We start from the raw sequence: 167,789 nt of genomic DNA on the forward strand, positions 1-167,789 counted from the left end.
TTATTGAAACACCACTTACAAGGTGGAGTGAACAAAGGTGCTTTAACTCAAGAGCAAGCAGATGCTAAATTCACTGCTTGGTTAGAAGAGAAAGCAAACAAAATCAACGCTAAAAAAGATGGTTTATCATCTTCTAAAGCGAATGAGAAAGCTCAAAAGCTTGCTGCTGAAAAAGAAGCAAATGCTAAACGTGCTGCTGCTCAAGTTGCTAAAGTTGCTGCTGAATCTGCACCTGCAGAAACAGAAGAAGTAGCTGAAGAAAACAACGAAGAAACTCAAGCATAATTTCTGAGCGATATGCGTAAACAAGATTGTTTCTATTTAGGCAAAGTCGCAAAAAAATTTAGCTTCAAGGGAGAAGTTTTGGTCTATTTAGATACAGACGAACCTGAGTTATACGAAAATTTGGAATCAGTGTTCGTTGACTTTAACGGACAACTGGTTCCTTTTTTTATTGAAGCCGCTTTTTTGCACAAAAATGATTTCTTAAGAGTCAAATTTGAAGACTGTCAATCCGAAGAGGATGCAGACCGTATTATTGGTTCGGAATTATATTTGCCCTTGAATTTATTACCTCCATTGGAAGGAAATAAATTTTACTATCACGAAGTGGAAGGTTTTGAAGTAATTGATACAACCCTCGGTTCTGTAGGAACTTTGATTCGTATTAATGATAGCAATTACCAAGTCCTATTCGAAATTGACCACAACGGAACTCAAATTTTAGTTCCAATGATTGATCAATTCATCGAACAAGTTGATCGCGAAAACAAAAAATTAATCCTCCATATTCCTGCTGGTTTAGTAGATTTATATTTAGAGAATTAATTGTATCGTTGATAATTTAAAAAAAGCCCTAAAAGAAATTTCTTTTGGGGCTTTTTTTGAAGCGATGAAATGCCTCACCACCTCACCCTCTCTCCACCTCTCCACCTCTCCAACTCACCCTCTCCAAAAAACAATTCCGCCATTTCACAAAAAAATCTCTACATTTAATAGAAAAAAGATGAAGATCAGCGCCATAAGTAAAACGACCATTAATCTAGGCGAAGACATTCGAGCCAAAGATATTAGAAAAGGGATTTTTGAACTCATTCAGCGAGATTACCCTGCAATTACGAAGGAAGATTTTATCACGTTGAGTGAACTCAACCGATACAGACGTTTATATCTGACCGAATTAATGATGCAGGAAAAAGGGGAATTAGCCCTGTTGGATCGAGATGTAATGAATGCGATACAGAACAATGCAATATTATCTGAAAATATCCAGGATGAGATTGAAACCAAACTAACACTTGGTCAGAAGATTGCAGATAAGGTAGCTGCTTTCGGGGGAAGTTGGACCTTTATCATTACGTTCTTTACCTTCCTCATTATTTGGATGGTTATTAATATCTGGGTATTGACAACCGAGCCATTTGACCCTTATCCTTTTATATTACTCAATCTGATTCTGTCTTGTCTAGCTGCTATCCAAGCTCCTATTATCATGATGAGCCAGAATAGACAGGAGCAAAAAGATCGTCAACGAGGGGAACACGATTATAAAATCAACCTCAAAGCGGAATTAGAAATCAAATTACTCAGCGAAAAAATAGATCATTTATTGGTTCATCAAAACAAAAAATTACTAGAGATTCAAGAAGTGCAAGTGGATTATTTGGAGGATTTAATGAAGGAACTCCGAAAGAAAGAATAACTTTGTTGTTCGTTCTTTGCTCTTTGCTCTTTGCTCTTTGTGCTTTGTTGGTTGCTTTTTTGTCTTTTGATGAGACTATCTTTTACAAAGCGTAATTTTCTTATAAAAGAAAAATTTAAACAAACCGTGTGAATTGCAAATCTCACCAAATCGAAGCGAAACGTAGATTCATCAAATACAAAAACAACATATAAACTAGATGAGATAAACCCTCAACAACCATGAATTCTCTCTCTACCTTAGGATTGCGCATTTGCATTATAGGCAACAGTGCTGCTGGAAAATCAACCTTAGCGCAACACTTAGGTAAGCACCTACATATAGCGGTTTGCCATTTGGATCAAATTGCTCATATTCCTAATACCAACTGGCAGCCGCGAGATCGCGCACTTCTGCGCATTGATCATCAAGCGTTTTTAGCTCAGCATGAACAATGGGTTATAGAGGGCAATTACAGCTATTTAATGCCTGAACGCTTTCAACAAGCAACCACGATTATATGGTTGGATTTCTCGCGCTGGGGGTCTGCTTATCGCTTTATCAAACGAAGTCTTCAAAACAATAAAAACCGGGCAGGAAATCTTGAAGGAGCACGTCAGCAATTCAACTTCAAGATGCTCAAACACATTTTATTTACTGTTCCCAAAAACAAAGTCAAATACCAACAATTAATTGAGCAAAGTGGTGTTCCTTTTATACGAATTAAGTCTTTTAATGCTTTGATGCAGTATTATAAAAATTGGACATTTTAATTTTACGCGCTATCTCTTCCTTCAAAAAAATAGCATAATGAATAAAACACATTATATTTATAGCCAATAATCAACCTCACTAATCTATGTTATTCCCTAAAGCTAAAAAAATAGCAAAACAGCAAGACTGGTTTGCAACAAACCAACTTGTATTTGGTTTATATAAAAATTACCTTTTTCAAATTGGCGATGCGAATTTATTAGCAACACCCTCTTCTAAATTCGTTATTTCTGATATAACTTTAATTTCAGAGGACCAACGTAACTTTGTTGAACAAACACTAATAGCAAATAAACAGGCTTTGAAATTCTCAACCTACGCCTTTCAAAATAATACCATTGTATTCACTTTCAACGAACATCTAGCTTTAACCAAAATAAAAACAATCTATGCCCTTCTTGATTTCTTAACTGATTTGTATACGCGTATTGATTTACCTATTTCCGATTATTGTCAAAACTGTAAAGAATCAGGCACGAGTAACTTCTACAATTTAAATGAAAAAGGTGTTCAACTCTGTGCGCTTTGCACGAGTGACTTTAAAAAGCGATTTTATCGCCATGAAAGTGATGAAAGAAAAATGAATTCAACTTATAGCAAAGGAGTTATTGGAGCATTACTTTTTTCTATTCCAGGAATTATCATGTGGATTATTGTTGCTTATTATTTTAATACTATCTATTCTGCTTTAGCGTCAGTAATCGCTGTATTAGGATATTTAGGCTATATTAAATTCAATGGAAAAAAAGGTTCAAAAACATTACTTTTTCTTTCTATTACAAATTTTACAACGGTTCTCCTCGCTAACCTCATTGTCTTCCTAATAGAACTAAATGCTGCAGGTTACTCCTTACGTGAATCATTTCATGTCTTACTATTAAAAGAAGTATTTATAGAATATACGCGTTTACCTTTGTTTCTATCCACCGTCTTTTGTCTTGTAGCTACTTTGTTTTTAGCAAGCTTAGTAAAAAAAGGTCCGAGTATCACACCTGCTGTTAAAATTAAAGGTTAATTTCACACGATAGATCGAAATGCTACTGCAAGATGCAGTAGCATTTTTTGTACTTTTGACTTTCAAAATTATACTTATCCCTATGTTTCAATTTAAACAATTCACGATACAGCAAGATCAATGTGCCATGAAAGTAGGTACAGATGGCGTACTTTTAGGTGCTTGGACACCCGTTGACCACTATCCGACCAAGATTTTAGACATTGGCACAGGCACAGGGTTAATTGCCTTGATGCTTGCACAACGCACAGATGCAGAGCAAATTGATGCGGTTGAAATTGATGCAGACGCCCACGTACAAGCCACTGAAAATTTTGAAAATAGCCCCTGGGGAGATCGTTTATTCTGCTACCATGCAAGTTTAGAAGATTTTGCCAATGGAATGGATGAAGAATACGATTTAATTGTTTCCAATCCTCCTTTTTATAGTGAAGACTACCGTACCCAAGATGCAAAAAGAGACCAAGCGCGTTTTCAAGATTCGCTGCCTTTTGATTTACTCCTTGAGGCCGTAGAATATTTTTTATCCGAAAAAGGAGTATTTAGCATCATCGTTCCTACTAAAGAAGAAGAACGCATCATGTATCTCGCAGCGGAGTTTGAGATTTACCCTCTACAGGTTACACGTGTAAAAGGAACACCTACAAGTGAGGTCAAACGCAGTTTACTTGCCTTTTCAAGAGAACGCATAGAGAAAATTCCTCTAAATGAACTGGTAATTGAAGAAAAAAGACACTGTTACACCCCTGAGTTCACTACCCTTGTACAGAATTTTTATCTAAAATTATAGTATTACAAGTTTTTATAACTGCTATTCAAAATATTTTACAGAAATTTGCTCTGCAATCAAGTTAAAAAAGGAAACTAAAGAAATCATCTTTTTGACCTTGATGCATTAAAAAAAACAAACCATGATTTTAAAAGTTAACCAAATGATGATGCCAATGAATATGAACATGATGATGTTCATATCCCGTCATGGCCGAAAGTCAGCAAGTTAACCTCTTTTGTAATAGGATAAATTAGTTGAAGTCTCATCGGTCTGCCGATGGGGCTTTTTTTTTGTTTCATTTTTTCCATTCCTTAATACCAATTTTTATGAGCAATTTTCATTTTTCAACCCAAGCTTTACACGCTGGACATCAAGTTAATCAAACCGCAGGATCAAGAGCTGTTCCTATTTATCAAACTTCTTCTTATGTATTTGACAATGCAGATCATGCAGCAGGAGCTTTTAATCTATCCATTCCAGCGTTTATCTATACCCGATTAAACAATCCGACCAATGATATTTTAGAACAGCGCTTAGCTACACTTGAAGGTGGAATCGGTGCGGTTGTCACTGCTTCAGGCGCTTCGGCTATTAGCACAACCCTATTAACGTTATTAAAAGCTGGAGATCACCTTGTGGCATCGAGCAGTTTATATGGAGGGACGTATAATTTACTCAATGTGACCTTACCGCGTCTAGGCATTCACACTACGTTTGTTGATCCAACTGACTTAGCAAATTTCAGTCAGAATATCCAACAAAATACCAAAGCTATTTTTGTAGAGAGTCTCGGTAATCCCAAGTTAGATGTGATTGATTTAAAAGGCGTTGCTCAAATTGCTCAAGCCCATCATATTCCTTTTATCGTGGATAATACAGTTCCCTCTCCTGCTTTGCTCCGACCTATTGAACATGGAGCAAATATTGTTATTCATTCCTTAACCAAATATATTTCAGGTAATGGTACGACTTTAGGTGGTGCTATTATTGATGCAGGAACTTTCGATTGGAGCAATGGAAAATTTCCTGAATTTACAGAACCCGCAGCAGGTTATCACGGATTAATCTACCATGAAGCTCTTGGAAAAGCTGCTTTTATTGGCAAAATACGCTTAGAAGGCTTACGCGATTTAGGGGCTGCTTTAAGTCCATTTAATGCTTTTCAAATTATCCAAGGCCTAGAAACCTTAGCTATTCGCCTAAAAAAACACAGTGAAAATGCGTTAGCGTTAGCCGAATGGTTAACCAAACAAGATGCAGTAGCTTGGGTGAACTATCCAGGATTACCCTCAAGTCCATATCATAAACTAGCTCAAACTTATTTACCTGAAGGGCAAAGTGGTGTCCTTACTTTTGGATTGAAAAAAGGATTTGAAGCTGCCAAAACAGTTGCCAATGAAACTCAACTTTTTTCTTTAGTAGCTAATATAGGAGATACGAAGTCACTCATCATTCACCCTGCTTCTACGACGCATCAACAATTAACTGTACAAGAGCAAAAGGCAACAGGTGTTACCCCTGATTTAGTTCGTCTTTCTGTCGGAATTGAAGCTATAGAAGATTTAAAGCAAGATTTAGCTCGTGTTTTTAAAACCTTAGTATAATTAATATTTCGCCTTTACGGTTTATTTTCATCATGAATCACTTACACACCATTCAACTTACGGATTACCCCTTACCCGATCAAACCGTACAAACCTTGTACTTGAACTATGAGATCTTTGGTCAACCCTTGCATCAAGCTCCTGTTGTTTTGGTTAATCACGCTTTAACAGGGAACAGTACAGTCACAGGAGAACAAGGGTGGTGGAACCAAGTGGTAGGTTATGATCAAGTGATTGATTTAAATCGATATACTGTTTTGGCCTTTAATATTCCAGGCAATGGTTATGGAAACCAACCGGAGCAGTTACTCCCCAATTATACTTCATTTACGACTGCTGTTGTGGCGGATATATTTTGGAAGGGGCTGCATTTTCTTCAAGTTCCCCAACTGTATGCGGTCATCGGTGGGAGCTTAGGTGGCAGTATTGCTTGGGAAATGGCTTTACAGCGTCCAGAAGCCATCCTCCACTTGATTCCCATTGCGACTAATTTACAAGCATCGGATTGGTTGATTGGTCAGGTTGTGGTACAAGAAGCCATTCTCAATCACTCCAACCAACCCTTGGAAGATGCACGCAAACACGCCATGCTGCTCTATCGAACGCCAGAATCGATTAATCAGAAATTTACTCGAGACCAGCCAAGCACGAATCAAATTCATCCTGTTGAACAGTGGTTGACCTATCACGGTCATGCTTTGCAAAAGCGCTTTCAATTAGCAGCTTATCAACTGATGAATCACTTGCTCCAAACCATCGGCAACACGCTGACGGAAGAACAAATCAAGCAATTTGCCTTAAGAACCAGCTCGCAGATTACGATGATAACAGTGGATAGTGATGGAATGTTTACATCCAAAGAACAACGAGAAACCTATTGTAAACTATACGCTTATGGTGCTGATATCCAATATAAACAGATACAATCCATACACGGTCACGATGCTTTTCTCATGGAATATCAACAGTTACAAACCTTATTACAACCTCTTTTTTAAATCCATACAACTATGAAAATTCTAAAGTTTGGAGGAAAATCCCTTGCCTCAGGGCAAGCTTTCGACCATGTCATTCAAATTATAAAAGACAAAACGAAACAAGATACAATTGCTGTTGTAGTTTCTGCTATTGGCGATACTACAGATGTTTTAGAAGCAATCTTGGATTTAGCTAAACATCAAGCTGATTACCTCACCCCTTTTCTCGATTTTCAAGCAAAAAACTACCATCGTGGTATTGATTTAAAGGAGGAATTTACGCTGTTACAAAAATTATACGAAGGTGTTTCACTACTCGAAGATTACAGCCTTAAAATTAAAGATTTGGTTTTAGCACAAGGCGAGCTTATTTCGAGTAAAGTATTGACCCATCACTTACTTCAGCAAGGGATAACAGCTGTTGCTGTGGACAGTCGTCATTTTTTTGTTACTGATTCAGTCTTTGGTCAAGCTCAAGTACAAGAAGAGCTTTCTAAAGCCAGAACTTCCATCTATTTCAAGGAATTCCCTCCGCAAGCCCTTGCTGTGGTGACGGGTTTTATAGGTAGTACAGAAAAAGGAGATACCACAACTTTAGGTCGCAATGGCAGTAATTATTCTGCAGCATTATTGGCCAATTTCTTGGAAGCGAAAGAACTACAAAATTACACCCATGTCAATGGGATTTATACCGCAAATCCGGATTGGGTTAAAAATGCACAAAAGATTGACGAGTTACATTTTGATGATGCCAATGAATTAGCACACTTTGGGGCTTCTATCCTTCATGCCAAGACGATTCTTCCTTTGGTAGAGCGCAATATCCCACTTCGCATTTTAAATACCTTAAACCCGAAAAATACAGGAACCCTTATTTCTTCACGCCCTACACCAACAGGAATCAAATCGATTTCCGTTCAATCGGATATTGCGTTGATTCAGCTAGAAGGACGTGGTTTATTGGGGATTGTTGGTATTGATGCCCGTATTTTTACTGCCTTAGCTCAAGCTGGCATTAGTGTGGGTATTATTTCGCAGGGTTCTTCAGAACGTGGACTGGGTTTTACTGTTGAACAAAAGAAAGCTACACGTGCTGTCGAAGTGTTACAGAAAGAATTTCAAGTGGAATTTCAAACCAAAGATGTTGATACCATTCACTTCTTACCTGACGTTGCTATTCTGTCTATCATTGGCCAGGATCTCACCACTTTTGACAAACCGTATACAGCCTTGGTCAAAAATAAAATCACGCCCCTACTCTTTCACAATACAGTGACTGGCAAAAACATCAGTTTAGTGGTTCGTCAAGAAGATGCGAAAAAAGCCCTGCATGTAATTCACGGTCAAATTTTTGGTATCAATAAAACAATCAACCTGGCTATTTTTGGTCACGGGCTTGTAGGGGGTACCTTGATCGATCAAGTCTTAGCTTCTGCCGCAGCAATTGCTGCTAAGAAAAATATAACCCTTCATATTTTCGCTATTGGAAATTCTAAAAAAGTGTGGTTATCTGAAACGGGAATCTCAACCAATTGGCGTCAAGAGTTAGCACAACAAGGGGTTTCCTATACGATAGAAGATGTCATTTCCTTTGCAAAAAATCATCATTTAGAAAACCTCATCGCTATCGATAATACGGCTTCTCAGGTGTTTATTGAAAACTATATTCCCTTGGTTCAACAGGGTTTTGATTTAATTTCATCCAACAAAATCGCCAATACCGTTTCCTATACCTTTTACAAGGCCTTGCGAAAAGAGTTAAAAGCCAATCACAAAGAATATTTATACGAAACCAATGTTGGAGCGGGATTACCTTTAATTGACACTATTAAACTCCTCCATCTATCCGGAGAAAATATCACGAAAATCAAAGGGATATTTTCAGGTAGTCTAAGTTATATCTTCAATCAATATTCCGTTCAAGATCAACCCTTTAGCACGGTTTTACAAGAAGCGATTGCGAAAGGATATACAGAACCTGATCCTCGAGAAGATTTATCAGGAAATGACGTTGGGCGCAAATTATTAATCTTAGCACGAGAACTAGATTTACAAAATGAATTAGAAGAAATTAAAATTGAGAATCTAATCCCATTGGAATTACAATCCATCGATACACCAACTTTTCTTTCGCAATTAGAACAATTGAATCCTCATTTTGAAAAAATAAAACAGGCATTACAACCTGATACAGTATTGCGCTATGTGGGGGAATTATCTGGTGATTTACAACAAGACAAAGGTATTTTAGAAACCAAACTAATCGCAGTTCCCCTTCATTCTGCTTTGGGGCAATTACAGGGATCCGACAGTTTATTTGAAATCTATACCGAAAGTTATGGTGAAAACCCCATCATTATTCAAGGTGCAGGTGCAGGTGCATCTGTCACAGCAAGAGGGGTATTTGGAGATATTCTTCGCTTGGCAGATAAATAAAAACGAAATCTATTTATTCTTATTTTATAGTTAACCATGGAAAGTATTTGGTTCCTTCCCCTTTCCTGGTGGTTGTTTATTCTAAATTTCAAATGAAAATGTCCTTCATACCGAAGGACATTTTTTAATTTAGTACTGTATCCATTCTTTTAATATATCACCAAAATCTTCAATATACCCTTCCAAAACATTGACCAAATTTCCCGCCGGATCAAATAAAACGTAATGAGGTGTTCCGCGTTGTTTATACTTCGCTATAGCTAGATCTAAACGTCCATTTTTATTCCACAGCAAAACACCTTTATTTCCTTTTAACTCATAATACATATCCATAGTTATAGGAAAATTATCAACATAATACGTCACATAATCCATTTTTGCACTTAGTTCCTCGGCTATCTTGGCTGTCTGAGGTGCCGCTCGTTGACAATATCCACAATGCATCGTTGAGAAATCGAGCAGTACATACTTCCCTTTAAAGTAATCACTAAACTGTACGGTCTGTCCTTCTCTTGTCAACGCCGTAAAATTGTAATATTTATCCCCTACTTCTAGTCTTTTATATTCAATTAATGCTTGAAAAAACGCAACTTCTTTCGTATTCTTATACTGAGGTTCAACTAAATCTAGCAACGTTTTCATTTGTTCTGTTGTATAACTTTCCGTAGTAAATGGCAGCATAGATCTCCCATAAGCAGTATTGATATACTGTTTTAGAAATTCATAGTCATTCTCTTCCACTTGCTTAAGAATTTTTTGCACCTTTCCTAAGGGTTCAACATTACTATAATAGGCTAATGCAATACTATCAGAAGAAATTCCCTTTTGCATAAGGTCTTGTGCCTCTACTTGCAATTGCTCTATCTCGTCATTGTATTTTTTATTAACTACGTAATTTTGATAACGAACACCATCATATTGAGAACCTAATGCCTCAATATGATGAGGAAAATCAGCAATAGACCCCTCGATAGTAACCGATTCATTTCCTACAAAAAAACTCGTATAATAGGAATCCCCTCCTTGTTCAACATACAAGTAAATAGAGGTTGGAGCCTCATCCAATTCCATTTCAACGTTAAATATTCCATCTTTTGCTTGAAACTCTATTTCCTCATTACCACCAGATAAACTTAATTTAGCATCTTCAGTTAATCCCTTTAATTTTCCATGAAGACGCAATTTTTCTTGCGCTAAGGTTAACGTTGAGATACCAAAAACTAAAAACAAGAGTAGTATTTTTTTCATTATTTAGTTGTATTAAATTTTTTGTTGGCCTGCAATTTAAGCTATTATGATTAACTATTAACTTATAGTCTAAACACTTCTCAACAACTTTTTATTTTTTGTCTTCCCTCCCTAAATCTAGTGATTTATCTCAAAATCCGCAGTTCCTTTCACAAGTGTAGCTATCTTTTTTATACCTTTAATCCAAGTAAGTTGGATGCATGCTAGGCAAGCAACCTCCTATAACTTAAATAAAAACGCTATGAAAAAAATAGTATTCCACACCGTTATAGGAGTAATCTTCCTACTAACACTCGCTTCTTGTAATAAGAAATACGACAGTGTAGCGGCTGAAACGGCAGATTATCTCAGTCTTGCAGATACCGATTCATCTCCTGCTAAAAATTTAGAAGCTGGACAAACGGTTGAGCGCAAAATCATCAAAGAAGGAAGTATTCGCTTTGAAACAGCTAATGCTGCAGCAACGCGCAAACAAATTACAGCAGCCTTGGCCACTTACAAAGGATATCTTGCACAAGACCAATCCGAAACTTATGCTAATCAATCCGTTTATACCCTCACGTTGCGCATTCCTGCTGAAAACTTTGAGAAACTACTAACAGAGATTACTACTGCAGCGCAAAAAGTAGACAATCAAGATATCAAAGCGTTAGATGTTACGGAAGAATTTATTGATGTAGAATCGCGTCTTCAAACAAAAAAAGAGTTGGAAAATCGCTACAAAGCTTTATTGAGTAAAGCCAATAAAGTAGAAGAAATCTTAGCAATTGAAAAAGAAATTGAAGCACTGCGTTCAGATATTGAATCCTATGAAGGACGATTGAACTACTTAAAAAGCAGTATTGCTTATAGTACCTTAACAGCTGTATTTTATGAGAAACAGACTGCGACCACCACATTTGGTTCAGAATTCACCACCGCAATCGGAGAAGGATGGGACAACCTCGTTTCCTTTACCCTTGGTTTATTCTACATTTGGCCGTTTATCCTAATCCTACTAGCCATTCTCTTCTTTGTCAGAAGAAAAATAAGACGCAGAAAACTCCAAAATAAGTAAGTTTTCTCCTTTCATTAGAATTTATATTAAAACCATATAAATCAATACATTATAAAAAAATGAGCCAATTAAGATTAATAATTGGCTCATGATTTACAAGATTTGGTAGAGAAACAATTTCTTGTGGTAACAAGAGCAGGCCGTTCGGTTCGTTACCACTTAAATTTACTCTAAAAAAATCTATCTAGTAAGACAGCTTTTTTTTCTATTTTTTGATTAATTGTGCTAACTTTTCTTGAAAATTTTGTTGCGCCCCTACCCATTTGGCGATTACTTTTCCCTTGGGATCAAATAATACATAACTCGGAGTAGTGCTCACTCGATATTGGGCTTGTATTGGATGAAATCGACCTTCTTTATTCCACAGCACCTGTCCCTTTTTTCCTTTCAATTCATAATACTTCTGGACGCCTTCCTTATCTTCATCAACGTAATAAGTGATATGATCCATATTCGCTTTCAGTTGTTCTGCTATTTCAGCCGTTAGAGGTGCCTCTGTTTGACAATAACTACAGTGCAGGGTTGAAAAATCAAGTAAGACATATTTCCCTTTAAAAAGAGAAGAAAACGAAACTTCTTGCTGATTCAAATCCAATGCTTTAAAATCATAGTATTTATCCCCAGCTTCTAACACTGGATAATCAGCCAAATGTTGCAAGTATTGTACTTCTTTGGTGTTTTTATATTTCGGTTCTACAAGTGCCGTTAATATCTTAAATTGTTCACTAGTAAAATCATCGGTGGTGAATACAAGCTTTGAACGTCCATAATCCGTATTGATATTTTTTTTAATAAAATCGAATTCTTTTGCTTTTATCTGCGCCTCCAATACCGTAATTTTACCCGAAGGAACGCCCATATACACTTCATATAAACTATCTCTATCCGCTCCTCCTTCCATTAATTCATACGCTTCATCATTCAATTCATCTATTTGCGCCTGCAAATCCTTTGTTTCTAAATAATCTTGGTAGCGCAAGGCATCGTGCTGAGAGTTTTTTGCTTGAATATTCATCGGAAAATCAGCTATATTCCCTTCAATAGTCACGTCTTCATTGCCAAGATAAAAAGAAGTATACCTAAAATCATTCCCTTGCTGAACATAGAGGTAAACATATTCGGGTCTTTCAAGGAGTATACGAACATCAAACACGCCATCGTTGACTTCAATCTCTTTTTGTTCTTTTCCTACACTAAGCCAAACTTGTGCATCATTCGATATTCCTTTTATATTTCCTTTAAAATGAAGTTCATCCTGTGCAAAGGCATTTGCTACTAGCAGTATAGCAGAACCTAATACTAGCTTTTTAATCATAATTTTTAAATTGGTGGTTAAAATTCAACAAGCAATTTACTCTATTTTAACAAATAATATAAGCAAAAAACGCATCTCAAACAAAAAGAGTGTTTGAATTCAAGAAAATGGTCATAACTACCCCTATCAGGTAAAATAACGGCAATTTAGCTATACTTTCACGCCCAAAAATTGCACATATGTAAATATTACTTATTTTTGTTGTCACAACTGATAAACTTAAGAATATTATGAAACCAGATTTATTTCAGGCGCCAGATTACTATCTTTTAGATGATTTGCTTACAGAAGAGCACAAATTGATTCGCGATGCAGCGAGAGCATGGGTTAAAAGAGAAGTATCTCCAATTATTGAAGAATATGCTCAAAAAGCAGAATTCCCAAAACAAATTATCAGTGGATTAGCTGAAATTGGAGGATTTGGTCCTTATATTCCAACAGAATACGGCGGAGCAGGATTAGACCAAATTTCGTATGGTTTAATTATGCAAGAAATTGAAAGAGGTGATTCAGGTGTACGTTCAACATCGTCTGTTCAATCTTCTTTAGTGATGTATCCGATTTGGAAATATGGAAACGAAGAACAACGCAATAAATACTTACCAAAATTAGCAACTGGAGAAATGATCGGTTGTTTTGGTTTAACTGAGCCAGACCATGGTTCAAATCCATCTGGAATGATTACCAACTTCAAAGATATGGGGGATCATTATCTATTAAATGGAGCAAAAATGTGGATTTCAAATGCACCTTTCGCAGATATCGCTGTAGTTTGGGCGAAAAACGAAGAAGGTAGAATTCACGGTTTAATCGTTGAAAGAGGAATGGAAGGCTTCACAACTCCAGAAACGCATAACAAATGGTCATTAAGAGCTTCTGCAACTGGAGAGCTTATTTTTGACAACGTAAAAGTTCCTAAAGAAAACTTATTACCAAACAAATCAGGATTAGGAGCACCACTAGGATGTTTAGATTCTGCTCGTTATGGAATTGCTTGGGGAGCTATTGGAGCTGCAATGGACTGTTATGATACCGCTTTGCGTTACTCAAAAGAGCGCATCCAATTTGACAAACCAATTGGAGCTACACAATTACAGCAAAAGAAATTAGCTGAGATGATCACTGAGATCACTAAAGCACAAATGTTAACTTGGCGTTTAGGTGTTTTGAGAAACGAAGGAAGAGCAACTTCAGCTCAGATTTCTATGGCAAAACGCAACAACGTAAATATGGCATTAGAAATTGCACGTGATGCACGTCAAATGTTAGGAGGAATGGGAATCACAGGTGAGTATTCTATTATGCGTCACATGATGAACCTTGAATCAGTTGTAACCTATGAAGGAACACATGATATCCACTTGTTAATTACAGGTATGGATGTAACAGGATTCCCTGCATTCAAGTAGTCTAGCTTATAACAAAATAGATAAACTTTATATAAAGAGCTTCTCCTTACCGAGAAGCTTTTTTATTTTTGTATAAATCTTTTAATCATTATGAATATTCAAACCGTTAATCAACTGATTACTCCAGAACGTCAAGCTTTATTAGAGCATCCATTATATCAAAAAATTACTACTGTTGCCCATTTACAAAAATTCATGGAAGGCCATGTATACGCAGTATGGGATTTTATGTCCCTGTTAAAAGCCTTACAGCAAAAGCTCACGTGTACAACTACGCCTTGGTTCGCTTCTCCTTATCCACAGACGCGTTATTTAATCAACGAGATTGTCTTAGCGGAGGAATCCGATCTAGCCATGGATGGACAGCGTTTGAGCCATTTTGAAATGTATGTGGATGCGATGCGTGATGCTCAAGCCGATGTACAAATCATAAATGCTTTTTTAGCTCAACTACAAGAGGGAAAAAGCATCGAACAAGCTATTGCTGCATTAGCTGTGGATCAAGATATTAAAGACTTCTTGACTTTTACTTTTGACATCATTGCGCAAGGGAAACCGCATGAAATTGCTGCGGCTTTTACTTTTGGTCGTGAAGATTTAATTCCTGAAATGTTTACTGCCATCCTAAAAGGATTTCAACTTAACTTTCCAGAAACAGACTTGTCCAAATTAATTTATTACTTTGAGCGACACATTGAATTAGATGGTGATGAACATGGTCCTATGGCGATGCAAATGATTACGGAACTATGTGGTTCAGATGAACAAAAGTGGCAAGAGGTGATTCGCGTATCCAAAGAAGCTTTAATCAAACGATATGGTTTGTGGAATGCAATCGAACGCGCTATTGAAGCAAATTAATTCTATTTATAAAAACACAAGGCTATGAGTCAATTAAAAGGAAAAAATGCAATTATCACAGGTGGTGGTAGAGGATTAGGAAAGGCTACAGCACTTGCCTTTGCAAAAGAAGGAATTAACGTGGCAATCACAGGTAGAAACGAAGAACGCCTCAAACAAACGGTAGAGGAGTTAACAGCATTAGGTGTAAAAGCTACGTATGCTGTATTTGATGTCGTAGATAAACCAGCTGTTCGCACTGAAATTGCAAAAGTTATTGATTTCTTAGGTGGAATCGATATTTTGGTCAACAATGCAGGTATTTCTGAATTTGGAAAATTTGTAGATATGCCCGCTGATCGTTGGGAAGAGATCTTGTTAACGAATGTGATGGGAGTTTACAACGTAACCCGTGAGGTATTACCGCATCTGATTCAACAAAATGAGGGGGATATCTTCAATGTGGCCTCTACAGCAGGATTAAATGGAAATCCAACAACTTCTGCTTATTCAGCTTCTAAGTTTGCGGTTATCGGTTTATCTGAATCCCTAATGAAAGAAGTTCGCAAAAACAATATCCGCGTATGTACGTTAACACCAAGTACCATTGCTTCGGATATGTCCATTGAACTAGGTTTAACAGATGGTAACCCAGATCATATCTTACAACCGGAAGATTTTGCGGAGTTGCTGGTAGCAACACTAAAATTACCAAGAAGAGCGATGTTGAAAACTGCTTCTTTGTGGACAACAAATCCCATATAATATATCCTCAAAAAACGATAATGACCAGTATTCTTTCTGGTCATTATCGTTTTTAAATAGCTGCCTAAAGATAATGCCCCTTACCTAAGAACAACAAAAGATGAATTACCTATGAATACTCCAATTTTTTTAAACGTCTAAAGAAATATCACTTTCTACATTGAACGTTAATTTTGCATCCAAAGCTTGAAATACTTTATGTAAAGTATATAAACCTATATTTAGGGTAGAACTTTCGATTCTCGAAATTTGTGCTTTTTTAACTCCAATTAAATCTCCTAATTGAGTTTGCGTTAGATTCTTTTCTTTTCTTAATCTTTTAATAGCTGCGGCTAATTTATCAATGCTAACACTAGCGTCAAAATCCTCCCTCTCGATAGTGCCTATTTCACCAATATATCGATCAATCATTTGATCATTTGTTATAAGTTCCATGGGTTTGTTATTGGTAGAATGTTTCATAATGTCAAACTAAATATTATTTACTAAATGTGTAATATAAAATTAAAACTCCTTTTTTCTATTAGTAGCAATTACTTTTTCTCATAGGCCAACAAATACTGTTTCCTAATGAGCCTCGCTCGATTCAATTCCTTTAACGGTGTCTTTTGTGTTTTTTTAATAAAACCATTCGAAGCAATTATAAGAGACTCAGTATAAGGACACCAAAAGGCAAGTAAACGATATTGCACACCACTATAAAGAGTTCGGAACTCCCAAATTTCATCATCTAACTTTTTGAATAAATCACTATCTAAAAAATTAGCATGCAATACCTTTTGGATATTATAAATAATCTTTGCACTAGCTTTTGGATCAATGCTATCTAAAAATGTTAGTATCTCTGTGAGATACAAAATTTGGTTGTTCCTCATACATCATTTTTCATTTTATACTGATACAAATGTACCTAAAAGTTTACAATATTGTAAACTTTTAGATGTATTTTTTTCTATTTTTTTTTACTTCCATGAATTGCATTTCGCAATATGTTAGTACATTTGTACCAGTTTTTATACGTTATAAATCTATGGTTCGCAAACTTTTACGCTTTATTCTGAAGCTTGTGTTGTGGTTCTTTGCATTAAGCATCTTTTCTGTTATCTTTTTTCGCTTTGTTCCTGTACCCTATACACCCTTGATGTTTATTCGGTTATACGATCAAAAGAAGGAAGGCAAATCTTTTACATTGAAACACGATTGGGTTTCCTTAGATCAAATTAGTCCTTATTTACAGAAAGCCGTTATTGTAAGTGAAGATGGGCATTTTCTAAGCCATAATGGTTTTGATTTCAAAGCAATTGAAAAGGCGATGAAGAACAATGAAAAGGGAAAACGCATCAAAGGCGGCAGTACCATTTCACAACAAACCGCTAAGAACGTTTTTTTATGGCCTGGTCGAAGTTATATTCGCAAGGGATTTGAGGCTTATTTCACAGCCTTGATAGAATTGTTATGGTCGAAGGAGCGCATTTTAGAAGTATACCTCAACAGCATTGAAATGGGGGATGGTATTTATGGAGCTGAGGCAGCATCCCAACATTGGTATAAGAAAAGTGCGGCGAAACTAACCGTTAATGAGGCAGCTGGACTAGCAGTAATCTTACCAAGTCCAAGGCGTTATAATCCTGTAAATTCAGGTCCTTATGTGAGCAAGAGAAAACAAACCATCTCTCGTTATATCAAGGGTTATGGCCCATTGGATTTGAAGAAAAAGAAACAGAAGTAAAAAATACCACGTTTTTAGTTAAAAATTTTCATTTAAACTAGATTTTTCCTAACTTGTAGTCAAACTTAAATTATTTTTGTTATGAAAAAAATTGTATTATCGTTAGCTATTGGTGGTTTACTTTTCGCTACATCTTGTAAAGACACGAAGTCTGGAGCTGTAGAATCAGAAACTACTCCAACAACAGAATTAACAGAAGCTAAATCCGAAGCTGAGCTTAAATTTGATGAAGCGAAAAAAGCAGTAGAGGAAGCAGTAAAAAGTGGTGACAAGGCCGCTGAAGAAGCAGCTAGAAAAACACTAGACGAGGCACAAAAAGCATGGGAAGCTACTAAAAATAAAACAGAAGAAGTAGTGAACCAAGTAGGTGATAAAGCGGAAGAATTGAAAGATGACGCTGCAAAATCACTAGATGAGGCAAAAGGCAAAGTGAATGAAATGAAAGATGAGGCGAAAGAGAAAGCAGACAAAGCCAAAGAAAATGTAAATGATGCAGCAAAAGAAGCTAAAAAAGGCTTAGAAAATGCTGCTGATAAATTGAAAAAATAATCATGTGAAGGATCTGGAAACAGATCCTTTTTTTTATGCACATGCTACACAAATTTTATCTTTTTATCCAAAAAAGATAATTTTACCTTTTATTTATCATATAAAATAGGGATTAATCTCTATTTTTTTTGTAATTTGTAAGCAACTAAAATCAAATACTATGAAAACAAACATTGGTTTAAAAGACGACGTAAGACAACAAATCACAGACAAGCTTGCTAAATTATTAGCAGATGAATTCGTGCTTTATACTAAAACAAGAAATGCACATTACAATGTAGAAGGAATTGATTTTCATTCCATGCACTTATTCTTTCAATCGCAATATGAAGCTATCATTGTAGACGTAGATGCTATTGCAGAGCGAATCCGCCATTTAGGACATTATGCGCCTAGTAGCTTAAAAGAATATCTTGCTTTGACCCAACTATCTGAATCAAGAGATAATCAAGGCAACGACAGTGCTTCATGGATTAAAGACTTGTGCAAAGATCACGAAGCCATTATTATCTATTTAAGAGAGAACATCGATGCCATTGACGATATGCACGATCAAGGTACAGCTGATTTCTTAACGGGATTATTAGAAAAACACGAAGAAGCAGCTTGGATGTTACGCGCGCACATCAAGTAATCTTGCTGTTCTGATTTATTATAAAGGTTTGTCTTTAAAAGGCAAACCTTTTTTGCTATTTTTACAGCCAACCCAGAACAACAAAACAATGAAACGATTGATTATGCTTGGTGCTGTCATTCTATTACAGTACGCTTGTACGTCTTCACCCCAAACGGAGACAGAAAAAGCACTTTTATTTCAAAAAAGCTTAAATAAAGAATTCGCAAATAAAGAAACCTCACCTTTAGTGCCTGATGCATTAAAGAAATTTGTTAGCCTCGAATTCTTCCCCGTGAATGAACGCTTTATAATTGAAGCTCAATTCACTCGAACTCCAGGCGAAGTGCCTTTTGAGATGCCAACAACAACCGAGCGCAAACCCATTTATGTCAAATACGGAGAAGCTTCTTTTACTTTGAATGGTAAACCTCAAAAATTAGATTTATTCCAAGATGTGAACTTGCGCAATCAGAAAGAATATGAAAAGCATTTATTCCTGCCTTTCACTGATTTAACTTCAGGCGTTAGTACCTATGGTGGGGGTCGATATATCGATTTAGAAATTCCCGAAGGAGAAACCATTATTTTGAACTTCAATTTAGCGTATAATCCATACTGTGTGTATAATCCAAAATTCTCATGCCCAATTCCACCACCACAAAATGATATTAATGCGGAGATTAATGCAGGGATTAAAGATTATAAGTACTAAAATCAACATAGCAAGAAACGGATTGTAGCGTTTGTATCATCCTCCTATTTTTGGTCTTTTAAAGATAGAAAGATGAAATTAAAAGGAAAGATTGCCCTTGTGACAGGTGGCACAAGTGGTATAGGTAAAGCAACCGCTCAATTATTCAGTGATCAAGGCGCTCAAGTTATCCTCACAGGTCGAACAAAAGAAACAGTAGAACAAACAGTCGCTGAAATTGGAAACAATACCTTGGGGTTTGTTTCTGATGCAGGATCTATGACAGATTTAATCCAATTGCACGATTTAATCCGTCAACAGGTATCCCATTTAGATCTTGTATTTGTCAATGCGGGGTTTGGAAAATATGCGCCTTTGGAGCTCATCGATGAAGCGCATTATAATGAGATGTTTGATGTACTAGTAAAAGGGACCTTATTCACCGTACAACAGGTACTCCCTCTTGTACGTCCGAAGGGGTCTATTGTATTGAATACATCGATTGTTACTGAAATTGGCATGGCCAATTCTAGTGTTTACTCTGCCGCAAAAGCAGCAGTTCAATCCTTTACGAAGACCTTTGCTGCAGAACTTATCAGCAAAAACATTCGAGTAAATGCAGTCTCACCTGGTCCAATCGAAACCAACTACTTTGATCGTTCTAATCTATCTGAAGAGCAGGTTCAACAGTTTACGACTTCCTTTGCCCCTCAGGTACCGATTAAACGCTTTGGACAAGCCCTAGAGGTCGCTCAAGCCGTTCTTTTTCTCGCTTCCGATGATTCTTCTTTTATTGTAGGAACAGAAATCAGTGTAGATGGCGGTTTTCCAAAAATAAAAGCAAATTAATTACTTCAACACTACGAGCAAACAGTACATAAAAAAAGGCTATCTCCAGCAAGAGATAGCCTTTTTATTTAATCTTGTACGGTTTATTTCAACTTTTTTATTCCCATGCTGTATAATGTGAATGCTTGTAAGTCAACATGCTCTTGAATTTGTTGAGCTATTGATTTTCCAGCTCCATGTCCAGCATTTGTTTCAATGCGAATTAACATTGGGTTATGTCCATTATTTTTTGCTTGTAACTCTGCAGCAAATTTAAAACTGTGTGCTGGTACAACGCGGTCATCGTGATCACCTGTTGTTACCATGGTAGCAGGATACGCTTCTGCTTTTACATTGTGTAATGGAGAATATCCTTTCAAATATTCAAACATTTCTTTGCTGTCTTCTGCAGTTCCATAATCATACGCCCATCCAGCACCTGCTGTAAAGGTATGGTAACGCAACATATCCAATACTCCTACTGCAGGTAAAGCAACCTTCATTAAGTCAGGACGTTGTGTCATCGTTGCTCCAACTAATAAACCTCCATTTGATCCTCCTTTAATTGCTAAGAAATCAGATGATGTATATTTATTGTCAATCAAATATTGAGCAGCAGCGATGAAATCGTCAAATACATTTTGTTTTTGCATTTTTGTTCCTGCCACGTGCCAAGCCTTACCATACTCACCACCACCTCTTAAGTTTGGTACTGCATATACTCCTCCGTTTTCTAACCAGATTGCATTTGCAATACTAAATGATGGCGTTAAGCTGATATTGAATCCTCCATACGCATACAACATTGTTGGATTTTTACCATTCAATTCAATCCCTTTCTTATACGTGATAATCATCGGTACCTTTGTTCCATCTTTTGATGTATAGAACACTTGTTTTGATTCATATTGAGTAGCGTCAAATTTCACTTTTGGTTGTTCGTACACTTTAGAAGCTCCATCTTTTACGTCTAACGCATAGATTGTTCCTGGCGTGATATAGTTTGTAAATGAATAATACAACGTTGTATCTTCTTTTTTACCTCCAAATCCACTCGCTGTTCCAATTCCTGGTAACTCAATTGTTCTTATTTCTTTTCCTGCATAGTCGTATTGTTTCACCATCGAAACAGCATCTTTTAAATAGCTAGCAAAAATATATCCTCCACCTTTTGTTGGCGACAATACATTTTCTGTTTCTGCGATAAAATCAGCCCAATTTGCTTGTTGTGGTTTTGCTGCATTCACAGTTACCACACGCGAATTCGGAGCATTGAAATCTGTTTCAATGTACAATTTACCGTCTTGGCTATCTAAAACACTACTGCTACTATCAAAGTTATTTACCAATGTTACAATTGGACTATTTGCTTTTGTCAAATCTTTGATGTACAACTCGTTTCCATATGTAGAATTAGCAGCAGTAATAACTAAATATTGATTATCACCTGTTACATATCCACCTACATATCTTCTTTTCTGGTCTTTACCAAAGATTAAGGTATCTTCTTTTTGAGCAGTTCCTAACTTATGGTAGTATAATTTGTGTTGATCTGTTTTAGCAGACAACTCACTTCCTTCTGGTTTATCATAACTTGAATAATAGAATCCTTCATTTTTAAACCAAGAAACACCACTAAATTTTACATCAACTAAAGTATCACCGATTACTTCTTTCGTCTCTGCATCAATCACAATTACTTTTCTCCAATCACTTCCTCCTTCAGAAATAGCGTAAGCTGCTTTGCTTCCATCTTCTGAGAAATCAATACTTCCTAAAGAAGTTGTTCCATCCGTAGAGAATTTATTTGGATCTAAGAATACTTCTTCTTTTCCACTCTCATCTTTACGGTATAAAATAGATTGATTTTGTAATCCATCATTTTTGAAAAAATACGTGTATTTTCCTTCTTTAAATGGAGCACCAATTTTTTCATAATTCCATGCTTCTTCCATTTGTTTTTTCAACTGATCTCTAAATGGAATCTGAGCTAAGTAACTGTTCGTTACTTCATTCTGTGCTTTTACCCAAGCTGCAGTTTCTTCGGAACGGTCATCTTCTAACCAACGGTAAGGGTCAGCTACTTCAACCTCGAAGTATGTATCAACTACATCTCCTTTTTTCGTTTCAGGATATTGAATATCCGCCACCTGTTCCTTTGCTCCTTCATTTTTACATGAAATAATCAAAGTTGCTACAAGAAGTGTCATAAACGATTTTCTCATAATAAATAATTCTGTTTTAAATTTCTGTGAAAGTAAATATATTAATAATAAATGCAAAAGCAAGGCATTACACCTTGCTTTCTACAAATATAAACCAATTAAGGCGGGCTACTTAATGTGCGTGATTGTGGTCATCATGGTCATGATCATGATCGTGGTCACCATCTCCTTCTCCTGCTGCAACAATTTCGATATTTCTAAATACCATCGTTTGATTCCCTGATTTATCCAATACTTTTACCACAAAGTGATAGTCTCCAGGTTTAGCATTCGCGTCAATGATGATTTCATGGTGGTGAATTTTATCATTCTTTACACCTCCTAAATCCCATGTTTTATTAAAGGCAAATGGTTTTCCTTCAGCTGCAACTTCTTTTACACCTAATGCATGCGTATGGTTATCCCCACCTGAATGGTTATGTCCATCAAAATTATTGTGGATGTCTACGTTATACGAAGCCAAACCATCATTATCGGATACCACCATATCAAAGTGAATATCCTTTCCTGCTTCTAACTTAGCTCCTTCTGCTGGTGCTACTAAGTCTACGACTGGTTTTTCCGTGTCTGTGTTATCATCACTTGAACATGAAGTAAAAGTAAATACACTTGCTATTGATGCTATTGCTAAATATTGTAATTTTTTCATTGTTTTAAATTTTAATCGTTTACATTCTTGTTTATTTTGTTGTTTCCTTTTTTCTTCTTTACACAAGGGGTGGTCCACGATTAAAATAAAAACAACTTACACGTTGTTCTACAAGTTGGCAAATGAATAAAACAGTTGTTTCGTATAGAACTAGGGGGACAATATCAATAGAAAGTCTTGGTACTTCAATGGCTGGATGAATCTTGAATAAGTATTGATCGCAATAGTGTACTTTACTACCGTCAATCCATTCTACTTCGTGATTTCGCTGTCCAAACTCATGTTCAATGATAACATAATGCAGTAAATTACTAATTAGAGGAATAAAAAATACAACAACTAAAAAAGCATATTTACTACCATTGATGTTAGCTTTCTTCATTAAAATGGTATTTGAATCATTAATTGAATAGATCTACCTAATTCTGGAATCCCCAGTGGTCGATAAAAACTCATGTGATTCAATATTTTTGCATCAAAAATATTGGTTGCGGTTAAACTTGCTTTGGCCGCTACACTCCCCAACTGAATCGTGGAAGAAAGTCCCAAACCATAGCTTTGTGAACTAGGGGTAACCTCTTCTCCTTGTGCGATTCGCTTTTGCTCTGCATACCATTTACCATTGACAAATACTTCTGGTTGCTGGAATACTTTCCAATCTTTCAACGTATAACTCAACTGCCCAAAGAAATTAGCAGGTGTTGAAAATGGCAATGGGTAATTCCCATTTTTACCGTTATCTACTTGTTTGTTGTAAATAAATTCAAACACTCCTTCCACTGTCAATCGATCCCAAAGACGCTGCTCTGCTTTCCACTCAAATCCTGTAATTAAGGCTTTTGATTGGGTATACTCGTAAATCTGTCCACTATCGGGTAGGATTGAAAATGTACCGCTTGGCTTTAAGAAAATATAATTGGTAAAATAGTAAGCATAAGGACTTATCGTTGTGCTAAATGTTTTCGTTTCATAGGTCGCTCTGAAATCAAAGGCAATTCCTTTTTCAGGATCTAAATCTGGGTTTCCTTTTTCATGGCGGAAAGCACCGTGATGTACTCCATTTGACGCTAGTTCAATTGCTGTCGGAAAACGGAAGTTTGTTCCTATCGTGGCCGCAATATTAAAATGTTCAGTCCAATCGAATTTAGCTCCAATCATCCCATTGAAACTACTAAAGTTACGGTCTTGTTTTTGACTGCGTTGAGCGTAATTTGTAGCGGTTTCTATGGATTGTCCTCGATCGATTAAATAATCATATAGAATTTCATCGTAAAAAGGTTTTACGTGTACACTCGCATAATCTGCGCGAATTCCAGCTTCCCAAGTTAAGCGATCATTGACAAAATACTCATACATTCCAAATGCACCCACTCCGAATTTATTGAACTTAGGCAATAAGAATCCATATCCTCCAATGGTATTGTTTTGGTAATTCTGTTGAATCCCCACTGTCAATTTATGTTCATTACTAAAGAGATGCTCATATTTTACCGCTGCATCAAATGTATTCAACACAAACTCTAACTCTAGGTTTGGATTATTTGCAGGAGGTGTTTGATTGGAAAAATGCGTGTGAAACAAGCTATTTTCTTGTCTTTTATTATTTTGAAAGGCCAATAGAACACTTAATTTTCGATTAGCATCGAATTCCCAAGTAGCAGTATTTGTTACCTTGAAGTGATTGACCGATTGATTGGGCAATTCTACATTTCTGTGATTTCCATCATCTTGAACTGCAGCAATATTTGGAATACCGTGTGCTCCAGGAAAGAAACCACTTTTATCGTATACATTACTAATACTCAAAATATTTTTAAACTGCGTACCTACATACCCGATTTGCCCATAGAGCGCTAAATTATTTCCGGCTGTATTTTTCATACGTCCGCCTTCAATAGGAATAATCGTATTGAGATAATCAATTTGTTTGATTGGTACGCGATAATCCGCGTAATCTTGTCCTGTTACTTTTAGTTTATAGAAGAATCGCTCTCCTCTTTGTTTGATTTGAACCGAAGCACCTACTGCATCATTGACTGATTTTCCATAAACTATTGCTTTCCCATCAAAGGAATGTACTTGGGGTACTTTTTCATTGTTAATCTTAATCACGCCACCAATCGCATCACTTCCATATTCAATCGCTCCTACTCCTTTGATTACTTCTACCTCTTCTGTACTAAACGCATCGATTTCCAAACCGTGATCGGCTCCCCATTGCTGTCCTTCTTGCTTAGCTCCATTCTCCGCCACGGCAACTCGGTTAAAGCCCAAACCGCGAATTACGGGTTTAGAAGCTCCAGCTCCAATATCCATCGAATTAACTCCAGCTACAGATTCTAGTGTTTTCGCTAAAGAACCTGCGAATTTCTCTACTAGTTGTTGATTGGATACTTTATCGACGTGCTGTACGCTGTGTTTCGCCTGACTAGAAACCACCACCTGATCCAACAGGGTTGAACTTTCTTTTAGATGTAAATCCAACTCTTGATTGGCTTCTACCTTTACAGTCATTGTTAACGTTTCATAACCAAGGTAAGAAACAACGAGTTGATAGGTTCCTTTTTCAATGGGTTTTGCTTGAAATCTCCCTTTTTCATCTGTCATAAAAGCTTGATTTTCAAAAGCAACTGTTGCGCCAATTAAGGCTTCTCCATGATAGTCCGACACTCTTCCTTTTAAGGTAAACGCTTGTGCAAGCATACTAAAAGAGCACAACAGAACTATCCATGTACATAGAATTCTCATTGTATCCTGTATGTTTTAATTAATAAAATAGCGGTCAGACAATAACATTGTCTAACAAAAAATCTAAATAATTAAACCAATACTGGAGGGGCGCGAAGGGAATAATAAACGTGAGATAAAGGGGTAAACAACAACGTTACCTCCTCTTGTACTTCTTGAATGGTTTGATAAGCAACTGCATGCCATTCTATTTGAACAGGCTCTAATCCTGAAGTGGGAATAAAATCACAAGCAAAACAATGCTCCATATGACTGTGGTCTTCAGTAAGCTGAACGCCTCCTTGATCACTTCGTCCTTCTGTGTAATGTGCATGTGTGTGATGCTCCTGTTCATAAGCAACTGCAATAGAAATATGTTGATAGCTATGTACCAATTGGAATACGGTGGTAAACAAAAAAGCTACCACTAACAATACTCTCGCTATCATTTTCTTTCTACTCATAAGTGACAAATATACTACAGAATATTTAGTTAACGCTTTTTTTATGTTTTTTTTAGTGCTTTTTAAACCTCGATGTTTCTATTCTTCTGAGTAAAATTGGCTATGTATTGCCTTGAACTTCCCTTCATCTATTGGGTTTTCTACAGTTTATTACATTAAATGCAACACTTCCTCTTTTTCAATCTTCTACAAACTGATGATTTACTAAGGATTATTTGATTTTACGCCAACACTAGCAAAAGACAGCATTTAAAGAGAGGGTAACAATTTTACCAAAAAATTAGACGTTCTCTATCAATAAGAATAGCATATTCTAACCCTGAAAGAGAAAATCACACCTTATTCTTCAAATAAATACCAAATTCCAAAACACAACGTAAGACACTCTTTTTAAGCAGAATGCATTTCAACCAATTAAATGTTGTATTTTTAACAATTAACTCATTTTTATAAAACAAAATTATCTTAACATTAAAATAATAAGCCAAAAAGCTTTTTTATCTTTGTGTTTGGTCTAAATTTCAACGTAATGAATAGTAAATTGCTTGGTAGCATCTTAATTATTGCAGGCTCTTGTATTGGAGGAGGAATGCTTGCTATGCCTATAACATCTGCAGGTGTTGGGTTTTGGGGAACCACCTTATTGCTATTTATTATTTGGTTTGCCATGTGTTATACTGCCCTACTTATGATTCGCATCTACGATTACAACGAGTCAACAGATGGATTTAACACCTTGACGAAAAAATACACCGGTTCTTTTATCAACAAGCTTGCAGGATTTAGCCTGATGTTTTTGATTTATGGACTTACAGCTGCTTATATGTCTGGGGGAGGAACCATTCTCAAAACAAATATTGATTTGTTGTTGGACACCGATTTTGATATACGCACCGCTATTTTGCTATTCTCCCTACTATTTGGAGGGATTGTTGTCATTGGAACTCATTGGGTGGATTGGTTAACCCGAGGCTTATTTATTGCCAAACTTATTTTCTTAGTTTTACTCGTTGCTTTGTTGTTTCCTTTTATTCAACAAGCTAATTTACTCCATGCTCCTTTATCTGTTGGTATTACCGTAACAGCACTTCCAGCTATTTTTACTTCCTTCGGATTTCATGGCAGCATCCCTAGTATCGTCAATTATCTTGATGGAAATAAAAAACAACTTCGCCGTGCCTTTATTTTGGGGAGTTTACTCCCTTTAATTATCTATCTGATTTGGCAGGTTGTCGTTATGGGAAGTATCGATCAAACTCGATTCATGCAAATTTTAAATGAAAACTCGGAATTAAGAGGGCTTATTTTGAGTATCCGAGAAATGACACATTCTGCCCATATTGAAACACTATTTAGCTTGTTTGCAGCTACCGCATTAGGAACTTCTTTCTTAGGGGTGAGTATTGGTCTTTTTGATTATTATAAAGATGTATTGAACCCCAAAACGAGAGGTTTTGCAACAATTAGTCTCGCGGGGTTATTAACCTTTGTTCCGCCTTTGCTATTTGCTTTATTTTACCCAGAAGGGTTCATTCTTGCTCTAGGTTATGCTGCAATTGCAGGGGTAATTTTAGCTTTGTTCATTCCTCAATATTTATATCTAAAGGCAATGAACTACCACAAGCACCCCATCCCTATTACACAAATTATTTTGATTACCCTCATTTTTATCCTTGCAGCGATTATTATTTATGCACAGATAAAAATTGCCTTACAGCACTAAATAAACATAAAACAAACACTTTACATCCATCATGAGAAATATAAACTATATCGTTTTCTTGCTGATTTTATTTAGCAGCCTGGGTGCCTTTGCACAAACGGAGCTAGATAAACCAAAAGATACGCTTGAAAATAAAAAGTTTTTTGAGCGGATCATTCACTATTTTGAAGAAGCAAAAAAAGATAAATCCCAAAATAAATTTGACATCTCCTTTATTGGGGGGCCAAGTTATTCTGTAGATACTAAATTAGGTATTGGGCTTGTCGCTTCTGGTTTATATCGTCTAGATCAAGAAAACATGGAGCTATCTCCTTCTAACGTTTCTATTTATTCCAATATCACCACCAGTGGTTTCTTTGCCATTGGAATTGAAAATAGCACTATTTTCCCAGAGGACAAATTCCGTATCAATTCGGATATGTCCTTTACCTATATGCCTAGTAAATACTATGGCGTTGGTTATGATGCAGGAGCTTCAGGAGAATATTCAAAATACAAAGAATATCGTTTATCCCTCAAAGCGGATTTCTTAGCAGAAGTAATAAACAACGGTTATGTAGGTTTCACCTTTGCTGCACAGAATGTGAAAGGAAGTGATTTTGAAAAAGTGGAATTTGAACCACAGGAAAATTTGACGACTACACTTGTTGGGGGTGGTTTTATCCTATCCTATGACACCCGAGATTTTATTCCAAATCCGAGCAAAGGGATTTTCCTACAATACCAACAAACGTTTTATTCCCGTACCTTAGGAAGTAATATTCACTTCAGTCGAATTGAAACAAGTGCTCGTTATTTTCAACAGTTAGCACCAAAGACTATTTTGGCATTTGATGCAAATGGAATATTCAACAATGGGGATATTCCTTGGAATATGATGGCTCAACTAGGTGGAGCTAGACAAATGCGCGGTTATCTTTCTGGGCAATACCGCGATCGAAAGGAGCTAAATACACAAGTAGAATTACGTCAGAAGATATACAACCGCCACGGATTAGTTGTTTGGGGTGGAGTTGGTACTATTTTTGACAAATTTAAAGACGTCAACTGGGCGGAGGCTTTGCCTACCTATGGCATCGGTTATCGTTGGGAATTTAAAAATCGAGTAAACATTCGCTTCGATTATGGAATTGCCAAAGGACAAAGTGGCTTCTACTTTAATATAAACGAAGCGTTCTAAGATACTATTTATGCGTGAACAAATACAAAAAAGAAGTCTATTAGGTAGACTGAGTACAAATGCGGTGGCCCTATTCTATATTTACTTATTTGTCAATATGGTGCCCTCTCTATATTTTGCTTTATTCCAACCACTCAATTTCTTGGGAAAAGCAACCGTATTCTTCTTTCCTTTGAGTTTATATCTTCTTGTTTTTTCTTTGTTTAAAAATATGGGGCGCACACAGATTCTCTTGTTTCCTGTATTATTTATTCACGCCTTTCAAATTGTTTTATTCTATTTATTTGGAGAAGATGTAATTGCAGTTGATATGTACCTCAATGTCGCTACAACCAACACCTCTGAAATTACGGAACTATTGGGAAGTCTACTTCCCTCGATTGCTTTTGTTTGTGTGTTGTATATTCCTACTATTATTTGGGCTATCCTCCAATGGAAGAGAAAAACATACTTACCTAAATACTTTCGAACCAAAGCGTTGATCGCTGGTATAGCGATTTTAATTGGTTCACTCCTTTTGTCCTTAGGGGCCAAAAACACCAATCGCAATACTTTTGATTTTACGATAGATGTATATCCCATCAATGCATATTACAATTTAAATTTTGCCATCAACAAGTGGAAAAAAGTTCAGGCTTATCCTGAAACATCTAAGGGTTTTAGCTTCAACAGCACCTCAACTTCAACTAAGGATCAGCGCCAAATTTTTGTCTTAATTGTAGGAGAGACTAGTCGAGCACATAATTGGCAGGTTTATGGTTATGACCGCCCAACAACCCCTCATTTATCAAAACAACAGAACACCGTATTTTATCAAGATGCCTTGACTCAATCCAATACAACACACAAAAGTGTATCCATGATTTTATCGGATGTCAATGCAACCAATTACCAAGAGATTTACCAAAGAAAGGGTATTGCACAAGCCTTTAAAGAAGCTGGTTTTACCACAATTTGTCTATCCAATCAATCGGAGAACAATTCTTTTATTGAATATTTCACCAAAGAAGCAGATATCTATCAAACGATTCGCACGACAGATCCTAAAACAAGATTAACCGTGAATCGTCCAGATGAAGATTTGATTCCGATTATGATGAATTTAATTGAAAAAACCACGGGTAATTTATTTATTATTTTACATAGCTATGGTTCGCACTTTAATTACAAAGAGCGTTATCCTTTAGCGTATCAAAAATTTACCCCTGATAACTTAACAGCCGTAAGTCGCAGACAAAAAGAACAGCTAGTCAATACCTATGACAACAGTATTTTGTACACGGATTATTTTCTTTCCTCTACCTTACAGGCTTTAGAGCAGATTAATATCCCAAGTTTGGTTTTATACACCTCCGACCATGGAGAAGATTTATTTGATGATGATCGCGGTTTATTCTTACATTCCTCTCCGACACCGTCCTATTACCAATTGCATATTCCCTTTTTCTTGTGGTTTTCGGACTCCTTTATTGATGCGCATCCAGAGCAATATCAACTCGCCCAACAACGCAAAAAAGACCCCATCAGTACACATGTTATTTTTCACACCTTACTTGATGCGGCTGATATACAAACCCCTTACCTAAAACGAGAATTTTCTCTTGTTCATCCACAGTTTAAGGCAATACCTCGACAGTATCTAAATGATCATGACTTGGCAGTTCCTTATCAACAGATGAATTTAAAAGCGGAAGATTTTGAACAAATAAAAAAATTGAATTTAAAAAAATAAAAATATGAAGACTTATTTACGATTGATTCCTATACTAATTGGCCTTTTGTTATCCACGAGTCTTTGGGCACAAAAAGAGCGTTTCGAATTACTTCCTTTTGGAAATATGAACCACTGGCAAGTACGAGAGATTAAGGAATCATTATTGATTGGCGGAAACATGCGTTACCTCTATTCGATTAATGACACCAAAGATACACTCAAAGACAATACGCCCTATAAGAACACGCGTTCTCCTTGGGCTACTTCGTCTGTACTAGCTGTTGTAAGTGGTATTACCAAAGGTAGTGTTACAGTATTTCCAGAAAAAAGAGGCAGTGGCTATGCGGCTCGTTTAGAGACGAAAATCGAACGTGTTAGAGTACTAGGTGTTATCAACATTAATGTTTTGGCTAGTGGAACAATATTTCTAGGAGAGATGTTAGAACCCATTACTGATACAAAGAACCCACAAAGCAAGCTCATCACGGGAATTCCCTTTACCAAAAAACCTAAGGCTTTACAATTTGATTATAAAGTTACTACAGGTGGGACTTCTAGTCGAGTAAACGGCATGGGTAAAGGCACTGTTTTGAATCAAAAAGACAAGGCGGAGATTCGCATATTATTGCAAAACAGATGGGAAGACAAGGACGGTAATGTCCATGCAAAACGCGTGGGAACAGCATGGCTCAACCTAACAACAACAGAAAAAGAATGGAAAAACAATTTCCAACTTCAAATCAACTATGGTGACATCCGAAATCAAGGCATCTACAAAAAAGAAATGGCCCTTCGCACAGGTGAATTTACAGATTACACTCGCAATAGTAAGGGAAAAATGACACCTATCTTAGAGGAGGGCTGGGGAAATGCTGATGATCCCGTTACCCATCTTATTGTTCAATTCTCTTCGAGTAATGGAGGGGCTTATATCGGTAACGAAAATAGCAGATTGTGGATTGATAATGTGGGCTTAATTTATCAGTAAAAGGAATGAGTAGTGCACCATAGGATTGCACTATTTCTAATTTTATCAGCCTTTTCAATTCCCCCTCATACTCCCCATTTATAGTGAAATTTAAGCCTTCTTTGCAACACTTTAGAGAAAGAATTTTACATTCGTCCTCATAAAACATAAATAAAAAAAACATGGAATTGAATTTTACTACGTTAAAAGAGAACTTTATCAATATTTTAAAAAATCACTATACAGATTTTAATGGACGTGTTAGACGTAGAGAATATTGGTCATTTACATTGGTTAGTGTGATTATTTCAATTGTTTTAGGAATTGTTGATTCAATCTTAGGAAAGATTGGAATAGGCTTTACAGGTTATATTTACAGTTTAGCAGTTTTACTACCTTCATTAGGACTTTTAGCGCGTCGTTTACACGATACTGGAAAAAGTGGATGGTGGATGTTATTAGGGTTAACAGGAATCGGTGCTTTCGTCGTACTTTACTTTGCTTGTTTAGATGGTACAGTTGGTGATAATGAATTTGGTAGTGATCCAAAAACTGGAGAAAGATAAAATTCAGAAGAAGATAACGCATAAACGATCTTCTCTTTATTTACAATTGTAATGAAAAATAAAACTAGGACTATCTGCTATCAGGTAGTCCTAGTTTATTTTTAACTAGGAGGGACGTTCACTTTTTCGTTCATCAGAAACAAAAAAAGGACATTCCGAAGAATATCCTTTTAGGTACTAAAATGATCTAATATTATTATTTTCTAATACTGTCATGGCTATGTGTTTCAACACCATCATTCCACAGGGTCAGGATATCTGTTGCAACAGCAGCGCCACTTCCAGCTGCAATAGCAAGTTGACTGCGGTGTCCCGCTAACGTACCTGCTACATAAATCCCCTCGGCTACAAGGTGATCTATATTTTTCAATTGAATTCTATTCTTCGTGGGAATAGATTTTTTGTGGGGTTCCACATAGTCCATCAATCCCTCAATGGCAAACGTATTACTTGAATTAACAGCTATGACCACCATACGCGCTACATATTCGGTTTTATTCGTTTCTACAACAAATAACTGTGCTGAATTTTTCTGTACACTGCTTACCTTCTCTCCCTCTATTTGAGTCACGTGAGCATAGATTTTCAAATTTTCTTTGGCTTGCGTAAGTAAATCACTTCCTAAAGTGCCCGGTTGAATACCGAATGCATTATTAAAAACGGCATCTTGTAACATACTTGCCTTTTGGTGCATCACGATACCAATTGTCTTTCCTTCCATAAAAGCTTTTTTGGCAGCGCTACCTAACACTTGGGCACAAGAAACACCAGAGACACCTCCTCCAATAATTAAAACATCATAAACCAACATCTTTTGATTTATTTTGTTTTATCGTCAATTAACTTTGAAGTTCTGTAAATCAACAGAATACAAACTGCGCATAAAAGTGCTACAATACCAATTATAGCAATCAAACTGTCCCCTTGAAATAAGTTATTAAAATCAAGCATTGTGATATTTAATACAATTAAGGCAACAACAAATGCAATAATAATGTAACTGAATATTTTCATTATTTCTAAAAAGATTTTAATTCTATTGTCCGAAAGTACAAAATAAAAATCACGTAGAAGCCTCTTTAACATTCCTACTATATAATTTAACAACGCTATCGTTTGAATATTTACCTCTTTTTCTCCTTCACAAAACGCACAAAAAGAGAACTTTCCATTTTATTCCCTCCCATTTAGAGAAGTTTCTCCTCCTTCTTATTCCTGATTTTTAGATCCTGTTATTTTGTAACTAATTCTTTTTCCAGAAGATTTAACCTCTTCATTATTTCATCTTACCTAAAAATTAACGTCTACAAAAAAGGGGTTTTTAACATAAACCAAAGCGATTTCTTCCCTTTATTATCCAACAAAGGCTCCCTTTTCAGGGAGCCTTTGGCTATTAATTTGTCTTTCTTAATTCAACTCTTCTATTCTTGGCTCTGTTAGCTTCTGAATCATTTGCTACTAGCGGGCGCTCAGCGCCAAAACCTTCTGCTGTTAAGCGTGTAGCAGCAATCTTTTGTTCGATTAAAGCTGCTTTTACGGCTTGTGCACGAGCAGTTGATAATTTCTTGTTGTGTGCTGCATCTCCTACATTATCAGTATGCCCTTCAATTGTAATCGTCAATTGACCATTTTTTTGTAGTGCTGCTGTAATCTCATTTACGACTTCTTTTCCCTCTGGAGTAATTGTCGATTGATCGTGATCAAAGTTGATATACAAAATCGACTTTCCAGTATCCGCTAATGATTTAGCAATTTCATCTGCCGTAATCTTTGTCATGGTTTGTTCAAATGCTTTGGTTTGCAGTACATTCAATTTAGCTGCTGCATTGTTTGCTGTATATTGAATATAGATATCTCCCTGTTCTTTATGACGAATGATATAAAACTTAATTGGCTCTCCTGCATATCCAATATCTCCTTCATCTCCTTTATGTGGATCTAACTGATTGTAGCGGTCATATTCTTCTTGTGTAATACTGCCGTCAAAGATTTCTACTGCTCCAATTGATTTCAAATAATCCTCCATGCTGCGTCTAAAAAAGCGCTCGGAAAATTGCTCGCCATTTACAGCTGTTAAGTTAGCTTTATATAATCGTCCTTCTACTTCAGTCATCACCCCATTTACAGGGAAAAGGCAAACGTCAAACTCCCTCAACAAAGGTTTATTTAATTCTTTTATCCCTTTTGGTAAAGCTAAGTAAGGAAAATCACCAATATCTGCTGTCGTATATGGAATCTTGGTTAAATCAAGAGTGGTCTCTACCGCTGGTGCTGATTCCGCAGCTGTTGTTGTAGCCTCCTCCTGTTGTTCTACCCCAGGTACTTGCTCTTCTTTTGGCGTTTGTTTACACGAGATAAAAGCTACTCCTGCAACAAACAATAATGCTATTTTTTTCATGTTTTTATTGTCTTTAGTTTATCCATTAAAAGTCGATTTAAATTTTGAAACATGCAATATATTCTTGTTTAAGAAATCATTTTTTTATTTCAACCCCTCATCTTCTTGCGAAATTTAGCAGTATAACGGTTTTGATTTCGCACTTTTTCTTTCTATCGGGTTTTGATTCCTTACACAATCAGCCTAAATAGAGGCTCAAAATCAAGCAATTAATTTAGTATCATTATAAAATAGGGGTTGAATTAGCTGAATCGGTCAACATCCATGAAAGATTCGTAATTTTGTAGCCTCAAAAAATAAATAAAACATGTTTCAAATTGGCTCAGCCTTAGTATCGGAAGATATTTTAGAAAAAGAATTTGTGTGCAACCTAACGGCTTGTAAAGGTCAGTGTTGTATTGATGGAGATGCGGGAGCCCCCGTAGAGAAGGAAGAAACTGCTATTTTAGATGAAATATTTGAAACGGTAAAACCTTATTTACGTCCTGAAGGTATTGCGGCGATTGAACAACAAGGAACCTATATCCTAGGGGAAGATGGGGAATATGAAACCCCATTAATTCACGGTGGAGAATGTGCCTATGTTATTTATGACAATGGCATGGCTTTATGTGGGATTGAAAAAGCCTATTTAGAAAAGAAAATCGATTGGAAAAAACCGATTTCTTGTCACCTATACCCTATTCGAATCAAGGAATATTCTTCTTTTTCTGCAGTAAATTACCACAAATGGCATATTTGTAGTGATGCTTGTGCGCTAGGAAAAGAACTAGAAGTTCCAGTATACAAATTTTTAAAAGATCCTTTGACGCGCAAATATGGTTCTGAGTGGTACGAAGAACTAGAATTAGTAGCCAAAGAATACTATAAGAAATAGACTTACTTCACGTATAGGGTCTGTTGTCCGTAGTCGAGAATTGCTTGACCCAATGCGAACACATCAGACCCTATAATTCCGTGTACATTTTTGGTTTTATACTCTGTGAGTGCGGTATTCACATGACTCAAATCCAACAAGACAAAATTGAAGTTATCTTTTTTCCATCGTCCCATTTGAATTTCGTTATGGTAGCTCACTTGAGTCAGCATCCCATTTGCTCCAGCACCAGATGCTTTTGTTTCTGACTCCGAAGTAGTTAAATTAAAATGGTCGATACTTTGAAAATCGATACAACTATTAGAAGCACCCGTATCTAAGATAAAATCTCCCCATACTCCATTTACTTTTACACGTACAAAAAGGTGGTTTGTTCTCGCTATTTTGAAGCGAATTTGTTTATAGCGTTCTTTTTTTAACCAATCTTTATAGTTTTCCATCAATTAAGTTTAGTTTTAATACTTTTTATAAGGTACTTTTGTAGTTTGAAAGATACTACTTTGTAGAATATTACCAAAGCATGATTTTTACCGATACTCATACACATCTTTATTCAGATGCATTTGCGGAAGATCGCAAAGAAACAATAAATCGCGCAATATCAAATGGAGTTACGCGTTTTTTTATACCTGCTATCGATTCAAGCTACGCACAGGCGATGTTTGATTTGGAAGCGGCGTTTCCTGATTGCATCTTCTTGATGATGGGCTTACACCCTACGGATGTAAAACCAGAGACGTATAAGCAAGAGCTTGCCTTTGTAGAACAGGAGTTAGCTCGTCGGAAATACTATGCTGTAGGGGAAATTGGCGTGGATTTATATTGGGATAAGACTACGTTATCCATCCAGCAAGAGGCCTTTCAGCGGCAGATTCAGCTTGCGAAAAAGCATCAATTGCCAATTAATATTCACTGTAGAGATGCTTTTGATGAAGTTTTTGAAGTCTTAGAACTCGAAAAAGACAACGAACTTCGGGGTATTTTTCACTGCTTTACGGGAACCGAAGAGCAAGCCCAACAAGCCCTGAGTTACAACCTGAAACTGGGAATTGGCGGTGTAGCAACTTTTAAGAACGGAAAAATTGATCAATTTTTAAACAAAATACCGTTAGAGCATATCGTATTAGAAACTGATTCTCCGTATCTTGCACCAGTGCCTTTTCGGGGCAAAAGAAATGAAAGTGCTTATATTCTCAACATAGCAGAAAGGCTATCAGAGCTATACGAACTTCCATTAGAAACAATTGCAAACCAAACGACTGCAAATTCAAAAGCAGTTTTTGGCATCTAATTGTACAACATAGAAACATAACATTTAAGTTTACATAAATATTTAAAACACTAATGTCTAAGTTTGATTCAATACGCCATTACCATGATCACGAGGTTAATGAGGTTCTACAAAGAATCTCTAAACACCCTATGGTCAAAGCGTTAATGGGTTTTACTTTTCCAAATAAAACCGAACAGGAATGGATGGAAGATTTGAGCAAAGTAACCTCAATACAGCAATTTCAAGAGGAATTTGCCTATTATTCTATTCTGCGCATCTTAGAAAAAAGTTCGAATGGACTTTCAACTTCTGGTTTTGAGAAGTTAGAAAAAGATACGGCTTATTTATATATCTCCAATCACCGTGATATCATCATGGATACGTCTTTATTGAATGTAACCTTAAAGGATCACGGCTTAACCATGACTGCTTCTGCTGTTGGAGACAACTTGGTACAGAAGTCTTTTTTATTGGCTTTAGCCAAAGTAAACCGCAACTTTTTAGTTCGCCGTAAACTAACACCAAGAGAATTATTAGAAAGTTCTCGTTTGATGTCCGAATACATTCACAGTCTTATTGTGGAGGAAAATCGTTCGGTGTGGATTGCACAACGCGAAGGAAGAACGAAAGATGGCAATGATGCTACCCATACAGGCGTTTTAAAAATGCTCGGTATGGATGCAGGTGACGAAAACTTGATGGATTATTTCAAGCAGTTGAAAATCGTTCCTGTTTCTATTTCTTATGAGTATGATCCTACAGATGCTTTGAAGATGCCTCAATTATTAGCTATTGCAAATAATGAAGCATACATCAAGGAAAAAAATGAGGATTTTGTCAATTTATACAGTGGAATTATCGGTCAAAAGAAAGGGATTCACATTCACGTTGGCGATGTGATTGATACGGAATTAGACCAAATCAAGGCCATTGCAGATAAACCTAATAAACAATTACAGGCCTTGGCTCAAGTGATTGATCATTCGATTATCACCAATTACCACCTATGGCCGACGAATTATATTGCCTACGATATTCTAAATAATACCAACAAATTTGCGGATCGCTATAGTGAAAAGGAAAAACAGTTGTTTGAACGTCGTTTAGAGCTACGCGTAAACAAACAGGAGCAAAAAGTGGTAGACAACTTCTTAGCGATGTATGCAAATCCTGTTGTGAATAAATTAAAATTACAAGATGAACAATAAGCCTACTATCTTACTCATCTATACGGGCGGGACAATCGGTATGGTTAAAGACTTTAAAACGGGTGCTCTGCGCGCGTTTAACTTTAATCAATTGGTTGAACGCATTCCCGAATTGCATTTGTTGGATTGTGCTATAGAAACCTATTCATTCGATGTACCGATTGACTCTTCGGATATGCAACCGGATTTATGGGTACAAATGGCGAGCATTGTTGAAGATAATTACGACCGTTTTGATGGATTTGTCATTTTACATGGGTCAGATACGATGTCGTATTCCGCTTCGGCTTTGAGTTTTATGCTGGAGAATGTTCACAAACCTGTCATTTTAACGGGTTCTCAATTGCCTATTGGAGATTTGCGCACAGATGCAAAGGAAAATCTAATTACGGCTATTCAAATTGCAGCTTTACAAGAAAACAATACCCCTGTTATTCAGGAAGTTTGTTTGTATTTTGAATATAAATTATACCGCGGAAACCGCACCTCCAAAGTAAGTGCGGAGTTATTTAATGCCTTTACCTCACCCAATGTTCCACATTTGGCAGAATCAGGGGTGAATTTACGCATCAACCATTCGTTATTGTTACAAAAACCGCTATCTTTGCCGCTGACTGTACACAAAAAGATGTCGCGCAATGTGATGATCTTGCGTTTGTTTCCAGGTATTCAACAACAAGTTTTGGAAGCTATTTTAGCTATTCCTAATTTAGAGGGGATTATCCTAGAGACCTATGGTTCGGGGAATGCGCCTACAGAACCTTGGTTCTTAGAAACCTTGCGTTGTGCTACCCAAAAGGGACTAAAGGTGATCAATGTAACCCAATGTTCTAGTGGTAGTGTCATGATGGGGAAATATGAAACGAGTACAGAATTGAAAGAAATTGGTGTTATTTCTGGAAAAGATATTACAACAGAAGCAGCCATTACCAAATTGATGTTCTTATTGGCTCAACCCAATATTAAAGATTTTAAATTCGCTTTCGAAACGCCGATTTGTGGCGAAATGGAAGTATAAATAGAGAGAGGTGGCCGAGTGGTCGAAGGCGCACGCCTGGAAAGTGTGTATACGGCAACGTATCGAGGGTTCGAATCCCTTCCTCTCTGCTACAAAAAAACACAATTACCTATAAATAAGGTGATTGTGTTTTTTGTTTCATCATATTCGTATAGTAGATGTATAGTTTAAATTATTTAGACTCTAAAACACCAAATCGATAGCTATATCCTTTATTTGGTTGTCTCTCAATAATTGTCACCCTAATACGCTTCCTAACCAACTCATTTATTTTTACCGGAGTCCCCTCATGCCCAATTTCGTAACTATTTGTTCCTGGCATACAAACTATATCTAAAATTGATTTATTGCACATTTCATTTATTATAGGATCAAAAACATTTAGTTTCAAAACTTTTTTATCTTCAAAATAAAACTGACTTAAAATATTCTGTTCGTCTACACTTAATTCATTTAACATCTCAATAATTTTATTTTCTACCTTAATTCCCATTTTGTTACTTCTAATAGATCGGTTAATTCTATTATAAATGAACTCTCCTACAATATATAGCCAAAGAATAGTTGACACAACAAATGTAACGCCTAGAATATTATTATAAATCCCTTCAAAATCTAGCGATAAGGTTTTTTTATAGTCTTTCGGAATAAATAAAATAACTCCAGAAGACACACTAAGTATAAAAATAAACTTTGGTTTTAATTTTATAACACTTAATACATCGCTTATATTCATTTTTTTTATTTCAAAGTTAAGAATTCTTTAGAATAAAAATCTAGAACAATTTATTTTTCAAACTAAACACCAATATTATAAACACCAATATTACAATCCCCCACCAACCAAACTGCTTTCGATCAACTTTCTTCCCATCTTCCTCTTCAGTTTTCTTTTCATCCTGATCAAAACTCAACTGAGCATTTTCCTCTTTTATTTTCGTAGATTCCAATTCCTCACCAGCATCTTTACTACTCAAATCAATTTCATCACCCTTAGCCGTGACAGAACCATCCGGATTAAAAGTAATGGAACCATTGCGAACATTTAGCTCTCTCATAATCTCAAATACCTTCTTACGGTCAAATTGGATCTCGGTAACTTTTGTTTGTTCCTGGAGAGAAGTGCTCGTTTCCTCCAAAGATGACTTGCTATGTTTTTCAACTTTACGAGATCCACAAGATTGCGCTGCCAATCCTAACAACGCAATCAACAATACAACCACTACTCTCATAAACGTTTAATTACCGATTTAGCTACGCTTTTTAAATAGTCAGCGTAATTATCTGCCGTTGCATATCCAGCCTCGGCAACCTCCTCAAAGAAGCGATTGTAATCCCCACGAACCTTCCAAGCTTTAGCATAACGTTTATTCTCTTGAAAGAATAAAGCATGGTCCTGGAAACTTTGTTCCGGTGTATCGTATTTCCTAAAGTAATCTTTCACTTTATACACATATTTTCCATCTGCACGCTTTGTCATTGACAGAACAACTGGAAACTGTGCATTAGCACTCCAAAGGATTTCAGTTGTAGTAACGAGTTGCTTCTCCCCTTTCCCCGTCCATTTAATACCAAAGAAGTTATTTCCGACAACTTTCAATCCCCAACCACTCTCAAGTGCTGCTTGCACTAAAATTGCGATATAACTCAATCCTGTTTGTTTCTCAATTTCTTTAGCAGCTGCTTTATACTGGTTTACAAAAATTAAAGCATTGTCGAGTGACAACGCTTCAAATACTTCAAAATTAATCTCCTTCATTTTCTTTTCCTTTTTTTAATTTTTCAACACTTAAATCCTTTTGGAAGCTATCAAACTTTCCTACTAATGCAGCTGGAGGAAAAACTCCTCTCGTAACCAGGTTCATGTTTCGCATTGCAGATAGTCCAGGATAAATACATACAATTAAACGCGTTGTCATTTTAAGATAAGTATAGACTAAATCTTGTTCTTTGGTAATATGTGCCAATCCTTCAAAGATTAACCCACCACAAAGGACCATGGATAGTTTAATAAGCAAACCAATAATATTCTTTGCCCATTGAAAGTCCTTCTTCAACCATTGATGCACTCCTGAACCTAACAAATGATCAACTGCAACTAATCCCAAAGCAATTACAACATAATCGATATTCTCACTCCACCACTGCGTAAATACTCCAGATACATTTCCTACAACAACTGCTAATACTCCCACTACTCCTGATAATTTTACACTCACCCCAATCTGTTGCAGATTATACAACAGATATTCTTGTAAATCGATTAAATACTTCATTCTACCAACCAACTATTATTCCTTTTTCAACTTGTATTCTGAAGCCTGAAATATTTAAAACCCCAGTTTTTCCAACCATTCCATTTGCACAATAATTTCCTTCAACAAGGTTGATATCTCCTTTATCTGCCCATAGTGCATGACCACCTCCTGCAATCCACTTACTACTAACATCACGCACACGAATACCTCCTTTTTTTAGTGAAATCATTCCTTTTTCAATTAATATAGCATCAACTGCCTGAGAAACTGCCTGAATCCACAGGGCAGCTTTATATGTTTCATCTCGGAATTTTCCTTCACCAAATATTTTTAAATAATAATCAACCCCGCCTGTAGACACCTCATATTTTACGTTATGATTGTTTCCAGACACACAAACTAGACTGCCATTTGATAATTCAGCACAAAATGCTCCCGTGTACCAATCATCATTAATTAATTTGAGTCCATCTCTATCAAATCTGAAAAATTTTTGATAGGCTCTTAATTGTGAATCAATAAACTTAAACCCTTGTTTGTTGTATTCTAGCCCTTCATTAATCTGAAATTCTCCAATTTGCCCTGCTAACGCTTTGAGTTGACCATTAACACCATCCAAGGTTAAATTTGGATTCAATGGACTTGGTGATTGACTCACCATCTTTTGATCTTTAAAAACAAAACCCGCAATGTTTGCATTTTCAGCAATTAAAAGGTTCACAGCTAACTGCTCCATAGAGTTCAACCGGATGAATTCGTTTGTTGGATTAATTTGCGCAGTCACATTGTTATACCCCGGCTTTAGTTTCCACCAACTATCCGTTGCACGATGATATACATAATCAACTACTTCTTCATTATTTCGATAAACATCACCAGCTACCCATTCACGTTGAATAGGTAATTGCCCTGGACGACCTTGTGGGCCGTCTATAACTTTAGAAATTGAGATTGAATCTTCGTACTCTTGATCTTGATTATTTTTTACAACAACGCGATAGGTTTCAACTGTTGAGACTTGATCATGTGCTATAACAAAGTTTTGATTCGTTCCTACAATTGTTGTTCCGGTTCCTTTATACCAAGCATAGCTAATCGCTTCAAAATTGTTTGCAACTGCCTTTAAAGTAATAGTTGAAGGTGTATTGTTTTGAAACTGTGTACCTGTAGCCTGAATGCGCACCGATTTGATGCGCTCTCTAAGCCTTATTGTTCTTGATCCATTAACTTGCCCCATAGTCTTTAATTTTCAGTTGCTTCGAACAGTACACTAATTTCACTCACTCCTGCAGCTTCGATTTCTCCATAAGAAACCGTTACCGATGTTCCGCTTGTTTGCGCTCCAACACTTGTTCCATCCACTTTAACCTTTTGATATTTGTAAATCCAAGAGCCTGATGCAGGCGTTGTTGTTCCTCTATACACAACTTTTGGCGTGTATTTAATTGATCCCCCAGGTTGTAAATCGTCCTCAATCCCTTCCACATTATACATGAGTTCCAATGAATCAGTTTCATCACGTACAGACATCATCGCTGATTTTACCAATTGACCGTTTTCTTTTATCTCAACAATATAGGTATCATACGTTTGAATATCTGCTGCAGTAAGCGTTATTGTTTGCTGTGTTTTCCCTGGCAACAACATGCGGTTGTCTGCGATAGAATCATTAGCCAAGTCTTCTGTTTCGTCCAAGGTACTTTTATACCATTGGTACGTAATTCCTTCTGTTACGGCAATTCCTCCTTTTTCCAAAATTGCTTTTAGTGTTACCGACGGATAGGTTGTTGTTATCGTTGCCCCTCGACCATTTGCATCAACGATGTAGGCAGTATAAGTGTTCGCGCTTATATTTTCCTTTACTACATTAATTAGTGCCGCAATTGCTGTTGTGTAGCCCCCTGTGTACGCATTAGCATTGAACTCAATCGAACTAGTCGTATCGATATTATTCATAATATCTGCTTTAATCTTTAATGCAGGAACTTGAATTGAACCAATATTGTACGTTGTTTTTTCAAATCGTGCATCTGTATCACCAATTACTTGCCCGTTAAATTTCCATACATTAGCAGTTAATTGAGCTGTTGAAAGTGGAGTATTAGTAAGTGAGGTTAATACTTGCGCATACACCGTGCGCTGTTCTGCTTCATTTACCCAGCTCCCTACAACAACTCCATTTTGATACTTTGCAACAAGTGGTTTATCAGCAATCAAAGAAGAAGATATCGTATCTCCTTTCTTACCTATCTTAATTGTTCTTTTACCTCTTACTAATTCCATGAGTCAATAATATTTAATGCTTGCGCGGTTTCTAATTCTTCATATTCAAAATCGATTTGATTTCCTTTTTGACTGTAGATAGTCAACATATCCTTTTTAAAAATTACCTCTCCTTCTTTTTGAAGAAAGTAGTGATCTGCAGGGATGACTTCTTTTTCGATAGCCAATTCCTCATTCATTATTACATACTTCATAGCAGCTATGGTTTTAAGGTTAAATCTTCTCTTAATTCATAATCCAATTGCTTGTTTGCCTCGTTTAAAGCCTTGATATCCGCAATTGAGATATTTACTTTGAATCCTTTATATTTAAAAGTCCCGTTAGCTTGTTTGAGCCATCCCACAGATAAGAATTGCTCCGGTTGTTGTATAACACCATTATTGGTATTCAACACCATTTCCACTTGCACAGAGCTTGCTTCTGGTGATACAGAAGTTGGATATAAAATCTCTTCAGTGTAACCTGGTAATTTTTTCATCAACATGAAATCTGACTTATACAGTTTTAGAGATGAGTTTCGACTAGGACGATAATTTGGCGGTAACGAGGTATTTGATTTATAACACTCTATTTTTTGATTAATCAAATTTTGCAAATCTTGTTTAGATGGAGACCAAGGAGTAGAAATTTTTCCTCTTTCTAATTTTAATGTTTCTTTAAGGATATCAGCATAAGACTGAGCAACTTGAACAACAATATAAGTCGCATCATCAGATACTTCAATTACTCTAGGAAAACTAGTATTTCGATTAGACTCAAAAACTTCAGATCCAATTATTACAGAATTTTTAATATAGCCACTTCTAAGAATTGATGAACCTGAAGCATTACCACTAATAGTCCAACTTTCTTTGCCTTTAGGAATCGGAATTGCAAACAAAGCTGAATCATTAGCTGACGATATCTGAGGAGTTGTTGTAATCCATGCTTTTATCCAATCATTTGACTTAGTATAATAATTCTCTCCATTCATTTGATATAATTCTCTCCACTGGATTACCTCAGGATCTTTATCTACTTTATCCATAATTAAGCCATTTAAATACTCTGAACAATCAGCAACTTCAACACTTACGATCAATCCTTCTTTTACAATTCTTGAAGCTTTTGCGAATAACTTATTGGTATAGTATCCTTCAAATCCACCACTTGATTGAATTAAAACACCATTTGAATACCACCAATAAGCTGCAGGAACTTTGTCTTTACCTCGATATAAATCAGCTTGACAGATAAGTCCCTGGTTGTTTTCTGTTGGGAATAAATTATAGCCAACAGGCGCAGATGTTTCCAAAAGCACCGGTGATTCTGCAACAGGAAGCGTAATTAGGTTAAACGATTCTTGAAAGTTTACCACGCGTTTTGTTGTGTTATCCATGAATCTTGCTGTAAATAAAATAGTCACCGGTTCAATATCACTCACGTTTTTAAAGATGGTGATTTTGCCTTTATCAGCTCCCGTTCCTATTTTAAACTCCTTGTCCGTGTTTAAAATATCTTTATAACCAGCTGGAGTTAATTGCTTCCAACTTACATCCGTTAGATTTGCATTCACTAATCCTGAAACGATATTATGCACATCGTTTACACCACATTCAACCAATACTACGTAAGGGTCAATCCTTCTGTCTGGCTCAAAATAACGCGTGTTAGCGTTGTAATTTTGCCTATTTGAACCACTTCTAACTGTAACGTTTTTGTACGTATCTAGTGGTTTGTAATCTACTTTTATATTTAAAACTCCTTGTTTCATTATCCTATGTTTGTTTGTGCGGTTAAACGTTGATTTTGTATAATTGCTTGACATACAAATACAATACTTCTTGAGTAAATATTGGGTGTAAAGTCAGCTGCTGTTAAGTGAATGATTCGTTCTGTTTTACCTTGCGACCAAATAGCATCCGAATCGCGATCTTCTTGTGTATCACCTGATTCTCTAAACCATTGCCAAGAGACAACTTCGTTTGTGAAATCATTGAAATAGCGCTCTACGGTTGCCGTTAAAGTAGTTTGGAGATTATCTGCTGCGATGGTTTCGCCTTCTGAAGAATCTATGAATAAGTGCAGTGAATCAGTTCCCAGGATATCATCCACATTTTGGTAAGTCAATTGGATATCCAATCCTCCACTTACAACAAAGCACGCTTCATTTTTGACATATTTTAGAACAATAGTTTCATTTGGCCTCAGAAAGTAATTCTTTTGGGTGTATAACTTAATTGGAAAAGCAACTCCTAAAGCATCATGTATAATCGTTAAATAATGCGTTCTTTTATTTCTAATTGAAACTTCAAAACCATCAGGATAATTTTCATCAATGGCAATCCCAAAAATACCATTCATAATTCCATCAATAAAACTATTACCTCCAATGATATTAATGTTTCGCTCATTCACATCAGCAGTTAGAAGCTTATCGCGATGATCAACTTGAATCCATCGATACGAGAGTTTAGAAACAAAATCTCCTACAGCTTCTGATCCTACATTTTGCAAACCTGCATCACTCACATATAAATAGAGATAAGGCAAAAAGTTTCCAACTATACGCGGAACAACATAACCTTCTAAACTCTCAATTCCGGTAATGAGTTCAAACGAACCGTTTTCATTCGCTACCACAATATCCACTCGATATTTAGTCCAATCTGCGCGAGGAATATTAAATGTAAACTCAACTGTATTCTCTAATTCTAAACCACCAATCAACCATTTAGAACGAGGATTGATTAATACATTACTATTAGACAATGAATAACCCGCATCATATATGAAATAGTCCTTTTGAGCAATTTTATCAATTCTTTCATCTAGGTATTGGAAGTTCCCATCGACTTCAGCTGACAATAATTGCCTTCCTTTCTCCCTTCTGTATACTATTCTATCTGACATAATCTTCTACACAATATTCATCTACACAATAAATTCTTTCTCTTGTTATAGGGCCGAATGGTTCGCCTGGCACACGAATAAATATAATATGTCGAACCCAATCATCACCAATATACATCTGTAACATGTTCAAATACATTTTCAATCATTGTCAACTCCGTTCTACCTTCTGAAAAATCAAGCTCAATACGAGTAGGAATAAACTTTTTATTTTCACGCCAATGAAATTCAAACAAATTCAAAGGAGCATAAACACCTACAGCTCGACCATCGATTTTAATATGTGGCTTGGGTTGTACATCATGAATCATGCGAGCAAAACACTCCCCATATCTCAAACTTTCATTTACTCCATTTCGCTTCCAACTTTGACGCCATGACTTTTGTTCACTAACACCCGCTCTTTTAAAAATAAATTTCTTAAAACTATTATCTTGCGCATTGTCAATATGAAATAGCCCTACTGTCTTTTTTGTTGAATAATCAATTTGACGAATCTTGTTAGAAAGGAATTTATTTTTCGCAGATACCTTAATGGATAATTTTGCAATACCTATATCATTAAAAGTAGGAGAAAAATTGTTTAGTAACGCCGGAGGATAAAGCCTTAATTGCAACCATCCACCCTTATTAAGAAGCAAATGTTTTTTCTTTACTTTGCCTTCCAACGAACTTCTCTTTTCCACCCATACACGATTAACACCAGTATTATTATCATCTTTCCACTCATTACGCCCTTGAGAAAATCTTAAATCCAATACAGAATCTTTGTATTTATCGGAATCAGGGAAATTTGAATTAAGAACTTCATTACCAAGCAATAACTCATAACGCATTACATTTTCATATTCTTTATTATCGAACTTTTCCTTAGTGCCATTACCTGTATAAGCAACTAACTCTAATTCAAAATCCAAATTTTTCCATTCCCACTGTGAATCTGATTTTTCAATCCATATAGGATTTAATAACTCAATATAAGAACCTCGAATATTGCTTTCAATTTTCCATCCAGCTGGGCCGATTACTCTAGGCCATCCAGGATTTATATTTGGTAATGTTTGCCCAGGATAGGTAAACTCATAAAACCATTTACCTTCAGTTGGGATTTCATTAATAGCGCAGTTAATCCTATTCCAATGAACATAAGGATCATTAGTGAAAATAGTCTGATCCTTTTCATAGAACTTCTCATTTACAACCTCCTTATCCGCATCATAAGAAGCTGATACTTCTACTCTTTTCCAAGGTGATTGAACTGAAACTAATGGATCCGCTACAAAGGTTAGTTTCTTATTCTGAACAGACACTTGTTCGATACCTTTGTAAGTTGCATCGTACCCATAACGGAAACAAGACAATTGTTCTTTATGCTGTTGATTGATACCAATCAACCACCATTTCCCATTATAAGTATATAACTTACAACCTAAATCATGTACAATATTTTCAAGAACATCATAGACTGTATCTTTTTCCCAAGTATCACTTATCCCAAATTCATCCTCTTCATAATCATCAGTATACAACCTGCCATTTACATAAATTTCATCCCAACGGAAACCATTCCCAGCAACAATAGAAGGACAGAAATACAAATCTTGTTTAAGCCCTGTCATTTCTAATGCTTTACACAGGTAACTTATAATTGAATTATCTTGGGAATAGTAACTGTTATCGGGAAAATCTTTTCCCTCAAGCGTTGCTATACCATCTGTTGCAGTCATTGAAACAAATAAAGTAGGAGACTTATAAGGTTCAGAATATTGATCTGGCAATAGAAAACCACGCCATAAGAGTACATTATTTTCATCTGTTAAATCAACCCGATATCTAGTTTCGGACCCTGTAAACAAATGATAAAACTTACCATCAGCTCCATCTTTAACCAATAAATCAAATACTAAAGACGAAGTCATTAAGGATTGATACTTATCATCAGCCCCTTCATACGTAAGTTTAATAGAGCTTTTCGCTGCTTGATTCTCAATAGTTTCAAATGGAAAAAACGTTGAATCTATAGCCTGAACAATAATATTACGTTGTGTATCAACTATTTTTATTACAACCTGCTTCATATTACCCTGTTCTTTTACTCTTTGTTGCGTAACGATCTAACACTAACTGTAAATCACTTCCACTAGCGACCAATTTGCCTCCTAATAAAATTTGAGTTACACCGCTACTTACAGGTTCAATTAATTCTTTTAATTTATTCAGAGGAGCAATGACTTCAGGGTTATTAGTTGCTCCAGCGTACTCTCCCATCAATCCTAAAGTAGGACCATATACAACCCCTCCATCTGCAAATTTGGGAACCTGAGAATAAGCCCCCATTACAGCAGCCATAGCAGCCGCTATCAAACCTGGCAAAACGAAAGCTGCCATTGGACCAAATCCTTTAGCTGATTCTGTCCCAATAACAACAGTGTTAGACATTGATTGTGCCATTCCCATAGCTATAATCTTTATTACAGCTTGCATCATTGCTTGTCCAAAATATTCTAACCCATTCTGCGCCTCTCCCATTGATTGAACAAAGGAATCTCCAAAAGCCACAAATGCATCGCTAGCAATTCCTGCATACATTTGAGCATTTTCTTGCTCTTTTCTAATCGCTTCACTACTAATTTGCGACTGCGACTCTACATAAGACTGAAAATTTTCATACGAAGCTTTAAATTGATTTAAATTTAAACCTGATTCCTCAATATCTATTTTAATCTTAAATTCAATGTCTTTAATTTGATTAGACAAGGCTTGATATGCAATATTAGCTTCACCAAAAACAACCCGAATAGCTTCACGTTGTTTCTCTAATGTTTTAATTTGCTTTTCTAATGCAACTGTTGAACCTTCTATCGCTGGACTATAATCAACCGTTACCGTAGTTGCTTTTTGTCTTTTTCCTGTAATAGCATCAATCTTTTGTTGAATTGTTTCAATCTGAACAGCAGTAGCATTAAACTCATAAGCGGTTAAGGCTTGTTCATTTTGGTATTTTTTTAATTCACTTATTTGAGATTCATAAAACTTGATTGTATCGACCTTGATTGCTTCAAGATGTTTCGTACTTTGTTTCGAAACAGAAGCCCCTCCTTCTATATCAGAAATTTTAGATTTATACTCATCAATTTGTTTCTGAATCGCTTTGTATTGATCAGGCGACTTAGCCGTTTCCTTTTGAAGTTTTTGCAATGACTTAATTTGCTCTTCATAGTATGAGATGGTGTTTTGACTTGAATCTTTAACCACACCTGCTCTATTTCTTTCTGCTTTCGCATAATTATCCAATGATGCAATTTGCTTATCATACATCGCTAAATCTTTTTCCCTTTGTTTTAAGTATGGTTCATAAACAGCCAATAGTCTTTTTGTCTCTTCCTCAGTTTTATTTAAAGATTTTGCATAATCTAAAATTTCTTGCTTAGTTGAAAATACGATATCAGATTGAACACCTAAAAAAGAGAAAAATGAATCTGAAGCATCTTGCAAAAACCCCGTTTCACCTAACTTACTTGTCTCAAGCTCAATTTTTTTTTGAAAAAGCTCCGTTTTCTTTGTCACCAAAGCTTGTTCTCTAGCTTTAGAGTTTAAAGCATCTATATATTGCTCAATCGCATCAGTCGCTTTTTTTGTATTAATGGTTTCTAGATTTATATTTCCTAGATACTGAGGAGAAACCTCATTCAATCTTTTTATCGCATCTAAACGGTCTTTTTTTAAGGCGGTTTCATCCTGAGCAATAACTAACAACGAATCTAATTCCGCACGTTCTTTTGCTGTATTCTTCAACGCTTCAGCATTTACATCGTTTAGCATTTTTTGCATTTGAGCTGCTTCACTGCCTTTTCTTGTAAAAAAGTAAAGAGCTGTACCCGCTGCCGTAATAACAGTAGCTAAAGCTATCCATGGGTTCGCTGCAATCACAGCATTTAACTTAGAAATTCCTGATACTATTTCTGGAATAAAGGAAACTACACCACCTATTGTTGAAATAACGGTTCCTGCCATTTGATCTACATAACGACCAACGTACATTCCCGCTTTACCAATAGCATCTCCAATCTCTTCAAACCTCGCTTTATGCTCCTCTAGCTTAGCAGCTGCTTGATTTAATTTATCAGCCAATTCCTTTACATTAACCTGAAAACCTACATTTATTGACGCTACTGCCATATCACTCTTTGTTATTTAATTCTCTTTGTTTATCTACCTTTTCCCAATACATTCTTTGCTCCTCTACTTCTCTCATTTCTTCCTCTAAATCAACTAACGGATCCAATTCTTTTTCAAAATCCAATAAGAATAAATCTTGCTCTTTAAATCCCTTTTTTTGATATGGTAAAAGACATGCGTACATTATTTTACGGACTCTTATTAATGCTTCATTTTGTTGGAAGATTTTCTTTTTAAAATACCCTTGACAGATATTAGAAAATTGTCGCAAAGTCAATGTATAGAAATAATCCAACTGCAAGCCAATCTCACCACAGGCTAATTGCTCATAATCATCCCAGGTGAGGTTATTTACTTTCCCAAATCATTGTGCTTTGATTCACCTCCTGGAGACGAAATAGATTCAATTAACAATTCAATAACTTGAACAATAATTTCAGGATTACTACCTAAGTAATTCAAAGCATCGTCCTTGCTAATTTTATCTTCCGAACATTCCATTAAAATATCTGAAAGCACATCCAAAGCCTCTAAACTAATATCACCATCCGCAACAGCACACACCTTAACTACTTTTTCAAGAATCCCATTAACAGATTCAATTCTCCATCTTTTTCCTAGCTTAAATAGAACAGAAAAAGGAAAGTGCAGATTTACATCTACACCCTCAACACTTATTTTAATTTGCCTTTTCATATTACACAACCACCTCTTTTGTTAAATCTCCTTGGCCAACAAAACTAAATGAACCTTTTAACGCTGATCCTGTTGACGCATCAACAGAAGCTTGAGAAACCAATACTTTTCCCTTTAATAAGAAATCACCTGTTACCGATGTTGTAAATTCAAAATCTAGTTCTCTTCCTTCCAATTGATAATCGATTAAATCCATCGCATCAGCTTGTGTTGAATTTGCAGGTTTGTCTGCAACCAAAGCTTCTGTTGATGCGCTCCATGAATACCCGTCTGGTACGCTAATTTTTCCATCTGTATCCTTTGTTGCTATTTCTTCTAATTCAGTTGAAATATCAACCTTACAAGAAGTAGCATGATAAAGCGTTTTTCCATCTAAGGAAATACGCACTTTCTTTCCTTTATAAAATTTTTCACTCGCCATTTTATCCTATTGTTTTAAAATATATTGAAACTACTATACTTTGATCCTTTTCAATAAAGTCAATTCCGGAACCTTCATAAATGAAATGATCATCTATAAAATCTCGTAATGAATCAACAAATCCCATTGCTTCACTAATTTTGTTTGGAGAAAAATAAGTGTGTAATCCCACACTAAATTCATCACCATCAAAGGAAGCTGGTAGTTGATTCATGGTATAAATCGAAAAAGGATAATCTACTCCTTCACCAGCCACAACCGGAAATATTCTTTTCTCTACCACAGAAGTAAATAAATCTGAACTAGAGAAAAGCATATACAATTCTTTACTTAACTCAAGCATTATTCTGTTTTATTAAAGTTTCTAGATTTACACCGATTTTACTTTTCAAAGAAGCTTCTAAACCACTTTTTTTACTTTCGAATGTTCTTGTAATAAAAGGATCTGCTTTAACTTGCCCTTGTGTTTTTTCGGGTAGTGTTTTTTTACGCCATCGCTTCAAAGGATTTCGTTTTACTGAATTAGTATTTCGATAAATTCGATGTCCATTGTGAACCATTTGCGCATACCAACCATCAAAACCATTTTGAACTCTAGCACCAACCCAAACTCGGACATAATTCTGACTTTTCGAATCAAAAACACCAATTGATTCCTTCAGATTACCCGCTCTTTGCTGAACTCTACCCGCTCCATTTTTTCGACCGGAAGAAACAGCCTTTGACTTAACTGGGGTTTTACTCTTAACCGATGAAGACAATTCAGAAGCCACCTCATTCAATATCTTTCGATAACGCCCTTTTTCTTTTGCCCCATCTGCTAATTGTTTAAGATTACTATTTACTTGAATCGTTGCCTTAATCATAAATAAAACAGATTAATTGTAGATGTGATCTTCTCCCAATCTCAGCAACATGCGTGATGTTGTAAAACTGTTTATTATCCTCTATCACAAATTCATTCCCGCGTTCGAAAATGACCTGGTTAAAGCGAATCGTAAAACTCTTATTTATCAAGTGTCGAACATTCCCTTCTACCTTTTCTGAACCAGTATCTGTATCTACTCTTGCCCAACACTCAGCAATCTTTTTCTTTTCCTTCTTAGCCTCTCCAATATCATTCTGTGTTTTAATACTTTCATAGACAACAATCTTACGATCCATTTGCCCGATATACGGTTTTCTTACTGCCATTTTCTATACGGTCTTAAAAGATTATTTACTGCTGTATTATTTCCTTGATTTCTATCCTCTCGCTTTTCATACGCATCCCCTACCATCAAAAGTATTGCTGACAAAATATCTTTTGGTAATGTTTCCGAATCAAATCCCAATTCAATAGTAACTTTTAACTGTTGTCCTGGTTCTAACTTCACATTCTTAAAAGACACTTCATAAATCTCAGGACCTCTTTTTGTTTGAGAATAAGCAGAAGCAGGAAGAAGAACTGAATCAACATCCTCTTCCACAACTTCTACTTTTTGAATCTCGTCATTCAAAGAAGATCTTTCAATAACTATCGATTCAGCATTATGAGTCAAGAATTCAATTATACCCTTCTTTAAAACTCTTTCCGTGTAGTTTTCTGCCTGAGTAATAGCAGATGCTATTGCTACCTCAATCAACATATTCTCCTCGTCATTATCAGCATCCAAGCGCAAGTGCTTTTTCGCCAATTCCAACTTCACTACTTCTACATTTTCTATAGCAATAACATCTGCATTCATACCAACCAAACTATTTATTATGAAAGATTTTTATTTAACGTATTCCGCGTATTTCGCTTCTACGATTTCTGCTGCTACTTCCTCATGTAATGCCACTTCTTGACCTACATTGTAAGGAAGTTTAAATTTTCCTGCTGGAGATAAAGTGAAACGAATGACAACTTCGTTTTTCTTCACTTTTACTGCTTTAGGTAGTTTCTTTTCTAACTCTACAATCTTAGCTTCAGCTTTCTCCAACTTACCTTGCAATTCAATCTTTTCTGTTTCTAACTCAGATATTTTAGTATCCTTTTCGGCGATTACAGCCTCTAAACCCTCAACTACATGATCAAGCAACTCTCCATTTTCTGTAGCCTTTTTCTCTTCAGTAAGAACAGAAGTTGCTTCAACTCCTTGTTCTTTTTTATTTCCAGTACTCATTACGCTTTTAAGAATTTATTTACTGCGAATGCTTCAGGATTAGCCGATTGAACATCTGCAAATAAATTAGAATACAATAATACCTCTCCTGTACTAGCCCCTGTATACGGGTCCGCAGTAAAGTTTACTCCACCCCATTGACCGATATATAATTCAGAGAAGTTCCCGTAAATTAATGTTTGCAAGCCTGCTAATTCTTCAACTAAGTTGGTAATGATAGTATTTTGTCCATCGAATTTTCCATCTTCCATTACAAAGCGACCACTTCCTGCATCCTTTTTAGTTGTTTTGGCTGCGGCTGCTAATTTTGAATTTAAAATAAATACTTCGTTTCCGTTATCAGCATTTGCCCCAGCAATTAATCCCCATAATTCTACAATTGCATCATAAGACATCGATTCTTCAGCTATAGCAGCTGCTAATTGAATTCCTGTCATATTCAAAATACCTAATGGTTCTTTAATTCCATCACCATTTAAAGCGGCTTTATTCAAGGCTCTTGCAGCCGCTTGGCGTAATTTATCATAAATCATCATCTCAACAGGAGTAGATGTTTGAGACAATAATTGAGTAGAAATAGATACACCAGCACCAGCTCTTTTTGGTTTCATTACCGGCCCATCAATATCTTCTGCTTTTAAAACAATCTTTTCTCTTTCAGATAACCATTTATAAGCATAATCAGAAAATTTAGGCAATGAAACATTTCCTACTAAACCAGTTAAAAAATTTGCTCCAGCCTCTTCAAGAAACAACTTAGGAATAAATCCCTCTACCACATTAATATCAGTAGCAACCAATTTACCTCCAAATTTCCCTGCATCTTCTGTTACTGTTTGAGATGCAGCACGAACCATTTTAGAAGGGATTGAAAAACTATTCGCATTATCTTCAAACCCCAGATTTAAACTTCCTGCTTCTCTAATAGCCTCGTCATTCATTTCTTTTTCAACTCCTGTCAAAGCAATTCCCTTCGACGCACTTCTAGCAGCATTTAAAAAAGAGAACCTTTTTACCATTCCATCAATTTCACGTTGCTCCGAATCATTACCGTCATCTCCTCCAGAAGCACCAGCCATAGAAGCGATTCTTCTTTCTCTTTCCTCACTTTTTACTGCCTTATCGATATCTCCATCCAAAGACTCAATCTCGCCATCTAACGTATCTAAAGAAGTATTCTCCTCCTCTGTCAACTCTCTTTTCTCTGTCTTTACAAGATTTAAAATACGCTGCTGTTCTTTAATCTTCGCTGCGCGTTCTTGCTTTAATTTGTCTGATTTCAACATAACTAATACTCTAATTTTCTTTTGTTCAACTTCATTTGCGCCTCTCTAACCGCAAGGCTCGGATATTGCCTAGATTCCTCTTTTTTAGAAAATCGTTTTTTAATGTATTCTAAATTATCTGCACTTCTTTTCAATGCATCAGGATTACTTCCCACAGGAACAATAGACCACTCTAATAAATCTTGGTTGGTAAATCGGAATAAATCCGGATTCTCCCCTTTTTCAAAATCCCCGAATCGTCCCTCATGCACTTCTGCTCCTACTGAAGCCATACGTAATGTGCCCGCTTTTACTTTCTGATAAACCTTTTCTGCAATTGGATTGATTTCTGCTTCCTCAAAAGTTACTATAGCAACTAATTCTTCGCCATCAATTCTTACTTCAGAAGTTCCAATTACCATATCGGGATTATCAGAATGAGACTTATGCGCATATAGCACAACCGGATTTCTATTATAGCGTTCCAAATTCCATCCACCTAATTCGAAAATAGTTCCATAAGTATCAGGTGTTTCTGTACTAATCACAAATTCGGCTTGTCTCTTTTCTGCCTGCTCCTCACTTACCGCTCTAGCATATACATATCTTTCAATCTTATTCATCTTTTAACTCTTTTTCATTTTTCTTCAACATAAAATCCAACAGCTGCGCATTGACGGGTGTAAGTGGTTCATCCAATCCTTCAATCGGGTCCAAATCCTCCAACGCCCTCGCTTCATTTCTAGTAAGAATACCTGCATAAACCAATTGGGTTAAATAATTCTTACGCGCTTCAGAATCTCCTCTTAGCAGAACCTTTTCATTTAGCTTTACATAAAAGGTTTCAGAATCTTCTCTAGTAAACATTTTCCGATTAAGCTCCAATTCAATTCTACCAATCCAAGGGATTAAAGAATCCTGAACGTGTTCAATAGACTGAGCCTGTATGTTCGAATAATTTGCGTTAGTAAGATCCTTTAGCTTATGAGGCGCAATGTTTAACCATCTAGCAATTTCGATAACTGCATTTTTATTCGTCTCTAAAAATTGAGCCTCAGCAGGAGTAACACTAATAGCTTTGTATTTCAACCCTTCATCAAGAACAGGTACTTTAAACTTATTCTTCTCAGACATCTTTTTAGTAAATCCTTCTGAGATAAGTTTTTTAGCGTCATTTTGAACTTGCTTATCGCTCTCAATAACTCCATATCCTAAACCACGATCAGAATAAATGTCAGAAGCATATTGTTGAGCATCTAAATTCACTCCTAAATTATGTGCTGCATAACGAATTACTGAAACTCCTAAAATACCATCCAATGAAAACGCTTTAAAATGCAACACTTGCTTTGACAAATACGCTTTTCCTTTAATAAAATAGAAAAGCTTGTCACCCTCACGCTTCACCCATACATCTGCATTATTTTGGATGACTAAGCTTTCTTCCACCCCCATATTGTTCCGATTCACTAATACAAAACAATTCCCTTTCAAAATCACCAACACAATTACTAACTTCCAAAAATCAAAAGCCGACATCATTTCGTTAGGTTCTGTGGAGATAAGATAATTCAATGGATGCTCGACATATTTTTTACGCGAATCACCTTCTTTTATGTATACATTCTTAGGAAGCTTTGCAATGTCATTGGATAACTGGTCCACTCCATTATAGAAAGCCGCAAGTGTTAATGCCGACTGTGCAGTGGCAACTGTTTTATTACCCGAAAAAAACGGAAGAAAATCCATAAAGCTCGAAGAACTCGAACTTTCTAAAGGTCTAAAAACTTTGTCTAACAATCCACTCATTATCTTATCATTTGATGATCACATGAGCAAACTTAGACACTAAAACCTTGACAAGGTTGTAACAATGTTACCTTTTTTAAGTATTTTCTATGTACTTTTGACTTAATATTAAAAACCATCTAAATCACTGATATCAAATGAACAAAATTGTATATTACTTATTATACTTCCTTATAGTTTTCTTTTTTTTAGGATGTACGTCAGATGACAATAAAAACAATGAATTAGATTATAATCTTCAAAATTCAAGCTGGACACAAGATAACCAAGTAACTATACTAGACTTCAATTACAATATTTTAGAAACTATAGAAATAAGTACAAACTGCCGAAGTAGCTATGATTTTTTTAATAATGGTGATGGTTTAGAAAGCTTAGCTACAGTAATTAAAAATCATCCCGACACAGATTGTAAAATACAAATAAGTGAAATATCTTACTTTACAAAAAAAAAGGAATTAGTTATAAGAAAAGGAACAGAACAGATAGTTTATAAAATAGAAAACCTATCAGATAACACTCTTGAATTAAGCAGAGGATATGATGTAGATAAACTAATAAAATACACATTCATAAAAAAAACCAGTAAGTAAATGCTTACTGGTTTTTTAATTTTAGATAAAATATTCTACTGAATAAAAGAAACTCAAAAAGAATGAATATATATATTATTACTTGACGGATAATGTATTTTTGAATAAATTCAATATCTAAAAAAACTGTTGTTGTTAACATCACAACAATTGCGCATAAAACAAGCACTATAAAACTTATAAATCTTTTCATATCATCTTTTTCTATTAGTTGTTATTCTAAACGAATCATAATCCGAATATCGATAACAACCAAAATATTTTTTATATAAATCGTTTACATATTTAAAAGCCTCTCTTCTATTCCTAAAATAACTTATCTGTGTAAAGTAATAACTATAGAACCCTTCAGTCGAAGCAATCTTTTTCATCAATTCATTTTCTTTTTTTAGCCGTTCATTTTCTGCCTGAACCGCTAAATGATGTTGTGTTATCGTCATAATTCATCGTATTGGTTAAATATAAACTTCAGCTCCAGGCTTGCTGTATTTACCTCCTTCATCTCCCTCAACCGACATAGATCCGCCCAGTGCCATAATAATTGCAATAATTCCATCAATTCGCTTTCCTCCTTTATTGGATTGCCCTTTGTGAACCTTGATATTATCGTTCGCATCGCGATAAATAACACAACCGGAAAGCATCCATTGCAAAATCGGATTACCATCATGTTTTATCTTTCCTTCATAGGTCAACTTTTCAAACTGCTTGGTTGGAAAGGAGATTACTCCTATTGCCTGACTAAAGAAACTTACCTCCATGCCTTCTTCTGTAAGTTCCTGCGCCATCTGTTCACAGTTCCATTTGTCCGCTTCAATTCGATTTACATTCAATTCTTTATAGGTTGAGCGAATCGTGTCCTTCACATATTCATAATCTACCACGTTACCAGGGGTTGCAATTAGATATCCCGCATCCACCCAATACTGATAAGGTACTCGATCCTCTTTACTTCGATGCTCAATTGTATCTTTCGGACAAAAGAAGTAAGGCTTCACAAATCGGTTCATTTCTTCGTCCGGTTCTGACACTGCTAAGTAGCAAGTAATATCCGTTGTTGTCGAAAGGTCAAGCGCTCCAAAAGAACCGAATTGTGTAAACTTATCCATCGGAATTTCATCTACTTTATTAGCCATCCATATTTCATTGGGAATCCATATCGTTGGAGCATCCACCCACATGTTTAAATGTTTCGTTTTAAAGTTTGGAATCTTACTGGGTTGGTTCCGCGCCTTGATGTATTCTTTTTGAATGTTATCAATATCCAAACCAAATCCTAAAAGCGGATTAGCTTTAAACCAGCTGTCTTCATTTTCCCAATCATCACCTTCGTCTAAATCATGAATCATAATCCACAAGTGATCGTCTTGATTCCTTCCTTCCAGCACTTCTGTAACTGATTCTTCATATCGCTTACAAGCGCTCATTAAGTTTACACCCGCTGTTGTAATATGATAAGTAATTGGCTGCTTTCTGGATACTGAACTTGATTCCAAATTTTCTTTAACCGTATCGTCTTTATGTGCGTGATATTCATCAATGATAGCCACGTGAGCGTTGATTCCATCCTGCGTCTTAGAATCCCCTCCAAGTGGCATCATAACTGATTGAGTTCGTCCAAACTTGATTTCCTTTTGAAAACATTGGAATCCCATATTTCGAAGGTTAGGATTTGAAACTGGAGAATCAATAAACATCTTAGCTTGATTCCAACAGATTTTCGCTTGTTCTTCTTTGGTCGCCCCAACGTAGATTTGCGCCCCCATCTCGACATCAAACGACATACAGAACAAAGCAAGCCCAGCCATTTCTGCGGTTTTTCCGTTTTTCTTGGCACGTTTATCATATACGGTATTAAATCGACGTACTCCCGTCTCTTTGTTAATCCATCCGAAAATATTGTAAATGGTAAATGCTTGGAAAGGAGCTAAAAAGAATCGTTGGCCCGCCATCTTTCCGGTTGTATGATTTAGAAAATTAGGAAAGAAATTAACGGCTCGCATTCCCTTATCATGATCAATTGCAAATCCTTTTATATCTGCTTCTTCAATGAACTTATAAAACCGCTCAACTGCGAGCTGTATTTTCTTTCCTGTTTTCAGCTTTCCACTCCTCACCATTTGAGCATATTGAAAAGCCGGTGAGGAAAGCATTTCTTTTGTTAGTTTCATAATTAAAATATTTTTAGCTGAGATATATGATCGCTAATTCTTTTACACGAAGCATCAAAATAATCAACATCAATTTCACAAGCTAATAACTCAAAACCATAATCATGACAAGCAATTGCTATACTGCCACTTCCTAAATGAGTATCTAATATTTTATCTCCTTGTTTTGCATACTTATCTAAAAGCCATTTATAAAGCTCAACTGGTTTTTGTGCAGGATGAATTTTTGCATAAACTTTTGCTAATTGATAGTTATTAGCTACTTTATTACATGAGCTAGCAAAAGTCTTTCTGTAAATCATTGCTTGACCTTTTTGAAACGACGTAAAAGCTAGTTCATACATTGAAAATGAAACTCCTTCAGGTTGCCCTTTATCCCACACAACCCAATTTTTAGCAGCAGGTAAGTGTTCTACAAAATAATTAGCTCCCCATATAATTTGATTTTTGGACACTCTAAACAACTCTTCAAAATATTCTTTTCCTGCTGGTTTAGAATCCCAATCCTTTTTTTTATAATTTGTAATTCTTCCTTGACCTTTTTTTTGACCTAAGCTTCCATTCCGATTGGCAATATTTATCCCGTATTCTGGATCAACAATAGCTAAATCAAAGTATTTATCAGGATAACGTTTCATTAATTCCATATTATCCTCATGTAAAATCTCAATATTATCTGTTAGCTTCATTATTAACTATATTTCTGATTTAAAAAACCCGTAAACAAATCACCTTGTCCAGGATCTCCTTTAGGCACATCCACCAATTTATTTCTATCCTTAAATGAAAATCCAAAATGCTTTGAAAGCTCATCCATATCTTTGATCATCTTTTCTCGAATGGTCACATAGCCACTCACATTTGTAGCTCCGGTTGCAAAGGTTTGAATCAAGCCACCATGAAAACCTCTTGAATTGATTTCTGCTTCCGCTTGAATGTAATAATCAATCGTAGTTGCCAATCGATGCAAATGCACTAAATCAGGCTTAGTCAATTTTTTAGAACCAATCAATTGCTCTCCAAAATATTTATACCAAAACTTCTGGTCCTTTGTTAATTCAAACTTTGCCATTGGTGCAGGAAGTTTATCCAAGACATCATAAAGCTGTTGATTCTTTCCTGTGGTAGTTGCGTTTTCCCATTCTACAATTTCACCACTCATATTAAAAAGTTTATTCTCTTTCATTCTTGTAAAATATTAGTTATCAATTACTCATACCCCCCTCCCCTAAATTCATTGTGAGTAAAAATGTGACTAACATGCGATGTACAGGGAGCATATTCTCGGGAGATTTTACCCCATATCCCCATGCGATTCGCGAGCGGATTTTTTATTGTGACAGCTCGCGCACATCGGTTGAAGGTTACCTTCACTCAGTCGTTCACCTCCTTGGTTGATCGGCTGGATGTGATCTGCTACAGTTGCAGGAGTAACCAAGCCTTCACTCTTACACTCCACGCACAACGGATTCGCATCTAAGAACGATCGCCTCAACTTGCGCCAAGCTCTCGAGTTATAGAACTCTGAGTTGCTTCTTACATTTCGTTCAAACGGCTTGCGCTCTACTACCCAAGGACGTTTAATACTATCTATTCTCTTTGCCATACTTTACTCACAATTTAATCTCTTTCGATACTCACATCTACTACACCAGGCAGGTAAATCATACTCCTGTCCTTTCTCTATACACTTAACTCTTTCAGTTTCTTTTCTCTCAAACGTTTTAGGATTAAACCAATACGTAATCTCTTTGTATGTGTATGAATAGAATCGATTACTTCTGTAATAAAAACTATCTACACTTTCTATTTGCCATTCTCCTTCCATTTCAATAAACCACTTACAAATTCAAGTGGGAAGTTTTAAAATGTTTTTAACTGTCTTTGTGTTTAATAATTAAATTATCATTTTCATCATATGACCAACAATCAGGACAAAAATGATCGCCTTTATACTTAATCCAATCATTTTCAATCGCTCCTTCTTTAGCTAATTCCTCATCAGTGTACACTGTGATTAAATCTTCTCCGCAGTTATCACATGAAACTGCATACATTTCTACTTTTTCAATTGACATAATCATAAACCACTTACAAATTCAAGTGGGAAGTTTCATATTAACATTATTTACATTTAAACTGTACATCTGGTTAATAATCAATATTTTATTTTTTGTTTTAATTAACATTTACTATTTTAACACTAACCAATTTTAAATTATTTATTATGAAAAAATTAATTTTATGTGCATTTGCACTTGTTGTTGTTAGCGGTAGTGCATTTGCATCTAATGGAGAACCTGTTGAGAAAGAAGTATTAGAACAAGACAAGCCTTGTAAATTCAAACTTAGAGCGTATCATCCTGACACTGAAGAAGAAATCGCTTCTGAAATCTACACAGGTCGTGAAGGAAAAGATGACTGTTTTAGGAAAGGTTTGATAGAGCAAGAAAAATGGGCAGAAAAATATCCTGAAGCCAATATTAGTATGGAAATTTTGAAATAAATCCACTGTAAGGTCTTAAGAGATTATATTCTTAAGGCCTTCTTTTATTCTTAAAACGGCGTATCATCGCCTCCAAAAGCCTCTGCTGCACTAACCGTCGGAACATAAGCTTTCGCATTACTATACACATTCACTTCCTGCTGATTACTTCCATTCTCGTTACTATCTGTTGGATCAATAAACTTTGTCTTATCACCAATCCATTTCAAGAATGTAGTTCCAACAGACCCAGCGCGATACTTAGCAAATATGATTTCTGTATCAGCTCCTTGCCTAGTCATTTCATCATACTCAGGGTTACCATTAATCTCGATGTTGTAGTATCCTGGTCGATAGATAAACTCAACAATATCCGCATCTTGTTCAATGGACCCCGACTCTCTAAGGTCAGACAACAACGGACGTTTAGAACCGCCTCGCGTTTCAACTGCTCTAGACAACTGCGACATCACGATGATAGGAATATCCAACTCTTTTGCCAAGAGTTTCAATCGACGACTCACCGAACTAACCTCATTTTCTCGGTTGTTCCCTTTAGTTTTATCACTTACTAATTGCAAATAATCAATTACCAAAAGCTTGATATCATGCCTACGCTTCCAGCTTCTTGCCTCTACAATGATGTCCGAGATATCATCCACACCCGAATCCTTCATTACGATTTGATACTTAGCCATTCGGCCTGAGTGCATCATAAACGTTTGAAAGTATTCGGGCTTATCAAACCCTGTCTTCAACAATTGTCCTAGATGAAAATTAGAATCAATCGACATCATACGACCAGTCAAATGCAATACGGGCATTTCCAAAGAGATTACACCGACTGCATTACCAACCTTAGCATTTTCAATAACCGTTTTTAAAGCCTTGGCTGTTTTCCCCATACCAGGACGCGCAGCAACAATTACTAAATCTCCATTTTGATAACCGGATGTATACGCATCAATTCGCTTAAACCCTGTTGGAACTCCAGTTACTTTACTCTCACCCGTGCTTTTAGAAATGAACTCCAATCGCTTTGCTAGGTCCTGTAAAGATTCTGCGATAGTAACACTCGAACGCCCCGTTGTGATTAACTCGGTAACGGTATCAAACTCTTTGTTCCAACGCGCAAGTAAATCAAACACATCAACACTCTCATCCATTGCAGCTGCACTAATACTAGCATTAAAACTCACAATCATTCGACGAAGTTTATACTGCAAAAGAATTCGAGAGTGATATTCGATGTGCGCACCAGAAACGCTCTTTTGAACAAGCTCCACAACCAATCCTTCAGCAGCAACTCCATTCGCTCTCAACTTCTGTGAAACGCTAATCATATCAACCGGTTGAGAACTTGAATACAATTCTTGAACCGCTTCAAAGATTTGCATATGCTCCGGAACATAAAACACAGAAGAATCTTTGATCACTTGCATTGCTTCATCAAGCGCTTGCTTACTATTGATCATTCCTCCCAATACTGCTTCTTCAGTATCTTTTGAATGCGGAGGAACTAATCCTTTTGAAATTGTTTGACTCATGATTAAAAGTGATTTTTAGAATATTGTTGTGTTTGTTGTTGTACTGAAGGCTGTTGTATTGCAAATGCTTTGTTTTCGTTTTCGATGTAGTTAATTGCAAATCGAGTTAATCGTGCATTTATCTTTTTTCCCGTCCACTCCAAATCCTCTTCATCAACTTTGCAATTAAACAGCTCGCAGAACTTTTGAAAATCTTTGATTTTCGATTGATATTGCATTAAGAAAGTTTCGTATAAACTGGGATTATTTTCTTTAAAAAAACTGAGAGCGCTATTCTCTGTATTATTAATTGTATTATTAATCCTTATATTAGAGTTGACGATTTCGTCAATAGCTATTGATTTTTTTGTCAATAGGTCTTGATTATTTTCGCAATAGGTCTTGACTTTTTTGTCAATAGCTATTTTGCGTTTATTGCCCTCATTTTTCAAGATTTCAACCTCGATATATCCCGCCTTTTTTAAAGCCGATATCCAACGTGAAATTGTCTCATTAGACACCGCATACAATTCAGCAAAATAATCATTACCCGCCCAGCAGAATCCCTCACGTTGAGCAAGGGCTGTAATTTCCCCATAGAGCAACTTTGCATTGGGTTGCAATTCCTTATCATACCGCACAGACGCTGGTATGATAGCATAATATCCTGGTTCCATGTAACTGTATTTTACATTGTTATTTATTTAATTTTCAACTACCTATTGACGAAATTGTCAATACCTTGGAAGTGCTATTTTTGAAATGGACTCACTTAAACAATCTATTCCAGAAACGTCTGAAAAGATTACTTCGATTCTTGCAAATGTTGCCACAACTGCAAGGTTTTAGCCCAAATAGATTCAACATATACAAATTCCTTAATTCTGATGATCTAGATCTAACTTCTAGAGTGTATCTCATACCCTTTCTTTTACCATCTTCAATGATCATTTCCTCAGACAAATTAAATTCTGAGATAGTATACTTTTTATCCATAGTTATTTAGATTTTAACCACCACCAACTAAACCAAAGCTGATAACACCCCAAAACACATTTTACAAACCACATAATAGCGGTTGCAACATCACTCTCAGCTATTGTCGGTGCCAGCTCTTTAATGCTAAGCATCAGTAAGAGTAAAGAATACCCGAGGACTAACAGAGCTACGGGTATTCCGTTTTTTTTCCTTTCATTCACTACATCGACAATTGCATTAAATTCTCAGTACTACCATTCAATGGCTGAACCAAATCAACTTCTTTGCTTTTTTCTTGACCTGAACGGAAAGCAGCCTCTTCGAGATTATCCAAATTCACTTTATGAACCTTTAGCTTTGGATGTTGCTTTTTAAATTCAGATTTTACTTCTTCATCTTTTTGAATAACCATAAGCCCCATTCCGTAAGGAATAGACGCTTTTCTTTGTTGATACATTTCAGTCAATCGCTCCCCTAATCGAATCGTGAAACCCTTTACAAAAGAAGCCACAAGAGTTCGACCATGAGTTCTGTAGAAACTCTTAGCATGGATGAATTCAAAGCTATTTTTATATTCTTCTATTGAAGAAAAAGCTAGCTTCATAATCATTTGATAGAAATACATAGCTAGCTTTGCATCGGATTCAAAACCAAAGAATACGATATCTCCTTTTCTTCCAGTAGTCCAGAAACACTCACAATCAAACAGCCTTGCTAGATCACCATAAAACCAACTGAAATCATAAGAAGAAACCACAATCGGTTCTCTAACTTCAATAATTTTTTCAGGTGCAACACCTTCCAAATCACGTTCACACAGAAAGTTTTCTAACATTAATTCATTAGCTTTTTTTAAAGCCAACATCGCTTCTTCTTCAGAAGCACCATTTTCAACTGTTTTATTCAGAAGAGCGCGGATTTTTCCTTTAACTTTAAGTTTTTTATCTTCCATAATTTTTAAAAAATAGTTTAGTCAAGGAGCCGGGATTCGAACCCGTATGGTTAAAAACAAGTAAAAAGCTATGAGATTGTGAACCAATCACCTTACTCCTTGGTGTAATTTTAAATTGTTAGACTGAATAGCAAAACCGCCATTAGCGCGCCCAAAAACGCGGGCCACAAAACATCAATCAGAATCCTTTTCCGCATCGCCTACATTTTTCAATTCCCGCGAAAACATCCATTGGATGACATGCTTTAGTTTTTGCTTCACACTTAGCCGGATTAACCGTTGTTTGCTTCACCTTGCAGTTTTGCCCTATTTGAGCTACCACAGGTATTTCTTTTAGAATCTCTGATATATGTTTCATTGATCTGTTGGATTAACTTGTTACTAAATATTTGCCAAGACTGCTCGAAAGTTTGATAAACCATAATACACGATTTAAAATTTCATGATTTCCAAGGATGCCATCAATTCAGACTTCTTGTAATATCTGCGACCAGCTATTCCATAACCTTTCAATCGCTCCTCTGTTGTCCATTTACTCAAAGTAGATAAATTCACCTTTAAAAATGCAGCTGCCTCTTCACGCGTCATCAGTTCCTCAGGTTCCGATTTACCAAGCTCGCTTTTTACAACTTCAGTAATCGCAGCAATTAATCCAGCTGCGGAAATACCATCTAAGATTATTTTACCATCCATAACTAAGATTGTTTTAAGTTTTCTAATACTTGCTCTAATTTGTCATTGATAGAAAAATCTCTCAACGCCCAAAAATTATTAAGCTTCGTTGTACCATTATAGTTGTTCAATTCTGGACACTCTTCCATAACAACTTGCACAAAGGCTTTTCTTTCAACGAAGCCCTTACTGATAAATTCATTAAGGATTTTGATTGCTCTTATTTTTTTTGCTATATCCTCATTTGCAGCTACTATTGTCATCATACCATCTTTATATCTTTATGTCTTTATATCTTTACACCAATAGAATTATTTGTACTTTTGTGCCTTGTCTTGTCAAGACAACAATAGAGACCATTAACCTTATGTTAATAACATATTGACAAGACAAATATATGAGATAAAAATCTAATAAAGTAATTTTTATGAGTAAAATTTCTACTACAAAAGAAAGAGTATTGGAATTTATTGAAAATCAAGGTATTAGTAAATATAGATTCTATCAAGAAACCGGAATATCCAACGGGGTCTTAGACAAAAAAAGCGGATTATCAGTCGAAACATTAGAAAAATTACTATCAAAATATCCTGAAATAAGTGAAAAATGGCTCCTTACTGGTAAAGGAGAAATGATTAAAGGCAAAGAGAAAAAACAAGAAGCAATTCCCATTACAGCAGGAATTGTAAAATATGTTCCATTAGTTTCGCAATATGCGAAAGCGGGTTATCTTAGCGGTTTTGCCGACGAAAATTACATGGAAACCTTACCTACAATACCCGTAATACTAACCCAAGAACAAGAACCAAAAGGCGAATACGTTTGCTTTGAAGTGAGCGGAGACAGTATGATATCAGAAGAGCATCCTGAAGAAAGTTTATTTGATGGTGATATATTAGTATGTAGAAATGTAGCTAAAGACTACTGGAGAAGCAAGCTACATATTAATCAATGGGATTTTGTCATCGTAGACCAAGAAGAAGGGGTTATTGTTAAACGCATCATTGATCACGATGTTGACTCAGGAAATATCACCATTCACTCATTAAACCCTATGTTTGAGAATAAAGTGTTAAATTTATCCCACATTGACAAGTTGTTTAACGTTGTCAAAGTCATGAGAGATAGAAGAAGATAATCAAATCACCTTACTAACTATGAAGAAATCAATAATACTTGTGCTATTCTGCATATCGTTAATTTCTTGTAACACAAAATCCAATAACAATCATAACTATACGGATTATGAACTTTCTACAATAAATAAGTTTTACCAAGAAAAAGAGAAAGACAAGGAAAAAATCGAAATAGAAATTTTACAAGTAGACGATATAACACCTGAAAATTTCGAAGTAAGGAAAACAGGTGCGCTACTCTTTACATACTATAGTGAAAACACGAATTTGCTTTTACAACCAAAAGATAGCATACAAAGCGAATACAATCGATACATAAATCTTAAAGAAACACTAGAAGACAAAACTAAAATAGGTAAAATCGTCTTGACTAAAATATCCACTATTAGTCACGATAGAGTAGAAAAAATCGACTACATCCCAACTGTACTTAATAAAAAAGGAAATATCCCTACACATATTGATGACTTACTTAACAACTAGTCTAACATTGTCAAAGTAACGAGATATAGAAGAAATTTACTAAACCATTTTACTAACACTAAATATGAATTTTTTTAATAAAAAAACAAATACTGCTAATCCAAAAAGTGAAGATAACAAAGACTTACAAACAAGGCTATGGATAATATTTAAATTTATATTCGGAATAGTTATACTAGTTACAATTACTTATAGTATTCTAACTGATAAATTAATCATACAAATTAAAGATATAGATTACACAATCCTTCTATCATTTTTATTAGCATTCTTTTCCATCATTTTATCAATGCTGTTCTATTTTAAATCAAATGATAGTAGCAATAAATTTTACGACAATACCTATAAGTTTACTAAAGATATTTCAACAATACTAGGAAGAATTGAAGCAGGATTTGGAGAAAAGCTTCAAAATTTAGATAAAGGATATAGTGTGATGTTAGATAAAATTGACAGAAGATCTATATCTGAAAAAGATGTTAAAGCAGTTGAAGATAATAAAAAAGAAATAGAAAAAAATATACGCGAGACCGTTGATGAGAGAAACAAACTAGTACAAGAGCTTATCGATAAATCAACTCTAGATCAAAAGGAAAAAGATTCTTTAAAAAACTCACTTCAAGAAAAAGAGCGTACAATTTTTAGCTTAGAAAGGGAATTAAAGCTTCAACGAGAAAAATTAAATCAAATAAATTTAACAAAAAAAATATCAAATTCACTTAAGTTTAAATTAAAAAGATTACTAAGTATATTCGGTTATTCATATGACACTTTTGACAGAGCAACTGCAGAAGAATTTATTTTAACTATTTTAAATAATGATGATATTAATGAACACTTAAAAGAGGAATTGGTTACTTCTAATATTATACAAAATAATAATAAAATAACCATTCATGGTTTTATTTTACTCAGAAATTTACTCAAAAATTCTGAAAATTAGGTTGTAAAACAACAAATTACATTCAACTTTGATTCAAAATGGAAGTATTAATAATACTTATAAGCTTCCCCCATTTTAAGAGACAATGTCATTTCCGAATTTAAAATGTATACAACTGATGGTTATATTGATTTTAAAATGAAGAAAAAGGCTAAGAAAATAGTACAAGAAACGTTTAAATTGACAGTTGATAAATTAGAAGAAATAAAGTAATGAAAATGAATAGACTTGTTATTATTGGAAATGGATTTGATTTAGCTCATGGATTAAAAACTAACTCCATCACGATACATTTTTTTAATATTAAAAAAATGTATAATTTCGTTTTAACAATTCACTAACTAATATGGAATTTTTTAAAGACCCTAACACTTACTTTAACGCAGTAATAAGCCTAGTCATTGGAGTACTCACAGGTATCATAGCTTCTTATCTTTTTTTAAAACATTATTTACAAAAATTAAAACCAACAGTAGAGATATCTGATTATATCTCCAGAGTAACTATAGAAGGACAAACACATTATCTTTTTAAATTCATAAATAAAACTAACTACGAATTGTTTGATATCACACTAGATTTAAGCAGCTACAAACCAATTGGAGTACTTCAAGGACAAAACCTAAAAAAAACAACGCTTGAATTAAAAACAACTAAGATTTCTTTTATACCTCCTTATAAAAATCCAAACGACCAACATCACACATACGCCATAATAATAAATACACAAACCAATATCGAAGATTTTTTAACAGGCGATAATTCAGATTATATAAGACTAACTATAATCGCCAAACACTCTTTATCAGGTTTAAATGGTATCTTTACCAAAGATTTTCATACAGATCAATGTATTTCAAATAAAAACTTTAAATTTGGCGACTCTATAGAGTTAAACAATACCAAATAATATTATTTTGCAATATATATTTTGTATATTTATATAGAAGAAAAAGAACTAAATTATATGAAAGACATGTCAAAAACTAAACAAGCCCGAAAATTAGAAGATGTAATCGTAGGATTATAACCAATTAAAAAAATAACAAACTATAGGCTATCATGAAAATGATAGCCTATTATATTTAATAAAGACTCTAAAAATCAATCAAAATACTCACTAAGCTCCATTGCAATATCATTGGAGCCTTTTCCTATGTACTTCAAAAACATTTGCTCCGTAGAGTGGCCCGTCATATTCATTAAAAATACAGTTGGAATCTTTCCATAATTATTGGTTGCAAATGATCGTCGGCCAATATGAGAAGTGACTAACTCATGTTTTTTAAACATTCCTTTATCTATTCTCCATTCCAACTATATTTTAAAACAGCTTCCTGTTAGATACAGAAAGCTGTTTTATGTAATTATTTTTTTTATACAATTTCAGGAGTTACTATTATTTGTGTTTTCATTGAATTAGTTACTAAACAATTTTCTTTAGATTTATCAATCACACGTAAAGTTTTATCCAAATGTTCTAAATTTTTAAGTTTTATTATTGGAAATAACGATGCCTCTGTAATAAGATATTTTCTTTCAACAAGTTCAAGTTTGATATTAGTTTTACACTCAAAATGATCAAATTCAATTTTAAAATTTTCTGCAATAGCTAAAAATGTAGCCATAAAACAACTATTAATAGCTGCGGCATATAAATGTTCTGGAGACCAAATATTTGGAACTCCATTGACAAACTCAGGAGGTGTTGCACATTCAATTACAGTATCTAAGACAGGTGAAGACAACACTCCTATTCTACCTTCTTTCCACTTTAGATTGACTTGATAAAAATGTTCTTGTGACATAGTTTATATTTTTTAAATTAACAATATTAAAATTAATCATCAAAATCAACATAAACAGTAACTTAAGTTACAAAACGGTTATTTTAAACCACTAATAAAACCTTTTAAATCATGTGTAATTCTAATCAAAATACTCACTAAGCTCCATTGTCAAATCATTGGATCCTTTTCCTATATAGGTTAAAAACATCTTTTCAGAGCTGTGCCCAGTCATACTCATAAGCAGTACTGTAGGTATTTTTCCATAATTATTGGTTGCGAAGGATCGCCGGCCAATGTGAGAACTAACAAGCTCGTATTTTTTAAACATTCCTTTATCTATTCTCCACTTTTTATCCTCGCATTGTTTTCTTCCATTACCAAAAACTTCTTCAACAATTCCCGATGCCTCACATACTTTTTTAATATACTCATTATACCTCTGGTCTGATATAGCCCTAGGAAAATCGCCCTCCCTTTTATCCAAAATAGACAGTACTTTTTTTGACAAAGGAATACTCATTAGTTTATTTGTTTTAGCTTGAGTAAAATCCAAAAAAACGACATTCTTACCCTTTTTATTTTTCTGCTTACGGATCATCGATTTATCAAATCGCATAAAATCAGATACACGTTGCCCTGTATAACAAGATATCAATAACCAATCTCGTGCATTATCAAGATAATCTAATAGTTTATCGCATTTAGCTATTTTTTCAATCTCTTCTTCAGTCAAATAAATATTCTCAACTCGCTCTTTTTTTGTTCGAACCAACGACAATGTATTACTCACTTCTATTCCATTAACAAAAGCATGTCTGCAAACTGTTTTTATATAGGATAGATTTCTCGCGATAGTATTCGCAGCATATCCCATTTCATAACAAAAAGCCTCATAACGGCGTACAAAAGAAACATCAATATCTTTAACCTTTAGCTCACATTTCCAATCAACCTCCATTAAATAGACAATACGTTTTACCGTATCAGCTTTCTCCAATGTACGAGCAGAAACAGACTTAGACTTATCTTTTTTATACTCGTCAATCCAATAAACTAAAAGCTCACTTACAGACAACCTATCAGCATTATAAAAAGAATCAATCACACCATCCAACCACTTCTTATTTAACTCTCCAGTATAGGATTTATACTTATCGAACACATGATTTTCAATTGCATTTAATTCTTGTAGCAATTCAGTTTGGCGATTTTTAACCTTTATATCGGAAATACGCTTAGCAAAGTGGTGTTTTTCCCAATATTCTTTTTCAACCATTGTTTTTAATGTTGATTCAAAGAACATATTCTTACCATCTACACGATGAAAAAATCTAACTTTTAAAAAAGAAGAATCTCTTGTTGAACGATACAAAAAGCTTATTGTTGCCATAGAATTTGTTTTCAACAAAGATAGATTATTTGTATAGCATTTGTATAGTTTAACACATTAACATCGTATACATATAGATTTAAACAGATTTTACAAACACCATAAAAACACACTAAACACAATAATAACAATAACTTACAAACATAACACCTATCTATAAAAACATGTATAGGTCTTAAAAAAGCAGTCCCTTCCTCTCTGCAAGGAAAACCACCAACGGATGTTGGTGGTTTTTTTATTTGTATAAGGCTCGTGGGGAGTCCCACTCACCTAAGAGATGTTACAAATAAAAAAATGAGCTCGAATGCAATGAGAGCGTGGTTTTTCTTGAGAAAAATACCCTTATTAGGGAAAACCGTAGCGTAGCGGAGGTAATCCCTTCCTCTCTGCAAGGAAAACCACCAACAGATGTTGGTGGTTTTTTTATTTGTATAAGGCTCTTATAATCAACACTTAATAGATTATCACTTGTTTTTTTCTATTTGTAGATATATGTAGTTTTATAGAAGATTATATAGGAGTAGAACAAATAAACAAGGCTCAGCCCCTATTACGTGTAGGCTGACCTATAAAGAACAAAGAAAGCAATTTGCTACAGGACTATTCATCAAACCTGTACATTGGCAAAACTCTAAACAGAGCGCTCATCCTTCTAATGAGGAAAACAATTTTATCAATACACAAGTAAGCCTGATACAGAAAGCTCTGCTTACTTTCTACAGTAGTAAAATTCGAAATAAAATTTAATTGTTAAATATCTAACAAAAGAACAATAACATTAGACTTCTTGTTTTCATCACAGTAAATAAATTAAAATAAGTTAATATTGCATAATATTAAAACAAACTTTACTACAATGAAAAAACTCTTACCATTATTTTTGATTTTGCTGTTATTTACTTCTTGTGCTACGACAACAGCGACGAAAATCCCTCAACATTTTGAAAGCTTTACTGAAAGTTTCAATGAAGGGATGGTTGTCGGGACATTTGCTTTTGAAAATAAAAAACCAATATACAATGGATATTTCTATCATTACAAAGCAGAAGGAGACAGAAAGTTAAGACAACACAGAATGCTGACAATACGTCCTCATCAAATATGGAAGATGAAATATGAACCTGATTTCACGGATAACACAAAAGCTGTTTATCTTTTTTCTATTAAAGATGTAGGTGGAAAATATGCGCTTACGCTTCTAAGGCTACATAGTAATAAAGGCTATATTTCAGTATCGTATGAAGTTCCTTTAGAAAATTTAGACTTTACGATTGAAAAAGGAAAAGTAAAATATCTAGGTGAAATATATTTTAATAGTAAAAAAAGAACTGTTTCATTTTCAGATCAAAAAGAACGGGATTTACCCAAGTTTAAAGAGCGTTTTCCGAACCTTACTATCGAATAATCACACATAGACCCAGAAAAATTAAAAAAAATGCAAATTTTATGCAATGATTTATCTCTCTTTCTATATTGAAACTGATTACCAAAATAAAGAACATCTTTTATCTTTTGATGCGTTTGATTAGACCTGCTGATTTATTCAGCCAAAATTGAATAAACCGCTGTATCCACAAACTTACCGTTGTGAAACTCACTTTCTTTGAAATAGGCCTCTCGGACGAATCCACATTTTTCCAACACGCATTGTGAGCCAATATTGTCTGGGTAAATAAGCGCTTCAATGGAGTGGACTCCAAAATCATCAAATCCATAGATTGTCCTGGTGATACGTTCTCGTTTGAGCTTTAAGTATTGCACCACAACTATCAGACTTAAAATTCAAACGAATACATGCCAACTTTATGGCTAAAAAACTGTTATTTTAGCCTAACCATTTATTTGAAAACATTTTTTATTTTCGAAAATAGAGAGCAACAAAAAATCATTGAATACCGTACATACGATTGGCTGTATTCAATGATTTTCCTTTTATTTCTCCACTCTTATTTTAACAAAATAGGTGCATTTTTTGTTTCATTGGCATCTAAATTAATTCTAAGGCTATCAAACTGTTTCAATACATGTTTCTCGTCTAAAGGAACCCATGCACGAGGAATCGAATCTCTTTTCTGTACTATGCTATCATGCTTCCTTGTAGCCTGACACGAACAACATAATACCATAAAGAATAGTAAAAAAAACTTCATCATACCCAATATTTCAACTGATTGCAAGTATACCATCAAAACAAAAATTCATTAAGACCTGTGTAGCCTTACTTGCTGCTGTAAAACTTCCATCATCACCATATGTTCCATAAATACCACAAGTTCTATTTCCTTTCGTGTAAAAATAATAACCGTCCCTATCTCCACTCCTAGTTGCAATCACAATAGCAGAATAGTCAAAATCACTTGTATTCGAATGTAAAGTATATTTTTGAATAACGCCACAACCAGTCTCGCCCGTATCATTATTATACATTACCACTACTTCAAAAAGACTAGACTCAATAACTAACGGATTTAGAGATTTGATTTTAACATCACGTATCACATCCTCTTTAAATTGCAAATCATCTTCCATTACAATTTGTTGGCTACTTTGCGGTACATTTTTTCTTTCCTCACTTGCATAGGAAAAAAGAAATCCCATCCCGAATAAAATTAAAATTAACTTTCTCATGACTTAACTAATTAGAATGACTATTCTAACTCAGTCACAAAAAATAGTCCAAAATGGAAAAACATTTTCATTTCATATGGAATGACATATTGCTCTTTCAATATTGAAACTGATCATTTAGAGAACGAGAATCCTTTATCTTTTGATGCGCTCGATTACACCTACCAATTTATCCAGCCACAATTGAATAAACCGCTGTATCCACAAACTTGCCGTTGTGGAATTCCTTTTCTTTAAAATACGCTTCTCGTACAAAACCACATTTTTCCACTACTCGAATGGAGCCTTTATTTTCAGGGTAGATAACTGCTTCGATGGAGTGGAACCCTAGATTGTTGAATCCGAAATCTACTAAACGCTGGAGTGCCTCAGAAGCATAGCCTTTTCCATAAAAAGCAGGGAGGAACATATAACCTGTTTCCGTGCGGTAATGTTGGAGCTGCATGCGATAGAAACCAATCGTTCCAATCATTTCCCCACTCTCTTTTAAGGTAATCGTCCAATTGATACATTCCTTATTTGCCATTCGCTCCTGCAAGGAAGTAATATACTCTTCCGCTTCTTTGAGCGCTGTGGCTAATGGAACGGGAATATACTGCATGACTTCTGCACTAGAACGCATTTCAAACACTTCATGAGCATCCTCCAAATTAGTTTGGCGCAGAATTAAACGTTCCGTTTCTAGTATAGGCGAAGTAGTAAAATTAAAATCTAACATAAATAGTTCTTCTAGTCTAAAAGCTAAAAGTAAGAAAAAAAGAAGCTGGCTTCAAGTAAAAAAAACAATCCGAAAAATGAGAATTTTCCTTTGTTTAGTCCATTATTTTAGTACAAAAAGCGATAATTATCAAAAATTAAATTTACATTATTTGTATTTTTTTTCACACAACCTATTGTATATAAGCAAATTAATATTTACTTTTAACCTAATAAATTGACAATTTTATACTGCAACGATTTCAATTTATTCGATGATTTGATGAAGCGGTGTATTCCATGTTTACAACGAACCAGGCGTGATGATTTATGCTTTTTATTTACAGCGCTCTAAACTATGTTTAGAATTCGAACGATTAGAACGAGCGATTAGCAGTTTCCCAATTGTTATTCGAAACGCTATTTTAAAGTATAAAAACAGTGCGGATCAAGAAGCTAGTATAGTAGGAAAACTACTCCTTCAATATGGCTTCATCCAGCTTGGCCTTGATGGTAACGCGCTCCTTCAACAGCTAACGATAGACTCACATGGCAAGCCATCTCTTGCTGAAAGTGATCTCTCTTTTTCGATTTCACATTCAGATGATTTCATCATTTGTGTGTTGACTACTACATCTCGTATTGGAGTAGATATTGAAAAAATAAATCCAATTCCCCAAGAGGATTATACCTTTCTATTGCGAAAGGACGAACAGATTCAAATCGATCAATCTACCCAAAAAGATCGTGCATTTTATCAATTATGGACCCAAAAAGAAGCTTGTCTAAAAGCAGATGGAAGAGGTTTATCCTTCCCCTTGGAAAACGTTTTCATCTCGCATGATATAGCCTCTGTGGATACCACCATTTGGTACCTAGAGGAACTTTTGCTCTCTGATGCTTATTGTTGTACGATTGCAACCAATACAAAGAAGCCAATTGAAATAGTAAAACAACAGATCCATGATATTAATTCATTACTATCATCCTATTAAGTTAGATTAACCTCTTTATAGGGGTATTCGATACTAATAGTCGCACTGATTTATTAATCCTCAGCCCAAGACGTATGACTTAAAACAACCACCTTCATACGTCATTTTTCCCCATTTCCCCTCAAAATTTAGGAAAACATTTACCTTATCTCTTCTTTATCTAAGAAAGGGGTAGCGCTTACTTTTTCCTTTGCACCAACCTATTATTTTTTCATTGATACTGTATTTTTTATTCCTATTTAATCCTAGGATGTCCCAAGGCTCTTATCATTTTTAAAATGATTATCAACCAATTACAATGTATTATGAACCAAAATGTATACACCGATCCACTAACGATCAACAAACCAACGCTTACAGCTAAACAATTAGAACAGGTTTTATCCTTTAATCAAACCGCAAATAATGCCCACCCCCTCGATCAAACCATCATTGATTTAATTGAGGAACAAGTGCGATTAGTACCTGATAAAACGGCGCTTATTTTCCAAGATAAAACACTAACCTATCGTGAAATGGATCAATTAGCCAATCAATTGGCCCATCACCTGATGCATTCAGCAGCAATCAAACCCGATGACCGCATTGGCTTGATGATGGATCGCAGTGAAAAGCTCATTATCTCCCTTTTAGCGATTATGAAAACAGGAGCAGCTTATGTACCTATGCCTCCCTTATATCCTGAAGATCGATTAAAAGCCATTAGTCAGGAAAGTCAGATTTCTTTGTTATTAACTGAACAAGCTTTTGAAAAAGTTGCGCAAAGAATAAATTCACAAACCGTCACTTGGGAAGAAGTAGATTGGGAGATGTCAAAAGAAATTCCGATAAGAAATCTCAAACCACATCATTTAATGTATGTGATGTTCACTTCGGGTTCTACAGGAGGCCCAAAAGGAGTTGCCATAGAACATAGAAGTGTGGTCAATGCTTTAAGTTATTTTATTGAAAACGTTATTCATAAATCCACAGGCTATATGCTTGCAGTTAGCACTTATGCCTTTGATATTTCAGTGCTTGAGATTTTTTCTATATTGATGACGGGACATACCCTTGTTGTAGCTTCGCAGGAAGATCAGCTCAACCCAGAAGCTATCGTTGACCTTATTTTGAAATACAATATATCAGTAGCCCAAACAACACCAAGCACTTGGTCTATGTTAGCTGATACAACCAATTGGCATAAAGTAAAACCAATGCATATTATTTGTGGAGGAGAATATTTATCTCCAACACTTGGCAAAATCTTGTTAGATGGAAATCACACCATCTGTAATGTATATGGTCCTACAGAAACCACCATTTGGGTTACGTGTAAGATGATTTATTCTGAAGCTGATTTATATACTATTGGTGGACCCATTGACAATACGGATATTTATATTATACATCAAGATAAAATACAACCTATAAATGAAGTTGGAGAGATTTGTGTAGGGGGTATTGGATTGAGTCGTGGTTATTTAGGACAGCCTGAACTCACTCAAACTAAATTTATAGCTCACCCTTTACAACCTGGTAAAAAAATATACAAAACTGGGGATTTAGGAAAATGGTTAGAAAATGGTGAAATAGAATACATTGGCAGAATAGATGATCAAGTCAAAATTCGAGGGTATCGCATTGAGCTCCAAGAAATAGAGGAAAATATTGCTAAACTAGAAGGCGTAGAAAAGGCAGTTGTTCGTGTTAAATCCACAAGTGACTATGATAAAAAACTTCTAGGCTTTTTAGAGTGCCCTAGTTTGCGTCTTGATGAAAAAGGGAGACATGCCCTTATCAAACAGTTTCGAGAAGTGCTTACTCAGCGCCTACCTGTTTATATGATTCCGCATGATTTTGTAATTATGGAGAAATTCCCATTAAATTCCAATGGAAAAATCGATAAAAAAGCATTGCTAGAAAACTATAAAAACACAAAAGTAACTTTTGATGAGAGTAAAGAATTTAAAAATGAGTTTGAAAAAACGATCTATAAAATTTGGACAGAGATTTTGCAGTATCCTTTTATTGAAGTAAAAGACAACTTTTTTGAATTGGGAGGACATTCTTTACTGTTAGCTAAGTTGTATAACCGATTGCCCGATCTTTATCGTGATAACATCAAATTACAAGATTTATTTATCCACAAAACGATTGAGTCACAAGCCCAAATTATTCAAGAACGAATTAATACCGATGTTACTTATCAAGAAAATGATCAAAATGAAAAAATGATTCAGCAATTATTAGAAGATGCAAAGCTTATACCTGAAATTAACTTAACAGGTACTTTAGATACTTCAATTATGAATGCCCCAGATAGCATCTTATTAACAGGAGCTAACGGATTTGTAGGCGTGCATGTCATTGATGAATTAATGAAGCAAACAGAAGCTACGGTTTACTGTCTAGTTCGCGCCGAAAATGAACAAATCGGATTCAAACGTTTGCGTCAAGCCTTTGAGCAATTCTTAATCCCTTCGCATTGGTTTGATACTGGTCGAATTCAAGTGGTGACTGGAGATTTGAATAAGCCTTTATTGGGATTCAGTGAAGCACAATTCAATGCATTAGCAAACAAAATAGATTGTATTTACCATTCAGGAAGTTCCGTAAATTTTATTGAACCTTATCCTATCATCCGAAAAGCCAATATTTTAGGCCTTCAAGAGGTGATTAAATTTGCTGCTACAGGAAAAGTAAAACCGGTATCCCTGTTTTCCACTTGTGCTGTTTTTAGCTTTGGGCATCAATTTACAAAAAAGAGATTTGCATTGGAAAACGACGATATTCACCAAGATTTAGAAGCCGTTAGTCGTGATCTAGGTTATGTACAAAGTAAATGGGTCATGGAACAAATCATGGCAAAAGCAGAAGAAAAAGGAGTACCTGTTATGGTTTTCCGTTTGGGCTATGCTTTGAGTAATTCACAGACGGGTTCAACCGCCATATACCAATGGTGGGGTGCATTAGTTAGAAGTTGCATTGCCAATAATGCCTATCCATCCATTCTAGGTTTTAAATCCCAACTTGTTCCTGTAGATTATATGGCCAAGAGTATTGTGCGTATCTCTCGTCAAAAAGAAGCCTTAGGTAAAAAATTTCACCTAACCCCGCTTCCTGAAGGGGATGTATCCATTAATGACTTCTTTGATCGAATTAATCAATACTTTGGGTTTAAGATGAAACCTCTTCCGTATCAGGATTGGTTAAATTTATGGAAGAATAATGAAGATGATCCCTTGTACCCTTTACTTGGAATGTTCACAGACAAAGTACATGGGGAATCCACATTAAAAGAAGTGTATCAAAATACGTACTATTATGATTCACAGAATACCTTGGACTTCATAAAGGATAGTGAAATGCCATATCCACCTTTGATTAACAAAACCATGCTAGAGCCTTATTTGAAATATTTAGCTGTTATTTAATTTCTAAAAGGCTATATAGGAAGCGCAGTACGTCACTGCGCTTTTCTTTTTTCCATACATACAAAATATTTCATATCTTACTTATCCATTTAAACTATTGTATGACTTGGCATCCCATAACACTTGAAGAATTATATCTCGAGATTCTAAAAGGAGTAAACAAAATGACTGCTGAACAATTGCTGTTCTGGCAACAGATTCGCATCACTCCAGAAAAATGGGTTGAACATACAATGGGACATGAAGGTGGGGGATTTTGGGTGATTGCCCAATATAATCACAAGATTTTATATTATAACGATATTGAAGAAGGTTTTAATTGTTCAACCTTTGTACAAAAAGGAATTATAGATTACTATGCGACTGCACAAAATGAACTCCAATGGGTGCTACCTCTGATGAGAACACCGAGTTTCAAATCAAATATATACATTGACAATATGCCTATTGGCATATTAATCCTTTCTATTCTTGATGAAACGATGGGTGTTTTATCGGGTTATTTAACCCCTAATGAACAGTATAAAAAATTCCAACCCACTATTTTCAACCAATTTGATCAAAAAGGAATTTCAAATACTGTGGATTTCAATTATCAAATTATCTTGGAGAACACTTTTGTATTACACCCGAAAGGTGGAATAGGAATCATACATTCTCGTGATTTTCCTGAAGAAATAATAGTTGAAACTACAGGGAATACAATCGACGAAATCATGGAATTAATTTAATTCCCTATTCAACATCAATATACTCTTATTGTCTTCGAATTATTCACTTACTTACTTCTATTTACATGTACTATCTTTAACATGAAAATAAATGTCTCATTTTATGCGTATGAAAAAAATCACCTTTGTTATTTTTCCCTTGCTTTTTCTATTCCTAGGATGTGCAAATGAAGTTCAAATTGACAATAAATACCTAACGGCTACTATGCCCTGGGAATATCGAAACTTGACCGATTTTAATAACATGGATGTCCTTTATTTGGATTGCATCAAAAAAGATGGATTGCAAAGTATCTTCTCTATTGATCATGAAGTCGATTTAACCATTCAACCCAACAGTCAAACAATTTTAGAAGATACTCCTGTAGCGGTTTTATCCCGTCGCTTCCGTTCTATCAAACATTCGGTAGATAATGACCCAGCCTTTGGTTGGAAAAACTTTACTATCACCAAAGCCCCCAAAGCCATTACCTTTAAAGGATTACCCGCAGCAGAAGGCATATTTGAGGTCGAGGAATATATAAAAAGTACGGATCAAATCATCCAAAAAAGAATTAAACGCCTAGTTGTTTTCGTAGATAATGACTTATGGAATATTGTTTTAGCTCCTTCACAACTAAAACATTACGAAGATGAAATGCATACCTTTGAGCAAATCCTTGAAAGTATTGAAATTAAAAAATAAAACGTACGCTAATGGTTCATTTTGACAATCTAAAAACCCATGCTACTGATTTTCCTAAGACTTGGACTTTTTTAGGGTCACCTGAAGAAGCCGCGGATATTCCGCAGACTCATAAAGACCAGATTTTCTTCCTCGATGCAGCAGCGACCACTTTTGTGCAACAGTATATAGCGAGTGCTAAAATGGTGACAGGTCCTTTGTGGAACCCCTTTAACGAGCGCTATTTCAAGACTGTTAAAACCTTTGAGATTACAACGAATACACAAGAGCACGTTAAAAAATGGCTGTATAAAAAGCCTATTCCCTTTGATCACTTTGTTCTTGTTGATGCTGATCGCAGTGGACAAGCAGTATTACTCACCTGGAAAATGGTACTTCACTATTGGGAAGGTCTTTTCTTTGCTGATGATCTACTGATTTTTGACGCTTCTCTTACTTGGGGCTTGTTCTATTTTCACGAAGATCAGCTGTATTTTGGAAGCGATAAAATCTACGATAAAGAATTTGAATATGAGAAAACAAAAGCGCTACAAGAATTGAAAAAACAATTCTTTACGCCTAGCAACTTGAACTTCACCCAAGAGGAAAAAAGAAAAGCCATTCAAGCCTTTAAAATCAAATACAATACGGATTCATTAACCGATTAATTTCTTTTTTTCTATTGTTTCGGTACACATTGTTTTATCTTTAAACAAAAAACATGCTACAAAAGACAATTACCACTTGTTTCTTACTCCTATCTATTGTAGGCTTTGGTCAAATTACGGATTTTAAAGCTCCTGCTTATTCATCCATTGAAAAGGATATACAAAATACGCAATCTGACTATTACTATCCTAAACTGATGCAACAACTGAAAACAGGAGCGGCTGTCCTCACGGCAAGTCAATATGAGCATTTGTATTATGGCTATGTCTTTCAAACGGCCTACAATCCCTATGCAGTATTCTCAAAAGAAGAAGAACTTGATACCTATTATCAAAAAGAACCAGACATGAAGGATATTCCTCGTCTACAAATTCTATTGCGAGAAGCCTTGGATGAATTTCCTTTTGATTTTACTGCTATGATGTTTCTCGCCTATATTTATCACCTCAACGGAGAAGAAGAAAAATCGGAATTACTAACTAAACACTTTGAAGGATTTGCAAAAGCAATTATGGCTTCTGGTGATGGATTAACTTGTAAAACAGGATTACACGTTATCGCCACTGAGCATGAATATCACATGCTTCAACTTTTTGACTTACAGTATATTGATCAAAGTTCTGATGGGACATGTGACTTCTTAACCCTTGATCCAGAATATTATACCTTACCTGGGATTTACTTTAATGTGAATCAATTGCAGAAAAAAAATCTAGCTCAACTCAAATCAAACAAATAGAACGTCCTTTTTTATAACGTACAAAAAAATAAGCCCCATGAATACCTTAGAAAAAACAGCAGAAATGCTCGATGAAACTCAATTCTGGACTATTGTTGAAACTTCTTTACAACACAGCAATTCCCAAGACGAGCAAGAAGCCTATTTGATTCAAGCTTTAGAGAAATTAACACCAAAAGAGATTATTGGTTTTCGTTTGAGAACAGATAAACTTTTATATGACACGTATGATTCTGCCATGTGGTGTGCGGGATATTTGATGAATGGTGGTTGTTCGGATGATGGCTTTGAGTACTTTAGGAATTGGGTAATTTCTAGAGGAAAAGAAGTCTATGAACAAGCCAAAGCCAATCCCGATACGCTGATTAGTCAAAAAGATAAAGCAGAAGATGATTTATTCGACTTTGAGAGTTTTTGGTATGTGGCATTAGAAGCCTTTGAAAATCAAACAGGAAAAGAACTATATGATTATATTGATGAAGATAACTTTGATACCAATGAAGGCAACTATCCTTCTTTTGAATTTGATTGGAGCGATGAAGAACCTGCAAGTATGCAAAAACTTTGCCCGAAATTATACGAGCACTTTTGGAATTAATACAGAGTCTAACTAATGCTAAAGACCCTGTTTTGTAGATAAAAAAACAGTATGATTAACACCTATCCTAATCCTTGGAATTTTTCCAATACAGATATCAATCTCATTTCACCGGATCAACAATATAGAATTGAATACGGGGATTTGCACGAAATCGCCATGGGTGCACCACTCGGAGGAAATTGCTATCTAGTCTTAAATAATCAGAAATTAAAAATCCATGATTGGGTGGGTGGTCCTGTAATCTGGAATGAAACAAGTACACGATTAGCTCTTCCCGTATGGACTTTTGAAAGAAAACAACAAATCGCAATATTAGATTTAATTCATCTCACAATAACCATTTATCAACAGCTATTTCGCGTATTACAACTTTCTCATTTTGATGATACCTGTATCATAGGTCTTGATAGTCCAAAATATCAACCCAAATCACTTCTATTTGATATTCAGCAAGAAAATATCGATAGTACCAAAATTATAATTTATCTCTAACATCATTATATTTCATTTTATGTTGGTTACGGTATTCTTATTCGGTACTTTTGAAATCTAAACAACCTAAAATAGCTAATGAAATATATCAAACTAAGTTTCATTTTTTTCGTACTTTCATTCTTCACAAGCTGCAATCTTCTAGTAGATTCATCCAACTATGAAACTACAACCTCAGCCTTTGTCGAAGCCTTAAAACAAGATGATTTTGATACGTGTCTCTCACTTATGCAATTGGAAAATGCGGAAGGACAACGTTTAAATGTAGATACCTTACGTGTGGAATTTGATCACTTCAAAAAACTCTTACATCATAGTTTTGGCGAAAAACCTTATGAATACAACTTCGTCAAATGGCAAAAAACAAAATCAACTAATGCTAGTGAAAATACGCCTTCCAACACAACTAGAGCCTTTATAGAGTTTAATAATGGCAATGAATTAGGTGTCCTTCAGCTTTTATTTGATGACGAAACAAATAAAATCCTAGATATTCGTGCTTTAGATATTAAAGTAGACAAGCCTAACATTTTTTTGTTTTGGTTGTCTGCTATTATTCCGATAATGGTACTGTTATTTAACCTCTACGTTATACGAGAAATTAAACGAAGTAAATTAGAGAAAAAATGGATCAAATACTTAGCTGTAATTCTATTGAATGTTCCTTCATTCAGCTATGCTGCTATTGGAGGTCTAACTATTAACTTCTTAAGTTTTCAATTTCTTTTAGGCGTTGGTTTTAGTGGCAATGGTATTATAGAATCTGCTTGGACTGTTGGTATTCCTCTTGGAGGACTCTATTGGATTTGTCAACTTAAAATGTGGAAATAAAAATAGAGGCACTTATATGACAGTTTTTTCTTATCATTTAGTACACGTATCTTTCATTACTAGTTTACACCTCCTATTCTTTCCACCAAAAGCAAAAAATATTCCAGGCTTAGTTCATGCCGATACCATGCATACCATGATATTGGGATCACCTGTCGTTTCACCCGCACGATTTCTAATCCGTCAACTTGTTGTCTTTGCTCAATGGGAAAATGAAGAAGCTTTAGAACGCTATCTTAAGACGAATACCTTAGGAAAAAAACTAGCTCAAGGTTGGCATACGCGTTTATTATTTGTCAGACAATGGGGAACACTTTCTAAGTATAAAATCCCCAGTGAAGGTGTCACACTAGACAACGAAAGTGAAGCTGTCATTGCTGTCACCTTAGCGCGGATGCAATATTTTCAAATTCCTCGATTTATTCGTTGGGGTCGTCCAACCGAAAAACTAGTCCGCGATCATCCTGCGCCAACATTAGCCTTAGCATCGTTTAAATTTCCTACGACTATTTCTACCTTTTCAATTTGGCCTTCTGTAAAAAGTATGACCGACATGGTCCAAGGGCATAGTCAAGTTACTGAACCTCAAAGACACAAAGAGGCGATGAAGGAAAGAAATCGAAAGGATTTTCATATCGAATTTAGTACATTGCGCTTTAAGCCCATTGCGGAGTATGGTACCTGGAAAGGTCAACAAGACTATATTGTTCGAGCAAACCAAAAGAATAAAAATGCAACGAGTATCAGCTAAACAAAATATGCAAGATTGGCTTACCCAACAATGGGTAATCACTTGTGGAAACAAATTTGATCCGACAGTATCTCCTTGGTTAATAGGTCCCTTTGGGCAAGTGGGTGATACTGGAGAAGATTTTATTCATCAATTAGCGCAACAAGAACAATTACTCCTCAAACGCAATTGCACAAATGCAGGCTTACTACCTTCCTTTAAAATATTAGGATTATCTCAAGAAGAAGAATCAAAAATAGCTCCAGCTATTATTGATTTTTATGAACAAACATCAGCCTACAACCTAACGCTTACTTTGCGCTGGAATCCCTTTTTTAAAGGGTTCGGTCACCTTGTGAACATCTTGTTTAGCAATCGACTCAACCAATTACATATCCCCATAAACAACCAATTACGTAAAACCCGAATAACCAGTGAGATTATTCAATTAATCACACCTGATACAAAAGAAGTTCGTTATACGTTTTGGTTGAGAACCTTTCCATCAACAGGTATAATTATATTTTCTGGGGTTTATGGAACCTGCCAATTACCCTCAGGTCAACAAGCTATAAAAGCTGTTTTTCCATTACCCAATGGCAATGCTACCGTATTGCTAAAACCGCAAGTGGGAGCACAAGGAGAATTTATCTTACATTCTAATGGTAATAAATGGGGGGATGCAGGCTTCTATTTTCTACTACAAGATAGCAAAGAAAAGTATTGGGCAAGATTTATTCCTTCCTTTAAGGATAAACTTATCGTACAAACCCATTCTGATGGATTAACAGCCAATCAACAACTAAAACTTTGGGGGCTGACTGTCTTAACTATTTCGTATTACATTACCCCAAAAACAAAAAAAGAATAACGCGATAACGTTATTCTTTTTTTGTATACTGAAACAACCAGTTGTATAAATCTAAATGACGATATAAATCCTCTACACTACCGTGATTCCCTCCTTTGACTATTTGTAATTCAACAGGAGCTTTTGCACTGCATTTTTGGATCGCCGTCATTATTTTTTTCGATTCCTTTAGTGGTACAATAAAATCTTTATCCCCGTGGATTAATTTAATTGGTAAACCTGTTAAGTTACAGGCATCTTGTGTTTCTCCTCCTCCACAAATGGCAATAGCAGCGGCAAGGCGATTCGCGTATTTACTTGCATATTTCAATGTGCCATAGGCACCCAAACTCATACCTGTAATGTAAATTCGACTTTCATCAATGGCATAATGTTCAATCATGTATTGTACAATCTCATCTACTTTATCAGGATTCCAAGGGCCTGAAGGCAATTGAGGAGCGACCAAATAAGCAGGTAATTTTAATCCTTTTTCAATGCCTCTTAGCGGGCCATAACGCTTAACACGCTCAATATTAGTTCCAGATAAACTTCGCCCGTGTAAAAAGATCACCAATGGGTTTTTCTCTTGTACTGCACTAGGTTCATTGACCCAAAATTGATAAGAGGTTTGGTCCAAAATAGCTTGAGGTTGTGCCGATAACGTAAACGAAATCAACCCCATAAGTATACTTAGTAAACGCATAGAATTTTTACCTAAATATAGCTGTATTCTAGAAAAGCTCACAGAAAAAAAATGCAGCAATTATTTTTCTTTTTGTATTGAAGCAGAAACGAAGTAAAACATTAACTCACAATACGTTACAACTAATACTCAACCAGTGCTTTCACATTTAGTTAAAAAACATATATTATTTTAAGTTAATAATTATCAAATTAATTTAACATATAAATATTATATTCTATTTTTAATCAAAATTTAAAAACATATAATAAAACTAAATGAAAAAACTAGTAAAGACAACATTATTTGCCAGTCTTGGCTTATTCCTATTCAGCTGTAATTCGGATGATAGTGCCTCAATAAAGATGGAAAAGGTATACCAGCTTAGTTCTATAGAACAAAACTATTATGATGAAGATGAGACTACAGAGGAAAAGCATTTACTTCATGTGACTTATCAATTAAAATACGATGCTGATTTTAAATTGAAAAAAATCTTATATGAAGATACAGGCTATATTAATAAGAAGGTAGTTAGAGAACAGTCCTTCGAAATGCAACACACTTTAGACGAAAAAGGAAGGTTACAAACCTTTATGATTAAAAAGCTTCCTATACTTGTAGAAGAATACACCTATACGTATGCGGATGACTTATTACAATCAACAACCTTTAATTTTGTACAACAAGGTAAGGCCGTTACAGCAACGTTTAGTCATAATGAAAACAAACTAATGGTTAGCAATCATTCACAAGAAGCTGATTCACCAGGAGATAATATACATATAGATTATACCTACAATGAAAAAAAACAAGTGAATCAATTTAAGGTTAACCGTCAAGGGAATAATAATCAATCCGTTCATTTAACTTATGACGATAAATTATCCCCATTCTATAATCTTCCATATGACTTGACTAGTTTACTACTCAATTTTAATCACACATTCCCTTACAGCTATAAATTTCCCAACAATATAACTTCATTAACAGAAGGCAAAAAAGTTAATGAGGTCGAATTTACTTATAATGAGGCTAATTTACCTACGAAAGCCATCTACTATGATGGACCCAAAGCAGATCAACTAGTAGCCTTCGACATAACTTATACGTATACCGTTAGAGAAGTCGAAGCAAAAGCAAAAAAATAAAATCAATAACATTTGAAACCGATTAGTAACTAATCGGTTTTTTGTTATTCACACCACCCCTTTAAACTGCTCCAAGCTTTTAATTTTTCATCAAAAGTCATTCTTGCATTTGCTCCACTAGGAGACGGTAAGGTTACCATTGGTATCCCAACTTCTATTCCAATGTATTTTTTAAAGTATTTTGCTGCGTTTTGGCTAGAAAAAACAATCAGCTGAATACTGGGATAATCTTGGAGTAATTGGGGAATATTATTAGGATGTTCCGCTTTGATTGCACTATCTAAGCTCCCTTCTCTTTCACACGATTGTAAAACATCCCAAAGTGCAAGATGATGGTTTTGAATTAAATTCACTTTACTCTGGTATACCGTTGATAATGGTTCTTCAAAAACAGCAAATAACAGCTTCCAAAACACATTCTGTCTATTGCCATAATATTCCTGTTGTTCTAAAGATTTAACACTAGGCATTGTACCTAAAATTAAAACTTTAGGCGTAGCACTGAGTAAAGGTGGAAAAGATTGAATACGTCCTGTCTTCATGCGTTCATTTTCTGTTTTAGGTATGAGTTAAACGATATTGCATGGGACTCTGTCCCACATAGGTTTTAAAATAACGACAAAAGGTAGTTGAATCGGCAAAATGCAACTGCTCTGCAATTTGATAAATCGGTAGTTCCGTTGCTGTTAGATATGTTTTAGCCTTGATGACAACTAATTCCGTAATAACCTTCGAAATAGATTTCCCTGTGCGTTGTCGTATTAGTGTCGTCAAATATTTCGGTGTCAGCTTTAATTGATCCGCATAAAAGCGCACTGACTTCTCCACAAGATAATGCTGATGGAGCAAGTTATAAAATTGAAACACAATACTATCCTTTCGTGAACTCGGTTGCATCACTTGTTCTTCTTGTTGATATACCCGATTGATGTGGGCAATGAACGAATACAAAAGATAGCGTAAAGCATCTGCTTGAAAAATAGATACCAGAGACAGCTGCTGCTGAAAAAGGGTGAGATATTGTTCAAAAATAACTTGGTCTGACTGCTCTAAAACAAGGAGAGGCTGCTGAACTAATACACTTAAGAAATTGTAGTTCGTCGGTAAAATCATCTCATCTATTGTCTGAAAACTAAACACTAAATGAATACACTGAAAATCACTGCTATATTGCTGAGTAAAAACCAAACTTTGGGGAAATAAAGTAATCAAAGTCCCTTGAACAACACGATACGCCTGGGTGTTAATGGTTACATTTGCCGTTCCTGCGATACAATACGAAAGAATAATTTGTCCTTCTTGCTGTATTGCAGTAGGATTCCAAAGATTAAAAAGTTCCGGAGTGGTTAATACTTGAATATTCTGCATTTTTCGATTACATTTCACTTACAAATATAACCTTTTGCACATTAATTCAGGTGAATCATCGACACCTATTCAAATTGAAATAGAGTACTTTGCCCTTTATATTTGTATTTATGCAGACCAAACAGATTACAGTAAACGACAAAACATACACCTTGCACATCGCTTATCAAGACAATGATACACTGCGAAAAGCATTCAATGCCATGACCTTTGATTTTTGGGAATTCACGTTTGAATCCTATTATCAATCGGGATATTGGGACGATACTTGCATTATTTTTTCTTTATTTGATGGAGAAACTATCGTCGCCCATACGACTTTAAGTATATTTCAAACGAAAATACAAAATCAATTGCTTTGTCTTGGTCAATTAGGAACTGTTATGACCCAGCCTACACATACCAAACAAGGATTATCGCGTTTCTTAATGCAGCATATTATGGAAACCTATCGCAATACATTGGATGGTTATTTCTTATTTGCCAATGATACCGTCTTGGAGTTTTATCCTAAATTTGGTTTTATTGCGGTTCCTGAATTTCAGGCCACAAAATCATTTCAACAACAAGCGAATGACTATGAGGTAAAACAACTTAACCTCAACTATCAAGAGGATTTAGCCTTATTTCAGCATTACCTAAAAAACGGGCACACCGCTTGTCGTTTTGACACCCAAAGTTTTGGATTAGCCCATTTCTATTGTTATGCCAATCCTGAATTTGGCTTTGCGGATTCCATTTTCTTTCTCCCTCAATTAGAAACGATTGTCCTTGCCCAACAAGAGGAGGATACGTTGTTGATACTCCAAGCCTATTATATACAGCAAAACCGCATAGAAGAAGCAATTAATGCCTTAGCAACAGCTCAGACAACGCGTATTACATTGGGTTTTACCCCCACAGCTAGTGGATATGACTTTATCCCCTATAAAGAAGAAGACCTAACCCTCTTTGTTACTCCCTCCCTTGTTCCTTACTTTACGGAACAACAAACCCTGATTCCCCTACTATCACATACCTAAAAAAGGAGAGCTAGAGCTCTCCGTTTTTAATTTAAGGAATGATTTGTTCATCGCGCAACTTTTGAAACAAAGCATAAAAAGAATCTCGTGTAGATTGATAGGCAGTAAAGCCCAATGTTCTACTTTTAGACATATCCGTTACCACTTCCAGAGGACGACCTAAATCTAAATCTGTATGCCAAGGTGAAATAAGCTCATGCAAAGCTGGAATTTTTAATTGATGAACTGTTGCAACATTTTCCCATAACGCTTCCTTACCTTGTACTTGTTCTTCAAGAGGTTGTGGTTGATCCACATAACCTATTGCCTCAATTCCAAACCAAGATGCAAGTTCAAACCACAATTGATTCCATCGAAATACATCTCCATTAACCACATTAAATGCCTGATTAGCCGCTTGAGGCGTTTCACTTGCCCAAACGAGTTGCTTGGCTAAAATCTTCGCATCGGTTACATCAGACAATCCCTTCCACTGGGCTTCAGAACCAGGCCAAACCATCGGTTTCCCTTCTGCTTTACACAAACTCGCATATACAGCTAAAGTTGTCCCAATATTCATCAAATTAGTTCCTTTCGCCCTTCCAACTATCGTATGAGGTCTGTGAATACTCCACGTAAAACCATCGCGAATAGCAGCAGCATAGACCTCATCTTCTTGAGCATAGTAAAAATTCGGTAAATCTAAACGAGGATGTTCTTCCTTCACCGGTGTCAAAGGAAGAATTCCACTTTTTGCATAAGCATCGAATGGACCTAAATAATGTTTCAATCCTGTAACCAAAGCGACGTGTTGTACGGATTTTTTAGGAGATAATGCCTTTAAAACATGGCGCACTAACGCACTATTCCATTGAATATTTTCTTCTTCTGAAGCCCCGCGTACCCAAGCGGTAAAAAACACATGGGTTGGTGCAAGATCTGCTAATGCTTCTTGCAATTGTATGGGGTCTAAAAGATCTGCTACCACAGGAATCACTCCCGCAATCCCCACATTTGGATTGCGTGCCAATCCATAGGTTACCCAACCTTGAGCAACTAATTCTTCAGCCAAATTACTTCCCGCAATTCCGCTTACTCCTACTACTAATGCACTGTTTTTCATCTGTTCCATATTTATAGAACAAAGCTAGCTCGACTTTCAGAACTGTCCTTTGATCTACAATAAGAACAACCCTTGATCTAAATCAAGATAAATCTCTTTTTTTATGCTTTATTCTACTAAATGTTTCTGGGGTAAGTCCCAAGAAAGAGGCCAGTAAACTCTGCGGAATTCGCTGTATCAATTCGGGATAAGTGTGTATTAAATAGAAGTATTTTTCTTCAGCAGAATAGCTTTGAGCATAAATGAGTCGTCGGTCCTTCGTAGCCAAACTCCTCTCATATACCAAGCGAAAATAGCGTTCCATTACAGGAACTTCCTCCAGCATTTGATCATAATTAATGCGAGACAACAACAATAATTCGCAATCTTCTATAGCTTCAATAGCCAACGTAGCAGGTGTTTGAAACAAAAAGCTCTGAAAATCTGCAATCCACCACCCTTCCCATCCAAAGAGATTGATATTTTCATTGCCTTTTTCATCCAATACATACGATTTTAAAAGCCCTTGACTGACAAAAGCAAAGTTCATACACACCTCCTCTTCTTGTAATAAAAATTGGCGTTTTCTCAATTTTTTTACACGAAAAAAAGACGATATCTGTTCTTTTTCTGTTGGGGTTAATCGAACTTTTTGTTCAATATGTGCAAATAGATTTTCGTATAGCATAATTTGTCCTGTCGGTACTCAAAGATACGAATCCTTCTACTGATCTGCGATCTTTTTCATCCTTCCTTATAAATCCTATGGCACTTTTTACTAATCCTATTCGTTTTCTCCTACCTTTGCATAACACTCTTAAACACAAAAAAGCATGCATAACTTAGACGACATAGATTTAAAGCTACTCAACTTATTATCAGAAAATTCCAATGTAACAACCAAGGAATTAGCTCAACAGGTAAATCTATCCTCTACCCCTGTTTTTGAGCGTGTAAAACGATTGGAACAAGAAGGTTTCATTAAAAAGTACATCGCCTTAATTGATGCGGAAAAGTTAAATCGCGGTTTTGTCGTTTTTTGCAATATCAAGCTAAAACAGCATGAACGCATCATCAACAATAAGTTTATTGACGATATTCTCAATATTGAAGAAGTAGTAGAATGTTATAATATTTCAGGGGAATATGACTTTTTATTAAAAGTGTATGCAAATGATATGCGTCATTATCAGGACTTTGTTTTCAACAAGTTGGCTATGGTGGACAGTATTGGAAGTACACATAGCTCTTTTGTAATGCGCGAAATTAAAAATGATCACAACATTAAGATTAGCTTGTTGTAACAAACAAAAAAGAAAGATCACACTCTTATAACAGTGAGAAAATCAATCCATTTTTGATGCAATAAAAAAGTACATCACAATACGTGTACGAACTGGATAGGGAAATAAAAAAACAAGCATTTTACAAATTCTCTTAACTTTCAGCACATTAATTCTTAGTTTTGTAAGAAAAGAAAGTCTATGAAAAAAGTTATCTATTTATCCATACTACTTGCTTTTATGGTGAGTTGTACTAGCAAAGACAAATCTTCAGAGGCACTCCAATTTGAGCAAAAAGAATTTGTTCAATCCTCAGACAATTGCATCGCTGATGAATGCACGACAATTAAGCTGAGTCTTCCGGTGATGACCAATGAAGATCACGAAATTGCAGCAAAAATCAACCGACATCTTATCGCTGAAATTGACAATATTGTAGCAGTAGATGACGCCACTGCAACTAGCACCTCTCTAGAGGAACTTACACAGAATTACATCAAAAACTACAAAGCTTTTGTTGCTAAATATCCCGATGAAACGCTTGCTTGGAAAGCGGAAGTGGAAGGAGACATTACCTTTTACAATGCAGATTTACTTTCTATTGCTTTAGAATACTACACTTTTGCAGGCGGAGCTTATGGATTTAAAAGTGAAATGGCTCTAAATTTCAACCCAAAAACGGGAGATTTATATCGCGTGGAAGACTTAATTGGCAATTGGGATGAGTTGCAAAAACTCATGGCACTCCAACTGAAAGACAAAATGGATATTTGGACAACAAACAACCAATTGAAATACCCAGAAAGTATTTTCTTTTATGAAGATACGGTAGGATTTATTTACAATGCGGTGGATGATGATGCACATTACAATGGCCCAACAAAAATTGATTTCCCGAAAGACCGTGTCCTTCCTTTTTTAAAGGTAAACTTGGATCCTATAGCAGCAGAAAAATAAAGCATTGACCCTTAACGCTCGACACTGTGAGTATTTATAAAAAAATCTTTCAACAGACCGCTATCTATGGTTTAGCAGCTGTTTTCCCTAAAGTAATTGGTTTCTTTTTAGTTCCGTTTCACACGGATTTGATGAAAAATGACGCCTATGGAGAGTATAGCGTGATTTTCTCCATCATGATGTTGCTGAATGTCATACTCTCTTTTGGTATGGAAACCGCTTTCTTTCGATTTTATAATACTCGAGACAATAAACAAGAAGTCATCAACAATAGCATGCTCTTTTTGGGCGCAACTACCCTCCTTTTTGCAGTAGTAGGGTTCTCTTTCCTTGATTTTTGGTCTACACTTCTCCATATACCAACCAATATCTTACACTATGTTCTGTGGATTCTGATTTTGGATGCTTTGGTGATTGTGCCTTTTGCTAAGTTAAGAGCCGATCAACGCCCGATGTATTACAGCGCTATTCGAATTGGAAATGTCTGTATTTATTCTGTGCTGAATGTGTTATTTTTATATTTCTTGCCTCAATGGGCAGCACAAGCGCCTTCGTCCATTTTTGCATCCCTCTATATTGAAAACTTTCAAGTAGAATATATTTTTATTGCCAACTTAGTGGCTAGTGCAGCTACATTCTTCGTATTTACGAAGAATTATTGGCAGTTGAATTTCAATATAAACAAGGAATTATTACAACAAATGTTGCGTTATAGTTTCCCTGTAATGGTTGCTGGATTGGCTTTTGCTATCAATGAAAGCTTTGACAAAATCTTATTACAGCGTTTGTTACCTGCGGATATCGCTTCTGCTGAGGTTGGAAAATATGCTGCTTGTTACAAATTAGGTCTTTTTATGGTCTTGTTTAGACAAGCTTATACCTTAGGAATCGAACCTTTCTTTTTTAACTACGCCAAAAATGACGATGCACCAACTAAATACGCTACCGTAACCAAGTACTTCATCTTAATGGGAAGTGCTATTATGCTAGGTGTAGTAGTCTTTTCGGATGTATTAAAAGTGTTGTTTATTCGCAATGAAAGTTATTGGGACGCCATGATTGTTGTTCCTCTCATTATTTTAGCCAACCTATGTATGGGGATTTACACCAACCTATCCGTTTGGTATAAGTTGCGCGATAAAACAAGTATGGGGGCTTATATCTCCATTTTTGGAGCGGTATTAACCTTACTGTTCAATTACGCCTTAATTCCATTATGGGGTTATATGGGATCTGCTATCGCTACCTTATTGGCGTATGGATCGATGATGATTGTCTCCTATGTATTAGGCCAAAAATACTACCCTATTCCCTATGATAAAAAAGCCATTGGTCTGTATATGGGATTATCCATGCTCTTATCATATATCTACTTCTACCACTTTAGAGAAAACTATTTCGTAGGTTTTGCTGCGATTCTCCTTTTCGGTGTAGTTGTATTTAGTCAAGAGAAAAACGCCCTAAAACGAATGCTTAAAAAATAAGAAAAGCCACGCTAAGCGTGGCTTTTTACTTCTATATTAATAACTGATATTTTCTAGGTTTTTATCCTTACTGTATTTAATCAAGTAGCTCATGCGTACTTTTTTAACTTCGTTGGGTTGCAATTGAACGTCCCATGTTACTAAACCTTTCTCCTCGTCCACTTTTCCTTTTGGCGATTCGTTTAATGTAATCTCAATTGAATTATCCGTACTAATTGGATATTGGTCTTCTACTTGAATAGCAACGGCTTCTTTTTTATTGTTTTTGATTGTAATCTCATACGTAAACGTTTGCTCCTTTTTCGATGATAGTGTTTTCGTTCCTGATTTATCTGAAATCAACGTACGACTAACCGAAATATTAGGATCTTTTTCCAATATTCAGACGCAATTTCTCTTCCGTATTTTCAGTAGATAAATACGTTTGTCCGATATTCATTCCATCATAAATCACATTGGCTTGTCCTGATAATAAATTGTGTTTCCCATAATCCTTTATTTCCGCAACTAAATACGCATTCGCATCTAATTTTGGTGCAGCATAGTACTTATAGTCTCCACTAATATCAAACGTATTCAAATCCACACTGTGGCGTTTGCCATTGCTCAAAATCGAATACGGGATTGCAATGTCAAAAGTTACATTCAGTTCACTCTGATTTACTGTTGTATACTCTGCAAGCGTTTGTCTATCTTCATAAGACACCTCATTTAAAGTAGCAACATAACCTTGGTTTTTTCTTACATCTTTGCGACTCATAGAAGCTGTTTCATAACTAGGATTCACCCCTGCATCACCTTGAGTCATTCTCTCCATGATACGTATTTCTCCCCTATCGTTTTCATATTGAACAAACCAAGTATTCCAAGTCGGAATGGTATAATTTTGGTTTAATTTACCTGAAGTCAAACTCAATCTTACATTACGCCAATCAATACCCGAAGTTTGCACTACTTGGGCTTTATACATCATCTTAATTGGTGCGTTTATTTTATCAATACGCAAATCGTACGAAGGAACCCATTGTGCTTGATTGGTGGCATAGTTAATTCGGAAAGGAACATTCCCTTCTCTCCCATTCATTACTTGTACAATTAGTTTTCCGCGACTGATACGTTCTGATTTATCCCCACCAAGCGTTAATTGTCCCTTCAAATCATTCCATTTGGCTTCAATCACTGCTTTTTCCTTTTTCTTTAAGAATACAGCATTTTGCAATTCTTGACGTTTCTTTCCGTAGTATTCTACCCATTTAGTCACATCAGTAAACCCAAAACTTGTAAATGTTTCACTTGCACTTGTACGATCCAATAAATTAATAGTTTGAGTATCAGCATTTATTGCATTAGTTATTTTCTCCAATTTTAGTTCTGCTGCTGCAATACTATCGCGCAACGGTTTCATTAAAGGGGAATTATTCACATTGTCATATTCTTCAATATAGGCATTGGAGAACTGTACGGACATCACGGTTACCTCATTAATAGAACCTACTTTAATCGTATTTTCCATCAATTGATCCGAAACATTGGTAATGACTACTTCAGACAATCCCTTTGGCAAAGTCACTTGTGCATTTTGCGTTAATTCAGCACCATCATAATACACCCGTGCGCTTTCTAAATTCGCCTTAGTATAGACGGGTTTTTGCGCCCACACTGCTACAGCACTTAATGCCATAGCTAAAACAATTCCTTTTCTCATGCTACTTTTTTTTCAATTTTTATCCAAAGAGATGTTCTACCACATCCTCGATCTTCGTTACTAAAATAACTTTTATTCCCGTTCCGGTGTAGGAAATCTTATTGTATTTGGAAACCAATATTTCAGAAAAGCCTAATTTTTCAGCTTCTTGAATGCGTTGATCCACGCGATTAATCGGACGAATTTCTCCTGAAAGCCCCACTTCTCCAGCAAAAGTCACCCCTTTTTGAATGGAGATATCTTGATCCGAAGATAAAATTGCAGCCACTACACCTAAATCAATTGCAGGATCATCGACTGAAATTCCTCCTGTAATATTTAAGAAAACGTCTTTTTGTCCTAAGCGGAAACCTGCACGTTTTTCCAACACCGCCAACAACATATTCAATCGCTTGAGATTATATCCCGTTGCACTGCGTTGTGGCGTTCCATAAACCGCTGTACTCACCAACGATTGCACCTCCACCATCAAGGGACGCATTCCCTCTAACGTTGCAGCAATAGCTGTTCCCGATAATTCTTCATCTTTGTGGGAAATTAAAATTTCCGATGGATTAGACACTTCTCGCAATCCGCTGCCTTGCATTTCGTAAATGCCCAATTCAGCCGTAGAGCCAAAGCGGTTTTTATTGGCGCGTAAAATACGATACACGTGATTGCGATCCCCTTCGAACTGTAGCACCGTGTCTACCATATGCTCTAACATTTTCGGACCGGCAATACTTCCATCTTTGGTTATATGCCCAATAATCAACACAGGGGTACCTGTTTCTTTGGCAAACTTCGTCAGCTCTGCGGTACATTCTTTAATTTGAGAAACCGTCCCGGCTGAGGATTCAATATAATCCGTATGCAAAGTCTGAATAGAGTCAATAATCAACACATCCGGTTGAATTTCTTCAATCTGACGAAAGATATTTTGGGTATTGGTTTCTGTTAAGATATAACAGTTTTCGTTATTGGGATTGATGCGTTCTGCACGCATTTTGATTTGCTTCTGACTTTCTTCTCCAGAAACATAAAGTACTTTAAAAGGTAAACGCAAAGAGATTTGCAAAAGCAATGTACTTTTCCCAATTCCAGGTTCTCCTCCGAGTAAAACCATAGATCCAGGGACTAATCCTCCACCTAACACTCGATTCAACTCCCCATCCAAGGTATTCATGCGGATTTCCTCTGCGCTGTCAATTTCCTTTACTTTTAACGGTTTTGCTATACGCTTTGAAGTAGATGCATTGGAACTAACTGCCTTCCATGCGGTTTTCTCTTCTTTTTGAATCACCTCCTCTACCAGCGTATTCCATTCCTTACAAGTAGGACATTGCCCCATCCATTTGGGAGATTGAGCACCACAACTTTGACAGAAAAAAGCGGTTTTTACTTTTGCCATACGACCTTCTACTTTTAAATTCTAAAACTCAAATTTACAATTAAAAGTTTAGATTTGAATTCCCTCTTTTTAGCTATAAATACAGCAGGATAAAAGAAAAGGTAGACCGATTCATGCAAGCAATTAAACGGATAAATCTTGGATACATTGTTCTCGTATCGCCCAGATTTCAGCTGAAGAATAAGGAATAGCTCCATTTTCTTCAAGCCATTGCGCCATAAATGCCTGGTGAACTTGCACTTTATAGGCTCCAATTTCATTGACTTGAATCTCGTATTCCACCAATAAATCCGATTGAAAATCTGCTGGGGAAGCTCCCGTTCGAGTAAAGTCAAAACGCTGATTCTTGTATTTTAAATAAGTATGTGCTTCAGGAATATAATCGAGTTGATAATGTGCCAAGGTATTGCCCACCAATGGAGTATTTTGTCCATTCATTTTGAATATACCAAGGATTAATTTCAAATCTGTATAGCCCTGTTCCGCAGCCATTTGCTTTAAAACCGCATGTTTGGTACTACAAGTTCCCTTACCATCAGCAAAAAACGAAAGTAGATCGTCTTTATTGGAATTTCGTCCATAAGGCAAATCACAAATATAGACGGTTGCCGCTTGAAAAGTATTAATGCCTCTATGAAGGAACGCTTGAGACAACGCTCCTTTGGATTGAATGTTAAAATTTAGTAGGGTATGCATTGTCTTTCGTTTACTCTTCTCAATAATGTTCTTTCACCCATTGTTGAAAATATTCTACATAGGTTTTGCCAATCGGAATAACTTTATCGTTGATAAAAATCCGATTGCGCTCAATGGTATCAATCTGATCCAAACGCACAATATACGATTTATGAACCCGCATAAAATCATCCGAAGGCAATTTCTTTTCTAATTCGAGAAACGTATCGAGAATGATGATTTTTTCCTGTCTTAAATTTAAGCACAAATAGTCTTTTAATCCTTCGACAAAAAGTAAATCTTTCAAAAATATTTTGACTAATTTCCCATCCGTTTTGACAAATAAAAAATCGGCATCTCCTTTTATTGTTGGCGTTAAGCTAGTTGGAGTACTTGATTGAATAACTGGTTGAAAATGCGCTTTTGCCTTTTGAACACTCTTGTAAAAACGCTCAAACGAAATGGGTTTCAGCAAATAATCCAACACTTGATATTCATATCCTTTTAGCGCATATTCACTATAAGCAGACGTTACAATATACTTGGTTCGATTCCCTACAATATCCATGATCTGCAACCCTGTCAATTCAGGCATTTGAATGTCGATGAACAACAAATCAATCGTTTCTTCTTCCAATAGTTTCAATGCATCCAAGGCGGAAGTACTTGATCCAACCAACAGCAATTGGGGAATCATTTTGGTGTATTCCGTTAAAAGCGAAATCGCCAGAGGTTCATCATCTAAAATAAAACAGCGGATTTGATTCATAATTCAATCGTTAGGTTACAAAAATAAGACGTTTCCGTTTGTTGAATCGTCAAGGTATACTGCTCAGGAAAATGCAACGCCAATCGCTTTTTTATATTCTCTATTCCAATCCCTTGCTGTTTATCCTTTTGATACCGATTAATTTTATTACTCGATTCAAAAACCAAGGTATGCTTGTTTTGGATAATGGTAATTAAAAAAGGATGATTGGAATCTGTTACCTCACCATGTTTGAAAGCATTTTCAACAAAAGGTAATAACAAAAGGGGCGGGATTTGCAATTGAGGCTGTTGAATTTCTTTTTTGATTTTAATATACTTCTCTCCTTGTATTCGCATACACTCTAGCTCAATATAATTTTCTATATACGCTATTTCAGCTTCTAAAGAGACCGTTTGTTGCTGGCTTTCATAGGTTACATAACGCATCAAATGACTTAATTTTTCAATGGCATTCAAGGCTAAATCCGATTTTTGATACACCAAATAATAAATATTATTCATGGTATTAAAGATAAAATGCGGGTTGACTTGAGACTTTAAAAAATTAATTTCCGCTTGTATTTTCAATTGTACAGCTTCTGTTTTTTCCTTTTGGGATTGGACAAACTGGACAATCAACCAAATGGTAATTGAGGGAATAATACTTAGACTCGCAAAATATAAATTGTCAACAATATAGAACGAAGCGGGTAAAACTGGACTGTAATTGGTAAATCCAAAAAAGAGATTCAAGAGATATTCTTCCACAAAATAACGCAATCCAATAAAGCAGCTATAAATCAAAACGACCCCAAATACAATGCGCCCAAACTTTTTGGATCCAATGAATTTTGGGATCACATACAGATAATTAAAGTAAAAAATGAGGGCACTTAACAACGTAAAAACGACGGGATAAAATCGAAACACCGCTTGTTCGCTTGCATTTCTCCAAAAAGCAAATTCAAATTGTAGCGTATCATAATCAAAACGCGTGGAAGTGCGAATAATGAAAATAACCCAAAAAACAAGGTGAATGAGACTAATTTGCTTCTTTGTCATGATTGATTTGCTAAAAACACGCATTAAAGGTACGTCTAAAATCAAAACGCTTTGCTGTTCTTCGACCAACGATACAAAATATCCGACCAACATCTTCATCGGAAAAAAAAATTCGTTGGTCTAAAATAAAAAATAGGTTGATTGCATCGTCGCATATTTGTCTCAAACAAATAAACATGAAATACACTCTACTCTTTTTTTTGATTTCTTTTTTCTCTTTTAGCCAGACTGTTCAAGTAACTGGACAGATTTATGAAGGAGAACAACCCACTGAATTTACAACCGTGCGATTCACCAATACACAATCACAAGAGCTCGTTCAGACCTTTACGGAAGATGCAGGTCGATTTACCATAGCACTTGCACCGGCGTCCTACCATTTGACGCTGCATCAGTACAACCAAGAAGTGTATCAAATGGACCTTGACATTACCCACGATACTGACTTAGGTACGATTCGCATTGAGGGAAATCAACTGCTAGAAGAAGTACAGATTGTTGCTCAGAAACGCCTAATCGAACGCAAAATTGATCGCTTGGTCTTCAATTTAGAATCAGCAGTAGTAGGTACAGGTGGCAATGCATTAGAAGCATTAAAAGTAACCCCTGGCGTTCAAGTTTCTCCGTCTGGTATTTCCATTGTTGGCAAAAATCAAGTCTTAGTATTAATTGACGACCGACCGACGTATCTATCAGGAGATGAACTTACGCGTTATCTAGAAAGCATCAGTAGTGCTGATTTAAAAAGCATTGAAGTGATTACTACCCCTCCAGCCAAATATGAAGCGGAAGGAAATAGTGGAATCATCAATATTGTAACCAAAAAAACACCCCAAGACACCTGGAATGCAACGGTAGGTTCCACCTATCAACGTGGCAAGCGAAATACGATGCGCTACAATGCGGGTTTTAATTTGAACCAAAAAAGATGGAAAGCCAAAGCAACAGCAAATTTTGGTGATGTACGCTTTCTTCGAACTTGGAGTAATGATTTATTCTATACAGATGAAACTTGGGAAAATAGAGCAACAACTGATGGTAAGAACAACTACTACAACCTCAATGTTGACCTCTCTTACCAATGGAGTAAAAGCTGGGAAATGGGAATAAAATTCGCTAAAAACAACTATAATTTCAAAGGAATTATGGAAGGCAAAACCACGCGTTTAAATCTCAAAGAGATTCATTCCTATATTACAGAAGACTCCAAGGAACAATCTAAATCAGATCGTTTTATTATATCCTACTTTAATGAGATTAAACTAGATACTTTAGGAAAAAAATTGACCTTAGATTTAGATTATATCAGCAGTGATCAGCCGAGTTTCAGAAATTTCACATCCGAAAGCCTCAATCCTTTGCATCAAAGTATTCCCAACAGTTTGCTACAAGGAGGAAATGACAATCAAAATACCATTGACAATTATATCGGAAAATTAGATGTCAATCTGCCCTTCCAAAATTTCACTTTTAATGTAGGAGCAAAGCTTGCTACTTCAAAAACAAAAAATAAATTACTGATTTACAATTCAATCCTACCTACTGGTGTACAGCACAATCAATTTGATTATACCGAAAACAACCAGGCTGTTTATGTGTCAGGGACTAAAACCTGGTTAGATGCCTTGACGCTTCAAGCAGGTTTACGCGTAGAAGCTACCCAAACGAAAGGATATGCCTCCGCATTAGATCAAACCAATAGAAATAACTATGTCAAGTTTTTCCCGACGCTTTATATCCAATATCAATTGAATGAAGACCAAACATTGGGATTCAATTATGCTAGACGAATCAACCGACCTAATTTTGAGAGTTTGAACCCCACGCGTTCCACCTATAATGCCTATAGCTATCACGAGGGAAATCCCTTCTTAAAACCAGCTTATACCTCTAATTTAGAATTCATTTATACCTATAAAAAATTAGAATCTAAGGTGTATTACAGCCAAATGAAAGATGGTATTTCACAAGTTTCTCAGATTGATGCCGAAACTAAAAACTACAATTACATTTGGATGAATTATGTAGATGTAAAAGAAATTGGTCTTTCAGAAAGCATCTATTTTAAACCAACCTCGTGGTGGAATAGTTCGAATGAATTCACCTTGACTTACTCTTCTGCAGTTCCAGTAGTAGAAAATGAAGAACGAGTAAAGGGAACAGCGGCTTATTTTTCAACCTCCAATGATTTTATTTTGAATACTGCCCAGACTTTATTTGCAGGATTTAATTATACCCAAAGTTTTAAAGGAGTATCAGATAATTTTCATTCCAAAGCTTATGCAGATGTCAACCTGAATGTAAAATACCTCTTAGTCAACAAAAAACTGGAGTTATCTCTTCAATTGAGCAATGTATTAAACAGCGTAAATTCTACGTATAAAGAAACCACGGAAGCCATGCAGCGCTTTCAAAATAATTGGGACAATCGCGCCATTCGCTTTTCAGCAAGTTATAAATTGGGACATAGCACCTTGAAAGTTAAACAAAGAGCCAATGCTTACGAAGAAGAACTAGGAAGAATGTAATCTTATTTTCTTCTTGTGTGATATAGAGGTAATAAAAAGAAAGATAACGCACCTAAAACAACGACGATAGCCGTTTGTGTCGTCCACAAAATCCAGCCAAAGGCGGTTCCTGCAACAGTAGAAATATGGTACAATACGAGTAATTCTGCTAGTAGTAAAGGGAAAGCTCCAAAACCGCCATTGGTAAAGGATACGGCAAAACTTCCCGCTACAAATGCCGACATAATCATCGGAAAGGTTAATACACTCGTTTCGGCTAAGGCCAACGTACCAAAGTAAAAAGTAGCAATATAGCCCAACCAGATAACCAGCGTAAAGAATAAAAACGCCGCTTTAGTAGGCATTCTAAAAATACTATTCACCCCCTCAACCAAGCCTTTGAGCTTTTGTTTGACAAAAGCGATGGGCTTCCAGGTCACATACATAAATACAACCACCACCAGCACAAATCCTACAACGGCTAAAAGTCCCAACCACATCAATTGATCTACGGGAACATATTGCAGTAAGAAATCTTTAAGTACGTCATACTGCAGGACAAGCGCAGTAAATACACAAAGTAACAAGCAAATTAGATCGACTACGCGTTCGGAAACAATACTTCCAAAACTCTTATCAAAAGGAATTTGCTGGTATTTTTGCAGCACCAATGCACGAGAGACTTCTCCAGAACGAGGCACGGTAAGATTCATGAGATAACCAATGTTGATGGCCATAAAATTCGTCGCAGTAGAAGATGAATACCCCATGTAATTCAAAGCGTACTTCCAACGATGGGCACGTGCCCAAAGACTGATAATAGAAAAGATTGAAGCGATGATAATATAGCTATAATCCGCACCTTTAAAGTGCATCACTATCTCTTCAATCTGTTCTTGTGTAAATTTAGCAAAAGCGTAATAAACTAAAAATACTCCCAACGCAAGTGGGAGTATAATTGATATAAGTTTATTAACGGTTTTCTTCAATATGCTGAATTAAGTTAGACTATTGTTTTCTTCATTTGGAAAAACAATAGAAGGTCTAAATGTTTTAGCTTCCTCAAAATCCATTATTCCATAAGAAATAATGATAACGATATCCCCTTGGTGTACCTTGCGAGCTGCTGGCCCGTTTAAGGTAATTTCCCCGCTATTTCGAGGACCAGGAATCGCATATGTTTCAAAGCGTTCTCCATTGTTGATATTCACAATAGAAACTTTTTCACCCTCAATCATATTGGCTGCTTCCAATAAAGCTTCGTCTATGGTAATACTTCCAATATAATGTAAATCGGCACCTGTTACGGTTACACGATGAATTTTTGATTTTACTACTTCAACTTGCATGTCGCGATAGTTTAGTTAAAAGATAAATTGTCAATTAATCGAACCCCTTCAATATGAGCCACAAGGAAACCTCTATACTTATGCCCTGCTAGTTTAGCAGTAGCTACCTTTAACGTATCCTCATCTGCAATTGTAAAGTATTCGAGGTCAAAGGTAGAATTATTTTTAAATTGAGACTCAACAAATTGATTAACTTTTTCAATCGATTCAGTTTTAAACAGTTCTTGTGCTTGTTTCAAAACCTGATATAAAAAGGTTGATTGCTGTAATCCCGTTGTAGAAATACGTTCATTTCTAGAGCTCATTGCCAATCCATCTGCTGCTCTAAAGATAGGAACACCAACAATTGTAACAGGAACATGTTCTTTTTCAACCAATTTTCGGATGATTTGAAGTTGTTGAAAATCTTTCTCTCCAAAATAGGCTTTCGTTGGTTCAACCAAGTCAAAAAGTTTTTTGACAATTGTACCAACACCATCAAAATGTCCAGGTCGTTGTGCCCCCTCCATTTCGAATTCTAATCCGTCGTAATCGAACTTTTTAGCTACCGTTTCGCCCGCGTAAATTTCCTCTACTGAAGGCGAAAAAACGACAATTTGTTCTGATAATGAGCGGATAATATCCAAATCTCGCTCTAAAGTTCGGGGATATTTCGCCAAATCTTCTGCATTATTGAACTGCGTAGGATTGACAAAAATACTCACTACTGTACAACCATTTTCTTGTAGGGATTGTTCCATCAAAGAAAGGTGTCCACGGTGTATAGCCCCCATTGTAGGCACTAAACCAATTGATTGGTTCGCCTTGTGAAAAGTCTCCAAATAAGCTTGTAATTCGACTTTTGTATGAAAAAGAAACATCTGCTTCGCGTTTTAAATAATGGCAAAATTAGTTAATTCGAGAAATAACTCCATAAAATTTCGTAAATTTGCACAGTTTTATTTATTTCAACAGAAACTATTTTTGAAGATGAAAGATAAGAGGATATTGTACGTATCATCTGAAGTGGTACCTTATTTAGCAGAAAATGAAGTTTCATTAATGTCTTATGATGCGCCTAAAATGATTAATGAACAGGGAGGGCAAATAAGAATTTTTATGCCGAAATACGGTAGCATCAATGAAAGAAGACATCAATTACATGAAGTAATCCGCCTATCGGGGATGAATCTTGTCGTAAATGATATGGATATGCCTTTGATTATCAAAGTGGCTTCTATACCCAAAGAGCGAATTCAAGTTTACTTCATTGATAACGATGAATACTTTAAAAGAAAATCAACGTTTTCGGACGAAGATGGCGTTCTTTACCCAGATAATGATGAGAGAGCTATTTTCTTTACGAAAGGCGTAATTGAGACAATTAAAAAATTAAACTGGGTTCCGGATATCATCCACGTACAAGGTTGGATGGCTTCGCTATTGCCAACGTACTTAAAAAATTACTATAAAGATGAAGCGATTTTTGCAGACACAAAAATTGTCACTTCTATCTTTGATGAAGGATTTGAAGGTGCTTTAAGCACATCTATGCATACCAAAGTTGCCTTTGACAACTTGCCAAAAGAAGATATTGCTGATTTCGAAAAAGCAACATATCACAACATAATGGTTAATGCGGTTAAGAATTCTGATGGAGTGATTCTCGCTTCTGAGAACATCCCTTTAGATTTAACAAAATATATAGAATCTTCTAATAAACCTTTCTTACCTTACGCTACTAAAGAAGCATTTGCTGAGGCATATACTACTTTTTATAACCAATTTTTATAATACTAACGCATATATTCGATTTAGTAGATGAATTATAAAAGCATCGTAAAAACATTCGTAATCCTAGCAAGCATGGCTAGTTTACAATCATGTGACAAAGATTTTAGTGAAGTTGGTGGAGATATCATCGGAGATAACAACTTAAATATTGACACGTATCAAGTTCAAGATATAACAGCTTACACCCAACCTTATGGTGCTTTGAGTACCAAAAACTTACCTAATGTTCCTTTTGGTTCAATTGACAATGGTGAATTTGGTCGAACAAACAGCAGTTTTGTAACACAAGTATTGTCTGCCTCTACTTCTTTTGATTTAATGAAAAGCAATGCTGTTATTGACTCTGTTTATGTATACATTCCCTACTATGCTCAATATGACAAAGTAGAAGATGAAATTACGTACTACAAATTATTAAACGTAACTGGCGAAGGAAGTTTCAATTTGGAAGTGTATGAGAATGGATATTACCTCAATAATGTGAATCCAGGAACAGGAAAAGACATACCGTATTATTCTGATGCAACAGCACAGTTTGAGCAATACAAAAAGCCAACCCTGTTAAACGATTCAAACGACACCAAACAGAATACTGATTTTTCTTTCACCAAGAGAAACATCATCATTTATAAAAGAGATGATAAAGGGAATATCATCTATGATGAAAAAACAAATAAACCGACTGAACAAGAACGTTTAGCTCCTGGAGTATGGTTAGACTTGAACACGGATTATTTCAAAAAATTCGTAGATAATAAAGACCTTTTCAAAGATCAATCGCAATTTAAAAACCACTTCCGTGGGTTGTATTTCAAAGCTACTGGAAATAGTTCAACTGGAGCCTTAGGGTTATTGAATATTACCCAAGGTAAAATGGTAGTCAAATACCACCAAGAAATTGAAGAAACGAATAGCGAAGGAGAGAAAATCAAGAAAACGCAACGTGTAACTATAATACTTCCATTCACTAAAGATGCTGTAAGTGATGGTGCTACTGCATTCGATTCTCATATCAATGTTAGTTTAACTACCAATGAAGGGAATACGCATACTCAAGAAGGAGACAAAACAAACGGAGATCCGTTTTTATACATCAAAGGAAGCGAAGGAAATGTTGCCGTTATCGATTTGTTTGGTGCCAATGGTTTTGAAGAATTAAAAGCACTCAAAGAGAAAGAATACTTAATCAACGATGCAATTCTAACCGTTCATGTTGATCAAGCAGCCATGAAAAAAGATCAGATTCCACAACGTCTATACTTGTATAATTACGACAATGGAACCCCTGTTTCAGACTTCTTGAATGACAATAGCGCAAATGCTGATTACAGCAAATTGGTCTATGGTGGAATTTATCAAACAGCGAATGAAGAAACAAAAGTAAAAGGAAACTTCTACAAATTTAGAATTACAGAATACATTCGCACCCTATTAAAAAGTAAAGAATTAAAAAGTCCAAAATTAGCAATTGCTGCAACCTATAGTTACAACGATGTTTTATTAGGCACCGTGACTAAAGGAATCAATAGCAAATTAAAGACAGAAATACCAAACACACCTGAAAACGTAACTTACGTGCCTGCCCTGTCGGCAGTATACCCATTGGGTACCGTAGTTTACGGAACGAATACTAGCTCAGACAAAAAAATGACACTGCAAATATTTTATACTAAAACTAAAAACTAATTATTTATGTGTGGAATCGTTGGATACATAGGTCATAGAGATGCATATCCGGTAATCATCAAAGGACTAACTAGACTGGAATATCGTGGATATGATAGTGCTGGATTAGCTGTTTTTGATGGAGAAACGATTAATCTTTGCAAAACAAAGGGAAAAGTTGCTGATTTAGAAGAAAAAGCTACAGATGCAATTAAAAAAGGAACTATAGGAATTGGTCATACCCGTTGGGCCACACATGGTGTACCCAACGACGTAAATTCACACCCTCATTTTTCCAACTCAGGTGAATTAGTCATTATACACAATGGAATCATTGAAAATTATGATTCATTAAAACAAGAATTAATCAAACGCGGTTATATCTTTCATTCAGAAACAGATACCGAAGTATTAATTAACTTGATAGAAGACGTTCAAAAAACGCAAAAAGTAAAACTAGGAAAAGCAGTTCAAATTGCATTAAACCAAGTTATTGGAGCCTATGCAATTGCAGTCATGGATATTAAAAAACCCAATGAAATTGTAGCTGCACGTTTAGGTAGTCCTTTAGCTATTGGAATTGGTGAGAACGAATACTTCATCACCTCTGATGCGTCTCCTTTTATTGAATACACGAATAATGCGATTTATCTAGAAGATGAAGAAATGGCTATTATTCGCTTACACAAGCCATTAAATATTCGCAAGATCAAAGATGACTCTTTGGTTAATCACTATGCTCAAGAGCTACAATTAAACTTAGAGCAAATTGAGAAAAACGGATATGATCACTTCATGTTAAAGGAGATTTACGAGCAGCCAGACGTAATCCGCGATACATTTAGAGGGCGTTTACTTGCTGATCAGGGCTTAATTAGAATGGCAGGTATCGAAGATAACCTAGATAAATTCCTCAATGCAAAACGCATCATTATCGTTGCTTGTGGAACATCTTGGCATGCTGCATTAGTAGCTGAATACGTTATCGAGGAATTTGCAAGAATCCCTGTTGAAGTCGAATATGCTTCTGAATTCCGTTATAGAAATCCAATCATCAGCAGTGATGATGTTATCATTGCGATTTCTCAATCTGGAGAAACAGCCGATACATTAGCTGCAATAAAATTAGCAAAAACCAAAGGGGCATTCGTTTTTGGTGTTTGCAATGTGGTAGGATCTTCAATATCAAGAGAAACACATGCGGGAGCTTATACCCATGCTGGTCCAGAAATTGGAGTTGCATCAACTAAAGCATTCACCACGCAAATTACTGTGCTTACTTTAATTGCTTTGCGTTTAGCTAAATCCAAAGGATCATTATCGAATTCAGAGTATTTAAAATATTTACACGAATTAGAATTAATTCCAGAACGCGTAAAAGAAGCCTTAGTACAAAACCAAGAGGTATTAAAGATTGCGGAAGTATATAAAGACGCAACAAACTGCTTATATCTTGGAAGAGGATACAACTATCCAGTTGCCTTAGAAGGAGCCTTAAAGCTAAAGGAAATATCATACATCCACGCAGAAGGGTATCCTGCTGCAGAGATGAAACACGGTCCAATTGCATTAATTGATGAGCATATGCCTGTCATTGTTATTGCACCAGATCAAATGCACTACGACAAAGTGGTAAGTAACATCCAAGAAATTAAAGCGCGCAGTGGAAAGATCATTGCCGTTGTAACAAAAGGAGACAAACAAGTGAGAGCATTAGCGGATCACGTAATTGAAGTACCTGGTATTTCGGAAGCGTTAACCCCTATTTTAACCACAATTCCACTCCAATTATTGTCGTACCACATTGCAGTTTTAAGAGATTGTAACGTAGACCAGCCTCGTAATTTAGCGAAGTCGGTAACGGTTGAATAACTATAAAATGCGAACCCAAATCGGGCTCGCATTTTTTTATATATAAATAAATTTTTAATCATTTTCATATTAAGAGAAAAAAACTATCTTTGCACTCTGAAAAAGTAGTTTTTTTCACTAAACGTAAATAGCTGTTAAATAAATACATAAGCAATGTCTAAAGTTACAGGAAAAGTTGCGCAAGTTATCGGACCAGTAGTTGACGTAGTCTTCAACACTGAGCATGCCGAACTTCCAAAAATTTATGATTCATTAGAAATCACTAAACCAGATGGTTCTAAATTAGTACTTGAAGTACAATCACACATTGGAGAAGATACAGTTCGTACAATTTCAATGGACTCAACAGACGGATTAAGTAGAGGTTACGCAGTAGCTGCTACAGGATCTCCTATTCAAGTTCCCGTTGGAAAAGAGGTATTTGGTAGATTGTTTAATGTTGTTGGAGACGCTATTGACGGTCTTGGTAACTTACCAAAAGCAGGAGCGAATGGATTGCCAATCCACAGACCTGCACCGAAATTCGAAGATTTATCTACATCTACAGAAGTATTATTCACCGGAATTAAAGTAATCGATTTAATTGAGCCTTATGCAAAAGGAGGAAAAATTGGACTATTCGGTGGAGCTGGAGTAGGTAAAACTGTATTGATTCAAGAGTTAATTAACAATATCGCAAAAGGTCACGGTGGACTTTCTGTATTCGCAGGAGTTGGAGAGCGTACACGTGAAGGAAACGACTTACTACGTGAGATGTTAGAGTCAGGTATTATCAAATACGGTGATGACTTTATGCACTCTATGGAAAATGGAGGTTGGGACTTATCAAAAGTAGACCGCGAATTAATGAAAGACTCTAAATGTACTTTCTTATTCGGTCAGATGAATGAGCCACCAGGAGCACGTGCACGTGTTGCTTTATCAGGATTAACAATTGCTGAGTTCTTCCGTGATGGTGCTGGAGACGACCAAGGAAAAGACGTACTTTTCTTCGTTGACAACATCTTCCGTTTTACACAAGCAGGATCTGAGGTATCAGCGTTATTAGGACGTATGCCATCAGCAGTAGGATACCAACCAACATTAGCAACAGAAATGGGTGCGATGCAAGAGCGTATTACTTCTACTACAAAAGGATCTATTACTTCTGTACAAGCAGTTTATGTACCTGCGGATGACTTAACTGACCCGGCGCCAGCTACAACTTTCGCCCACTTAGATGCTACAACCGTATTATCTCGTAAAATTGCGGAGTTAGGTATTTACCCTGCAGTAGATCCATTAGATTCTACTTCTCGTATTTTATCTCCAGACATTTTAGGAAATGAGCACTACGCTTGTGCACAACGTGTAAAAGAAATCTTACAGAAATACAAAGAATTACAAGATATTATTGCAATTTTAGGTATGGAAGAGTTATCTGAAGAAGATAAATTAGCGGTACACAGAGCACGTCGTGTTCAACGTTTCTTATCTCAACCTTTCCACGTTGCTGAGCAATTTACAGGTATCCCAGGAGTTCTTGTAGATATTAAAGATACAATCAAAGGTTTCAATATGATTATTGATGGTGAATTAGACCATTTACCAGAGGCAGCTTTCAACTTAAAAGGTTCAATCGAAGAAGCGATTGCAGCTGGAGAGAAAATGCTTGCTGAAGTTTAATAATCACTTAAAAAACAACTATTATGAGATTAGAAATTGTATCACCTGAAGCGACCTTATTCGCTGGAGAAGTTACTTCTGTATCAGTTCCAGGTGTTAATGGTGAGTTTCAAATGCTAAACAATCACGCGGCTATTGTTTCTTTATTGACCAAAGGAAACGTGAAGTTTACTGGAACTAACATTTCTATTAAAGAGCCATTTAATTCAAAGTTCGTTAAAGTTAGCAACGATACGTACCACTTACCTATCAATATGGGTACTGTTGAATTAAGTGATAACAAGATTATTATTTTAGCTAATTAATTAGCTAATACCTTATAAAAAAGCCCGATTCTCTCGAATCGGGCTTTTTTCATTACTATACGCTCTCCTGTAGATAAGAGCATCTAATCGGACTAAAAATAAATCCAAAAAAAAAGTCTTACAAGATTTCTTGTAAGACTTTTTTTTGCTCCCCCTCTTGGGCTCGAACCAAGGACCCTCTGATTAACAGTCAGATGCTCTAACCAACTGAGCTAAGGAGGAAGGTATTTTATACCTACCTAAAGGTTACACGTTTAAAGCATTGCTTTGCTCCCCCTCTTGGGCTCGAACCAAGGACCCTCTGATTAACAGTCAGATGCTCTAACCAACTGAGCTAAGGAGGAAGGTGTGTTACCTTTATTGCGATGCAAATATAGTGTGTTTTCTGCTTTTTGCAAATATTTTAAAGAAAAAAACTCACTTTTTTCAGCTCTCTCCTTTGAGTGTAGGCAATCCCAAACGATAACGAGTTGCTATCAAACGAATTACAAAAACAGAGGCTGCAGTAGAAATTTGAACAATGGCAGCATCTAAACCAATAGCTTGGAGTATATAGTAGATAAATACCCCAAAAATACAAGCTAGTGCATACCATTCTTGTCTAAAAATAGCCGGAATCTCATTGATTAAAATATCTCGAATCATACCTCCTACCACTCCTGTTATGGTAGCCATGATAGCAACCACCCAAAAAGGATAACCTAACGCTAGGGTTTTTTCGGTACCTACTACCACAAATAATCCCAACCCAATACTATCAAACCACAAAAACGTATTATTTAAGCGAATTAATTTTTGCGGGAATATAATCACCAGCATCAAAGCGACAATCGTACACCAGATATATACACTGGTCAACATCCAAAAGGGAGTAACCCCCAGTAATATATCACGCAATGTACCTCCACCTGTTGCGGTAACAAAACCAACGACAAAAGCGCCAAACCAATCGACATTCTTAGCAGAGGCTAAACGAATACCCGAAATGGCAAATGCAATGGTACCAAAAAACTCAATTACATCAACAAACTTAATTGCCAACCAAAACTTCACAAAGGTTTCCATCAACTCATTCATAGATCAAACCGTATTTTCGCTATTACTTAATTACCACTGTCTTCTTATTGACAAATGCGAGCAATCCTTCAACTGACATTTCTCTTCCTACTCCAGAAAATTTATTCCCACCAAAAGGTACACGAGGATCAGAGATGACCATTTCATTAATAAAGACAGCGCCATCGTCAAACAGGTGTATGTATTTTTTTAATTGATCAATATCTTTGCCAAAAATAGACACGCCCAGACCAAAACGAGAGTCATTGCTCAAGGCTATTGCTTCTTCTATGGTCTCGAATCCAACTACCACCGCTAAAGGACCGAACGTTTCTTGCGTAAAAGCGGGCATTTGATCTGTAACATCCGTTAACACCGTAGGCTCAAACCAATTCTTATCGCGTTTTCCTCCACAAACCACACGAGCACCCAAGCGAACCGACTCATTTAAGATCGTTTCTAGCTCAATTGCGAGATCTTCTCTTGCCATGAGACCTATTCCTGTAGAAAGACTCATTACGTCTCCCTGTTTTAGTTTTTTGGCTTCTTTCGCTAATCGCAAGGTAAATTCTTCACGTAAAGATTCATGTACTAAAAAACGCTTAGCCGCAATACAACTTTGTCCTGTATTCTGAAAACGTGCATTCACTGCAAGTGGAACAATCTCATCCAAATCAACATCTTTAGTCACAATAAATGCATTGCTTCCGCCTAGCTCTAATAACACGGGTTTAATTAAACTACCCGCTTTCTGAGCCACAGCACTTCCAGCAGGTTCGCTTCCCGTTAGGGACACCCCTTTGACCGCAGGATGTTCAATGACCTCTTCCACTTCTTTTCCAGGCAAAGTCAAATTGAAATAAACTTGCTCAAAACCTTCTACAGCAAAACAGGATTCTAAGGCCTTAGCAGAAAAAGGTACGTTACTCGCATGCTTCAGCAAAACGGTATTCCCCGCTAATAAGGTGGGAATAGCAAAGCGAAATACTTGCCAAAATGGATAATTCCAAGGCATTACTCCTAAGATAACGCCCATAGGATCATGGACAATATAGGTTTCGGACCACTTCGTTTGGATGTGACGTCCTTGCAAAATCTCCTCCCCCTCTGCAATATAATAATCAATCAAGGTTGCACTTTTTTCTACTTCAGCGATTGCTTGACTCAAAGGTTTGAACATATCCTGCGTAATCACCGCACCATATCGCTCTTTGTTGAGCAATAACTTTTCTTTTACTTTTTTGAGGTAGGCTATGCGCTCCTCCAAGGCAATTTTACTCCATCTTTGATAAGCACTTGCTGCCTGCTCTATTCTAATTTCTACTTCTTTTTTCATAGTAATGCGTCTTTTATCTTCTAAATTTACAACATCGTCTACACTAATCTTACTTCTTGCTAAAAAAAAGACAAGATTCTTTTACAAGCTCACTTCTGACCCACTGCTTAGAAAAAAATTCTATACCGCGATCAAAATTAGAAAAGCCATCCTTTCAATATAACGTTTATCTTTGTAGAATCAAATTATACCATCATGGATAAAAATGTAAAATTGTTAACCTTCGGACTCGTGCTTTTTGCTTTAAGCTTGATTTTAAAAGCAACCCAAATCATCACAACTGGAATTAGCACCGTAATTATCCTAATTGGATTCGCTTTTATCGTTGTTTCTTTATATCGTTTAGTGTTTATCAAACTGCGCAAGAAATAGTATTATTGTTAACGGTTGACAGTTTACGGTGAACGGTGGGCAGTTTACGGTTGACAGTTTATAGTTTACAGTTTACGGTTTACAGTTTACGGTGAACGGCTTAGGGTATCTTATAAACGAAGAAAAACGGAGCCTTACCAAAAATCAAAACACAAAAAAAACAGCAATAAGCTACTGCTTATCACTGTTTCTTTATCTATATATCAACTACTCTTTTCAAAGTAGTTCACCTTTTATTTCTTTAAAACCTGAGTTAAATTTTCAAGCATCACTTCAGTCATAGAAGATAAGTCATACTTGTGTTTCCAGTTCCAATCCTGTTGTGCACAACTGTCATCAATACTCGCTGGCCAACTATCAGCGATAGCTTGGCGGAAATCGGGTTCATAAGCAATTGTAAAGTCAGGGATATGCTTGGTAATTTCCGCTGCAATTTCCTCAGGTGTAAATGAAATTCCACCTAAATTGTATGAAGAGCGAATCTTAACCGATTCTTTTGGTGCTTGCATGATTCCTACTGTAGCATCTAATGCATCATCCATATACATCATTGGCAATCCTGTTTGCTCTGATAAGAAACAGTTGTAGTGTTTATCTTCAATTGCTTTATAAAAAATATCTACCGCATAATCCGTCGTTCCACCACCTGGAGGAGTTGTCCAAGAAATCAAACCTGGATAACGGATACTGCGTACGTCAACTCCGTATTTATTGAAGTAATATTCACACCAACGCTCTCCGGTTTGTTTTGAGATTCCGTATACTGTACTTGGTTCCATTACGGTATACTGAGGTGTATTTTCTCTTGGAGTTGTCGGTCCAAATACGGCGATTGAAGATGGCCAAAATATTTTTTTAATTTTTCCTTCTTTCGCTAAATTTAAAACGTGAAATAAAGAGTTCATGTTTAACTCCCAAGCAAAAGCAGGATTTTTTTCTGCTGTTGCTGAAAGCAAGGCAGCCATTAAATAAACCTCTTCTACTTGATGTTTTTCAATCACCTGAGCAACAGCATCAAACTCCATTGCATTGACAATTTCAAAAGGTCCTGAGCTCATCAAAGCGTCATTTCCCTCTCTAATATCAGAAGCGATAACATTGTCATTTCCATAGATACCACGCAACTTTAACGTAAGTTCAGAGCCAATTTGTCCACAAGCTCCAATAATTAATATTTTGGTTCCCATTTGTTTTGTATTTAGTTGCACAAATATAGCCGTTGCCAAACAATAAATCAATGTAAAAAAGGACAATTCTATCAGAGAACAAATAAAATTTTGCTTTAATCTCCCATCAATTGATTGAAATTCGCTATGGTTTATCGCAAAGCAAGTCGAATAAATTCAATAACATTCGTAAATTTGAGGTTTGAAATTCAAGGATATGAAAAACATTTGGACGATTATACTGTTGGTACTTAGTTTGAATCTAACCTCTTGTAAGAAAGAAGTGGATCAAAGTGCCATAGAGCAAACCAAATTACAACAATACAACGATAGTGTGTTTACGCATTTAATGAAGGAATGGAAGTTCAAGATTCCGAAAACCTCGAAAGAACTAACCCCTATTCTCGAAGACTGGAAAGCGTGGACAAACCTCATCAATGAATTGAAGTTACGTCCAGTGTCCACGATTGGGGCCTTCCAAAAAAAGGCGGTCACCCTGAGTGAAATAGCAGAAAACCTTCCTTATCAAGGATATCCAGCTGCCTTAGATACTCCTGACATCAAAATCAGATACTCGACCTTATTGACTTCTTTCCAGAATTTGGATATGTATATCAATTTAAATCCTGTGAATATCGAAAAAGTCGACGAGTGGTTGGACAATATTCAACTTAACTTGGATGATATCGTGCGCATGATGGATGAAAATTTAGTTCGTCAAAACTATGCAAAAGAAGCAGGAGAAGATGCGATGCTACACGAAATGGAAGAATTTAGAAATGATATGCGAAAAGCAAATCCCGAAGAAGAATTAGAATAACCTATGGAATTAAAACAATATTTTAATGAGGCTGTACAAACCCAACAAGTTGTACAAGATTTATTAAATAGTCGACAACCCCTACTTTTTAAAGGTATACTAGGATCTGCTCTATCTTTTCAGCTGGAGAGTCTCTTTCGTCAGACTGAACTTCCCTTTTTATTAATTTTCAACGACAAAGAGGAAGCCGCATATTATCTTAATGATTTAGAACACTTCATCAACAAACAAGATGTACTTTTCTATCCAGGATCGTATCGTCGTCCGTATCAAATTGAAGAAACAGACAATGCGAATGTACTCTTGCGTGCAGAAGTATTAAACCGCATTAGCTCACGCAAAAAACCAGCGATTATTGTTTCCTACGCGGAAGCCATTTTTGAAAAAGTAGTCACCAAAAAGGTATTAGAGAAGAATACGCTAAAAGTACACGTTGGGGATCAATTGTCGATTGATTTCGTGAACGAAACACTATTTGAATATAACTTCAAACGCGTAGATTTCGTTGCTGAACCTGGTGAATTTTCTGTTCGCGGTGGAATCATTGACGTTTTTTCTTTTTCGAATGACAATCCGTATCGCATTGAATTTTTTGGCGATGAAATTGACAGTATTCGAACCTTTGATGTGGAGACCCAGTTATCTGTCGATAAGCAAAAGAAAATCACCATTATTCCCAATGTTGAAAATAAATTTACTGCTGAAACAAGAGAAAGTTTCCTAGAATATATTTCAGAGAAAACAGTTGTTTTTGCACAAAATACAGCTTTTATTGTTGATCAATTGAATCACAATTTTGAAAAAGCTCAGACCATTTTTGAAAAATTAAACAAAGAACTCAAGTATTCCAATCCGAATGAGATGTTCCTGCATGGGGACACCTTTTTACGTCAAGTGGAATTATTCAATTACATTGAGCTCACCGATAGTAAGCACATTACTCCCAAAAAACAGTATGTGTTTCACACCAAACCTCAACCGTCTTTCAATAAGCAATTTGATTTATTGGTCCGCAATCTGAATGATAATTCAGATCATGGTTATACCAATTATTTGTTCTGTGCTAACGAAAATCAAGCGCGTCGATTCAAGGATATTTTTGATGCCATGCGTGATGAAAATCAGAACCAAGTGGTCCAACAATACAAAACAGTTGTTACGCCGATTTATCAAGGTTTCATTGATGAAGAGAAACAAATTGCCTGTTATACGGATCACCAAATTTTTGAGCGATACCACAAGTTTACCCTTAAAAATGGATACACCAAAAAGCAGACAATCACGTTAAAAGAAATCTCTTCCTTAACGGTTGGTGATTATGTAACGCATATTGATCATGGAATTGGAAAATTTGGGGGATTACAAAAGATTCAAGTAGAAGGCAAAACGCAAGAAGCGATTAAATTAGTGTACGCGGATAATGATATTGTCTATGTGAGTATTCACTCCTTACACAAGATTGCCAAGTACAATGGAAAAGATGGTGCTGTTCCTAAAATTCACAAATTAGGTTCTTCTGCTTGGAAAAACTTAAAAACGAAAACGAAAGCACGAGTTAAAACCATTGCATTTAACTTAATTCAATTATACGCCAAGAGACGAACACAAAAAGGGTTTGCTTGTGCGCCAGACAGCTACTTGCAACATGAATTAGAAAGTTCGTTTATCTATGAAGATACTCCTGACCAATTAAAAGCCACCCAAGAAGTAAAAGCCGATATGGAACTAGATCGTCCTATGGACCGTTTAGTCTGTGGAGATGTTGGATTTGGAAAAACAGAGGTTGCGATTCGCGCCGCCTTCAAAATGGTTGATAATGGCAAACAAGTTGCTATTCTTGTTCCTACCACAATCTTGGCCTTTCAACATTTTAAAACGTTTGCTGAACGTTTGAAAGATATGCCCGTTCGCGTAAGTTATATTAATCGCTTCCGAACAGCCAAGCAAAAAAGCGATATCTTACGTGATCTGGAAGCTGGACAAATTGATATCCTGATTGGAACCCATCAATTGGTCAACAAAAATGTAGTTTTCAAAGATTTAGGATTACTTATTATTGATGAAGAACAAAAATTTGGTGTCGCAGTAAAGGATAAATTAAAGACGATTTCTGAGAATGTTGATACCCTTACTTTAACCGCAACCCCTATCCCAAGAACCCTCCAATTTTCACTGATGGCGGCACGAGATTTATCCGTGATCACTACGCCACCACCCAACCGATATCCAATTGAAACCAATGTTGTTGGATTTAATGAGGAGATTATACGCGATGCTGTTGCTTATGAATTGGAACGCGGTGGACAAGTGTATTTTATCAATAATCGCATTGAGAATATACGCGAAGTAGCAGGTATGATTCAACGTTTAGTTCCCGATGCAAAGGTTGGTGTTGGCCATGGGCAAATGGATGGTAAGAAACTTGAGGAGTTGATGCTCGCTTTTATGGATGGCGAATTTGACGTACTCGTAGCTACTACCATTATTGAAAGTGGTTTGGATGTGCCTAATGCCAATACAATTCTAATCAACAATGCGAATAATTTTGGTTTATCTGATTTACATCAGATGCGTGGTCGTGTAGGACGAAGCAATAAGAAAGCCTTCTGTTACTTCATTTGTCCTCCTTATTCTGCAATGACGGAAGAAGCACGCAAACGCATCCAAGCTTTGGAGCAATTTAGCGATTTAGGTAGTGGATTCAATATTGCCATGAAAGATTTAGAAATCCGAGGAGCTGGAGACATTTTAGGTGGAGAACAAAGTGGTTTTATCAATGAGATTGGTTTTGAAACCTACCAAAAAATCATGCAAGAGGCGATTGAAGAACTAAAAGAAAATGAATTCAAAGATTTATATCTCGAGGATAAAAAAGAAGAAAACAAAGTATTTGTTCGCGATTGTCAAATAGATACTGATTTTGAAATTTTGTTTCCGGATGAATATGTCAACAATATTTCTGAGCGCTTAAACTTATACAATGAACTAAGTACCATTACCACAGAACCTGTATTAAAGGCATACGAACAGCGCTTGATTGACCGTTTTGGACCTCTTCCAAGACAGGCCGTTGCGCTTTTAGACAGTTTGCGTATCAAATGGCATGCAAGTAACCTTGGAATTGAAAAAGTGATCTTAAAACAAGGGAAAATGATTTGCTATTTTATTGGAGATCAAAAATCAGGTTACTATACCTCTCCTAAGTTTAGACAAGTCTTAACCTTTGTTCAACAAAGTTCTCACTTGTGTAAAATGCGAGAAAAAGAAACGAAAAATGGCTTGCGCTTGATGTTATCTTTTGAACAAGTCAAATCGATTAAAAAAGCATTGGAATATTTAGCAGGAATTGATGAAATGAAATAAAATGGAGATGAGTTGTGGGTTATAGGTTATGAGGTAAGGGTTATGGGTGAATGAAAACCTTTAATCGGTAAATCTCACAAAGCACAAACCTCACTTAATGGAGAAGAGAAATGAGAAAAGGGAGAAGAGTGATTTTTCAATCCAAACATTGTTTCTGCTATTTAAAAAAAACTGATAGTCATCTATCAAAACAGAAAAGGCTTGCGAATGCAAGCCTTTTCTGTTCTAGATTGGATTTCATCTATTTGTATATCAAACCCTTCTCCAATTTTCCATCTCCAAAAAAAAACACCAACTGAAACGTTGGTGTTTTTTTTATTAATATCCGAATAGATCTTCTAAAGTTAATTCTTTGATTGTTCCGAATTTTTTAACGGCTTCCCAATCTAAGTTTTCTTTCTTACCTAATAAACCAACATTGAATGTTTTTCCTTTCACATGTTGGTTAAAGAAGTTTACTAAATCCCCCATTTTCATTTCTTGGGTTTGTTTGTAAATATCTTTGTTGATATCATAGTCAATTCCTCTCTCTTGTAAAGCTAACCAGTAATAGAAGATTTGAGCTTTTGTATAACGCTGTGTTGCGATATTTTTCAATGCTGAATTCTTAGCATTCTCAAATTGATTCTGCGCTTGAGGCATATCATTCATCAAGTCCATCATCGCATCAACAGCTTGTGGTAATTTATTAGCTTGTGTTCCTACATACGCCATTACGTAGTTGTACTTATCTAATTTTCCTGCATTTGCATAATAAGCATAAGCTGAATAAGCCAAGGATTTAGATTCTCTAATTTCTTGGAAAACCACAGATGCCATTCCTCCACCGAAGTAGCTATTGAATACACTTGATGTAACTAATAAGTCTTTATTAAACTTACTTTCTCTACCGCGGTAAGAAATTTCAGCTTGTACCATATCATAAGGAGCAAAATAAACCGTTCCATCTGTCATTGGTTCAGCATACACTTTTTTCACTGGTGTAACTTTTCCTTTTCCTAAGTTATGATTGGCTACGATTGCTTTTTTTACCGTTGCTAAATCATTTCCATAATAGAAAACCTCTTGATTATAGTCGAAGAATTTATGCAATAGACCTACTAATTCTGTTGGTTTAATTGTTTTTAATTCTGTTTCGCTCAAGATGTCTTTGAATCGGCTCAATTGATTTCCTGAAACAATATAACTGTTTAAAGCACGTTGGATTCCTCCTTTGCTTGACTTCGCATCAAAACGAGCTTTTAAAATCTGATCTACTAAATTCTCATATGACTCTTGATCTGCTTTTGCATCCGTCAATAAGTGCTCTAATAATTTAATTCCCGCTGGAATATTCTCTTTTAATCCAGAAATCGTGATATATGATTTATCTGTTCCTGTATTCAACGAATAATCAACCCCTAATTTGTAGAATTCTTTACGAATATCTGCTGGAGAATATTTATTCGTTCCGATATAATCCAAGTATTCTAATGCTAAACTCAATTTTTTATCGTGATCAGATCCTACTGGTGTGATATAAGTCACAGTAGCTAAATCATTCGTTACATTTTCAATGCTGTATAACGTGGTTTTGATTTTTCCGATTTTCTCCTTTTTCAAGGCTTTGTTGAAATCAACGAATTCTGGTTGAATATCTTTAACTGCAACTTGATTTAATGCTTTATAGAAAGCTGACTCGCTATCTCTATTTAGGTCAATTGGTGTAATCCCAGGGTTCTCAACGCGAACTAAATCTTTATTTTCTCCTTGGCGTTTGTACACAATTGCATAGTTGTCTTTGTAGTTTTCATTAGCAAAACGCACGATATCCGCTTTGGTAATCTTCTCCATACGGTCAATTTCGCTCACTGCTTCCTCCCAAGATCTACCTTGGATAAATGCTTGATACATTTCAGTAGCCATCGAGTCATTATCTTCTAATGCTTTCATTGAGTTCTTTCTCAATTCATTGATTACCGCTTGTAACAACCACTCGTCAAATTCTCCTTTTTTGATGTTTTCGATTTGCTCTAAAATGATATCTCTTACCTCTTCTAAGGTTTGTCCTTCATTAGGCATACCTGTTAATTCGTGAACGGAATAATCTTTCATGATCATTGACGAACTACCTGCGTATAATGCTTTTTGTTTTTGATTGATATCTAAGTCAATCAAACCTGCTTGACCATTGCTCAATAGCATATCAATCATCGTTACATATAAAGCATCTTGTGTTTTTGCACCTCCTAAACGGAAGCCCATCTCTACGCGCTCAGCCTGTGGACTAAATACCTCAGCCGATTTAATTCCTTGAATCGGTTTTTCAACTGCTACATATTCTTTCGGTTGAACTCCTTTTTTCATTGTACCGAAATACTTGTTCACCATTTGAATCGTCTCATCAAATTGGATGTCTCCCACTAATACTACAGCGATATTATTTGGTACATAATATTGATCAAAGTAATTGTGGATGGCTACCATCGAAGGATTTTTCAAATGCTCTGAAGTTCCGATTGTCGTTTGCGTTCCATAGTGTGTCGTTGGAAACAACATCGCCATCATCTTCTCATTAGATGCCCAGAAGTCATTATCTTGACCACGGTTAAACTCTTCGTATACTGCCTCTAATTCCGTATGGAATAAACGCAAAACCAATTGAGAAAAACGCTCTTTTTCAATGATTAAGAATTTTTCTAATTCATTGGAAGGAATGACATTTTTATATACGGTTTCATCAAACCAAGTATGTGCATTTGTTCCTGTTGCACCAATAGAAGCTACCGATTTATCATACTCATTGGCAACCGCATATTGAGAAGCTTCTTTCGAAATCTCATCAATCTTTTTATAGATTGCTTTTTTCTTTTCTAAATCTGTTTCATTTTTATGCTGCTCATACAAGTCAGAGATTTTCTTAATCAACGCTTGCTCTACTTCCCAATTAACTGTTCCTAATTTAGAAGTTCCCTTGAACAACATATGCTCTAAGTAATGTGCTAATCCTGTATTGTCTTCTGGATCATTATTTGAACCAGTACGAACAGGAATATACGTTTGGATTCTCGGCTCATCGTGATTTTGTGCCAGATATACTTTTAGCCCATTATTTAGGGTATAAATTCTAGCATTTGCTGGATCATTTTCTACATATTCATAGGTAAATCCATTGCCATCCGTTTTTGTAAGTGTTTTATATTGAGCGTGTAATACACCACTCATTGAAAATATAAAACCAAACAATAGGTATCTTTTTTTCATAAATAGTAATTTGTAAGTCCAAAGCTAAACATAATTCTCTTTTCTTACACAAAAATAATATCGGGTTAAAAAAGAAAACGCCTTCCGTTTTTCACTAAAGGCGTTTTCATCTTTCTTATTGTTCGATTGCTTCTTGAATTGGGGTTCCAATGTTTCCATTAGGGAACTCTATTTTCAAGATTTGTGCTATTGTTGGTGCAATATCTGTCATATGTGTTTGACGAGTTGTTTTTCCTGGCTTAACCCCCCATCCTAAGAATACTGCTGGAATATGTGCATCATATGAATTCCAACTACCATGTGTAGTCCCTTTTCCATCTTTTGCTCCACTAAACCATTGCGGTTCTAAGATAAGTTGAATCGCTCCACTTCGTTTATAATTATATCCGTTGATGATGCGTTCTCTTAATAGTTGAGGTACTGATGATTTCGATGCTTCATTCATATCAACGACAAAGGCTACTCCCTCTACTTTTTTCAATAGTTTAATCGCAGCATCAATAACTTCCTCTTCCTCTACATTATTCGTTTCAATTACTTCATAGTTTAAATGCACTTGATAATTGGCTAAACTTTTTACCAAGTTTTCAATTCCAAATTTTCTCGCTAATTGCTCATTCAGGTTTTTGCGGATAACCTTTGTATCAAAGTAACCCGAATTTCCTTTTTGATCTGCAAAAAACTTTGGATTGTGAGCAGCTCCATGATCTGCACTTAAAAACAAAGTATAATTACCTTTTCCAATATGTTGATCTAAATACGTCAAGAAATCAGCAATATCTCGATCCAAACGCAAGTACGTATCTTCTATTTCAATTGAATTAATCGCAAATTGATGTCCAATATAATCCGTTGATGATAAACTTACTGCTAAGAAATCCGTTACTTGTAAAGGGTTATTCCCCAATTGCTCGTTTTCAATTGCTCGTTTAGCAAAATCTAACGTTAAGGTATTTCCTTGAGGAGTACTTTTAATTAATTCATATCCATTCTCTTTCTTTAGTTTTACTAAATCACGTGGAAATGTTGGTGTTTGTTCACCTTTAAACGTCTCTTCATACTCGTTATTATCTGCTGTACTCAACACATAGGTATCTATAGGATACAACGTCTTCCATCCTTGTTTGTAGTACTGATCGACCAACTTCTCTTTATTGAATCCCTTTACCCATTTTGGTAAATCCTTCATATAATAGGTACTCGTAATCCAATCTCCTGTTTTACCATCTAACCAATACGCAGCATTGGCAAAATGTCCTGCAGGGAGAATTCCTCCTCTATCTTTAATTGCAATTCCAATTACTTTAGATTGGAAATTAGTAGCCAATTTTAATTGATCCGTAATAGTCGACACCAATAAATTCTTCGGTGATTGTTGTCCTACTTTTCCTTCACCCCCAACTGCCTGAACACTGTCATCTTGTGTACAATACATGTTTTGTCCTGTTGCTTGGATAATAAAATCATTTCCAGCAATTCCGTGTATCGCAGGTACACTTCCTGTATAAATAGTACTATGTCCAATTGCAGTATACGTTGGTACATAATCAATTAACGTATTTTCGCTGGAAAACCCTTCGTTTAATAAGCGTTTAAATCCATTTTCACTATATCGATCATAATAACGATATAAATAATCCCAGCGCATTTGATCAACTACAAGACCCACCACTAATTTTGGTTTTTCTAATTTTTCACTTGCTAAAACAGCAAATGAAAAAAAGCAGCACATGGCTGTAATTACCGTTGACTTAATCTTCATTTTTTTCTTTATTTGGGTGTTATTTAAGTATTTAATAAGGTTTAACAAAGCTATTAAAGTCATTCTACATAGAAAACATCTTGCATCATAAAGTTTGTTAGCATATTCAATCACCTAAAAAATTCATTTTGACAAATAAAGGCTTTTTGCCCTAATTTCATATTATCTCAATATTAAATATCAATAATCCTCTAGATAAATTAAAAATTTTATTCTTTCGTACTCTTGTAATTCCACCATTACCTTTCTTTGAGAATCCCTATCTTTGTGTATTCACAACTCAATCAATTTCATACCTTTTATCATGGATATCGATCAAATTCTTACGGCTATTTATCCTCTACCTGAGCCTTCCCTAACAGCACTAAAGAGTTTGTGTAGTGAATTGCATCTACCGAAAGGTCATATTTTACTTGAAGCAGATCGCATTGAGCACAACATCTACTTTATTAAACAGGGGGTAGTTCGCGCTTTTTCCTCTCATGAAGAAGGAGAAATCACCTTTTGGTTTGGCGAAGAGGGAGGGACTATTCTATCCATGAATAACTATGTAGAAAATCAAAAAAGCTATGAGAGTATTGAGCTTTTGGTTGATTGTGAACTCTATCAGGTCAATGTTCATGAACTAAGTGAATATTATTTGACAGATATCCACATCGCTAACTTTGGGCGCAAATTGGCAGAAAAGGAATTAATGCGCGTAGAAAAGCGTATTATTTCTCGAGACTTGCTATCCGCTACAGCGCGTTATAAAGATTTAATTTCCAATTATCCTACCATTATTCAGCGCGTACCACTCAAACATATTGCTTCCTATTTGGGAATTACACAAGTTAGTTTGAGCCGCATACGCAAAGATGTTTAATCCTATATTGCATTAAATTTAGCCTCTTTATACTAGAAGAGCCTAAATCTTTACTTACCTTTAGGCTGATTATAACAACATAACATGAATAAAATTAAAGTTGTTGCATTTGATGCAGACGATACCCTTTGGATTAATGAGCCTTATTTCAAAGAAGCAGAACAACAATTCTGTATCTTGATGGAAGATTACCTTACCCATCAAAGTATTTCTCAGATTCTCTTTAAAACTCAAGTTGATAATTTACCGCTTTATGGTTATGGAATTAAGGGATTTACGCTTTCCATGATTGAATCCGCTGAAATTATTTCTAAAGGAACTTTAAACATAAAAATTATTGATAAAATTGTCAAGATAGGAAAGGATTTATTGACTAAACCTGTTGAATTGATTGATGATGTGGAAACAATTCTCCAAGAATTACAAACAAAATATCGTTTGGTCGTTGCTACCAAAGGAGACTTAAAAGATCAACATCGCAAATTACACAAGTCGGGGTTAGGTTCCTATTTTCACCATATTGAAGTAATGACGGATAAAGAAAAAATCGATTATGAAAAATTACTACTGCGATTAGACGTACAACCAGAGGAATTTATCATGATTGGAAATTCGTTGCGCTCTGATGTGTTACCCGTCCTGGAGCTAGGTGGCTATGCTGTACATGTTCCTTTTCATACAACTTGGTTACACGAACACATTGAACACCCTGTGATTCACGAGAATTTCACTTCCATTAAAAAATTATCTGAAATTAAAGGCCTGTTGTAATAGGTTTGATCTACACAAAAAACAAAAACAAAAAATAAACAAGCGATGAAAACAAGAATTTTAATCTTAGCAGCCCTAACCTTAACTTCAGGTTACCTTTTGACAAGCTGCAAAGAAAACACCAAAGAAGCCACTACAACTGCTCCAGAAGCAACGGAAGCGAGTCAAGTTACAGAAGCAACAAAAGCAGCACCTGTTAACCTAACTTTTGTATCAGAAGGCTATGCAACAAAAGAAGATGGATCGGATTGGGTAAAAATCAACATAACAAGTTTAGAAAAAGATCAAGTTGCTATTCTCGTGACTTCGAGAGAAGACATTAAAAAACCTACTTGCTCTTTAGAAACCGCAGCAACCCAATTAAATGACCATACGTATCAAGCCATCTTACAAGAAGTTCCTGTAAACTTTACTTTAAAAGAAGGGGAATTAAGCATTGATACCGTAAACGAAAGTGATAGAGGAGTTTTATCGTACTACTGTTCAGGTGGAGGTTCTTTAGTTGGAAGTTATAAAACACTAAACTAAGGTTTTCATCCTCCTCATACTTGATGTAATTTACCATTTTTAGGAGGATATAAGACTTATACAAAATAGAAAAAGGAAACCCAACGGTTTCCTTTTTCTATTTCATAAACAATTTTATTCTATATCGCACTTGTTCATCGATTGATTGGGTATTCTAGGAATCTCCATTTTGTTCGATTTCACTAAAAGCGATAGCCTACATAAACACCAAAATTCTGATTGTAGATTTTGAGGTCATTCGCTCCTGTATTTTCTTCTACCCCAAACGTATTGGAGTTATCAAAAATGGAAGCAAATCCTCGGGTATATTGTGCACCTACGATTAACCCAAATTTAAATTGATACTCTAGGCCTGCAGTAATTCCATAATCCATTTTTTGCAGGTATTTACTATCTTCTTGATCATCTTCTGTAGCGCCAAAGATTCCATGATCCTTATACGTTTTCCCATTTTCATCAACGGAAGTAATAGACGAATACAACAACATATTGATGTAAGGTCCTGCATAAAGCTGCAATCCCCCTATCTTAAACGTCGGGCTAATTGGATTCAGACGTAAACTGTGCATTTCTAACGTTGCATTAAACGTATGTTCCTCTAACTCTCGTTTAAAATCTGCTCCGTAATTCTGATAGTACAATTCATGTTTTAATCCAAAATAGGTTCCGATACTATTATCTACACTCACTCCCACAAAAAAATTATTGCGTTTATCTACTTTGCCCGCTATGGCTAATTCATTCACGTCACCTCCTTTTAGTGTGGATTGTAACCAACCCGCTTTTACACTAAAAGAGGTTCTTCCTTTTAGATCTTCATTGAAGTCCTGTGCTTTCATCGAAAGCCCAGTTAATACTATTAAACTAAATATAATGTGTTTCATCCTACGCTTCTTAAAAATCAATATCCCAAATTCCCACCGCTTTTTCTAACTCTACCAACGATTCTGCATAACCGAATAAAGTCTCTGCATATGCTTGTTGGGTTTCATTATAGGTACGCTGTGCATCTAACACTTCTAATAAGCTACTAGCACCACGTTGGTAGCTATACTTAATCCCTTCAAATACTTGTTTCGCTTCATCTAACATGCCATTTTCAAACCGTTGAATTTGCTTCTGTTTGGTTAAATAATTGCGATAGGCCTGTGTAATTTCTTTTTCCAACTCCAATTCAACCATATCATATTCCAACTCTGCTTGTCTCTCTTCATACAAAGCCGTTTTCAACCCTGCATCACGTCGATTTGAAAATTTCAGAGGAACCGAAATACCTGCTTTCACTACAGTATTTCCTGGTGTAGGTGCTACTGCATTTTTGACAAATGAATTATTTTCAACCCCTAAATTCAATCCTAAATCAATCACGCGTTCTGCTCTCGCTAGCGCAACTTGACGTCCCGCAACTACTTTATTTTGTTGTGCAACTAGAAAATCTGCACGATTATTCTGAGCCGTTACAATGAGATCCTCCAAGGCAAATAGGCGAACGAATTGATTAAAATCACCTACTGGTAAATAAATAGAATCCATTCGACGCGCACTAATGATATTGCGCACTTCAATCAAACTATTTTCCCAAGCATCATCTGCATCTTGTAGATCATTAAGCATCGACTTGGCTTCCAACTTACTTTGGATGGCATCCACTTTGCTAATTTGCCCTAAAGAATAGCGAATACTATCGGACTGTGCTACTTGACGCATGGATTCATATGAATCTTTTTGAATATCAAACAACATCTTGTTTTGCATAGCCTCCAAAAAAGTAATCGTTGATTCTGCACGCAACGTGTGAAAGAACTCTTGTAGCTCTAATTCTGCTAATACTTTCTGATCATGTGCTAAGTTCTTTCTTGCTCTTCGCTTGCCTCCAAGTTCTAGATCCCAAGACAATTCTGCCTCAAATCCATACCCCATTTGCATGCGTTTCTGTTGGTTATCTGCCCAACCAAAACTCAATTCTGGATCAGGAAATGCTTTAGCAGCCTGTACTTCTGCCTCTGCGATGTTGATATTATACTTTTCTGCAGCATAACTCAGGTTGTTTACTACCATTTTGGATAGAAACTCCTTATAGGTCAATGTGCTTTTATTTGTAGCTTGCTCCGTATGCCCATCTTGCGCATACATTGTGCCACCACAAACGATTGACATCACACTTATACTTATATATTTCTTTACAATATTCATCTCAATGCTAGTTTTCTTCTGTTTCTTCTACTTTCACAAAGTCACTGTCTTTCCCCCATTTACGTTCCACTAAATAATACAAAGCAGGCAATACAAAGAGGGTTAAAATAGTAGCGAATAACAATCCATATACAATTACTGTCGCTAATGGACGTTGAACGTCTGAACCAATTCCCGTTGCCATAGAAGCAGGGAATAACCCTAAAATCGCTACTGTGGCAGTCATTAATACCGGTCTAAATCGTTGCTCAGCCCCCAACAAAACGGATTCTAGCAAAGCATGTCCTTTCTTGCGTAAGTCATTGATATAAGAAATCATAATTACTCCATTCTGAATAGCAACCCCAAATAATGCAATAAATCCAACGGCTGAAGACACGTTCAAGGACATACCTCTCACATTCAAGGCTAACATACCTCCAAAAAGAGCTAAAGGAACCACAACCATCAATAATCCTGCTTGTCTGAATTGGCCAAATGCACCATATAGCAATACAAACATCAAACACAAGGTAAGCGGAACGATAATTGCCAAACGATTATATGCACGGTTTTGATTTTCAAATTGTCCTCCCCATTCAATGTGGAATTTGCCGTGGTCATACGTAATATTATCCTCTATTTTTTGCTGCGCTTCTTTCAATAAAGAACCTAAATCGCGATTACGAACGTTTAATTTTACAGTTAAATGACGTCTGTTCATTTCACGTGTAATGGTACTCTCTCCGGTACTGGTTTTTACATCCGCCACTTGTGACAACGGAATCTTCGCTCCACTACTCGAAGTCAACATCAAATTGGCAATCTTCTCTGGTGTATTTCTACTTTCTTCCGTATAACGTGCACTAATATCATAGACCTTATTGCCAATAAAAATTTGAGAAATGGCTTTTCCACCAATAGCAACTTCTATCAATTCCGCTACATCCGCTACATTCAATCCATATTGCGCAATTTTATCACGATTTGCATGAATTTGTAATTGTGGTAAAGGTGGTTCTTGATCAATCGCTAAATCTACGGCCCCATCTACTGTTTTTAATGTTCCCAGAACCTCATTGGCAATACGTCTCGTTTCATGAAAATCTTCTCCATAAACTTTCACCACTAATTCACTATGCGCTCCAGAAATCTTATCCATTACACCATCAATCATGGGCTGTGCGAATCCTACTGTAAAACCAGGAAGCGATTCATATTCTGCCGCCAACTCCTCAATTAAATCATTTTTCGTTTTGCCCCTTGGCCATTCTTTATAAGGTTTAATACCAATAGAACACTCAAAATGAGACGGTGTAAATGGGTCGGTACCGTCATCATTTCGCCCTGCTTGTACCATTACATAAGTTACCTCTTCATATTTCATTGTTCGCGCACGTAGTGTATCACTCATCTCTTTGGATTTCTCCAAGGAAATTCCTGGTGGTAAAGTCACTTGTAACCAGATAGATCCTTCATCCAAAGGCGGTAAAAAGTCTTTCCCCACTTTTACCGTTAATCCAACTGTTATCACCAATACAATAGCAAGAGGTAAAAACACTTGTTTTGGTCTTTTCATAATCTTTGCAATGCGATTATGATACAATCCCGTTAGTTTTTCCAACCACTTATTGTGATATATCTTTCTTGGTTTTTTATACACTGCATACGCTAGTCCTGGAATTAAGAATAATGCCACTAAAAGAGCACCCAACAAAGCAAATCCCACGGTAAATGCCATAGGCGTAAATAGTTTCTTTTCTACACGTTCAAAAGCAAAAAGAGGCAAATAGGCCGTGATAATGATAATTGTCGCAAAAAATACAGGCTTTGCTACTTCTTTCGTACGTTGTGCAATTGATTTCTCCTTCAGTTCCTCGTTCGGATTATCTTCTCGCTTCTTGAGAATGGACTCCATCATCACAATAGCGCCATCGACAATAATACCAAAGTCAATTGCTCCTAAAGACAATAAGTTTGCTGGAATATCCGTAAAATGCATCAGAATAAATGCAAACAACAAAGACACCGGAATCGTAATGGCTACTAATAAAGCTCCTCTCCAACTACCTAAAAATACAATTAATACAATAATAACTAAGCTAATTCCCTCAATCAACGTTGTTGATACGGTATGTAGTGTTGTATCTACTAATTCTGTACGGTCTAAAAACGTGTGAATCTTAACGCCTTCTGGCAGTAATTCGTTGTTTAATTCATCCACATATTGGTGGATTTTCTCCAATACTACCGATGGATTTTCTCCCTTTAACAACAGTACAATCCCTTCAATACTATCGGAATAATTACGCTCTTTATCAGAATAGCCTAAAACCCCTTTGCGTTCAACATTTCCATATTTTAAACGCCCTAGATCTTTTAAGAAAATGGGAATACCATTATCCGCTTTAACCACAATTTTCCCTAAGTCTTCTAAATCTTTCACCAAGCCAATTCCGCGAACAACATACCCTAAATCTCCTCGTGTCAACACACTTCCTCCCGAGTTTACGTTGTTTTCTTCAATTGTTTCCGTTACATCACTTAACGATAAATCGTATTGTTCTAATTTATGTGGGTCTAATTCAATTTGAAATTGAGTCGTAATCCCTCCAAAATTTGTTACCTCTGCTACACCTGAAACTTGATTTAATTTTGGAATAATGATAAAGTTTTGAATATCCGTGAGCTCGCGCAAACTATAACCGTCCCCTTCGATAATATAACGATAGACTTCTCCAATTGGCGAGGTTAAGGGGTCTAATTCAGGAATAGCTTCATAAGGAAGCTCTACTGCATTTAAACGTTCTTGAATACGTTGACGAGCAAAATAATCATCTACCCCATCCTCAAAAACAAGGGTAATCATGGATAACCCGAACGTACTATTACTACGCATAACGTGCATACCTGGCATTCCATTTAGTGCACGCTCAATGGGAATTGTAATCTGTAATTCAATTTCTTCCGCAGCTAAACCTGGTACTTGCGTCACGACTTGTGAGGTTGTATCTGCGATATCAGGATACGCTTCTATGGATAATTGCTTCCAAGAATAATAACCGAAGATACACAGTAAGCCAAACAAAGCAGCAACAAGCCATCTTTTGTGTATAGCTATATCTATTATATTTTTTTTCATTTTTTTGCTGTTTTATAGGATTACTACAACTGTGGTAAGTAAATACCCCCTTCGCTTACAATTTTGTCTCCTTTTGCTAACCCAGACAATATAACGGTCTGATTACCAGAAACCCCACCGATGACTACATTTTTGCGGATGTATTCGTGTGGTGCTACTTCAACAAAAACGAAAGAATCATCTTCTCCTTGCAATACGGCTCTTGAGGGTACCAAAATCACTTTTTCTGGTTGATCAATGAAACGTACATTCACATACATACCCGGTTTTAGCTTGCGTTCATTATTATTCACGTCAATCAACACATCAATACTTCTCGTTTCTTCATCTACAATTTCATTCACATGGTAAATAGTTCCCTCGATAGGTTCACCTGGATAAGCAGATAACTCAATTTGAACTTTATTCAATTTCGTCAAATGTTGGATATCTTTTTCTTTGACTTTTCCTATAATCCAAATTTTGTTCAATGCGGCAATTTTAACTACGGGATCCGCATCGTCATTGATGTATTGTCCTAATACAATATTGTTTTCCAATACTTCTCCCTCAATAGGAGAACGCACAATTAACGGCTGTCCTAACACCAAAGAGGTGGGTTGAACATTGTATATTTTGATGGCTGCAGTAGCATTGTCAAAAGCGGCTTTTGCTATTGAATTTTCCGTTTCAGCTTCTTCATACTCTTGAAGAACTCCAACGCCATTCGCTAATAGGTCTGCTTGTCTTTTTAAATTCAAAGACGTTTGTTTGTATTCTTGTTTGGAATCAAAGTAATCTTTTTGTGCTTCAAAATAATCTGGTGATGACACCTCAAATAACGGTTGATTCACACTTACTTTTTGCCCTAATTTGATAAACGATTTGATAATTCTCCCTGAAAAAGGAGAAGCAATCTCCGCATAATGGTTCGGTATTGCTTTTACTAAACCTGCAGTGACTAAATCGAAGGTAAAATCTTCCACTTCTACTTCTGTTACCTTAATTCTGTCTTTGAGGTTTGAATTTTCTGTCAAAGAAATGACCTGATTATGCACTTCGTAGGGTGTAACGTCACTCGTTTGTTCTTTTTTATCCGAGCAAAAACTCAATAAGATACTCAAGCCTAGAACTCCTGCTATTTGTACTTTTTTTGCCATTATGATTGTTTTAAAATTTTTACTTTATAATATTTTCTTAATTTACGAAATTTTAAGCTATAATTTTTATTATTATAATAATACATTACGTTTATTTAACAATAAAAACAACTATCCATTACCCATAAGGGGTCAAATCACAACGAAACCGTCCTTTCTTCATTTTATTCTATTTTATAGTCCTGTTTACATGTAGAATACTTAGTGCAAATCAAAAACATAAGCGGCCAAACCAAAATAGATTAACAGTCCGAGGATATTGACAATGGTTCGAATAGCTGGACTTGCTACCACAGCTGGATCAGCCCCCATTTTCTTTACAAGCAGCGGCAAAGCAGCTCCAATGACAGTAGAACCTATAACTTGCAAAAACAAAGCCACTGTAATCACTGCACCAATAACCCACAAGTTAAACGCTTCTGGCGATTCCGTTTCCCAACTCAACAGGACAACTTTACTAAAAGCTAACACACCTAAACACAAGGCTAACATTAATCCGATTTTCATTTCTTTCCACAACACAAGCATCCATGATTTTACTGTTATTTGCCCTAGTGCTATTGCTCGTACAACTACCGTTGCAGACTGACTTCCAGCATTTCCACCAGCATCTGCCACCATAGGCATATAAATAGCGAGAATGACCATTTGCGCAAGAGCGCCTTCAAAATTGTGAATGATTAACCCAGATATTAACCCAACGATAGCTAAAGTTACCAACCAAAACACGCGTTTTTTAAAGTGATTGAAAACAGAAGTTTGCTCATAATCTGCATCTTCACTACTTCCCATCACGCCCATAAATTTTTGCATGTCTTCTGTGTGTTCCGCCTGAATAATATCTAAAGCATCATCATGGGTTACAATCCCCACCAACTGCTTCTTGCGATTGAGAATAGGCAAGGCTACTAATTCGTATTTGTCGATCTTAGCCGCAACTGCTTCATTATCTTCATCGACATACCCAAAAACAAAATCACGGTGTAATTCTTCTTCAGCCAATTGATGTGGTTCTGCTATAATTAAATCCTTTAGGGTAATAAATCCCAATAAGGTTTGGTCTTCATTGACTACATAGATGTAATAAATCGTTTTCTTAGAGGGCGCATCTTGGCGTACTTTGTGAATCGCTTCAAAACAAGTCATATCCTTACTAACCGTGGCAAAATCTGTACTCATAATTCCACCTGCGGTATCTTCCGGATAAGAGCTCAAAGCCAATACATTCTCTCGTACTTGTTTCGTCAAAAATGGCAACAAATCAATTTGTTCCTGCTGCGTTAAAATTTGAAATAAATCAGCGCGATCTTCGGAGGGCATTTGCTCAAATAATCGAGCAAAGCGCTTCATACTCAACTGCTGAAAAACAGATAGCTGTTTGACTAAGGGAAAAGCGGCAAAGATTTCCGCTTGATGCTCTAATGGAAATTCGCGTAAAATGATAAACAATTCTTTTGTATCCATCAAAGAAAGCGCCTCACTCACATCAATAATGGGCATCTTTTTCAAGACAGGAAGCATTTTCATCATTTGATCTACTCCTTGAAAATCTTGTGCGATTTTGCGTAAACTGGTGTGTTCGTACTTCATTGTTCTCATGACATTCCTTTTTAACGATTAGTATGTAATTAACTCCCATGAAACTTCAGACACCCCAAATTCTAAAGAAACTTTTTGTGTAATCTGTTCTAAAATATCATCCTTACGTCCGATACAGTACACCTCAAATTTGAGATAGGAAAAGGCAGGGTTGCCATTATCTGAACTTTTTAACGAACGCATTTGCAATTCTTTTTGAGCTTTTAAGTGCTTTAGCACCATCACACGAATATCATTCTCTACTTGCTCTTTACACCCCACGATGATTTCGTAAAATACTTCGGAGGAATCACTTTCTGTTTCAAAGGACAGCTTATTCATTAAACTTCCAATTGGACGCAACAATAAGTGTGCACCTACAATTAAAATAGTCATGACGATTGCTTCTTGCCATAAACCTACTCCACACATCGAGCCAACCGAAGCGGAGCACCAAATCGTTGCTGCTGTATTCAAACCGCGGATGCTGAATCCATCCTTCATAATCACGCCAGCTCCTAAAAAACCAATTCCACTTACCACATAAGAAGCAACACGCCCTACAGCAGTTCCTCCAATTTGATACGACATCAATACAAAGCCTGCTGCTCCAATACAAACCAGCGTATTGGTTCTCAATCCCGCACTTTTTTGTCTTACTTGGCGCTCAGCACCAATTAACGCTCCTAAAACAAAAGCAAGTAATAATCTTAAAATAAATACTGTAATTGCCATAACTTCATTTTTTTGCTCCTACTTCGTGCATACAAACTCCGTTATAAACAAGCAGTAGGACAGTTAACATTCTTTTCTTCGAAAGGATTCTGTGTCCATCATTTATTTTTTTTGATGGGACAAAAGTAGATGTAATGAGGCTTGGCGACTATTAGAAAGCCTTTAGAAAAAAATTAGAATTCTATTAGAAAAAAAAAGCGCCTACTGTACAGTAAGCGCTTGATGAGTTAAAATTGAATCGTAAATGTCGTTCCTTCTCCTACTTGAGAGTCGACATGCAACGTTCCTTTATGTAGCTTGATAATTTTATTCGTCAAGGGAAGACCAATGCCATTTCCCTCTTTGTAGTGTTGGTTTTTACCGCGATAAAAAGGCACAAAAATAGATTCTAAATCCTCCTCCGCAATACCGATTCCCTGGTCAATCACTTGAACGACTAAGTGATAATCTTCATATTTCACTTGAATCGTACAAGCTTTCTGCTCCGAGAACTTACACGCATTTTCAAGTAAGTTAACCAAGGCTACCTCCAAAAGATAAGGATTAGCATGTACCATCATCATCTCTTCACTGGTGACCGATTCATCAATGACAAAATTAAATTTGTACGACGCATCCATTTTTTGCAACTTCTGACAAGCATCTAAGATTACCTCATCCACGCGAATTGATTTAAATACAATTTCCGTTGGGTCATAACTTGCTTTAGCAAAGTCTAATAAACTATTGGATAAACGCACGATTTTTTGTGAATCGTTTAGGGCGTTCTGAATTGTCTGAATATAATAGGCTTGATTTTGTTCCTTACTTAAGGCTAATTCAAGTTCCGCAATAATAGCTGCTAATGGCGTTCGTAACTCATGTGAAATATTAGATACAAATTGCTTTTGAGAATCAAAGGAATTCTCTAAGCGATTCAGCATCTCATTAAACGTATTGGCCAAAGCCCCTAGTTCGTCTTTATTTTTTTCTGTGCTAATGCGCAAATCTAAATTTGTAGCTGTGATTTGATTCACCTCATCATTCATCTTCTTGATGGGCAGCAATACTTTATCTGCAAAAAACAACCCCACAAAATAGATGACTAAGAGCGAAATTACAACCAAAACTACAATGGTAACAAACAAGTTTTGCAACTTGGTGTAACCATATTCATCATATGCTGTAGCCGTAACAATATAGTTTTGATCATTAAAGGAATACGTCACTCCGATAACTTGCCAATCTTCTTGCGTATAATGTAAACTTCCTTTATCAATGATACTTCTAATCATTTCTTTGGTTTCCTTCACCCGATCAATTTCTTCTGCATCGTGATACAACAAGTTGAAATCATAATCATAAACAGCCACCTCAACCTCATTGATAATTTCACTATTGTTGAGGTAAATTTTATGCAAAGTCGTTGGTTTTACTTGAGCTTCTAAAAAGAGTTTCGCTTTCGTAATTGCTTCTTTTTCCAATTCTTCATAAAATTCAACTTCTCTGCTCTTGGAGGAAGACCAATAAATAACACTAGCGAAAACCAATAATATCGAGGCCACCAACAACGTAAATAGCAGCGTAAGTCTCGTTTTAATTCTCATGACGTTGCAAGATAAAGCCCATACCCGATTTCGTATGAATCAATTTGTTATTCGCATCGAGTTCAATCTTCTTTCTTAGATAATTGATGTACACATCAATAAAGTTCGTTCCTGTATCAAAATGAGTATCCCATACTTTTTCCGAAATCTCCGTACGCGATAAGACGCGCTCTGGGTTTTCCATCATGAATTGCATCAAATTAAATTCTTTGGGGGTCAAGTGAATTTCTTGTCCTGCCCGTTTGAATGTTTTCTGATTTAAATCAATCTCTAAGTCGGCATATTTTAAAATTGGATTATTGGTTTCTGTAGCATTTTCAAAGCGTTTCAACAAGGCACGAATGCGTACATAGAGTTCTCTTAATTCAAAAGGTTTTACCAAATAATCATCCGCTCCTGCATCAAATCCTTCTACTTTATCATCGGTTGTTCCTAAGGCGGTCAACATAATAATGGGCGTATTGGGCAAGGTTTGTTTGAGTTCCTTACACAAATCAATTCCATTAATTTTTGGCAGGATGACATCGGTAATAATCAACTGGTACTTTTTCTGTAGGGCCAATTTCTTTCCCATATAGCCATCATAAGCTACATCCACAGCAAAGTTCTGATCTTGCAAGCTGCGTTGAAGCAATTCTGCAACGCGAATATCGTCTTCTATTACTAATATTTGACTCAAAAGATTATCCATTTAAATTAATCTTGAGCAAGATAAGTCTTTTTGCAAAAAAAGAGGTTATTTATCCTATAAAACAACCTCTAATTCCGTTTTAATCCTTTCTTCATCAGCTAAAAAAGCAACTCCGAAACAACGATTTCCGTGATGTATCTTTTGTTGTTTTCCTTATCCTCATATGATCGATTCACCAATTTCCCCTCAATAGCAACTTCTTTCCCTTTTACAACATATTTTTCAGCAATATCTGCTAGTTTGCCCCAAGCGACAACATTATGCCATTGTACATTTTCAATCTTTTCTCCTTTGTCATTGAAGTAAAACTCATTGACTGCAATAGAAAAAGTAGCTCGTTTTTTATCCGAACCAAAAACGATAATTTCGGCATTTTGCCCTGCTCGTCCGATTAGTTGAACGCGGTTTCGTAGTGAACTCATAATCTGTCTTTTTAAATTAAATAATCTCTCATTATTTTTTAGCAAAAAACACACCAAACCCAAGGGGTTATCCCCATTTACCTTCTAAAATATTTACTTATTACAAGTATTATTTGTAATTTGCAATAAAAAATTCATGGATACTACAATTAACAAGATTGAACTTCGCAACCTCCAACTTGACGATTATTTGGAGCTTAAAAATTCAATGCTTGAATCCTATACGGGAATGGAAGACCCTTATTGGAATAAAAGTGAGATAGAAAACCTACTGAGTATTTTCCCAGAAGGACAGTTGGTCGTTTTAGTGGATGATATTGTTGTAGGATCGGCGCTTTCTATTATCATTGATGAGAAGAAAGCCATGTCCACCCATAATTACGATCAAATTACAGGTTATTCTTCTTTTAGTACACACAACCCTAAAGGGAATATTTTATACGGGATTGACGTTTTTATTCACCCAAAATATAGAGGATTGCGCCTAGGTCGTCGTTTATATGATGCACGAAAAGAATTGTGTGAACAACTCAACTTAAAATCGATTGTATTTGCAGGAAGAATCCCGAAATACGCCAAATATGCGAATGAACTTACACCCAAACAATACCTAGAAAAAGTTAGGGCGAAAGAAATTAATGACCCTGTGATGTCCTTCCAAATGTCGAATGACTTTCACATGGTTCGCTTAATGCGCAATTACCTTGATGGAGATAAAGAATCGAAAGATTATGCTGTTTTATTAGAGTGGAATAACATCTACTACGAAAAAGAAGTACAGCTCATCAATACCAAAAAGAGTGTGGTTCGCTTGGGGCTAATTCAATGGCAAATGCGTCCATTCAATGATTTAGAGGAATTCTTTGATCAAGCTGAATTTTTTATCAATGCAGTATCTGATTACGAAAGTGATTTTGCCATGTTCCCGGAGTTGTTTACAGCGCCTTTAATGGCTGCCTATAACCACTTATCCGAGGCAGACTCTATTCGTGAACTCGCTCGTTATACGACACCTATTCGCAAGCGATTCCAAGAATTTGCTATTTCGTACAACATCAATATTATCTCCGGTAGTATGCCGTATATCATTGATGGAACATTATACAATGTTGGTTTCCTTTGCAAACGCGATGGAACCTATGAAATGTATTCGAAAATTCACATTACCCCAAATGAGGTTCACTATTGGGGAATGCAAGGAGGCTCAGCCATCCAAACCTTTGATACCGATTGTGGAAAAATCGGAATTATCGTTTGTTATGATGTGGAATTCCCAGAATTACCGCGTTTACTTGCAGAAGAAGGAATGGAAATCCTGTTTGTTCCTTTCTTAACGGATACACAAAACGGATATACCCGTGTTCGCAACTGTGCCGCTGCACGTGCCATTGAAAATGAGTGCTATGTAGCCATTGCAGGATGTGTGGGTAACTTACCAAAAGTAAATAACATGGACATCCAGTTTGCGCAAGCCGCTGTATTCACCCCTTCTGATTTTGCCTTCCCTACCAATGGAGTCAAAGCAGAAGCAACCCCAAATACTGAGATGACGCTAATTGTCGATGTCAACCTAGACTTATTGAAGGAATTACATGAACACGGAAGTGTTCGTATCATGAAGGATAGACGTTTAGATTTATACGATTTACAGAAAAAGAAATAATTTATTTTTCTTCAACTGATAGAAAAGCTTGAGTAACCCTCAAGCTTTTTTCTTTTTGATCTTCTGCCAGGTAGTACGTCATTTTGCGCTAAAAATTAGCATGTTTCGGATTTTAGAACTGATAAAACCTAGCGATATTTGTTGTCAGTTGACAGCGTATAAAAAGTGAATGGTAAGAAGTGCATTAGGAAAGGGTTTATAGTAGTTTTGTTGGACATTCCTTGGACAATGCTTGGATTATACTAGGAAAATATACCTATTTATCGAAGGAATGTCCTAGTAAAGTCGAAGGAAAGTCCAAGAAGTATTGAAGGAAACTCGAAAGAACCTTATTCAACTCCCTAAGCTATCTCTTTATGAACCTAGTTTTGGAGTAAAGTTGAAAAGTGAGAAGTGAAAAGATGAATTCAAAAACCGTACACTGTAAACCGTTAACCGTACACTGTAAACCAAAGATTATGAAAGAAGCAACCTTAAACTATACTCGTATTGCTGAAGCGATTGAATACATTCAGACAAACTTCAAAAGACAACCTCGTTTAGAAGAAGTTGCGAATGCTTTACATTTAAGTCCAGCGCATTTTCAGCGCTTATTTACAGCATGGGCAGGTACTAGTCCAAAGAAATTCCTACAATTTACTAGTTTAGAATATGCAAAATGGTTACTCAAGGAGCAACAAGTAACCTTATTTGATGCCACCTTTGAAACAGGTTTATCCAGCACCAGTCGTTTGCATGATTTGTTTATTACCTTAGAAGGGATGACACCCGCAGAGTATCAACATGGGGGACAGCAACTGACCATTAATTACAGCTTTGCTTCTAGTTTTTTTGGTCCCATTTTGATTGCTTCAACGGCAAAAGGGATTTGTCACCTCGTCTTTGTTACAGCAGAAGAAGCAGTAGCCTTACAAGAACTGAAAGCGAAATTCCCTCAGGCTACCTTTCGAGCGCAAACCGATCAGTTACAACTTCAAGCCCTACAAATCTTTCAACAAGGTAAACCCGATTTGAATCAAATCAAATTACACTTGAAAGGAACGGAGTTCCAACTCAAAGTTTGGCAAAGCTTACTTGCAGTGCCTATGGGAAAACTAACTACGTATGGAACTATTGCACAAGCGATCGATAATCCAAAAGCATCCAGAGCCGTGGGTACAGCGATTGGAAACAATCCCGTAGCCTTTTTAATCCCGTGTCATCGCGTTATTCAATCCTCGGGTGTCTTTGGTAATTATATGTGGGGAGCGACGCGTAAAACGGCTATTATAGGCTGGGAGGGCGCACAAGTATATGGAAATAACGAATCAAAAAACAGTACTGATGGACTTATTTAATTCTTTGGAAGATACAAAACACAATTACTTGCCTTATGGTGGGACCGTTCACTTCTATGGCTTTCTTTTAACGGCTGAAGAATCTTCGTTCTATTTTGAGCATTTACTTCACCATATTGAATGGAAAAATGATGAAGCCATCATCTTTGGTAAAAAGGTAATCACAAAGCGCAAAGTGGCTTGGTATGGTTCACAAGCCTTCCCTTACACCTATTCTAACGTAACCAAACTTGCTTTACCGTGGACCCCTGAATTATTGGAATTGAAAACGCGTATTGAACAAGCAACAGGAGAAACGTATAACTCTTGCTTGTTAAACCTGTATCACGATGGAAGTGAAGGTATGGCTTGGCACAGTGATGGAGAAAAGGATTTAAAGAAAAATGGCGCTATTGCTTCTTTGAGTTTAGGGGCGACGCGAAAATTTTTTTTCAAACACAAATCCACAGCCGAAAAAGTTGAATTTACCTTAGCCAGTGGGCACCTGCTCGTCATGAAAGATGAAACGCAAACATTTTGGTTGCATCGCTTACCTCCGACCAAAGTCGTCCATCATCCAAGAGTCAACTTGACGTTCCGTACCATTGAGAAATAAAAAAACAGCTCCCAAACACACAGAGAGCTGTCTTAAACTAAAAACATAATAACCATTCTTATGATCCAACTGAAGAGAACCACAAGAATGTCTAAACAACTGAATTACTATTTTATAACAAGGAAGTAGGACATACAAAAGCAGTCTTATCTAATGTTGTTACAGGGGCGATCGCTTGAAAGCCTCCAACAACATCTACTACCTTTAAAAAACCTTGTGCTCGTAACATGGAAGCTGCAATCATACTGCGATATCCTCCTGCACAATACACAACTTGTATTTGTTCTTTATCTAAGGTGTTCATTTTTTCTTCCAATGTATTCAAGGAAACAAAAACAGAAGAAACCAAATGTTCTGCTTTATACTCGCTTTCTTTTCGGACATCAACCAGTATAGGTTTCTCCTTTTCGATATAAGCATCTAATTGCTCTGCTGTCAAACGTGAAATCTCATGTAAAGGTCTATTCGCTTTTTTCCAAGTATCTATCCCTCCCTCTAAGAATCCAACTGTATGATCGTATCCCACACGAGATAAGCGAATCATACTTTCTTCTTCTTTTCCTGGATCCGTAATCAACACAATTGGTTGTTGAATATCTTTAATCAACTCCCCTACCCATACTGCAAAAGGACCATTCAATCCAATATTAATACTTTGGGGAATAAACCCTGAAGCAAAGTCTTGCGGTGATCGAGTATCCAAAATAAACACTTCTCCTGTAGCGAGCATCGCATCAAACATAGCTAAAGTCAATGGTTTGTATGCGCGATCTAATACTTCATCTAACTGTTCATAGCCACCTATATTAAGCAAGACATTTTTCGGAAAATATTGAGGAGGAACTGCCAACCCAGTTAATACCTCTTCCACAAACTCATCTTCCGACATATCAGCGCGAAGGGCATAATTTGTTTTTTTCTGATTGCCCAATGTATCGGTTGTTTCCTTGCTCATATTTTTACCACATGCACTTCCCGCTCCATGATTTGGATAAACGATAAGATGATCGGGTAATGGCATAATTTTATGACGTAGCGACTGATATAAATGTCTTGCTAGTTTTTCTTGCGTCAGTTCTGATTTGACCAACTGCACCAAATCAGGTCGTCCTACATCTCCAATAAACAACGTATCTCCAGTAATAATAGCATGAGGTTCTCCTGCTTCATCAAAAATCAAATATGTACTACTTTCCATGGTATGCCCTGGTGTATGCAACACTTGTATTTTTACCCCTCCTACACGAAACACTTGGTTATCTGTTGCAATAATCGCCTCATAATTGGGTGATGCGGTTGGGCCAAATACAATTTGTGCTCCTGTTTTTTGCATCAAGTCCAAATGTCCACTCACAAAATCGGCATGAAAATGCGTTTCAAAAACATACTTAATTGAGGCTTTATCTTCTGCTGCTCGATTGATATAAGGTTGTACATCACGCAAAGGGTCAAAAATGGCCGCTTCGCCTTGACTTGAAAGATAATAGGCCGCATGCGCTATACATCCCGTATAAATTTGTTCGATTTTCATGATTCACTATTTTGTTATGTAAAAGTAATTCATCCTCAGGGGGTTAAAAATGACAATTATCATGAATCTTTCAGGGATTTTAGATTTATTTTAAGATTAAATCCCTCTTCTTCCCAGAGAGAATCCATTATTTTTTTGTAAATTGGGAAAAACTAACAATTATGAAGAATTACAAAATAGCCTCGCTTAAAAAGCTACAAGATGAGGGCAAAGACATTCATCGTTTGCCTTTTTCAATTCGTATTCTATTGGAGAACGTATTGCGAAATCACGACGGATTTGCTATTACAGATGAGCATATCGATACGTTAGTCAACTGGCAACCTCAACCTACGGATAAAGACATCCCTTTTAAACCTGCTCGTGTATTGATGCAAGATTTTACGGGTGTTCCTGGCGTAGTGGATTTAGCTTCTTTACGTGCAGAGTATGTGCGTCAAGGAAAAAATGGAGAGAAAATTACTCCGGCTATTCCTGTTGATTTAGTCATTGACCATTCGGTACAAGTGGATTATTTTGGAACAGATTACGCCTATAAAGAAAATGTAACCAAAGAATATGAACGCAATGCCGAACGTTATGAACTACTGAAATGGGCACAACAAGAATTAAAAGGATTTACTGTTGTACCACCAGGAATGGGTATTTGCCACCAAGTAAACTTAGAATATCTCGCAAAAGGGGTTATCAATAGAGATGGTTGGTTATTCCCAGATACTTTAGTAGGTACAGATTCTCACACCCCTATGGTTAACGGAATTGGAGTTATTGCATGGGGAGTTGGAGGTATTGAGGCAGAAGCAGCGATGCTAGGTCAACCCATATACTTTACTTGTCCAGAGGTTGTAGGACTTAAACTAACTGGAAAAATACCAGAAGGAGCCACTGCGACTGATATGGTATTATCCATTACAAAAATACTGCGCAAACAAGGTGTCGTAGGTAAATTCGTAGAAGTTTTTGGAGATGGTTTAGATCATCTTTCTGTAACTGATCGCGCAACAATTTCCAATATGTCTCCTGAATTTGGATGTACAGTTACCTACTTCCCTATTGACAATCAGACGTTACACTATATGCGTCAAACCAACCGCGATGAAAACCACGTGCAACTAGTAGAAGAATACTGTAAAGAAAATCTTTTATGGCGTACTGGTAAAGAAGACATCACGTATTCTGCTGTTGTAGAACTAGATCTAAACACCTTAGAACCAACAGTATCAGGTCCAAAACGTCCACAAGATAAAATCTTAGTACGCGAATTAGATCAAACTTTCTCTACTTTATTAGAAGAAGAATACAATCGTGCTTATGTATCTGTGAAAGACAGACGTGAATCAGCTTGGTTATCAGAAGGAGGATCAGGAACTGAATTTATATACAAACAGGCAGAAAAACCTACAAATGAACGAACTGAAGTAGTCAAAGAAAATATGCGTGCAGTTCGCATCAAACAGAAAAACAAAGAATATGTATTAAGTGACGGTAGTATTGTGCTTGCAGCAATTACTAGCTGTACCAATACATCCAATCCTGAAGTAATGATTGGTGCTGGATTAGTGGCTCGAAAAGCCATACAACGCGGATTGCGTACAAAATCATGGGTTAAAACTAGTTTAGCCCCAGGATCTAAAGTAGTTACACATTACTTAGATCGTTCAGGTCTATCTGAAGATTTAGAAGCTTTGCGCTTCCACACTGTAGGATATGGTTGTACGTCTTGTATTGGAAATAGTGGACCATTACCTGCTCCTATTGCAGAAGCCGTACACCAAGGTGATTTGGTTGTAGCTTCTGTATTATCAGGAAATAGAAACTTTGAAGCAAGGGTTCATCCTCAAGTAAAAATGAACTTCTTGATGTCACCTATGCTGGTTGTTGCCTATGCATTAGTAGGTCGTGTGGATATCAACTTAATGACGGATCCGTTGGATTATGATCCAAATGGAGAGCCTGTATATTTAAGAGATATTTGGCCAACACATGAAGAAATTAGAGCAGTTATCAACGACTCTTTAAAACGCGAAGACTTTAAAGAAGTGTACGATCAAATTTTTGAAGGAGAAGAAAACTGGAAGAATCTTCATGCTCCAACAGGCGCTAGTTTTGAGTGGAATCCATCCTCTACTTATATTCGTCATGCTCCATTCTTTGAAAACCTTCCGAAAGAACCTAAACCTTTAACAGATATCGCGAGCGCACGTGTGTTACTGTACTTAGGTGATTCCGTAACTACAGATCATATTTCACCTGCAGGTTCTTTCAATGAAGAATCAGCAGCAGGGAAATACTTATTGTCACAAGGGGTTAAACCCGAAGACTTTAACTCCTATGGATCTAGACGTGGAAATCATGAGGTGATGATGAGAGGAACGTTTGCCAATGTCCGCATCAAGAATAAAGTAGCACAACGCGAAGGAGGATATAGTACCTATTTCCCAACGAATGAATCGTTGACCGTATATGATACTGCGATGAAGTATAAAGAAACGGAAACACCGCTGATTGTACTCGCTGGAAAAGAATATGGTAGTGGTTCTTCTCGTGACTGGGCAGCAAAAGGGGCTTATCTCTTGGGAATTAAAGCGGTTATTGCCGAAAGTTTTGAGCGTATTCACCGCAGTAACTTAATTGGAATGGGAATTGCTCCTTTGCAGTTCTTACCCAATCAATCTGCAGAAAACTTAGGATTAACAGGAAAAGAAACGTATACTATTACAGGACTAGCTGAAAATCTAACTCCACATAAAATAGTAGAAGTAACCGCAGTCAATGAGGCTAATCAAACGATTAAATTCCAAACCTTAGCTCGATTCGATTCACTGATTGAAATTGAATACTATAAAAATGATGGAATTCTTCAATATGTATTAAGGGATTTCTTGAAAAACTAAATAACAAAAGGCTGTTCCGCGGAACAGCCTTTTTTTTATACAAAACCTTGTTTAATTGCTTCTTGCAAGAGGGTTGCTGAATCTGGTACACCAAAAGCCGCTTTCATTTTAGCAAGGCGCTTTTTGATTGTTGGTGCAGATAAAGGCACATATTGGTCTAAGTCAATCAGCTTATGCCCTTTTGCTAATAACAGCAAAATTGCTCGATTATAATCGTCATACATCACTTCCTTAGCAACCATTTCTTCCAGACACTTCTTTACCAACGGACTTTGATAATCATGTCCCGTAATAACCAAGCGAACAACATCAATTAATACTTGAGGTGTTATCTCCTTTTTGCCAATAATACTTGTAGGTTTAATGTTTTTTACGATATCATAAATTGTCAATATCTCTGTATGTCCCGTGATGGTAATAGTTCGACACGTAGGCATCTCTGTCTTAATATAGCGGATGATATCTCCCCCATCTTCCCATTTCGATTCCTCTCCTTTGGGCAATGAAAAGTCCACAAGTGCGAGATCATAGGGTTCTTTATGAGCAATTGCTTGATCAATTTTTTGCTTTGCCTCAGTACAATCGAATGCTTTTTCAAAAATATAACCTTGAGCAAATTCAGCATGACTCAGCAATGCCATTCGATATCCTTCTAAAATCAGAGGATGATCATCTACCAACAAAATTCTTTTCATACAACAATCTTTACTATCTTAAATTAAGTTTTTGAAACGCTATGCTGTAACCCCCTTAATCAATTCCCCAAAAAGATTAAAAGTTCAGAATAGACATAACGACTATTCCTCGCTAATGTAATAAAAAAACGTCCTTCCTTTTCTATTCTTCATTCCCATTTGGTCATTTTTATCCTAAAAGTATCATCCATTACTTCATTAAAAGCATAAAAAAAGCCAATTAGCAAGCTAATTGGCCTATAACTAAATGGTATGTTTTTTACACTAATCCGTTGGCTACTAAATATTCTGCAATTTGAATCGTATTGGTCGCGGCTCCTTTTCTCAAGTTATCAGATACAATCCACATGTTTAATGTATTGGGTTGCGTTTCATCTCGGCGGATACGCCCAACAAAAACCTCATCTTTTCCTTGTGCATAAAGAGGCATAGGATACGTATGGGTGTCGGTATTATCTTGTACTACAATTCCAGGTGTTTCATGCAAAATACGACGAACGTCTTCAATAGCAAACTCTTGTTCAAAAGCTACATTCACAGCTTCACTATGTCCTCCAACAACTGGAATACGCACAGCGGTTGCCGTTACTAATACCGTATCGTCTTCTAAAATTTTCTTGGTTTCATTCACCAACTTCATTTCTTCTTTGGTGTACCCATTATCTTCAAAAACATCACAATGAGGCAATGCATTGCGGTGGATCGGATAGGGGTAAGCCATTTCTCCAGACTTCCCTTCATATTCATTTTCTAATTGTCTTACGGCTTTCACTCCAGTTCCTGTAATGGATTGGTAGGTAGAAACAACCACGCGTTTCACCTTGTATCTTTTATTTAAAGGAGCCAACGCCATAACCATTTGAATAGTTGAACAATTGGGATTGGCAATGATTTTATCTTCTTTTGTTAAACTCGAAGCGTTAATTTCAGGAACTACTAATTTTTTCGTGGGATCCATTCTCCAAGCAGATGAATTATCTATAACCGTTGTTCCAACAGCTGCGAATTGAGGAGCCCATTCCAATGAAATAGACCCACCAGCAGAGAACAAAGCAATTTCTGGTTTCATCTTTACAGCTTCGGCCATTGATTGTATCGTATACTTCTTTCCTTTAAACTCTATTTCATTTCCTACGGACTTCTCAGAAGCCACTGGGATTAATTCTGTTACTGGAAAATTGCGTTCTGCTAATACTTTTAGCATAATCTCTCCTACCATACCGGTAGCGCCTACTACTGCTACTTTCATTTTAAATAATAAAAATTATAATTATTCTATTTTATTTTTATACTAATTGCATGTCCTTAATTTGCAACTGATTACTAACCTCGCCTTTCCATTCATTCTCTTCAATAGAGTACACTAAATCGAAAAACGCACGATTCTGAATCTCGTCTAAATACTTCCCAAAGGAGAAGCCTATCGCACTGAATCCTTTGTCTAAATGTCCACGTTGTCTGACATACATCTTCAGGTGTTCTTGATTTGCTCCTAACCCTCTTGCATATCCTGTATCGTAGACGTTTTTGGTCAAGAAAACAGGACTCATATTCTCTGGACCAAAAGGTTCAAATTGCTTTAGGATCCGACAGAACTTGGGTGTAATTTCAGCAAAATTCAATATAGCATCAATTTCAACTTCTGGTATCAGATCACGTTCTTGAATCGTATTGGCCACTATTGCTTCAAATTTTGCTTTAAAGTTGACGTAATTTTCCTTTTTACACGTCATTCCAGCGGCATACATATGTCCTCCAAATTGAATCAACTCGTCAGAACACGCTTCTAAAGCAGCATATAAATCGAAATTCTTCACTGAACGTGCTGAAGCGGCTAACACATCTCCACTTGCTGTAAACACAATTGTCGGTCGATAATATGTTTCAATCAGACGAGAGGCTACAATACCAATCACGCCCTTATGCCAAGATTGATGAAAAACCACTGTCGATTTGTTGTTAATCTCCCTATTTTCTACAATCTGATCTTTGGCTTCTTCTGTTATATTTTGATCTAATACTTTTCTTTCTTCATTAAAGGCAATAATCATTTCGGCCGTTTCTTCTGCTTCGCTCATTGAGAAACGCGTCAGTAAATCTACGGCATAATTACCATGTTGTATTCTTCCTGCTGCATTAATTTTCGGTGCAACTTTGAAAACAATATCGCTTACTGTATAGCTACTTTGCTTGTATACATTCAGCAATGCCTTTATTCCTGGTCTTGGATTGCTATTTAAAACCTCTAATCCAAAATAGGCTAAAATTCTATTTTCTCCCGTGATTGGGACAATATCTGCTCCAATTGCCGTAACAACCAAATCCAGATAAGGCATTAAATCTGCGATGGTTTGATTGCGATTTGCTGCTAAAGCTTGCACCAACTTAAAACCAACACCACAACCACATAATTCATTATAAGGATAGGAACAATCACTTTGTTTGGGATCCAATACCGCTACTGCATCGGGAATTTGATTTCCTGGTAAGTGGTGATCGCAAATCACAAAATCTACTCCTTTTTCCTTCGCGTACGCTACGTGTTCAACGGATTTAATTCCACAATCCAGCGCAATGATTAATTTGATATCATTATCTGCTGCATAATCAATTCCTTGATAGGATACCCCATACCCTTCTTTGTATCGGTCTGGAATGTAGCGATCTACTTGTGGATAATACGATTGAAGATACGAATAGACCAAAGCTACTGCTGTGGTTCCATCTACATCATAATCGCCAAAAACCAGAATATTTTCTTTTCTATCAATCGCTTCTTCAATTCTTTTGACTGCCTTATCCATATCTTTCATTAAATAAGGATCATGCAATTCATCCAAAGAAGGACGAAAGAAACTCTTTGCTTGTTCATAGGTTGTAATTCCACGGTCAACGAGTAGTTGAGCTAAAACGGAATCAATTCCCAATACTTGAACTAGATGATTAACACTTTTTTGATCTTTTACCTTTTTTAAAGTCCACCGCATTATTGTTGTTTATGGTAATGAATATTCGTTTCAACTTTCGCAAACTGCGTAAACATATGCATTACACCACAATATTTTTCTACAGATAAATCAACTGCTTTCTTCAATTTTGCTTCATCCAGATTATTCCCATAAAAGTGATAATCGACGATTACCGTATGATAAACCGCCGGATCTTCATCGGTCAATAGTCCTTCTGTTTCGATTGTAAAATTGGCAACTTCCAATCTCATTTTTTTGATTAAAGAAGCAACGTCTAATCCTGAACATCCTGCCAAAGCAGATAACATCAAGGCTTTAGGTCTAAAACCTTTATTATCTCCTCCATTTTCTGGTCCAGCATCAATTTGCATGGTCCCTCCACTTGGATTCGTGGACTCAAATTGCATATTCTCTAACCAAGTAGTTGTAACTTTATGTGACATGATATATTCTCGTTTTTATCAAATGTATCAAAAAAAAACAAGGATTAATCCTTTTAAAACGTTAATAATTAACACTCCTAAAATCAGTAATTTCTTCAATAATTTGCTTACTACAAGTAGTTTTTAAGCCTATTTTCATCAAAAACGGAAATTGGCAGCTATTCACTTATTTGTGGTGTTTGTAAAAGACAAAAGGAGCTGTGCATACCAACACAGCTCCTTTTTCTATTTTTTTCCTGCTACTACAACGACAATTTCCCCTTTAGGTGGTTTCTCTTCGAAGTGTTTGAGCACTTCTACGACCGTTCCTCTTACGGTTTCTTCGTGTAATTTAGACAGTTCTCTAGAGACTGAAATCACGCGATCTTCGCCAAAATAGGTTTGAAATTCACCTAATGTCTTGACTAATTTATGGGGTGAAACGTAGATAATCATCGTTCTCGTTTCTTCTGCTAATTGTAGATAGCGGGTTTGACGTCCTTTTTTATCTGGTAAAAAGCCTTCAAACACGAATTTATCATTTGGTAGACCGCTATTCACCAAGGCAGGTACAAAGGCCGTTGCCCCTGGCAAACACTCTACTTCAATCTGATTTTCAATACAGGCTCTAGTCAATAGAAAACCTGGATCGGATATAGCAGGTGTTCCTGCATCAGAAATCAACGCAAATGTTTCACCTGTTTGCATGCGTCTCACTAAACCTTCTACCGTTTTGTGTTCATTGTGCATGTGGTGACTCATCATCGGTGTATTCACCTCAAAATGTTTCAACAGCTTTCCACTGTTTCTTGTATCTTCTGCTAAAATATAATCGACTTCTTTCAACACCTTAAGGGCGCGAAACGTCATATCTTCTAAGTTGCCAATCGGTGTTGGTACAACATATAATTTCCCCATAATCTTATTCGAAACGCTTTTCAATTAACGCCATAAAACGCTCAGCATATTCTTCTTTACCTTCCCAATTATTGTATTCTGGTTTCACCAAGTGCTCCACAAAACTTCTTGCTTCATCATAAGTGCTTACCGTATTTAACTGCGACAATACGCGATTGAAGTCTTCCGAACTATTGGCAAACAAGTGTTTTTCAAAAGCAATGCGATCATTTAATCCTACTACAATCGTACCACGATAGATGTCATTGATTGATTTTTTTACAATACGAGGTTCTCTTACTGATACTTGATCTAAATTGAACAACATATTTTGTTGATGTTCAACCTTGTCTTCTTCCTTTTTCTCTTGTTCTTTTACTTGCTCTTCTTTTTGTTGAGCGAAAAAGTTCTCTGTCGATTGATTTTCTTCTACTGGAGCTGTTTGTTCTCCTACTCGTTCAAACCTACTGTCATCTACGAGAATCGTATCTTCCTTTGCTAAATCTTCTACTCGAATAAACTCAATCTCTCCGAAATCAAATCCTTCAAACGGATTATCTTCTCTTTGATCGCCAGTTAAAGGAGCGAATACTTCTTCTGTTTTTTCCTCTTGGAATTCGAATGTTTCTTCGTTTACAGTCGTTTCAGCCACCACTTGATCCGCTAATTCTTCTTCCTCCAATACTTCTGTTCCATCCTCTTCCGTCCATTCTTCCTCTTCTTCTTCTAGCTCCTCTTCCTCTTGTTCCTCTTCTAGTTCTTCCTCTACCTCTTCTTCGACAAGAGCTGCAAATTCTTTTTCCTCTTGCTCTTCTTCCGTTTCATTTGCTACTTCGTCTTGCTCTGCCTCCTCCTCTTGCTCATCTTCAATTTCATTGGCTACTTCTTCTTGTTCAAATTCAAGGCTTGTTTCCTCTTCTTCTGAGATTTCTTCTTCAACCAAAGTAGGTGAATCAAAGTCTACCACTGTTTCTTTCTCAGCTTCCACTACGATCGGATAATCTTCTACGATTAGATCTGCTGGAATTTGAGATCGTGCATCTTCTTCTAGAGTAGCGATCATCGCAATTTCTTGCTTGCTTGTTTCGGCCTGTGTTACCGCGCTTAATTTTGCTACTAACTGATCTTCAGTTATGTCGTTTACAAGTCCTAATGCTAGGTTATCTTGATAAAATTTTAAAATTTGAAGCTTCTCATATAGTTCTTTGGCTTCAACATATAACTTATCCACATCAGTATCCTTCATCTGTAAGACACGATGAACGATGCTCAACAACTCTCCCTCTAAGACTTTCTTCATAACTTTTAATTTCATTAGTAAATTATACAAGCTTTTTTTGATAAATTTGTCCTTCACAAAGTAACAAAAAAACTACTGGTTTCGACCTGAAAATTACAAAATGTTTCTAGAAATTCCTGTTAATCACAAAGAACAGTTTGGTTGGATCGAAGTAATCTGTGGATCAATGTTTTCTGGAAAAACAGAAGAACTGATTCGCCGACTAAAAAGAGCCCAATTTGCCAAGCAAAAAGTTGAAATTTTTAAACCTGCTGTAGATACGCGATATCACGATGAATATGTGGTTTCACATGATTCGAATGAAATCCGTTCTACTCCAGTACCCACAGCAGATAGCATTCGACTTTTAGCTAGTGGTTGCGATGTGGTTGGTATTGATGAGGCACAATTCTTTGACGATGAAATTGTCAATGTTTGTAATGAATTAGCCAATTCGGGTATTCGCGTTATCGTTGCTGGTTTAGATATGGACTTCAAAGGAAATCCGTTTGGTCCCATGCCAGCCTTAATGGCGACTGCTGAATATGTCACCAAAGTACACGCAGTATGTACACGCACGGGTAACTTGGCGCATTATAGCTATAGAAAGGCTGCTAGTGATGCTATTGTTATGCTTGGCGAAACAGAAGAATATGAACCATTGAGTAGAGCTGCGTATTATAACGCCATGCGAGAAGCTGAAAAACTCAAGAAAGAAAAACCCAAACCCTGATTTTATAGATTAAACACGTCATGAAAAAAATATACCAAATTTATCTAGACTCTTATCGAGGATTATCCTCAGCATCTTGGATGTTAGCCATCGTTATGTTAATCAATAGAGCTGGATCGATGGTATTTCCTTTCTTAGGTGTTTACATGACCAAAGAACTTCATTTTACAGATGAACAAACGGGTTATGTTTTAGCTTGTTACGGACTTGGTTCGATGACTGGTTCCATGTTAGGTGGGTGGATTACGGATAAAATCGGTAACTACAAATTACAGTATTTGAGCTTACTTGGAAGTATTCCGATGTTTATTTTACTGCCTCACTTTACTTCTGTCATTAGTTTAGCTTTAATGATTTTCGTTCAAAGTACTATTAGTGAAATGTTTCGCCCTGCGAACTCTGTTGCTATTACAAAATACGCTCGACCTGAAAATATTACGCGTGCTTTTTCCTTAAACCGCATGGCGGTTAACCTTGGATTTTCTATTGGTCCTGCTATGGGAGGAATGTTAGCAGCAATTTCTTATGCCTTATTGTTTTACATCAATGCAGGTGCAGCTTTCTTTGCGGCAGTTGTATTCATCTACTTCTTTAAAGGGCGTAAAGAAAACCCTAAACCAACGGTATCAGTTGAAGAAGATGCCGATATTACTTTAGGTACTTCGGGTATTAAACGAAAATCACCTTATAAAGATGGGCTATTCTTGTTCTACAGTTTTTTCTGTACCTTATATTCCATTGCCTTTTTACAGCTGTTTAGTACCTTACCTATTTTCTATGAAAAAGTAGGTGGCTTGAATGAGTTTGAAATTGGAATTGTATTAGGGTATAGTGGTTTGTTGATTTTCTTAACGGAAATGCTACTAGTACACATGGCAGAACGCCATTTAACCACGCAGAAAACGATTTTCTATGGGGCTTTAATTGCTCCCCTAGCTTTTGGTGTTTTCTTGTTGGATCACAGCTTATTTACCATTTTCCTTTCTATTACATTATTAAGTGCTTCGGAAATGCTTATTTTTCCATATACCTCAACAGTTACTGCTATGCGTGCGGATGATTCAAGTAAGGGGGCTTATATGGGGGTCAATGGATTAACATTTGCCGTTGGATTCATTATTGCTCCTATTTTAGGAACGAAAATTGCAGCTAACTTTGGTTACAATACCTTGTGGATCGTGATGGGGTCGATCTTTTTACTTTCTGCTTTTGGATTAAATTATACCGTTGGAAAAATGGTTAAACCGAAAGTATAAGCTTTCCTTTTACTTTTCTTACTTTTTTACTGAAAGCAATACAATCATGTTAGTTATTGATTACAAACAGGATAGCTAAAAAGGGGTAAAAAATAAATGTTAAAATTTAAAACTCTACATAAAATCGAGCTTTTGCGCCTTGCATTCTATATATTTTGTTCTATATTTGCACTCGCATTAACAAAATAATGCAGTCCAATATATGGCGAGGTAGCTCAGTTGGTTAGAGCGCAGGATTCATAACCCTGAGGTCACGGGTTCAACTCCCGTCTTCGCTACAAGGCAAAAAGACTTAATCGAAAGATTAGGTCTTTTTTTTTGGTTTACAGTGAACGATTGGTTGTAATCATTCTGAATCAAGTCAAAAGTTGAAAGCGAAACAAAAAAGTTAGCGCTCCCGTCTATTAAATGTACGTGCAATATTGACATTTTAAAATCTAATACCTATAGAAGGCACGACCCTTTATTTTTTCACCGAAGAAGGAGGAAAGCCAAAGTGTTTTTTAAATACTTTGCTAAAATAAACTGGATCTTCAAATCCTACTGCCCATGAAGTTTCTGCTACACTTGTCCCCTCTTTTAACAATTGAATCGCTTTTTCAAAACGAAGCGCACGTATAAAATCAGCAGGTGTTTTTCCCGTTATGGTTTTCAATTTTCGAGTAAGTTGACTCACAGACAGAAATACCATTTCTGCCAAGCTATTTACGCCAAACTGCACATTAGAAACGTTTTGTTGAACAGCTAATTCTAAATCGTCAATAAATTTTCTTTCTTTCTTGTTTAATTCAGGGGTTGTCTCCTCTGACGGTACACTATTCCCTTTAAATTTTTCGCGAAGTAGTGCTTTAAATTTCAGAATATTTCTTACCCGAAGCTTTAATTCTGCCAAGGAAAAAGGCTTTGCAAGATAATCATCCGCTCCTGTTTCCAAGCCCAACAATATATCTTTCTGCTCCGCTTTTGCAGTTAATAATATAATTGGAATATGGGAAGTTGCTATGTTATTTTTCAATATTTCGCATAATTGAAACCCATTCGTATCAGGCATCATTACATCACTAATGATTAAATCTGGTACTAATTCCTCTGCTAATTTTAGTCCTTCACTTCCATTTGCAGCTTCTACATACTGGTATTCTTTCCCAAGATTCTCAGTAATAAAATGACGTAATTCGGGTTGATCCTCCACGATAAGTACTAGTGGAAGCGCTGTGTCTTGCTGTTCTTTACGCTCAAGCGGATATTCCTCTTTTATAGGAAAAACGATATTTTGCTCAGTTAACGCTAGGTTTGTTCTATTTTCTGTTGTTGCACTATCCATCCAAAAAGTAAAAGTACAGCCACCATCAGATGGAGATTCTACTATGATATCTCCTCCATGTAGTAGTGTGAGCTCTTTTACTAAAGCTAACCCAATACCAAAACCAGCATAAGCCCTCTTCCCGGAATCATCCACCTGATAAAATCGATCAAAGATTTTAGCTATGTCCTCTGTCTCTATTCCTTTACCTGTATCAGTAACCGTTATCAACAGTTTATCATCCTTATAATCTATTTCAACCGTTACGCTTCCTCCAGGAGGAGTATATTTAATAGCATTAGACAGTAAATTCGTAATAATTACAGTTAATGCTTCAGAAGAATAGATAAACGGATTTTCTATCAACGATACTTTTACGCGTTCGGTTTGGTTTAGTTTTAATACAATATTGTGTTGTTCTGCATAGGAATGAAAAGATTGCACTAGCATACTTGCTTCCTTCAATACATCTCCTTTTTTATAGTGAAGTTTATATTCTCCACTTTCCATTTTAGATAGATCAAGCAATTGATTAATTAAAGTAAGCAGCCTTTTTCCGTTTTGTTCTATTTTCTCAAAATGAGAAAAATCTTCTTTTCGTCCATTTTCTTTTAATACTTCAATATGGCCGTTGATTAATGTAAGGGGTGTTCTAAACTCGTGTGAAATATTAGCCAAAAATCGAGATTTAAACTGCTCCGTTTCTTTAATGGTCTCCACTTCTCTACGTTGCAATTCTAGGTTTTGTTTTTCAAATTTCAATTTTTTATTTCTCAACCTAAAAAGATAAATGGCAAAAACGACAAATAGCCCCATTACAACTAAACCTGCCAATGCAAAGTTTCGCTGTAATTTTTTAGTTTTAAGTTCCTCTTGGATTACAGCCTCTTTTTTATCATACTCGTACTCCATGGCGATCGCCAAGCTTTGCCTTTCACTGTTTTCATTCATCAAGCTATCGCGATAGACAATATATTGTTTATAATTTTCGAATGCATCTTTATAATCCCCCAAAGTGCTATCATCCAAAGTAGCGTTGTGGTAAATATTCATTATAAGCTCTTTTCGTCCTATTGCTTTAGCAATAGATAAAGCTTTCTTATACTGTTCTTTAGCTGAGGCTGGTCGATTTAATTTAGATTCTATAATCCCTAAATTCAAGTATGTGGTTGCGATTCCACCCTTTTCATCAATTTCCTCGAATCCTTTTAAAGATTTCAAAAAACTCTCCAGAGCCTCCGTGTATTTACCTTGTCGTTGATATACAGCACCAATATTGTTATAAACACCCGCCACTCCACGTTTATTTCCTAATTCTTTTTTTATTTCTAAAGCGGCAAAATAATTTTCTAATGCTTCGGGATACTTGCCTTGATACTCATAAATAAGTCCAATGTTATTATAACACTCTGAGATTCCTAATACATCCCCAGTTTCTTTCCATATTCTTAATGCGACTGTATAATTTTGCAGGGCTTCTTCGTGCTTACCCGTATTTCCATTAATAATACCAATACCACTATGGCACAATCCAATTCCCTTTTTATATCCTATTTTTTCAAATATTTTTAGCCCAGCATATAAGTTTTTTAGTGCTTCCGGAAAGTCTCCTTGATAATCATAAAGCGTTCCAATGTAGTAATAAGAATAGGCAACCTCTCGTTCATCTCCAATTTCTTCATATATTTTTAAACCCACAGCGAAATTTTTCACTGCTTCAAGATCTTTTTCTTGTTTTTCGTAAAGCTTGCCTAGAACATGATATGTATTTGCTTTTCCTCTTTTAAAATCAAGCTTTTCTGATAATTTTAGTGCCTTTTGAGCATAACTAAAAGCACGATCAAATTGTTTTTCCTGAACCAAAAGACGGGCAAGTGCATTCATTTGACTAACTGCCAAAGTATCTGTAATGGTTTTGTTAGTAAGAATATTCGTTAGGGAATCTATCTTGTTTTCTAACACCTGTTTGTCTGATTGTGAAAAAAGCGTAGAATGAATGAAGAAAAATAGGAGTAAGAAAGAAAAGCACTTGTTCATTAGGCGAATTTTAAAATGCGCGAAATTAACAAAACAAATTTTTAAAAAAAAACTTATCAAATAAATTATACACAATAAAAACCACATAAGACCATACAATATATGATAAAATTAAAAACAACTTCATTATTTATCTTTCGCTTTAGAATACCATGTACGTTTTAATGCAGTATGACATCCCCGTTTTACATCAATAGTATCTCTCTATTTCTTACTCACCGAAGCTGTCCTTCATACGATAAAATTCTGTATCAAGAGAAAACACATTTTAAGAAAGACTTGGAAGAATGCTCCAAAAAGAGAAAAACGTACAACTTTATAGCTTCAAACAATCAGCATCACTTCATTCTAAAAAGAAGGTAACAGCAACTAAAACCTAGTACATCTTCTGATTTAAAAAAAGAAAACACTCCTTTACTTCAATCAATATAACAACCTAACAATCAACTACTTAATCTATTTATGCATTATTTTTCAACTATTTTATGCGCAAAAAACGCCAAGTTTTTGCTTCATTTTCACCTAGAAGAATAATTAACACGGCTATACATTTGTAGCAAATTTCCAAACAGAGAATGGATTTAATATCGACTTACTCAACTATTAATAAATAACTAAAAATTCAAAACAAAATGGTTAAAAAACCCTACTTATTTGGATCGTTACTTGTTTTATCACTTATGCTTAATTCTTGTGGAGGGACGCAACCTTATGCAACAGGAGTTAACTCACAAACACAGCGTGTAGATTCAAAATTAAAAAGAAGTGATTATACGATGATGGATCAGCAATACCAAGGTGTTGTAGTTAACACGAAAAAACTCAAGAAATACAATGTAGATCAACTTAAAGAGCTTGCTTTTATGGAAGCAGAAAAAGCAGCGATAAAAGCGGGGGCAGACGGTGTGCTAAATCCAGTTTATATGGTAGATCAAAAAGGAAAAAAATTTTATGTTACAGCTCGTGTTAAGGCTTATAAGTTAAAAAGTGACAACGAATATCTTGACATGGAGAACAATTTAAAACACAATCCAAATTGATAATCCTAGTAAAAATAAATGCTCAAAAAGTAAAATCCTACCTATATATTATATCAAAAAACGCAACTGTAATTTAGGATATTCAAATTACAATAGCTCTAAATTTAATTAAAACACTTATATACCAAATGATGAAACAAATTCTAAAAATTTCGATTGTAGCTACTTTATTTATGTTTATGTCTTGTAGTAGTGATGATAGTGGAAGTGGAAGCTGCGATGAAGCTGCACTTACTAAAGCATACGAAACTGCTTATAACAAGTATAATGAAGATCAATCTGACGCTAACTGTTTAGCTATTGTTAAAGTGATTAAGCAAGCATTAGACAACAAATGCATTGACCAAGAAGAAGCTGATACTTACGGACTAGGCTTACCTTGTTATTAAAAACTAAGTGTGATTCAAAAAAGTCTTCTATTGCAACTAAATTAAACAATGAAGTACATGTAATACTAGTATTGCATTAGAAGAAGAATCTCATTTTACTTGAAGTATAGAGCCTTACTAACGCTTCACTTTACTTCGATATTTAAGTTATTTACCATAACGAATATCACGAAAAACCGCCATTAATTGGCGGTTTTTTTATTTAAAAATGGATTTAGCTACAACCTATTTTTTCTTCTGGATCCGCACAAACAATTAGATATAACAGTTAGGAATTGCTTTAAAAAGAATATCTTTTTTAGATCCTATTTCTTCTTCATTACTGCTACTCTTTCACAAATACAAAATCAATCACCATATCCTTATTTGAAACTTTTGCTTTTAGTTGATCTCCTTCCAAATGATAGGCAATATGCGTTGGGAAATCGTGTGCTTCATTGACGCAAAGCAACGTGTTTTCTTTTAATTCTGAGACTTTGAATTCGACTGTATCGGCTTCATCTGAGGTTTTCACAAACAAACTCCACTGCCCATTTACTTGTTCTACTTTCATATACTCCTTACTCAACGTATCGCCTTGGGCAAGTGTATATCCGATTCCATCATACTGAGAAGCACTTGTTTTTTTCCAAGTTTCAAACGTGGAACGACCTGCTTCATCATTGGTTCTTTTCCAATTTCCCAAAAGCCAGTCTAAATTCGCCGTTTGGGTTGCTTCTGTTTGCGCTTGCGGTACCACAGCATCTGATTGAGGCGTTTTACCGTCTTTGCATGAGGCAAATACAACGGCCATAATCGCTAGTACTATCCCTTTTTTCATCGTTACTATTTTTATAGTTATTTTGAGTTATCTATTAAAGGTAATCAATTCTATAACATCTTATAAAAAAGTGATTCCCTATTTTTTCCTCCTAAACTTTCCCTAAAAAGGAAGGAAGATGACCCAAAACTAAATATATTTGTTTCATTCATGACGAAGTACAATCGACATATCGCCCAATTTTTGTGTCTCCTATTTGTTTTTTTAGGTGTAGAAAAAATCAATTTCTTCACTCAACAAAATTGTGAGGACAAGCTTTTTTTCTGTCCGATTGCGAATATGTATGTATACCAATTGGGAGCTTCTCCTTCAGAAGATACTGGAAAAGCAACCAAGAGCAAAAGCTGTAAGGCGACCAACATCAGCTGTGAAACGTTTTTTATTGCACAGGTATTGGAACAACCGCAAACAAAAGATCGCCTTCGCTTTACAGACAAACTGTACTTCTACCAACCTGTCATCCATTCGAATCCATATATAACACTAGTAGATCCACCTCCTAATGTTTCAGTCCTATACAACAAGAGCTCCCAAAAGGAGCTCTTGTTTGTTTTTGGTCTTGTTTAGCCTGTATCAAACACAAAAGGCCACTCGATCCGAGTGGCCTTTTTAGGAATTAAAATAATGTGTCTATAGCAGTACTAATTTTACATTTTTACAATGATAAACTCACTTCTTCTGTTTTCTTGATGCTGTTCTTGTGAACATGGAACACCATTTTTACATCCATTGATTAATTGGCTTTCTCCATAACCTCTTCCTGAGATTCTCGCTGGATCAATGCCTTGTTTAATCATCCATTGCATCGTTGATTTTGCTCTACGGTCTGACAACTTCATATTATAAGCATCATTTCCACGGCTATCAGTATGCGAACGAACGTCAATCTTGATGTTTGGATACATTTTTAATACCTCAACAACTTGTGCTAATTCTACTGCTGCATCAGGTCGGATGGTTGCTTTATCAAAATCAAAATAAATCGGTTGTAATTTCAATTTCTTGAATAAATCATCATCTTCCGTGATCGTTTCTTGGAGTGGTTCTAATCCAATTTCCACTTGCTCGACTGCATTTAATTCGTACCCCATTGTCTGCGCAATTTCTTTGGTTTGGAATCCTGCAGCTTCTGCTTTTAAACGATATTTTTTACCACAATCTAAGTCGGTTAAATTAAACTTCCCTTGATCATCTGCGTGAATACTATCCAACACCGTGTAAGTAGCATCATATAGAGTGATTTTAGCATGCGCTAACGATTCTCTTGTAGAAGCATTAAACACCCAACCAGCAATACTTTGTTTGCAAATAATTTCTTTCTTCTCTTGAACGAAGTAAATGTCATCTCCTCCCATTCCACCAGCTCGATTGGAGCTAACGAATCCCTTTTTGGTTTTAGGATCAAAGTAGTACCCAAAATCATCGGCAGGACTATTCATTGGCTCTCCAATATTTGTAACGGTTCCAAAAGATCCATCTACATTCATTTTCGCCATGAAGATGTCCAATCCACCTAATCCAGGTCTACCATCGGTTGAGAAATAGAGCATAAAATCACTTGAAATAAACGGAAAAGTTTCACGTCCTTCGGTGTTAATTTGCTTTCCTACATTTTCCACTTTCGCAAAGCTTCCATCTTCTTGTATGGCTACACGAAATAAATCACTTTGCCCGATAGACCCACTGCGATCTGAAACGAAATACAACCATTTATCATCTGGCGTTAACGCAGGGTGTGCGTTATTTGCTTTAGCATCATTAATTGTCAATGCTACAGGTTTGCTCCAAGTTCCATCTTCTTGTAACGTGGATTTGAACAATTGCAATAGGGCATTTTTAAATCGATTCTGTTGGATTTCATCTTTGGTTGCACTTGCATTTTGAGTAAAGTACATCGTTTTGCCATCCTTGGTAAAAACAGCCGTTGATTGGTTGATGTCTTTTCCATCTCCATTGAAGAAGGTATGGGGTTCATCAAATGTTCCATCCTGTTTTATTTTTGAAGCATATAAACTGGTATAGGCTTCATTCGTCCATTTGTGTACTTTATTACCCGAAACATCTTTGGATGCTCGTGCAGACGTATAAATCAGTTGATCTTTAAAAATCGCTGCTCCATAGTCTGAATATTCACTGTTTATTTGCAAAGCTTCTACTTCATAGCGGTTTGAACGTTTCTCAATATCCGTTCTGTAATGATCCTTGTTTGCTTCAAACAATTGAGCGCGAGAATCCGTTTGTTCCAAAGTCGTAAACTTTGTCATATAGGCATCTGCTTCTTCATATTGCTGCATCGCACGCAAGGTTTGTGCATAACGATAGTAATATTCCGAATCAATAGAGGCTTGATTCTCTTTCGCGAATTGAAATAGTTCTTGATACCATTTATGCGCCTCTGTCAGCTTGCCATTAAAATAGTAGGCATCTCCTAGTTTTTGCAGCGTGTTTACGCTTTTAAATCCCTTTTCGACTGCCTTTTCATAGATCTCAATAGCATTGATATACTCGTACTTTTCAAATTTTTGATCTGCTTTATTTTCACGTCTTTCTTGTGTCCATCCTATTGATGTTGTCAACGCGATTGAAGATAAAACTAGTAATTTAACTAATCTCTTTTGCATAATTTATCATCTTTAGGTTAGAAGAAACGCGGCGATGTTTTTCTCGTATATCGATTAAAGATATCGGCACGCAAGAAAAACTCATGTGATCCGCTGTTGTAATGTCTTAATTTGGAAGTATCTGCATCATATGAATACCCTACAAATAGGGTTTCATTGATTTGAAATCCAACCAATCCACTAACAGCAGCATCCCAACGATAGGCAACTCCCGCAGTTAACTTCTCAAAAATCAAGAAATTTGCTGTTAAGTCAATCTGTAAAGGTGCACCTTGTACCGTTTTCATTAAGAATGCAGGTTTGAATTTTAAATCTGGATTGATATCAAATACATATCCCCCGATTAAATACAACTGCATACGTTGTTTCATTGTTGTTACTTCGTTATCATCATAACGGTGTGTTTCTAAAAAGCTAGGCACTGATACCCCTAAATACGATCGATCAGAATAAAGATATACCCCCGCACCAATATTAGGTGTAAACTTATTGGTGATATTTTCTTGGATATTGATATCTGAAGGATCAAAAGGATGTCCTTTTGCATAATCCACATTCAAAAGATCCGCAGAGGCTTTTAATCCGAAAGCCAATTGATAGGTATAGTTCAGTTTTATTTTGTAGGAGAAGTCAATAGCAATATTGTTTTCGTCCATAATACCAATCTTATCATTGACAAAAGAGAGTCCCAATCCTACATTAGAATCACTAATAGGCGTACTTACCGAAAAACTCGCTGTTTTTGGAGCTCCATCTAATCCTACCCATTGTGTTCTATAATTTCCAAATACACTTAATACTTCTCTTGTACCAGCATACGCAGGGTTATAAACCGAAGTGTTATACATGTATTGTGCAAACTGAGGTTCCTGTTGTGCGAAACCTTGTTGAGCAGCACTTATCAATACTAAGGCTGTTCCAACTTTTTTGAGTTTGTTTAAAAAATTCATCCTTACTATTAATTCGTTTCTAAATGTAAATACCCTGCTTTCTTAATCGTTCTTGATGCGCCGTCTTTCTCTACTTCATAAACAATAATATAGTAATAGGTTCCTGAAGGTAGTTTCTCACTATCGTTTAAGGTCATTTTCCCTTTCGAATAGCCTGTAAAAACATTGCCATTTGAATCGTAGTTTTTCGTTTCAAACACTTTAGCTCCCCATCTGTTGAAGATTTGAACGCTATTGTTTGGAAATCTTTGGATGTTATCAATAAGGAAATAATCATTTACTCCATCACCGTCAGCAGTAACAATGTTATAGATTACGACATCTCCTTCTAATAACCAATCTGTTTTTACAGTTGCTAATGTAAAGTATCCCAATCCTTTTATTGTTGCTGGAGTGATGATACGATTGGTACTCATATCGACAATTCCGCCTTCATCTACCCATATTTTCTTTTCCTCATCCCAACGAACAATATGTAGATCTTTTTCTGGATTTTCGAGTACAGTAGGAGAAGTTGTACGATCATCCCAACTTAACTCTAGGATGATATTTTTTTCTTCTTTGTTTTTCTTCTCGTCTTTCGTTTCTTTATCTACATACCAATACTCCGTTGTATTCAAGGTTTTGATTACACCTGAAGTATTTGCTTTATCATGAAAAAAAGCATCGTCTTTGTACTTATATTCCCCCACATAAACTGTACTATTTTCTGGTGCAGTAATATGAGCCGGACGATAGTATCCGTGATTTCCTATGGGAAAAGTAAAAGCGTCCTTCCCCACTTTATCTACCGTTCCATTCACATGGCTCTGGTCCGTTGGGTTATTCGCTTTGGCTCCTTCCATAAAAGCAAAAGAACCTTTATTGTCTTCCATCGTTACAATGCCATCGATAAACTCAACTTCTCCTTTTGCTGAAATATCATTGCTTAAGTAAAAAGCACTTTCAGCAGTTGAATTATTCAGTTCGAGGTTGTTGAAACTAATCCCCTGACTTCCTCCAATGATTTGTTGTTGATTAGAAGTAAAGATTGTTTTACCTGAATTTTTCAGTTTTCCATCTTCTCTAAAAGCGAACAGCCCATCATTGTCCAAGTTATGGTACACATACAACGTCCCGTTGTTGAATACCGAAGCTTCCTTTTTGTTTTCCATCGGAAAGAGCGTTGCCATTTCTGTATTTGGCATAATGTACAAACCGCCGTAATTAACGGTTTGTCCAAACGCTAAACCTCCTGTCAAAGCAAAAAAACCAAGCAAGATTTTGTGGTTTATTCTCATCTCTCCTTATTCTTTAACAACGAAAACAATATTCATCACAGCGTATGGATTCCCTGAACCGATTACGGTATAGGTCATTTTCCCATCTGCTGTAATGGAAATATCAGAAAAAACAGTTGTATCATAATCTGTTACATAGTAATACAAATCAGTTGCCTCAGGGAAATGTGGAATTACCGCAGGTGCACCAATACTACTCGCTGTATTACCCACTAATGTAAATTGTTTTACATATTCTTGGTACAAGTCTTTATTTCCAGCACCAAGTGTTCCCGTATCAAAAACAATAGAAGGCATATAGAAAAACTTCACTGCTTTATTGTCTGAAGTTACCATTTGTTGCCATTTTGTCCCATCATTATAATAGAACCCAGGTACTACATCATTTTGTCTTTTGATATTATAAACCGTCATACCTGCTACATGCGCTTGTAATGGAGCAAAGTCTGTTGTACTAACCAACTCTAATCTTGGCAATAATAGACCTTTATTTGCAGCTTCGATTTCAAGCATCGCGTTCGCATTAATTGTTGGTGTACCTCCTACTTTAGTTTGAGCAAATCCTACAGTGCTCAATACTGAAAATACGAATCCTAAATATATCTTTTTCATCTTATTGTTTTGTTTAAGTTTAAAATGATGGAGTTTATCTGTTACAATAAAACCCCATCATCTTGCTATTGATTAATTTTAATTAGGGTTGAACTTGCTCGTTTGATGCATATTCAACTACAACTTCGTAATTACCTGCTGGCAACATCATATATTGATTACCTACACCAATATTAAATTTCACTGTTGTTCCAGTCTCTACAGCAACATCTGTTGTACTCTCCGTTACAATGTGTCCTGCCGCATTTAGTAATTTGATGCCCAATACTTGTCTGATTTGTTTATCCCCTGCTAAAGTATTGAACGACACAGGTGCAGCAACTGCAGAATACACTTGGATTGTTGTAGCTCCTTTTCCTAAATACACTTTATATCCATTGTAAACATTTCCAGTAAACACCGTATCTCCTTCATTAATAATTGTATCACCTAATGCTTGCTTCACAATATCTTTGTACTTGTTAATCAAGTTCACTAAGAAAGAAGCTGGTAATTCAATTTCTTTGTTCTCTTTAGTACCATCTAGCTTGGTAATTACTTGGTAGAATACAGCAGGAGTATTATCATCATTATCGTGATCTCCGAAGTAAACGTTACCTCCTAAATTCAATACATTCGTGATTGCATTCTTAATCTCTTCGTTGTTGTTGATTGAGTTTAAGATATCTTCCGTCATGTTGATGTAATCTACATTTCCTCCCTCAGCATTGTACTCATAGAAGATTTCTCCTTTTTTCACATCTCCCGCTACTGGTGCTGTACGTACTTCTCCAAATGTTGGCAATGTACCATCTACTAAAACTTCAGTGCGTTTAATTTGTGTTTTCGTCTCTGTCTGCGCAACTAAATCTTTAATATCAATAGTCTTGTAGCTATTAGATGCTTCATCCCAATATTGGAAGACCCAAATTTTCTGACCCGCATTGGCTGGATCGTCGATTTCTCTGTACACTACATTTCCATCTGAATATTGAGAAATGTACTGTAAGTATTCTTCTACCGTGGTAAACGTTTTATCACCTTCTGTTGTAGTAATGGTGATATTCGTTGGTGATTCTAAGATCTCTTGAATGTTGTTGATCACACCACCTACTACATCTATGTGAATCACACCTGCTGGAACAGCCGTCCAATTTGCTGGATCTGTTTCTCCTCCTGCTTTGATGTACGCTTCTGATAAGTAGTATTGTTTGTTGTTGTACACAACAATTGTTGTATTCGTCTCAGCTGCTTCAACTAAATCCTTGATGTTAATCGTTTTGTACGTATTTGTTGCATCATCCCAATATTGGAATACCCAAATTTTCTGACCTGCATTGGCTGGATCGTCAATCTCTCTGTACACTACATTTCCATCTGAATATTGAGAAATATATTGTATGTATTCTTCTACTGTAGTAAAGGTTCTACTTCCTTCTATTGTGTTAATCGTAAGATTGGTTGGTGATTCTAAAATCTCTTGGATGTTGTTGATCACACCACCTACTACATCTACGTGAATTGCACCTGCTGGAACAGCCGTCCAATTTGCTGGATCTGTTTCTCCTCCTGCTTTGATGTACGC

The 167,789-nt window shown here is 36.0% G+C and carries 166 protein-coding genes, 4 tRNA genes and 2 pseudogenes (1 of these 172 only partly in view); 74 read left to right on the plus strand and 98 right to left on the minus strand.

Annotated features, from left to right (window positions below; all coding sequences use genetic code 11):
* From AWV75_RS02340 to thrA, 9 genes are all read left to right on the plus strand, one after another.
* Positions 1 to 285 carry the 3' portion of a 30S ribosomal protein S16 gene (locus AWV75_RS02340; protein WP_060872828.1) on the plus strand. It extends 237 nt beyond the left edge of the window, so the window shows 285 of its 522 coding nt (coding positions 238–522); its start codon lies off the left edge, out of view; the stop codon is at positions 283 to 285.
* A gap of 12 nt (positions 286 to 297) precedes the next feature.
* Positions 298 to 828 (plus strand): ribosome maturation factor RimM, encoded by a 531-nt coding sequence (gene rimM / locus AWV75_RS02345; protein WP_060872829.1) that lies wholly within the window; start codon positions 298 to 300, stop codon positions 826 to 828.
* A 178-nt stretch (positions 829 to 1,006) separates the two neighbouring features.
* Positions 1,007 to 1,702, plus strand: a complete 696-nt coding sequence (locus AWV75_RS02350) for a DUF1003 domain-containing protein (protein ID WP_060872830.1) — start codon at positions 1,007 to 1,009, stop codon at positions 1,700 to 1,702.
* Positions 1,703 to 1,923: 221 nt separating this feature from the next.
* Positions 1,924 to 2,454, plus strand: a complete 531-nt coding sequence (locus AWV75_RS02355) for an adenylate kinase (protein WP_060872831.1) — start codon at positions 1,924 to 1,926, stop codon at positions 2,452 to 2,454.
* Between the two features lie 86 nt (positions 2,455 to 2,540).
* Positions 2,541 to 3,470 carry a hypothetical protein gene (locus tag AWV75_RS02360; protein ID WP_060872832.1) on the plus strand — a complete coding sequence of 310 codons (930 nt, stop codon included), beginning with the start codon at positions 2,541 to 2,543 and terminating at the stop codon, positions 3,468 to 3,470.
* A gap of 82 nt (positions 3,471 to 3,552) precedes the next feature.
* A complete protein-coding gene (locus tag AWV75_RS02365; RefSeq protein ID WP_060872833.1) occupies positions 3,553 to 4,260 on the plus strand; it encodes a tRNA1(Val) (adenine(37)-N6)-methyltransferase in 708 nt (235 codons plus the stop codon).
* Between the two features lie 308 nt (positions 4,261 to 4,568).
* Positions 4,569 to 5,846: an O-acetylhomoserine aminocarboxypropyltransferase/cysteine synthase family protein gene (locus AWV75_RS02370; protein WP_060872834.1), complete on the plus strand. Its 1,278-nt coding sequence runs from the start codon at positions 4,569 to 4,571 to the stop codon at positions 5,844 to 5,846.
* A 32-nt stretch (positions 5,847 to 5,878) separates the two neighbouring features.
* Entirely contained in the window at positions 5,879 to 6,844 is a 966-nt protein-coding gene (locus tag AWV75_RS02375; protein ID WP_060872835.1) for an alpha/beta fold hydrolase, read from the plus strand.
* A 12-nt stretch (positions 6,845 to 6,856) separates the two neighbouring features.
* Positions 6,857 to 9,259: a bifunctional aspartate kinase/homoserine dehydrogenase I gene (thrA, locus tag AWV75_RS02380; RefSeq protein WP_060872836.1), complete on the plus strand. Its 2,403-nt coding sequence runs from the start codon at positions 6,857 to 6,859 to the stop codon at positions 9,257 to 9,259.
* A 129-nt stretch (positions 9,260 to 9,388) separates the two neighbouring features.
* Here thrA and AWV75_RS02385 read toward each other — a convergent pair whose 3' ends face one another.
* Positions 9,389 to 10,507: a TlpA family protein disulfide reductase gene (locus tag AWV75_RS02385; protein WP_060872837.1), complete on the minus strand. Its 1,119-nt coding sequence runs from the start codon at positions 10,505 to 10,507 to the stop codon at positions 9,389 to 9,391.
* Between the two features lie 241 nt (positions 10,508 to 10,748).
* On the opposite strand from AWV75_RS02385, the gene AWV75_RS02390 reads away from it, so the two are divergent.
* Positions 10,749 to 11,564 carry a DUF4349 domain-containing protein gene (locus tag AWV75_RS02390; RefSeq protein ID WP_231737941.1) on the plus strand — a complete coding sequence of 272 codons (816 nt, stop codon included), beginning with the start codon at positions 10,749 to 10,751 and terminating at the stop codon, positions 11,562 to 11,564.
* 205 nt (positions 11,565 to 11,769) lie between these two features.
* Here the strand turns inward: AWV75_RS02390 and AWV75_RS02395 are convergent, their stop codons facing one another.
* Positions 11,770 to 12,879: a TlpA family protein disulfide reductase gene (locus AWV75_RS02395; protein WP_060872839.1), complete on the minus strand. Its 1,110-nt coding sequence runs from the start codon at positions 12,877 to 12,879 to the stop codon at positions 11,770 to 11,772.
* A 230-nt stretch (positions 12,880 to 13,109) separates the two neighbouring features.
* Between AWV75_RS02395 and AWV75_RS02400 the strand changes: the two genes are divergently transcribed.
* The 3 genes from AWV75_RS02400 to AWV75_RS02410 all read left to right on the plus strand — a co-directional run bounded on the left by AWV75_RS02400 (position 13,110) and on the right by AWV75_RS02410 (position 15,893).
* Positions 13,110 to 14,288: an acyl-CoA dehydrogenase family protein gene (locus AWV75_RS02400; protein ID WP_002989400.1), complete on the plus strand. Its 1,179-nt coding sequence runs from the start codon at positions 13,110 to 13,112 to the stop codon at positions 14,286 to 14,288.
* Positions 14,289 to 14,378: 90 nt separating this feature from the next.
* A complete protein-coding gene (locus tag AWV75_RS02405; RefSeq protein WP_060872840.1) occupies positions 14,379 to 15,149 on the plus strand; it encodes a DUF3050 domain-containing protein in 771 nt (256 codons plus the stop codon).
* A 24-nt stretch (positions 15,150 to 15,173) separates the two neighbouring features.
* Positions 15,174 to 15,893, plus strand: a complete 720-nt coding sequence (locus AWV75_RS02410) for a 3-ketoacyl-ACP reductase (RefSeq protein WP_060872841.1) — start codon at positions 15,174 to 15,176, stop codon at positions 15,891 to 15,893.
* Positions 15,894 to 16,022: 129 nt separating this feature from the next.
* Here the strand turns inward: AWV75_RS02410 and AWV75_RS02415 are convergent, their stop codons facing one another.
* Complete coding sequence (locus AWV75_RS02415; RefSeq protein ID WP_231737943.1) at positions 16,023 to 16,355, minus strand: helix-turn-helix domain-containing protein; 333 nt, start codon at positions 16,353 to 16,355, stop codon at positions 16,023 to 16,025.
* Positions 16,356 to 16,426: 71 nt separating this feature from the next.
* Complete coding sequence (locus AWV75_RS02420; RefSeq protein ID WP_060872842.1) at positions 16,427 to 16,768, minus strand: type II toxin-antitoxin system RelE/ParE family toxin; 342 nt, start codon at positions 16,766 to 16,768, stop codon at positions 16,427 to 16,429.
* A 155-nt stretch (positions 16,769 to 16,923) separates the two neighbouring features.
* Between AWV75_RS02420 and mtgA the strand changes: the two genes are divergently transcribed.
* The 5 genes from mtgA to AWV75_RS02445 all read left to right on the plus strand — a co-directional run bounded on the left by mtgA (position 16,924) and on the right by AWV75_RS02445 (position 20,327).
* The gene (gene mtgA, locus AWV75_RS02425; RefSeq protein WP_060872843.1) at positions 16,924 to 17,622 is read left to right on the plus strand and encodes a monofunctional biosynthetic peptidoglycan transglycosylase; all 699 of its coding nucleotides are present in this window, start codon (positions 16,924 to 16,926) and stop codon (positions 17,620 to 17,622) included.
* 81 nt (positions 17,623 to 17,703) lie between these two features.
* A complete protein-coding gene (locus tag AWV75_RS02430; protein WP_060872844.1) occupies positions 17,704 to 18,171 on the plus strand; it encodes a hypothetical protein in 468 nt (155 codons plus the stop codon).
* A gap of 160 nt (positions 18,172 to 18,331) precedes the next feature.
* Positions 18,332 to 18,805, plus strand: a complete 474-nt coding sequence (locus AWV75_RS02435) for a Dps family protein (protein ID WP_002989390.1) — start codon at positions 18,332 to 18,334, stop codon at positions 18,803 to 18,805.
* Positions 18,806 to 18,893: 88 nt separating this feature from the next.
* Positions 18,894 to 19,499, plus strand: a complete 606-nt coding sequence (locus AWV75_RS02440) for a DUF1684 domain-containing protein (protein ID WP_231737945.1) — start codon at positions 18,894 to 18,896, stop codon at positions 19,497 to 19,499.
* Between the two features lie 72 nt (positions 19,500 to 19,571).
* On the plus strand, positions 19,572 to 20,327 hold the full coding sequence (locus AWV75_RS02445) for an SDR family oxidoreductase (protein WP_060872845.1): 756 nt from the start codon (positions 19,572 to 19,574) through the stop codon (positions 20,325 to 20,327).
* Positions 20,328 to 20,410: 83 nt separating this feature from the next.
* Here the strand turns inward: AWV75_RS02445 and AWV75_RS02450 are convergent, their stop codons facing one another.
* From AWV75_RS02450 to AWV75_RS02470, 5 genes are all read right to left on the minus strand, one after another.
* Positions 20,411 to 22,531, minus strand: coding sequence for a prolyl oligopeptidase family serine peptidase (locus tag AWV75_RS02450; protein ID WP_060872846.1), 2,121 nt, complete (start codon positions 22,529 to 22,531; stop codon positions 20,411 to 20,413).
* Positions 22,532 to 22,643: 112 nt separating this feature from the next.
* Positions 22,644 to 23,180 (minus strand): DUF4625 domain-containing protein, encoded by a 537-nt coding sequence (locus AWV75_RS02455; protein ID WP_060872995.1) that lies wholly within the window; start codon positions 23,178 to 23,180, stop codon positions 22,644 to 22,646.
* Positions 23,181 to 23,238: 58 nt separating this feature from the next.
* Positions 23,239 to 23,562, minus strand: coding sequence for a hypothetical protein (locus tag AWV75_RS02460; RefSeq protein ID WP_060872847.1), 324 nt, complete (start codon positions 23,560 to 23,562; stop codon positions 23,239 to 23,241).
* Entirely contained in the window at positions 23,562 to 25,928 is a 2,367-nt protein-coding gene (locus tag AWV75_RS02465) for a TonB-dependent receptor (protein ID WP_060872848.1), read from the minus strand. Before AWV75_RS02465 ends, AWV75_RS02460 begins: the two co-directional genes overlap by 1 nt.
* A gap of 71 nt (positions 25,929 to 25,999) precedes the next feature.
* The gene (locus AWV75_RS02470; RefSeq protein ID WP_231737947.1) at positions 26,000 to 26,371 is read right to left on the minus strand and encodes a DUF2946 family protein; all 372 of its coding nucleotides are present in this window, start codon (positions 26,369 to 26,371) and stop codon (positions 26,000 to 26,002) included.
* 529 nt (positions 26,372 to 26,900) lie between these two features.
* Between AWV75_RS02470 and AWV75_RS02475 the strand changes: the two genes are divergently transcribed.
* The 5 genes from AWV75_RS02475 (at position 26,901) to AWV75_RS02495 (ending at position 32,521) form a co-directional block, all read left to right on the plus strand.
* Positions 26,901 to 28,094, plus strand: a complete 1,194-nt coding sequence (locus AWV75_RS02475; RefSeq protein WP_060872850.1) for an aromatic amino acid transporter — start codon at positions 26,901 to 26,903, stop codon at positions 28,092 to 28,094.
* Positions 28,095 to 28,125: 31 nt separating this feature from the next.
* On the plus strand, positions 28,126 to 29,274 hold the full coding sequence (locus AWV75_RS02480; RefSeq protein WP_060872851.1) for a BamA/TamA family outer membrane protein: 1,149 nt from the start codon (positions 28,126 to 28,128) through the stop codon (positions 29,272 to 29,274).
* 10 nt (positions 29,275 to 29,284) lie between these two features.
* Entirely contained in the window at positions 29,285 to 31,006 is a 1,722-nt protein-coding gene (locus tag AWV75_RS02485) for a phosphoethanolamine transferase (protein WP_060872852.1), read from the plus strand.
* Between the two features lie 4 nt (positions 31,007 to 31,010).
* Positions 31,011 to 31,976, plus strand: coding sequence for a PCMD domain-containing protein (locus AWV75_RS02490; RefSeq protein WP_060872853.1), 966 nt, complete (start codon positions 31,011 to 31,013; stop codon positions 31,974 to 31,976).
* Positions 31,977 to 32,137: 161 nt separating this feature from the next.
* Positions 32,138 to 32,521 carry a DUF805 domain-containing protein gene (locus AWV75_RS02495; protein ID WP_060872854.1) on the plus strand — a complete coding sequence of 128 codons (384 nt, stop codon included), beginning with the start codon at positions 32,138 to 32,140 and terminating at the stop codon, positions 32,519 to 32,521.
* A gap of 196 nt (positions 32,522 to 32,717) precedes the next feature.
* On the opposite strand, the gene AWV75_RS02500 is transcribed toward AWV75_RS02495, so the two are convergent.
* From AWV75_RS02500 to AWV75_RS02510, 3 genes are all read right to left on the minus strand, one after another.
* Complete coding sequence (locus AWV75_RS02500; RefSeq protein WP_060872855.1) at positions 32,718 to 33,332, minus strand: FAD-dependent oxidoreductase; 615 nt, start codon at positions 33,330 to 33,332, stop codon at positions 32,718 to 32,720.
* 8 nt (positions 33,333 to 33,340) lie between these two features.
* Positions 33,341 to 33,535, minus strand: coding sequence for a hypothetical protein (locus tag AWV75_RS19070; protein WP_060872996.1), 195 nt, complete (start codon positions 33,533 to 33,535; stop codon positions 33,341 to 33,343).
* 379 nt (positions 33,536 to 33,914) lie between these two features.
* Positions 33,915 to 34,919: an OmpA family protein gene (locus AWV75_RS02510; protein ID WP_060872856.1), complete on the minus strand. Its 1,005-nt coding sequence runs from the start codon at positions 34,917 to 34,919 to the stop codon at positions 33,915 to 33,917.
* 307 nt (positions 34,920 to 35,226) lie between these two features.
* Here AWV75_RS02510 and AWV75_RS02515 point away from each other — a divergent pair, with 307 nt between their 5' ends.
* A complete protein-coding gene (locus tag AWV75_RS02515; RefSeq protein WP_060872857.1) occupies positions 35,227 to 35,796 on the plus strand; it encodes a DUF3109 family protein in 570 nt (189 codons plus the stop codon).
* 2 nt (positions 35,797 to 35,798) lie between these two features.
* On the opposite strand, the gene AWV75_RS02520 is transcribed toward AWV75_RS02515, so the two are convergent.
* Positions 35,799 to 36,236, minus strand: coding sequence for a retropepsin-like aspartic protease (locus AWV75_RS02520; protein ID WP_060872858.1), 438 nt, complete (start codon positions 36,234 to 36,236; stop codon positions 35,799 to 35,801).
* Positions 36,237 to 36,316: 80 nt separating this feature from the next.
* Here AWV75_RS02520 and AWV75_RS02525 point away from each other — a divergent pair, with 80 nt between their 5' ends.
* The 4 genes from AWV75_RS02525 (at position 36,317) to AWV75_RS02540 (ending at position 39,384) form a co-directional block, all read left to right on the plus strand.
* Positions 36,317 to 37,087, plus strand: a complete 771-nt coding sequence (locus AWV75_RS02525; protein ID WP_060872859.1) for a TatD family hydrolase — start codon at positions 36,317 to 36,319, stop codon at positions 37,085 to 37,087.
* Between the two features lie 53 nt (positions 37,088 to 37,140).
* Entirely contained in the window at positions 37,141 to 38,277 is a 1,137-nt protein-coding gene (locus AWV75_RS02530; RefSeq protein WP_060872860.1) for a 1-acyl-sn-glycerol-3-phosphate acyltransferase, read from the plus strand.
* Entirely contained in the window at positions 38,267 to 39,295 is a 1,029-nt protein-coding gene (locus tag AWV75_RS02535; RefSeq protein WP_060872861.1) for an asparaginase, read from the plus strand. Before AWV75_RS02530 ends, AWV75_RS02535 begins: the two co-directional genes overlap by 11 nt.
* A gap of 4 nt (positions 39,296 to 39,299) precedes the next feature.
* Positions 39,300 to 39,384 (plus strand) — tRNA-Ser (locus tag AWV75_RS02540).
* A gap of 83 nt (positions 39,385 to 39,467) precedes the next feature.
* Here the strand turns inward: AWV75_RS02540 and AWV75_RS02545 are convergent.
* From AWV75_RS02545 to AWV75_RS02650, 22 genes are all read right to left on the minus strand, one after another.
* Positions 39,468 to 40,031, minus strand: coding sequence for a super-infection exclusion protein B (locus tag AWV75_RS02545; RefSeq protein WP_060872862.1), 564 nt, complete (start codon positions 40,029 to 40,031; stop codon positions 39,468 to 39,470).
* A 40-nt stretch (positions 40,032 to 40,071) separates the two neighbouring features.
* The gene (locus AWV75_RS02550; RefSeq protein ID WP_060872863.1) at positions 40,072 to 40,527 is read right to left on the minus strand and encodes a hypothetical protein; all 456 of its coding nucleotides are present in this window, start codon (positions 40,525 to 40,527) and stop codon (positions 40,072 to 40,074) included.
* Positions 40,524 to 41,054 (minus strand): glycoside hydrolase family 73 protein, encoded by a 531-nt coding sequence (locus AWV75_RS02555; protein ID WP_060872864.1) that lies wholly within the window; start codon positions 41,052 to 41,054, stop codon positions 40,524 to 40,526. Before AWV75_RS02555 ends, AWV75_RS02550 begins: the two co-directional genes overlap by 4 nt.
* A complete protein-coding gene (locus tag AWV75_RS02560) occupies positions 41,041 to 41,571 on the minus strand; it encodes a hypothetical protein (protein WP_060872865.1) in 531 nt (176 codons plus the stop codon). The genes AWV75_RS02555 and AWV75_RS02560 overlap by 14 nt, the downstream gene beginning before the upstream one ends.
* A 1-nt stretch (position 41,572) precedes the next feature.
* Positions 41,573 to 42,790 carry a hypothetical protein gene (locus tag AWV75_RS02565; protein ID WP_060872866.1) on the minus strand — a complete coding sequence of 406 codons (1,218 nt, stop codon included), beginning with the start codon at positions 42,788 to 42,790 and terminating at the stop codon, positions 41,573 to 41,575.
* 5 nt (positions 42,791 to 42,795) lie between these two features.
* Entirely contained in the window at positions 42,796 to 43,836 is a 1,041-nt protein-coding gene (locus AWV75_RS02570) for a hypothetical protein (RefSeq protein ID WP_060872867.1), read from the minus strand.
* Entirely contained in the window at positions 43,827 to 44,030 is a 204-nt protein-coding gene (locus AWV75_RS02575; protein WP_060872868.1) for a hypothetical protein, read from the minus strand. Before AWV75_RS02575 ends, AWV75_RS02570 begins: the two co-directional genes overlap by 10 nt.
* Positions 44,031 to 44,035: 5 nt before the next feature.
* Positions 44,036 to 45,589, minus strand: coding sequence for a hypothetical protein (locus tag AWV75_RS02580; protein ID WP_060872869.1), 1,554 nt, complete (start codon positions 45,587 to 45,589; stop codon positions 44,036 to 44,038).
* Complete coding sequence (locus AWV75_RS19075; RefSeq protein WP_060872870.1) at positions 45,589 to 46,728, minus strand: hypothetical protein; 1,140 nt, start codon at positions 46,726 to 46,728, stop codon at positions 45,589 to 45,591. The genes AWV75_RS02580 and AWV75_RS19075 overlap by 1 nt, the downstream gene beginning before the upstream one ends.
* Before the next feature lie 104 nt (positions 46,729 to 46,832).
* Entirely contained in the window at positions 46,833 to 48,806 is a 1,974-nt protein-coding gene (locus AWV75_RS02590; RefSeq protein WP_060872871.1) for a hypothetical protein, read from the minus strand.
* Between the two features lies 1 nt (position 48,807).
* Complete coding sequence (locus tag AWV75_RS02595) at positions 48,808 to 50,907, minus strand: hypothetical protein (RefSeq protein WP_060872872.1); 2,100 nt, start codon at positions 50,905 to 50,907, stop codon at positions 48,808 to 48,810.
* A 1-nt stretch (position 50,908) separates the two neighbouring features.
* A complete protein-coding gene (locus tag AWV75_RS18650; RefSeq protein WP_156424159.1) occupies positions 50,909 to 51,091 on the minus strand; it encodes a hypothetical protein in 183 nt (60 codons plus the stop codon).
* A gap of 167 nt (positions 51,092 to 51,258) precedes the next feature.
* Positions 51,259 to 51,603 (minus strand): hypothetical protein, encoded by a 345-nt coding sequence (locus tag AWV75_RS02605; protein WP_060872874.1) that lies wholly within the window; start codon positions 51,601 to 51,603, stop codon positions 51,259 to 51,261.
* Position 51,604: 1 nt separating this feature from the next.
* Positions 51,605 to 52,024 carry a hypothetical protein gene (locus tag AWV75_RS02610; protein WP_060872875.1) on the minus strand — a complete coding sequence of 140 codons (420 nt, stop codon included), beginning with the start codon at positions 52,022 to 52,024 and terminating at the stop codon, positions 51,605 to 51,607.
* A 1-nt stretch (position 52,025) separates the two neighbouring features.
* The gene (locus AWV75_RS02615) at positions 52,026 to 52,367 is read right to left on the minus strand and encodes a hypothetical protein (protein ID WP_060872876.1); all 342 of its coding nucleotides are present in this window, start codon (positions 52,365 to 52,367) and stop codon (positions 52,026 to 52,028) included.
* On the minus strand, positions 52,360 to 52,890 hold the full coding sequence (locus tag AWV75_RS02620) for a hypothetical protein (protein ID WP_060872877.1): 531 nt from the start codon (positions 52,888 to 52,890) through the stop codon (positions 52,360 to 52,362). Before AWV75_RS02620 ends, AWV75_RS02615 begins: the two co-directional genes overlap by 8 nt.
* The gene (locus AWV75_RS02625; RefSeq protein ID WP_060872878.1) at positions 52,883 to 53,218 is read right to left on the minus strand and encodes a phage head completion protein; all 336 of its coding nucleotides are present in this window, start codon (positions 53,216 to 53,218) and stop codon (positions 52,883 to 52,885) included. Before AWV75_RS02625 ends, AWV75_RS02620 begins: the two co-directional genes overlap by 8 nt.
* A complete protein-coding gene (locus tag AWV75_RS02630; protein ID WP_060872879.1) occupies positions 53,209 to 53,751 on the minus strand; it encodes a head-tail connector protein in 543 nt (180 codons plus the stop codon). Before AWV75_RS02630 ends, AWV75_RS02625 begins: the two co-directional genes overlap by 10 nt.
* 30 nt (positions 53,752 to 53,781) lie before the next feature.
* Entirely contained in the window at positions 53,782 to 54,171 is a 390-nt protein-coding gene (locus AWV75_RS02635; protein WP_060872880.1) for a hypothetical protein, read from the minus strand.
* Entirely contained in the window at positions 54,171 to 55,457 is a 1,287-nt protein-coding gene (locus AWV75_RS02640; RefSeq protein ID WP_060872881.1) for a phage major capsid protein, read from the minus strand. The genes AWV75_RS02635 and AWV75_RS02640 overlap by 1 nt, the downstream gene beginning before the upstream one ends.
* Before the next feature lie 2 nt (positions 55,458 to 55,459).
* The gene (locus AWV75_RS02645) at positions 55,460 to 56,059 is read right to left on the minus strand and encodes an HK97 family phage prohead protease (RefSeq protein WP_060872882.1); all 600 of its coding nucleotides are present in this window, start codon (positions 56,057 to 56,059) and stop codon (positions 55,460 to 55,462) included.
* Positions 56,052 to 57,245, minus strand: a complete 1,194-nt coding sequence (locus tag AWV75_RS02650) for a phage portal protein (protein WP_060872883.1) — start codon at positions 57,243 to 57,245, stop codon at positions 56,052 to 56,054. Before AWV75_RS02650 ends, AWV75_RS02645 begins: the two co-directional genes overlap by 8 nt.
* Positions 57,246 to 57,382: 137 nt before the next feature.
* Here AWV75_RS02650 and AWV75_RS02655 point away from each other — a divergent pair, with 137 nt between their 5' ends.
* Positions 57,383 to 57,838, plus strand: a complete 456-nt coding sequence (locus AWV75_RS02655; protein WP_060872884.1) for a hypothetical protein — start codon at positions 57,383 to 57,385, stop codon at positions 57,836 to 57,838.
* Positions 57,839 to 58,032: 194 nt separating this feature from the next.
* Here AWV75_RS02655 and AWV75_RS02660 read toward each other — a convergent pair whose 3' ends face one another.
* The 6 genes from AWV75_RS02660 to AWV75_RS02690 all read right to left on the minus strand — a co-directional run bounded on the left by AWV75_RS02660 (position 58,033) and on the right by AWV75_RS02690 (position 62,066).
* Positions 58,033 to 58,278, minus strand: coding sequence for a hypothetical protein (locus AWV75_RS02660; RefSeq protein ID WP_060872885.1), 246 nt, complete (start codon positions 58,276 to 58,278; stop codon positions 58,033 to 58,035).
* A 15-nt stretch (positions 58,279 to 58,293) separates the two neighbouring features.
* Positions 58,294 to 60,009, minus strand: a complete 1,716-nt coding sequence (locus tag AWV75_RS02665; protein WP_060872886.1) for a terminase large subunit — start codon at positions 60,007 to 60,009, stop codon at positions 58,294 to 58,296.
* Between the two features lie 2 nt (positions 60,010 to 60,011).
* Positions 60,012 to 60,698 (minus strand): DNA methyltransferase, encoded by a 687-nt coding sequence (locus tag AWV75_RS02670; RefSeq protein ID WP_060872887.1) that lies wholly within the window; start codon positions 60,696 to 60,698, stop codon positions 60,012 to 60,014.
* A gap of 2 nt (positions 60,699 to 60,700) precedes the next feature.
* Entirely contained in the window at positions 60,701 to 61,195 is a 495-nt protein-coding gene (locus tag AWV75_RS02675) for a P27 family phage terminase small subunit (RefSeq protein ID WP_060872888.1), read from the minus strand.
* A 108-nt stretch (positions 61,196 to 61,303) separates the two neighbouring features.
* Positions 61,304 to 61,615, minus strand: coding sequence for an HNH endonuclease (locus tag AWV75_RS02680; RefSeq protein ID WP_060872889.1), 312 nt, complete (start codon positions 61,613 to 61,615; stop codon positions 61,304 to 61,306).
* Between the two features lie 268 nt (positions 61,616 to 61,883).
* On the minus strand, positions 61,884 to 62,066 hold the full coding sequence (locus AWV75_RS02690; protein ID WP_156424160.1) for a hypothetical protein: 183 nt from the start codon (positions 62,064 to 62,066) through the stop codon (positions 61,884 to 61,886).
* 170 nt (positions 62,067 to 62,236) lie between these two features.
* Here AWV75_RS02690 and AWV75_RS02695 point away from each other — a divergent pair, with 170 nt between their 5' ends.
* A complete protein-coding gene (locus AWV75_RS02695) occupies positions 62,237 to 62,515 on the plus strand; it encodes a hypothetical protein (protein WP_060872892.1) in 279 nt (92 codons plus the stop codon).
* Between the two features lie 50 nt (positions 62,516 to 62,565).
* Here the strand turns inward: AWV75_RS02695 and AWV75_RS02700 are convergent, their stop codons facing one another.
* From AWV75_RS02700 to AWV75_RS02735, 6 genes are all read right to left on the minus strand, one after another.
* On the minus strand, positions 62,566 to 64,041 hold the full coding sequence (locus tag AWV75_RS02700; protein ID WP_060872893.1) for a replicative DNA helicase: 1,476 nt from the start codon (positions 64,039 to 64,041) through the stop codon (positions 62,566 to 62,568).
* A 2-nt stretch (positions 64,042 to 64,043) separates the two neighbouring features.
* On the minus strand, positions 64,044 to 64,697 hold the full coding sequence (locus AWV75_RS02705; RefSeq protein WP_060872894.1) for a helix-turn-helix domain-containing protein: 654 nt from the start codon (positions 64,695 to 64,697) through the stop codon (positions 64,044 to 64,046).
* 521 nt (positions 64,698 to 65,218) lie between these two features.
* On the minus strand, positions 65,219 to 65,950 hold the full coding sequence (locus AWV75_RS02720; protein ID WP_060872897.1) for a DUF2786 domain-containing protein: 732 nt from the start codon (positions 65,948 to 65,950) through the stop codon (positions 65,219 to 65,221).
* 178 nt (positions 65,951 to 66,128) lie between these two features.
* Entirely contained in the window at positions 66,129 to 66,308 is a 180-nt protein-coding gene (locus AWV75_RS02725) for a hypothetical protein (RefSeq protein WP_060872898.1), read from the minus strand.
* Between the two features lie 74 nt (positions 66,309 to 66,382).
* Entirely contained in the window at positions 66,383 to 66,643 is a 261-nt protein-coding gene (locus tag AWV75_RS02730) for a helix-turn-helix domain-containing protein (protein WP_060872899.1), read from the minus strand.
* Between the two features lie 2 nt (positions 66,644 to 66,645).
* The gene (locus AWV75_RS02735) at positions 66,646 to 66,888 is read right to left on the minus strand and encodes a hypothetical protein (protein WP_156424161.1); all 243 of its coding nucleotides are present in this window, start codon (positions 66,886 to 66,888) and stop codon (positions 66,646 to 66,648) included.
* Positions 66,889 to 67,049: 161 nt separating this feature from the next.
* Between AWV75_RS02735 and AWV75_RS02740 the strand changes: the two genes are divergently transcribed.
* From AWV75_RS02740 to AWV75_RS02755, 4 genes are all read left to right on the plus strand, one after another.
* The gene (locus AWV75_RS02740; protein WP_060872901.1) at positions 67,050 to 67,760 is read left to right on the plus strand and encodes a S24 family peptidase; all 711 of its coding nucleotides are present in this window, start codon (positions 67,050 to 67,052) and stop codon (positions 67,758 to 67,760) included.
* A gap of 19 nt (positions 67,761 to 67,779) precedes the next feature.
* Positions 67,780 to 68,241 carry a hypothetical protein gene (locus AWV75_RS02745; RefSeq protein WP_060872902.1) on the plus strand — a complete coding sequence of 154 codons (462 nt, stop codon included), beginning with the start codon at positions 67,780 to 67,782 and terminating at the stop codon, positions 68,239 to 68,241.
* Between the two features lie 64 nt (positions 68,242 to 68,305).
* Positions 68,306 to 69,184, plus strand: a complete 879-nt coding sequence (locus AWV75_RS02750; RefSeq protein WP_060872903.1) for a hypothetical protein — start codon at positions 68,306 to 68,308, stop codon at positions 69,182 to 69,184.
* Positions 69,185 to 69,530: 346 nt separating this feature from the next.
* A complete protein-coding gene (locus AWV75_RS02755) occupies positions 69,531 to 70,094 on the plus strand; it encodes a hypothetical protein (RefSeq protein WP_060872904.1) in 564 nt (187 codons plus the stop codon).
* A 194-nt stretch (positions 70,095 to 70,288) separates the two neighbouring features.
* Here AWV75_RS02755 and AWV75_RS02760 read toward each other — a convergent pair whose 3' ends face one another.
* From AWV75_RS02760 to AWV75_RS02770, 3 genes are all read right to left on the minus strand, one after another.
* Positions 70,289 to 70,501 (minus strand): hypothetical protein, encoded by a 213-nt coding sequence (locus AWV75_RS02760; protein ID WP_156424163.1) that lies wholly within the window; start codon positions 70,499 to 70,501, stop codon positions 70,289 to 70,291.
* Positions 70,502 to 70,560: 59 nt separating this feature from the next.
* Positions 70,561 to 70,992, minus strand: a complete 432-nt coding sequence (locus AWV75_RS02765; RefSeq protein WP_060872906.1) for an OsmC family protein — start codon at positions 70,990 to 70,992, stop codon at positions 70,561 to 70,563.
* A gap of 121 nt (positions 70,993 to 71,113) precedes the next feature.
* Entirely contained in the window at positions 71,114 to 72,379 is a 1,266-nt protein-coding gene (locus AWV75_RS02770; protein ID WP_156424164.1) for a tyrosine-type recombinase/integrase, read from the minus strand.
* Positions 72,380 to 72,886: 507 nt separating this feature from the next.
* On the opposite strand from AWV75_RS02770, the pseudogene AWV75_RS18365 reads away from it, so the two are divergent.
* A pseudogene (locus AWV75_RS18365) lies at positions 72,887 to 73,111 on the plus strand (Arm DNA-binding domain-containing protein); the annotation flags it as partial.
* A gap of 109 nt (positions 73,112 to 73,220) precedes the next feature.
* The gene (locus AWV75_RS02775) at positions 73,221 to 73,769 is read left to right on the plus strand and encodes a hypothetical protein (protein ID WP_060872908.1); all 549 of its coding nucleotides are present in this window, start codon (positions 73,221 to 73,223) and stop codon (positions 73,767 to 73,769) included.
* A gap of 134 nt (positions 73,770 to 73,903) precedes the next feature.
* Here AWV75_RS02775 and AWV75_RS19275 read toward each other — a convergent pair whose 3' ends face one another.
* The 4 genes from AWV75_RS19275 to AWV75_RS02795 form a co-directional block, all read right to left on the minus strand.
* The gene (locus tag AWV75_RS19275) at positions 73,904 to 74,128 is read right to left on the minus strand and encodes a GNAT family N-acetyltransferase (protein ID WP_369038019.1); all 225 of its coding nucleotides are present in this window, start codon (positions 74,126 to 74,128) and stop codon (positions 73,904 to 73,906) included.
* Between the two features lie 182 nt (positions 74,129 to 74,310).
* Complete coding sequence (locus AWV75_RS02785) at positions 74,311 to 74,517, minus strand: hypothetical protein (RefSeq protein ID WP_231737949.1); 207 nt, start codon at positions 74,515 to 74,517, stop codon at positions 74,311 to 74,313.
* A gap of 10 nt (positions 74,518 to 74,527) precedes the next feature.
* Positions 74,528 to 74,992 carry a hypothetical protein gene (locus AWV75_RS02790; protein WP_156424165.1) on the minus strand — a complete coding sequence of 155 codons (465 nt, stop codon included), beginning with the start codon at positions 74,990 to 74,992 and terminating at the stop codon, positions 74,528 to 74,530.
* A 169-nt stretch (positions 74,993 to 75,161) separates the two neighbouring features.
* Positions 75,162 to 75,710, minus strand: a complete 549-nt coding sequence (locus tag AWV75_RS02795; protein WP_060872910.1) for a GNAT family N-acetyltransferase — start codon at positions 75,708 to 75,710, stop codon at positions 75,162 to 75,164.
* A 301-nt stretch (positions 75,711 to 76,011) separates the two neighbouring features.
* Between AWV75_RS02795 and AWV75_RS02800 the strand changes: the two genes are divergently transcribed.
* The 11 genes from AWV75_RS02800 (at position 76,012) to AWV75_RS02850 (ending at position 86,427) form a co-directional block, all read left to right on the plus strand.
* Entirely contained in the window at positions 76,012 to 76,683 is a 672-nt protein-coding gene (locus AWV75_RS02800; RefSeq protein ID WP_060872911.1) for a 4'-phosphopantetheinyl transferase family protein, read from the plus strand.
* 305 nt (positions 76,684 to 76,988) lie between these two features.
* Complete coding sequence (locus AWV75_RS02805; RefSeq protein WP_197429543.1) at positions 76,989 to 80,099, plus strand: non-ribosomal peptide synthetase; 3,111 nt, start codon at positions 76,989 to 76,991, stop codon at positions 80,097 to 80,099.
* A gap of 101 nt (positions 80,100 to 80,200) precedes the next feature.
* Positions 80,201 to 80,830: a hypothetical protein gene (locus AWV75_RS02810; RefSeq protein WP_060872913.1), complete on the plus strand. Its 630-nt coding sequence runs from the start codon at positions 80,201 to 80,203 to the stop codon at positions 80,828 to 80,830.
* Positions 80,831 to 80,939: 109 nt separating this feature from the next.
* Positions 80,940 to 81,515, plus strand: coding sequence for a hypothetical protein (locus tag AWV75_RS02815; protein WP_060872998.1), 576 nt, complete (start codon positions 80,940 to 80,942; stop codon positions 81,513 to 81,515).
* Positions 81,516 to 81,526: 11 nt separating this feature from the next.
* Positions 81,527 to 82,162, plus strand: coding sequence for a hypothetical protein (locus AWV75_RS02820; protein WP_060872914.1), 636 nt, complete (start codon positions 81,527 to 81,529; stop codon positions 82,160 to 82,162).
* Positions 82,163 to 82,215: 53 nt separating this feature from the next.
* Entirely contained in the window at positions 82,216 to 82,902 is a 687-nt protein-coding gene (locus tag AWV75_RS02825; RefSeq protein ID WP_060872915.1) for a DUF4919 domain-containing protein, read from the plus strand.
* Positions 82,903 to 82,939: 37 nt separating this feature from the next.
* A complete protein-coding gene (locus tag AWV75_RS02830) occupies positions 82,940 to 83,500 on the plus strand; it encodes a DUF4240 domain-containing protein (RefSeq protein ID WP_060872916.1) in 561 nt (186 codons plus the stop codon).
* Positions 83,501 to 83,551: 51 nt separating this feature from the next.
* A complete protein-coding gene (locus AWV75_RS02835) occupies positions 83,552 to 83,995 on the plus strand; it encodes a hypothetical protein (protein WP_060872917.1) in 444 nt (147 codons plus the stop codon).
* A gap of 78 nt (positions 83,996 to 84,073) precedes the next feature.
* Positions 84,074 to 84,826, plus strand: a complete 753-nt coding sequence (locus AWV75_RS02840; protein ID WP_060872918.1) for a hypothetical protein — start codon at positions 84,074 to 84,076, stop codon at positions 84,824 to 84,826.
* 16 nt (positions 84,827 to 84,842) lie between these two features.
* Positions 84,843 to 85,577, plus strand: a complete 735-nt coding sequence (locus AWV75_RS02845; RefSeq protein WP_060872919.1) for a hypothetical protein — start codon at positions 84,843 to 84,845, stop codon at positions 85,575 to 85,577.
* Complete coding sequence (locus AWV75_RS02850; RefSeq protein ID WP_060872920.1) at positions 85,558 to 86,427, plus strand: hypothetical protein; 870 nt, start codon at positions 85,558 to 85,560, stop codon at positions 86,425 to 86,427. Before AWV75_RS02845 ends, AWV75_RS02850 begins: the two co-directional genes overlap by 20 nt.
* Positions 86,428 to 86,437: 10 nt before the next feature.
* On the opposite strand, the gene AWV75_RS02855 is transcribed toward AWV75_RS02850, so the two are convergent.
* Entirely contained in the window at positions 86,438 to 87,091 is a 654-nt protein-coding gene (locus tag AWV75_RS02855) for a prolyl oligopeptidase family serine peptidase (protein WP_082711017.1), read from the minus strand.
* Positions 87,092 to 87,369: 278 nt separating this feature from the next.
* On the opposite strand from AWV75_RS02855, the gene AWV75_RS02860 reads away from it, so the two are divergent.
* A complete protein-coding gene (locus AWV75_RS02860) occupies positions 87,370 to 88,242 on the plus strand; it encodes a hypothetical protein (RefSeq protein ID WP_060872922.1) in 873 nt (290 codons plus the stop codon).
* 44 nt (positions 88,243 to 88,286) lie between these two features.
* Here AWV75_RS02860 and AWV75_RS02865 read toward each other — a convergent pair whose 3' ends face one another.
* Positions 88,287 to 88,784 (minus strand): DNA-deoxyinosine glycosylase, encoded by a 498-nt coding sequence (locus AWV75_RS02865; protein WP_060872923.1) that lies wholly within the window; start codon positions 88,782 to 88,784, stop codon positions 88,287 to 88,289.
* 16 nt (positions 88,785 to 88,800) lie between these two features.
* Positions 88,801 to 89,610 carry a helix-turn-helix domain-containing protein gene (locus AWV75_RS02870; RefSeq protein WP_060872924.1) on the minus strand — a complete coding sequence of 270 codons (810 nt, stop codon included), beginning with the start codon at positions 89,608 to 89,610 and terminating at the stop codon, positions 88,801 to 88,803.
* Positions 89,611 to 89,720: 110 nt separating this feature from the next.
* Between AWV75_RS02870 and AWV75_RS02875 the strand changes: the two genes are divergently transcribed.
* On the plus strand, positions 89,721 to 90,632 hold the full coding sequence (locus tag AWV75_RS02875) for a GNAT family N-acetyltransferase (RefSeq protein ID WP_060872925.1): 912 nt from the start codon (positions 89,721 to 89,723) through the stop codon (positions 90,630 to 90,632).
* 31 nt (positions 90,633 to 90,663) lie between these two features.
* Here AWV75_RS02875 and AWV75_RS02880 read toward each other — a convergent pair whose 3' ends face one another.
* Together AWV75_RS02880 and AWV75_RS02885 are read right to left on the minus strand one after the other, a co-directional pair.
* A complete protein-coding gene (locus AWV75_RS02880; RefSeq protein WP_060872999.1) occupies positions 90,664 to 91,734 on the minus strand; it encodes an SDR family oxidoreductase in 1,071 nt (356 codons plus the stop codon).
* An 82-nt stretch (positions 91,735 to 91,816) separates the two neighbouring features.
* Positions 91,817 to 92,401, minus strand: coding sequence for a Crp/Fnr family transcriptional regulator (locus AWV75_RS02885; RefSeq protein ID WP_060872926.1), 585 nt, complete (start codon positions 92,399 to 92,401; stop codon positions 91,817 to 91,819).
* A gap of 145 nt (positions 92,402 to 92,546) precedes the next feature.
* Between AWV75_RS02885 and AWV75_RS02890 the strand changes: the two genes are divergently transcribed.
* The 3 genes from AWV75_RS02890 (at position 92,547) to AWV75_RS02900 (ending at position 95,437) form a co-directional block, all read left to right on the plus strand.
* A complete protein-coding gene (locus AWV75_RS02890) occupies positions 92,547 to 93,017 on the plus strand; it encodes an Lrp/AsnC family transcriptional regulator (RefSeq protein ID WP_060872927.1) in 471 nt (156 codons plus the stop codon).
* A 180-nt stretch (positions 93,018 to 93,197) separates the two neighbouring features.
* The gene (locus AWV75_RS02895) at positions 93,198 to 93,953 is read left to right on the plus strand and encodes a PdaC/SigV domain-containing protein (protein WP_060872928.1); all 756 of its coding nucleotides are present in this window, start codon (positions 93,198 to 93,200) and stop codon (positions 93,951 to 93,953) included.
* Positions 93,954 to 93,979: 26 nt separating this feature from the next.
* On the plus strand, positions 93,980 to 95,437 hold the full coding sequence (locus AWV75_RS02900) for an oligosaccharide flippase family protein (protein ID WP_060872929.1): 1,458 nt from the start codon (positions 93,980 to 93,982) through the stop codon (positions 95,435 to 95,437).
* A 36-nt stretch (positions 95,438 to 95,473) separates the two neighbouring features.
* Here AWV75_RS02900 and AWV75_RS19080 read toward each other — a convergent pair whose 3' ends face one another.
* The 6 genes from AWV75_RS19080 to AWV75_RS02925 all read right to left on the minus strand — a co-directional run bounded on the left by AWV75_RS19080 (position 95,474) and on the right by AWV75_RS02925 (position 101,019).
* Entirely contained in the window at positions 95,474 to 95,815 is a 342-nt protein-coding gene (locus AWV75_RS19080) for a DUF4139 domain-containing protein (protein WP_231737951.1), read from the minus strand.
* Positions 95,799 to 97,142: a DUF4139 domain-containing protein gene (locus AWV75_RS02905; protein ID WP_231737953.1), complete on the minus strand. Its 1,344-nt coding sequence runs from the start codon at positions 97,140 to 97,142 to the stop codon at positions 95,799 to 95,801. Before AWV75_RS02905 ends, AWV75_RS19080 begins: the two co-directional genes overlap by 17 nt.
* A 19-nt stretch (positions 97,143 to 97,161) precedes the next feature.
* Positions 97,162 to 98,532 carry a DNA repair protein RadA gene (radA, locus tag AWV75_RS02910; protein ID WP_060872930.1) on the minus strand — a complete coding sequence of 457 codons (1,371 nt, stop codon included), beginning with the start codon at positions 98,530 to 98,532 and terminating at the stop codon, positions 97,162 to 97,164.
* A gap of 123 nt (positions 98,533 to 98,655) precedes the next feature.
* Positions 98,656 to 99,228, minus strand: coding sequence for a hypothetical protein (locus AWV75_RS02915; RefSeq protein ID WP_060872931.1), 573 nt, complete (start codon positions 99,226 to 99,228; stop codon positions 98,656 to 98,658).
* Between the two features lie 19 nt (positions 99,229 to 99,247).
* On the minus strand, positions 99,248 to 99,976 hold the full coding sequence (locus tag AWV75_RS02920; protein ID WP_060872932.1) for a LytR/AlgR family response regulator transcription factor: 729 nt from the start codon (positions 99,974 to 99,976) through the stop codon (positions 99,248 to 99,250).
* Positions 99,973 to 101,019, minus strand: coding sequence for a sensor histidine kinase (locus AWV75_RS02925; protein WP_060873000.1), 1,047 nt, complete (start codon positions 101,017 to 101,019; stop codon positions 99,973 to 99,975). Before AWV75_RS02925 ends, AWV75_RS02920 begins: the two co-directional genes overlap by 4 nt.
* A 176-nt stretch (positions 101,020 to 101,195) precedes the next feature.
* Here AWV75_RS02925 and AWV75_RS02930 point away from each other — a divergent pair, with 176 nt between their 5' ends.
* Positions 101,196 to 103,547 (plus strand): outer membrane beta-barrel family protein, encoded by a 2,352-nt coding sequence (locus AWV75_RS02930; RefSeq protein WP_060872933.1) that lies wholly within the window; start codon positions 101,196 to 101,198, stop codon positions 103,545 to 103,547.
* A 2-nt stretch (positions 103,548 to 103,549) separates the two neighbouring features.
* Here the strand turns inward: AWV75_RS02930 and AWV75_RS02935 are convergent, their stop codons facing one another.
* The 3 genes from AWV75_RS02935 to panC are packed head-to-tail and all read right to left on the minus strand — an operon-like array spanning position 103,550 to position 105,735.
* Positions 103,550 to 104,515 (minus strand): lysylphosphatidylglycerol synthase transmembrane domain-containing protein, encoded by a 966-nt coding sequence (locus AWV75_RS02935; RefSeq protein WP_060872934.1) that lies wholly within the window; start codon positions 104,513 to 104,515, stop codon positions 103,550 to 103,552.
* A gap of 9 nt (positions 104,516 to 104,524) precedes the next feature.
* A complete protein-coding gene (panD, locus tag AWV75_RS02940) occupies positions 104,525 to 104,875 on the minus strand; it encodes an aspartate 1-decarboxylase (protein WP_002989232.1) in 351 nt (116 codons plus the stop codon).
* A gap of 11 nt (positions 104,876 to 104,886) precedes the next feature.
* Positions 104,887 to 105,735, minus strand: coding sequence for a pantoate--beta-alanine ligase (gene panC / locus AWV75_RS02945; protein ID WP_060872935.1), 849 nt, complete (start codon positions 105,733 to 105,735; stop codon positions 104,887 to 104,889).
* A 109-nt stretch (positions 105,736 to 105,844) separates the two neighbouring features.
* On the opposite strand from panC, the gene AWV75_RS02950 reads away from it, so the two are divergent.
* From AWV75_RS02950 to AWV75_RS02970, 5 genes are all read left to right on the plus strand, one after another.
* On the plus strand, positions 105,845 to 106,648 hold the full coding sequence (locus AWV75_RS02950; protein ID WP_060873001.1) for a glycogen/starch synthase: 804 nt from the start codon (positions 105,845 to 105,847) through the stop codon (positions 106,646 to 106,648).
* A 72-nt stretch (positions 106,649 to 106,720) separates the two neighbouring features.
* Positions 106,721 to 108,334 (plus strand): DUF4270 domain-containing protein, encoded by a 1,614-nt coding sequence (locus tag AWV75_RS02955; RefSeq protein ID WP_231737955.1) that lies wholly within the window; start codon positions 106,721 to 106,723, stop codon positions 108,332 to 108,334.
* A gap of 6 nt (positions 108,335 to 108,340) precedes the next feature.
* Positions 108,341 to 110,185: a glutamine--fructose-6-phosphate transaminase (isomerizing) gene (glmS, locus tag AWV75_RS02960; protein WP_060872937.1), complete on the plus strand. Its 1,845-nt coding sequence runs from the start codon at positions 108,341 to 108,343 to the stop codon at positions 110,183 to 110,185.
* Positions 110,186 to 110,338: 153 nt separating this feature from the next.
* Positions 110,339 to 111,850, plus strand: coding sequence for a F0F1 ATP synthase subunit beta (gene atpD / locus AWV75_RS02965; RefSeq protein WP_060872938.1), 1,512 nt, complete (start codon positions 110,339 to 110,341; stop codon positions 111,848 to 111,850).
* Positions 111,851 to 111,873: 23 nt separating this feature from the next.
* Complete coding sequence (locus tag AWV75_RS02970) at positions 111,874 to 112,155, plus strand: F0F1 ATP synthase subunit epsilon (RefSeq protein ID WP_002989214.1); 282 nt, start codon at positions 111,874 to 111,876, stop codon at positions 112,153 to 112,155.
* A gap of 148 nt (positions 112,156 to 112,303) precedes the next feature.
* Here AWV75_RS02970 and AWV75_RS02975 read toward each other — a convergent pair.
* From AWV75_RS02975 to AWV75_RS02990, 4 genes are all read right to left on the minus strand, one after another.
* Positions 112,304 to 112,377: transfer RNA gene (locus AWV75_RS02975), tRNA-Asn, on the minus strand.
* A gap of 48 nt (positions 112,378 to 112,425) precedes the next feature.
* Positions 112,426 to 112,499: transfer RNA gene (locus tag AWV75_RS02980), tRNA-Asn, on the minus strand.
* Between the two features lie 82 nt (positions 112,500 to 112,581).
* Complete coding sequence (locus tag AWV75_RS02985; protein WP_060872939.1) at positions 112,582 to 113,232, minus strand: trimeric intracellular cation channel family protein; 651 nt, start codon at positions 113,230 to 113,232, stop codon at positions 112,582 to 112,584.
* A gap of 22 nt (positions 113,233 to 113,254) precedes the next feature.
* Positions 113,255 to 114,547 (minus strand): aldehyde dehydrogenase family protein, encoded by a 1,293-nt coding sequence (locus AWV75_RS02990; RefSeq protein ID WP_060872940.1) that lies wholly within the window; start codon positions 114,545 to 114,547, stop codon positions 113,255 to 113,257.
* Between the two features lie 195 nt (positions 114,548 to 114,742).
* On the opposite strand from AWV75_RS02990, the gene AWV75_RS18840 reads away from it, so the two are divergent.
* Positions 114,743 to 114,919 carry a hypothetical protein gene (locus AWV75_RS18840; protein ID WP_197429544.1) on the plus strand — a complete coding sequence of 59 codons (177 nt, stop codon included), beginning with the start codon at positions 114,743 to 114,745 and terminating at the stop codon, positions 114,917 to 114,919.
* A gap of 233 nt (positions 114,920 to 115,152) precedes the next feature.
* On the opposite strand, the gene AWV75_RS02995 is transcribed toward AWV75_RS18840, so the two are convergent.
* Positions 115,153 to 116,106: an NAD-dependent epimerase/dehydratase family protein gene (locus AWV75_RS02995; RefSeq protein ID WP_060872941.1), complete on the minus strand. Its 954-nt coding sequence runs from the start codon at positions 116,104 to 116,106 to the stop codon at positions 115,153 to 115,155.
* A 196-nt stretch (positions 116,107 to 116,302) separates the two neighbouring features.
* Here AWV75_RS02995 and AWV75_RS03000 point away from each other — a divergent pair, with 196 nt between their 5' ends.
* Positions 116,303 to 116,905, plus strand: a complete 603-nt coding sequence (locus tag AWV75_RS03000) for a hypothetical protein (protein ID WP_060872942.1) — start codon at positions 116,303 to 116,305, stop codon at positions 116,903 to 116,905.
* A 3-nt stretch (positions 116,906 to 116,908) separates the two neighbouring features.
* A complete protein-coding gene (mfd, locus tag AWV75_RS03005) occupies positions 116,909 to 120,268 on the plus strand; it encodes a transcription-repair coupling factor (RefSeq protein WP_060872943.1) in 3,360 nt (1,119 codons plus the stop codon).
* Positions 120,269 to 120,586: 318 nt separating this feature from the next.
* On the opposite strand, the gene AWV75_RS03010 is transcribed toward mfd, so the two are convergent.
* Together AWV75_RS03010 and pafA are read right to left on the minus strand one after the other, a co-directional pair.
* Entirely contained in the window at positions 120,587 to 123,511 is a 2,925-nt protein-coding gene (locus AWV75_RS03010; RefSeq protein WP_060872944.1) for a M16 family metallopeptidase, read from the minus strand.
* A gap of 115 nt (positions 123,512 to 123,626) precedes the next feature.
* Positions 123,627 to 125,273, minus strand: a complete 1,647-nt coding sequence (gene pafA / locus AWV75_RS03015; RefSeq protein ID WP_060873002.1) for an alkaline phosphatase PafA — start codon at positions 125,271 to 125,273, stop codon at positions 123,627 to 123,629.
* Between the two features lie 304 nt (positions 125,274 to 125,577).
* Here pafA and AWV75_RS03020 point away from each other — a divergent pair, with 304 nt between their 5' ends.
* The 3 genes from AWV75_RS03020 (at position 125,578) to AWV75_RS03030 (ending at position 127,437) form a co-directional block, all read left to right on the plus strand.
* The gene (locus AWV75_RS03020; RefSeq protein ID WP_060872945.1) at positions 125,578 to 126,138 is read left to right on the plus strand and encodes a Crp/Fnr family transcriptional regulator; all 561 of its coding nucleotides are present in this window, start codon (positions 125,578 to 125,580) and stop codon (positions 126,136 to 126,138) included.
* 84 nt (positions 126,139 to 126,222) lie between these two features.
* On the plus strand, positions 126,223 to 126,909 hold the full coding sequence (locus AWV75_RS03025) for an HAD family hydrolase (protein ID WP_060872946.1): 687 nt from the start codon (positions 126,223 to 126,225) through the stop codon (positions 126,907 to 126,909).
* A gap of 45 nt (positions 126,910 to 126,954) precedes the next feature.
* Positions 126,955 to 127,437, plus strand: a complete 483-nt coding sequence (locus AWV75_RS03030; protein WP_060872947.1) for a hypothetical protein — start codon at positions 126,955 to 126,957, stop codon at positions 127,435 to 127,437.
* 182 nt (positions 127,438 to 127,619) lie between these two features.
* On the opposite strand, the gene AWV75_RS03035 is transcribed toward AWV75_RS03030, so the two are convergent.
* From AWV75_RS03035 to AWV75_RS03075, 9 genes are all read right to left on the minus strand, one after another.
* Complete coding sequence (locus AWV75_RS03035) at positions 127,620 to 128,321, minus strand: outer membrane beta-barrel protein (protein ID WP_082711013.1); 702 nt, start codon at positions 128,319 to 128,321, stop codon at positions 127,620 to 127,622.
* A 10-nt stretch (positions 128,322 to 128,331) separates the two neighbouring features.
* Positions 128,332 to 129,630, minus strand: coding sequence for a TolC family protein (locus AWV75_RS03040; RefSeq protein ID WP_197429545.1), 1,299 nt, complete (start codon positions 129,628 to 129,630; stop codon positions 128,332 to 128,334).
* Between the two features lie 7 nt (positions 129,631 to 129,637).
* Positions 129,638 to 132,751 (minus strand): efflux RND transporter permease subunit, encoded by a 3,114-nt coding sequence (locus AWV75_RS03045; RefSeq protein WP_060872950.1) that lies wholly within the window; start codon positions 132,749 to 132,751, stop codon positions 129,638 to 129,640.
* 23 nt (positions 132,752 to 132,774) lie between these two features.
* Positions 132,775 to 133,890 (minus strand): efflux RND transporter periplasmic adaptor subunit, encoded by a 1,116-nt coding sequence (locus tag AWV75_RS03050; protein ID WP_060872951.1) that lies wholly within the window; start codon positions 133,888 to 133,890, stop codon positions 132,775 to 132,777.
* A 201-nt stretch (positions 133,891 to 134,091) separates the two neighbouring features.
* A complete protein-coding gene (mgtE, locus tag AWV75_RS03055) occupies positions 134,092 to 135,489 on the minus strand; it encodes a magnesium transporter (RefSeq protein ID WP_060872952.1) in 1,398 nt (465 codons plus the stop codon).
* Positions 135,490 to 135,507: 18 nt separating this feature from the next.
* Positions 135,508 to 136,203, minus strand: coding sequence for an MgtC/SapB family protein (locus tag AWV75_RS03060; protein ID WP_060872953.1), 696 nt, complete (start codon positions 136,201 to 136,203; stop codon positions 135,508 to 135,510).
* A 227-nt stretch (positions 136,204 to 136,430) separates the two neighbouring features.
* A complete protein-coding gene (locus AWV75_RS03065; protein WP_060872954.1) occupies positions 136,431 to 137,789 on the minus strand; it encodes a sensor histidine kinase in 1,359 nt (452 codons plus the stop codon).
* Positions 137,779 to 138,480, minus strand: coding sequence for a response regulator transcription factor (locus AWV75_RS03070; RefSeq protein ID WP_060872955.1), 702 nt, complete (start codon positions 138,478 to 138,480; stop codon positions 137,779 to 137,781). Before AWV75_RS03070 ends, AWV75_RS03065 begins: the two co-directional genes overlap by 11 nt.
* A 98-nt stretch (positions 138,481 to 138,578) precedes the next feature.
* Entirely contained in the window at positions 138,579 to 138,902 is a 324-nt protein-coding gene (locus tag AWV75_RS03075) for a single-stranded DNA-binding protein (protein ID WP_060872956.1), read from the minus strand.
* Between the two features lie 136 nt (positions 138,903 to 139,038).
* Between AWV75_RS03075 and AWV75_RS03080 the strand changes: the two genes are divergently transcribed.
* From AWV75_RS03080 to AWV75_RS03090, 3 genes are all read left to right on the plus strand, one after another.
* A complete protein-coding gene (locus AWV75_RS03080; protein WP_060872957.1) occupies positions 139,039 to 140,565 on the plus strand; it encodes a GNAT family N-acetyltransferase in 1,527 nt (508 codons plus the stop codon).
* A 458-nt stretch (positions 140,566 to 141,023) separates the two neighbouring features.
* Positions 141,024 to 141,902: a methylated-DNA--[protein]-cysteine S-methyltransferase gene (locus AWV75_RS03085; RefSeq protein ID WP_060873003.1), complete on the plus strand. Its 879-nt coding sequence runs from the start codon at positions 141,024 to 141,026 to the stop codon at positions 141,900 to 141,902.
* Complete coding sequence (locus AWV75_RS03090; protein ID WP_060873004.1) at positions 141,889 to 142,497, plus strand: alpha-ketoglutarate-dependent dioxygenase AlkB family protein; 609 nt, start codon at positions 141,889 to 141,891, stop codon at positions 142,495 to 142,497. The genes AWV75_RS03085 and AWV75_RS03090 overlap by 14 nt, the downstream gene beginning before the upstream one ends.
* A gap of 112 nt (positions 142,498 to 142,609) precedes the next feature.
* On the opposite strand, the gene AWV75_RS03095 is transcribed toward AWV75_RS03090, so the two are convergent.
* On the minus strand, positions 142,610 to 144,028 hold the full coding sequence (locus AWV75_RS03095; RefSeq protein ID WP_060872958.1) for an MBL fold metallo-hydrolase: 1,419 nt from the start codon (positions 144,026 to 144,028) through the stop codon (positions 142,610 to 142,612).
* A gap of 161 nt (positions 144,029 to 144,189) precedes the next feature.
* Between AWV75_RS03095 and acnA the strand changes: the two genes are divergently transcribed.
* On the plus strand, positions 144,190 to 146,922 hold the full coding sequence (gene acnA, locus AWV75_RS03100) for an aconitate hydratase AcnA (RefSeq protein WP_060872959.1): 2,733 nt from the start codon (positions 144,190 to 144,192) through the stop codon (positions 146,920 to 146,922).
* 35 nt (positions 146,923 to 146,957) lie between these two features.
* On the opposite strand, the gene AWV75_RS03105 is transcribed toward acnA, so the two are convergent.
* The 6 genes from AWV75_RS03105 to AWV75_RS03130 form a co-directional block, all read right to left on the minus strand.
* Positions 146,958 to 147,617 (minus strand): response regulator, encoded by a 660-nt coding sequence (locus AWV75_RS03105; protein WP_060872960.1) that lies wholly within the window; start codon positions 147,615 to 147,617, stop codon positions 146,958 to 146,960.
* A 259-nt stretch (positions 147,618 to 147,876) separates the two neighbouring features.
* Positions 147,877 to 148,866 carry an aspartate-semialdehyde dehydrogenase gene (locus tag AWV75_RS03110; RefSeq protein WP_060872961.1) on the minus strand — a complete coding sequence of 330 codons (990 nt, stop codon included), beginning with the start codon at positions 148,864 to 148,866 and terminating at the stop codon, positions 147,877 to 147,879.
* A 37-nt stretch (positions 148,867 to 148,903) separates the two neighbouring features.
* Positions 148,904 to 150,604: a single-stranded-DNA-specific exonuclease RecJ gene (gene recJ / locus AWV75_RS03115; protein WP_060872962.1), complete on the minus strand. Its 1,701-nt coding sequence runs from the start codon at positions 150,602 to 150,604 to the stop codon at positions 148,904 to 148,906.
* Positions 150,604 to 151,029 carry an OsmC family protein gene (locus AWV75_RS03120; protein ID WP_060872963.1) on the minus strand — a complete coding sequence of 142 codons (426 nt, stop codon included), beginning with the start codon at positions 151,027 to 151,029 and terminating at the stop codon, positions 150,604 to 150,606. Before AWV75_RS03120 ends, recJ begins: the two co-directional genes overlap by 1 nt.
* Positions 151,030 to 151,254: 225 nt before the next feature.
* A complete protein-coding gene (gene rsmI, locus AWV75_RS03125; protein WP_002989126.1) occupies positions 151,255 to 151,926 on the minus strand; it encodes a 16S rRNA (cytidine(1402)-2'-O)-methyltransferase in 672 nt (223 codons plus the stop codon).
* Between the two features lie 4 nt (positions 151,927 to 151,930).
* On the minus strand, positions 151,931 to 153,205 hold the full coding sequence (locus tag AWV75_RS03130; protein WP_231737957.1) for a hypothetical protein: 1,275 nt from the start codon (positions 153,203 to 153,205) through the stop codon (positions 151,931 to 151,933).
* Positions 153,206 to 153,305: 100 nt separating this feature from the next.
* Here AWV75_RS03130 and AWV75_RS03135 point away from each other — a divergent pair, with 100 nt between their 5' ends.
* The 3 genes from AWV75_RS03135 to AWV75_RS03145 all read left to right on the plus strand — a co-directional run bounded on the left by AWV75_RS03135 (position 153,306) and on the right by AWV75_RS03145 (position 155,451).
* Positions 153,306 to 153,917: a thymidine kinase gene (locus AWV75_RS03135; RefSeq protein ID WP_002989122.1), complete on the plus strand. Its 612-nt coding sequence runs from the start codon at positions 153,306 to 153,308 to the stop codon at positions 153,915 to 153,917.
* A gap of 20 nt (positions 153,918 to 153,937) precedes the next feature.
* Positions 153,938 to 155,173 carry an MFS transporter gene (locus AWV75_RS03140; protein WP_060872965.1) on the plus strand — a complete coding sequence of 412 codons (1,236 nt, stop codon included), beginning with the start codon at positions 153,938 to 153,940 and terminating at the stop codon, positions 155,171 to 155,173.
* A gap of 204 nt (positions 155,174 to 155,377) precedes the next feature.
* Positions 155,378 to 155,451 (plus strand) — tRNA-Met (locus AWV75_RS03145).
* A 185-nt stretch (positions 155,452 to 155,636) separates the two neighbouring features.
* Here the strand turns inward: AWV75_RS03145 and AWV75_RS03150 are convergent.
* Positions 155,637 to 158,513 (minus strand): tetratricopeptide repeat protein, encoded by a 2,877-nt coding sequence (locus AWV75_RS03150; protein ID WP_060872966.1) that lies wholly within the window; start codon positions 158,511 to 158,513, stop codon positions 155,637 to 155,639.
* A gap of 632 nt (positions 158,514 to 159,145) precedes the next feature.
* Between AWV75_RS03150 and AWV75_RS03155 the strand changes: the two genes are divergently transcribed.
* A complete protein-coding gene (locus AWV75_RS03155) occupies positions 159,146 to 159,553 on the plus strand; it encodes a hypothetical protein (protein ID WP_147279647.1) in 408 nt (135 codons plus the stop codon).
* A gap of 128 nt (positions 159,554 to 159,681) precedes the next feature.
* A complete protein-coding gene (locus AWV75_RS03160; RefSeq protein ID WP_156424166.1) occupies positions 159,682 to 159,942 on the plus strand; it encodes a hypothetical protein in 261 nt (86 codons plus the stop codon).
* A gap of 325 nt (positions 159,943 to 160,267) precedes the next feature.
* Here AWV75_RS03160 and AWV75_RS03165 read toward each other — a convergent pair whose 3' ends face one another.
* On the minus strand, positions 160,268 to 160,762 hold the full coding sequence (locus AWV75_RS03165; RefSeq protein WP_060872969.1) for a DUF6265 family protein: 495 nt from the start codon (positions 160,760 to 160,762) through the stop codon (positions 160,268 to 160,270).
* Positions 160,763 to 160,912: 150 nt separating this feature from the next.
* Here AWV75_RS03165 and AWV75_RS03170 point away from each other — a divergent pair, with 150 nt between their 5' ends.
* Positions 160,913 to 161,329, plus strand: a complete 417-nt coding sequence (locus tag AWV75_RS03170) for a hypothetical protein (RefSeq protein ID WP_060872970.1) — start codon at positions 160,913 to 160,915, stop codon at positions 161,327 to 161,329.
* 80 nt (positions 161,330 to 161,409) lie between these two features.
* On the opposite strand, the gene AWV75_RS03175 is transcribed toward AWV75_RS03170, so the two are convergent.
* From AWV75_RS03175 to AWV75_RS18845, 5 genes and pseudogenes are all read right to left on the minus strand, one after another.
* Entirely contained in the window at positions 161,410 to 163,383 is a 1,974-nt protein-coding gene (locus tag AWV75_RS03175; protein ID WP_060872971.1) for an OmpA family protein, read from the minus strand.
* A 17-nt stretch (positions 163,384 to 163,400) separates the two neighbouring features.
* Positions 163,401 to 164,333 carry a PorP/SprF family type IX secretion system membrane protein gene (locus AWV75_RS03180; protein ID WP_060872972.1) on the minus strand — a complete coding sequence of 311 codons (933 nt, stop codon included), beginning with the start codon at positions 164,331 to 164,333 and terminating at the stop codon, positions 163,401 to 163,403.
* Positions 164,334 to 164,341: 8 nt separating this feature from the next.
* A complete protein-coding gene (locus AWV75_RS03185; protein ID WP_060872973.1) occupies positions 164,342 to 165,613 on the minus strand; it encodes a gliding motility-associated C-terminal domain-containing protein in 1,272 nt (423 codons plus the stop codon).
* A 6-nt stretch (positions 165,614 to 165,619) separates the two neighbouring features.
* On the minus strand, positions 165,620 to 166,225 hold the full coding sequence (locus tag AWV75_RS03190) for a hypothetical protein (protein WP_060872974.1): 606 nt from the start codon (positions 166,223 to 166,225) through the stop codon (positions 165,620 to 165,622).
* Positions 166,226 to 166,307: 82 nt separating this feature from the next.
* A pseudogene (locus AWV75_RS18845) lies at positions 166,308 to 167,789 on the minus strand (hypothetical protein); the annotation flags it as partial.

Source organism: Myroides odoratus (genome assembly GCF_001549985.1).
Taxonomy (GTDB): Bacteria; Bacteroidota; Bacteroidia; order Flavobacteriales; family Flavobacteriaceae; genus Flavobacterium; species Flavobacterium odoratum_A.

Bases quoted from the DNA above. Each gene is read 5' to 3' on its own strand.
- AWV75_RS02835 (WP_060872917.1), top strand. From the start codon at position 83,552: ATGATTAACACCTATCCTAATCCTTGGAATTTTTCCAATACAGATATC.
- AWV75_RS02670 (WP_060872887.1), bottom strand. From the start codon at position 60,698: ATGAAGCTAACAGATAATATTGAGATTTTACATGAGGATAATATGGAA.
- atpD (WP_060872938.1), top strand. From the start codon at position 110,339: ATGTCTAAAGTTACAGGAAAAGTTGCGCAAGTTATCGGACCAGTAGTT.
- AWV75_RS02475 (WP_060872850.1), top strand. From the start codon at position 26,901: ATGAATAGTAAATTGCTTGGTAGCATCTTAATTATTGCAGGCTCTTGT.
- AWV75_RS02620 (WP_060872877.1), bottom strand. From the start codon at position 52,890: ATGATTAAGGCAACGATTCAAGTAAATAGTAATCTTAAACAATTAGCA.
- AWV75_RS02395 (WP_060872839.1), bottom strand. From the start codon at position 12,879: ATGATTAAAAAGCTAGTATTAGGTTCTGCTATACTGCTAGTAGCAAAT.
- radA (WP_060872930.1), bottom strand. From the start codon at position 98,532: ATGGCAAAAGTAAAAACCGCTTTTTTCTGTCAAAGTTGTGGTGCTCAA.
- AWV75_RS02450 (WP_060872846.1), bottom strand. From the start codon at position 22,531: ATGAGAAAATCGTTTATGACACTTCTTGTAGCAACTTTGATTATTTCA.
- AWV75_RS02950 (WP_060873001.1), top strand. From the start codon at position 105,845: ATGAAAGATAAGAGGATATTGTACGTATCATCTGAAGTGGTACCTTAT.
- AWV75_RS02625 (WP_060872878.1), bottom strand. From the start codon at position 53,218: ATGGCAGTAAGAAAACCGTATATCGGGCAAATGGATCGTAAGATTGTT.
- AWV75_RS02925 (WP_060873000.1), bottom strand. From the start codon at position 101,019: ATGACAAAGAAGCAAATTAGTCTCATTCACCTTGTTTTTTGGGTTATT.
- AWV75_RS03175 (WP_060872971.1), bottom strand. From the start codon at position 163,383: ATGCAAAAGAGATTAGTTAAATTACTAGTTTTATCTTCAATCGCGTTG.
- AWV75_RS03120 (WP_060872963.1), bottom strand. From the start codon at position 151,029: ATGTCACATAAAGTTACAACTACTTGGTTAGAGAATATGCAATTTGAG.
- AWV75_RS02815 (WP_060872998.1), top strand. From the start codon at position 80,940: ATGAAAAAAATCACCTTTGTTATTTTTCCCTTGCTTTTTCTATTCCTA.
- AWV75_RS02755 (WP_060872904.1), top strand. From the start codon at position 69,531: ATGGAATTTTTTAAAGACCCTAACACTTACTTTAACGCAGTAATAAGC.
- mtgA (WP_060872843.1), top strand. From the start codon at position 16,924: ATGGTTCGCAAACTTTTACGCTTTATTCTGAAGCTTGTGTTGTGGTTC.
- AWV75_RS02905 (WP_231737953.1), bottom strand. From the start codon at position 97,142: ATGAGAAAAGGAATTGTTTTAGCTATGGCATTAAGTGCTGTAGCAGTG.
- AWV75_RS02650 (WP_060872883.1), bottom strand. From the start codon at position 57,245: ATGAGTGGATTGTTAGACAAAGTTTTTAGACCTTTAGAAAGTTCGAGT.
- AWV75_RS03155 (WP_147279647.1), top strand. From the start codon at position 159,146: ATGGTTAAAAAACCCTACTTATTTGGATCGTTACTTGTTTTATCACTT.
- AWV75_RS02880 (WP_060872999.1), bottom strand. From the start codon at position 91,734: ATGAAAAACAGTGCATTAGTAGTAGGAGTAAGCGGAATTGCGGGAAGT.
- mfd (WP_060872943.1), top strand. From the start codon at position 116,909: ATGGAATTAAAACAATATTTTAATGAGGCTGTACAAACCCAACAAGTT.
- AWV75_RS02825 (WP_060872915.1), top strand. From the start codon at position 82,216: ATGCTACAAAAGACAATTACCACTTGTTTCTTACTCCTATCTATTGTA.
- AWV75_RS02640 (WP_060872881.1), bottom strand. From the start codon at position 55,457: ATGTTGAAATCAGACAAATTAAAGCAAGAACGCGCAGCGAAGATTAAA.
- AWV75_RS02515 (WP_060872857.1), top strand. From the start codon at position 35,227: ATGTTTCAAATTGGCTCAGCCTTAGTATCGGAAGATATTTTAGAAAAA.
- AWV75_RS03090 (WP_060873004.1), top strand. From the start codon at position 141,889: ATGGACTTATTTAATTCTTTGGAAGATACAAAACACAATTACTTGCCT.
- AWV75_RS02510 (WP_060872856.1), bottom strand. From the start codon at position 34,919: ATGAAAAAAATAGCATTATTGTTTGTTGCAGGAGTAGCTTTTATCTCG.
- AWV75_RS03030 (WP_060872947.1), top strand. From the start codon at position 126,955: ATGAAAACAAGAATTTTAATCTTAGCAGCCCTAACCTTAACTTCAGGT.
- AWV75_RS02630 (WP_060872879.1), bottom strand. From the start codon at position 53,751: ATGAATGCAGATGTTATTGCTATAGAAAATGTAGAAGTAGTGAAGTTG.
- AWV75_RS02840 (WP_060872918.1), top strand. From the start codon at position 84,074: ATGAAATATATCAAACTAAGTTTCATTTTTTTCGTACTTTCATTCTTC.
- AWV75_RS02875 (WP_060872925.1), top strand. From the start codon at position 89,721: ATGCAGACCAAACAGATTACAGTAAACGACAAAACATACACCTTGCAC.
- AWV75_RS02545 (WP_060872862.1), bottom strand. From the start codon at position 40,031: ATGAATATAAGCGATGTATTAAGTGTTATAAAATTAAAACCAAAGTTT.
- AWV75_RS02985 (WP_060872939.1), bottom strand. From the start codon at position 113,232: ATGAATGAGTTGATGGAAACCTTTGTGAAGTTTTGGTTGGCAATTAAG.
- AWV75_RS02635 (WP_060872880.1), bottom strand. From the start codon at position 54,171: ATGAGTACTGGAAATAAAAAAGAACAAGGAGTTGAAGCAACTTCTGTT.
- AWV75_RS02740 (WP_060872901.1), top strand. From the start codon at position 67,050: ATGAGTAAAATTTCTACTACAAAAGAAAGAGTATTGGAATTTATTGAA.
- AWV75_RS02565 (WP_060872866.1), bottom strand. From the start codon at position 42,790: ATGGGGCAAGTTAATGGATCAAGAACAATAAGGCTTAGAGAGCGCATC.
- AWV75_RS02990 (WP_060872940.1), bottom strand. From the start codon at position 114,547: ATGAAAAAAGAAGTAGAAATTAGAATAGAGCAGGCAGCAAGTGCTTAT.
- AWV75_RS02580 (WP_060872869.1), bottom strand. From the start codon at position 45,589: ATGAAACAAGGAGTTTTAAATATAAAAGTAGATTACAAACCACTAGAT.
- AWV75_RS03140 (WP_060872965.1), top strand. From the start codon at position 153,938: ATGAAAAAAATATACCAAATTTATCTAGACTCTTATCGAGGATTATCC.
- AWV75_RS02610 (WP_060872875.1), bottom strand. From the start codon at position 52,024: ATGGCGAGTGAAAAATTTTATAAAGGAAAGAAAGTGCGTATTTCCTTA.
- AWV75_RS02915 (WP_060872931.1), bottom strand. From the start codon at position 99,228: ATGCATACCCTACTAAATTTTAACATTCAATCCAAAGGAGCGTTGTCT.
- AWV75_RS03180 (WP_060872972.1), bottom strand. From the start codon at position 164,333: ATGAATTTTTTAAACAAACTCAAAAAAGTTGGAACAGCCTTAGTATTG.
- AWV75_RS02430 (WP_060872844.1), top strand. From the start codon at position 17,704: ATGAAAAAAATTGTATTATCGTTAGCTATTGGTGGTTTACTTTTCGCT.
- AWV75_RS02595 (WP_060872872.1), bottom strand. From the start codon at position 50,907: ATGGCAGTAGCGTCAATAAATGTAGGTTTTCAGGTTAATGTAAAGGAA.
- AWV75_RS02390 (WP_231737941.1), top strand. From the start codon at position 10,749: ATGAAAAAAATAGTATTCCACACCGTTATAGGAGTAATCTTCCTACTA.
- AWV75_RS02675 (WP_060872888.1), bottom strand. From the start codon at position 61,195: ATGAAAGAGAATAAACTTTTTAATATGAGTGGTGAAATTGTAGAATGG.
- AWV75_RS02665 (WP_060872886.1), bottom strand. From the start codon at position 60,009: ATGAAACTAACAAAAGAAATGCTTTCCTCACCGGCTTTTCAATATGCT.
- AWV75_RS02970 (WP_002989214.1), top strand. From the start codon at position 111,874: ATGAGATTAGAAATTGTATCACCTGAAGCGACCTTATTCGCTGGAGAA.
- AWV75_RS03050 (WP_060872951.1), bottom strand. From the start codon at position 133,890: ATGGCAAAAAAAGTACAAATAGCAGGAGTTCTAGGCTTGAGTATCTTA.
- rsmI (WP_002989126.1), bottom strand. From the start codon at position 151,926: ATGGGGAAATTATATGTTGTACCAACACCGATTGGCAACTTAGAAGAT.
- AWV75_RS02920 (WP_060872932.1), bottom strand. From the start codon at position 99,976: ATGAATCAAATCCGCTGTTTTATTTTAGATGATGAACCTCTGGCGATT.
- AWV75_RS02855 (WP_082711017.1), bottom strand. From the start codon at position 87,091: ATGGGGTTGATTTCGTTTACGTTATCGGCACAACCTCAAGCTATTTTG.
- AWV75_RS02555 (WP_060872864.1), bottom strand. From the start codon at position 41,054: ATGAAGGAGATTAATTTTGAAGTATTTGAAGCGTTGTCACTCGACAAT.
- AWV75_RS02415 (WP_231737943.1), bottom strand. From the start codon at position 16,355: ATGAAACATTCTACCAATAACAAACCCATGGAACTTATAACAAATGAT.
- AWV75_RS02680 (WP_060872889.1), bottom strand. From the start codon at position 61,615: ATGGCAAAGAGAATAGATAGTATTAAACGTCCTTGGGTAGTAGAGCGC.
- AWV75_RS02605 (WP_060872874.1), bottom strand. From the start codon at position 51,603: ATGAAAAGGCAAATTAAAATAAGTGTTGAGGGTGTAGATGTAAATCTG.
- AWV75_RS02765 (WP_060872906.1), bottom strand. From the start codon at position 70,992: ATGTCACAAGAACATTTTTATCAAGTCAATCTAAAGTGGAAAGAAGGT.
- AWV75_RS02660 (WP_060872885.1), bottom strand. From the start codon at position 58,278: ATGACGATAACACAACATCATTTAGCGGTTCAGGCAGAAAATGAACGG.
- AWV75_RS02790 (WP_156424165.1), bottom strand. From the start codon at position 74,992: ATGAGAAAGTTAATTTTAATTTTATTCGGGATGGGATTTCTTTTTTCC.
- AWV75_RS02575 (WP_060872868.1), bottom strand. From the start codon at position 44,030: ATGAAGTATGTAATAATGAATGAGGAATTGGCTATCGAAAAAGAAGTC.
- AWV75_RS02560 (WP_060872865.1), bottom strand. From the start codon at position 41,571: ATGAAGTATTTAATCGATTTACAAGAATATCTGTTGTATAATCTGCAA.
- AWV75_RS02500 (WP_060872855.1), bottom strand. From the start codon at position 33,332: ATGTTGGTTTATGATGTTTTAATTATTGGAGGAGGTGTCTCTGGTGTT.
- AWV75_RS03160 (WP_156424166.1), top strand. From the start codon at position 159,682: ATGATGAAACAAATTCTAAAAATTTCGATTGTAGCTACTTTATTTATG.
- AWV75_RS02735 (WP_156424161.1), bottom strand. From the start codon at position 66,888: ATGATGACAATAGTAGCTGCAAATGAGGATATAGCAAAAAAAATAAGA.
- AWV75_RS03135 (WP_002989122.1), top strand. From the start codon at position 153,306: ATGTTTCTAGAAATTCCTGTTAATCACAAAGAACAGTTTGGTTGGATC.
- AWV75_RS02655 (WP_060872884.1), top strand. From the start codon at position 57,383: ATGAACAAAATTGTATATTACTTATTATACTTCCTTATAGTTTTCTTT.
- AWV75_RS02830 (WP_060872916.1), top strand. From the start codon at position 82,940: ATGAATACCTTAGAAAAAACAGCAGAAATGCTCGATGAAACTCAATTC.
- AWV75_RS03165 (WP_060872969.1), bottom strand. From the start codon at position 160,762: ATGAAAAAAGGGATAGTACTAGCGATTATGGCCGTTGTATTTGCCTCA.
- AWV75_RS02550 (WP_060872863.1), bottom strand. From the start codon at position 40,527: ATGAGAGTAGTGGTTGTATTGTTGATTGCGTTGTTAGGATTGGCAGCG.
- acnA (WP_060872959.1), top strand. From the start codon at position 144,190: ATGAAGAATTACAAAATAGCCTCGCTTAAAAAGCTACAAGATGAGGGC.
- AWV75_RS03085 (WP_060873003.1), top strand. From the start codon at position 141,024: ATGAAAGAAGCAACCTTAAACTATACTCGTATTGCTGAAGCGATTGAA.
- AWV75_RS02520 (WP_060872858.1), bottom strand. From the start codon at position 36,236: ATGGAAAACTATAAAGATTGGTTAAAAAAAGAACGCTATAAACAAATT.
- AWV75_RS02730 (WP_060872899.1), bottom strand. From the start codon at position 66,643: ATGGATGGTAAAATAATCTTAGATGGTATTTCCGCAGCTGGATTAATT.
- AWV75_RS02955 (WP_231737955.1), top strand. From the start codon at position 106,721: ATGGCTAGTTTACAATCATGTGACAAAGATTTTAGTGAAGTTGGTGGA.
- AWV75_RS02820 (WP_060872914.1), top strand. From the start codon at position 81,527: ATGGTTCATTTTGACAATCTAAAAACCCATGCTACTGATTTTCCTAAG.
- AWV75_RS03170 (WP_060872970.1), top strand. From the start codon at position 160,913: ATGACGAAGTACAATCGACATATCGCCCAATTTTTGTGTCTCCTATTT.
- AWV75_RS03095 (WP_060872958.1), bottom strand. From the start codon at position 144,028: ATGAAAATCGAACAAATTTATACGGGATGTATAGCGCATGCGGCCTAT.
- AWV75_RS03190 (WP_060872974.1), bottom strand. From the start codon at position 166,225: ATGAAAAAGATATATTTAGGATTCGTATTTTCAGTATTGAGCACTGTA.
- AWV75_RS03045 (WP_060872950.1), bottom strand. From the start codon at position 132,751: ATGAAAAAAAATATAATAGATATAGCTATACACAAAAGATGGCTTGTT.
- AWV75_RS02590 (WP_060872871.1), bottom strand. From the start codon at position 48,806: ATGAAGCAGGTTGTAATAAAAATAGTTGATACACAACGTAATATTATT.
- AWV75_RS02525 (WP_060872859.1), top strand. From the start codon at position 36,317: ATGATTTTTACCGATACTCATACACATCTTTATTCAGATGCATTTGCG.
- AWV75_RS02895 (WP_060872928.1), top strand. From the start codon at position 93,198: ATGAAAAAAGTTATCTATTTATCCATACTACTTGCTTTTATGGTGAGT.
- AWV75_RS02645 (WP_060872882.1), bottom strand. From the start codon at position 56,059: ATGAATAAGATTGAAAGATATGTATATGCTAGAGCGGTAAGTGAGGAG.
- AWV75_RS19070 (WP_060872996.1), bottom strand. From the start codon at position 33,535: ATGAAAATATTCAGTTACATTATTATTGCATTTGTTGTTGCCTTAATT.
- AWV75_RS02695 (WP_060872892.1), top strand. From the start codon at position 62,237: ATGAAAAAATTAATTTTATGTGCATTTGCACTTGTTGTTGTTAGCGGT.
- AWV75_RS02705 (WP_060872894.1), bottom strand. From the start codon at position 64,697: ATGGAACCAGGATATTATGCTATCATACCAGCGTCTGTGCGGTATGAT.
- AWV75_RS03065 (WP_060872954.1), bottom strand. From the start codon at position 137,789: ATGAGAATTAAAACGAGACTTACGCTGCTATTTACGTTGTTGGTGGCC.
- AWV75_RS02810 (WP_060872913.1), top strand. From the start codon at position 80,201: ATGACTTGGCATCCCATAACACTTGAAGAATTATATCTCGAGATTCTA.
- recJ (WP_060872962.1), bottom strand. From the start codon at position 150,604: ATGCGGTGGACTTTAAAAAAGGTAAAAGATCAAAAAAGTGTTAATCAT.
- AWV75_RS02690 (WP_156424160.1), bottom strand. From the start codon at position 62,066: ATGTATGCAGTTTCATGTGATAACTGCGGAGAAGATTTAATCACAGTG.
- AWV75_RS02615 (WP_060872876.1), bottom strand. From the start codon at position 52,367: ATGCTTGAGTTAAGTAAAGAATTGTATATGCTTTTCTCTAGTTCAGAT.
- AWV75_RS03000 (WP_060872942.1), top strand. From the start codon at position 116,303: ATGAAAAACATTTGGACGATTATACTGTTGGTACTTAGTTTGAATCTA.
- AWV75_RS03010 (WP_060872944.1), bottom strand. From the start codon at position 123,511: ATGAAAAAAAGATACCTATTGTTTGGTTTTATATTTTCAATGAGTGGT.
- AWV75_RS02865 (WP_060872923.1), bottom strand. From the start codon at position 88,784: ATGAAGACAGGACGTATTCAATCTTTTCCACCTTTACTCAGTGCTACG.
- AWV75_RS02400 (WP_002989400.1), top strand. From the start codon at position 13,110: ATGAAACCAGATTTATTTCAGGCGCCAGATTACTATCTTTTAGATGAT.
- AWV75_RS02435 (WP_002989390.1), top strand. From the start codon at position 18,332: ATGAAAACAAACATTGGTTTAAAAGACGACGTAAGACAACAAATCACA.
- glmS (WP_060872937.1), top strand. From the start codon at position 108,341: ATGTGTGGAATCGTTGGATACATAGGTCATAGAGATGCATATCCGGTA.
- AWV75_RS02385 (WP_060872837.1), bottom strand. From the start codon at position 10,507: ATGAAAAAAATACTACTCTTGTTTTTAGTTTTTGGTATCTCAACGTTA.
- AWV75_RS02480 (WP_060872851.1), top strand. From the start codon at position 28,126: ATGAGAAATATAAACTATATCGTTTTCTTGCTGATTTTATTTAGCAGC.
- AWV75_RS02995 (WP_060872941.1), bottom strand. From the start codon at position 116,106: ATGGGAACCAAAATATTAATTATTGGAGCTTGTGGACAAATTGGCTCT.
- AWV75_RS02885 (WP_060872926.1), bottom strand. From the start codon at position 92,401: ATGCTATACGAAAATCTATTTGCACATATTGAACAAAAAGTTCGATTA.
- AWV75_RS02845 (WP_060872919.1), top strand. From the start codon at position 84,843: ATGACAGTTTTTTCTTATCATTTAGTACACGTATCTTTCATTACTAGT.
- panD (WP_002989232.1), bottom strand. From the start codon at position 104,875: ATGCAAGTTGAAGTAGTAAAATCAAAAATTCATCGTGTAACCGTAACA.
- thrA (WP_060872836.1), top strand. From the start codon at position 6,857: ATGAAAATTCTAAAGTTTGGAGGAAAATCCCTTGCCTCAGGGCAAGCT.
- AWV75_RS02785 (WP_231737949.1), bottom strand. From the start codon at position 74,517: ATGATGAAGTTTTTTTTACTATTCTTTATGGTATTATGTTGTTCGTGT.
- pafA (WP_060873002.1), bottom strand. From the start codon at position 125,273: ATGAAGATTAAGTCAACGGTAATTACAGCCATGTGCTGCTTTTTTTCA.
- AWV75_RS02360 (WP_060872832.1), top strand. From the start codon at position 2,541: ATGTTATTCCCTAAAGCTAAAAAAATAGCAAAACAGCAAGACTGGTTT.
- panC (WP_060872935.1), bottom strand. From the start codon at position 105,735: ATGTTTCTTTTTCATACAAAAGTCGAATTACAAGCTTATTTGGAGACT.
- AWV75_RS02490 (WP_060872853.1), top strand. From the start codon at position 31,011: ATGAAGACTTATTTACGATTGATTCCTATACTAATTGGCCTTTTGTTA.
- AWV75_RS02355 (WP_060872831.1), top strand. From the start codon at position 1,924: ATGAATTCTCTCTCTACCTTAGGATTGCGCATTTGCATTATAGGCAAC.
- AWV75_RS02465 (WP_060872848.1), bottom strand. From the start codon at position 25,928: ATGAGAATTCTATGTACATGGATAGTTCTGTTGTGCTCTTTTAGTATG.
- AWV75_RS03080 (WP_060872957.1), top strand. From the start codon at position 139,039: ATGGATACTACAATTAACAAGATTGAACTTCGCAACCTCCAACTTGAC.
- AWV75_RS02375 (WP_060872835.1), top strand. From the start codon at position 5,879: ATGAATCACTTACACACCATTCAACTTACGGATTACCCCTTACCCGAT.
- AWV75_RS18840 (WP_197429544.1), top strand. From the start codon at position 114,743: ATGGATAAAAATGTAAAATTGTTAACCTTCGGACTCGTGCTTTTTGCT.
- AWV75_RS02750 (WP_060872903.1), top strand. From the start codon at position 68,306: ATGAATTTTTTTAATAAAAAAACAAATACTGCTAATCCAAAAAGTGAA.
- AWV75_RS02870 (WP_060872924.1), bottom strand. From the start codon at position 89,610: ATGCAGAATATTCAAGTATTAACCACTCCGGAACTTTTTAATCTTTGG.
- AWV75_RS03105 (WP_060872960.1), bottom strand. From the start codon at position 147,617: ATGAAAAGAATTTTGTTGGTAGATGATCATCCTCTGATTTTAGAAGGA.
- AWV75_RS03110 (WP_060872961.1), bottom strand. From the start codon at position 148,866: ATGAAAGTAGCAGTAGTAGGCGCTACCGGTATGGTAGGAGAGATTATG.
- AWV75_RS02370 (WP_060872834.1), top strand. From the start codon at position 4,569: ATGAGCAATTTTCATTTTTCAACCCAAGCTTTACACGCTGGACATCAA.
- AWV75_RS02455 (WP_060872995.1), bottom strand. From the start codon at position 23,180: ATGAAAAAATTACAATATTTAGCAATAGCATCAATAGCAAGTGTATTT.
- AWV75_RS02485 (WP_060872852.1), top strand. From the start codon at position 29,285: ATGCGTGAACAAATACAAAAAAGAAGTCTATTAGGTAGACTGAGTACA.
- AWV75_RS02420 (WP_060872842.1), bottom strand. From the start codon at position 16,768: ATGAGGAACAACCAAATTTTGTATCTCACAGAGATACTAACATTTTTA.
- AWV75_RS02700 (WP_060872893.1), bottom strand. From the start codon at position 64,041: ATGAGTCAAACAATTTCAAAAGGATTAGTTCCTCCGCATTCAAAAGAT.
- AWV75_RS03060 (WP_060872953.1), bottom strand. From the start codon at position 136,203: ATGGCAATTACAGTATTTATTTTAAGATTATTACTTGCTTTTGTTTTA.
- AWV75_RS03185 (WP_060872973.1), bottom strand. From the start codon at position 165,613: ATGAGAATAAACCACAAAATCTTGCTTGGTTTTTTTGCTTTGACAGGA.
- AWV75_RS02795 (WP_060872910.1), bottom strand. From the start codon at position 75,710: ATGTTAGATTTTAATTTTACTACTTCGCCTATACTAGAAACGGAACGT.
- AWV75_RS03070 (WP_060872955.1), bottom strand. From the start codon at position 138,480: ATGGATAATCTTTTGAGTCAAATATTAGTAATAGAAGACGATATTCGC.
- AWV75_RS02890 (WP_060872927.1), top strand. From the start codon at position 92,547: ATGCATAACTTAGACGACATAGATTTAAAGCTACTCAACTTATTATCA.
- AWV75_RS02535 (WP_060872861.1), top strand. From the start codon at position 38,267: ATGAACAATAAGCCTACTATCTTACTCATCTATACGGGCGGGACAATC.
- AWV75_RS02405 (WP_060872840.1), top strand. From the start codon at position 14,379: ATGAATATTCAAACCGTTAATCAACTGATTACTCCAGAACGTCAAGCT.
- AWV75_RS03035 (WP_082711013.1), bottom strand. From the start codon at position 128,321: ATGAAACACATTATATTTAGTTTAATAGTATTAACTGGGCTTTCGATG.
- AWV75_RS02805 (WP_197429543.1), top strand. From the start codon at position 76,989: ATGAACCAAAATGTATACACCGATCCACTAACGATCAACAAACCAACG.
- rimM (WP_060872829.1), top strand. From the start codon at position 298: ATGCGTAAACAAGATTGTTTCTATTTAGGCAAAGTCGCAAAAAAATTT.
- AWV75_RS02445 (WP_060872845.1), top strand. From the start codon at position 19,572: ATGAAATTAAAAGGAAAGATTGCCCTTGTGACAGGTGGCACAAGTGGT.
- AWV75_RS02365 (WP_060872833.1), top strand. From the start codon at position 3,553: ATGTTTCAATTTAAACAATTCACGATACAGCAAGATCAATGTGCCATG.
- AWV75_RS18650 (WP_156424159.1), bottom strand. From the start codon at position 51,091: ATGTACGCATGTCTTTTACCATATCAAAAAAAGGGATTTAAAGAGCAA.
- AWV75_RS02745 (WP_060872902.1), top strand. From the start codon at position 67,780: ATGAAGAAATCAATAATACTTGTGCTATTCTGCATATCGTTAATTTCT.
- AWV75_RS02410 (WP_060872841.1), top strand. From the start codon at position 15,174: ATGAGTCAATTAAAAGGAAAAAATGCAATTATCACAGGTGGTGGTAGA.
- AWV75_RS03040 (WP_197429545.1), bottom strand. From the start codon at position 129,630: ATGAATATTGTAAAGAAATATATAAGTATAAGTGTGATGTCAATCGTT.
- AWV75_RS03075 (WP_060872956.1), bottom strand. From the start codon at position 138,902: ATGAGTTCACTACGAAACCGCGTTCAACTAATCGGACGAGCAGGGCAA.
- AWV75_RS02800 (WP_060872911.1), top strand. From the start codon at position 76,012: ATGATTTATGCTTTTTATTTACAGCGCTCTAAACTATGTTTAGAATTC.
- AWV75_RS02470 (WP_231737947.1), bottom strand. From the start codon at position 26,371: ATGAGTAGAAAGAAAATGATAGCGAGAGTATTGTTAGTGGTAGCTTTT.
- AWV75_RS02440 (WP_231737945.1), top strand. From the start codon at position 18,894: ATGAAACGATTGATTATGCTTGGTGCTGTCATTCTATTACAGTACGCT.
- AWV75_RS03130 (WP_231737957.1), bottom strand. From the start codon at position 153,205: ATGAAGAAAGTCTTAGAGGGAGAGTTGTTGAGCATCGTTCATCGTGTC.
- AWV75_RS02775 (WP_060872908.1), top strand. From the start codon at position 73,221: ATGAAAAAACTCTTACCATTATTTTTGATTTTGCTGTTATTTACTTCT.
- AWV75_RS19075 (WP_060872870.1), bottom strand. From the start codon at position 46,728: ATGTCAGATAGAATAGTATACAGAAGGGAGAAAGGAAGGCAATTATTG.
- mgtE (WP_060872952.1), bottom strand. From the start codon at position 135,489: ATGAGAACAATGAAGTACGAACACACCAGTTTACGCAAAATCGCACAA.
- AWV75_RS02720 (WP_060872897.1), bottom strand. From the start codon at position 65,950: ATGGAAGATAAAAAACTTAAAGTTAAAGGAAAAATCCGCGCTCTTCTG.
- AWV75_RS02350 (WP_060872830.1), top strand. From the start codon at position 1,007: ATGAAGATCAGCGCCATAAGTAAAACGACCATTAATCTAGGCGAAGAC.
- AWV75_RS02530 (WP_060872860.1), top strand. From the start codon at position 37,141: ATGTCTAAGTTTGATTCAATACGCCATTACCATGATCACGAGGTTAAT.
- AWV75_RS03020 (WP_060872945.1), top strand. From the start codon at position 125,578: ATGGATATCGATCAAATTCTTACGGCTATTTATCCTCTACCTGAGCCT.
- AWV75_RS02460 (WP_060872847.1), bottom strand. From the start codon at position 23,562: ATGAAGAAAGCTAACATCAATGGTAGTAAATATGCTTTTTTAGTTGTT.
- AWV75_RS03025 (WP_060872946.1), top strand. From the start codon at position 126,223: ATGAATAAAATTAAAGTTGTTGCATTTGATGCAGACGATACCCTTTGG.
- AWV75_RS02930 (WP_060872933.1), top strand. From the start codon at position 101,196: ATGAAATACACTCTACTCTTTTTTTTGATTTCTTTTTTCTCTTTTAGC.
- AWV75_RS02850 (WP_060872920.1), top strand. From the start codon at position 85,558: ATGCAACGAGTATCAGCTAAACAAAATATGCAAGATTGGCTTACCCAA.
- AWV75_RS02725 (WP_060872898.1), bottom strand. From the start codon at position 66,308: ATGAAACATATATCAGAGATTCTAAAAGAAATACCTGTGGTAGCTCAA.
- AWV75_RS03150 (WP_060872966.1), bottom strand. From the start codon at position 158,513: ATGAACAAGTGCTTTTCTTTCTTACTCCTATTTTTCTTCATTCATTCT.
- AWV75_RS02570 (WP_060872867.1), bottom strand. From the start codon at position 43,836: ATGGAATTAGTAAGAGGTAAAAGAACAATTAAGATAGGTAAGAAAGGA.
- AWV75_RS02495 (WP_060872854.1), top strand. From the start codon at position 32,138: ATGGAATTGAATTTTACTACGTTAAAAGAGAACTTTATCAATATTTTA.
- AWV75_RS02860 (WP_060872922.1), top strand. From the start codon at position 87,370: ATGAAAAAACTAGTAAAGACAACATTATTTGCCAGTCTTGGCTTATTC.